Origin of the sequence: Klebsiella sp. 54, assembly GCF_018223875.1 — a bacterium.
GTDB lineage: Bacteria > Pseudomonadota > Gammaproteobacteria > Enterobacterales > Enterobacteriaceae > Klebsiella > Klebsiella quasipneumoniae.
The window spans coordinates 112,693-342,086 of the sequence record NZ_JAGRRA010000004.1 but is presented as its reverse complement, the minus strand read 5'-3'; the positions used below and the strand labels follow the sequence as shown (position 1 = coordinate 342,086).

The window sequence follows — 229,394 nt, the reverse complement described above, 5'->3', positions numbered from 1 at the left end:
ATGTACATGAAATCGGTCGCCGGCTCCGACGGCGTGCTGGTGACCACCGTGACCTTCCGCCCGGGTACCGACCCGGATCAGGCGCAGGTTCAGGTGCAGAACCGGGTCGCGCAGGCCGAGGCGCGTCTGCCGGAGGATGTGCGCCGTCTGGGGATCACCACCCAGAAACAGTCCCCGACGCTGACCCTGGTGGTACATCTGTTTTCGCCAAACGGTAAGTACGACTCGCTGTATATGCGCAACTACGCCACGCTGAAGGTGAAGGATGAGCTGGCGCGCCTGCCCGGCGTCGGCCAGATCCAGATATTTGGCTCCGGCGAATACGCGATGCGCGTCTGGCTGGATCCCAACAAGGTGGCCGCCCGCGGTCTGACGGCCTCGGATGTGGTGACGGCGATGCAGGAGCAGAACGTCCAGGTCTCCGCCGGTCAGCTTGGCGCCGAGCCGCTGCCGCAGGAGAGCGATTTCCTGATCTCGATTAACGCCCAGGGCCGTCTGCATACCGAAGAAGAGTTTGGCAATATCATTCTGAAAACGGCGCAGGACGGCTCGCTGGTCCGCCTGCGCGACGTGGCGCGCATCGAGATGGGTTCCGGTAGCTATGCGCTGCGCTCCCAGCTCAACAATAAGGATGCGGTCGGGATCGGTATCTTCCAGTCCCCGGGGGCTAACGCCATCGATTTGTCGAACGCCGTGCGTGCCAAAATGGCCGAGCTGGCCACCCGCTTCCCGGAAGATATGAAGTGGGCGGCGCCGTACGACCCGACGGTTTTCGTCCGCGACTCCATCCGCGCGGTGGTGCAGACGCTGCTGGAGGCGGTCGTGCTGGTGGTACTGGTGGTGATCCTGTTCCTGCAGACCTGGCGCGCATCGATTATCCCGCTGATCGCGGTGCCGGTATCGGTGGTCGGTACCTTCAGCATTCTCTATCTGCTGGGCTTCTCGCTGAATACCCTGAGTCTGTTCGGGCTGGTACTGGCGATTGGTATCGTGGTGGATGACGCCATCGTGGTGGTGGAAAACGTCGAGCGCAATATCGAAGAGGGGCTTGCGCCGCTTGCCGCGGCGCATCAGGCGATGCGAGAGGTCTCCGGGCCGATTATCGCTATTGCGCTGGTGCTGTGCGCGGTGTTCGTGCCAATGGCGTTTCTCTCAGGCGTTACCGGTCAGTTCTACAAGCAGTTTGCGGTGACCATCGCCATCTCCACGGTGATCTCGGCCATCAACTCGCTGACGCTCTCCCCGGCGCTGGCGGCCCTGCTGTTAAAGCCGCACGGCGCGAAGAAAGACCTCCCTACCCGGCTGATCGATCATCTGTTTGGCTGGATTTTCCGTCCGTTTAACCGCTTTTTCCTGCGCAGCTCGAACGGCTATCAGGGGCTGGTGAGTAAAACCCTCGGTCGCCGTGGCGCAGTGTTTGTGGTGTACCTGCTGCTGCTCTGCGCCGCAGGGGTGATGTTTAAAGTCGTTCCCGGCGGATTTATTCCCACCCAGGACAAACTGTACCTGATTGGCGGCGTGAAGATGCCGGAAGGTTCGTCGCTGGCGCGCACCGATGCGGTGATCCGCAAAATGAGCGAGATCGGGATGAATACCGAAGGGGTCGATTATGCGGTCGCCTTCCCCGGTCTTAACGCGCTGCAGTTCACCAACACGCCGAATACCGGGACGGTCTTTTTTGGCCTGAAACCGTTCGACCAGCGCAAACACTCGGCGGCGGAAATCAATGCGGAAATCAACGCTAAAATCGCGCAAATCCAGCAGGGCTTTGGCTTCTCCATCCTGCCGCCGCCGATTTTAGGACTGGGTCAGGGCTCCGGCTACTCCCTTTACATCCAGGATCGCGGTGGGCTGGGCTATGGCGCGCTGCAAAGCGCGGTGAATGCGATGTCCGGGACGATTATGCAGACGCCGGGGATGCACTTCCCGATCTCGACCTACCAGGCTAACGTGCCGCAGCTGGACGTGCAGGTCGATCGCGATAAGGCGAAAGCGCAGGGGGTATCGCTGACCGATCTGTTCGGCACGCTGCAGACCTATCTCGGCTCGTCTTATGTCAATGACTTTAACCAGTTCGGGCGTACCTGGCGCGTGATGGCCCAGGCTGACGGACCATACCGCGAGAGCGTGGAAGATATCGCCAATCTGCGCACCCGCAATAATCAGGGCGAAATGGTGCCGATCGGCAGTATGGTGAATATCAGTACCACCTACGGGCCGGATCCGGTGATCCGCTACAACGGTTATCCGGCGGCGGACCTGATTGGCGATGCCGATCCGCGCGTTCTCTCCTCCTCGCAGGCGATGACGCTGCTGGACGCCATGTCTAAACAGGTGCTGCCGAATGGGATGAATATTGAATGGACGGATCTCAGCTTCCAGCAGGCCACCCAGGGCAACACGGCGCTGATCGTCTTCCCGGTGGCGGTGCTGCTGGCTTTCCTCGTGCTGGCGGCGCTGTATGAAAGCTGGACCCTGCCGCTGGCGGTGATCCTTATCGTGCCGATGACGATGCTCTCCGCGCTATTTGGCGTCTGGCTGACCGGGGGAGATAACAACGTCTTCGTGCAGGTGGGGCTGGTGGTCCTGATGGGCCTGGCCTGTAAAAACGCCATTCTGATCGTCGAGTTTGCCCGCGAGCTGGAGATTCAGGGCAAAGGCATCATGGAGGCCGCGCTGGAGGCGTGCCGCCTGCGTCTGCGCCCGATTGTGATGACCTCCATCGCCTTTATCGCCGGGACCATTCCGCTGATCCTCGGCCACGGCGCAGGAGCGGAAGTTCGCGGCGTCACCGGGATCACGGTGTTCTCCGGGATGCTGGGGGTGACGCTGTTCGGTCTGTTCCTGACGCCGGTGTTTTACGTGACGCTACGGAAACTGGTGTCCCGCAGTAAGCCGGTCCAGGAGGATCTGCGCGCCTAGCCTGCAGCAGATAACAAAAAACCGCCTTCACAATTTGAAGGCGGTTTTTTTTCGTCACCAGAAAATGATTAATGCGCTTTTTTAAAGCGGGCGATCATTTCCGGCACCGGGTCGCAGCCGCTGGTATCGGCGTTTTTGACCGCCTCCAGCGCGCTGGCCACGGTATGGCGAGCGAGAACGTTGAGCGAAGCCTGCTCCGCTTCGTCAGCGACCGATTTGAAGTACCAGCAGGCGTTGGCGCTGACCACGCAGCGGGCCGGGACCTCAGGACGCGACGCCCACAGTTTTTTATCTTCGATAACGGAAAGGTAGATATCACGCAGAGTGATTTTGTCCGCCGGGCGGCCAAGATGAATAGAGCCGTTGCGGCCAAGCGTGGAGACAATGATGCCGTCACGGGTGAGCGGAACCATTAATTTGCGGATAAAGCTCGGGTTGGCTTCCAGGCCGTAGGCCAGAATCGCACTCGTTGAACGTTCACCCATCTGCTCCGCCATTGCTACGCTGAGAACCATCTGCAAAGCTGTCGGGAAGCGGTAATCTAACATGGTTTTGTCCTGGGTTGCGGTGAATCTTGTTCTTTTTGGCACCGCAGAGGTGAGTAATCAATGAACAACAATATAACAAATACGGGAATTTTTTTGAAGCAATCTGCGGTTAGCCTGCGAAGTAAATTTTCTGATTTCGTCCGCAAAGACGGGCTGAGAAACCGCGCTCTTCCGTACCGGTTTTACTGAACGGCAATCTCCTCACCGTTTCCCAGTGGCTGCCCCCTGCGTTAAAGAAATCCGCTGCCATAACGGCAGCGGATCCTGCAGGGTGTTATGCCGTTAATTCCAGCTCGGTTTCAAAGGTGGTCACCGGCACAAACGGCAGATAGGAGATCCGCAGCCTCTCGGCCACCTTCAGGCGATGCCAGCCGGCCGGCAGGCCGCCGGGTTTGAGCACCGTGATGGTCGCCTTTTCACCGAAGTTCCACCGGTCGTCGTAGACGCTCTCCAGCTCGTCGAGCGTCCACTCCCGGCCGCGCAGCGCCAGGCGGATCGCCTGCCGCGGGATGGCTTCGCCGTTGAGGGTCACGGCGATATCTTCCACCATCGATAAACCCAGACCGCGGTAGTAAGGCAGACGGGCCAAAAAGCGCACGCCGATAATTTCCCCGTCGCGGGTGACGTTGCCGAAACCTTCGCGGCAGATAATATGCTGATCAAACATGATAATGCTCCTTACTGGCCCAGCAGCGCCGGGGGTGGGGTTTCATCTAACAGGCGACAGAACATCAGCTGCTGGCGGCGGACCTGCTCCAGGCTGTCCACCTCCTGCGCGTCTTCCACCCAGCGGTTGCCTTCATACTCGGAGCACACATACCCCTCATAGCCGCCCTTCTGCAGCACGCGGAAGATCTCATCGTAGGGAATCGACCACTCGCTTATCTCATCGGTCATCTCATAGAATTTGGCATGAATGTTGTGGATCCGCGGCATAAAATCGAGCATCCGCTTCGGCTCGAACGCCGCGTTGTGGCGCAACGTTTCCGCCATCGCCAGCTGCGGGCCCGGTCCCCATTTTTGCATCACATCCAGGATAACGTATTCGCTGAGCGTCCGCTCCTCATAGGCTTTCTCGATAAAATCCGCTGCCGCCTGTGGGCAACCGTTACGAATAAAGCGCTCTTTCCACACCCGCGGGAAGCGGGCTAAAAACATTCCCATATCCGGCAGGAAGCCCAGCGCCCGGGTATTGGCTTTTTCATAGGCTTCGGCATGACGAATAATCCACGGATGATCGAAATGCAGCGGGGCGTGCACTTCCAGCAGAATGGTGATCCCTTTGTCTTCCGCATACGGCGCCGCCGCCACCAGCACCTCCGGCGCCACGGAAACCAGAGAGCGGATAAAGCGCATGCCCAGCCGGGCGGCAAAATCGATGTCGTTTTGCACGCTGCGCACCTGCTCGTCAAACGGCATAGGCCGGTCTTTATAACGCTTATAGTCGAGCATAAAGTCATGGCACACCGGCACCGTGTCATGGCGCTGCATCAGACGGTGCCAGTCGGCGATCGCCGCCTCCGGCATGCCGCACTCCGGCCAGCCGGCGAAGGTCTGTTCGCCGACGACTTCAATGCCGCGGGCGCCGAACGCCGCGCAGTGACCGATCGCCTGATCGAGGGACATCTTGCCGAGATAGGTCTCATTCTGAAAACTGTACAGACTGACGCCGCGTTTTATTTTCTGAGTCATAAAAGTACCAGGTAAGTTGGTTAACAGGATAAGCCGGTCGCTTCGCGGGCGCGGGCCACCGAGGCCGCTGCGGGCAGCGACGGTTTATACTCCAGGCCAATGGCCCCGTTGTAGCCCAGGCGTTGCAGCCGGGCGATCACATTGGGCCACTCGCCGCTACGCGGATCCGGTTCGTTACGATCCGGCGCCTGCGCTATCTGCACGTGCCCCACCCGATGCATTCTGCCGCCGAGCACCTCCTCCATCTCCTCTTCCATCACCATCGAGTGATAGACGTCAAACAGTAGCTGCAGCCGCGGGCTGTCGACCGCCTCGATAATGTCCAGCGCCAGCCGAGTATTGTTTAAGAACATCCCCGGATGATCGATGCGGGTGTTGAGCGGCTCCAGCAGCAGAGTGACCCCGGCGGCTTCCGCCAGCGTCGCCGCCTGGCGCAGGATGTGGATCGCCTGCGCCTGCTGTTCGGCGATAGCCACCCCTTCGCGGCTGAAGCCGGAGGCCACCACCAGCGGCGGCGACCCCAGCTGGCGCGAGACCGCCAGGCTGTCGCTCACTGCCGCCAGAAACTGCTCATGCTCCGCCGGATCCACCAGGCTGCGCCGGGGCTCCACCACGAAGCTCGACAGCGTCACGCCGGTCTCCTCCAGCGCCTGCGCCAGCGCCGCCAGCGGTTTATCACGCCAGAGATGAAACTCAACATGGCTGAATCCCTGCGCTTTCGCTGCCCGGACCCGATCGCTGAAATCGGGATACTCTTCACGAAACAGCCATTCAATACATGCGGACAAATACATCCGACCCCCTTCTCTACTTGCCAGAACAAAACAAACAAAATTAGAATAAGAATTCTTATTCTGTTTCGAAGCGGCAGTGTGACGCCTTCCCTTCTGGCGTCGCGGTCAACAGCAGGATCCGACGCGGCATAACCAGAATGAGTGCTCTAATTCTAATCTCTGGTTGCTATAAATTGTCAACATCATTTAACAAGTTTTTAACCAAATCTGAAGGTACATCATGCTCAATAACGCTTCGGCGGCCACGGTTCAGGCGCCTCCCTATACCAGCGAGCGGCAGCGCACGCTGGCCACGCTGGTGGTTTCGATAGCGCTGGTGCTGGAGATCATCGACGTCTCGATCATTAATGTCGCCATCCCGGTGGTACAGCGGGATCTGCTCGCCAGCCCGCGGCAAATTGAATGGGTGGTCACCGGCTACCTGTTCTTTTTCTCCATTCTGCTGCTCACCGGCGGTCGGCTCGGCGATCTGTATGGCTACCGGCGGCTGTTTATCAGCGGCCTGCTGGCGTTTGGTGCCGCATCGGCCGGCTGCGGACTGGCCGCCAGCCCGGAGATGCTGGTGGCGATGCGTATTGCGCAGGGGGCCAGCGGGGCGATGATGGGCCCGCAAATTCTCTCCCTGATGCAGGTGCTGTATCGCCCGCACGAGCGTTTCCGGGTGATGAGTATTTTCGGCCTGCTCGGCGGCGCCGCCGGGATCCTCGGCCCGGTGCTCGGCGGGATCATCATCGAAAGCAATCTGTTCGGCCTCAGCTGGCGGCCGATCTTTTTGATCAACGTGCCGGTGATCGTTGTCGCCGTCGCTCTCGCCTGGCGGGCGCTGCCGGCGGTGCGCAGCCCGGAGGCCAAAGGTATCGATCCGCTGGGAACCCTGCTGGCGGTGGTGGGCGGCGGCGCGCTGCTGCTCACCCTGATCGAAGGCCCCGCCCTGCGCTGGCCGCTATGGATGGCGCTGCCGCCGCTGCTGTCGCTCATCACGGTGTCACTCCTCTGGCGTCATCTGCTGGGCCGTGAACGCCGGGGCGGCACGCTGCTGTTGCCTCCCGCGATGCTGCGCGACCGCTTCTTTCGCGCCGGGATCGTCATCACCCTGCTCTATCAGCTGACCACCGCCTCGCTGCTGCTGGCCACCGCGCTGGTGCTGCAGAGCGGACTGGGCTTCAGCCCGTTCCATACCGCCCTGCTGCACATCCCCTTCGCCCTTGGGGCGATGTTTTCCATCGCCGTCGCCGGCCGCCGGCTATCGCCTCGTCTTGGGCGTAACGTGACGCTGGTCGGGGTGGCCGTGCAGATGAGCGGCCTGCTGCTGATGGGCTACGGGATCGCCACGGCGCCGGGGACGCTGGCGCTGACCGCGCTGGGTCTAGGCTTCGGCCTGTGCGGCTGTGGGATGGGGCTTATCTCCGCCCCGCTGCCGGCCTTTGCCATGGCGGCGATCCCGGTGGCCCACGCCGGCGCGGCGTCGGGATTATTTCGCACCGGCCAGCAGTTTGGCGCCGCCCTCGGCATGGCGACCCTCGGCGGATTCTATCTGGCGCAAAGCGCCTCCGCGCCGGATGCCTGGCGCGGGGCCTTTATCACCCTGCTGACCCTTGGCGCCCTGATCCTGCTGGCGATTGCCGCCCTCAGCCGCCTGCTGCCCGCCTCAGTGCTTCCCCCGGCGGGTAAGCCATGACCTATCGCGTCCGGCAATGGCTGCTATCATGAGGAACCATTTATCAGGACGCACAAAGCTGTAGTACCTATTTTCTGTACACCTGCAACGGGCATGCGCCCGGAGAACAACAAAGGCATGGACTGATATGGATGAAAACATCGATGTACTGATTATTGGCAGCGGCCCGGTGGGCGCCACTTTCGCGCGACGGATTGCCGATCGCCGCGCCGCGCGGATCCTGGTGGTGGAAGCCGGCGAAGCGCTGACGTCCGCGACCGGGGTTAATATCCGCAACCTGGCGCCAGCGCAGCGGGAAACGGCCTACGACCGCGCCCGGGCGTTTCCGCTGGCCGCCCTGCCGGAGAACCTGCCGGCAGACGCCCTGCAGGCACGGCCCGGCACCCACCTTCTCGACCCGGCGGCGCCCCACAGCGGCATGCCGGCCGCCGCGCTCTCCACTAACCTCGGCGGCATGGGCGTCCACTGGACCTGCGCCTGTCCGCGACCGGGCGGCAGCGAAGTCATTCCCTTCCTCGATCCACGGGAGATGGCCGACGCCTGGGAGTCGGCTGAGCATTATCTGCAGGTGACCCGCGAAGGATTTCCGGCCACCGCCATCGGCCGGCAAATCGTCGATGCCCTTAATCAGCACTTCGCCAGCGACCGTCCGCCGGCGCGGCTGGCGCAGCCTATGCCGCTGGCCTGCGCCGCGACGCCGGAGGGCAAGCCGCGCTGGTCCGGCGTCGACGCGGTGCTTGGCGAGCTGGCGGAGGAAGAGACCCGCCGCCAGCGCGGGGTGGAGATCCGTACCGCCACCCTGTGCACCCGGATCCTCAGTGAGGACGGCGTCGCCTGCGGGGCGGAGCTGCGCGATCTGCGTACCGGCAAGCAGTACGTAGTGACGGCCAAAGCGGTAGTGGTCGCCGCCGATGCGCTGCGTACCCCGCAGCTGCTGTACGCCTCGGGCATCCGCCCGCGGGCGCTGGGGCGCTGGCTCAACGACCAGCCGCAGGTGATCGCCCTGATTGAAGTGGACGCCCCGCCGGCCGCCGCCGCGCCGACCTCCCCGCTGCGCGACGGACGGGACAATGTCTCCGGCGTCACCTGGCTGCCGTTCCATGAGCCTGATTTCCCGTTCCACGGTCAGCTGATGCAGATGGATACTTCGCCGATCGCCTTTACCCAGCCGCCGGGGACTCCGACGAAGCCGGTGGTGGGCCTGGGGCTGTTTCTCGCCAAGGAGCTGCGCGAGGAGGATCGAATCGTCTTCAGTGATGACACCGACGCCGTAGGGCTGCCGAAAATGCAGCTTAACTATCAGTTAACCGACGGCGATCGCCGGCGTTTACAGCAGGCGGTGGCGGTGACCGAACGCGTCGGCGCCGCGCTGGGCCGCGTCGCGCCTGGCGGTGAGGCCATTATCCTGCCGGCGGGCACCTCGCTGCATTACCAGGGAACTTGTCGCCTGGGAGAAGCGAACGACGGCACCAGCGTGGCCGACCGCCGCTCGCGGGTGTGGGGTTTTCACAATCTGTACGTCGGCGGCAACGGCGTGATCCCCACCCCAACCGCCTGCAACCCGACGCTGACCAGCGTCGCGCTGGCGATCCTCGCCGCTGACGATATCGTGGCGCGCCTGCTGTAGCGCCTCTGGCTTACCGGGGCAAAAGCGGCCCCGGCTCCTCGCGAAAGGCGACATCGGTCGCCTTTTTATTGCCGCAAAACCCACATAAAACCAATGGTATTTTTGTTTGTGATGGATCACATACGTAATCACAATTTTTCCCCGCGCCGTTCCTGCTCCTACTCTTAAATCCGCGGCTATTCCCGCCGCCACCTGTATCCCTGACCTGCATACTAAAAAACCGCGCCGCCGCCAACGACAGGCGACCCGCGCGATAAAAGGAGAACGTCGTGAGCCATAGCCTGAATCCGCCCCACGCACCACAAGCCGGCGCGATCCAGGGCATCATCATCGCCCTGACCGCCTTTCTGCCCATCCTGGCGATCGTTTCCCTGGCGCCGGCGGTCCCGACGCTGATCCAGCACTTTGCCGGGGTGCCATATGTCGAAACCCTGGTGCCGCTGATGCTGACCGCGCCCGGACTGGTGATCGCCATCGCCGGGCCGTGCACCGGCTGGCTGGCGGATAAATTTGGCCGCCGTAAACTGCTGCTCAGCGCCACGCTGTTGTATGGCATCTGCGGCACTATGCCGCTGTACATCACCTCCCTGACCGGCATCTTTTGCAGCCGCCTCGGCGTCGGGCTGGCGGAGGCGGTGGTGTTGACCATCGCTAACACCATGCTGATCGATTACTTTGACGACAAACAGCGCCGCTTCTGGCTGACGGTGCAGGGAGTGATTGGCCCGGCGCTGGCGGTGCTGGTGCTGGCCAGCTCCGGCTATCTGACCGCCCTGCGCTGGAACGGCGCCTTTATGATCTACTTTGTCGCCATCCTGCTGTTCCTGGCGATGTACTTCTGGATGTTCGAACCGGCTCAGGCGGCCCGTCCGCAGCACGCCGCCCAGGCGGCGCAGCATAATCCGTTTCCGTGGCCGCGAGTGATCGCCCTCAGCGTGCTAACCTTTGTCTGCGCCATCATTTATTACGTGTACACCATCAATGGCGCCAACGCCTTTCATACCTTGCAAAACGCCAGCCCGCAGCGTATTGGCCTGATTATGTCGCTGGTCAGCCTCGCCGTGCCGGTCGGTTCGCTGCTGTTCGGTCTGGTCTCCCGCCGCTATACGCCGGAGCGCGTGCTCGCCATCATGCTCTGCCTGATGGGGATCGGGATGCTGGTGGTGGGTGAATCACGGACGGCGATCGCCATGGGGATCGGCTCCGCCATCCAGCAGCTGGGAGCCGGCATGGCGATTAACGCAATGATTTACTGGGTAGGGTCGCTGATTCCGCCCGCCTACTGCGGCCGGGCGATGGGCGCCTGGTCCGGGGCCTTCTTCGCGGGCATGTTTGTCAGCCCGATCATCGTTGGCGCGATCCGCCTGCGGGCCGGGAACGATGTGCTGAGCGCCTTCCTGACGCTCGGCATCGCGGCGCTGGTGCTGGCCGCCGCGATATTTCTTTATACTTTCTCCCGCCATAGCCAGCGCCTGCGTCAGCACAACCAGGCCAGCGCCTGGCAGTTAGCGAAGTAAAATCCCGCGGCTTAGCCGGCCTCGACGGGGGTAATCAGATAGCTCAGACACATCATGCCCAGATGGCGTTTGAGCTGTTCCCAGTCGCCCTCACCGGCGGCTTCCGCCGCCGATCCCAGGCCGAGGAAGCGCGCCAGCGCGGCATACGAAACCGTAAAGCAGAAGCGGGCGGCCTGCTCTGGCTCCGGGTGGCGGATCTCCGCCGCGGCATCGAGCAGCTGGTCGATAAAGGTCTGCTCGTTTTTCTGGTAAGCGGCTTTCCCAATTCCCGCCACGCGCTCATCATCCGCCCGCGCCATAAACGGCCGCAGGATCCCGGCATGGCGACGCAGATACTCCGCCTGGACATCCATCAGCGCCGGAAGCCGCTGGCGCAGCGGCAGGTTGCGCGCGTGCAGCTGCTGGATCAGCTGCTGCCATTCGGCGTCCAGCTCCTGCATCACCTCCATCATGACGGCGATAAACAGATCTTCTTTGCCGCCGAAGCGGGCATAGATCGAGCCGACAGAAACGCCCGAGCGTTTACTGATTTCAGCAATGGTCAGCAGCTCAAAGGTGCCTTCATGCAGGATTTCACGGCTGGCGGCCATCAGCCGCTCCAGCGCCACCCGGCTCCGGTCCTGTTTCGGCTGGCGCATCGCGGGAAGATCGGTCATCGCAGTTCTCACCTCTTTATCCATAGAAAACCCCCGCAGTGTATTGCAGTTAGCGACCGCGCTGCAAATTGCCCACCCGACTCCCCCGTCGGCGATGTGACAAAAGTGTGATGGCGGTCATTTTCATTCTTTGATAAACAACTAGAATCATAATTCTAGTTCTATTTAATAATAACAACCACCACACAACCCAGGAGTTGCTATGCGTTTCTCTGTTTTCCTCGTCGGCCGTTCCACCGCCCCCGAGCAGGATCGTTTTGTCATGCAGTCGCTGATCGAACATGCGCGCCAGGCTGAAGATCGCGGCTTCGATGCGGTCTTTATGCCAGACCATCACTTCACCGGCTATGCGCCGATGTCCAGCGATCCGTTTGTCTTCGCCGCCTACCTGGCCGGCCAGCTGAAAAAGATCCATTTCGGCATGTCGGTGACTACCGTCCCGCTGCACCACCCGGTGCGCTTCGCCGAGCGCGTTAACCTGCTGGATCAACTCACCGAAGGCCGCCTGCTGGTGGGCATCGGCAGCGGCACCACGCCGGAAGAGATGATCGGCTTTGGCGTGAACTATAAGGACGCCTCCAGCCTACTGCAGGAGAACCTCGATCTGGTCCAGCGGCTGTGGGAGAAAAATATTGAAGACGATCCGATCATCTTCGAAACCGGCCACTATAAGGGCGCGGTGGTCCAGCGCATCGTTCCTGCCCCCTGGCAAAAACCCTTCAACCGCATTATGCCGGTGGCGCTGCGTGAAACCAGCATGCAGCGTGCCGCCGACAACGGCTGGCCGGCCTTTATTCCCGCGTTTACGCCGCCGATCCCGGCCAGCAACGATCCGTTTGGCCAGCTGACCCACTATTTCACCCGCTACCGCGATGCCCTGCTCAACGCCGGCCATAGCGACGAGGTGGTGAACCACTGCCTCTCGTGGACCACCCACACCTGGCAGTGCGTCCATATTGCCCCCACCGACGAGCAGGCCCGCGAAGAGATGCTGCAGATCATGGGCTGGTACCAGCAGGCCATCGACCGGGAATATGAGTACAACAAGCGGGCGGAAGAGTTCAGCGGCGTTACGCTGCACCGCCATCCGGACTGTTTCAGCGAAGAGTGGATCAAAACCTGGTGCCTGTACGGCAGCCCGGAGACCGTCGCCGAGGAGCTGGAACGCCATCAGCGGCTGGGCATCGGCAACGTGCTGCTCGGCTTCACCAACGGCCCGCTGACCGAGGAGCGCCTGCGCCTGAGCCAGCAGTCGATCTCGTTGTTCGCGGACCAGATCCTGCCGCGCTTTCGCTAATCCAACCGGGAGATCCTGCTATGAATAAGCCTGCTTTCTCACGCCCGCCGCTGCTGATCGGCATCGGCGGCACCACCCGCCCGGGCTCCAGCACCGAGCGCGCCCTCGCCGCCGCGCTGGCCCACGCCCGCACGCTCGGCGCGCAGACCCAGCTGTTCGGCGGCGCTGAACTGGCGGCCCTGCCGCCGTTTAATCCGGAAGTGACCACCCGCACGCCGCAGGAGACGGCATTTGTGGAAGCCGTGCGCCAGGCCGACGGCATTCTGCTGGCCTCGCCGGGCTACCACGGCGGGGTGTCTGGCCTGGTGAAGAACGCCATCGACCTGCTGGAAGATTTGCGCGGCGACAGCCGGGTCTATCTTGATGGCCGGGCGGTGGGCTGCATCGTCACCGCCGCCGGCTGGCAGGGTTGCAACACCACCCTCGGCGCCATGCGCGGGATCGTTCATGCCCTGCGCGGCTGGCCGACCCCGCTGGGGGTCACTCTCAACACCGCCGGCGTGTCGCTGTTCGACAGTGAGGGCCGCTGCACTGACGACGCGGTCCAGCGCGCGCTGGCCACCGTAGCCGAACAGGCGCTGGCCTTCGCCCCCGCCGCCCCCTTACGGAGACAAGCCGATGCCTGCGCTCAGTCTGTCGCTTAGCGTTGCCGAAAAAGCGCGGCTCACCGCCGGGATGGGGATGTGGTCCACCCACCCTATCCCCCGCTCCACGCTGGGTTCAGTCACCCTGTCCGATGGCCCGATGGGGATCACCGGCGGCCGGGTGGACGAGCGGGATATTGCCCTGCTCAGCCCCTGCGGACTGGCGCTTGGCGCCAGCTGGGACCGCCAGCTGGTCAGCCGGGTTGGCGGCGTCATCGGCGAGGAGGCGCTGCGCACCGGAACGCAGGCGCTGCTGGCGCCTAACCTGAACCTGTTGCGCAGCCCCCTTGCCGGCCGCGCGTTTGAGCTTTTCGGCGAAGACCCACGGCATATCGCCGAGCTGGGCGCGGCGTGGATCGATGGCGTCCAGCGCCAGGGGGTGGGCTGCATCGTCAAACATATGGTTTGTAACGATTCAGAAACCGATCGGCGGACCATGAACGTGGTCGTCGATGAAGCCACCCTGCGCGAAGTCTATTTCTGGCCGTTCGAAGTGGCGGCCAGCCGCGGCGTCTGGGGCATGCTGACCGCCTATAACCGGGTGAACGGGATCTATTGCGCCGAGCAGCATCAGGCCATCAGCCAGTGGCTGAAGCGCGATCTCGGCTGGGACGGGCTGGTGATGTCCGACTGGTTCGGCACCCAGAACGGCCCGGCCAGCTTCCGCGCCGGGCTGGATCTGGAGATGCCGGGCCCGGCCCGCCATATGGGCGAGCGCCTGCTGCCCGCGCTGATGGATACCGACAGCGACGCCCGGCGTCTTGACGATGCCGCCGCCCGGCTGGCGCGGCTGGCCGAACGGGTCAGCCATCCTCTGCCCTGGGATGGCTCTGCCGCCGCCCAGGCGCAGCGGCGTCACACCCTCGAAGAGGCGGCGGCGGCGGGCTTTGTCCTGCTGCACAATCGCCAGCGGCTGCTGCCCCTCGCCGCGCAGTCGGGACAGCGGCTGGCGGTGATTGGCCCCAACGCCACGACGCCCTGCTTCCAGGGCGGGACCTTTGCCAGAGTGGCGCTGATGCCGGGACTGATCTCTCCTCTGGAGGCCATTCGCCAGCGCTTTTCCGCCGCCGGGGTCGAAATAAGCTATGCCCAGGGGGTGGAGAGCGATTACCGCATCCCACCTCTGCATCATTTGCCGCTGCGCACCGCCGCCGGCGAGCGCGGCCTGGACGTTGCCTACGCCACCGCTGACGGGGGCGTGGTTCATCAGGAGGTGCGCGACGCCTCCTCGCTGATCTGGTTCCGCGATATGCCGGGCGTCGGCGACATGCTGCGCCTGACCGAACGCGCCACCGTGACGGTAAGCTGCCAGTTCACCGCGCCGGTGAGCGGCCGCTACGGCTTCTGGATCGGCGGCACCGGGGAGATCGCCCTCCAGCTGAACGGCGAGCGCGTGGCGACCTTCAACGGCGAGGCGCTGGAGGGGGATATCATGGGCAAGCTGATGCAAGCCCCGCATACCCGTCTTGAATTTCCGCTGCAGGCGGGGGAAAACCTGACCTTCCGGGCCGAGATGGCGCTGGGCAGCAGTATCGCCCACGGCATCTGGTTCGGCTGCCAGCCCCCGCAAACCATCGACCTGCTGCAGCAGGCGGTCGACCATGCCCGGGCGGCCGACAGCGTGGTGCTGGTGATAGGCGAAACGGCCGATGCCGGTCTGGAGAGCATCGACCGGGACGCTACCGCGCTGCCGGCGCATCAGGTTGCCCTGATCCGCGCCGTCTGCGCGGCGAACCCGCGGACGGTGGTGGTGCTGAATGTCGCCCATCCGGTGGATACCGGGTGTCTGGCTGACGCGGCGGCGGTGATGGTCGTCTGGTATCCTGGCCAGGAGTTTGGCCCGGCGCTGGCCTCGGTGCTGGCCGGGGATCGTGAGCCTGGCGGTCGCCTGCCGGTCACCTTCGCCCAGCGCCTGGACGACTATCCGGTACGCAGTCTGACGCCGGACGCCGCGGGGGATCTCTGGTATCACGAGCGCCAGCAGGTAGGCTATCGCTGGTTTAACGCCCGCGAACGCCCCGCCGCCTGGGCCTTCGGCCACGGTCTGGGGTATGCTGATATCACCCTGATCGCCGCTGCGCTGACAGGCGACGGGGTGGACGCTCTGCAGCTGCGCTGCCGGTTGGAAAACCGCGCCGCCCGCGCCGGGAAAGCAGTGGTCCAGCTCTACCTGCGGGGGCCGGAGACGGCCTGGTCGGCGCTGGCGGAGTTTGCGGCAGTCAGCGTCCCGGCGCACGACGAGGCCGCCCTGACCCTTGTCCTGCCGCGTCACGCGCTGCAGCGCTGGCAGGTGCCTGCCCAGGAATGGCGCCTGGCCAGCGGCCCCTGGCAGCTGGCGGTGGGTTTCGCCAGCGACGATATCCGGGCAACCTTTGACTTCGTGCTAACTCCCGACGGGAAAATCAGCCACCGGGGCTAAGCCCGGACCGATGGCAAAGAGGGTCGGCAACGTGCCGGCCCTCTTTTTTTGTTCCTGCGCCAGCCGGTTCGCGATAAAAAAACCGCCCGGCGGCAGCGTACCGACGGGCGGGATTAAAATCCTCGGGCGGTCTGTGTCAGAAGTTCCAGTACATCGAGGACTGCCAGAGGACCGCCGACTCATGCTTCGGCACCAGCGTCGGGTTATCCTGCCAGGTGATACCGTTGATCCAGTAAATACCTTTCGTCACGCGCAGGGCGTGCGACAGGGAGATGGCGTTGATGCTCTGCGGCGCCTCCATTCCCGCCTCGCCGACATAATCGCGGAACTTCTTACTGATAAAGGAGCGGGTGTAGCCCAGCGAGGTCATATCCTGCTCTCGGCCGGGAAACAGGCCGATATCAAAGAAGGTCACCTGGAAGTCGCTGGTGTAAGCATTGCGATCGTCCGGGGCATAGTCCGCTTTCACATCGAGATACAGCCCCAGCGGAAGCCCCTTTTTCGGCTGGGTCAGCTGCATGGTGTTGGCGACGTAGAACGCATAGTTACTGCTGCTGTCGCCGGGCTGGTCAAAATACTGGTAGTGCGAGGTGTTATAGATAGCCCCGGCGCGGAACCACAGCGAGCGCTGCGACTCGCCCGCCGCCTGCTTAAAGCCAAACTCGTTTACCAGGATCGGGTTGGCGCCATCGACGTGCCATTTCAGCCCCGAGGGGTTCTGCTCCACGTCGTCGAGATGTCCGGCAGGGGACATACTGCGGCTGACGGCAAAGTTGTTATAGAACTTCTTATCGCTGTCGCGGACGATGGCGGTGAAGGTCGGCGTCGGCGCGTTGAGGCTGATCCCCACCTGCACCGGGATCACGCTGGTCGGCCCCAGCGCGGCGGAGGAGGAGTTCCCCCCCAGCACCATGCCGTAAAACTGACGAATTAACGGATAAAAACCATACTGCAGTTCCAGCTGGCCGTTTAATAAGGGCTGGTTCACCGCCAGCACCGCAATATTATGCAGTTCCGGATAGCTGTCATGATAATTCGAGGTCGCCCACTGGGGAGAAAAGGTAAATTGCGCGTCTTTGCTAAAACCAATTCGGCTTAAATCGTAGGTGACGTTCAGCGACATATTTTGCGACCAGGTAAAATTCTGCCCGGCATATTGTTGCGGGTCAGCGGACTGGCCTTTCAGATCGTACATCACCATCGGGTTCCAGCTTAACTGGACGCCCCACCCGCGGTCGGCCAGCGCGCTGCGAAAGCCGCCAATATCGCCGATGAGCGATTCGCAGGTCGACGGAGGGCTGACGACCTGCGCGGAGCGGGTATTCAGTTTATCCAGTTGCTCACAGGTCCAGGTATCGGCCAGCGCGGTGCTGGAGAATATCGCCAGCGTCAGCGCCGAAAGTGGAAAAACTATTTTCTTACTTACGTCGGTACAGCAGAGACTCATAATAAACCCTCATTTTTATTTTTTGCAGGTAAGATGCGCCATATCGTGAAAAATAAATTGGTCACAATATGTTTATTAACAGGGATTAATTAGGCTGAAAGTTAACGCTAAATAAGGTGTACACTTTTTCTAAATAATGGCCTCCCCTTCCCGCCGGAAGACCGGCGGGCGTGTGGTAATGATGTCGTCAGGTGAAATTAACGAGCCAGCGCGCGGCGGCCCCCCATCCGGGCGCTGGCGATACCCGTCGCGCCGGCGATAGCCAGCGTCAGCAGCGCAAACAGCAGCAGGCTGTCCTGCATGCTGCCGGTCATGCCGTTCAGCAAGGTCATCAGAACCGGGCTGATGAACATGCCGAGGAAAAAGAAGGTGTGCCAGATGCCGATCCCCGTCGCCCGGTGCGGCGCCGGCAAGGCTTTCATCATCCAGGCCAGCATCAGAGGGATCAGCATTCCGTTACCGACCTGCGCGACGAACGCTGCCGCCACGCCGGCCAGCGGATTGTGGGCCACGGCGATAAACAGCAGCCCGAGGCCAAAAATGGCGTAAAAAAGGAAAAACTGCCTGTCGACGCGCTGCCTGGCGTTGCGGCCATACAGCCAGGCGCCCAGCGGCACGCCAATGCCGGCAACGGCGGTAGCGATGCCAATCTGGCTGCTGGAGGTCAGCCCGAGCTGACTGAACACCTGGCTTATCTGCAGCGGTTCGAGAAAATAGAGGATCGCGCTGGCGAGGGTAATCAGGCCGATCGCCGCCATTTTGCGCCGTGGAAAAGCGACAGCCTCCTCGCCAGCGACACTGTCCACGCGACGGCGCGTCGCTGGCTCTGCGGTGAACAGACACAGGCCGATAAAGACCGGGATCGCCAGAGCATACAGGTAGATCGGACCATACCAGCCCAGGGTTCCCAGCAGGCCAGCCCCCAGCACGATCAGCGTCGACAGTATCGACCCTATGCCGCTCTGCACCGCCAGCCATTTGCTACGCGCCTCACCGGTAAAGTAGTCGCCAATCAGCGCATTGGCGGTGGTAAGAATAAAGGCGTCGGCAATACCCATCACCAGCCGCGCCAGCAAAATGGCATACAGATCGTCGAGCATCACCGGCAGCAGGCCAAACCCTGCGTACAGAGCGGTGGCAGCAATCAGCAGGCGGCGACGGCTCAGGCGATCGCCTACCATCCCCGCCAGCGGAGCCAGCAGCGCCATGCTCGCCGCCGGTATGGTGATGATCATCGGCACCAGCAGCTGGGCGTGCGGCTGCGCGGCAAAATGACTGAACAGGAGCGGCATCACCGGCAGCATGGTCAAGGTCCCCATGATCGGCAACAGTGCCGCCAACATCAGTAACATCGCCTGTACGGCCCCCGCCTCGCGCGGGGTTGCTGAAACTTTGTGCATCACCATCTTCCGCTCTCCGTCACTGCTCTTTATTTAGAATATGAATTACAGTTCTATTTTTTATCGGTAAAGAAAGGCGTTTTACGCCCCGGCTTAATGGCTGGAAACGCATCAGCGAACTCAGCACATATACCGTTCTACCCTACCGGATGCAGGTGGCATGGACTGCGATTGCTATCACAATTAATACAATGCATTCACATTAAATTAACATAATCATCGACGCCTTCAGGCGTCGACAATCGCCACCGCGCGAATAAACCCGGCCGAGCCGCGGCGGATCTTGTAGGGAAAACAGCTCACCCAGAAGCCGTGGTCGGGAAGCTGCTCCAGGTTACTCAGCTTCTCCATTTGCCCATAGGCGATCTCCCTGCCGGCTTTATGCCCCTCCCAGATCAGCCCGGCGTCGCCGCTGGCCTGAAAGCGTTCGCGGGTAAAGTGGAAGGGTGCATCCCAGCTCCAGGCGTCGGTGCCAACCACCCGTACCCCCTGCTCCAGCAGCCACAGCGTCGCCGCCCGGCCAATGCCGCAGCCGCGCTGCAGGTAATCCGGCTGGCCGTAGCGGGCGCCGGCCGCGGTATTGATCAACACAATATCCAGCGGCGACAGGCAATAGTCTATTCGCGCCAGCTCGCGCTGCAGATCCTCCGGCTGCAGGATCGCCCCGTCGGCGACATGGCGAAAATCCAACCGGACGCCGGGGCGCAGGCACCACTCCAGCGGCAGCTCATCGATGCCAAACGCCGGTTCGCCGCCGTTGGTGGTCGAGCTGTAGTGCCAGGGGGCATCCATATGGGTGCCATTGTGCGGCGTCACGGTCAGGCGCTCCGAGGCCCAGGCCTCCTCTCCCGGCATCTGCGCTTTTTCCAGCCCCGGGAACATCGCCGCCATTTCCGGCCATCCCTGCTGATGATCCTGATACTCAATGCTCGGCAGCAGCGGCGGCGGATCGGTCCAGGGATTGTTGTCCAGGGTGACGGAGAGGTCGACCAGCCGACGCCCCTGTAAAAGATTGATCATGGTTTACTCCGTTAACATCACAACGTGTTGATCCAGTACGCCAAACAGCGGCCGGCCATCGGGGGCGTGGGCTTCCATCGTCACCCGCTCCCCCGGGGATAAAAACGGCGTGCGCGGCTCGCCGAAGGCCAGCATCTCTATGGCCCGCACCTCGGCGATACAGCTGGCGCCGCGGCTGGCGTCCGGCCCGGACACCGTGCCGGAACCCACCACCGTCCCGGCGCGCAGACGGCGGGTCTGCGCCGCATGGGCAATCAGTTCGCCAAAATGGAAATGCATCTCGCTACCCGACTGGCAGCCAAACGGCTTGCCATTGCGGGTCACCTGCAGCGTCAGCGCCGCCCGCCCGTGCTGCCAGGCCTGCCCCAGTTCATCCGGGGTAAGGGCCACCGGTGCAAAGGCCGAGGCGGGTTTGGCGTGAATAAAACCAAACCCGGTCTGCATCTCGCGCGGCGCCAGCGCCCGCAGACTGATATCGTTAAGCAAGACGATCAGGCGGATACAGCTCAGCGCCTGTTGCGGCGAGCAGCCCTGCGGCACCTCGTCGACGACTACCGCGAACTCGCCCTCAAAGTCGAGGCCATCCTCGACCCGGCGGCAGACTATCCCGGCGTGGGGGGCAAGAAAGTCGTCCCCGCTGCCCTGATACATCAGCGGCGTCTGGTCGGCGCCGGCAATCGGCGGCAGGTGAAAGGCCCGCTGCATGCGCTCGCCATGGCTCAGGAAGGCCGAACCGTCCAGCCACTGCCACGCCCGGGGCAGCGGCGCCATCAGGCGCCGGGGATCATAGGGCTGCGCCGCCGGATAGCGGCGCGCATTGAGCGCCTGATAGCGCGCCTGCAGCGCAGGCCACACCCGCGCGGCCTGCTCCAGCGCCTGCTGAAGCGTCGGAGCGATGTCCGCCGCATCGGCCATCAGCGTCAAATCGCCTGAGACCACCACCAGGCAGCCGTCGCGTTCACCGTTATCTCGTGTTGCCAGTTTCATGACCTGCCTCCTCCAGCAGACATAGCCAGCCGTCGACGTCCACGTCGCCAGCCAGCGGACTCAGACGTTGGCCAGCGCAGGCGCCCTGCACGCAGAGGCCGCTGTCCGGCATAAAAATCGCCCCGTGGGCGAAGCAGACCAGCCGGTCGCCCCGGGCGTTGAGAAAAGCGTCCTGCCGCCAGTTCATCGGGGTATCGAGATGCGGACAGCGGTTGCGCCACAGATAGAGCGTTCCCTGATAGCGGCAGGCAATCACCGTCGCCTGCCCGCTGCCCGTGGGGTCAAATCCCCGCGCCTGGCCCTCAGCCAGGCTGTCGGCACGGCACAGGCGAACCATCAGCGGGCGTTATCCGGACCGGGAGCCCACTTCTCGCGATACCCCAGCAGGAAATATTGCGAGTTATCGGCCCCCGGCAGCGCTTCGCGCGGCTGCCAGTGGTCATCGTGCTGATCCATATCGGCGTCGTATTCGATATGACACCCGAGCGGGCTGTTGAAGTACCAGAACCAGTTCGATCCCAGCTGATGGCGCCCCGGCCCCCAGAAGGTCTGATACCCCTTCTGCTGAAAGCGGCTGCCGGCCATCATCAACTCGGTGGGCCCGCCGAGGTGGAAGGTAAAGTGTTCAATGCCGGTCATAAACGGCGGGGCCTGGATCAGAAACAGGGTATGGTGATCCTGGGTGCCGGCGGGTCGCAGGAAGGGGCCGACGTGGGTGAAGCGATCGGTACAGACAAAGCCCAGCCGTTGATAAAAAGCTTCCGCGCGCGCGGCGTCCGGCACAAAATAGACCACATGGGAGAGCGAACGCGGCTCCGCCGCCATGTCGGCGCTGGCCCCGGTCTGATTGACCGGCCGCCCGGCGCGATCCCCCGGAGCGTTGATTTTCTCACCTTCCCGCTGCAGCGGCTGGCGCTGGCTGACGCGAAACCCGAGGGCAAAGCCGGCATCATCGACGCAGCGCAGCACGCCGTCGGCGCCAAGTTTCACCTCGCGATCGCGGCGTAGCGTCTCGGCAATAGCCTCAAGCGTGGCGCTATCCGCCACGCCATAGACGGTTTCCCGCAGCTGGCTGCCGCTGGGCAGCGCCGCGGGCAGCGACGGATCGTCACGTCCCCGCAGCAGCACCCCGGTGCCATCCAGCGCGCTAAAGAAACCGTTCTCCTGCTCGCGTAAACCGTAGTCGATAAGAAACTGTCGACAGCCCGCCAGGTCATCGACGCCAAATACCAGATAATCCGGACCAAGAATATTCATCGCGGTTGTTCCTTATGCGTGTTCAGGCCACCCGGCCGCCGAGGGCTTCCGCCACCCAGTCAGCGATGTAGTGCCCGGCGTTAATCGAGTTGTCGAAGCTGGAGTGCTGCACACCGCCCTCGCGGTCAGTGAAAATTTTCAGCTCGCGGCGCGGGCTGTTCACCAGCTGGTCGTAGGTGCGCTGCGCCCATTTCACCGGGATCTGCGAGTCCTTTTCACCATGGGTGACGAGAAAAGGCACCCGTATGCGGTCAAGAATGCCGTCGAGATGGACGTTCTCCGCGATGCGCATAAAAGCGTCGATATCCTCGCCGCCCCACACCCAGCGCACGTGCTGCCAGTAGTGCGGTACCGGAAAATCCCCTTCGCGTTCGCGGCGGCGCTGCTGCACCTCCCGCCAGTCGTGATTGGCGCCCCACACCACGCCGCAGGCGAAGCGCGGCTCAAACGCCACCGCCCGCGGGCAGTAATAGCCGCCCAGCGAGACCCCTTCCATGCCGATGCGCCCGGCATCCACCTCCGGGTGCTGTTCCAGCCAGTCAACGATGCGGCTGGCCCAGTGCTCGCTGTCATAGCGGGCCTGCATGTCGTGAAGACGCAGCGCTTCGCCGGTTCCCGGCTGGTCGACCACCAGCGAGGAGACGCCGCGCCGCGCCAGCCACTGCGGCAGCCCCACCAGATATTTCATCTCTTTGGTGGAGTCGAGACCGTTGACCTGCACCAGCAGCGGCGCGCGGCCGGTCGCCCCTTCGGCGCGGACGTAAAGCGCCGACAGGGTTTTGCCCTCGTAGGGGATAGTCACCCGCTGACAGTTGGCATGGGTATGGTGCAGCCCGGCGGCAAAGACATCGAGAAAGCGGCGGTACAGCGCATCGCGGTCCGGCGCGCCATGCGCCTGCAGGCGCTCGCAGGTCAGGTAATAGTTGGCCGCCCGAAGATATTTCTCTCCTGCCGACAGCCGCCGTCCACGCGCCTCATCTTCGCCGGCCAGCGCGCATAATTTATCGGCCATGCGGGACCAGGTTTCCCGGAACGCGCGGGTGCCTTCGGCGTCGGGATGCTCGGACGCGGCCAATAGCGGCGCGCACATCTCTTCGATCTCACCGATGCGGGCGCCCATCTCGATGGAGAGATCCACCGACAGGTTCCAGACATAGTTTTTAGGGAAATAGCGAAACATAGGGTCATCCTTCAACATTCAGTCGCAATCGCTGTAGCGCAGGCACTGTCACATAAAGCACCTGCGGGCGACCAATCATGTCTCAGGATGTCAGGTATCGACGGGAACAATACCAGTGGGTTAGCGTGCGCTGGCGACGATTTTCGCTTTCAGCCAGCCGAAGATAGGATCGTTATCCAGCGAGCGGTGCCAGCCGATAAATTCGCGCATCACCGGCAGCGTCACCGGGACCGGGAAAAGACGCAGCGGCAGCATCGCCGCGTACTGCTCCGCCAGCCGCCGGTGCAGCGTGGCGATCCGCGAGGTGCCGATCAGCAGCTGCGGAACGCAGTGGTAGCTGTGGGTCACCACCTCGATACGGCGGCTGAGCCCCGACTCGGCAAACAGATTGCCCTCCAGCCCCGGCTGCCGCTCGCGGCCAAAGACCACCGACACGTGCCCCAGCTGTTGCCAGGCATCGAGGGTCAGCGCCTCGCCGGTGTGGGGATTGTCCGCCCAGGCCAGGCAGACAAACTCTTCGTCAAACAGCGCTTCGGCGGGATGGTCGGCGGCCATAAAACGCTCCGGCGCCACGATGATATCCAGCTCGCCGCGGTTGAGCATGCCGGTGGACTGGGCGTCCGGCGAGAAAAACTCAAAGGTCATATTCGGCGCCTGCAGGTGCACCGTTTGCAGCGCATCCTTCAGCATCACGTTGATCACGTAATCCGAGGCCATAATGCGGAAATGGCGCTTGCTGGTTGCCGGCTCATCCACCGGCCGTCGGGCAATAGAGGTCTGAATTTTCATCAGCACGTCGCGGACCGGCTCCCGCAGCTCTTCCGCCAGCGGCGTGGGCCGCATCTTTCTGCCCACCTGGGTGAGCAAATCATCCTCAAAGTAGGTGCGTAACCGGTTGAGCACCCCGCTGGTGGCAGACTGGGTCATATGCAACCGGCCCGCGGCGCGGGTGATGTTCTGTTCGTCAAGTAACACATCCAGTGCCACCAGTAAGTTCAGATCAAGATGTTGGTAACGCATGGGTCCCCCGGCGAGAAATGGCGTGCTTATCCTGTGGCTTAATTTAACTTTTCTGCAACTTTTTGTTTTCAATTTCCACGGCGATATCGTTTTTTGCGATAGCGATCATTCTTTATCGCGATTAGTCAGCGCGCCGCTGGCCTGGTTAACGTCCTCTACTCTGTCCCCTCGAGAAAACAGCTACGATGAACATCAATAACGTATTAATCGTTGGCGGCGGCATCGGCGGTCTGTGTACCGCCATCGCCCTCCGCCAGGCCGGCGTCGCCGTCGATGTCGTAGAGATCCAACCGCAGTGGCGGGTCTACGGCGTCGGTATCATTCAGCAGAACAATGTCGTGCGCGAAATGCAGCGGCTTGGGGTGCTGGAACGCTATCTGGACGCCGCCTGGCCGTTTGACAGCGTCTCGGTGCACACCCTGAGCGGCCAGCAGCTAGCCAGCTTTCCCGGCCAGCGGCTGGCCGGTGAACAGTTCCCGGCCAACGTCGGCATCTCCCGCCTGGCCCTGCACAACGTACTCTGTTCCACCGCCCGGGAGCTGGGGGTCCGACTGACCACCGGCGAGAGCATTGACGCCTTCCGTCAGGTTGACGATGCGGTTGAGGTGAGCTTCAGCCGTGGCGGTCAGGGGCGCTACGATCTGCTGGTGGGCGCCGATGGGATCTACTCCCGGGTGCGCGGCATGCTGTACGGCGAGCGCTATCGCCCCCGCTTTACCGGTCAGGGCGTATGGCGCTACAACTTTCCGCGACCGCCGGAGGTGGACCATCTGATGTGCTTTATGGGCGAGAGCTGCAACTGCGGGCTGGTGCCGCTGGGGGACGATCTGATGTATCTGTTTATCACCTCCCACGAAGCGGATAACCCCCGCTACGCCCGCGATCAGCTGGCGGCGGAGATGCGCCGCCGTCTGCCGCCCGGTGCGGGGTTGCCGGGCAGCCTGCGCGAGCATATCGTTAACAACGACGAGGTCGTCTATAAGCCGCTGGAAGAGCTGTTCGTCGACGATCCCTGGTATCAGGGACGCGTCGTGCTGGTGGGCGACGCGGTTCACGCTACCACTCCGCATCTCGGTCAGGGGGCGGGCATGGCGATTGAGGATGCCATCGTGCTGCGCGAAGCGCTGCAGCAGACCGACAGCGTCGCGGCCGCGCTGGCGCACTTTGACGCCCGCCGCCGGCCGCGCTGTCAGCAGATCTGGGCCGCCTCGCTGCAGGTGGGCGAGAGCGAGATCCACCGCGATCGCCATTTTGACCGCCAGCAGGCGATCGGCGATATGATGACCCTGACGGCGAAGCCGATATAAGCCCTGCCCGGCGCCCTCCGCCGGCCACGCTGGCGGATTATCCCCCTGTTCATTGGCCGGCACGATCGCCATCGCATCCCCCTTTCACCAGGCGCTGATCTGCCTGCACAAACTCTCCACCATCACGATTGCGGAAAAAACCATTAAAGCGAATCGCTAACGACCGCGCCGCCCGGCGAGCTGTCCACACCTGCGGCGCCTAACCCTGTGGATAACCTGGAGGCAGTTGTCCGGCAGCCCCAGCACAAGCGGGCTACCGGCTGCCGTTCGTTTTTTGAACAGGAAAACCGCCGCCACGGCGGAGGGAAGCGCCCGCCCCGCTTAATAATTCCACTTCGGCCGCGCCACCGTGTTCTTCTTCAGCAGATCGCGGAACGCTTTCAGATAGGGTTCATTGCTGCGCCCGCGCTTACAGATAGCCGAGAACGGCGACTGAAAGCCAAACTCGTTGGGCAGCAGCACCCGCAGGCGGTTCTCTTTGATCCACGGCCAGGCGTAATGCTCCGGCAGATAGCCAATATATTTTCCCGAGAGGATCAGCAGCAGCTGGGCGTCGACGGTCTCAACGGTGGCGCTGCCTTTGCTGAAGCCCCGGCGGCGGAGATCGCTGGTGTTCCAGTAGCTGCGGGTCACCAGCGGGCACTGGCTGATCTGCTCTTTATCGAGCTGGCGGCTGAAGAACATCGGGTGCAGATCGCTGCAGTAGAGCCAGTGCTGCTCGCGGTACAGCGGCTCGCTGATGATGTTATGCACCTGCGAGTTGTAGCTGCCGATGGCCAGGTCGATATGGTTGTTCAGCACCCCGTTCAGTTGCTCCGCCGGGGTGCGAATAATCAGTTTGATATGCACATGGGGAAATTTGTCGCTGAAGCTGCGCAGAACCACCGGCAGCGAGAGCGCCGTTTCGGTCTCGATGGAGTCGAGCGTCGAGATGCACAGGGTGCCGCTGTGCTCCCCTTTAAGCAGGGCCGACTGCCGCTCCAGCTCATTGAGTTCGCTCAGCACGCGGATCGCCTGCTGTAAAAACTGCTGACCTTTCTCGGTCAGGGAAAAGCCGCCGCGCCCGCGCTGACAGAGGGTGAAGCCGAGCTGTCCCTCCAGTTGCGACATCGCATTGCTGATGGCGGAGACCGAAATGCCCAGCTCCTGCTGGGCCCGGCTGTAGCTCTCCAGGCGGGCCACCGCCTCGAAAACCTGCAGCTGGCGAATATTGAGGCTGGCGTCATTATGCATCGTATTTAGTTCACCAATAAATGAACTGAGTATTTACGCCAGACGATGTAAAGTCCAGCGCGGGTTGCGCACTATCTCTCCTGTTACGTTTCATCCGTCAGATTCAGGAGCAGACATGGATAACCTCTTTCACCAACCGCAGGGTGGCAATGAGATGCCACGCTTCGCCGGCCGCGCCACGATGATGCGCCTGCCGTTTATCGAAGATTTACAGGGACTTGATGCGGCGTTTGTCGGCATTCCGCTGGATATCGGCACCTCGCAGCGCTCAGGTACGCGCTACGGACCACGCTATATTCGCGCCGAATCGGTGATGATCCGTCCGTACAATATGGCGACCGGCGCCGCGCCGTTCGACTCGCTGTCGGTGGCCGATATCGGCGATGTGCCGATCAATACCTACAGTTTGCTCAAATCGGTGCAAATTATCGAAGATTACTACACCGGTTTGAATAGTTATCCGCTGATCCCCCTCACCCTCGGCGGGGACCATACCATTACCCTGCCGATCCTGCGGGCGCTGACCAAAAAACATGGGCCGGTGGGGCTCATCCATGTCGACGCCCATACCGACACCAATGATGAGATGTTCGGTGAGAAAATCGCCCACGGCACCACCTTCCGCCGCGCCGTTGAGGAGGGACTGCTCGACCTCAAACGGGTGGTGCAGATTGGCCAGCGCGCCCAGGGCTACGCCGCCGGCGACTTCCAGTGGGGCGTTGACCAGGGCTTTCGCCTGGTGCAGGCGGAGCAGTGCTGGCATACCTCGCTGGCGCCGCTGATGGCCGAAGTCCGCCAGCAGATGGGCGACGGGCCGGTGTATCTCAGCTTTGATATCGACAGCCTCGATCCCATCTGGGCTCCGGGAACCGGCACGCCGGAAGTCGGCGGTCTGACCTCCATTCAGGCGCTGGAGATCGTCCGCGGCTGCCGCGGCCTGAACCTGATTGGCGCCGATCTGGTCGAGGTCTCGCCCCCCTACGACGTGAGCGGTAATACCTCCCAGCTGGCGGCCAACCTGCTGTACGAGATGCTCTGCGTCCTGCCCGGCGTGAAGTACGCCTGAGGAAGCCGCCATGGAGCTGAAATGCTTTCGCACCCTCTGGGGAGTGACGACCCCCTGGCCGCAAACGCTGGATGAACTGCAGCGCGTCGGCTGCTGTGGTATCGAAGCCCGCGTCCCGTTGACGGCGGAGGAGCGGCGGCAGCTCGCCGACCGCCTGCAGGCGTCGGGGCTGGAGTATATCGCCATCCTCTTCAGCGGCGGTGGGGTGCTCCCCGCCCAGCATGAAACGCCGGAACAGCATCTGGCGCGCCTGCAGACCCGCTTCGCCGAGGCCAGCGGCCTCAACCCGCGCTTTGTCAATCTGCTGGCGGGCAACGATCGCTGGCCGCTGGCGCAGCAGGTCGATTTTCTCGGCAAGGCGCACGAGCTGGCCGCCGGGTTTGGGTTGACCTGCAGCTTTGAAACCCATCGCGCCACCTCGCTGTACAGCCCGTGGCTCACCCTGGAGATCGTTCAGCAGCTCCCCCAGTTGCGCTTTACCGCCGACATCAGCCACTGGGTGGTGGTTAGCGAGCGCTTGCTGGATGACCCCTGCGATGACTTCAACGCCTTTATCGACCGCGTGCATCACGTGCAGGCCCGGGTGGGCTACGACCAGGGGCCGCAGGTGCCGCACCCGGCGGCGCCGGAGTATCAGCCGGCGCTGGCCTTTGCCGAGCGCTTCTGGGAGCAAATCTGGCATTCACAGCGCCGGCGCGGCTACCCGCAAACTACCCTGACGCCGGAGTTTGGCGCCGACGGCTATCTGCACCACCTGCCGTTCACCAACGTTCCGGTGGCCGATCTCTGGTCGCTCAACGCCTGGATGGCCGCGCGCCAGCAGGCCCACTTTCAGCAGTTTTTAACGCTCACTGAACAGGAACCGCAGCCATGACCGCCGCGAAGCACGCTTTTACTGAACTCCCGACCATCGATATCCGCGATCTGGCCGGCGACGATCTCGCCAGGCGCCAGGCGGTGGCCGACGCCATCGGCCGCGCGGCGCGCGAGGTGGGCTTTTTCTACATCACCGGCCACGGCATCGACCCGGCGCTGATCGCCGGCGTCCGCGAGGCGGCGAAGCAGATCTTCGCCCTGCCAATGGAGGAGAAGATGAACTACTACATCGGCCGCTCCAAAAGCCATAAGGGCTACGTCCCGGAAGGAGAAGAGATCTACGGCGCTGGCAAGCCGGACCATAAAGAGGCGTTCGATATCGGCTTCCAGGCAGCGGATGACCATCCTCTGGTGCTCGCCGGTACGCCGCTGATCGGTGCCAACGAGTGGCCCGATCTGCCGGGTTTCCGCGCGCGGGTGCTGGCCTACTACGATGCAGTCTTCGCCCTCGGCCACCGCCTGTTCGACGCTTTCGCCCTCGCGCTCGGCCTGCCGGAAGGGTATTTCAAACCGATGGTGACCTGCCCGCCGGCTAAGCTGCGGCTAATCCATTACCCGTTCGACGCCAGCGTCGAAGATGTTCCCGGAATTGGTGCACACACCGACTATGAGTGCTTCACCCTGCTGCTCGCCGACCAGCCCGGGCTTGAAGTCCTCAATGAAGAAAGCGTGTGGATCGACGCGCCTCCCGTCACGAACGCCGCCGGAGAAGAGGCGTTCGTGATCAATATCGGCGACATGCTGGAAGTGCTCAGCGCTGGCACATTTGTTGCTACAGCCCACCGGGTGCGCAAAGTGCCGCAGGAGCGGTACTCCTTCCCGCTGTTTTTCGCCTGCGATTACCACACGCTGATCCGCCCGCTACCGACCTTTCTGGCCGCCGGCGAAGCCAGCGAATATCAGGAGCTGAGCATCGGAGAGCATATGTGGAGCCAGGCGCTGCAAACCTATCGCTATCTGCGCGAGAAGGTCAATCGCGGCGAGCTCCAGTTGCCGGAGCGCGCGCGCGGCACCAATACCTTTGGCCATTTGAAAAAACAGGCACAGCAAAAAAACCCCCTAACCCCCCGTGAGGAACCATGATGACTAGCACCCTGAAAAAAATCTCGCGCCGCGTCGCGCTTACCCTCGCCGTCAGCGCCTGTTTCTCCTCTGTCACCCAGGCGGCGGAACTGCTGACCGAGGGCGTCTTTAAGGTGGGGATGGAGGTTACCTACCCGCCGTTTGAGTCCTATGACAGCAATAACAACATCGTCGGTCTCGACCCGGAGTTCGCGACGCTGATCGCCGAGCATCTGCAGGCCAAACCGCAGCTGATCGACACCAAGTTCACCAGCCTGATCCTCGGCATCGGCAAGAAATATGACGCGGTGATCTCCGGGATGTACGTGACGCCGGAACGCCAGAAGCAGGCCGACGCCATCCCTTACGCCCTCTCCGGCGCGTCGATCATCGCCCTGAAGGGCGGCGCGGTGCAGCCGAAAACCGAAGATGAGCTGTGCGGCGTGAAGGTCGGTCTGCAGGCAGGCACCACCTGGGTGACCAGCCTGAAAAAACACTCCGATGAGTGGTGCCTGAAAAACGGTAAACCGGCCATCACCATTCAGGAGTTCCCGACGGCGCCGGAAGCCTCCCAGGCGCTGCTGTCGAAGAATATCGACGCCCAGCTCGAGATCGCCCCGGCGGCGCAGATTATCGTCGACAAGAGCCGCGGTCGCCTGGCGATAAGCTCGACGCGCCTGGTCTACCCGCTGCCGCTGGGGATCTACGTCGCCAAAGGCAACACGGAGCTGGCGGAGGCGATTAAGGCCACCCTCGCCACGCTGAAAGCCAACGGCAAATATGCCGCGCTGATCAAAAAATACAACTTAGAAAGCATCGATTAAGACAATAAGCACTGCGCAACAGGAGTCGGTATGGCGTTCGATTGGGGATACTTTTTTTCATTGTTTAGCATTGGGGCATTCTGGCAGGCGTGCGTGACCGTGATCGTGGTCAGCACCTTGTCCTGGGGGATCGGCCTGGTGGTCGGTTTTCTGCTAGCCTGCGCGAAGCTCTCGGCGCCGCGCTGGATCAAGATCCCCGTCGAACTCTATATTTGGTTTTTCCGCAGCGTGCCGCTGATGGTGCTGCTGGTGTTTGTCTACAACCTGCCGCAGCTGTTTCCGGTGACCCAGCCGCTACTCGGGGTGCCGTTTATCGCCGGGCTGGTGTCGATGACCGTCACCGAAGCGGCCTATATGGCGGAGATCCACCGCGGCGGCCTGCTGTCGGTGGCCAAGGGGCAGAGCGAGGCGGGCCATGCGCTGAGCTTCAGCTTTATCGGCATCCAGCGGCTGATTGTTATTCCTCAGGCGTTTCGCATCTCGCTGCCGACGCTGATCAATGAATACATCACCATCATTAAGCTGAGCTCGATTCTGTCGGTGGTCTCCTTACCCGAGCTGCTGCTCACCGGCCAGCGCTTGTACGCGCAAAATTTCCTCGTGATGGAGACGCTGCTGGCGGTGGCGGTGTACTACGTGATGGTGGTTACCGTCTTCACCTGGCTGTTCCGGGCGCTGGAAAATCGTCTCGATATTCAGCGCAAGCGTCCGCAAACCCTCAGCGAGGCGGAATGCCAGGCGCTGCGCCAGAGCCTGCCGGCGCTGACGGAGGAGATCAAAACGCCGGCCGTCAACGGCGCGCCGCCGGCGCTGGATCTGCGGGGCATCCGCAAATCCTGGGGCCAGCATGAGGTGCTGAAAGGCATCGACCTGCAGGTGGAGAATGGGGAGGTGATCAGCATCATCGGCCCGTCCGGCTCCGGCAAAACGACCCTGATCCGCACCATCAACGCCCTCGAAAGTATTGATGGCGGGGAGATCATTCTCTACGGCGAGGACTATCTGAAAGGCGGAGCCATCGTCGATAAACGTCAGATGCGCGCCGGGGTGCGGCGTATCGGCATGGTCTTCCAGAGCTTCAACCTGTTCCCCCACCGCACGGTGCTCGACAACGTGATGCTGGCTCCGCGCTACCACCAGCTGCTGGATCAGCCGGTCGCCCGCGAGCAGGCCCTGGCGCTGCTCGACCGCGTCGGTCTGCTGGCCCACGCCCACAAATACCCCGGCCAGCTCTCCGGCGGCCAGCAGCAGCGCGTGGCGATCGCCCGAGCGCTGGCGCTGAAGCCGGATATCATGCTGTTTGACGAACCAACCTCGGCGCTGGATCCCGAGCTGGTGGGCGAGGTGCTGAAGGTCATTCAGTCACTGGCCCGCGAAGGCATGACCATGCTGATTGTCACCCACGAGATGGATTTTGCCCTGTCGATTTCCGACCGCGTGGTGCTGATGGAGAACGGCGTGGTGCAGGCCGACATCGCCCCGCAGGTGATCCGCAGCCCGCTGGAGGCCCCTTCTCTGCAACGAATCCGTGAATTTATGGGAGTACGCTAAATGACAACTGAGCAACACCTGCGCCAGCAGCTGGCCGCCGCCTACCGTCTGGCGGCGCTGTTCGGCTGGGAGGATACCCTCTACACCCACTTCTCCGTGCGCCTGCCCGGCGACGGCGAGCCGCGCTTTTTAATTAATCCCTTCGGCATGATGTTTGACGAGGTCACCGCCAGCAACCTGATCGTAGTGGATATGCAGGGCAAGGTCGTCGAGGGCGACGCGCCGGCTAACTCGGCGGGCTTCACCATCCACAGCGCGGTGCATATGGCTCGGGAAGACGCCCACTGCGTGATCCACACCCACACCCTGCCGGGGATGGCGGTGGCCGCCTGCGAGGACGGCCTGCTGCAGCTCAACCAGATTAGCACCGAGTTTTACCAGCGCGTCGGCTACCACCCCTATGAAGGGGTGGCCTTTGACCTTGACGAACGGGCGCGCATTCAGCGCTCGCTGGGGAATAATATCGCCATGATCCTGCAGAGCCACGGCCTGCTGTCGGTGGGCCGCACCGTGGCTGACGCCTTTTACATCATGTACTACCTCAACCGCGCCTGCGAGATCCAGATGGCCACCGCCCAGCTGGCGGCCCTCAGCCCGATCCACACCATCGCTCCGCACCTCAGCCAGCACGCCTGCGAGCAGCTGATGGGCGTGGAGCATGAACGTCAACAGGTCTGGCAGGCGTGGCTGCGCCGTCTTGACCGTCTCGATACCTCTTACCAAGACTAACGCCTATGTCTGATATCACTATCGTTGTGGATTGTAACGACGCGGATTTCGCCCGCGATATTTGCGCCGCCCTGCAGCAGTTTCCCGACGTCACGGCGCTTCTGCCCCATCACCAGGCGGCACGCGACGCCCAGTACGCCAGCTGCTGGTTCCCGGACCCGCAGCTGCTGAGCCGCTCGCCGGGGCTGAAGCTGATCCAGGCCGCGTCCGCCGGGGTCGATCATCTGCCGCCCGCGCTGTTCGCCAGCGAGATCCCGCTGTGCCGGGTGATCGATGAAGATTTTCGCCACGGCATGTTCGAATATGCTCTGTGGAGCGTCCTGTGGTTTCAGCGCCATTTCGACCGGGCGCTGGCCCACCAGCGGACCCAAACCTGGAAGCTCTATCCCCAGCGCGCCGCCGCCGACTTCCATATCGGCATTATGGGGCTCGGCGAAATTGGCGGCTATATCGCCGACCAGCTGGCCCGCCTTGGCTATCGGGTCTCTGGCTGGTCGCGCAGTGAAAAGCAGCTGGCTGGCGTCACCTGCTATCGCGGCGCGGAGGCGCTCGACAGCTTCCTCGGGTCGCTTGACGGACTGATTAACCTCCTGCCGCTCACCGCGCAGACCCGGGGTATCCTCGCCGCGCCGCTGTTCAGCAGGCTTCCCGCCGGAGCGGTATTAATCAACTGCGGGCGCGGAGAGCATATGGTCAATGAGGATGTACTGGCGGCGCTGGAGAGCGGCCAGCTCGCCGGCGCAGTGCTCGACGTCTTCCCGCAGGAGCCACTGCCGGCTGACGATCCGCTGTGGCGCCATCCGCAGGTGGTGATCACCCCGCATATGGCCTCTGCTGCCCCTGCCGAGGTGATCGCCCGCCAGCTGCTGGAGAACATTCAGCGCCAGCGTCGCGGGCTGCCGCTCAAAAACCTGGTCAATAAGCACGCCGGTTACTGATCCCCACCGATACCGTCGCTGCTACGCTTAATGGGTGATTCACAACCAGAAGGCAGGAACATGAAGATTGATTTATCGGGGAAAGTCGCGCTGGTCACCGCCTCCACGGCGGGTATTGGCTTTGCTATCGCCAAAGGCCTGGCGGAGAGCGGCGCAGAGATCATCATTAACGGGCGCAGCGAGCAGAGCGTGAACGCCGCCATCGCTCGTCTGCAAAATGAGGTGTCGGGCGCGAAGGTGCGACCCGCCATCGCCGACCTCAGCGGTGCCGACGGCGCAGCCCAGCTGCTGCGGGCGGTGACCGGCGTCGATATCCTGGTCAATAACGCCGGGATCTATGGCCCGCAGGATTTCTACGCCACCGACGACGCGACATGGGACAACTACTGGCAGACCAACGTCATGTCCGGCGTACGCCTGTCGCGGGGGCTGCTGCCGGCGATGGTCAGCAAAGGCTGGGGACGGGTGGTGTTTATCTCCTCGGAATCGGCGCGCAATATCCCGGCGGATATGATCCACTATGGCGTCACCAAGACCGCCCAACTGTCGCTGGCCCGCGGCCTGGCGAAATATGTCGCCGGCAGTGGAGTGACCGTTAACAGCGTTCTGCCGGGGCCGACGATTTCTGACGGCTTTGCCGAAATGCTGAAAGACGAAGTGGCGAGAACCGGCCAGTCGCTGGAGGAACTGGCGAAAGCGTTCGTCATGACCCACCGTCCGAGTTCGGTGATCCAGCGGGCGGCCTCGGTGGAAGAGGTCGCCAATATGGTGGTCTACGTCTGCTCGCCGCAGGCGTCGGCCACCTCCGGCGCCGCGCTGCGCGTCGACGGCGGCGTGGTGGATGATATTCTCTGACGCCTCTCATTCAGGGGAGTCCCCCTCCCCTGTCGCCTTTCCCGGCGCTAAAAAGCGCAAAATGTTAAAAAACAGCCGCAAAGTCGCACAAAGTGAACAGGAACATGTATTCCCAAAACTTATGATATTTGTTTTAACTATAAGTTGTGGTGTTAATGTCTCTGTTACGAAGCTTGCTTTTCTTTCTCGGCGCGGCGGTCGCAGCCGCTCTCGCGGTACTCTGCCTGTGGGTGGATATTCGGGTATTTGGCAACGACATCCCGGAGGTGTCGCTGACTGAAGTGGTGCAGGAGAGCGTGCTGGCCGTCATCGTACTGGTTCACTTCCTGCTGGCGCGCAACTACCCCCACTTACGCTACAGCAATATCCTCATCGGCGGCTTCTTCCTCGCCATGCTGATCCGTGAGCTGGATGGCCTGTTTGATTTACTTTCCCATGGCAGCTGGGTGTGGTTTGCCCTGCTGGCCACCGCGGGGTCGCTGCTGGCGCCGCTGCGCCATCTGCGTCAGACCCTGTCGCAGCTGGCGGCTTATACCCGCACGCCCTATTACGGCATGATGATCAGCGGCCTGCTGGCGATTCTGGTCTTCTCGCGGCTGTTCGGCATGCACGGCCTGTGGTACGCCGTACTGAATGAGAACTTCGCCCGGGTGGTGAAAAATACGGTGGAGGAAGGCAGCGAGTCGTTTGGCTATATGCTGTGCCTGACCGCCACCCTCGGCTACGCCTGCTACTTCCGCGGTCTGGCGCGACAGGCGCTGTCGCCGCAGGGCTGACTGCGGCCGATAACCACCGCCGGACGCGCCCGCCGGCGGTGACGCGCCGCCGCGTTAACCGCGAATTTTCCATTTCCGTTTGAGAACCTTTTTGTCCTGGCTATCCAGCCACTGGTTCACTTTCTCCAGCAGCGCCGGATTATCTTTACTCATCATATACACCTTATCGCTGGCGGTGCCGGCGAACGGCGTCTCGTTGGCGACGCAGAACACGCCGGGCTCTTTGCTCTGGTAATAGTCGCCTTCGATCAGATCGGTCACCATCATATCGGCCGTTTTCTGCCGCAGCGCCTCCAGATTATCGACGTTGTTCTGTACGCGAATAATCTGCGCCTGCTTAATATGCTCATCGACAAAGCTCTGGTTTGTGCCGCCAGGGTTGACGACCACCTTCACCTCCGGACGGTCAATCTTCTCCAGCGATCCAAGCCGTGGCGCAGCCTGACAGTTGGCTAAGGCGATTTTACCGTTCGCCACCACCGGGTGGCTGAGGGCGAAGTCCTTCGCCCGCGCCGGCGTCTGCGTCACGCCGCCCATCGCAATATCGAATTTGTCCGCCTGCAGATCGGCGGCGAGCGCGGGCCAGCTGGTGTAGACGAAGCTCACCTTCAGCCCCAGCGTGCGCCCGAGATCGCGGGCCATGTCGACGTCATAGCCCTGCAGCTCGCCGGCGGCATTGCGAAACGCCAGCGGGGCGTAGTCGCCCGGCACGCCGACCTTCAGTTCACCGCTGCGCTCGATGGTTTGCATATCGCGCGCCTGGGCGCCGCAGGTCATTATCGCCAGCGTCAGCGCCAGCCCCACCGTCAGTTTCATCTCGCCATCCTTATTGTTATCGGGTTTGCGCGCCGGGGTGGCGGGCCGCTTCTCAGTCAGCACCCTCCGCCGCGCGTAACAGGGAATTCATCCTATTTTTAAATTCCGGGACATACAACCCGGCGTGGCGGTTGCCGATCGCAAATCTGACAACGAAACAGGGCTATCGCCCGGTGAATGATTTCTCATCCGCCGGGCGTAGCCTTACGCCAGCGATCGTATTTTCCAGCCTGACGTGATGTCGAAATTAGGTTCAAAAACAGCAGCAGGAAAAATCTAACTCATTGTATTAAAATAACAAAACATTTTATCTCGCGATATTCCCCCTTCCACTCTGGTCATTGTCCGTCTTATTTACTCCGCTATTTTCCCACGCTAATATCCCGGTAAAGCGATAATAAATAACATGCGCAGATTATTTCCAGACGTAAATAAATTGGTAAGTTAAATAAATTAATTAAAAACATATCCAGTGCAAATAATTCCCCCCTGACGCGGCAGAATTCATGCTCTGGCGATCTGTTTTATCGGCAATACAGAAGGAAAGAAAATGAAATTAATCTCGCTGTGTCTGGCGACATTGGTTGCCGGACTGGTTGCCGGCCCGGTTGGCGCGGCAGACGGCACGCTGAACTTTATCGGTAAGGTTGTGAACGGGGCATGCAAGCTTGAGGGAGCGGGCGACAACGGGGTCATCAACGTCAGCATGGGCGACATACCGCTGTCGCGGCTGAAAAACAGTCAGTCTGGCACCGGGCCGGCGGTAGGTGTCGATATTCGCGTCAAAGATTGCGAGAAAGGCACCTACTATATTGTGGTGGATGGCCCCACCCCCATCGGCATGCCTGAACATCGCGTACTGGCCCTCGACGGCCGCGGCAAGCCGGCCGGCAACGTAGGAATTCTGCTCACCGACCGTACAGGCACTCCGCTCAGCCTCGATGAACGCATCGATCCGCAACACGATCCCCGCATTGAGATCCCGGTGGACGGCGGCTCCGGCACCTTCAGGCTCAAAGCTTTCTACTACACCTGGGATAAAGCCCACATGGATCCTGGCGACGGCAACGCGACGGCCCGGTTTACCATTATGCAGGAATAGCTTTCCGGTCAGGGATGAAACGTCGACGTAAAGGAAGCGATCATGAAAACTCAGGTGGCTGTTTTGCTCAGCGCATTGGCCTTTCAGGCCTGCGCCGGGATAACCATTAATGCCTCACGGGTGATCTATTCAGGAAAAGACAAAGTCGCCAGCCTGAATATCAATAACCGCAGCAGCACCCCCTATAAAGTGCAGATCTGGCTGGACGCCGGGCTCAATGCCTCGCGCGTCGGCCTGCCGATGGTGGCGACGCCGCCGCTGGTCTATTTATCGCCGCAGCAATCCGCCCAACTGCGCTTTATCTATCTCGGCAGCGGGCTGCCCGACGATCGGGAAAGCCTGTTCTGGGTCAATATCCAGGAGACGCCGCCGACCGCCGGCGGCAATCATACGCTGCAATTTGTCGTCCGCACCCGTCTGAAGCTGTTTTATCGTCCACCCACCATCGCCACCACCCTCGTCAAAGAGGTGCAAAAGCTGCAGTGGCAGCAGAGCGGCAATAACCTGCGCTTGACGAACTCAGGCCCACTGCATATCACCCTGGTCAACGGGGCGCTGATCGATAATAAAGGCCACCTCTCGCCGATGAGAAACGTGATGCTCCGGCCCTACAGCAGCCATACCGTAATGACCACCGACAGCGCTCGCCTGTACCAGTTGAACTATATCGACGACTACGGCGCGGTAGTGCCGATCCCGCTGCAGGGCAGTCTGCCCACGGGGCCAGGCTAGTTATACTCCAGGGCGAAGGTCACCATGCTGTTGGCCGTGCCCGCCGCCACGGTGGCGTCGGTTTGCACATACTGCGCGTTAAAATTGATAGCCTCGGCGGTCCCGGCGCTGGCGCCAGTTACCCTTTTCAGGATCGGCAGATTGCTGGCCTCATTGATCTTAACGCTGGTGCCGTCGGGCACCGCCGCGCCGGGGTTATTGCCGTAGGTCAGCTTCACGCCGACGCCGCTGGCGCTGTTGCTGACCTGGCTCAGCGCCAGGGTATCGCTCTCCACGCTCACGCCGAAAAAGCCGATGCGCACGTCGGTCGGCGTCGGACAGAACACCGGGATCGAAAAGCGCTTCGCCTGGCCGCCGGTGCTCCCTTTACCGTGAAACTCCGCCCGGTTTACCGTGCCCAGAGAGACCTGGATCGAGGACGTCGTCACCTGACAGCTACCGCTGCTGCCGATGTCCACGTTCAGGGCAGCCATATCGATACTGACCGGCGCGCTGGCGACATAGCTGGCGCTGCCGCTGGCCTGCTGCTCAATGGTCATCTCCCCCACCTGCGGCAGCGACGGCGAGTTGGTATGCGTCCCGTCCGCCAGCTGCACCGTCCCGGTTTTATAGAAGGTCACCGCGATCCTGACCGTGGTTTGCTGCTGCGTCATCAGCGCCGGGAGCATCGCGCTGTCGCACACCACCACCGACTCGCCGCCCGCGGAGTGGCTGCCGTCGATAGCGCGCATCGGGCCGCCCGCGCACTGAAAGCTGAGCGAGTACCCGATGCCGTCGATGGCGCTGGGGTAGACGTGCTGTCCGTTAATCACCACCGGCGCGCCGCCGGTTTTCAGCTGCTTATAGACGATGCGTTTGGCGCTCGCCGTCGGCAGCTGCAGGTCGCAGGAAAAAGGGATCCCACTGCCGTTATCCGCCATCGCGCTGGTCATCTGGGTATTGATCGGCAGCGTGGGTAAATACTTGATATTGGGAATATTGACCGTGGTCTGACCGATATTCGCGCGGCAGGTTTCCGCCCGCACGCCGGGAAGATAACCGCTCAGCGTCAGCAGAAAGAGGAAAGGAAGTAGACGAAAAACAGATTTCATAGCCGCCTCAGCGTGTCTGGCACAGTCCGGAGACGGTTTTCACCGTGTTCAGACTCTGCTGTGGGTTATCCGGAAGATGAAAATGCAGCCTGCAGCTCTGCGACTGGTTGTTCACGACCCAGCTCACCGCCAGGGTCCCCTCCTGCGGTACGCCGCTGAGGTACACCTGGCCGCCGTCAGCCACCATGCCGCCCGGCGCATTGCCGCTCTCCTCCGCCGTGACCAATTGCGCGCTGGCGCCAAACGGTAACGGCCCCTGGGCATTGCGGAGGGTAAACAGCACCCGGTTGCCAATGTGGGTCCGGTAGTTGGCCATCACCACCGCGCCGCCGCTGGGGATCACCGTCTGCCCCTGCTGGTCGACGTCGGTATCATCCGCCATCGACTCCGTGTCGAGGGTAATGACATTTTTCCGATAGGCGGTGAGGGACGGCACCACGGCATAGCCGCGCCAGTCGGTGTGCACATTGTTGCCGTTTTGTACCGCCACCCCGGCGGCCCCCGGCGCGCGGACGATGGCGAAGCTCTCACCCACCGTCTGGCCGAAAGTGACCCCGTGCGGATGCGCGACCACCGAGCCGGCGCCTCCCCAGGTCAGCTGGTTGCTGGCGGCGTCATGGCGATAGCCAAGCTGGGCGTTGCCGAAGCCGCCGTGGTAGTCGAGAGCAGCGCTGCTATTGCTGCCTCGTCCCTGATTGCCATAGCCCTGCTGAACCGAGTAGAACAGGTTCGGCCGCGACGGCACCGCGCCATACAGCGACACCTGCTGCGAGGTATAGCCATTGCTGTCCGAGGTGGTGTTGTAGCTCACCGCGCTGTCGGACAGCGGACCACCCAGCGGAATATTGATATTGAAAGACCAGGAGCGATCATTTTTTTGCTGACCGCTGGCGCGGGTGTAGTAATAGCCCACCCCCCAGGAGATCCCTTTCCAGGCGCTGTAGAACCCGAGATGTACCGTCTCATCCCGGCTCTGCCGGTGCCAGTATTCCTGCGACCAGGCGGAAACCGCCAGACTCCCCAGATCGCCAAGGCTTTGTGACACCGAGATCTCTTCCCGTCGGCGCCGGTTGTCCACCTGCCCCTGCGCGCTTTCCAGGGCGCTGGCTTCGGCAAAATCGTAATAGCCGCTGGAGGAGTAGCGATAGCTGGCGAGGCTGAATGCGGTGCCCGAGCTGACAAAATTTTTCTGATACTGAGCGCGCAGCGAATGGCCCGCATAGCGCTTACCCGACGGGGTACGGGTGACGGCCTGGGTGACGTCGCCTCCCAGCGATCCGAATTCGCCGAAGCCGCGGCCCAGGCCCAGCGCCCATGACTGATAGTCCTGGGCCAGCTGCGTGCCGCCGTAGAGGGTAAATCCCGCCGACAAACCATAGAACAGGGTGCCCTGCAGGAATTCCGGCGAGCGCACCGAATCCGCCCCGGAGTGGTAGCGGCCGGCGCTGAGGCTGAATTTGCCTCGCCCTTCGCGCAGCATATACGGCACGGCGGAATAGGGTTGGGTAAAGGTGCGCACCGAACCATTGCTCTCGGTCACCTTCACCTCCAGATCGCCGCTCTGCGAGGTGGGATAAAGATCGCTGATGGCGAACGCCCCCGGCGACACAAAGGTTTCGTAAATCACATATCCGTGCTGGGAGACGGTCACTTTGGCATTGCTGTGCGCCACGCCGCGAATGGTAGGGGCAAAGCCACGCTGGCTGTCCGGGAGCATCTCATCGTCAGACATCAGCTGTACGCCGCGAAACGGGATACTGTCAAACACGTCGCCGGTGGTGTAAGTATCGCCGATCCGCAGCAGACTCTTCAGCGAGCGGACGTCGCGCTGCAGCCAGGTGCTCTGTGAATCCCAGTGTCGGCGCTGCTGGTCGTACTGCATTGAGGAGACGTTGCGCAGCCGCCAGGCGCCCAGGTTCACGCCGCTGCGTAAATTGAGATAGTTTGAGCGGCTGCTCTCCCCGTCATCGGCGTTCTTGATTTGCGCGCCGGAAAAGTAGTAATCGACAAACGCGGCCGGCACGCCATCGTCCCAACGCGAGGGATCGACATAGCCGCGGCTTTGCACGTTCATCGCCGCCTGGGGAATACTCAGCGTCAGGCGCTGGTTAGCGAAGGTGAAGCGGCTGCTGGCGTCGGGAATAAACTTCTCGATCCGGGTGAAGGTCTCACCCTCATGCAGCGTTTGAAAAGCCGGAAACGCGCTAACGTTAACCCCATACTCCGCCAGCTGCCCGGGCGTCAACACCGGCTGCAGCTTCCCGCCATCGTCAACAAACGTAATATCGGCCTGGCCCAGCTCCTGGTCGTTAACCACCACGGTGACAGGGTAAGTCCCCGGCTGCTGTCCGCCGGGTTTGGCGAAGTAGTGCAGATCGGAGGTTTGCTGCTGCGGGTCGGCAAACTCCAGCGCCGCCGGGTCAAAATAGTCGTCAGCCAGCGCCCGGCTCAGCGGGCTGAGACAACAGATCATCGTCGGCAGCGTCGCCAGCGCCAGCGCCCGTCCGGCGGTGACGGGCAACGCGGCATACTCCCGCACCCTGGCTGTTGTTATTCTTTTCATGCTGGCGCCGTCCGGTAAGCTCATTACAAAGGGGAATTACTGCTGGGCGAAATCGCTGACGCCGCCGTAGTCGTTAATCGCCCGCCATTTGACGGTGCCGTGCCCGCTCACCGACCACGTTTTCTGACCGAAGGGGGCCACCATGCCAGGGTCGTCGATTGCCTGCCCGCCCACCGCGACGGAATAAAAAGAGACAAAATAGGGAGTGGGGTTTGCCACCGTCAGATGACCGCCGGACTGGCTAAATTTCAGCTGCTGCCAGGCTTTCGCCGGGTCGCCAGCCAGGCCGTTGGGGCGATAGAAGATTTTGAATTTCGACTTAATATTGACCTGCAGCTTGTTCACCTCGCCCTGGGGCGTCGGGGCGATACTTTTGACGTTCAGCCAGTAGACCGATTCACGGTCGCTGGGCAACGAGGCGCCAATAAAGTTAATGCGCAGGACGTTATTTTGCTCCGGATCGAGACGGAACAAGGGCGGTGTGACAATGAAGGGCACCCTGGCCTTATCGTTTTCCGCGTAATTTTCCACCCATGACTGCACCAGATAGGGCGTATGGGTATCGGCATTAGTGACTGAAATAGCAGCTTCACGCTTCCCTTCCTGATAAATCACACGGGTTCCACCCATGACAATACCGGCCTGCGCTGCCGTGGAGCACAGCAGAAAGGCCGCAACGGCAATTATTTTCTTCATCATGACTTACCATCAGGCAAAGGTTGAACAGACAATAAAATAAAGCAGTAAATAACAGAGCCAGTACCCGTCGGGATAATTCGCAAAAACAACTATACCGTCACGAATATATTTCATGACTTCATGACAATTATCTCTTTAGCTATCTGCAATTAATCAGGACGCAATGAACTGACTCTGAATAACGTGCAATATAATTAGTTATAAATCATATTGAAATTAGCCGTACCGTCGGCTTTACCTGCCGTCACGGTCGCCGCGGTGGAGACATAGTCGGCGTAAAACTCGAGGTCGGCAGTGCCGGTGCCGCCGCTGGAACCCGGAGTGACCGTTTGTTTTGCGGTCGTTTTACCGAGGCTGACCGCCGTCGTCTGATCGTGCTCATACAGCTTAATGGCTACGCCTTTGGCGCCGCCGCCGTTGATGGCCAGCAGGGAGGTATCCGTCTGTTCACGCGCGCCGTCAAACAGCACGGCGACGGTAGTCACGCTGGCCGGGCAATCTTTCACTTTGATATGGAAAGGCGTTTTCGTGGTTTCGGCGCCGGTGCCGGTAAAATAGTTGCTGGCCCATTTGCCCAGATCCACCGGCTGGCCGGAAGAATTACTATCGACGTTGCAAGAGCTGTCGGTGATCGACCCATTGAAGGTGATCTGCCCGCCGGCGCCTTGCGCACTGGTGCCCGAGTTTGGATTAATGGTATTGGCCGCAGTAGCCTGGAAGGCGACGCCAGAAAGCAGCGCCCCTATGAGGATGGTGATAAAGCGAGGTTGTTTTTTCATTATTTATCTCATCGTTAACGAATATATTTTCCATCATCGTCAATAGCTCCATAGCTATCGCGAAACGGCTCGTCAGCTCCTCCCTGTAAATGTTCATTGCGTTCCTTCCGCAGGATAGTAGGCACACGTTCTCTCCACTCTGCTTTATTTCGCCAACAGATGGCCATGAATGACAAGCAGAAGAAAAAAGAGTTATTTTGATGTGCGAAATAAATATATTACCCGAAGTATCAAAAGGCAACCTGAGGAAATGTTAATTGTAGGTTAACAACTGTATTCGCCATAAAGTTAATTTTTGAAATAGCTTTTCAATGTTAATTTACATATCTATACAAAAGAAATTTAAATACCTTTAAACAACAACAGGTCAATTCCATTAACAAATTTAAAGATAAGTGTTCAAAAAGTCGTCTTGTTTTATTGTGCGCTTGCCGGGCAGCACCAAAAAATTAGGAATTTTCCTGGTATTAATATTCATCATTTCTACACAAACGACGCTAAGACAGTCAGCCCCATCCGATAATTTCTTGTTCTGGAAGTGTTTTTATTTTCAAGTGAAAGTAGTTATATCAGTGATGTGAATATATCGCCGTTGCCGCCGATACTAACCCATCGTTTGCATGGGGTTATTTTGAAGTAAAAAAAATCCGCAACCCGAATGGATTGCGGACTGGGGATCAATCAGAAATGAGATGGACTTCAGAACAGGCCCAGCGGCGCGGTGCCGTAGCTCACCAGCAGGTTTTTGGTTTGCTGGTAGGCATCCAGCGCCATCTTGTGCGTTTCCCGGCCGACGCCGGACTGTTTATAGCCGCCGAACGCCGCATGCGCCGGATAGACATGATAGCAGTTGGTCCATACGCGACCCGCTTTTATGCCGCGGCCCATGCGATAGGCGAGGTTGGTATCGCGCGTCCACACCCCAGCGCCGAGGCCAAACTGGGTCTCATTGGCGATAGCCAGCGCTTCCGCTTCGTCCTTAAAGGTGGTCACCCCGATCACCGGCCCAAAGATCTCCTCCTGGAAGGAGCGCATATCGTTGCGGCCTTTAATTAGCGTGGGCTGAATATAAAAACCATTATCCAGCGCCGGCGCGATCGCCGCCCGCTCGCCGCCTGTCAGGATTTGGCCGCCCTCTTCCCGGGCAATCTGAATATAGGAGAGGATCTTGTCGAACTGCTGGCGGGAAGCCTGGGCGCCGATCATGGTGTCGGTATCTAACGGATCGCCGCGGCGGATCTGCGCCACCTTCTCCATGACCCGCGCCATAAAGGGCTCATAGATGGATTCATGGATCAGCGCCCGCGACGGGCAGGTACAGACCTCACCCTGGTTGAAGAAGCCGAGCACCAGCCCCTCCACCGCCTTCTCAATAAACTCCTCTTCTCCCTCCATCACGTCGGCGAAGTAGATATTGGGCGATTTGCCCCCCAGCTCGACGGTGCAGGGGATAATATTCTCCGCCGCGCAGGCGAGAATATGCCGCCCGACCGGCGTGGAGCCAGTAAATGCCAGCTTGGCGATACGTTTGCTGGTGGCCAGCGCCTCGCCCGCCTCTTTGCCGAAACCCTGCACCACGTTCAGCACCCCGGCCGGGAACAGATCGCCGATCAGCTCCAGCAGCAGAGTAATACTCAGCGGCGTCTGTTCCGCCGGCTTGAGCACCACGCAGTTCCCCGCCGCCAGGGCCGGGGCCAGCTTCCACGCGGCCATCAGCAGCGGGAAGTTCCACGGGATAATCTGACCGACAACCCCCAGCGGTTCATGGAAATGGTAAGCTACCGTGGTTTCATCAATCTCGGCGGTACTCCCCTCCTGGGCGCGCAGGCAGCCGGCGAAGTAGCGAAAATGATCCACCGCCAGCGGCAGGTCGGCGTTCAGCGTTTCGCGGATCGGTTTCCCGTTGTCCCAGCTCTCCGCCACCGCCAGATATTCCAGATGCTGTTCAATACGATCGGCGACCTGCAGCAGCAGCCTGGAGCGCTGCTGCACTGAGGTTTTGCCCCACGCCGGCGCCGCACGGTGGGCGGCGTCGAGGGCGAAGTCAATGTCTCTGGCATCCGACCGGGGAAACTGCGCAATGTTGCTGCCGTCTACCGGGGAGGTATTCATAAAGAATTCACCGCTCAGCGGCTCGACAAATTTACCGTCAATAAAGTTGCCGTAAGCGGATTTAAATGAAACCAGGGCGCCGGGCTGGCCAGGGTGTGCATAACGCATCGCAAATCTCCTTCTGTAGGGTTGAGACGCAGCGGCATATTGATTTTTTAAACTTGCCGCCGAACGCTTCTCACTTTGCAGGGGTTATGCCAGTTTTTTATTTACTTTAAATCTTTTTATTTATTAATAGGTTGCATTCACTAACTGGGCAGATGGTCAGCCACTGTTGCACGGGTTTCCACTTATGTGTTGCAAATCGCAACACCAAATAAACCAAATAGCTACAATATTGCAACACAGCAACATCGACCCAGAGGTGCCCTGTGCCAGGCAATCCCTTTCTTCTCGCACCAGAGGTTAACGCCAATCCCCTGCTGAGCGATTCATGGTCTCGCTGCCAGCGCTACGGTCTGGATCCCGCTACCGAGGATTTTCCCCGCCTCGACGCCGGCGAGCTGGCGGATCGACTCGCCAGCCACCGCAGCCTGCAGCAGTTGGCGCAGCCGGTGGTGGAAGCCCTGTCGCGCCAGGTGGCGGACCTGCAGTCGGTGGTGATCCTCTCCGACCCCGGCGGTCTGGTGCTGCACACCGTCGGCGATACCCAGGCGATGCAAAAGGCGCAGCGCGTGGCGCTGGCGCCCGGCAATCTGTGGAGCGAAAGCGGGCGTGGGACCAACGCCATCGGCACCGCGCTGGCGATTGACGACGGCTGCGAAATCGATGGCCGTCAGCACTTTCTCACCCGCAACCAGAATCTGTACTGCGCGGCGATGCCGCTCCAGCGGCCGGACGGAAGTATCGCCGGCGTGCTGGATATCTCCGGCCCGGCGGATTTTCCCCACCAGCATACCTTTGGCTGGGTGAAAGCAGCGGCAAAGCAGATTGAGTATCTGTGGGTGAAGCAGAGCCTGCATCCTGAGCAGTGGCTGATGAGCCTGCACCGGCAGGTGGACAAGCTCGACAGCGTCGAGGAGCTGCTGCTGGTCTTTTCCGATAACGTCCTCACCGCCGGCAACCGGCTGGCGATGCGCGAGTTCGGCCTGAGCGCGGCGCAGTTTGGCCAGCTCACCTTTGCGTCGCTTTTTCCGACGCTGACGCAAACGGCGGTCAGCGTTCCCCTGCCGCTGACCACCCCGCAGGGTCGCTATCACTATCGCCTGCGCGAGCCCACCCGCCGCCGGGTGGCGGTGAGCGCCCCGCCGGCCATGCAGCTCCCCTTCACCAGCCCGCGGGAAGGCGAAAAGCTGCTCCGGCTGCTTAACGCCGGCATCGCGCTCTGTATTGAGGGGGAAACCGGCAGCGGCAAAGAGTATGTCAGCCGCACGCTGCACCAGCACAGCCGCTGGCGCAGCGGTAAATTCGTCGCCATTAACTGCGCCGCCATCCCGGAATCGCTGATCGAGTCCGAGCTTTTCGGCTACCAGCCGGGGGCGTTTACCGGCGCCAGTAAAAATGGCTATATCGGCAAAATCCGCGAAGCCGAGGGCGGGGTGCTGTTTCTCGATGAGATCGGCGATATGCCGCTGGCGCTGCAGACCCGCCTTCTGCGGGTACTGCAGGAGAAAGAGGTGGCGCCGCTGGGCGCCAGCCGCAGCGTGCCGGTGAACTTCGCCTTGATCTGCGCCACGCACCGCAACCTGACCCAGCGGGTCAGTGCCGGCGAATTCCGCGAAGATCTACTGTGGCGCCTGCGGGAGTATGCCCTGGCGCTGCCTCCGCTGCGCGAGTGGCCAGCGCTGGAAACCTTTATCGCCACCCTGTGGCGCGACCTGGGCGGCGCTTCGCGCCGGATGACGCTGTCCACCGCGCTGCTGACCCACCTCAGCCAGCTGCCGTGGCCGGGAAACGTACGCCAGCTGCAGAGCGTCCTGAAGGTGATGCTGGCCCTCGCCGATGAGGGCGACACATTAACGCCCGATGCGCTGCCGGAGACATATCGCACCGCGCCTGCGCCGCTGCCGCGCGGGGGATTGCAGGCCCATGACGAGCAGTTGATTGTCGATACCCTCGCCAGAGTCAACGGCAACGTCAGCCGGGCGGCGCAGATGTTGGGTATCGCCCGCAGCACGTTATACCGTCGCGCCGCCCGTGCCGGACGGCCACGCCGCTGAGACTATGGCGTAAAGCGCGCCGGCAGCCAGGAGAACATCCGCCGGCTGACGGCCTCGCACAGCAGCACCAGTCGTGGGCCGACCGCCTGCCAGACTCGCTTCGCCACGATGACCCCACCGACGGCGACCAGGGCCGCGCCCACCATATCCAGCGGAAAATGCACCCCAAGATAGATCCGCGACCAGGCCACCGGCAGCGCGGCCAGCAGCATCAGCAGGCCAAGCGCCCGCAGGCGCAGAGACAGCAGCGCAAACGCAGCACTGAACATTACCGTACCGTGATCGCTGGGAAAGCTGTTATCCGCCGGATGGCTTATCCAGGTATGGCCGAGGGGGATCATAAACGGCCGCGGATGGAACCAGAGCGTCCCGCACACCATCCCCAGCCCGAGGGAAATGATCACGGCCAGGGTCATAAACAGCGCCTGACGATGTCCCTCACGGCCACCGAGAAACCACAGGCCGAGCGCGATCGTCGGCATCATAAACACAATGCCATTGGCGCAAAAACTGGCCAGCGACAGCAGGCCATCCGCGGCGCCAGGCTGCGCGTTAAGCGCGAAAAAAACAGATTGATTCAGGGTTTCCAGGGCGTTCATGGCGATAGCTCTCAGTCGTCATCTTTCTGTCATTATCGCCCGGATGCCTTAAGATACCCTTAACCGCTGGGCGGTGTGCTTTTAGCAAGGCGCAGTCCTTCCCGCAGGGCATCGATCGCCACCCGCGTTTTTTGCGGCAGCCACGGCCCTTCCGGCCACACCGCGTGGATAGCGAAACGCACACGGTCGCTGGGCGCCAGAACCTGCTGCAGCGTCCCGTCGGCGAGCGCCTGCGCCACCAGCCAGTCCGGCAGCCAGGCGATGCCCATCCCCTGCTGCGCCGCGGCGGCGATGGCGGCAAAGTCATCCTGCACCAGCCACGCCTCCGGGGTGAAGCGCACTTCGCCCTGCTGCGGGTCGTAAAGTTGCCATTTTTGCAGCTGACCGTTATGCAGATAGCCGAGGGTGCGGTGCTCGCTCAGCCCGGCGATGGTCTGCGGCGCCGGCTGGCGGCGCAGGTACTCCGCCGCCGCGCACAGCACCATGCCATGCTCCCCCAGCGCCCGCGCCCGTAGCGACCCGGTATCGGCCAGGCTCCCGATACGCACCGCGAGATCAAACCCCTCTTCCAGCAAATTGACCTGCCGGTCGCTGTAGTGGAGCTCGAGCTTCAGCAGTGGATAGCGCTGACTCAGGCGGAACAGCAGCGGCGCCACGCAGCGCTGGCCAAACAGCACCGGCAGCGAAATCCGCAGCCGTCCCTGCACCTCGCCTTTGCCGCGCTGCAGCGCTTCTTCGGCCTCGCGAATGCGACCCAGCGCCTCCCGACACTGGTGATAAAATTGCTCTCCCTCTTCCGTCAGCAGTTGCCTGCGGGTGGTGCGCTGGAATAGCGCCACGCCGAGACGCGCCTCCAGCCGGGCAATGGTTTTCCCCACCGCCGATCGCGTGACGTGGAGGATCGTCGCCGCGCTGGCAAAGTTACCGCTCTCGACCACCGTGACAAACACCGGGATCGCGTTCAGATCGTCGCGCACAGATTGGTTCCTTATGGGATACAATAGCGGAAAATAATGTCACTCCAGAGAGAAAAAAGACAGTGTTAGTCTCTGCCTCTACCCTTTACCTGAGGCACTTATCATGGCTAACGTTCTGGTATTAAAATCCAGCATTAATGGCGAAACGTCCCTGACCAATCAGCTGATTAACGAATTTCTCGCGGCGCGCCAGGCGGCGGGTCACCCCGATCGGATCCGCGAACACGATCTCAGCGCCATGGCGCTGCCGACGCTGGATGGCGCGCTGTTCGCCGCCCTGCGCGGGGCGGCGGATCCGCAGCCGGCCATCCGCGCGGCGGTTGCGCTCTCCGACCAGCTTATCGCCGAGTTAAAAGCCAGCGACCTGCTGGTGATCGGCGCCCCGATGTATAACCTCAACGTCCCGACCGATCTGAAGAAATGGTTCGACCTCGTGGCGCGGGCGCGGGAAACCTTTCGCTACACCGACAGCTGGCCGCAGGGGCTGGTCGAGGGCGTCCGGGCGGTGGTCGTCAGCAGCCGCGGCGGTATTCACCAGGGCGAAAGCACCGACGCCGTCACCCCCTATCTGCGCGCGGTGCTGGGGCTGATGGGGATCCATGAGGTGGAGTTTATCTATGCCGAAGGGCTGGATAACCGCCCGCACGGTCGCGACGCCGGGATCGCCAGCGCCCGGGCGCAGATAGCCGATCTCGCCGTTCCGGCCTGAGTCACGGGAAAATGTGCTGGCGCTGGCGGTCTTTTTATTTTAGAGTTATCTAAATTTAGAAAAAGCTAAAATACATGACCACACCTGAAGATCTGCAGGCCCGCGCCGGAGAAGCCGCCGCGCTAATGAAAGCGATGAGCAATCCTCACCGATTGCTGATCCTGTGCATGCTGTGCGACGCGCCGCGGGCCAGCGCCGGTGAACTCGCCCGCGCCACCGGCCTGAGCCCTTCCGCCACCTCGCAGCATCTCGCGCGGATGCGTGACGAGGGGCTGATCGACAGCGAACGCGACGCTCAGCGTATTCACTATTTCATCACCCATCCTGCAGTACAGCAGGTGATCAACACGCTGAAAACGCTCTATTGCCCGTGAGGAGCCTATGACCATCGCCACCTTAACCCCTGCCGAAGCCCGGGCGCAGATTGCCCAGGGCGCGAGACTGATAGATATCCGCGATGCGGATGAATACGCGCGCGAACATATTCCCGATGCCGAGCTGGTGCCGCTCGCCGCCCTGAACGGCGGCGCGACCCTAAACGCCCGGGCCGGCGAGCGCGTGATCTTTCATTGCCAGGCCGGCTCCCGGACGCAGAATAACGCCATTCGTCTGGCCGCCGCTGCCGCGCCGGCGCAGGTCAGCCTGCTGGCGGGTGGGATTCAGGCGTGGAAAGCCGCGGGGCTCCCGGTTGAGGAAGATAAATCGCAACCGCTGCCGCTGATGCGCCAGGTGCAAATTGCCGCTGGCGTTCTGATTTTACTGGGGGTGCTGCTGGGCTATACCGTGAACGGCGGCTTTTTCCTGCTCAGCGGCGCGGTCGGCGCCGGGCTCACTTTCGCCGGGGTGACCGGCTTTTGCGGCATGGCGCGCCTGCTGGCGATCATGCCGTGGAACCGGCGCCAGGGGAGTTAAAACGCACTCCAGATAAGCCAGGCAATGCCGCCGAAAAGCAGCCATTTGACGATGTAATAGACCGTCTTATTCCATTTTTTCAGCCGCTTGCCGACAATACGGATCTGGTAGATATAGCGAAATGCCCGGTTAATTCCGCCGGTGCGATCGCTGGCGTCGTTGGGCGCCGAGGCGGCGCTCATCAGATAGCGCCCCAGCCAGTGGTTGACCTTCTGCGCCCAGCGGTAGCGCATCGGCCGTTCAATATCGCAGAACAGAATCAGTCGATTCTCACCGCTGGTATTTTCTGCATAGTGGATATAGGTCTCGTCAAACAGCACGCCTTCCCCGTCGCGCCAGCTGTAGCGCTGACCATCCACCTCGATAAAGCAGCGGTCATCGTTCGGCGTCGCCAGGCCAAGATGAAAGCGCAGGGAACCGGCGTAGGGGTCGCGATGGCGCGGCAGACGGCTGCCGTCAGGCAGGGTGGCGAACATGGCCGCTTTTACCGACGGGATATCCCGCAGCAGCGCGGTAGTTTGCGGACAAAGCTGGCTGGCGGAAGGATGGGCATCCTCATACCATTTCAGATAAAAGCGTTTCCAGCCGGTTTTAAAAAATGAGTTAAATCCGGCGTCATTATATTTATCGGCCGCTTTAATCTGCTCCAGTTGCTGGAGGCGGATCCCTTCTTCGCGAATAACCAGCCAGTTCTGCTGCAATATCGCCAGCTCGGGAAACATCTCCGGGCGCAGATAAGGCGTATTCGGTACGCGGGAAAATAAATACATAAATCCATTCAGCGGCGCGGTAAATGTGGAATGGTCGGAGAGCTGTCGCCAGAAACGATAGCGCACCCGTCCGCGGTAATGGACATACAGTACAGCAATAACAATGATCAACAGAATGATATACTTCATGGTGTCTTTCCTGACCTGATTGGTGGTAACCCTACCCTCGCCGTCCCCCCTTCTCAGCAGCGGTATGGCGCCAGCAAAACATTAACAACTCTAATACATATACCTCCAAATTGTTTTAACAAAAAACAGCACACCCGGTGTTCAGTGAACGGGCGTTGAGCTATGGTTTAGGTTCATACGTAGTATTAACAGTAAGGAGTGAATGATGTTTTCTGTCGGCGATCTGGTGCAACCGCGTGCGGGCGGGCCAAAACTGAAAGTGATCGAAGTGCAGGGCGAGGATCTGGTGGTGGTTCAGGCCGCTCAGGAGCAGGGAGAACGGTATACGCTGAAGTCAGACGAGGTGACGCGATATCAGGAAGAGGGAGACTTCGGCGTCTGCTGAAGCTCCCTCGCTGCAGGTCATAAGGCCAGGCCGGGCGGTGGGTCTTCCCCGCCGTCGTGGCGCTGGCCGAATCGGTTTTAAATTAAAAAGCTGTCCAGCGATTTCCCCTCGGCGACCGCCTGGGCAATCGGCTTCGGCATTCTTCCCTGGCCGGTCCAGGTTTTCTCGGCGCCGGTATGATCGGTATAACGATATTTCGCCGGGCGCGGTTTCCGCTTTTTACCGCCCGCCATCGGCGGCTGAATATCGGCCACCAGCTCGTCAGGAGAAATACCGTCGGCGCGCATCAGCTCAAGCCAGGTATTCACTTTTTCCTGATATTCCGCTTGCTGCTGTGCCGCCAGCTGCTGTTGCGTACGTATTTCTTCAGTGACGATCCTGAGCTTTTCCAGCATCTCTTCAAGCACGTCAATGGAGAATTCACGGGACAGCGCGCGCAGTGAACGGATATTATTCAGTTTGTGTAACATTGAAGACATAAAATTAAAAAATTCCAAATAGCAAATTAAAAGACACAACGCGGCAAGTGTAATAGAAACGTTTATTTATTTCCAGCCTGCGGTTGTCCAGATAAATATATTATGCAGAGAGTAAATCTCTTCCGCCTGCCCTATATCGGAAAATCCCCGATTCTTTTTCGCCAGCGCGGGCCAACGAGACCATGAATAAATAAAAGCGGCGGATAGTGAGATAGGAAAATATATTCAGCAGGCGATATTACCTTTATGGTCAGCGGCTTATCCTCTTATCGTCGGCGGATGCGCTGGCCCTCTCCACACGGCCTAATGAATAGTTACCCAGCTAGGAAGAATAAAACGCCACACGTCACTTTAGAATTTTTCACCACAAAAACCGGCATAATGGCATAAAAACATCTAAACGAGACTCTCATCACAGGCTAACGCGATTTTGCGCCACGGCGAGTGCTCAGACGCCGCCTCCCTGGTCAAACACCATGGCAAAACACCACATAACCACCTGAAAATAAACACATTTAATGAAAACAGCAATAAAAGTAGCGTAACGGGCAGAAAACCAACCGTCGCAGAGTATTTTATCGACAAAAAGGCAATAAATAAAAATTTATAGCTAGTTGCCACTTTTAATGCAGAGATATACTCTACGCACATCAAAACAGGCAGCCCAAAAACGCTATACCAACGCGCATTTTTCGGCGTTCTTGACTTCATTTTCGAGGAGCACTCCGATGTTCTCTGCGCACTCCCGCTTGCGGCACGCGGTTGCAGACACCTTTGCGATGGTGGTTTACTGCACCGTCGTCAACATGATGATCGAAATTTTTCTCTCTGGTATGACGTTTGAGCAGTCGTTATCGTCGCGCCTGGTGGCGATCCCGGTCAACATTATTATTGCTGTTCCTTACGGGATTTATCGCGATTTCGCCATGCGTCAGGCCCGGCGCATCACTCCGGCCGGCTGGATGAAAAATATGGCCGACGTGCTGGCCTACGTGACCTTTCAGTCGCCGGTATATGTCGCCATTCTGTGGAGCGTGGGTGCGGACTGGCACCAGATTGTCGCTGCGGTGAGCTCGAACCTGGCGGTATCGATGATGATGGGCGCCGCTTACGGCTACTTCCTCGACTATTGCCGCCGCCTGTTCCGCGTGGCTCCCTACCAGCAGGCAAAAGCCTGACCGACACGTTAACAGCGACTGGCTCTGCCAGTCGCTTCCTCCCGCCAGCCGACTTCGCCCGGGCCTTTATCCAGCGAATTAATTCGTCGACATGGCCGGCTGAGCTTCGCCAAATAGCCCATTCAGAAAACGCTCAAGCGCCATGCGTGAGCTAAATCCGTGCGGAATTCCATAATGCTGCTGCGCATCCCCGGCTAAATACAGCGGAAACTGTTCATAATGGTCGCAGGTTTTGATATCTGAAGCCGGTTCAGCCAGCATATTGCTGCGCTCTTTTAACGCCGGATGAATAACTAACGCTGTTCGCCCCATGCGCGCTTCGCGGTTCACATAAACATAATTATCGCCGCGGCGATAGCCGTACGCTTTTTGCGTCACAACATCCATGGTGAAGCCGGCTTTTTCAAGAACACGCGCCACCTCATCGGGTCTTAAATACATACTGATTCCTCGTTATCTTTTACCGCACATTGACCTTACCTTATTCATTAAGGGCAGTGCTTTCGGAATATTCCAGAAACCACAGCAGTAAGCATAATTCAAAATCTTGTCCTACACTTACTCACTCGATGGAATTAAGGGAGATAACGATGGCTAACCATGTGAACCGCAACAATTTTGACGATAACGCCGAAGATATTCATAACGATGTCAGCCAATTAGCGGACACGCTGGAAGAGGTGCTGAAATCGTGGGGCAGTGACGCGAAAGAGGAAGCGGAAGCGGCGCGTGCCAAAGCGCAGTCGCTGTTAAAAGAGACCCGCGCCCGCATTAATGGCCACAACCGGGTGCAGCAGGCGGCGCTGGATGCGCGCCAGGCAGCATGTGATGCGCTGGGCTGCGCCGATACCTACGTGCGCAATAAACCGTGGCACAGCGTGGGCGCCGCCGCCGCCGTCGGGGTATTTATTGGCGTATTGCTCAATTTACGTCGATAATAGCTATAGCGTTTGCTGCCGCCGCGCGATCAGCGTGCGGAAGCCCGCCAGCTTCACGGAAAGCAATGAAGATAACAAATACGCGTCAGCCCCTGCGCGCCTCTGGCCGCAGGGGTTTTTTATGCGCCATCGGGGGGGACGCCGCCGACGCCGATCGCCTCCCTCAGCCGCCGGGCCAGCGCGCCAGCCATTGCCGGCGAGCGAATATTGGTAAAACTCATCAGTAATCCCCCCTCGCCGGCATGGCGCATCCGCCAGTCGCTCAACGCCTGTACCGCCAGCCCGGCCGCCACCGCCCGTTGGGCCAACAGGCGATCGTCGCCGCTAACCGGCATGACCAGCTGAATCCCCCCTTGCTGCGGCGTAACCTGAAAGCCCTGCGCCTGCAGAGCCGACTCCAGCCACTGCCTGCGCTGGCTGTAGCTGGCGCGCATTTTTTTCAGATGACGCCAGAAATGGCCCTGCTGGATAAAATCCGCCAGCGTCTGCTGCCACAGGGTGGGAACCGTACAGGGCTGGCGCTCCACGGTCTGCTGAAAGCGCGCCGCCAGCGCGCTCGGCACCACCAGCCAGGCGGTGCGCAGCGCCGGAAACATCGACTTGCTGAAGGTGCCCGCGTAGATGACCCGCTGGGGCGCATCAAGGCTTTTCAGCGGCGGCAGCGGTTTGCCGCGATAGCGAAACTCGCTATCGTAATCGTCCTCAATGATCCATGCGTCACGCTCCGCGGCCCATGCCAACAGCTGGCGACGCCGGGGCAGCGACAGCGCCACGCCCAGCGGACTCTGATGCGCCGGGGTGAGCAGGGCAAACCGCGCCTGCGGATGATGGCGCTGGCCCCAGGCGATATCCATCCCCTCGTCGTCCACCGGGATCGCATCCACCACCAGTTGCCCGGCCTCGACCACCGGGCGGATAAAGGGATATCCCGGATCTTCCATCCACATATGCTGCCCCGGCTGTGCCAGAGTACGCAGGATCAGGTTCATAGCGGTGGCATAGTTGCCGGCAATCAGCACCTGCTCCGGCTGACAGTCGATACTGCGCGACAGGCGCAGATAGTCGACGATCGCCTGACGCAGAAGCGGGTCGCCGCCGGGATCGCCGGGCGCCAGATCGAACCGCGACTGCGTGCGCAGCCGGCGCCCCATCACCCGCGCCCACAGCCCGCGCGGAAAGAGATCCAGCGCCGGGAGCCCCATCTGAAACGGCAACGGCTCCGCCGGCGCGGCAGGTTGCGCTGGCATTACCGGCGCCAGCTGGCGCGGACTGAGCCGTTCGCTGACAAAGGTTCCCGCCTGCCCGCGTCGCTCGAGCCAGCCCTGAGCGACCAGTTCGCTCCAGGCGTTTTCGATGGTCGCCCGGGAGACGCCCTGCTCCTGGGCAAACACCCGGCTGGCGGGCAGACGGCTGCCCGGAGCCAGTTCGCCCCGTTCAATGGCAGATTTCAGCTGGCGAGCAATACGCTGATAGAGAGGGAGGTGGCTGGCTTCCATTATGGTCTGCTTTTTTCATCACAATATGGCTATCTTTTGCAGTCCATTATAGTGCTATTTTGGCTGCCGTCTTAGAGAGGAGAACACCATGAGCCAATTACGTCAGCCATTCAGTGAACTAAGCCCGGAAGTCTATAAAGGGCTGGTGCAGGCCAGCCTCGCGCTGGAGAAAAGCGAACTGGGCAGCGCCCTGGTGGAGCTGGTCTATTTACGCGTGTCGCAGATCAACGGCTGCGCCTTCTGCCTTGAGAAGCACAGCCAGGCGCTGCGCAAGGGCGGCATGGCGCAGAGCAAACTGGATGCCCTGGCCGGCTGGCGGGTGAGCGACCATTTTACCCCTGCCGAACGCGCGGCACTGGCGTGGGCCGAGTCGGTCACCGACATCGCCGCCAGCCATGCGGAAGATGAGGTTTACCTGCCGCTGCGCGAACATTTTACCCCGCGTCAGATAAGCGATCTCACCTTCGCTATCAGCCTGATGAACGCCTTTAACCGCCTCGCCGTCGCCATGCGTCTGTAGTTTCGCGCAACCTTCCCCCTCCTCCGCCTGGCCATCCCGGAGGGGGAATCCTTTGCTAAAAACGCTATATATTGAGTGGTTGAAGTTTTAAATAACTACATCTAGTATTTCCTTATTGAATGGCCCACAACGTTCGACGCTACGTTTAGCGCCGTGCTGTTATCTTAAACGGAAATACGAATCATGCGCATTATTATTTACACTCGAAATGACTGCGTGCAGTGCCATGCCACCCGGCGAGCCATGGAGAGCCGGGGACTGGCCTTTGAAATGGTCAACGTCGACCAACAGCCGGATGCCGCCGACATCCTGCGCGAGCAGGGATTTCGCCAGCTGCCGGTGGTGATCGCCGGCGACCTGCGCTGGAGCGGCTTCCGCCCGGATATGATCAATCGCCTGCGTCCCTCCGTCGCGGCGGCCAGCGCATGAGCCTCATCGTCTACTTCTCCAGCCGTTCGGAGAACACCCATCGCTTTGTGCAGCGCCTGGGGCTGCCGGCGGTGCGCATCCCGCTGAACGAGCGTGAACATCTGCAGGTAGACGAGCCCTACATTCTCATCGTTCCCAGTTATGGCGGCGGCGGCACCGCCGGCGCCGTGCCGCGTCAGGCGATCCGCTTTTTAAACGACGTACATAACCGTCGACTGATCCGCGGGGTGATTGCCGCCGGCAATCGCAACTTTGGCGACGCCTGGGGGCGCGCCGGGGATGTCATCGCGCAGAAGTGCGCCGTGCCCTATCTCTACCGCTTCGAGCTGATGGGAACCCCCGACGATATCGATAACGTACGCAAAGGAGTCAGCGAATTTTGGCAACGACAACCGCAGAACGTATAACCGCCGCCGTGGATTTTCACGCCCTCAATGCGATGCTGAACTTATACGACAGCGAGGGCCGCATCCCGTTTGAGAAAGATCGCCAGGCGGTTGAGGCCTTTATGGCGACCCAGGTTCAGCCCAACACCCTCGCCTTTGCCAGCCAGGAGGATAAACTCAGCTGGCTCGTCCGCGAGGGCTATTACGATCCGCAGGTGCTGGCCGGCTATGACCGCGGGTTTGTGTTGGCGTTGTTCGACCATGCCCGGCGCGCCGCGTTTCGCTTCCAGACCTTCCTCGGGGCCTGGAAGTTCTACACCAGCTACGCGCTGAAGAGCTTTGATGGCAAACATTACCTCGAGGATTTCGCCGAACGCAGCGTAATGGTGGCCCTGACGCTGGCCCGGGGCGATGAACAGCAGGCGCGGCAGCTGACGGAGGAGATACTCAGCGGCCGCTTCCAGCCGGCTACCCCCACCTTCCTCAACGCCGGCAAACAGCAGCGCGGAGAGCTGATCTCCTGCTTCCTGCTGCGCATTGAGGATAATATGGAGTCCATCGGCCGGGCGGTGAACTCGGCGCTGCAGCTGTCGAAGCGCGGCGGCGGCGTGGCCTTTTTACTCTCTAACCTGCGCGAGGCCGGGGCGCCGATCAAGCGCATCGAAAACCAGTCCTCCGGCGTGGTGCCGGTGATGAAGATGCTGGAGGATGCCTTCTCCTATGCCAACCAGCTCGGTGCCCGCCAGGGGGCGGGGGCGGTCTGGCTGCACGCGCACCATCCGGATATTTTGCGCTTCCTTGATACCCGGCGTGAAAATGCCGATGAGAAAATCCGCATCAAAACCTTGTCGCTGGGGGTGGTGATCCCTGATATCACTTTCCAGCTGGCGAAAGAAGACGCGCAGATGGCGCTGTTCTCGCCGTATGATGTCGAACGGCTGTACGGCAAACCCTTCGCCGACTGCGCCATCGGCGACCTCTATCCACAGCTGGTGGCCGACGAGCGGGTGGGCAAACGCTGGATCCGCGCCCGCGACCTGTTCCAGCGCCTGGCGGAGATCCAGTTTGAATCCGGCTACCCGTACATCATGTTTGAAGACACCGTGAACCGCGCCAGTCCAGTGGCCGGGCGGGTCACCATGAGCAATCTGTGTTCCGAGATCCTGCAGGTCAGTACGCCGTCTGCCTATAATGAAGACCTCAGCTATGCCCATATCGGGGAAGATATCTCCTGCAACCTCGGCTCGCTGAATATCGCCCATACCATGGACTCGCCGGATTTCGGCCGCACAATCGCCACCGCGGTGCGCGCCCTGACCGCCGTGTCCGACATGAGCCACATTCAGTCGGTCCCTTCCGTGGCGGCCGGCAACGCGGCCTCCCACGCCATCGGCCTGGGGCAGATGAATCTGCACGGTTACCTGGCGCGGGAAGGCATTGCCTACGGCAGCCCGGAGGGGCTGGACTTCACCAATATCTACTTTTACACCGTGACCTGGCACGCGCTGCACACCTCGATGCTGTTGGCTCGCGAGCGCGGTCAGCGCTTCGCCGGCTTCGAGCAGTCGCGCTACGCCAGCGGGGAGTACTTCGACAAATATCTGCATGAGGAGTGGCAGCCGAAAACCGCACGGGTCCGCGCGCTGTTCGCCCGCGCCGGCATCTCCCTGCCCGACCGGGAAAGCTGGCGCCAGCTGCGCGACGACGTCATGCGCTATGGCATTTACAACCGCTATCTGCAGGCGGTGCCGCCCACCGGCTCGATCTCGTACATCAACCATGCCACCTCCAGCATTCACCCGATCGTCTCGAAGATTGAGATCCGCAAAGAGGGGAAAACCGGACGGGTGTACTACCCCGCGCCGTTTATGAATAACGAGAATCTGACCCTCTATCAGGATGCCTACGAGATAGGGCCCCAGAAAATCATCGACACCTACGCCGAGGCGACGCGCCACGTCGATCAGGGGCTGTCGCTGACCCTGTTCTTCCCCGATACCGCCACCACCCGCGATATCAACAAGGCGCAGATCTACGCCTGGAAGAAAGGCATTAAGACGCTCTACTACATCCGACTGCGCCAGCTGGCGCTGGAAGGCACTGAAATTGAAGGCTGCGTGTCCTGCGCGCTGTAAGGAGATCAGGATGACTCATTTAACGCGCGTCAGCGCGATCAACTGGAACCGCATCGATGACGATAAAGATCTGGAGGTGTGGAACCGTCTCACCAGCAACTTCTGGCTGCCGGAGAAAGTGCCGCTGTCGAACGACATTCCCGCCTGGCAAACCCTCAGCGCGGCGGAGCAGCAGTTGACCATTCGCGTTTTTACCGGGCTGACCCTGCTCGACACCATTCAGAACACCATCGGCGCGCCGGCGCTGATGGCGGACGCCCTGACCCCGCATGAGGAGGCGGTGCTGTCGAACATCAGCTTTATGGAAGCGGTTCATGCTCGCTCTTACAGCTCCATCTTTTCCACGCTGTGCCACAGCAAGGAGGTGGATGCCGCCTTCGCCTGGAGCGAAAGCTGTGAGCCCCTGCAGCGCAAGGCGCAGCTGATGCTGGGCTACTATCAGGCCGACGAGCCGCTGAAGAAAAAAATCGCCAGCGTGTTCCTCGAATCCTTTCTCTTCTACTCCGGCTTCTGGCTACCGATGTACTTCTCCAGCCGGGGAAAGCTGACCAACACCGCGGATCTGATCCGCCTGATCATTCGCGATGAAGCGGTGCATGGCTATTACATCGGCTACAAATATCAGAAAGGACTGGAGATCGTCAGCCCCGGCAAGCGCGAAGAATTGAAAAATTTCGCCCTCGATCTGCTGATGGATCTTTACGACAACGAGCTGGCCTACAGCCGGGAACTGTACGGCGAGAGCGGCTGGTTCGACGACGTTAGCGCTTTCCTGTGCTACAACGCCAACAAAGCGCTGATGAACCTCGGCTACGAGGCGCTGTTCCCGGCGGAGATGGCGGCGGTTAATCCAGCGATCCTCGCGGCGCTGTCGCCCAACGCCGATGAAAACCACGACTTTTTCTCCGGTTCTGGCTCCTCCTACGTGATAGGAAAAATGGAAGAGACCGCCGACGACGACTGGGACTTTTAACCGTACTTTCACCAGGAATATCGCGACCGAATTCCTGGTGATCTATTTCGCAGAAAAGTGGGTTCATCTGTCAAATATTCTCTCCATGGCCTAACCGTCATCATCCCGTCATATTTAGCAGAAAACTGGTCTATTTCAGTCGAATTATCCAGAGATAATCAAAAAATATTACCCACAACAAATTACCGCTCAGCCCTTATATCACGGGGGCTGCGCCGCCATGTCCCTCACTCCATTTTGCCGAGAGTTTGTCATTAAGGGTTGTCACAGAATCTGAGTATGTTAGGGTGTAAAAAGATCATAATCACCATTGGGTACCGTATCGCAATAAACAAATAACAGGAACTTCTCTATTGCATGGCAATTAAATTAGAAATTAAAAATCTTTATAAGATATTTGGCGAGCACCCTCACCGTGCTTTCAAATATATTGAGAAAGGACTCAACAAAGCGCAAATACTGGAAAAAACGGGGCTGTCGCTTGGCGTCAAAAACGCCAGTCTGGCCATTGAAGAAGGCGAGATATTCGTCATCATGGGGCTCTCCGGTTCGGGGAAATCCACCATGGTTCGCCTTCTCAATCGCCTGATTGAACCCACCCGCGGCCAGGTGCTGATTGACGGGGTCGATATCGCGAAAATGTCGGACGCCGAGCTGCGCGAGGTGCGTCGTAAAAAAATTGCGATGGTTTTTCAATCCTTTGCACTGATGCCGCACATGAGCGTGCTCGACAACACGGCGTTTGGCATGGCGCTTGCCGGCGTCCCGGCCGCTGAGCGAGAGCAAAAAGCGCGGGAAGCGCTGCGGCAGGTGGGGCTGGAGAATTACGCCCACGCCTGGCCGGATGAACTCTCTGGCGGGATGCGTCAGCGCGTCGGTTTAGCCCGCGCCCTGGCGATTAATCCCGATATTCTGTTAATGGATGAAGCCTTCTCCGCGCTCGATCCGCTCATTCGCACCGAAATGCAGGATGAGCTGATCAAATTACAGGCTAAGCATCAGCGTACCATTGTCTTTATTTCCCATGACCTTGATGAAGCCATGCGAATTGGCGATCGTATCGCCATTATGCAAAATGGCGAAGTGGTTCAGGTCGGCACTCCGGATGAAATATTGAATAATCCGGCCAATGATTATGTCCGCACCTTCTTCCGCGGCGTCGATATTAGCCAGGTCTTCAGCGCCAAAGATATTGCCCGTCGTAGTCCGGTCGGCCTGATTCGTAAAACGCCAGGTTTTGGCCCCCGCTCAGCGCTGAAATTATTACAGGATGAAGACCGGGAATATGGCTATGTCATCGAGCGTGGTAATCGCTTTGTCGGGATTGTGTCGATCGATTCTCTGAAAACCGCGCTCAGCGCCGGCCAGGGGATCGAGGCGGCGCTGATTGACGCCCCGCTGGCGGTGGAGGCGCAAACGCCGCTCAGCGATCTGCTCTCCCACGTCGGCCACGCCCCGTGCGCCGTCCCGGTGGTGGATGAAGAACAACAATATATTGGCATCATTTCCAAACGAATGTTGCTCCAGGCTTTAGATCGCGAGGGGGTGAATCATGGCTGATCAAACCAATCCGTGGGACAGCGCCCCGGCAACCGACAACGCCGCCCAGGCTGCAGACGCCTGGGGTGGCGCTTCTACTGCCGCGCCGACCAATGGCGGCGGCGCCGACTGGCTGCACAGCGCCCCGGCGCCGCAGCCGGAACAGTTCAATATCATGGATCCGTTCCATAAGACCCTGATCCCGCTCGACAGCTGGGTGACCCACGCCATCGACTGGATCGTGCTGCACTTCCGCCCGCTGTTCCAGGGGATCCGCGTGCCGATCGACTACATTCTCAGCGCCTTTCAGCAGCTGCTGTTGGGAATGCCGGCGCCAGTGGCGATTATCGTCTTCGCGCTGATCGCCTGGCAGATCTCCAGCCTCGGCATGGGGGTCGCCACCCTGGTATCGCTGATTGCCATTGGCGCCATCGGCGCGTGGTCGCAGGCGATGGTCACCCTGGCGCTGGTCCTCACCGCCCTGCTGTTCTGCATGATCATCGGCCTGCCGCTGGGGATCTGGCTGGCGCGCAGTCCGCGGGCGGCGAAAATTATCCGCCCACTGCTGGATGCCATGCAGACCACGCCGGCCTTCGTCTACCTGGTGCCGATCGTAATGCTGTTCGGCATCGGCAACGTGCCCGGCGTGGTGGTGACGATTATCTTCGCCCTGCCGCCCATCGTCCGTCTGACCATCCTCGGGATAAACCAGGTGCCTGCGGATCTGATCGAAGCGTCGCGCTCATTTGGCGCCAGCCCGCGACAGCTGCTGTTTAAAGTTCAGCTGCCGCTGGCGATGCCCACCATTATGGCCGGGGTTAACCAGACGCTGATGCTGGCCCTGTCGATGGTGGTGATCGCCTCGATGATCGCCGTCGGCGGTCTTGGCCAGATGGTGCTGCGCGGCATTGGTCGCCTGGATATGGGCCTGGCCACCGTCGGCGGCGTGGGGATCGTGATCCTGGCGATTATTCTTGACCGCCTTACCCAGGCCGTCGGCCGCGACGCCCGCAGTCGCGGCAACCGCCGCTGGTACACCACCGGCCCGCTGGGGCTTCTCACTCGCCCTTTCTGTCGATAAGTCGATAACAGCGCCGCTCCCCGGCACCAGCCGATGCCGGGGGGCCGCCCTTCCCGTTAAACAATAAGAGGAACCACCATGCGACATAGCACGATGATGGCCACCGCCGCCTTTGCCACCCTGATCGCCACTAGCGCCTTCGCCGCCGACCTGCCGGGCAAAGGCATTACCGTCAAGCCGGCCCAGAGCACCATCTCCGAAGAGAGCTTCCAGACCCTGCTGGTCAGCCGCGCGCTGGAGAAGCTTGGCTACACCGTCGAGAAACCGAGCGAAGTGGACTATAACGTTGCCTATACCTCGATTGCCGCTGGGGATACCACCTTCATCGCCACCAACTGGCAGCCGCTGCACGATGACATGTACGCCGCGGCGGGCGGTGATAACAAATTTTACCGCAAGGGGGTATACGTCTCAGGTGCCGCCCAGGGCTATCTGATCGACAAAAAAACCGCCGAGCAGTACCACATCACCTCCATCGATCAGCTCAAAGATCCGCAGATCGCCAAACTGTTTGATACCAACAACGACGGCAAAGCGGACCTCACCGGCTGCACCCCTGGCTGGGGCTGCGAAGCGGTGATTAACCACCAGATTGACGCCTATGGCCTGAGCAAAACCGTCACCCATAACCAGGGCAACTACGCGGCGATGATGGCCGACACCATCGCCCGTTATAAAGAGGGTAAACCGGTGCTCTACTACACCTGGACGCCGTACTGGGTTAGCGACGTGCTGAAGCCTGGCAAAGACGTCGTCTGGCTGCAGGTGCCGTTCTCCTCCCTGCCGGGCGAGCAGAAAAACATCGATACCAAACTGGCCAATGGCGCCAACTATGGATTCCCGGTCAACACCATGCACATTGTCGCCAACAAAGCCTGGGCGGAGAAAAACCCGGCCGCCGCCACTCTGTTTAGCGTCATGAAGCTGCCGATCGCCGACATCAATGCCGAGAATGCGATGATGCACGACGGCCATGCTTCTGAAGCCGACATTAACGGTCATGTTGATGGCTGGATCAAGGCCCACCAGCCGCTGTTCGACAGCTGGGTGAAAGCCGCCCTCGCCGCGCAGCAGTAACCCGCTCCCGGATAAGGCCCGACGCCTTATCCGGGCCCCCTTCCCCGCCTTTCATCCCGTCTGGGTCAGGGAAAAGCGGATTGCGGGCATTTTCATAGTGTTAAGGCGCGTCGCGCTCTGTTAAGGTGGGGACATCGGTCAATTTGCCACCTTCACATGGATCCAGCGATAAGTTATTCATATGGAAAACCCTGCGCCCTTAACCTGTGCCTCATCTGAACGTGTCGCCACCGTCGGCGAAGGCATTAAAGACAGTCTCCCCATCGTCATCAGCTACCTTCCGGTGGCATTCGCCTTCGGACTCAATGCCACCCGGCTGGGTTTCACCCCGCTGGAAAGCCTGTTTTTCTCCTGCATCATTTACGCCGGCGCCAGCCAGTTTGTGATCACCGCCATGCTGGCCGCCGGCAGTTCGCTGTGGGTCGCCGCCCTGACGGTGATGGCGATGGACGTACGCCACGTGCTGTATGGACCCTCGCTGCGCAGCCGCATTCATACCGCGCTGAACAAAAAGAAAACCGCCCTCTGGGCCTTCGGCCTGACCGATGAGGTTTTCGCCGCCGCCACCGCCAGGCTGGTTCGCGACAACCGCCGCTGGAGCGAAAACTGGATGCTCGGTCTCGCGTTCACCTCGTGGGCATCCTGGGTGTGCGGCACGCTGGCCGGCGCCTGGTCCGGCAACGGTTTGCTGGTGGACTATCCGGCGGTGGAAGCCGCGCTCGGCTTTATGCTGCCGGCGCTGTTTATGAGCTTCCTGCTGGCCTCTTTCCAGCGCCAGCAATCCCTGTGCGTCACCGCGGCGCTGGCGGGCGCCCTGGGTGGCATTCTGTTATTTTCCATTCCGGCGGCGATCCTTGCCGGGATTGTTTGCGGGTGTCTGACGGCGCTGGTCCAGGCCATGCTGAAGGGGATGCCGGATGAACAGTGAGGTCCTTCTGCTCGGGGTGATTGTCGGCGGCGTGAACTATCTGTTTCGCTATCTTCCCCTGCGTCTGCGCGCGGGCCATGCCCGGCCTGCCCGCCGTGGCCCGGTCAGCGTGCTGCTGGATACCATCGGCATCGCCTCGATTTGCGCGCTGCTGGTGGTCTCCAGCGTGCCGGAGATCCTCGCCGATGCCCATCGTCTGGCGCCGACGCTGATCGGCTTCCTGGTGCTGGGGGGCGCCTTCTGGAAAACCCGCAGCATTATTATCCCGACCCTCCTGTCGGCGTTGGCCTACGGTCTGGCCTGGAAAATCGCCAGCGGGCTCTAAGCTTTACGTATCAATTTTGGTCAATAATTCATTTGATTTATTTGTCACAATAGTTATTATATCGGCTGTAATTAATGAGGTCATACCCAAATGGATAGTTCGTTTACTCCCATTGAGCAAATGCTCAAGTTCCGCGCCAGCCGCCATGAAGATTTCCCGTTCCAGGAGATTCTGTTAACTCGTCTTTGCATGCATATGCAAGGTAAGCTGCTGGAAAATCGCAATAAAATGCTCAAAGCGCAGGGAATTAACGAGACATTATTTATGGCGCTGATTACGCTGGAGTCGCAGGAAAACCACAGCATTCAGCCGTCCGAGCTGAGCTGTGCGCTGGGCTCGTCGCGTACCAACGCCACCCGTATCGCTGATGAACTGGAAAAACGCGGCTGGATTGAACGCCGCGAGAGCGATAACGATCGTCGCTGTCTGCATCTGCAGCTGACCGAAAAGGGCCATCAGTTTTTGCGTGAAGTCCTGCCGCCGCAGCATAACTGCCTGCATCAGCTGTGGTCTTCACTCAGCACCAGCGAAAAAGATCAGCTCGAACATATTACCCGCAAACTCCTGAGCCGCCTTGACCAGATGGAAGAAGAAGGCGTGCTGGCGGACTCTCTACGCTAAGGGCGGCGTCGCTCAGCCCATTTTTACGTTGCAAGGAAAACAGCCAGGCCAGCAGATCTCTGCTGGCCTTTCTGATAAACAGGTCGGCTCAGCCGATGTGAAATAATAAGATCGTGGAGAATAACATGAGCGCAAATGCGGAGAGCCAAACCCCGCAGCAACCAGGCAGCAAAAAAGGGAAGCGTAAAGGCGCCCTTCTGTTGCTGACATTGCTCTTCATTATTATTGCCGTGGCATATGGGATTTACTGGTTTCTGGTACTGCGTCACTACGAAGAGACCGACGATGCCTACGTGGCAGGGAACCAGGTACAAATTATGGCCCAGGTCTCGGGCAGCGTGACCAAAGTCTGGGCTGACAACACGGACTACGTGCAGAAAGGCGATCCGCTGGTCACCCTCGATCAGACCGATGCCCAACAGGCGTTTGAGAAAGCCAAGACGCAGCTGGCCGCCAGCGTGCGTCAAACCCGTCAGCAGATGATCAACAGCAAGCAGCTGCAGGCGAATATTGACGTCAAAAAGACCGCCCTCGCCCAGGCGCAGGCTGACCTGAACCGCCGTATCCCGCTGGGCGCGGCGAACCTCATCGGCCGCGAAGAGCTGCAGCACGCCCGCGACACCGTCGCCAGCGCGCAGGCCGAGCTTGACGTGGCCATCCAGCAGTACAACGCCAACCAGGCGATCGTGCTGGGTACCAAACTCGAACAGCAGCCGGCGGTGCTGCAGGCGGCGACCGAAGTGCGTAACGCCTGGCTGGCCCTGCAGCGTACGCAGATCGTCAGCCCGATTAGCGGCTACGTTTCCCGTCGCTCGGTACAGCCTGGCGCGCAGATCGGCACCACCACGCCGCTGATGGCGGTGGTTCCGGCAACTAACCTGTGGATCGACGCTAACTTTAAAGAGACCCAGCTGGCGCATATGCGCATTGGCCAGCCGGCCACGGTGATCAGCGACATCTATGGCGATGACGTGAAATACACCGGCAAGGTGGTTGGTCTGGATATGGGGACCGGGAGCGCCTTCTCCCTGCTGCCGGCGCAGAACGCCACCGGTAACTGGATCAAAGTGGTACAGCGTCTGCCGGTCCGCATCGAACTGGATGAAAAACAGCTGGCGGAACACCCGCTGCGCATCGGCCTCTCGACGCTGGTAGAAGTTAACACCACCGATCGCGATGGCGAAATGCTGGCAAGCCAGGTGCGGAGCTCCCCGGTCTACGAGAGCAACGCCCGCGAAATCGCTCTCGATCCGGTCAATAAGCTGATAGACGAGATCATTCAGGCCAACGCCGGATAATTCGGGGTGAGTGTAATGCAACAGCAAAAACCGCTGGAAGGCGCGCAGCTGGTCATCATGACCATTGCGCTGTCGCTCGCGACGTTCATGCAGGTGCTGGATTCCACTATCGCCAACGTGGCGATCCCGACCATCGCCGGTAACCTTGGCTCATCGCTGAGCCAGGGGACCTGGGTCATCACTTCGTTCGGGGTCGCTAACGCCATCTCCATTCCGATCACCGGATGGCTGGCCAAGCGCGTGGGCGAGGTGAAGCTGTTCCTGTGGTCCACCACCGCTTTCGCCATCGCCTCCTGGGCCTGCGGCGTCTCCAACAGCCTGACGATGCTGATCTTCTTCCGCGTCATTCAGGGGATTGTTGCCGGGCCGCTGATCCCGCTGTCGCAAAGTCTGTTGCTCAGCAACTATCCGCCGGCGAAACGCTCTATCGCCCTGGCGCTGTGGTCGATGACGGTGATCGTCGCTCCCATCTGCGGCCCGATCCTCGGCGGCTATATCAGCGATAACTACCACTGGGGATGGATCTTCTTTATCAACGTGCCCATTGGCGTGGCGGTGGTGCTGATGACCCTGCAGACCCTGCGCAACCGGGAAACCAAAACCGAACAGCGGCGTATCGACGGCGTCGGCCTGGCGCTGCTGATCATCGGTATCGGTAGTCTGCAGGTGATGCTGGACCGGGGCAAAGAGCTGGACTGGTTCTCCTCCAATGAAATTATCATTCTGACCATCGTGGCGGTGGTGGCGATAAGCTTCCTGATCGTCTGGGAGCTGACCGACGATAACCCGATTGTCGATCTGTCGCTGTTTAAGTCGCGCAACTTCACCATCGGCTGCCTCTGCATCAGCCTGGCCTACATGCTCTACTTCGGGGCCATCGTGCTGCTGCCGCAGCTGTTGCAGGAGGTCTACGGCTACACTGCGACCTGGGCCGGCCTGGCGTCAGCGCCGGTGGGGGTGATCCCGGTCATTCTGTCGCCGATTATCGGCCGCTTTGCGCATAAGCTCGATATGCGGCGGCTGGTCACCTTCAGCTTTATCATGTACGCCGTCTGCTTCTACTGGCGCGCCTGGACCTTCGAACCGGGGATGGACTTTGGCGCCTCGGCGTGGCCGCAGTTTATCCAGGGCTTCGCGGTGGCCTGCTTCTTCATGCCGTTGACCACCATCACCCTTTCCGGCCTGCCGCCGGAGCGGCTGGCGGCGGCGTCGAGCTTGTCGAACTTCACCCGTACCCTTGCTGGCTCCATCGGTACCTCGATCACCACCACCCTGTGGACCAACCGCGAGGCGCTGCACCATGCGCAGCTCACCGAATCGGTGACGCCGTTCAACCCCAACGCGCAGCAGATCTACGATCAGCTGCAGGGGATGGGAATGACGCAGCAACAGGCGTCCGGCTGGATAGCACAGCAAATAACCAACCAGGGGCTGATTATCTCCGCCAACGAAATCTTCTGGATCTCAGCGGCCATTTTCATCCTGCTGTTGGGACTGGTATGGTTCGCCAGACCCCCGTTCAGCGCCGGCGGCGGCGGCGGCGGCGCGCACTAAGCCTCACATTAAGGGACCTGCGGGTCCCTTTTTTACGCCTTCAGGTTGTCCAGTTCTCGCTAGTTTCTGTCTCGTTTGCGAAAGCCCGCCCGCCGGCGCTCGGGCAGGATAAAGGCAGACTATTAAGGAGAACACTATGCTGAGCCATCCTGCTGAAAAGTACCGTCCCTATCCGCCGATCGCCCTTCCCGACCGCCGCTGGCCTGACCGGCAAATCAGCCACGCCCCACGCTGGCTGTCGACTGACCTGCGCGACGGCAACCAGGCGCTGGCCGAGCCCATGGACAGCGCCCGCAAACTGCAGTTCTGGGATCTGCTGCTGGAGTGCGGCTTTAAAGAGATTGAGGTCGCCTTCCCTTCCGCTTCACAAACCGACTTCAACTTTGTCCGCCAGCTGATTGACGAACAGCGCATCCCGGAGGATGTCACTATCCAGGTGCTGACCCAGGCGCGAGACCCGCTGATCCTGCGCACCTTTGAGGCGCTGCGCGGCGCCCGCCGGGCCACCGTCCACCTCTACAATGCCACCGCGCCGCTGTTCCGCGAGCTGGTTTTCGGCATGGACAAGGCCGAGGTGATCGCCCTCGCGACCCGCGCCACCCGGCTTATCCGTCAGCAGTGCGAACAGCAGCCAGAGACCCGCTGGCAATATGAATATTCGCCTGAAACCTTCTGCTTCACCGAGCCCGAGTTTGCGCTTGAGATTTGCGAAGCGGTGGCGGATGTCTGGCAGCCCTGCGCCGAGCGACCGATGATCGTCAATCTGCCGGCGACGGTGGAAGTCAACACCCCGAATGTCTATGCCGATCAGATCGAATATTTTTGCCGCCACTTCTCCCGCCGCGGCGAAGTCTGCATCAGCGTGCATCCGCACAATGACCGCGGCACCGGCGTCGCCAGCGCCGAGCTGGCGGTGATGGCCGGTGCCGACCGGGTGGAAGGCTGCCTGTTTGGCAACGGCGAACGCACCGGCAATGTCTGTCTGGTGACGCTGGCGATGAATCTCTACAGCCAGGGCATCGACCCTGAGCTTCGCTTCGAGCAGATAAACCGGGTGGTGGAAGTGGTGGAAAACTGCAATCAGATCCCCGTTCACCCGCGCCACCCGTGGGCGGGAAGTCTGGCTTACACCGCCTTCTCCGGCTCTCATCAGGATGCGATCAAAAAAGGATTTGATGCCCGTCAGCCTGGCGACCCGTGGCGGATGCCCTATCTGCCGATTGACCCGCAGGATATTGGCTGCAGCTATGAGGCGGTGATCCGCGTCAACAGCCAGTCGGGGAAAAGCGGCAGCGCCTGGCTTATCGAACAAAATCATGGCCTGAAGCTGCCCCGCGGGCTGCAGCAGGACTTCAGCCAGCACGTTCAGCAGGCCACCGATAGCGACGGCAAAGAGATGACCCACCATGCGCTGTGGCAGCTGTTCCGCACGCGCTACGGGCTGCAGACGCAGTCTGCGCTGACGCTGGTCGATTATCAGAGCGCCAGCCAGCAGAATGGCCAGCTTTCCCTGCAGGCAACGCTGCGTCACCACGGCGAAACCCGACGCCTGCAGGGCCAGGGCAACGGCCTGCTCTCCGCCGCAGCCAGCGGCCTCAGCGCGCTGTTTCGGCAACCGTTTATGATCAAGGACTATCATGAGCATACCCTCGGCGCGCGCAGCGACAGCCGGTCGGTGGCCTATATCCGCTGCGTTTTTCCGCAAGGAGAAAGCTACTGGGGCGTGGGTATCGATAATGACGTGGCGCGCGCCTCGCTGCAGGCGCTGTGCAATGCGCTCAGCGCCGCCGATCAGGCCGGGGGACGAAAATAGTCGCTGGGGGCGACGCCCATCACCCGACGAAACATGGCGCTGAAGGCGCTGTGGCTGCCGTAGCCCAGCTCCAGCGCCACCCGCAGCACGGAGTGGCCCTGCGCCAGGCGAATCAGCGCTTCCATTAGCTTCGCCCGGCGCACCCACTCGCGCCACGTCAGGCTAGTCTGCTGCTGAAAATGGCGGTTTAGGGTTCGCTCGCTCATGCTGCACGCCTTCGCCGCCTGGCTGCTGCTCCAGACGTCGCCCGGCGCCTCGCGCACCTGCTGGCACAGCCGGCGCAGCGTTTCGCTTTGCGGCTCCGGCAGGCCAAACGGCAGGATCGCCATCCCGCGGATCTCATCGAGGATCAGCTCATAAATCCGTTCGTCGCGGCTGGCGGGGGCATAACGCTCGGCCAGCGCCAGGGAGGAGACAATCAGTTCCCGCAGCAAGGGCGTGATCTGTACGATCTGGCAGCCCGCCGGAAGATCGGCGCGCGCCAGCGGATCGATAAACAGCGTTCGCGCCGCGACGTTGCCGGTCATGCGCAGCGCGTGGGGCGTTCCCGCCGGCAGCCAGACACCGCGCCCGGGCGGCACCACCCAGTAGCCTGCCGGCGTCGCCACCCGCACCACGCCGCTTAAAATATGCAGCAGCTGGGCGCAGTCATGCTGATGCCAGTCTTCCTGGTCACCGTGAGCATAATCATGGGCAAAGGGCACCAGCGGGCGGTGCTGAAAGGAGAAGGTGGTGGTCGTCGTCATGGCGGCGTCGGGAAAGCGGCCCGGCGACAGGCGTCGGGCCGCGGCGGAAGCACTAGATGTGCAGTTCCTGCAGTTTTTCTTTCGGCAACGCCAGTTCGTCGTTGCTGTTGATGCGCACATCGCGCTCGATGATATGACGAGCGATCTCCTGCGCCTCTTCCAGCGAGTGCATGGTGTAGGTCCCGCACTGGTAGACGTTCAGCTCCGGGATCTGGTTCTGATCTTTCACCTTCAGCACGTCGGCCATCGCCGCTTTCCAGGCGTCGGCGACGCGCTGCTCGTCCGGCGTACCAATCAGGCTCATATAGAACCCGGTGCGGCAGCCCATCGGCGAAATGTCGATAATTTCCACGCCATTCCCGTTCAGGTGATCGCGCATAAAGCCGGCGAACAGGTGCTCGAGGGTGTGGATACCGCGCTCCGGCATCACTTCCTGGTTCGGCACGCAGAAGCGCAGATCGAATACGGTGATTTCATCGCCATGCGGCGTGTTCATTTTCTTCGCGACACGCACCGCTGGGGCTTCCATTCGGGTATGGTCGACTGTGAAACTATCTAACAACGGCATTCGTCACCTCCGGGAGTGAATTTTTTTAAAATAAAATGAACTCTTTGTTCAGCCGCGAGTCTCAGTATATGAAAGACGCGCATTTATTATCATCATCATCCCTGAATCAGAGATGAAAGTTTGGCCACAGTGATGTGGCCTTTTTCTTTTCCAGCGCTTCGACCGCTACGCGTGCCGCGCCAACAGCGCCTCAAACGGCTCGCTGTCTTCCGCTTCTATTTTCTTCTGTCGCGCCACCGACGCGTCACGCTCGGCGATGAAATCTTCTTCGCTCAGGATCTCCAGCGGCTCTTCACGCAGCTGGGTCCGGTAACGATCGGCCAGCGCACGGCCGGTTCCACCAATCCCTTCTTCAATCATAGAACGCAGAATGCGGGCTGAGAAGGTTAATTCCGGATCGTCAAAACAGGCCAGCAGCTCATCGCAGACCTGTTGATAGGCCTCGCCGCCGTGAATGCTGTCCAGCGTCTGCGCTACACGGCGTAAATCGCGGAACAGATCTTTACCCACCTGCGCCAGCGGGAACTGCGCGCTTTCGCAGCCGATGCCCAACGTTAAGCCCGGCTTACGCCCTTCCAGAATCACCCGGTTCCAGTTGGTGCGGGTGCACAGTAGCTCATCGCTGCTCATCTCCGGCGCGTCGGCCAGCGCGCACCAGACCATAAACAGGTCGAGGAAACGCACCTGCTGGGCGTCAACGCCGATCGGCGAGAAGGGATTGATATCCAGCGAACGCACTTCGATATACTCAATACCACCGCGCAACAGCGCATCGGACGGGGTTTCGCCCCGACGGGTGACGCGTTTCGGGCGGATCGGCGCATAGAGTTCGTTTTCAATCTGCAGGATATTGCTGTTGATCTGCAGATACTTACCGTCTTTTTCCAGCCCGATTTTAGCGTACTCTTCCGACGGCGTTTTAATCGCGCGCTTCAATCCTGCCACATACTCGTGCAGATCGTTAAACGTAATTCCGAGATTGCTTTGCGACTTATTGGTATAACCAAGGTCGCTGAGGCGCAGCGAGGTGGCGTACGGCAAGTAATACATGCCGTTGCCCGTCTCCTCAAAGGGCAGCGTCGTCGGCTTTCCTTGCAGGAACGAAGCGCAAATCGCCGGCGAGGCGCCAAACAGATAGGGGATCACCCAGCCAAAGCGATAGTAGTTACGAATTGAGCGGAAATAGCCCGCCGAAATGGCCTCTTTACCACTCTCAGCGTCTTCCACACCACATTTAGCCTGCCAGAAGGCCATCGGTAGGGAGAAGTTATAGTGCACGCCGGAGATAGTCTGCATCAGCGCGCCGTAGCGGTTCTTCAGCCCCTCGCGATACAGCGTTTTCAGACGCCCCACGTTAGAGGTGCCGTACTGCGCCAGCTCAATATCCTGACCGGGGGCGATATAGCATGGCATACTCAGCGGCCACATCCGCTCGTCGCCAAGCTGACGCGCGGTATAGCGATGGACATCGCGCATAAAGGTCAGCATATGCTCAATATCGCCATCTACTGGCGTAATGAACTCAAGTAAAGCTTCGGCAAAATCGGTGGTAATCCATTTATGCGTCAGCGCTGAGCCTAACGCCGGAGGGTGACCGGTCGTTGCAAGGGTGCCGTCTGCGTTCACGCGCAGCGTCTCCCGCTCCAGACCACGTTGAATACCCTGCAGGGCCTGCGGATGTTTTTCCAGCCAGGCCAGCGCCTGTGATACGTCCGGGATCAATTTGACCTCCCGCCTGTCGAAATCGTTTGAATAAGCATAATTGTAATGGATGAACTATCAGTCCAATTAGTGCCACCACGTCATGCCCTGAAGCGTCGCTGCTGCAATGACGATATAGCGCAGCGCCTTTCCAAGGCATAAGAAAAAGAGTACCGGTCCCCAGGAAATGCGCATCCATCCCGCCAGCAAACACAGTAAATCGCCGACAACCGGCGCCCAGCTCAGCAACAGCGTAACCGCGCCGTAGCGCTTAAGCCAGCCGGCCGCCCGCTCCTGCCAGCGCGAGGTTTTACGCAGCGGAAACAGGCGCCCCAGAATAACGTTAGTTACCCCTCCAAGGCTATTGCCGATTGTTGCTATTAATACTAACCACCACGGATGACTGACCCCCGCAAGTAGCATAGCCACCAGCACAACCTCCGAATTGCCGGGAAGTAGCGTGGCGCTTAAAAAGCTACTGGCAAACAGCGAGAGGAGTGACAGCGCATCGCTCACAGCAAACGCACGTCTACAGCGTCCATTCCCGCGCGCTTCGCCGCCTGCAGACCAAAGTCGGCATCTTCGAAGACCACGCATTTTTCCGGCGCGACGCCCATGCGCTCGGCGCACAGCAGGAAGGTATCGGGCGCGGGTTTATGGTTGACCACATGATCGGCCGCCACCACCGCGGAGAAGTAATGACGCAGGCCCAGGTGCGCCAGCAGCGCTTCGGCGACGGCGCTTTCGCTACCGGTGCCGACCGACATCGGGCGACGGCCGTGCCACGCCTTGACCACCTCGATCAGCGGCAATGGACGTACGCTGTCCAGCAGCATCGCCTTAACGGCCAGGGTTTTTTCCTGCGCCAGGCGATGTGGATCGAGATCCGCCTGGTTGAGTTCAATAATCGCCTGGGCAATCCGCCAGGTCGGTGAGCCATTGAGGGCAACCATCGCCTGTTCGTCGAAACGCATACCGTAGCGGCCCAGCACCTCATTCCATGCCTGACGATGGGTCGGCTCGGTATCGAGGATAGTGCCATCCATATCAAAGATCAGTCCTGCGTAACCTTCGTACATCGTCTTCTCACCAACCGGTTAATGAATGGTTACTGTAACGCAAAAGCCGGTCGTTGTCGCGGCCAGCGGCGCAGACGACAAAGGCGCCCACAGGCGCCTTCAGGCATCAGACCGGATAGGCGGCCTTATTTAATTCGCAGATCGTTTTCGACCATTCGCACGCCCTGCACCCGACGGGTGACTTCCACCGCCCGTTTAGCGCTTTCCGCGGAGGAGACAAATCCGCTCAGTTGGACGCGGCCTTTAAAGGTCTGGACGCTGATTTCAGAGGACTTGATGTCTTTATCGTTAAAGAGCGCCGTTTTTACCTTGGTGGTCACCACGGTATCGTCAATATAGCCGCCCGTACTCTCCTTTGTAGCCGATCCCGCACAGCCAGCGAGGGCCGTCGCCACCAGCAGCGTTGCGCAAAAAGCAGGTATTGCTTTGAACCATTTCATGGATTTCTCTCCTTGCATTTATCTCAGCCTGATAACGCTGATATACAAGGATAAATTATAGTGGAAAGCGCGGCTTGCCAATAAAAAAGTCAGGATGAAACTGGCGATGGGAAACGCGGTTATCGGGATGGTGAAAGAAGAGTGAAGATGATGCATTCAGAACGGGTGCTGCGATAATTTCGCAGCCTATGCAACAACATCGTCGTTGCTACTGAGGAGAATATGGTGCATCCGGGAGGATGATTCGGCTTCGCCTCACCCTTCGGGCCGTTGCTTACGCAACGTTATCCTCCCTGGTGCTGGCGATGATTTCGCAGACCATAAAACAACATCGTCGCTGTTATTAAGGAGAATATGGTGCATCCGGGAGGATTCGAACCTCCGACCGCTCGGTTCGTAGCCGAGTACTCTATCCAGCTGAGCTACGGATGCATCGGGAAAGCTATTTTACTGCGGGGTTACTCTCCTGGCACTTACGATGGTTTCGCAAACCAGATAACAACAATGTTGCTGTTACTAAGGAGAATATGGTGCATCCGGGAGGATTCGAACCTCCGACCGCTCGGTTCGTAGCCGAGTACTCTATCCAGCTGAGCTACGGATGCATCGGGATTACTGCAGTAATTCTGATATCAAATTTCGCGATTTGCCATTCTTGTTAAAGAATGGTGCATCCGGGAGGATTCGAACCTCCGACCGCTCGGTTCGTAGCCGAGTACTCTATCCAGCTGAGCTACGGATGCATCGGGAAACTTGCTTTACTACGCGTCAGTGTCACAACTAACACATGCCACACTGAGTATGACGGCCTAATCGGTAGAGTGACTCGATTATGCCTCGCACTGCGGGCCGCTGCTTTCACAGCGCGCTTCTCTCTTAATTCAGAAAGAAGATGGTGCATCCGGGAGGATTCGAACCTCCGACCGCTCGGTTCGTAGCCGAGTACTCTATCCAGCTGAGCTACGGATGCAAAATGGCGGTGAGGCGGGGATTCGAACCCCGGATGCAGCTTTTGACCGCATACTCCCTTAGCAGGGGAGCGCCTTCAGCCTCTCGGCCACCTCACCACACACGCCTCTTTCGAGTGCTTCGAAGAACTTGCTTCTGCTCTTCGTCGCTGCGATGGCGCACATATTACTTTCTGGTACTTATAAGTCAAACACTTTTTCGAGACCTTTTTTCGTTTGCACACTTCGCACGCAATTCGCGTGCAAAAACGGCAAAAAGGGCAATTTATCAACAGGAAATCAGCCCTGACGCTGGCATAATGTCAAACAACCAAAGCGGCAAAGGGTAATGAAAAGCGGTATGGTGCAGGGGGAAGAAACAGAAAAAGGGAAAAAGCGGCGATAAGTGATGCGCCTCACTGAACAGCGAGGCGCGGAAACCTTAGTAACTGGACTGCTGGGATTTTTCAGCCTGAATACGCTGGTAGATCTCTTCACGGTGTACAGATACTTCTTTAGGGGCGTTTACGCCAATACGAACCTGGTTACCCTTCACCCCTAAAACTGTCACAGTGACCTCATCTCCAATCATGAGGGTCTCACCAACTCGACGAGTCAGAATCAGCATTCTTTGCTCCTTGAAAGATTAAAAGAGTCGGGTCTCTCGTATCCCGGCATTATCCATCATATAACGCCAAAAAGTAAGCAATGACAAATACCTTACGGTATAAGCAGTCATGGCATCACATTCTGTTAAACCTAAGTTTAGCCGATATACACAATTTCAACCCGACTTTATCGTTATCGGTGTTTCTCGCGCAAGGTGCCATTTCCCTGAGGTTACGGCACCTAAACCCGCCATACTTCAAGTTGCATGTGTGTTGGTTTTCCTCGCTCACCCCAGTCACTTACTTGAGTAAGCTCCTGGGGATTCGCTGTGTCGCCGCCTTCCTGCAACTCGAATTATTTAGGGTATATGCGTTTATAGTTATTACAGTTTTGCGCTGACCCAGCCTTTCACACTGGCTAACGCTGCAGGGAGAGCAGACGCATCGGTACCACCGGCCTGCGCCATATCCGGACGACCGCCCCCTTTACCGCCCACCTGCTGAGCGACCATACCAACCAGCTCCCCAGCCTTGACGCGATCTGTCACATCCTTAGACACACCGGCAATCAGGGAAACTTTACCGTCTGCGACCGTAGCCAACACCACAACCGTCGAACCCAGCTGGTTCTTCAGATCGTCAACCATGGTGCGCAGCATCTTCGGCTCCACGCCGGCCAGCTCGCTGACCAGCAGCTTAACGCCGTTAATCTCTTCCGCTTTGCTGGAGAGGTTTGCGCTCTCCTGCGCCGCAGCCTGCTCTTTCAGCTGCTGCAGCTCTTTTTCCAGCTGACGGGTACGCTCCAGCGCGGCGCGAACTTTCTCGCCGAGATTGTGGCTGTCGCCCTTCAGCAGCTGTGCGATATCGCTGAGCTGATCGCTCTGCGCGTGCAGCATGGCCATCGCGCCCTCACCGGTCACCGCTTCGATACGGCGCACGCCAGCGGCGGTACCGGACTCAGACGTGATACGGAACAGGCCGATATCACCGGTACGCGCCGCGTGAGTCCCGCCGCACAGTTCGGTGGAGAAGTCGCCCATCCGCAGCACGCGGACGCGGTCATCGTATTTCTCGCCGAACAGCGCCATGGCGCCGGATGCGCGCGCGGCATCGATATCCATAATGTTGGTTTCGATAGCCAGGTTACGACGGATCTGCGCGTTGACCAGATCTTCCACTGCACGAATCTCTTCCGGCTTCATCGCTTCGAAATGCGAGAAGTCAAAGCGCAGCGCTTTATCGTTGACCAGCGAGCCTTTCTGCGCCACATGGGTGCCGAGCACCTGGCGCAGCGCCGCGTGCATCAGGTGCGTCGCGGAGTGGTTCAGGCGGATACGCTGACGGCGAGCCTCGTCCACATCGGCCTGCACCGCGTCGCCCACTTTCAGGGAGCCGCTGGCGACTTTACCGATATGACCAATGGCCTGGCCGTACTTCTGCGTGTCGCTGACCGCGAAGGAGAAGCCCGCGCCTTTCAGTTCGCCTTTATCGCCCACCTGGCCGCCGGACTCCGCATAGAACGGGGTCTGGTCGAGGATCACTACCGCTTCCTGACCCGCGCTGACGCTATCCACCGCTTTGCCATCGATGAACAGCGCAGTCACTTTGCCGTTCAGCTCCAGATGATCGTAACCTTTAAATTCAGAGGCGCCGTCAACGCGGATCATCGCGTTATAGTCAGCGCCGAAACCGCTGGACTCGCGCGCGCGACGGCGCTGCTCTTCCATGGCGGCCTCAAAGCCGGCTTCGTCAACCTTGATGTTGCGCTCGCGGCAGACGTCCGCGGTCAGGTCGACCGGGAAGCCGTAGGTGTCGTACAGACGGAAGGCGGTTTCGCCATCCAGGGTGTCGCCTTTCAGCTTCGACAGCTCTTCATCCAGCAGCGCCAGTCCGCGCTCCAGAGTACGGGCGAACTGCTCTTCTTCGGTTTTCAGCACCTGCTCAACCTGAGCCTGCTGCTGCTTCAGTTCTTCGCCGGCGGAGCCCATCACGGCGATCAGCGGGGCAACCAGTTTCCAGAAGAAGGTATCCTTCGCGCCCAGCATGTTGCCGTGACGGATCGCGCGGCGAATGATGCGGCGCAGCACGTAGCCGCGGTTTTCATTCGACGGGATTACGCCGTCAGCGATCAGGAAGGCGCAGGAACGAATGTGGTCGGCAATAACGCGCAGCGACTTGTTCGTCAGATCGGTGGCGCCGGTGACTTTCGCCACGCTGGCGATCAGATCGCGGAACAGGTCGATGTCATAGTTTGAGTTAACGTGCTGCAGCACCGCGGCAATACGCTCCAGGCCCATACCGGTGTCGACGGACGGCTTCGGCAGCGGCTCCATGGTACCGTCAGCCTGACGGTTGAACTGCATGAAGACGATGTTCCAGATCTCAATGTAGCGGTCGCCGTCTTCTTCCGGACTTCCCGGAGGGCCGCCCCAGATGTGATCGCCATGGTCGAAGAAAATCTCGGTGCACGGACCGCACGGACCGGTGTCGCCCATCTGCCAGAAGTTGTCTGAAGCAAACGGCGCGCCTTTGTTGTCGCCGATGCGGATGATTCGCTCGCGCGGGACGCCTACTTCATTGGCCCAGATGTCGTATGCTTCGTCATCGGTCTCGTAAACGGTGACCCACAGCTTCTCTTTCGGCAGCGCGAACCAGTTCTCACCGGTCAGCAGCTCCCACGCGTATTTGATGGCATCCTGCTTGAAGTAGTCGCCGAAGCTAAAGTTGCCCAGCATTTCAAAGAAGGTGTGGTGACGCGCGGTGTAACCGACGTTTTCCAGATCGTTGTGTTTACCACCCGCACGCACGCAACGCTGCGCGGTGGTCGCACGCGAATAATTACGTTTGTCGAGACCAAGGAAGACATCCTTGAACTGGTTCATCCCTGCGTTGGTAAACAGCAGGGTCGGATCGTTGTGCGGCACCAGGGAGCTGCTGGCAACTACCTGATGTCCCTTGCTATGGAAAAAGTCGAGAAACGCCTGACGGATCTCAGCGGTGCTCTTGCTCATAATTATCCTGAAATCAAGCTACACGTCATCCTTCAAGTCGCCTCTGTCCTGGCTGCGCTTGCTCTTCCGGCACCGAACTGACGTGCGTTGCGGAAGATAGTCTCTCTTGCCGCCCTGATGCAGCTTGAATGATTTTGTGTAAAGGAATAATCGCCCAGGACGCTGCCTGCACTGTCACAACCAGCGGCCCGACGGAATAAAGTGGGAATAAGATAAGTTTTCTTTACGGCGAAGTAAAATCCCGGATGGGTCAATCTGCAAAATTTCGCCAGATTTCCTGGATATCTTCCATCAGGTAGCCACGGTACAGCAGGAATCTCTGGATTTTCACTTTTTCAGCAAAGGCGGAGGGTAACGGTTCACCGTATTTACGCTGCGCCTGCGCCCTGGCAAGGCTCACCCAGTCGATATCGCATTCGCGCATCGCCTGTTCCACGGCCTGGCGCGCAATGCCTTTCTGGCTGAGCTCCTGACGAATGCGCGCGGGGCCATAGCCTTTGCGGCTCCGGCTGGCGATGAACTGGCCGACAAAACGATTATCGTCGAGATAACGGTTTTCGATACACCAGGCAACCACCTGCTCCAGCTCTTCAGGGGTGACGTCCAGCGCCTCGGGGCCGTTTTTGCTCATTACCGGAGCAGCCAGTTTGCGCCGCAGCTCCTGTTCGCTGTGGTCGCGCATCGCCAGAATGCGGATAGCGCGGTCCAGCAGGCGGGCGTAGCCGGAGCGGCGTGATGAAGGTTCAGTCACAGGCACCTCAATAATCTAAGAAAAGCAAAAGGGCCGCATAAGCAGCCCTTTATCACTCTGTTAGACGATATCAGAAATCTTGTTCCGTTTCTTCTGCATCGTTGCCGTCAACGGCGAAGTCCGGCGTAGAGTCCTGGTTGTTGAGCAGCAGTTCGCGCACTTTCTTCTCAATCTCTTTCGCCGCCGCCGGGTTCTCTTTCAGCCAGGTGATAGCGTTCGCTTTGCCCTGACCAATTTTGTCGCCGTTGTAGCTGTACCAGGCGCCCGCTTTCTCAATCAGCTTCTCTTTCACGCCAAGGTCAACCAGCTCGCCGAAGAAGTTGATGCCTTCGCCGTAGAGGATCTGGAATTCAGCCTGTTTGAACGGCGCCGCAATCTTGTTCTTCACCACTTTGACGCGGGTTTCGCTACCGACGACGTTGTCGCCCTCTTTCACCGCGCCGATGCGACGGATATCCAGACGCACGGAGGCGTAGAACTTCAGCGCATTACCGCCGGTGGTGGTTTCCGGGTTACCGAACATCACGCCGATTTTCATACGGATCTGGTTGATAAAGATCAGCAGCGTGTTGGACTGCTTCAGGTTACCCGCCAGTTTACGCATCGCCTGGCTCATCATACGCGCCGCGAGGCCCATGTGAGAGTCGCCGATTTCGCCTTCGATTTCCGCTTTCGGCGTCAGCGCCGCGACGGAGTCGACGACGATAACGTCAACCGCGCCGGAGCGCGCCAGCGCGTCACAGATTTCCAGCGCCTGCTCGCCGGTATCCGGCTGAGAACACAGCAGGTTGTCGATATCCACGCCCAGCTTGCGCGCATAGACCGGATCCAGCGCGTGTTCCGCATCGATGAACGCACAGGTTTTACCTTCGCGCTGCGCTGCGGCGATAACCTGCAGCGTCAGGGTGGTTTTACCGGAGGATTCCGGCCCGTAGATCTCGACGATACGGCCCATTGGCAGACCGCCGGCGCCCAGCGCGATATCCAGAGAAAGCGAGCCGGTGGAGATGGTTTCTACGTCCATAGAACGGTCTTCACCCAGGCGCATGATGGAGCCTTTACCGAATTGCTTTTCGATCTGGCCCAGTGCAGCCGCCAACGCTTTCTGTTTGTTTTCGTCGATCGCCATTGTTACTCCTAATCATGCAGGGTGAAGCGTGTTCGCTTCGCCGTTAATATTTGTTCAGTTGAGGCAATTATACTGTATAGTCATACAGTATCAAGTCTTTTGTAGAAATTGTTGCCAGAGCAGATTGAGCGCGTAGGCCGTCGCCTGACGACGTACCGCTTCGCGGTCTCCGGCAAAGCATTCCCGCCGCGTCACCCCTTGCCCGCTAACGCTGGCGACGCCAAACCACACCGTCCCGACCGGCTTTTCGTCGCTGCCGCCATCCGGCCCGGCGACGCCGCTAACCGAGATGGCATAGTCCGCGCGCGCGGCGCGCAACGCGCCGATCGCCATCTCCACCACCACCGGTTCGCTCACCGCGCCGTTGTCCCGCAGCGTCGCTTCGCTGACGCCGATCATTTGCGATTTGGCCTCGTTGCTGTAAGTCACAAAACCGCGTTCAAACCACGCTGAGCTGCCGGCAATATCGGTGATGGCTTTCGCTATCCAGCCACCGGTGCAGGATTCCGCCGTGGTCACCGTCGCGCCCTGCGCCTGCAGCGCCCGGCCGACCTTCTCGCTTAGCTGCATTAATTCTGAATCGGTCATTATCGCCCCGCTTTGCTCCGGATAAAGAGGCCATCAAAGATAGCACTTTCCACAGAGATATGGGGACGAGGTGTGGAATTTACGAGGGGACATCCAAAATGAATCATCCCGGCGGCGCCGGGATGAGAAATCGCACGCTTACTTCATGCTGGCGGCGATCAGCGCCACGTTATGACGCATCATTTTGACATAGCTATCCGCGACGCCCCCCGGGGCGGAGAGCGCCTCAGGATAGAGTTCTCCGCCGGGCTGCGCGCCGGTGGCGCTGGCAATCTGCTTCACCAGCCGCGGGTCAAGCTGGTTCTCCATAAACCAGGTATGGACGCCGTCCGCGTTGATTTGCTTAATCAGCGCCGCCACCTGCGCCGCGCTGGCCTCGCTCTCTGAAGAGAGCCCCTGCGGCGCGAGGAAGGTTACGTGATAAGCGCGGCCAAAATAGCCGAAAGCGTCATGGCTGGTCAGGACCTTGCGCTTGTCCAGCGGAATGGCGCTGAACTGCCCTTTCGCCCAGCCGTCGAGGGCCGTCAGCTGGTCGATATAGCGCTTGCCGCTGCTGGTCAACGCCGCTTTATCTTCCGGGTCGGCTTTCACCAGACCATCGAGGATATTCTGCGCATACAATGCGCCGTTCGCTGCGCTGTTCCAGGCGTGGGGATCGGTCACCGTTTTGCCGTCTTCATCGAGGGTATGGGTCTTGACGCCCTTCGACGCCACCACCAGCTCGCCCTTAAAACCAGAGGCCTTAATCAGGCGATCCAGCCAGCCTTCCAGTCCCAGGCCGTTAACCACCACCACGTCGGCCTTGCTGAGCAGCGCGCTATCCTTCGGCGACGGCTCGAAGGTGTGCGGATCGCCATCCGGGCCGACCAGGGTATCCACATGGACATGCTCCCCGCCAACCTGCTGCACCATATCACCCAGAACTGAAAAACTGCTTACCACATTCAGCGTTTTCGCCATCGCCCCCTGCGCCATCAGGCCGAAGGCCAGCGCGACCACTATTGCACTACGTTTCATCATTTCCTTACCCCATCAATTTGCGCCAGCCGACCAGCAGTCGGCTGCGCGTGCCAAAAAACAGCGAAATAAAAAACAGCGCGCTGGCGGTCAGCACGATGGCGGGCCCGGCGGGAAGACTGGCCGCCCAGGAGAGACTCAAACCCAGCCAGGCGCAGAGCGCGCCGGAGAGCGCCGCCAGCAGCAGGATGCCCGGCAGCGTTCGCGCCCAGCAGCGCGCGGCAACCGCCGGAAGCATCATCACCCCTACCGCCATCAGCGTGCCGAGCACCTGAAATCCCGCCACCAGGTTAAGCACCAGCAGCGCCAGAAAAAGCCCATGCAGCACCGCGGGCAGCCGGCGGTTATTCACCTGCAGCCAGGCACTGTCGAACGCCTCGCTGACCAGACCGCGGTAGCACAGCGCGATGCACAACAGCGTCAGGCTGGCGACGCCGCTGACAAACAGCGCCGCGTCACGATCCACCGCCAGAATGGAGCCAAACAGCAGATGCAGCAGGTCGACGCTGGAGCCGCGCAGCGACACCAGAGTGACGCCCAGCGCCAGCGATCCCAGATAAAATCCAGCAAAGCTGGCGTCCTCTTTTAACGGCGTCCGCCGGCTCACCCATCCCGCCACCAGCGCGACCGCGATGCCGGCGACAAAGCCGCCCACGGTCATGGCCAGCAGCGACATGCCGCTCAGCAGATAGCCCACCGCCACGCCGGGGAGAATGGCGTGCGACAGCGCGTCGCCCATCAAGCTCATGCGCCGCAGCAACAGGAAGACGCCCAGCATGGTGGTGCTTAGCGACAACGCCAGGCAGACCACCAGCGCCCGGCGCATAAAGCCGAATTCAATAAAAGGTTGAAAGAAGGTGTGCCAGATCATGCTGACCTCGCCTGGCTGAAGGCCGGGAGAACCGCCCGGGTGGCACCCCAGCAGGCGCGCTGGCGGGTTAAAAGCAGCGTCTCCGGAAAAAAGTCGGCTACCCGCTGGTTATCATGCAGCACCGCCAGGATGGTTTGCCCCTGCCGGTGCATGTCGAGGATCAGCTCCATCAGTTCGCGACTGGTCGCTTCATCGATACCCGTGAAGGGCTCGTCGAGCATCACCAGCGGCGCCCGCTGCACCATCACCCGGGCAAACAGCATGCGCTGAAACTGGCCGCCGGAGAGCGCTTCGATCGGGGTTTTCGCCAGGCTCGCCAGCCCGACCCGCTCCAGCACCGCGCCGATGCGTCGCCGGGTATCGCCGCTCAGACCGCGCAGCAGCGACACGCCGGGCCATGCGCCCTGACTCACCACATCCTGCACGTTGAGAGGAAACTGTGACTCGAGGGCATGGCGCTGTGCCAGCCAGCCAATCACCGGCCGCTTTCCCTGCCAGCGCAGGCGGCCGCTGACCGGCGGAAGAAACCCGGCGAGGGTTTTCAGCAGGGTCGATTTTCCGCAGCCATTGAGACCAACGATTGCCGTCAGGCTGCCGGGACATATCATCCCGCTCAGCGGAGGGGTGATCGCCGCCCCGCCATAGCCGGTTACCAGTTGTTCCAGTTCAATCATGGCAGCGTCACCGCCCACCAGGTCGCCAGCCATAGCGCCGCCAGCAGCGTTCCAGCGATGGCCAGGCGCGCCGCGCCGGATGCCATAAAAACCGATGCGAACATATCCTTACCCCCTTATTAAATGTTATAACATAACAATACAGAGGCGAAATTAGATTGTAAATCAGCGTCGGTGAGCGGAAATGTAACAAAGGTAGACAGGAAGCATGCCGACGGGAAGAAACAGCAGGATAAGCGCGGCCTTTCCGGGAAATCCCCCGGTCGCGCTGCGCTTACGGGGCCACCAACCAGATAACAGACCGTCGCCCGGATAAGGCGATACGCGCCGTTATCCGGGGAGGCTCGGATACTGTCAGCCGGATGACAGTATTAATAACCGCCGCGGGCCTGAGAAACCGCCAGGCCAAGCTGCCAGACGGCCATGGCGTAGTGGGTGCTGTGATTGTAGCGAGTGATGGTGTAGAAGTTCGGCAACCCGTACCAGTATTCATAGCCGGTACCGACGTCCAGGCGCAGCAGACTGGCCTGCTGATGGTTACCCAGCGGCTGGGTTGGGGTTAGCCCCGCCGCCGCCAGCTGCGACACGCTGTATTTGGTTTTGAAACCATTCTCCAGCCCCGGCGCCTGGCCCAGCGCCTGCACCGCCACCAGATCGCCGCTCACCCAGCCGTGCTGTTTGAAGTAGTTGGCCACGCTGCCGATAGCATCCACCGGGTCCCACAGGTTGATATGGCCGTCGCCGTTAAAGTCCACCGCGTATTGCTTATAGGACGACGGCATAAACTGGCCGTACCCCATCGCCCCGGCGAAAGAGCCTTTCAGATCCAGCGGGTCGTCGCTTTCGCTGCGCGCCATCAGCAGGAAGGTTTCCAGCTCGGAGGAGAAGTATTCGGCGCGGCGCGGATAGCTAAACGACAGGGTCGCCAGCGCGTCGAGGATGCGGGTTTTGCCCATCACCCGGCCCCAACGGGTCTCCACGCCGATAATACCGACAATGATTTCCGGCGGCACGCCGTAGACCTGATAAGCGCGGTTGAGCGCGTCCTGATATTGATTCCAGAACACCACGCCGTTCTGCACGTTATCCGGGGTAATAAACTGTTTCTTGTAGCGCAGCCAGGCGCCGGTTGGCCCGGTCGGCGGCAGGCCGGTCGGCGCCTGACGATCCATCAGCCGCAGAACGTAGTCCAGACGCTTCGCCTGCGACAGGATCTCCTGCAGCTGCTGCCTGTCGAAGCCGTGCTTCGCCACCATCTTATCGATGAACTGCGCCGCCGCCGGGTTGTTGGCGAAGTCGCCGCCCATCTGCATCACGTTATGCTGCGGTTCCAGCAAAAAGCCGCCGGTTCCACTCGCCATCTCCGTTTCCGCGGGAGTCTTGGGTTTGCTGCTGCAGGCAGCGAGGAGCACACAAAGGGGAAGTAAAGCCAGAGAGCGACGCTTCAACATGGGAATTCCGTTTAACAAATTCAGCAAGGGATAATTATGGTAAAGCATGCGACGACCAACAAGAAAGCGACAATCCGTTTGTAGACAAAATAGTCCTTCACCGCCCCCTTCCCTGCATGCTGTCATGCCCCTCGTTATTTCATCCTCTTAGCGCCAATCTTTCAAAATAAAATATTTATCTTTCATTTTGCGATCCATTTAACACTTTAAAACCTTTCAAAATGATTAAAATCAGCCTGCAGTTAGCAAGAAAAATAACATGCTGAAGGAGAGAACAATGATTGACGTCGTGACCCACGGCGCGGAGTGGTTTATCGGCCTGTTTCAGAAAGGCGGCGAGGTGTTTACCGGCATGGTGACCGGGATCCTCCCCTTGCTGATCAGTCTGCTGGTGATCATGAACGCGCTGATCAACTTTATTGGCCAGCAGCGGATCGAAAAACTGGCGCAGCGCTGCGCCGGGAACCCGATCTCCCGCTACCTGCTGTTGCCCTGCATCGGTACCTTTGTGTTTTGTAACCCGATGACCCTGAGCCTGGGCCGCTTTATGCCAGAGAAGTACAAGCCCAGCTATTACGCGGCGGCGTCCTATAGCTGCCACTCAATGAACGGTCTGTTTCCGCATATCAACCCCGGCGAACTGTTCGTCTATCTCGGCATCGCCAACGGCCTCACCACCCTCGGCCTGCCGCTCGGTCCGCTGGCGGTGAGCTATCTGCTGGTCGGGCTGGTGACCAACTTCTTCCGCGGCTGGGTTACCGACCTGACCACCTCGATTTTCGAGCGAAAAATGGCGATTCAGCTGGCTCAGAAAGTGCATCTGTCAGGAGCGACATCATGACCCGGATTCGTATTGAGAAAGGCACCGGCGGCTGGGGCGGCCCCCTTGAGCTCGACGTCGTCGAGGGCAAAAAGATCGTCTATATCACCGCCGGCACCCGCCCGGCGATCGTTGACCGTATCGCCAGCCTGACCGGCTGGCAGGCGGTGGACGGTTTTAAAGAGGGCGAACCGGCGGAAAGCGACATCGGCGTGGCGATTATCGACTGCGGAGGCACCCTGCGCTGCGGGCTCTATCCCAAGCGCCGCATCCCGACGGTGAATATCCATGCCACCGGCAAATCGGGGCCGCTGGCCCAGTACATCACAGAAGATATCTACGTCTCCGGCGTCAAGGAGGAGAACATTCAGCGCATCGCGACCGGCGGCACGATAGCTCCCGAGCCACCGGCGGAGAACAACCGCGCGGGTCGCGACTACGACGCCAGCAAAAAGATCACTGAACAGAGCGATGGCCTACTGGCGAAGGTCGGGATGGGGATGGGCTCGGTGGTGGCGGTGCTGTTCCAGGCCGGACGCGACACCATCGATACGGTGCTGAAGACGATCCTGCCGTTTATGGCCTTCGTCTCGGCGCTGATCGGCATCATCATGGCCTCCGGCATCGGCGATTGGATCGCCCATGGCCTGGCGCCGCTCGCCAGCCATCCGCTGGGTCTGGTGACCCTGGCGCTGATCTGCTCCTTCCCGCTGCTGTCGCCGTTTCTCGGCCCCGGCGCGGTTATCGCCCAGGTGATTGGCGTACTGATCGGCGTGCAGATCGGCCTCGGCAATATTCCGCCGCACCTCGCCCTGCCGGCGCTGTTCGCCATTAACGCCCAGGCCGCCTGCGATTTTATCCCGGTTGGCCTGTCGCTGGCCGAAGCTCGCCAGGATACCGTGCGCGTCGGCGTGCCGTCGGTGCTGGTCAGCCGCTTTTTGACCGGCGCGCCAACGGTACTGATCGCGTGGTTCGTTTCCGGATTTATTTACCAGTAAGAGGGGCCAGAACATGACCGTGATTTACCAGACCACCATTACGCACATCGGCGCCTGCGCGGCGATGGCGCTGGAAGAGCAAATGCTGATCACCTTCCGCGAGGGCGCCCCGGCGGATATCGAAGCGTATTGCTTTATTCACAACCACGGCGAGCTTGCCGGTTCGCTGCAGCCGGGTGCAGAGCTGCAGCTTGGCGAGCTGCGCTACCCGGTGACCGCCGTCGGCGACGTTGCCGAGCAAAATCTGCGCGAGCTGGGCCATATCACCCTGCGCTTTGACGGCCATCGCGACGCGGAGTTTCCGGGGACCGTCCACGTGGCGGGCCCGGTGCCGGACGCCATTGCGCCCGGCTGCGTACTGAAATTTGTTGCTTAACAGGAGAGAAAGATGAATCAGGTTGCTGTTGTCATTGGCGGTGGACAAACCTTAGGAGAGTTTCTGTGCCGCGGGCTGGCCGCCGAGGGCTACCGCGTGGCGGTGGTCGATATTCAGAGCGAAAAAGCCAGCCGCGTCGCCCAGGAGATTAACGCTGAATATGGCGAAGGCATGGCGTATGGCTTCGGCGCCGACGCCACCAGCGAGGCCAGCGTCACCGCGCTGGCCCATGGGGTGGATGAGATTTTCTCGCGCGTCGACTTGCTGGTGTACAGCGCCGGCATCGCCAAAGCGGCGTTTATTAGCGACTTTGCGCTGGGGGATTTCGACCGCTCGCTACAGGTCAATCTGGTGGGCTACTTCCTCTGCGCCCGCGAATTCTCCCGGCTGATGATCCGCGACGGCATTAAGGGACGCATCATTCAGATCAACTCGAAATCCGGCAAAGTCGGCAGCAAGCACAACTCCGGCTACAGCGCGGCGAAGTTCGGCGGCGTCGGACTGACCCAGTCGCTGGCGCTGGATCTGGCGGAATACGGCATTACCGTACACTCACTGATGCTCGGCAATCTGCTGAAGTCGCCGATGTTCCAGTCGCTGCTGCCGCAGTACGCCACCAAGCTCGGTATCGATGAGAGCGAGGTCGAGCAGTATTACATCGACAAGGTGCCCCTGAAGCGCGGTTGCGAATATCAGGATGTGCTGAACGTATTAATGTTTTACGCCAGCCCGCAGGCGTCGTACTGCACCGGTCAGTCGATCAACGTTACCGGCGGTCAGGTGATGTTTTAAAGGGATCCCGGATGGCGCCGCGCTTATCCGGGCTACAAAACTGTAGGTCGGGTAAGGCGTTAGCCGCTACCCGACGAAAAGGCACCGCGGATCGCTCGGGTTAGGCGCTCGCGCCACGACCCGGGTTGTTCCCGCCCCCCTTAAGGAGATACCTATGGTTAGCGCATTAATCACCGTCGCCGCCATCGCCTGGCTTACCCAAATGGCCTTTGGCGGCTGGCAGATCCGCCGTTTCAATCGCGCTTTCGACAGCCTGTGCCAGCAGGGTCGGGTGGGGGTCGGCCGCTCCGCCGGACGCTTTCAACCGCGCGCCATCGTCGCTATCGCCGTTGATGATGACAACCGCATTTGCGACACGCTGCTGATGAAAGGCTTCACCATTTTCGCCCGTCCGCAAAAAATCCCCGCGCTGGACGGCAAACATATCGCGGAATTGCAGCCTGATGTGATCTTTCCCCATGATCCGCGCTGTAAGAATGCACTATCATTAGCGCTTAATCCGAAACATGGATAATTTCGTTGTAAAAGTAAATATCTTGCGAAATTATCACTTCGAAACTTAAACGCAGGATAGACGCCTATGAAACCACGTCAGCGCCAGGCAGCCATTCTCGAGTTCCTGCAGTCGCAGGGAAAATGCTCGGTCGAAGAGCTGGCGCAACATTTCGATACGACCGGCACCACCATCCGTAAGGATCTGGTCACGCTGGAAAACGCCGGCACCGTCATTCGCACCTACGGTGGCGTGGTACTCAACAAGGATGAAGCCGATCCGCCGATCGATCATAAGACGTTGATCAACACCCATAAGAAAGCGCGCATCGCCGAAGCGGCGGTGCGTTTTATTCATGATGGCGACTCCCTCATCCTCGATGCCGGCAGCACGGTGCTGCAGATGGTCCCGCTGCTCAGCCGCTTCAATAACATCACGGTGATGACCAACAGCCTGCATATCGTCAATGCCCTTGCCGAACTGGATAATGAACAGACTATCCTGATGCCCGGCGGCACCTTCCGCAAAAAATCGGCCTCCTTTCACGGCCAGCTGGCGGAAAACGCTTTCGAACAGTTCAGTTTCGACAAGCTGTTTATGGGCACCGACGGCATCGATCTGAACGCCGGCGTCACCACCTTCAATGAGGTGTATACCGTCAGCAAGGCGATGTGCAACGCCGCCCGCGAAGTGATCCTGATGGCCGACTCGTCAAAGTTTGGCCGTAAAAGCCCCAATATTGTCTGCGGCCTGGAGCGCGTGGATAAACTGATTACCGATGCCGATATTGACCCTGCATTCCAGCGGGCGCTGGAAGCCAAAGGCATAGAAGTCATCATTACTGGAGAACATCATGAGTAACTTTTTATTAGAGGCCGGACGCCAGACCCTGATGCTGGAGCTACAGGAGGCGAGCCGCCTGCCGGAACGCCTGGGCGATGACTTCATCCGCGCGGCGGAGACCATCATCCACTGCGAGGGCAAACTGATTGTCTCCGGTATCGGGAAATCCGGTCATATCGGCAAAAAGCTGGCGGCGACCTTCGCCAGCACCGGCACTCCGGCCTTTTTCGTCCACCCGGCGGAAGCCCTGCACGGCGATCTCGGCATGCTCGACGGTCGCGATGTGATGCTGTTTATCTCCTACTCCGGCAGCGCGAAAGAGCTGGATCTGATCGTGCCGCGGCTGGAGGAAAAAGGGATACCCCTGCTGGCGATGACCGGCAAATCCACCTCGCCGCTGGCGCTGGCGGCGAAAGCAGTGCTGGATATCGCCGTGGAGCGCGAAGCCTGTCCGATGCATCTGGCGCCGACCTCCAGCACCGTCAACACCCTGATGCTCGGCGACGCGCTGGCGATGGCGGTGATGCAAGCCCGCGGCTTCAGTGAAGAGGATTTCGCTCGCTCCCATCCGGCGGGGGCGCTCGGCGCGCGTCTGCTGAACAAAGTGCATCATCTGATGCGCCGCGACGACGAAGTGCCGCGCGTCGGTACAGACGCCAACGTCATGGACGCGATGCTCGAGCTGAGCCGCACCGGGCTCGGCCTGGTGGCGGTCTGCGATGAGGCCAACCGCGTGCAGGGCGTCTTCACCGACGGCGACCTGCGCCGCTGGCTGGTGGGCGGCGGCACCTTAAACGACGGCGTCACGCAGGCGATGACCCGCAACGGCGTGACGCTGCAGGCGGAGAGCCGCGCGGTGGAAGCCAAAGAGCGGCTGATGAAACATAAAATCAGCGCCGCGCCGGTAGTGGATGAAAACGGCCTGCTGGTCGGCGCCATCAACCTGCAGAACTTTTACCAGGCCGGGATCCTTTAAGCCCCAGACGTTTCGCCAGCCGGTGCAGGTTGGCGACGTCCAGTTCCAGCGCGCGGGCGGTCGCCGCCCAGTTGCCCTGATGCGCCGCCAGCGTGCGGGAAATCGCCTCGCGCTGGAAGTTATCCGTGGCTTCGCGCAGATTGACGTTGCCCATCGCCGGCGCCGCTGCCATCTCCTCGGTCGGCAACGTCGGCGCAGCCGCTGTAAACTGGAAATGCTGCGGCTCCAGTACTACGTCATCGCCAGCCTGGGTAGCCCGCGCCAGCACCACCGCCCGGTGAATGGCATGCTCCAGTTCGCGCACGTTGCCCGGCCACGACCACTGCTGCAGCCTGTTACGCGTTGCCTCACTTAAAATTACCCGCGCCAGCCCCATCCGCAGGCGGCACTGCTCGCAAAAATAGCCTGCCAGCAGCACCACGTCATTTTCCCGCTCGCGCAGCGCCGGAACCGACAGCGGGAAAACGCTCAGCCGGTGATAGAGATCGGCGCGAAAGCGCCCTTCCACCACCTCCTGGCGCAGATCGCGGTTGGTCGCCGCCAGCACCCGCACATCGACCCGCAGGCTGCGGTCATCGCCGACACGCTGAATATCGCCATACTGCAGGACGCGCAGCAGCTTCGCCTGCAGCGCCAGCGACAGTTCGCCGATTTCGTCGAGGAACAGCGTGCCGTTATCGGCCATCTCAAATTTGCCGCTGCGGTTGCTGATAGCCCCGGTAAATGCCCCTTTCACGTGACCGAACAGCTCGCTCTCCGCCACGCTCTCCGGCAGCGCCGCGCAGTTGAGGTACACCAGCGGGTTAGCCGCCCGCGGCGAACCCTGATGCACCGCCTTCGCCACCAGCTCTTTGCCGGTCCCCGTTTCGCCGCTGATCAGCACGTTTAAATCCGAGGCAGCGACAATCTCGATCTCTTTTTTCAGCTGCAGCATCGGCGCCGACAGGCCGATGAGCTCCTGGCGCTCCGGCTGCGGGTAATTCACCACCTGCGGCGGCAGGACGTTTTGCGCTTCAAGGCGGGCGATAAGCAGCGCGTTATTCAGCGCCCCGGCCACCAGGGCGGCGATCAGCCGCAGCTCTTCATCGCTGAAGCTGTCGAAGCGGTCGGCATCCATACCGTCAAGGGTCAGTGCGCCGATCAGCGTTTGCCCGGCAAACAGCGGCAGCCCCACGCAGGCGTGAACCTTGAGGCTCTCCTGGCCGGGGATCAGGCCGTCATAGGGGTCCGGCAGGTCGCTGTCCGCCGGGAAGCGCACCACATCGCCGGCGCGGGCGATCGCCTCCAGCCGCGGATGCCCATCCAGCGCAAAGCGCCGGCCAAGCACATCCTGCGCCAGGCCATCGATCGCCAGCGGCACAAACTGATGGGCCTCATAGCGCAGCAGCGCCGAGGCGTCGCAGCCCAGGATCTGCCGCAGGGTGGCGATCAGGCGCGAAAAGCGGTCGACGTGACCGATATCGCTTTGTAAATCAATGGCGATTCTCGCCAGCGCCTCGACGGAAAAACTCATCATCGCTCCATTGTCATTTTGACAACCATCATAGTCATATCGACTATTTTAATCATTGTCATTTTGACAGCAACCAAAACCATAAAAAATTAAAAAACTGATAATTATCAATTAATTAAAAAACTGGCACGCAACTTGTAATACACCAGGCAACTGAGTTTAAACACACTGTATTGATTGAGGTTGCTATGTCTATTGTGGTGAAAAATAACATTCTTTGGGTTGGCCAACGTGACTGGGAAGTGCGTGATTTCCACGGCACCGAATATAAAACGCTGCGCGGCAGCAGCTATAACAGCTATCTCATCCGCGAAGAGAAAAACGTGCTGATCGATACCGTCGATCACAAATTCAGCCGCGAGTTCGTGCAGAACCTGCGCCGCGAAATCGACCTCGCCGACCTCGACTACATCGTTATTAACCACGCCGAAGAGGACCACGCCGGCGCGTTGACTGAGCTGATGATGCAGATCCCGGATACGCCGATCTACTGCACCGCCAACGCCATCGACTCCATCAACGGTCATCACCACCATCCGGAGTGGAACTTCCACGTGGTGAAAACTGGCGACACTCTCGATATCGGCAACGGTAAGCAGCTGATCTTCGTCGAAACGCCGATGCTGCACTGGCCGGACAGCATGATGACCTACCTGACCGGCGACGCGGTGCTGTTCAGCAATGACGCCTTCGGGCAGCACTACTGCGACGAACATCTGTTCAACGATGAAGTGGACCAAAGTGAACTGTACGAACAGTGCCAGCGCTACTACGCCAACATCCTGACGCCCTTCAGCCGCCTGGTGACGCCGAAAATTAACGAAATCCTCGGCTTCAATCTGCCGGTAGCGATGATTGCCACCTCCCACGGCGTGGTCTGGCGCGATAACCCGACGCAAATCGTCGAGAAATACCTCGAATGGGCGGCGGATTATCAGGAAGATCGCATCACGATTTTCTACGACACCATGTCCAACAACACCCGCATGATGGCGGACGCCATTGCCCAGGGGATCACTGAGGTCGACCCACGGGTGGCGGTGAAAATCTTTAACGTCGCCCGCAGCGACAAAAACGACATCCTCACCAATGTTTTCCGCTCGAAGGGCGTGCTGGTGGGCACCTCTACCATGAACAACGTGATGATGCCGAAAATCGCCGGGCTGGTGGAAGAGATGACCGGGCTGCGTTTTCGCAACAAACGCGCCAGCGCCTTTGGCTCCCACGGCTGGAGCGGCGGCGCGGTAGACCGCCTGTCCACCCGCCTGCAGGATGCCGGGTTTGAGATGTCCCTGAGCCTGAAAGCCAAATGGCGCCCGGATATCGACGCGCTCGAACTGTGCCGCCAACACGGTCGCGACATCGCCCGCCAGTGGGCCCTCTCCCCGCTGCCGGTTGCTGAAGCGACAGTCACGCCGGAACAACAGGACTGCGCCTGTGCCGCCGCCACGGCCGCCGATCTCGGTCCCATGATGCAGTGCAGCGTCTGCCAGTGGGTGTATGACCCGGCGAAAGGCGAACCTAACCAGGATGTCCAGCCGGGTACGCCCTGGAGTGAAGTGCCGGACAATTTCCTTTGTCCTGAGTGTTCTCTTGGCAAAGATGTCTTTGACGTCCTGGCGATGGAGGCAAAATGAGTGATGGTATCGTCATCATCGGCTCGGGCTTCGCGGCCCGCCAGCTGGTGAAAAATATTCGTAAGCAGGATGCCGAAATCCCGCTGACCCTCATCGCCGCCGATAGCATGGATGAGTACAACAAGCCCGATCTCAGCCACGTCATCAGCCGCGGACAGCACGCCGACGATCTCACCCTGCAAAGCGCCAGCGAGTTCGCCGAGCAGTACAATCTGCGCCTGTTTCCCCATACCTGGGTGAACGATGTCGACGCTGAAAACCATCGGGTGAAAAGCCTGGATAAGCAGTGGCGCTACGACAAACTGGTGCTGGCCACCGGCGCCACGCCGTTTATCCCCCCGGTGCCGGGCCGCGAGCTGATGCTGACGCTGAACAGCCAGCGCGAATATGGCGCCGCGCAGAGCCAGCTCCGCGACGCCAGGCGGGTGCTGATCGTCGGCGGCGGCCTGATTGGCTGCGAGCTGGCAATGGATTTCTGTCGCGCCGGTAAAGCGGTAACGGTGGTTGATAACGCCGCCAGCGTACTGGCGGCGCTGATGCCGCCGGAGGTCAGCAGCCGTCTGCAGCATCGCCTCACCGGGATGGGCGTCCATCTGATGTTAAAAACGCAGCTGGAAGGGCTTGAGCATACCGCCGACGGCATCCGCGTTAGCCTCGATCGCCAGCGCGTGATAACCTTCGATGCAGTGGTGGCCGCCGCCGGCCTGCGCCCGGAAACCTCGCTGGCGCGCCACGCCGGATTGCAGATTAACCGCGGCGTGGTGGTCAATAGCCAGCTGCAAACCAGCGACCCGGCGATTTACGCCCTCGGCGACTGTGCGGAAATCAACGGTACGGTAATGCCGTTCCTGCAGCCGATTTTACTCAGCGCCATGTGCCTGAGTAAAAACCTGCTGGCGCAGACGGGAGAACTGAAACTGCCGCCGATGCTGGTGAAGGTGAAGACCCCGGATCTGCCGCTGCATCTGGCCGGCGATACCCGTCGCGAGGATCTGACGTGGAACATCGTGGCCGCCAAAGAGGGGCTGGTGGCGAAAGGGCTGGATGGTGAGAAGCAGCTGCGCGCCTTTGTGGTCAGCGAAGACAAGATGAAAGACGCCTTTGCCCTGCTCAAACAGCTGGTGAGTTGATGACCTTCCAGGCAGCCCTGTTGCGCCGTTAGTTTGCCGGGTGGCGCTACGCTTACCCGGCCTACAGGATCCACTCACAGGCTCACACCCCGTAGGCCCGTGCAAGCGCAGCGCCGCCGGGCAAGATATCAGGCACGGTATCCTTGATTTCGCCGGGTGGCGGCTGCACCTTACCCGGCCTACAGCCCCAAATCACCGCTGGCGCTGGGGTCGCTGAAACTGCCGGTGCTGACGGCCTCAAAATCGCTGAGACGTTCCCGGAAGGCCGGGGCAGCCCGCATGGATGCGGGCTGAGGGCCGTGTTTTGCACGGACGCTGCCTCGGCCCGACCCGAAGCCTGCAGGGATAAGTTGAAGGGACCGCGCAGCGGCGATTTTGCTGGCCGGAGCCCGGGGGTACAGGGGGCGGCGGCGACTGGCCGCCCCCTGTGCGCTCCCTGCGCCATGAAAGACATAACGCAGAAGATTAACCGGGAGCGCAATGTACGCTGAAGTTACAGGCGACAGACGCTGTTGCCGGAGTGACAAAGTGGCATTCCGATAACCGTATCTGCAATACACGCAGCGCCGCCGGGCAAGCATTGATTACCTCCCACGCAGCCCTGTTGCGCGGTTATTTTGCCGGGTGGCGCTACGCTTACCCGGCCTACGGATGTAACCCGTAAGCTCAAACATTGTAGGCCCGCGCAAGCGCAGCGCCGCCGGGCAAGCGTTGATTACCTCCCACGCAGCCTGTTGCGCGTTAATTTCGCCGGCTGGCGCTACGCTTACCCGGCCTGCGGACGCCGCCCGTAAGTGCATAAGGGCAGAATAATTAACCGGGAGCGCAGGTTCGGTTAACACTTAATACGTTGTTTCTGTCTGAGCCAACTCCTGCAGCACCTGCAGAATGTTGGCCGCGGCGGCGGTCCCCATTTTCACGTAAGAGGCATCGCTAACGCCGCCCACATGCGGAGAGAGAATGACATTATCGATCGCCTGCCAGATATGCGGCGTGGTTAATGGTTCACTATTAAAGCTGTCAAGCGCCGCCCAGCGCAAGGTCCCCGCTTTTAATGCCGCGGCCAGCGCCGCATCGTCAATCAACCCGCCGCGCGCGGTATTCACGAGGATGGCGCCCGGCTTACACTGCGCCAGCGTGGCGGCATTGATCATTCCCCTGTTTTGTTGCGTCAAAGGGCAATGAAGCGACAGCACATCGGCCTGCATGAGCAGCTCGCTAAGTTCAGCAACACGTTCACATTCCGGCGGAACCGCTTTCGCATACGGATCGTAAGCCAGAACCTTCATGCCAAAGGCACAGGCAATCTTCGCCACCCGGCTGCCAATGGCGCCGAGGCCGATGAGTCCCAGCGTTCTGCCCTCAAGCTCAAGCGATTTATGCGTTGATTTATCCCAGTGCCCTTCGCGCAGGCGGCGATCAAGCGGAATGACCGACTTAGCACAGGCCAGAATTAACGCCCAGGTGTGTTCGGAAACCGCGGCGGCATTCGCCCCGGTCGCCGCGCGAACCAGAATGCCGCGCGCGGCAGCCGCCTCAACGTCAATGACATCGATGCCACTGCCATGTTTGGCAATCACCTTCAATGCAGGGGCGGCATCCATAACGGCGGCAGTGATGTGGCCATAGCGCACCAGGATGGCGACGGGATTGTGCTGCTGGCACAGCGCGATCAGCTGGGCCTCTGTAGGCTGGCGGCCGGCAAAGACAAGTTCGTAATCTTCCAGCATCCCCAGCGCCGCGTCAGCCAAATCGCTGCCGGTAATCAGTATGACATTTTTAGCGCTCATGGCAGTGTCTCCCCTTCGCTCAGCATCCCCGCCTGACGCAGAGCGCTCTCCAGCCAGTGCGGACGAAGGTCGCCGTCGCGGATAGCAACCAGACGTTTTGATTCCATTTCCAGTTTACCTTTCGCCAGCTCGATGATAGTGCGGACTTCATCGCGCGGGATAACAACCACGCCGTCAATATCCCCTACCACTAAGTCACCTGCCTGCACCGCGGCGCCACCGACCGAAATGGCATGATTGACCCGGCCAGGAATGAACTTGGTGGGGCCGCACGGATTCAGGCCGGCTGCGAAAACCGGAAAGCGTTGTTTACTTAAGGTTTCCGCATCACGAACAGCGCCATCGATGACGATCCCGGCGATACCGCTGGCCTGCGCCTGCGTTGCCATGATCTCTCCCAGCAGCGCGCAGGAGAGATCGCCCTTCCCGTCGATGACCAGCACGTCGCCAGGTTTGGCGACGGCCATTGCGGCGTGAATAGCCAGATTATCCCCTGGGCGTACCTCTACGGTAATCGCCGGCCCGGCAACCGTCATATGCGGCGCCAGCGGCTTGATGCGGCCATGTAATGTGCCACGGCGTCCGGCTACGTCAGCCAGGATGGCGGCCTGAAATTCGGCAGCCTGACGGACCTCTTCCGCGTCAACACGCGCAATATCAAGATTGATGAGTTTCTGTTGTGAAGCAGACATGGTGACTCTCCATTTGTTTTACTAGGTACAACTTGTGTGTACTATATAAAACAACTATACGAGCATTGCGTCGCTTTTCGCCAGTGTTGCGAAGTTGTTTGTGATGTAAACACGAAGTTACTCACAAAATTCAGGTACAATTTTGGTCGGCAAAAAGGAGAACATGATGGGGAATGAAGGCGTAATTGCCGTTGAAAAGGCGCTGGCTTTACTTGACTGCTTCCGTCCCGGTAATGACAGTCTGACGTTAACCGAGCTGGCCCAGCTTTCGGGATATCACAAAACAACCGTTTATCGCCTGATGAATTCGCTTGAGCGAATGAACTACATCATCCGGCACGACGATGGCACCTATACGCTCGGCCACCGTTTGCTCTATCTCGGCAAGCTCTATGAGCAATCATTTGAACTTGCCAGAGTCGTACAGCCGGAATTGCAGGCGCTGTCGCAGGCCTCCAGCGAAAGCGCAAGCTGGTATGTGATTGAGGGTGGGCAACGCCTGTGCCTGTTCCGCGCCGAAGCCTCCCAGGGATTACGCCACAGCAACCTGCCCGGCAGCCAGTTCCCGCTGGATGGTTCCGCTATCAGCAAGGTTTTACGCCACTGGGGATTGGGTGAATCGTTGCCGGAAGACGAACCGACGCTGCCGTTCTATACCTCCGGCGCGCGCGACCCGCACACTGCGGCCTTCGCAATGCCTGTTTTTGGCGTCCACGATAAACTGATCGCGGCGCTGGCCCTGACCGGGCCGGCATCGCGTCTGACGGAAGATCGTAAAACGAGCGGCATCAGCCAGCTCATGCAGGAGACGGCCAACCGCCTGTCGCTCAAGCTAGGGGCCAGCAAGCCTTTCTGCGAAACGTTTTACGGTGTGAAAGAGTAAGCTTTGCTGAGAAGGCGGGAAAAATCCCGCCTTTGCTTATTAATGGGTCACCTGTTTTTCCTGCCTGGCAGACTGCGAGTAACGGCGCCCCATCGCCAGCACCGCAATGCCGCCTGCCAGACACAAGACGGCCAGCGGCAGCATCGCCAGCGTATAGCTTCCTGTCCGTTCGCTAATAATGCCATAGGCATTCACCATCACCGCGCCGCCAATCAGGTTGGCGATCGCGCCGATGGCCGCCAGCCCGGCGGCAGCTGACGTGCTGCTCATCCAGCCCGATGCCAGCGCCCAGAAGGGGCCCTTCGCCGCATATGCGCCAATCAGTATGGTACTGAGGATCATAATGGTGGCCGGCAGCGATAGATTGATAAATGCCGCGAACACGCCAGCCGCAATCATAAAGAGGGCAAGGGCCGTGTGCCAGCGGCGTTCATTATTCCGGTCCGAACTGCGTCCCCATACAATCATCAGCACCGAGGCCAGGCCATAGGGGATGGCATTCAGCAGCCCGGTGGTCAGGTTATCAAGATGGAACGACTTCAGCAGCTGTGGAGACCAGACGCTTAGCGTGGTGCCGGCAGAAGAAGCGCCAGCGTAAATCAGCGCCATAAGCCAGATCTGGCGATGCTTCAACAGTTGCCATGTCGTGGTGTGGCCGATCTGTGTCTGCTGTTGCCGCTCTGCCTGAAGGGTGTTTTCCAGCCACGTTTTTTGCCGCTCGGTTAACCAGCCAGCCTGGTGAGGGCGGTCGCGCAGAATAAAAAACGCGGCTATTCCCAGCAGTACCGCCGGCAGCCCTTCAATAATGAATAACAGATGCCAGCCACGCAGCCCTAACCAGCCATCCAGGGTCAGGATCAACCCTGAAAGCGGTGAACCGATAAAGTTAGCCAGCGGAATGGCCACCATAAAAGAGGCAATGATGCGCGCACGGTAGCGCGACGGGATCCACCAGGTAAGATAGAGCACCACGCCCGGGAAGAAACCCGCTTCGGCGGCACCCAGTAAAAAACGGACGATATACAGTGAGGTGGTATTTTGCACCAGCGCCATACACATCGATACCACGCCCCAGCTAATCATAATGCGCGGCAGCCACAAGCGTGCCCCCACCTTCTGCATCGCCAGATTGCTGGGTACTTCAAAAATAAAGTAGGCGACAAAATACAAACTGCTGGCGAAACCAAAAGCCGCCTTACTTAGCCCCAGATCCTCATTCATCTGCAGCGCCGCCATACCTATATTGCCCCGGTCAATAATCGACACTAGGTAGCTCACCACCAGGAACGGAAGGATGCGCCAGATAACCCGCCGCATGGTCTCTTTTTCCAGCGCGTCGTTATCGGTCGCGCGGTTCGGTAATTGATCGGTCATGGTTTCCTCGCAGGGTTTCATTATGTTTATCAGGAAAACGATGTAGAGATGAAATACGTTACTTCAGCTTGATGCCTCTGGTTTCCGGCGCTCGCCACACCACCAGCATCGCCGCAAGGAAAGCAACCACGGTCGTCGCCAGTCCCGCGGTGAAACCGCCGGCATTGGCGACAGCGCCAATCAGTAGCGGCGCAATAAATCCGCCCAGACGGCCTCCGTTATAGGCGAGCCCCATCAGGAAGCCCCGGGAAGAGGTGTCCCCGATGATTTCCGCCAGGAAGGGTCCGGAGCCCGCAAAAATACCGTTAACCCCGAAACCGGCCATGAAAATCGCCACCATCAGAATGATGGGTTGAGTGGTCACAAGGTAAAGCGCGACGGCAATGGCGCCCGTTAACAGATAAATCAGGAACATTGGACGGCGTCCCCACTTATCCGCCAGCACCGAAAACACCAGAAACCCCGCGATGGCCCCAGCCTGCAGCGCAAGTACAAATTTCAGACTGTGCAGAAAATCCAGGTGTTTGACTTCTCGCAGATAGGTGGGTGTCCAGGTAAATACGCCCCAGAACAGATACTGAATAAAAAAGATAAAGACAAAGGCCAGCAGCAGACCTCGCAGATTGTGTTTCCCCAGCTTCGCGGCAGGTTGACTACTCGTCGCCTTCGCCTGTTGACGAGCAAGCCAAACCTGCGATTCCGGTGTGAACCAGGCCACCACGCTCATAATGAACACCGGCAGCGCGCCGATCATAAACAGATAGCGCCATGCCCCCTGCTCCAGGCCGCCATTAACCGAGCTGACGATTGCCGTCAGGCTGATGGCCAGAATCGCGCCAACGGGCAACCCCATTTGCATCAGCGCGCCGCCGCGCGCGCGCCGCTCTGGCCGCCAGGTTTCCGCAATCAGCGCCGCGCCCGATGTCCACATTCCGCCCATACCCAGCGCGCCGCAAAAACGTAACAGCGCGAAATGTTGTTGATCGTGCGTAAAGGCTAACAGGCCGGAAAAGAGTGAATAGATGGCGATACAGGTCAGCGCCGTTTTTACACGGCCAATTTTGTCGGCGATAAAACCAAACAGGATCCCGCCAATAATCTGCCCCCCGGCCGTGACGCTGATAAACAGCCCAAGCTCGGTTTTATTAATACCGAACACCACGCCCAGTACTGGCAACAGCAATGAAAGCAGAAAGGAGTCATAGCTTTCAAATGTCCAGCCAAGGCCGCCCAGCGCCAGCGTCCGCCTCTCAGCAACGCGCTGTGGCAATGTGTCAGGCGTCGCTTTAGTCGCAGTAAATTGATTCAGCTCGCTTTTACTGGTCATTGATCTTCTCCACAGAGGTTAACCGATAACAGGTTGCGGCAGTGCGCCAGAACAACTGCGCCTGTTCGCCAGGGGACATCTGTTGCGCCAGGCGTTTGCAGGCGTTCCAGAAAACGCCGTAGCTGAACATGCCTTTATCGACCGGAAAGTTGCTGGCGAACATGCAGCGTTCCGCACCGAAAAGCGAAACGATGGTCTCAAACCACGGTTGCCAGGCCTGTGCCAGCATTTGCGAATCCGGCGGTGTTTCTGCCGCTGCGAAGGGAAATCCCCTGACCGTCATACCAAATCCGCTAATTTTTACGCATACGTTCGGCAGTTCCGCCAGATGTCGCATACTGTTTCGCCACTGCTGAAACATGTCTGGATCCCGTTCTGAATAGGGTCCAACGCCGACTGGCCCGCCACAGTGATCGAGCACAATCTGAAGCGTTGGTATGTGCCGCGCCAGCTCGGCAATTTCATCCAGTTGCGTGTGGTAAACCCACACATCAAGCGACAATCCATTTTTCGCAAGGCAGAGAGCGCCCCGATGGAACGGATCGCTCAGCGCTAGTCCTGGCGGTGGCGTAACCGGGCTGGACGTGACCCGCGGATCGGGATGCCAGGCCAACGGATTGCGCATCCCACGCAGCCGCCCGCCGGATAACGCTATCGCGCTCTCGATGGCAGGCTGCATCGCATCGCCCGCCAGCAAGCTAAGGCCGCCGATGACGGCTTCGCATCCGAGCGCGTTTGCATAATGTCCGCTGGCGAACATCGCGGCGATACCGCTGGCAAACTCGATTTCACCAAGCGGTTTAAGCGTCTCCGGCCCGTCGCGACGCAACATGGAGCGGCATTGCACATAGACCGATGAGACAACGCGATGCCCTGAGGTCTGGATATCGTCGCTGAACTCATGGGTGAGATAGCGGCCGGTTTGCCGATCCCAAAGATGATGATGCGCATCAATGATGGGCAGCTCGGGTTGTAATGGCGCTTCACGATGTAACGCAAGCCACTCGTTTCTGACCGCAAGGTGCGGCGCGGTAACGATCTCCATGAACACCTCGTTTTGTTTTACCCTGTACAACAGTGTTTTATTTTACAAAACTACTATAACGAGGCTGCCGTGTTTTTATCCAGTTAACGAATGGTTTAAATGATGTAAATAAGAGGTGAATCACAGATGCTGCGGGTCGTTAAAACGAAGAGAAATGAAGATTTGATAAAAATAATAATTTTTCAATGAGTTAAATAAGTGAGCTGATTAACGTAGAGCGATGGTTCGTGACGACCGGTGGGAACCTGCGCAGAGAAGCGCCGCCAGAGAGTGATGATCGCCCGGCTTAGCGCAGCGCAAGCCGGGAAAATGCTGAACCTAACGCGCCAGATTATCGTAGCCGCGCCAGCGATAATTGAGCACCGACAGCGCCCAACAGGCGACAAACAGCCCGACCACCACAAACCCGGCGTCGCCGAGGTTGTCGTTTAACGCCCCTACCCAGCGCCATATTCCGCCGCTGAGCGCAAACTTATCCATCAGCAGACCCAGCGCTTCCAGGCCGCCGATAAACAGCGCCACCACCACCGAAGTGCCGGTGATGGTCATGTTGTAGTAAAGCTTGCGCTGCGGCTTGCTGAACGCCCAGCCGTAGGCGCCGACCATCAGCACGTTATCGAGGGTGTCCACCAGCGCCATGCCGCTGGCGAACAGCGCCGGGAAGACCATAATCGACCAGACGGAAATCCCGCTCGACGCCCCGGCGGCGGAGATGCCCAGCACGCCGATTTCGGTGGCGGTATCAAACCCGAGGCCGAACAGGAAACCGACCAGGTACATCTGCCAGCTGCGGCTGACCAGACGAAAGGTTTTGCCAAACAGCCAGCTCATCACCCCGCCGCCGCTGACGATCTCGTCGCTCAACGGCTCACCCCGCTTCCACGCCCGAAAGCTACGCCAGACGCTGCGCAATATCACCAGGTTGATAAAGGCCATCGCCAGCAGAAACAGCGCCGACACAGCGGTGCCGATGACGCTACCGGTGTCGTGCAGCCAGTTCATCTGCGCGCTGAAGGCCGTGGCGGTCGCGGCAATCGCTGCCGAGGCCAGCACCACAATCGATGAGTGGCCCAGCGAGAACCAGGCCCCGACGGCGAAGGGCCGCCGCCCCTGCTGCATCATCTTGCGGGTGACGTTATCAATCGCCGCGATATGATCGGCGTCCACCGCGTGGCGCAGGCCGTAGCCCCAGGCCAGCAGGCTGGCGGCCATTAGCGCGCCGCTGTCGCCAAAGGCCTGCAGCGCCCAGCACCAGGCCAGTAAGTTCGCCGCGATCAACCCCAACACCAGGCCCGCGGCGCGCGGCTGCTGGCGTAAAACTGTCATTATCATTGTTGTGTTCCTTGAGCCTGAACGCGAGCGGCGGCGATCACCGCCTGACCATAGGCGATTGCGCCGTCGCCGGCCGGCAACTGCTGCGCAAACAGCAGAGTAAAATCCGCCAGATAAAAGGTCAATCGCGCCGCCAGCAGACGGTTATGCAGCACCCCACCGCTGCAGACAATCGTGTCGATGCCGCGGGCAGTCGCACAGTCGCGGGCCATCGCCGCCAGTCCGCTGGCCAGGGCGTCATGAAATGCCCAGGCTTTTTGCGCCGGGCTCGCCTGCCAGCGCAGCCACTGCCGCCAGAAGGTGGCCAGGTCCAGCGCATTGCCGCGCCATGGCAGCGTGACCGGATGGCTGACGCCGGGGCAGCTGGCGGCCAGCGCCTCCAGCCGACAGGCCGCCTCCCCCTCATAGCTCAGGCTCTCCGGGGCGCAGTCCAGCGCGCAGGCGACGGCATCAAACAGCCGTCCGCAGGACGAGGCGCGCGGCGCGTTAATACCGCGGTCGATGGCCTGCGCCAGCAGCGGCCAGTTGCGCTGGCGCAGCGTACCGGTCTGCGGGTAATCCTGCCAGTCAGGGACAAAAGCCAGGCACTGAGCCAGCAGATTACGCCACGGCTGACGCGCCGCCAGGTCGCCGCCCGGCAGGGCGACAGCCGGCAGCCCGCCGAGATGTTCGCACTGGCGATAGTTAACCCGCAGGCACTCCCCTCCCCATAGCGCGCCGTTCTCCCCCATGCCGATTCCGTCGAGGATCAGGGCGATAACGTCTCCGCCGTCGAGCGGCCAGCGGTGCTCTGCCAGGCACGCCGCAGCGTGAGCATGGTGATGCAGCACGGTCTCCACCGGCAGCGGCAGAGCCGCTCCCCACTGCGTCGATCGATAGCCAGGATGGGCGTCAACCACCACCCGCTGCGGCGCAAAGGCGAAGATGTTCTGCATCAGCTGCAGCGCGCTGCGCCACTGCTGCTCGACGCCCTCCTCGCCAAGATCGCCGAAGTGCTGGCTGAGAACCGCTTCGCCCCCGCGCGCCAGGCAGAAGGTGTTTTTCATGTCCGCGCCCAGCGCCAGCAGCGGCGGCACCTTGTCCAGACCCGGCGGCAGCGGCAGCGCATCCGGGACATAGCCCCGGGCGCGGCGCAGCATTTCTCCGCTCGAGCGCACCAGAGAATCATCCAGCCGCTGCACGATGTCGCGGTTATGGAGCAAAAAGCCGTCGGCGATGTCGGCTAAGTCGTTGAGTGCTTCAGTATTACTTAACGCCGGCGGGCGGCCGCTAAGGTTGCCGGAGGTCATCACGATAGGGCGCGCCAGCGCCTGCAGAAGCAAATGCTGCAGCGGATTAGACGGCAGCATCACCCCAACTTCCGCAAGCCCTGGCGCAATCTCGTCGCACAGGCCGGAGACCTGCGCTTTGCTAATCAGTACGATGGGCGCCGCCGGGGAGTCCATCAGCGCCACGGCGTCGGCAGGTAACCCCGCCGCAGAGGGCAGCATCACCGCCAGCGGTTTCGCCGGACGGTGTTTCCTCGCCCGCAGCGTGGCAACAGCAGCGGGGTTGCCGGCGTCGCAGGCCAGATGAAAGCCGCCGACGCCTTTTATCGCCACGATGTCGCCCGCCGCCAGCCGGGCGATAGCCGCCTGCAGCGCCGCCTCACCGCGCCGCACTTCACCCTGGGCCCGCCACTCCAGCCGCGGCCCGCAGTCGGGGCAGGCCACCGGCTGGGCGTGAAAGCGGCGATCGGCGGGATCGCGGTATTCCGCCTCGCAGGGCGGACAGAGCGGAAACGGCGCCATCGCGGTAAGAGGCCGGTCGTAAGGCATGGCACGAATGATGGTCAACCGCGGCCCGCAGTGGGTGCAGTTGATAAAGGGGTAGCGATAGCGGCGCGCCCGGGGATCATTCATCTCCGCGAGGCACGCCGGGCAGGTCGCGGCATCGGGCACGATCTGGGTGCGCATCCGCCCCGCCCCGCTCTCGCGGATGGTGAAGCCCTGCGGCGGAGCCGCCCAGCGATAAGGGGCGCAGTCGGCGCTGTCGACCCGCGCCAGCGGCGGGCAGTGGGCAGCGAGGGCGGCAGTAAAACCGTCATCGCCCCCGGCCAGCCGCACCAGAACGCCCTCGCCGTCGTTACAGACATCGCCGCAGCGAGCCTGCCTCTGAGCCAGCTGCCAGACAAAGGGGCGGAACCCCACCCCCTGCACCTTACCGCGAATGCGGATTTGTACCCCGTTCATGCCAAAGGTTACCAGGCCAGCGCCGTGCGGCGACGTTTCTCTTGGTTCATCTGCTCCAGCTTGTTGCGGTCTACGCAGACCAGGGCGTGCGTCGGGCAGACCTCCATGCAGGCCGGGCCGCTGTCGCGGTGGAAGCAGAGATCGCACTTGTTGGCTTCGGCTTTTTCCGCCACGACGTTCAGTCCGGCGCCGCTATGGCGGATCACCGGCCGCACCACTACCTCCATCGCCCCGTACGGGCAGGCGACGACACAGGTTTTGCAGCCGATGCAGCGCTCCTGCATCACGTGAACAAAGCCTTTATCGCGACTGATAGCGCCGTTCGGGCAGACGTTGGCGCAGGGGGCGTCCTCACACTGACGGCAGGCGGTGGCCGTGGAGACATTGACCCCTTTTATCACATGAATACGCGGCTGAAAGGTGTGCGGCGTCAGGGAGGCGCAGTCCTGATGTTCCTGATGGGACACCACGCAGGCCACTTCGCAAGTGCGACAGCCGATGCATTTGCTCGCATCGGCGATAATGAAACGGTTCATCCATTTCTCCAGCAGTAAGAGGGTTAGGCGCCGGAGTATGCATAATACGTTCCAATTTTTATATTATTGATAATAAATAGATTTTAATCGGTGATGCGCTGTCATCGTCAGTAGTGACGATGACAGCTGACGACGTCAGGCGCAGGGACCCGCCACCAGCGACTCACGCTCGATCAGCGCCCCTGGGAAACTCTGCTGAACATTGAATTCCCCGCCATCGAGCATAAATATCAGGCGATTAATGCTCTCTTTAATCATCTCCGTCACCGGCACCCGGACGCTGGCGAGCGACGGCACCATGTACGGCGCCAGCACAATATCGTCAAACCCCACCACCGAGACCTGCTCCGGCACCTTAATGCCCAGCTGGTGAAGCTGCTTCATCGCCCCGATGGCCATATCGTCATTGCTTGCCACCAGCGCGCTGTAGGTCACCCCGCGCTGACGTAGGCTCTCCACTGCCGCCGCGCCGGTTTCCGGCGTCCAGCGCCCTTCGGCGATGAGCGCCTCGTTCAGGGTAATGCCGTGGCCAGCCAGCGCGTCTTTGTAGCCGGCAAGACGCTCAACGCCGGTGGGCGAGTCAAGGGAGCCGGTAATAAAAGCGATATCGCGGTGGCCCAGGGCAATCAGCCGCTCCACCACCCGCATCGCCGACGCTTTTTGATCGGACCAGACGCAGTGGCTGGCGTGGCGGCGCAGGCGGCGGTTAAGCACCATGATCGGCTGCGAGTGGTTCTCAACGATCTCATCCATCTCGTCGACAGTGAGAAAACGCGGGTAGATGATGATCGCATCGCAGCGCAGATCCAGCAGGTACTGGATCGCCTCCCGCTCCTCTTGCGCGCTGTGCTTGCCATCCGCGAGGATCAGCTGCCGCCCCTTGTCCTCGGTCATCCGCGCCACCTGATACAGCAGCTCGCTGAAATAGACGCCGTGGTACAGGGTATTGGTCACCACCAGGCCGAGGGTTTGCGTGGTTTTGGTCGCCAGGTTGCGCGCCAGCAGATTCGGTCGGTAGCCGCTCTCCGCCACCGCCTTAAACACCCGGTCTTTGGTCTCCTGGCTGACATAGCCGTTGCCCGACAGCACCCGCGACACGGTCGCCTTCGATACCCCCGCGCGCTTAGCGACCTCCAGCATCGTTGCCATGTGATTCTTCCTGTTGCAAAAGTTGCAGGCAGTGTACTGCACGTTTCCCGCTTTTACAGCACTCCCCTGCTCACCGCGACGATTAGCGATCAAAATCACAAAATTGAGATCATATTTTTTTATTTCTTGTGCAATCAAATGAAACTAACCATGATTTTGTGGAACCGGTTTCCTATAAAACATGGTATCGCCCGGCGATGCGGCGCGGTAACAGATCAGTACCCTATTGATAAACAGGATAAAATCCGATGTCGAAAAATTATGCAGCCCTGGCGCAACAGATAGTCGCGGCATTAGGCGGAGTCGATAACGTCGTCGCCGTGACCCACTGCATGACTCGTCTGCGTTTCGTGGTCAAAGACAACGAACAGGTCGATAGCCCTACACTGAAAGGCCTGACCGGGGTGCTCGGCGTCGTGCGCAGCGATAACCAGTGCCAGGTGATCATCGGCAACACGGTCTCACAGGCCTATCGCGAGGTGGTGAATCTGCTGCCCGGCGACCTGCGCCCGGTCGAGCCGCAGGGCAAAGCGCCGGTCACCCTGAAACGCATCGGCGCCGGGATCCTTGACGCGCTGATCGGCACCATGTCGCCGCTGATCCCGGCGATTATCGGCGGATCGATGGTCAAGCTGCTGGCAATGATCCTTGAGATGAGCGGCGCGTTGCCGAAAGGCTCGCCGACGCTGACCCTCCTGACGCTTATCGGCGACGGCGCATTTTTCTTCCTGCCGCTGATGGTGGCCGCCTCCGCGGCGGTGAAATTCAAAACCAATATGTCGCTGGCCATCGCTATCGCCGGGGTGCTGGTGCATCCCGGGTTTATCGAATTAATGGCCAAAGCCGCTCAGGGCGAACATGTTGAATTTGCCTTTATCCCGGTGACCGCGGTGAAATACACCTACACGGTGATCCCGGCGCTGGTGATGACCTGGTGCCTGTCGTATATCGAACGCTGGGTGGATCGCATTACCCCGGCGGTGACGAAAAACTTCCTTAAGCCGATGCTGATCGTGCTGATCGCCGCCCCGCTGGCGATCCTGCTGATTGGCCCGCTCGGCATCTGGATCGGCAGCGCCATTTCCGCGCTGGTCTATACGATCCACAGCTATCTCGGCTGGCTGTCGGTGGCGATCATGGGCGGGCTGTGGCCGCTACTGGTGATGACCGGCATGCACCGGGTCTTTACGCCGACCATCATTCAGACCATCGCCGAAACCGGCAAAGAGGGCATGGTAATGCCGTCGGAGATCGGCGCTAACCTGTCGCTCGGCGGCTCTTCGCTGGCGGTGGCGTGGAAAACCAAAAACCCGGAACTGCGCCAGACGGCGCTGGCCGCCGCGGCATCGGCGATTCTGGCCGGGATTTCCGAACCGGCGCTGTACGGCGTGGCGGTGCGCCTGAAACGCCCGCTGATCGCCAGCTTGATCAGCGGCTTTATCTGCGGCGCGGTGGCGGGTTTCGCCGGACTGGCCAGCCACTCGATGGCGGCGCCGGGGCTGTTCACCAGCGTGCAGTTTTTCGATCCAGCCAATCCAATGACCATCGTCTGGGTGTTTGGCGTGATGGCGCTGTCGGTAGTGCTGTCGTTTGCCCTGACGCTGATCCTCGGCTTTGAAGATATTCCCGTTGAACAGGCCGCCGCCGACGCCCGAGCGCGCCAGGCCCAGGCCCAGGCAACCCACGCCTGAACACATCATTGATAACGAGGTAACGCATGGCGAGTTTCCCACAGGGATTTTTATGGGGCGGCGCACTGGCCGCCAACCAGTCTGAAGGCGCATGGCGCGAAGGGGGGAAAGGGATGGCCACCGTGGATACCCTCCCCCACGGCGCCCACCGTCTGCCGGTAAAATTAGGCCTGGAGAAGCGCTTCACGCTTCGCGAAGACGAATTCTACCCCAGCCACGAGGCGATCGATTTCTACCACCGCTACAAGGAAGATATCGCCCTGATGGCGGAGATGGGGTTCAGCGTCTTTCGCACCTCCATCGCCTGGAGCCGCCTGTTCCCGCGCGGCGACGAGCAGCAGCCGAATCCGCAGGGCATCGCCTTCTATCGCTCGCTGTTCGAAGAGTGCAAAAAGCACGGTATCGAGCCGCTGGTCACGCTGTGCCATTTTGACGTGCCGATGCACCTGGTGATGGAGTACGGCTCCTGGCGCAACCGCAAAATGGTGGATTTCTTTAGCCACTACGCCCGCACCTGCTTTGAAGCTTTTGACGGTCTGGTGAAATACTGGCTCACCTTCAATGAAATCAACATCATGCTGCACAGCCCCTACTCCGGCGCCGGTCTGGTGTTTGAAGCGGGAGAAAACCAGGAGCAGGTGAAGTATCAGGCCGCGCATCACGAGCTGGTGGCCAGCGCGCTGGCGACAAAAATCGCCCACGAGATAAACCCGCAAAATCAGGTCGGCTGCATGCTGGCGGGCGGTAATTTCTACCCTTACTCCTGCAAGCCGGAAGATGTCTGGATGGCGCTGGAGAAGGACCGCGAAAATCTGTTCTTTATTGACGTCCAGGCGCGCGGCGCCTACCCGGTGTGGGCCGCGCGGGTGTTCCGGGAAAAGGGGGTCACCATTGCGAAGCAGCCGGGCGATGACGAGATCCTCAAAAACACCGTCGATTTCGTCTCCTTTAGCTACTACGCCTCACGCTGCGCCTCGGCGGAGATGAACGCCAGCAACACCAATGCCGCCAATATCGTCAAGTCGCTGAAGAACCCGCACATTCCGGCCAGCGAATGGGGCTGGGGCATCGACCCGCTGGGTCTGCGCATCACCATGAACATGATGTACGACCGCTATCAGAAGCCGCTGTTCCTGGTGGAAAACGGGCTCGGCGCCCGGGACGAGATCGACGCCAGGGGCGAGATCAATGACGATTATCGTATCAGCTACCTGCGCGAGCACATCAAGGCGATGCGCGACGCCATCGGCGACGGTATTCCGGTGCTGGGTTACACCAGCTGGGGCTGTATCGATCTGGTCTCGGCGTCAACCGGCGAGATGAGCAAACGCTACGGCTTTGTCTATGTCGATCGCGACGACGCCGGCAACGGCACGCTGGCGCGCAAGCGTAAAAAGTCGTTCTTCTGGTACCAGAAGGTAATAGCCAGCAACGGCGCCGACCTCGACTAAGCGCGTCTCCGGCGCTCGCCCGTCTCCCTGCGCTGGCCGGGGGCCGGGGGACGGGCGTCTGCTTTCTGTTGCATCCATTACATGTTTTTTTCTCGAGCCTGATTCCAGTTTCTGGTTTGCCTCCCGTTCACAACAACTGGTATTTTATCCAGTATATTTTCAGGGGTATCTTCAGCAAGGAGCAAATCATGAACGCACAGCATCCCCCCGCAGCCAGAGGGATCGTCAGGGCCATTCGCCAGTTAACCGTGGGTTATGTCAGAAAACGCCATGAGAACCGCAAAACGCGGGAGACGCGGCGCTACACCCGCCACGCGGCCCTGAGCCTGAACGGCGACTGGCTGGAGCAGGCGGGATTTCCGGTCGGCACGCAGGTCAGAGTCTCGGTGTCGCCCGGTAAATTAGTGATAGAGAATCTTGAGCTGGCGCCGCCGGTAACGGGGCTCCCGGCAGGCCAGTCGTGCGCCGTCGGGGAGCCCTGATCGCCGCAGGGTTAATCGTCTGCGGCCTCCAGCCGGGCAAAGCCGCCGTGGTCCTGCCAGCCTGCCAGCTGCTGGTATACCCGGGCAACGGCCTCTTTCACCGGCTGGGTCATCGGATAATAAAAACCGACGATATCCGGCTGAATGCCGAGGAAGATCACCTCGCCGACGTCCTCTTTCAGCTGATCGACCAGATAGTTGAGCGGCATGTTATGGGTGGTCATCATAAACATCTCGGCGATGTCGTCGGGGTCGATGACGCGAATGTCGCCGGGGTTAAGGCCCATGTCGGTGGCATCAACAATCAGCAGGCGTTCGGGGCGTAATTCACGGATCGCCACGATGTCGTTTTCCGGCGCGCTGCCGCCGTCGATGACCACCCACTGGCCGGCCGGGTTCGCCGCGCACATCTCCGCCAGCAGCGGGCCGGCGCCGTCGTCGCCCATCATACTGTTGCCAACACAGAGTAAAACGTTAGTCACGTAATCTCCTCACCATCAGATAGATGGCGCTCTCCTGGTGAATATCATGCAGCATGCTGAGCATCGCTTTGCTCCACGCCTGCTGCTGCGGGGTCTGCGTGGACTGCGCTTTATCAAAGGCGTTGGCCAGCATTGCCACGTGGCTGCTGTCGATGACGATCTCGCCATACTTCGGCACGCCCTCCATTTTGCGCCGCGCGGCGCTGCCGGCCTCAAGGGTGGCGATCCACGCCAGATACGCCTCCCACGGGCAGCTCAGCGCCGCCTCAAGACAGTCGATAACGCCGAGGTGGTGGCCAATCGCCAGGCTGTAATAGACCACCTGCTGCGCCTGATCCGGCGTGGCGTCGTTCTCATCAATAAATTTACGGCTCAGCTGACTGAACACCACCGTCTCGCTCATCGGATACGCGCCCCCTCGACCACCTGGTTGAGATGGGTGACGATCTCGGTCAGACGCGGATCTTTTTCCGCCTCCAGCCAGCGCAGCACCTGGCTGTCGCCCTGGCCGAGCAGACGCATATAGTCGTCAGCAATCTGCCGGCCATAGCGATAGCCCGCCAGACGCCGCGCTTCGCGATCGATACGCACCCGCAGGGGTTGTACCATATCGGCGTGCAGCAGCTCGGTCGGCTGTTCGTCAAGCTCGCCCGGCAGGCGGGCGTGAATTTTCTGCTCCAGCAGGCCGAGGGCCATGGCGAAGCCGTACAGGGTGGCGGCGGGCGTCGGCGGGCAGCCCGGAATATAGACATCGACCGGTACGATTTTATCGGTACCGCCCCAGACGCAGTACAGGTCGTGGAAGATGCCGCCGCTGTTGCCGCAGGCGCCGTAGGAGATACAGATCTTCGGATCCGGCGCCGACTGCCAGGCGCGCAGCGCCGGGGAGCGCATCGCGCGGGTCACCGCCCCGGTAAACAACAGGATATCGGCATGGCGCGGCGAAGGCACAACCTTAATCCCGAAGCGTTCAGCGTCGAACAGCGGCGAAAGGGTGGCGAAGATTTCGATTTCGCAACCGTTACAACCACCGCAGTCGACGCGGTAGACGTAGGCCGAACGTTTAATTTTCTTCAGCAGCGAGGCCTTCATGCTGGCGATGGATTCATCCACCGTCATTGGCACCGGAATGCCGTTTTCATCGCGCGGGCCAAGTAAAGTGCTCATCAGCTGGCCTCCCTTATGTGGCGGGTCAGTTCAATACGATCGGACGGCACCAGACATTTCTGGCGCTTGCATTCTGGGCAGGTTTCGAAACTTTCGCGGTGCAGCTCGGCGCGGGTATCGCCGTTATGCTTGAGCAGCGCGATGGCGTAGTCGATCTCCTTTTGCACCGCGAACGGCCGCTGGCACTCCCGGCAGTGGCAGATAGCGAAGCGCGACTGCTGAAGGAAATCCTCTTTCTTCCACACCGCCAGCTCATACTCCGGCGACAGCTTAATCGCCGCCGTCGGGCAGACCTCTTCGCAGCGGCCGCAGAAGATGCAGCGCCCGAGGTTGAACTGCCACGCCAGCTGGTTAGTGGCCAGATCGGTCTCGACCATCAGGGCGTTCGATGGGCAGGCATTCACGCAGGCCGCGCAGCCGATACACTGCTGCGGGTTATGCTCCGGCTTGCCGCGGAAGTTTTTATCTACCGGCATCGGCTCCAGCGGGTAGGCGTGCGTCGCGGTGCCGGTCTTAATGACTTTTTTAATAAAGGTAAACATGGCGATTCCTTATTTCAGCGGCGAGTTTTTACGCTCGATGCTATAGCGCTCCAGCTCTTTGTACGGCACCACTTTGCTCTTCTTCTTGCGTACATCGACCACGGTCATGCGGTCGGTACAGGAGTAGCACGGGTCGAGGCTGCCGATGATCAGCGGCGCATCGGAAACGGTGTTGCCGCGCAGCATGTAGCGGAGGGTCGGCCAGTTGGCGTAGGTCGCCGCCCGGCAGCGCCAGCGGTACAGTTTTTGGTTGTCGCCGGTCATGCTCCAGTGGATATCGTCGCCGCGCGGCGCCTCGGAGAAGCCCAGCGCGAAGCGGTGCGGGATATAGGTGAACCCTTCCACCATCAGCGGACCGCCGGGCAGGTTATCGAGACCGTAATCAATCATGTTCAGCGCGGTATAAACCTCGTTGATCCGCACCTTGAGGCGGGATATCACGTCGCAGCCCTGCTCGCTGTGAACCTCCATCGGCAGCAGGCCGTAACCGACGAACGGATGGTCGGCGCGGGTATCGCGGGCGTGGCCGCTGGCGCGCACCATCGGGCCAACGTTACTGAAGTCGCGGGCGATTTCCGGGTCCAGCCGGCCAATGCCGACGGTGCGCTGCTCCATGTTCGGGGTGCTGAGCAGCATATCCACCAGCTCCTGCACATCGCGACGCATCTGCTGCGCCAGCTGACGGGTCTGGATCATGTCCTCTTTCAGCAGGTCGCGGCGGATCCCGCCGATCAGGTTCAGACCGTAGGTTTTACGCGCGCCGGTGAGGATCTCCGCCATCTTCATCGAGGTTTCGCGCACGCGGAAGAACTGCATAAAGCCTGAGTCGAAGCCGGTGAAGTGGCAGGCCAGACCAAGGTTCAGGAGGTGCGAATGCAGGCGTTCCACCTCCAGCAGAATGGCGCGGATCATCTGCGCCCGCTCCGGCACCACGATGCCCATCGCATTCTCCACCGAAGTGGTATAAGCGGTACTGTGGGCGAAGCCGCAGATGCCGCACACGCGGTCAGACAGGAAAGTCACTTCGTTATAACCCATGCGGGTTTCCGCCAGTTTCTCCATGCCGCGGTGGACATAGAACAGACGGTAATCGGCATCGATAATGTTCTCACCGTCAACGAACAGGCGGAAATGGCCGGGCTCATCGGAAGTGACGTGCAGCGGGCCGATCGGCACCACGTTGTTTTTCTTGCTGCCGAGCTCGTTGATGAACTCGTAGGTTTCGGCGTCGGTGGTCGGCGCCGGACGCTGGCGGTAGTCCATGCTGTCTTTACGCAGCGGATAGAGTTCGTCCGGCCAGTCGTCCGGCAGCACCAGCCGGCGTTCGTCCGGCAGGCCGACCGGCACCAGGCCGTACATGTCGCGCACTTCGCGCTCGCCCCACACCGCCGCCGGCACGCGCGGCGTCACCGACGGGTATTCCGGTTTGTTGGCGTCCACTTCCACGCGTACGGTGATCCAGCATTTGGTGCCCTGCTCCATCGACAGCACGTAATAGACCGCGTAGTGGCCGTTCAGCTTACGTTCATCGTTGCCGAACAGCACCGACAGCCAGCCGCCCTGCTGGTAGTAGAGAAACTCCACCACTTCCGGCAGGTAATTGACCTTCACGGTGATGGTTAACTGGTCTTTGGTCTGCCAGGCTTCGTCCAGCACCACGCCCGGAAAGGCCTGGTGCAGCGCCGCAAGATAGTGTTGACCGATTTTTTCTTCAGACATGCTCAAACTCTCTTAAATCACGCCACCAGCAAGGAGACGAAGGCTAAAAAGGCAAAACCAAACCCGGCCCAGGTGACGCGGGAGGTGGCACAAAAACGCAGACGCGCCATGCTGTTCTCGAACAGCGCGATGATCAGCACGCCCACCACCAGCTTGACGACGGCCACCACCAGCGCCAGCAGCAGGCCGCCGACGCTGAAGCTGGTCATCTGGCCCCACGGGAAAAAGACCCCGACAAACATCTGCAGCACCACCAGCTGTTTGAGGCTGATGCCCCACTTCAGGATGCCAAAGCCGCTACCGCTGTACTCGGAAAGCGGCCCCTCCTGCAGCTCCTGCTCCGCTTCCGCCAGATCGAACGGCAGTTTGCCCATCTCGATAAAGGTGGCGAAGGCGCAGGCGCACAGCGCCAGAATCAATGGAATGCTGCGCGCTGCCGGCCAGTGATAAAGGGTATCGGTAATGGTGCTGATGTGCGTCGAGCCGGCGACCTGTGCGGCGACCCACAGGCCCAGCAGCAGGATCGGCTCCACCAGCACGCCGAGCATCGCTTCGCGGCTGCTGCCCAGCGCGGTAAATGGGCTGCCGGTGTCCAGACCGGAAATCGCGAAGAAGAAACGGGCGATGGCGAACAGGTAGATCAGGGTGATGAGATCCCCAAGCACCGGCAGCGGAGAGTCCACCGTCACCACCGGCAAGGCGGTGGCGATGGTCAGCATCACGCCCACCATGACGTACGGCGTCAGGCGGAACACCCAGCCCGAGGCGTCGGGACCGACGCTCTGGCGGCCCAGCAGTTTCAGGATATCCCGATACTCCTGCAGCACGCCCGGACCGCGGCGGTTATGCAGCCGCGCGCGGGCGACGCGAACGATCCCGGATAACAGCGGCGCGACGGCAAACAGCGCCAGCGCCTGTAGCAATGCAATTAACAAACTCATTCTCAGGCTCCTCGCGAAATGACAATCACCACCAGCACCGCCAGCTCAACCAGCGCCATTCCGCGCAGCAGCGTTGGCGCCGAGGCCGATTGCCAGCCCGGCACCAGACGCACCGGATTCAGCCAGTGACGCAGCTTCAGCAGCGGCGCAAAGGCCTCTTTCACCGGCATGGCGAAACCGTGGGCAGTGACCACCATCGACTGTTCGTGATCGTAGCCGCAGACCCAGGCCGCGCCGCGCGAGCGCGCCGCCAGGCGATCGCCTTTAAAGAAGATCATCAGCAAGAACGGCAGCAGCGGGCAGGCGATAAGCAGCAGCGCGATCATCGGCTGCGACACCACGCTCGACACCTGGGCCTGCAGCGGGAAGGCACCGCTCACCAGCGGCAGCAGCCACGGCGCGGCGATGCCGCCAACGAGGCAGAAGACCGCCGCCATGACCACGCTCAGGGTCATCAGCCAGGGGGCGCAGGTGGCGTTTTCCGCCTCTTTGCTCCGCGGCGCGCCGAGGAAGGTGACGCCATAGACTTTGGCCATACACATCACCGCCAGCGCGCCGGTGATCGCCAGGCCGACCGCCAGCAGCGGCCCCAGAAGACGGCCAATAAACAGGTCGCTGGTGCTCATTTTGAAGAAGGACTGGTAGATAACCCACTCGCCGGCGAAGCCGTTCAGCGGTGGCAGGGCCGCCATCGCCATCAGCCCCACCAGCATGGCGAGGGAGATCAGCGGCATTTTTTTACCGATGCCGCCCAGCTTCTCGATATCGCGATGGCCGGTGCGGAACCACACCGCCCCGGCGCCGAGGAACAGCGTAGTTTTGAACAGGCTGTGGTTAATCAGGTGATACATGCCACCGATGAAACCCAGCACCATCAGCGTGCTGTTGCGGGTGGCCACGCCGGTGACGAAGGCGCCCAGCCCCAGCAGGATAATGCCGATGTTCTCCAGGGTGTGATAGGCCAGCAGGCGCTGAATGTTATGTTCCATCAACGCATACAGCCCGCCGATAAAGGCGGTGATCATCCCCAGCACCAGCAGCATCACGCCCCACCACAGCGGCGGCACGCCGCCGGCCAGCGAAACGGTTAACATGCCGTACAGACCGACCTTCATGACCACAGTGGAAAACAGCGCGGCGGCCGGCGCGCTGGCCCCGGCGTGCGCCTGCGGCGCCCAGCCGTGCAGCGGGATAGCCCCCGCCAGCAGGGCGAACCCCGCCAGCCCCGGCAGCCACAGCAGCGGACTCTGCATCATATCCACCGCCTGAAGATTGATCTGCGCCAGCTCGAGGGTGCCGTAGGTCGACCACACCAGCCAGCAGGTCCAGGCCATCAGCAACGTGCCGAGACGACCCAGGGCAAACCACAGCTTGCCGGAGGCGGCGCAGCCCGTGAGAAACGCCGCGCAGAGCGCCATGATCTCCGCCATCACCACCAGCGAGCCGATATTGGTCACCACCACCGCACAGGTGGCGGCGGCCAGCAGCAGGTTGACCAGCAGGCCGTTGGCCTTCACCTGCGGGTGGCGATGCCAGCTAATGTTAAACAGCGACACCGGCAGCGCCGACAGGCCAATGGCCAGCAGCCACAGGGCGTTCACGCCGCCCACCCGCATCGTCAGATGGAGAAACTGCAGCATGCCGCCGTGGATCCGATCCGGCATCAACAGCGCAGCGCCGCCGGCAACCACCAGCATGGCGCTGGCCACCGCGCCGCCGATCCCGGCAATGGCGCCGCTGAGCGGTTTACGCATGGCAAACACAAAGGCCAGCACGGCGCTGGCGGCGTACCATGTCACCGCCTGATTGACTAATCCAATTACACTCATTCCCTCTCCCCCTGTTGCGCCTGGAACAGCGACAAGTCGCCAAGGTCGGTATTAAAGGTCAGCTGGCGTTTACGCTTGCTGGCCAGGGCGATATCACGGCTATCCACCAGCATCAGCGCTTTGGTCGGGCAGGTCCGCACGCAGGCCGGGCCCTGGTCATCGAAGTGGCAGAGGTCGCATTTCACGGCAATGGCGCGCACCCCAGGCACCCAGTCGAGCAGCGAGCTGACGCGGGCCGGCGCCGGCGGCGCGGGGGGCGCCAGTCGGGTATTGGCATTGGCCGGAATATCCAGCGGACGGCTGCCAGAAAATTCGATCGCGCCAAACGGGCAGGCGATGCCGCACAGTTTGCAGCTTACGCACAGGCTCTCGTTGAGCTGGACAGCGCCATCGACGCGCTGGATGGCGTTAACCGGACAGACAGCGGCGCAGGGGGCGTCTTCGCAGTGGTGGCACATCTGCGGTGCCGATTCTTTTTCATTACGCATCACCTGCAGCCGCGGCATCGCCTGCAGGCCATGCTGGCGATGCGTCTCAGAGCAGGCGGCTTCGCAGGTGCGGCAGCCGATACAGACAGTGGAGTCAGCAATTACAAAACGGTTCACCGGGTCATCCTCGGGTGAAAGTCACTTTTGACGAAATCAGGTTGCGCAGGTGTCATTTTCGACACATGTCGACACCTTGCGATCAGTGGGTCAGAGCCAGATGGCTTAAGTCCACCGGTTGGTCTTGCTCCATGGCGTCGTACAGACGGTCATAGACGGTGGCGATAATCGCCAGATAGTGCTCCAGCACCTGGTCGCGGGAGCGGTTGCTGATCCGCCCGTCCACCGTGCCATCCGCGGCGAGCGTGGCCTGAGCAATCAGATACTTATCACCGCCGCCTTTGTTTTCGACGTAGTATTCGATGGTGTGGCTGTTGAAGCCTTCCGCCAGGGCGACGAACACCTGAAAATGGCCGAACAGCACGAAGCACAGCTCTTTGTCCGGCGCGCAGCTCATCGCGTGATGCAGGCGGGCTTTCGACAGGGTGATCCCCTGAACCAGCGAGTTACAGTAGATATGCCACTGCTCCTGCTGCTGCCGGTGACGGTCGGCGATGTAATCCGCCTTTTCACTTATTTCCCAAATAGTCATATCGGTTTCTCCGTAGCATGAGATGCACCGTTTAAGCATTTTCCGTGCCACATTTTATTTATTTGATTTAATTATGTTTTTATATTTACCTCCTGCCGACGCGACATGTCGATGACAGCCCCGGCGCGTCGTCATCGACATTTCCCACCGCCATGAGTCTGTTCTGGCATCGTTATTGCATAAAAGGCGCATCGCGATACGGAGGCGACTATGCACGAAATTACCCTCAGCCAGCGGGCGCTGGAAATTATTGAACAACAGGCGCAGCAGGCCGGCGCGCGACGGGTGACCGGCGTGTGGCTTAAGGTCGGGGCATTTTCCTGCGTCGAAGCCAGCGCCCTAACCTTCTGCTTTGAGCTGGTCTGCCGCGGCACGCTGGCGGAGGGGTGTGAACTGCATATCGCCGAACAACAGGCTGAATGCTGGTGCGAACGCTGTCAGCAGTACGTCCATCTTGTCTCGCAGCACGTCCGCCGCTGCCCGCACTGCAATAACGACCAGCTACAGATCGTGGCGGATGACGGCTTACAGATTCAGCGTTTAGAATTGGAGTAAATTATGTGTACGACATGCGGCTGTGGCGAAGGCAACCTCTATATTGAAGGAGACGAACGAAACCCGCATTCCGCGTTCCGCAGCGCCCCCTTCGCGCCCGCCCCACGCCAGACGATGACCATCACCGGCGTCAAAACTGACCACTTCGCCCCCACCCGCACGACAGAGGGCGATCTGCATTACGGCCATGGCGAAGCGGGGACTCACGCCCCGGGCCAGAGCCAGCGGCGGATGCTGGAAGTGGAAATCGACGTGCTGGATAAAAACAACCGCCTGGCGGCGCGCAACCGCGCGCGCTTTGCGGCAAAGCAGCAGCTGGTGCTGAATCTGGTTTCCAGCCCCGGCTCCGGCAAAACCACCCTGCTCACCGAAACCCTCACCCGGCTGAAAGGGCGTGCCGACTGCGCGGTGATCGAAGGCGACCAGCAAACGGTCAATGACGCCGCCCGCATTCGCGCCACCGGCACTCCGGCGATCCAGGTCAACACCGGGAAAGGCTGCCATCTCGACGCCCAGATGATCGCCGACGCCGCCCCGCGCCTGCCGCTGGCTGACCACGGCATTCTGTTTATTGAAAACGTCGGCAACCTGGTCTGCCCGGCGAGCTTCGACCTCGGCGAACGCCATAAGGTGGCGGTGCTGTCGGTCACCGAAGGCGAAGACAAGCCGCTGAAGTATCCGCATATGTTCGCCGCCGCCAGCCTGATGCTGCTCAACAAGGTCGACCTGCTGCCGTATCTCAATTTCGACGTCGGTAAATGCCTGGCCTGCGCCCGCGAGGTCAATCCGCATATTGAAATTATCCTCCTCTCCGCCACCAGCGGCGAAGGCATGGACCAGTGGCTCACCTGGCTGGAGACGCAACGATGTGCATAGGCATTCCGGGACAAATTTGCGCCATCAACGGCGTGCTGGCGAAGGTGGAAGTCTGTGGCATTCAGCGCGACGTTGACCTGACGCTGGTGGGCGCCGTTGACGAGCAGGGTCAGCCGCGTCTCGGCCAGTGGGTGCTGGTGCACGTCGGGTTCGCCATGAGCGTGATCAATGAAGCCGAAGCGCGCGATACGCTCGAGGCGCTGCAAAATATGTTTGACGTGGAGCCGGACGTCGGCGCCCTGCTGTACGGCGAGGAGCGATAATGCGTTACGTTGACGAATACCGCGCCCCCGAGCAGGTCATGCAGCTGGTGGCCCATCTTCAGCAGCGTGCCCATCTGCTGCCGCACACCGCGCAGCGTCCGCTGCGCATTATGGAGGTCTGCGGCGGCCATACCCATGCCATATTTAAGTTCGGTCTCGACCAGCTGTTGCCGGAGAATATTGAATTTATTCATGGGCCCGGCTGCCCGGTATGCGTCCTGCCGATGGGGCGCATCGACGCCTGCATTGAGATTGCCAGCCGCCCGGGGGTGATCTTCTGTACCTTCGGCGACGCCATGCGCGTGCCGGGCAAAAACGGCTCACTGTTGCAGGCGAAAGCCAGCGGCGCCGATGTTCGCATCGTTTACTCGCCGATGGACGCCCTGCGGCTGGCGCAGCAAAACCCGCAGCGTGAGGTGGTCTTTTTCGGTCTTGGTTTCGAAACCACCATGCCCGCCACCGCCCTCACCCTGCGTCAGGCGCGGGAGCGCAACGTCGAAAACTTCTTCTTTTTCTGTCAGCACATCACCCTGCTGCCGACCCTGCGCAGTCTGCTGGATCAGCCGGACAACGGTATCGACGCCTTTCTCGCCCCCGGCCACGTCAGTATGGTGATCGGCACCGAAGCCTACGGCTTTATCGCCAGCAACTATCATCGCCCGTTAGTGGTCGCCGGTTTCGAACCGCTTGATCTACTGCAAGGCGCGGTGATGCTGGTTGAGCAGACAATAGCGCAGCGTAGCGAAGTGGAAAATCAGTACCGTCGCGTGGTGCCGGATGCCGGCAACCCGCTGGCGCAGGCGGCGATGGCCGACGTGTTTTGCCTTGATGGCGACAGCGAATGGCGCGGTCTGGGGGTCATCAGCGACTCCGGCGTGCGCCTCACGCCGGCCTATCAGCGCTTCGATGCCGAGGCCCATTTCCGCCCGGCGCCGCAGCGCGTGTGCGACGACCCGCGCGCCCGCTGCGGCGAGGTGTTGACCGGTCGCTGTAAACCGCACCAGTGCCCGCTCTTCGCCAGCACCTGCAATCCGCAAAGCGCCTTTGGCGCGCTGATGGTCTCCTCGGAAGGGGCCTGCGCCGCCTGGTATCAATATCGCAGTCAGGAATATGAAGCATGAAAAGCGTCCAGTTAGCCCACGGTAGCGGCGGTCAGGCAATGCAGCAGCTGATCGGCGACCTGTTTATGCAGGCTTTCGCCAACCCCTGGCTGGCGGAGCAGGAGGATCAGGCGCGCCTCGATCTGGCGGCGCTTGCCGCTCAGGGGGATCGCCTCGCCTTCTCCACCGACAGCTATGTGATTGACCCGCTGTTCTTTCCCGGCGGCAATATCGGCAAGCTGGCCGTCTGCGGTACCGCCAACGACGTGGCGGTCAGCGGCGCCATCCCGCGCTATCTCTCCTGCGGGTTTATTCTCGAAGAGGGGCTGGAGATCACTACCCTGGAAGCGGTGGTCGCCAGCATGGCCGATACCGCTCGGGCGGCAGGGATCGCCATCGTCACCGGCGATACCAAAGTGGTGCCGCGCGGCGCGGCGGATAAGCTGTTTATCAACACCGCCGGCATCGGCGCCATCCCGGCGGACGTTCGCTGGGGGACGCAGCAGATCAGCGCCGGCGATGTGCTGCTGGTCAGCGGCACGCTGGGGGATCATGGCGCCACCATCCTTAATCTGCGTGAGCAGATGGGGCTCGACGGCGCGCTGTCCAGCGACTGCGCGGTGCTGACGCCGCTGATCCAAACCCTGCGGCCGCTGCGCGGCGTAAAAGCCCTGCGCGACGCCACCCGCGGCGGCGTCAACGCCGTCGCCCATGAGTTCGCCGTCGCCAGCGGCTGCGGCATTGAACTGCACGAGGCAAAGCTGCCGGTCAACGACACCGTGCGCGGGGTCTGCGAGCTACTCGGACTGGACGCCCTGAACTTCGCCAATGAAGGCAAGCTGGTGATCGCCGTCGCCCGCGAAGAAGCGGAAAATGTGCTGACGCATCTACGGTCTCACGCCCTGGGATGCGAGGCGGCGATAATCGGCGAGGTGGTCGCCCGCCCGGGGGTGCGTTCTGTCGGGCTGTACGGCGTGAAGCGGACGCTCGATCTTCCCCACGCCGAGCCGCTGCCGAGAATTTGTTAACGACGGCGTCGGGGCCCGGTTAGCGGCTGGCGCCTTATCCGGCTACAAAACTCCGCGCACTTGTAGCCCGGCTAAGCGCAGCGTAAGCCGGGAAAAGCCAGCATGAGTATCAAGCCCAAACCAGCGGTCGCCCACGGATGGGTTAACGGCGGTCACAACCGCCTTATTAACATACTATTATTTGTACCATCATTTTCTTATGCGCCGCGTTGCCGGCGCGTTTTGGATGTAAGCCATGTCGTATACACCGATGAGCGATCTCGGCCAGCAGGGTCTGTTTGATATCACCCGGCTTTTATTACAGCAGCCCGATCTGGCTGCGCTGAGCGAAACCCTGACCCGCCTGGTGCAACAGTCCGCGCTGGCCGACGAAGCGGCCATTATCCTGTGGAACGCAGGCAACCACCGCGCGGCCAGATACGCCTGCGATGAGGCAGGCCAGCCGGTGAGCTACGAAGATGAAACCGTGCTCGCCCACGGTCCGGTGCGCCGCTTACTCTCCCGGCCGGATGCCCTGCATTGCGATCATGAGACCTTTGCCGACACCTGGCCGCAGCTTATCCGTAGCGGGATCTATCGCCCGTTCGGGTACTACTCGCTGCTGCCGCTGGCGGCCGACGGGCGGATCTTCGGCGGTTGCGAATTTCTGCGTCGTGACAACCGGCCATGGAGCGAGAAAGAGTTCCAGCGGCTGCATACCTTTGCGCAGATCGTCGCCGTGGTCACCGAGCAGATTCAGAACCGGGTCAGCAACAACGTCGATTACGATCTGCTGTGCCACGAGCGCGACAACTTTCGCATCCTGGTGGCGATCACCAACGCGGTCCTCTCGCGTCTGGATATCGACGAGCTGGTCAGCGAGGTGGCGAAAGAGATCCATCGCTACTTCCGGATCGATGCCATCAGCGTAGTGCTGCGCAGCAACCGCAAAGGGAAGCTCAACATCTATTCCACCCACTATCTTGACGCCAGCCATCCGGTTCACGACCAGAGCGAGGTGGATGAAGCCGGCACCCTCACCGAGCGGGTGTTCAAAAGCAAAGAGATGCTGCTGCTTAACCTGCACGAGCATGACACTCTCGCGCCGTACGAGAAAATGCTCTTCGAGATGTGGGGCAACAAGATCCAGACCCTGTGCCTGCTGCCGCTGATGTCCGGCAACACCCTGCTCGGCGTGCTGAAGCTGGCGCAGTGCGACGAACAGGTGTTTACCACCACCAATCTCAAGCTGCTGCGGCAGATCGCCGAGCGGGTGTCGATCGCTATCGATAACGCCCTCGCCTACCGCGAAATTCAGCGCCTGAAAGAGCGACTGGTGGATGAGAACCTCGCCCTCACCGAGCAGCTCAACAATGTCGAGAGCGAATTCGGGGAGATCATCGGCCGCAGCGAGGCGATGAACAATGTGCTCAAGCAGGTCGAGATGGTGGCCCACAGCGACAGCACCGTGCTGATCCTCGGCGAAACCGGCACCGGTAAAGAGCTTATCGCCCGCGCCATTCATAACCTCAGCGGACGAAACAGTCGGCGGATGGTGAAGATGAACTGCGCCGCGATGCCCGCCGGGCTGCTGGAGAGCGATCTGTTCGGCCACGAACGCGGCGCGTTTACCGGGGCCAGCGCCCAGCGTATCGGCCGCTTCGAACTGGCGGACAAAAGCTCCCTGTTCCTTGATGAAGTGGGCGATATGCCGCTGGAGTTGCAGCCCAAGCTGCTGCGCGTCCTCCAGGAGCAGGAGTTCGAACGCCTGGGGAGCAACAAGCTGATCCAGACCGACGTCCGACTGATCGCCGCCACCAACCGCGATCTCAAGCAAATGGTTATCGACAGGGAATTCCGCAGCGATCTCTACTACCGGCTCAACGTGTTCCCGATCCACCTGCCGCCGCTGCGCGAGCGTCCCGACGACATCCCGCTGCTGGTGAAGGCGTTTACCTTCAAAATCGCCCGCCGCATGGGACGCAATATCGACAGCATCCCGGCGGAAACCCTGCGCACCCTGACGCGCATGGAGTGGCCGGGCAACGTGCGCGAGCTGGAAAACGTCATCGAACGGGCGGTCCTGCTGACCCGCGGCAACGTGCTGCAGCTCTCCCTGCCGGAGCGGGATATCGTCGAGCCTCCGCGGTCGCCAGAGGTCCTGCCTGAGGAAGGCGAAGATGAATATCAACTGATCGTCCGGGTGCTGAAGGAGAGCAACGGCGTGGTGGCCGGGCCGAAGGGCGCCGCCCAGCGGCTGGGGCTGAAGCGCACCACGCTCCTGTCGCGCATGAAGCGGCTGGGCATTAATAAAGACGAACTGGTGTAGCCTCGCACGCTCCCTCTTTGCGCGCCGCCAGGAGGGAGCGCTGGCGCAGCGCGCTATTTGTCGCGGGTAAAACCGTTGCTGGTCGCCAGTTCGGCAAACCACAGCGCATTGCGTTTTATCTGTCGCTCGCCGGTATCCAGATCCAGTCGCCAGAAGCCGTAGCGCCGTTTGAAGGCATTGATCCACGACCAGTTGTCGATAAACGTCCACTGATGCACGCCAAAGCAGTTCGCGCCGTCGGCAATAGCGCGGTGCAGCTGCACCAGATGCTCTTCCATCAGTTGAATGCGGAAAGTATCGTCTATGACCCCGTCCGCCCCGGGCTCTCCCTCTGATTGTCGATCCATCGCGATACCGATTTCCGCGAGATACCACTTAATATTGCCGTAGTTTTCACGAATATTGGCGGCAATGTCGTAAATAGCCTGCGGCAGGATCTCGTTGTTATCACGATAGGGGTTAAAGCGGCCCTGCGGGTTCACCGCGTTTTCGAAATAGTATTCCGGGGTGAAATAATCGAGGTCATATTCGCTCTCACGCGCTTTTACCCGCCGCGGCACGTAATAGTTCACCCCAAGAAAATCGATCTCCGCGCTGAGGATCAACGCCACGTCGTCTTTGCTGGTCGTCGGCAGGCAGTCGTGGGCGGCGAGGATCTTGCACAGCGCTTTAGGGAATTCATGTTTTACCAGCGGGTCAAGGAAGCTGCGGTTAAAAAACAGGTCGGCATACCAGGCGGCCTTTTTATCCGCGTCGCTGTCGGTGAGCGTATAGCTCGGAGTCAGGTTGAGCACCACGCCGATCTCGCCCGCCAGCGCCAGTTCACGATAAGCCGTTACCGCTTTGGCATGCGCCAGCATAATGTTAAACGCCACCTGCGCCGCCAGCCGGCCATCTTTCTTACACGGATAGTGGAAGTCGTACAGGTAGCCTCCCTCAACCGGTACAATCGGCTCGTTGAAGGTTATCCAGTATTTAACCTTATGGCCAAACAGGTTAAAGGCGGTGCGGGCAAAGCGGGCAAACAGCTCTGCTACGTGCGCCGATTCAAAGCCACCGTACTGTTTCTGCAGCACCTCCGGCATATCAAAATGGTAGAGATTGATCATCGGCTCAATGCCGTTGGCGATCATCTCATCAAGATAGGCGTGATAAAAACGCACCGCGTCCGGGTCCGGCGCGCCGGTTTCAAAATCCGCGATCAGTCGTGACCACTGAATCGAGGTTCGAAACGAGTTGAAGCCGGTCTGTTTCATCAGCGCCACGTCCTGCGGATACTGATGATAAGTATCACACACGGTTTGCGGCCCTACCTGTTGATAAAATCGCTCCGGCTGTTCAGCAAACCAGCTGTCCCAGATGGAACGATGGCGCTTATTGGTGACCCCTTCCGTTTGCGGGCCGGACGCCGCCGCCCCCCACAGAAACCCTTGCGGAAACTGATACTGCTGCATAACCTCTCCTTTCGAAAAAAGGCTGCGCCCGTCTGGCGCAGCCTGAGCGTACTACTCCGCGACCACTTCGATCGATTTAATAAACATATAGCCCCAGTCGCCGGCGAAGCGGCCGAAGTCAACCTGATTGCTCCCCGCTTTCAGCGTTACGGGTATCCGCAGCTGCTGGCCCTGCTCATCCGTCTGCGGGAAGGCCACGGCCTGCGGAGCGCCCCCGTTGACGACAAAGGAGTTCTGCTTGCCGCCCCATTTGCCGTTGAAGGTTACGTTGAGCTGGAACTGACCGCTCCACGGCGCCTGCACCTGCCAGCTGATCTTATCCCCCTCGCTGGCAAATGGGCCGAGAAAACCGTCCTCGCCAACTGCCAGCGCGTCTTTATCACTCTTCATTACCGCCAGGCGCCCCTCAGCCACGCCATAGACTTTGCCGTGATAACGACAGAAATCCGCCGGCGCCTTCCCCGTCGCCTCGCCCACCGTCACGGTCACGGTTTTGCTGCTTTTCAGCAGCCCATCGTCGGCAGTGAACGTCAGCGCATAGGTGCCTGGCGCCGTGAACCAGGCCCGGGTTTGCGGCCGATCGGCATGGCAGAAATGTACCTGTCCGTCGCCGGCGTGCTGCCAGCCCACTTTCACCTCTCGCGACGGCAGGCCATCGTCCTGCCAGTTGGCCGTAAGCTCGACGCCCTGGTCCTGAGTGGTAGTTAAGGCGGGTTCCAGCGTGATAGCCGGCGGCTGATTCACCTCACTATGCTTCACGCTAATCACATTGGAAGGGGCAGAACGACCGCTCTCGTTTTTCGCCGTCACCCGGTAGTAGTACGTCCGCCCGAGCTGAAGCTGACGATAATCGTCGCGGAACAGAACCATGGTTTCCGGGTTCCATTCGTTAACGCCATCGGATATATCCCGGCCCACCACCGTCCACGGCCCGGTCGGCGAGCCAGCGCGTTCGACATCGTAGCTACGTCCTACCGCGGCACCCATCCAGTTGATCGCGAAGGGCGAGGTGGTCTCGCGCAGCAGAGGCGCGTCCGGCTTCGGCAGCGGCGCCATCCTCTGCTGTCCGGCCATCTGCGCTGCGGCGGTGCGCACCAGATCGACCACCGCCTGCTCCTGGTTCGCTTCGCCTTCTTTTGCAAACCCCGGCAGGTGGTAGCTGTAGTGTCCGGTCGACTCCTTATGCCAGTAGAAGCCGCCGTCGTGACGATGGCCGCGGAAGCCCCAGATAAGCCCCCCGGCGGCTTGCGCCCCGTTGACCTCGCTGTGAACAATCGACTGCATAATGGCGTTCAGCTGATCCGCCGGCAGCAAGCCAAACTCGCCGACGAGATAGACTTTTTGCCCGCCGACGGCGCGTAGATCCTGCGTCACCTGCCCGGGATGGTTATTATCGGCGTTGGTGTAATAGTGATTACTGACGATATCCACATTGGGGTCAGTCAACGCAAAAGAATTGATTTTCTTATAGGTGCCATCCATCACCAGCTGGTTGGGAGCCCACTTTTTAATCCACGCCGCGGTCTGCTGCAGAAAATCGGCATTGGTATCCTCCAGCTCGTTACCGGTCTCCCAGGCCATGATCGCCTTCTCATCAAAATAGGCGCGGCCGGTGACGGTATTTGTCCGGGTGATGACCTGACGGATCACATCCAGATAGGCTTTGAAGGTCTTGCTATCGGTACGATAAAAGTCTTCCGCTTTTTCGTGGTAGAACGCCGCCAGCTGCTCGCGCCCGCCCCACCACCACCAATGGTCGATAAAGGGCAGGATCAGACGCAATCCCTGTTTATCCGCTTCGGCAATCATGTTGTCATACACCCGCATGGCTTTCTCATTCAGCCGCGGCATGCCGTCCGCCGTTTCCGGCGCGAGAATATGGGTCTCGCGGCCGCAGGCCTTGTCAAACTCCTGCTGCACCGACAGCACGTAGACGCGCTGGGCTTTCGCCCCGGTTTGCACCATCGCCTGGATCCAGTTTTGCTGCTCCTGGGCCGTCGGCCATTTAAAGTATTGCCCCCAGCCGCGCGGGTCTGCCCTGCAGGGGCCGCGGGCGTCGTCTTCAATGCGGTGCAGCTCCGGCGCGTGGATCCCGGCGAAGCGAAACACCTTATCGCCATCCTTGAGAGCGGCGCCGTCGCGAGTGATAAAGTGTTCAAAATGCGAGCGCTCGGCGGCCAACGCCCCGCCGGCCCCCAGCGCGGACAGCAGCCCCATTAGCAGCAGGTTTTTCATCGGCTTCATCGCTGTCTCTCCTTAGAACCAGACTTCGGCCTGTACGCCGAAGTTAACGGTGTCGGTTGAGCCACTGCGGGAATAACCGCCGGCGGTGATGGTATTGGTATCCCAGTTGTAGTTGCCGTCCAGCGCATCGGAGACACCTTTGTCCCACTTCGCGTAGGTGACGAAGAAACGCAGCTGCGGGCGCGCCCAGAAGCCGGAGTCAAAGGTCAGCGTTGGCGCAACGGTGACTTTGGTCAGGCCGCCTTTGCCTTTGCCGTTAACCCCTTTGTAGTTTTTGTCATCCAGGTATTCGTAGCCCAGCTCGTACTGCATGGCAAAGTTGCGGGTGATCTGATGATAGGGGCGGATACCGGCGACCCACATCGAGCGTCCCCAGCCATTGTCATCTTCCGTCCACCAGCGGTAGTTTTTATCCTTCTGCCAGAAGGCGAAGGTGGAGATTTCCAGATCGCCCATCGAGGCCACGCTATCCAGCACCACCCGCCAGGACTGGGTGTTTTCCAGATTGGCCCAGCCCCAGCCGTTTTTACCCAGCGAATCGCCCGCCGCCAGCCCTTTGCCGTACTGCAATGCGAGGCGGGAGTACCCCCCGGTGAGGCCATAAAAACCGTCAAAGTTATAAATACCGGTCACGCCATAGCCCTTTTCGGCGGAAGTCGGATGTTTTTCGTTACGGTTCATGTGGTGGCCGATCAGCTCCAGATCGAAGCCTGTCCCGGCGATCTTTTTCAGCCACAGGTTGAGGGAGTAATCATCCGGGTAGCCCTGATCTCCCTTATCCACCGGGTAGGCTTTGGTTTCATCGGTGGGCGAAAAGGCGTAGACCCCGGCGTCGAAGCGGGCGAAGCCCAGATCCATGTTATCGAAGCCGCCGCCGGTGCCATTGTATTGAATGTACTCCCAGTCAAACTGATGGCTGGAAGTGTTGGAGCTGCTGTAGCGCTTACCGGCCCAGAAAGTCATTTCCGGCGCAAAATCCAGATTGCTCAGCTCGGCGAACCCTTCACGAAACTGCACATCATGGCCATCGTCATCCTGACAGTTCCAGTCGGAGGTGCATTTCGACTGGTGAGTGAGGTTGGCCTGCACTTTCGCCACCACGCCGCTGTCCGCCGTCAGCGTTACGGTGGGGATCAGTTCGATCTTGGTGTCTTCTTCGTTGCCCAGTCGCCACTTGCCGTCCGGCATCAGGCCGACGGAGTCCGCGCGGTTGCCATCAGAATTGGCAAGGATCCCGGAGCGAATATAGCCATGCAGCGCAAAATCATACTTCGGATCGGCGCAGGCCAGGCTGCTGGTCCCGGCCAGCGAGAGGAGAGCCAGAGGTATTGAGTGTTTCAGCTTTATCATTATTTTTTTCCCACGTTATGTTTGTTAACACGAACCGATAACGGAGGGGAAATTTACGGATCAAAAATGGAAATGTACATCCACTAATGGAAAGCGCTTTCCATAATTGCCTATCTGGTTCACAAAATTCGCTCTGCGACGAATATATTCGTGAGACTGATCACATAAAATAACAAGAATACCGCCGGAAGCCGGCAGCAGAGCGGAAGAAAGAGAAAGTGAACAGGTGCCGTCGGGGGATAAGCCGCCGACGGCGAGGGGATCAGCGCTCGGTTTCCGCGAGCTGGCGTTCGTAAACTTTGAAGAAGGGGCGATAAAGCATCCAGGCGTTAAACATCGCGAACAGGCTCATGCACAAATTTTTCCAGCTGCCGTTCGCCGACCATGCCGCCCCCAGCGGAGAAGGCATCGACCAGGGTAGCATCGCCACCGCGCGATCGAGGATGCCCAGCTGAGTCAAATACCATGCAATACAGGCATTTATCAGCGGAACAAAGAGAAACGGCAGTAAAAAAACCGGGTTCATGATCACCGGAAAACCAAACAGTATCGGCTCGTTGATATTAAACAGCGACGGCAGCAGGCCAATTTTGGCCACGCTTTTCAGCTGCCGTGAGCGGCTGCGCATCGCCATCAATACCAGCGGCAGAGTGGAGCCGATACCGCCGATCAGCAGGTAAAAATCCCAGAATCCCTGCAGATAAATATGCGGCAGCGTTGGCGAACCCGCCGCCAAAGCCTGCTGATTTTCAAACAGATAGGTCATCCAGAAGGGGTTCATAATCCCGGTGATAATCAGCGCGCCGTGGATACCGATAAACCAGAGTAAGTTACAGATTAACAAAGAGATAAGTACCGCCATCAACGTGTCGGACGCCAGCACCAGCGGTCGCACCGCTTCGCTGATTAGCTCCGGTACGATGCGCCCGGTCGTCTGCAGCAATATGGCATTCATCACGCTTATCGACAGCATCACCACCAGCAGCGGGATCAGCAGTTGAAAGCCATTGCGAGTCATCAGCGGCACTTCATCAGGCAGGCGGATACACCAGCCTTTTTTGTAGAAAAAACGAATTATCTCAATGGAATAGGTACTGGATATCAGGGCGGTAAATATCCCCATGCCGCCGAGATAAACGTTGCTCACCGCAGTCTCGCGAAAGCCAATAAACAGCAGAAAAGCCAGACACCCGGTTAAACCACAGAGCCGTTCCGGCAGACGGTACTGCTTGGCGAGACTGGCGCTGGCGCCGAAAGCGACAATCAGCGCCACCAGGCCAATGGTTAGCTGAAAGGTCGGCAGCAGGATAGGCCGCAGCAGCAAATAGACCTGGCCGAAACGCGAGGCGCCGTCGATGGAAACGGGCGGAAACAAAATGGGAACCAACAGGCTGCCAACAATCACAAATGGCATCGCCAGCGCAAAGCTATCGCGCATCGCCGTAATGTGGTTGTTGCGCGTCAGAACATTCGCCAGCGGCGCCAGCCGCTGCTCGATGATGTCCACGGCCACATTCATTAACTGAATGTTCATACTCCTACCTTTGCGAATGATTGTCTCGCCGGGATGATCGCCCACAACACCGGAAAGTGAAAGCCTGCCATAGGTGATCATGGTCACAATAAATAAATCCATAAATGGAAAGCGCTTTCCGTAATGCATCCATTTTGACTATAGTCCGCACATCCAACCTCATCAGGAGCGGTACTTATGAAAAAAATTATGTTGTGTTGTTCGGCAGGCATGTCCACCAGCCTGCTGATGAAAAAAATGATTGCGGAAGCCGAACAGCGGGGCCTGCCGGTAGAGATCAACGCCTATGGCGTAGCGGAGTTCGCCGAACAGGTTGGCCATTATCAGGTGGTGCTGCTGGGGCCGCAGGTGAAATACATGCAGCAGGATTTGCAAAAGCAGGCGGATAAATACGGTATCCGCGTCGAACCCATCAATATGATGGACTACGGCATGCAAAAAGGCGCCGCAGTCCTTGATTTCGCCCTTTCCCTCATCGAAAACAAGAACTAAGGAAAGATCATGAGCTCTCTGTACGCTAAATTGATCGATGTGATCGAACGGCAGATCACGCCTATGGCGGGAGCGATCGGCCAGCAAAAATACGTTACCTCCATCCGCGACGGTTTTATTACCGCCCTGCCCTTTATGATCGTCGGCTCGTTTTTGCTGGTGTTTATCTTCCCGCCGTTTTCTCCGGATACGACGTGGGGCTTTGCCCGCGCCTGGCTGCAATTTTCGCTCGATCATCGCGAGGCGCTGATGCTGCCGTTCAACTTCAGCATGGGGGTGATGACCCTGTTTATCGCCGTCGGGATCGCCGCCAGCCTCGCCAAGCACCATCACCTGGACTCATTGACCGCCGGGATGCTGTCGCTGATGTCGTTTCTGCTGGTCGCCGCGCCGCTGAAAGATGGCCAGATCTCTACTGCCTACTTCTCCGGCCAGGGGATCTTTACCGCCATTCTGGTGGCTATCTATTCCACCGAGCTGTACGCCTTCCTCAAGCGACATAACATCACCATTCGCCTGCCGCCGGAAGTGCCTGCCGGGGTAGCGCGCTCGTTCGAGATCCTGATCCCGGTGCTGGCGATCATCCTGACGCTACATCCGCTGAACCTGTTTATCGAGGCCCAGCTGGGGATGATCATTCCGGAAGCGATCATGTCGCTGGTGAAACCGCTGGTCGCAGCTTCCGATACGCTGCCGGCGATCCTGCTGTCAGTGCTGGTCTGTCAGGTACTGTGGTTCGCCGGGATCCACGGCGCGCTGATCGTCACCGGGATCATGAACCCGTTCTGGATGGCCAACCTGTCGGTCAATCAGGCGGCGATGGCCGCTGGCACCGCTATCCCGCACATCTATGTCCAGGGCTTCTGGGATCACTATCTGCTGATCGGCGGCGTCGGCTCAACCCTGCCGCTGGCGCTGATGCTGCTGCGCAGCAAGGCCGTGCATCTGCGGACGATTGGCCGGATGGGCGTGGTGCCGGGCGTATTTAACATCAACGAACCGATTCTGTTCGGCGCGCCGATCATCATGAACCCGCTGTTCTTCCTGCCGTTCGTGCTGGTGCCGATGGTCAACGCGACCCTGGCGTACTTTGCGCTGAAGCTGGACCTGGTCAGCCGCGTAGTGTCGATGACGCCGTGGACGACGCCGGCCCCTATCGGCGCCTCGTGGGCGGCGAACTGGAGCTTTAGCCCGGTGATCCTGTGCCTTATTTGTATGGCCACCGCCATGGTGATGTACCTGCCATTTCTCAAAGCTTACGAAAAACAGCTGCTGGCCCAGGAGCGTGAAAACGCCGTCGACCAGGCTGACAACGCGGCGCAAACCGCTTAATGCTAACGATTCAGAGGATAATCATGGAATTAGAAGAACAGGTGATGGGGATCATCATCAACGCCGGCCAGTCCCGTAGCCTGTGCTACGAAGCGCTGCACGCCGCTAAAGCGGGTGATTTCGCCACCGCCGACGCCAAAATGCAGGAAGCGGCGCACTATTCCCGCGAAGCTCACCTTGTGCAGACCCAGCTTATCGAAGCTGACGAAGGCGAGGGAAAAACCAAAATGACGCTGGTGATGGTCCATGCTCAGGATCACCTGATGACCTCCATTCTGGCGAAAGAGCTGATTGCCGAACTGATTGCGATTTACCGCGCGCAACCGCTTCACGCCTAGCGCCTTGCCCGGCCAGACGTGCTGGCCGGGTCTGATTCCCCGAGGTCACTATGTTACATCTTGGAATAGATATTGGCGGCACCAAAATGGAGGCCGTACTGCTGGATCCCGCAGGCGAATGCGTCCAGCGCCTGCGTCGGCCAACCCACAAAGAGAGCTATGACGCCTTTATGCGTCAACTGCTGACCCTGATTGCCGATATGCGCGCGGTCAGCCCGCAGCCGTTCACTCTGGGGATCGGCCTGCCCGGGGCTATCGATCCGCAAAGCGGACGCATTAAAAACTGCAACTGCCTGGTGCTCAACGGCCACGATCTGCGCCGGGATATCATGCAGCAGCTTGGCCAACCGGTGTGGATGGCAAACGATGCCGACTGCTTCACCCTTTCCGAGGCGGTCGATGGCGCCGGCGCCGGCGCCACCACCGTCTTCGGGGTGATTATCGGTACCGGCTGCGGCGGCGGGATCGCCGTTCATCAACAGCTGCTCAGCGGCCCCAACGCTATCGCCGGAGAGTGGGGACATAATCCGCTGCCGGGCTATACTCCTGAGCGCGATGGCCCGCCGCAGCCCTGCTACTGCGGCAAAACGAACTGCATCGAAAGCTTTGTTTCCGGCACCGGCTTCGCCCGCCGCTACGGGGAACAAGCGCGTGCGGAAGCCATTGTCGCCGCAGCGCAAAACGGCGATCCGCGCGCGCTGGCCCACTGGCGTCATTTTATCGACGCCTTTGCCCGCAGCCTGGCGTCAGTGATCAACATTCTCGACCCGCAGGTGATTGTGCTGGGCGGCGGTTTGTCCAACGTCAGCCAGATCTATCGCGATCTGCCTGCCGCCATCGTGCCGTGGATCTTCTCCGACAGCTGCCGCACGCAGATCAAACCGGCCCGCTTCGGCGACGCCAGCGGCGTGCGCGGCGCGGCCTGGCTGCCCCGGTTGCCCGGCGCCGCGGACGGGCCTCGGTAGACACTTTTTTCAGCAGGTATGTTAAGCTAGGCGAAAATGTCCAGACAGAAAAAGCCATGCCAACGATTGATGATGTTTCAAGATTAGCGAATGTCTCAAGAGCGACGGTTTCCCGCGTGCTGACCGGCACCCGGGGCGTGCGCGAAGAGAGCCGGGAAGCTGTGCTGCGGGCCGTTGAAGAACTCAACTATCGCCCGAGCTTTGCCGCGCAAAACCTCGCCAGTCAGACATCCAGCCACGTTGGCCTGGTGATTTCCGCGCAGGACGAGAGCCACGGCGCGCGTCTGTTGCCGCTCCTCTCGCAGGCGCTGAAAGGGCTGAATAAAAGCCTGCTGGTCCAGTACGTCAGCGACCCGGTAGAGCAGGCGGCGGCGATCGACGATCTGCAGCGCCAGTGCGTGGCGGTGGTGGTGCTGGGCGCCGTTGCCGCCGACGCGCCGCGCAACGTTATCGCCTTTGACCGCTTCGGCGTCGCTGGAAGCAACAGCCAGGGCTATGACTTCGCCTTCGCCACCGAAAGCGCCTGCCGCTATGTGATTGGCAAGGGACACCGCAACATCGCCCTGCTGGTGGACAGCGATAGCGACGATGCCAGCCGACAGATGCTGGAAGGCTACCGCAACGTCCTGCAGAACTACTCCATTCCTTTTAACCGCCAGCTGGTGCTGACGGCCAACGATGATGTCGAGCAGGCGCTGCTTACCTTAATTAACAGCTTCAGTAAATACTCAGTCATTATCGTTAAACGCGACCGCTACGCGGCTGAAGCAATGCGCCTGCTGCGCGAATTCACCATCGCCGTCCCGCAGGAGGTCTCCCTGCTGAGCCTTGAGGATTCCCCCCTCGCCTCGCTGCTCTATCCGCCGCTGACCTGCATCTCATGGCCACTGGAGGCGCTGCTGGATAACTGTATTCAGCGTATTCGCAGCCTGATAGACGACCGGCCAACGTTCACCGCCGAGGGCCGCTCGCTGGCCGGCCGCCTGATCCCGCGCCAGTCGGTCGCCGATATCTCTTGATCTCCGCCCGGTTCGCGCCGGGCCAACCTTGCCTCCCCTTTCTCGCGCTCTCGTTTCCCGGCTCATTATTATCCCCGCACGCAAATAAGAATTATTTTCATTTATAAATAGCTTGTGCTATATAACATAGCAATTGCTATAAACGCTGAGAAATTAACCACACCATTGCGAGGGATCCTATGCTGCATCTGACACCGCTGAAATCATTGCTGCTGGCCAGCGCGCTGGCCCTGCTGGCCGCGGCGCCGGCCTCGGCGCAGGAGAAATTCAGGGTTATCACCACCTTCACGGTTATCGCCGATATGGCGCAGAACGTGGCCGGCGATGCCGCCGTCGTCAGCTCCATCACCAAACCGGGCGCGGAGATCCACGACTACCAGCCCACCCCCGGCGATATCAAACGCGCGCAGGGGGCGCAGCTGATCCTCAGCAATGGTCTCAATCTCGAACGGTGGTTTGCCCGCTTTTATCAGCACTTGCAGGGCGTCCCGGAGGTGGTGGTCAGCGAGGGGATCCAGCCGATGGGCATCAGCGCGGGCCCCTATAGCGGGAAGCCCAATCCCCATGCCTGGATGTCGGCAGATAACGCCCTGATCTATGTCGATAATATTCGCGACGCGCTGGTGAAATACGATCCGCCTCACGCCGACACCTATCGCCGCAACGCCGAGGCCTACAAAGAGAAGATCCGCCAGACGATGGCGCCACTGCAGGCCAGACTGGCGCAGCTGCCGGAGGATAAGCGCTGGCTGGTCACCAGCGAGGGAGCCTTCTCCTATCTGGCCCGCGACTATGGCCTGCACGAACTGTATCTGTGGCCGATTAACGCCGACCAGCAGGGTACCCCGCAACAGGTACGCAAAGTTATCGACACCATGAAGAGAGAACAGATCCCGACCATCTTCAGCGAAAGCACCATCTCCGATAAACCGGCCCGTCAGGTGGCGCGCGAAGCCGGCGCCCACTACGGCGGCGTGCTGTATGTCGATTCGCTGAGCGCCGCCGACGGCCCGGTGCCGACCTGGCTCGACCTGCTGCGCGTCACAACCGAAACCATCGTCAACGGTATCCAGGACGGGATGAGGAAACAGCCATGAATACAGCGCAAGCGGGTCTGTATGTCGACCAGCTCACCGTTACCTGGCGCAACGGCCACACCGCCCTGCGCGACGCCTCGTTCAGCGTACCACGCGGCGCCATTGCCGCGCTGGTGGGGGTTAACGGCTCGGGTAAATCCACGCTGTTTAAAGCGCTGATGGGCTTTGTGCGCATCGGTCACGGCGAGATCGCCATACTCGGCCAGCCGGTCAATCGCGCGCTGCGCCAGAATCTGGTCGCCTATGTCCCGCAGTCGGAAGAGGTGGACTGGTCCTTCCCGGTGCTGGTGGAGGATGTGGTGATGATGGGCCGCTACGGCCATATGGGCTGGCTGCGGCGGGCAAAGCCGCGCGATCGCGAAATCGTCGATGCCGCGCTGGCCCGCGTGGGCATGAGCGAGTACCGCCATCGGCAAATTGGCGAGCTCTCCGGTGGGCAGAAAAAGCGCGTCTTCCTTGCCCGCGCCATCGCTCAGCAGGGTCAGGTGATCCTGCTGGATGAGCCTTTTACCGGCGTCGATGTGCAGACCGAAGCGCGGATCATCAGCCTGCTGCGCGAGCTACGCGATGAGGGCTGCACCATGCTGGTCTCCACCCATAACCTCGGGTCCGTAAGTGAGTTTTGCGATTATACGGTGATGGTAAAAGGCACCGTGCTGGCCAGCGGCCCGACAGAAACCACCTTCACCGCCGAGAATCTGGAGCGGGCTTTCAGCGGCGTGCTGCGCCACGTCGCCCTCACCGGCGCGGAAGCGCAGATTATCACCGATGACGAGCGGCCGTTTATCAGCCGGCGCGCGGCGGGAGGACCACGATGAGCTGGCTGCTGGAGCCGTTTGGCTATCACTATATGCTCAATGCGATGTGGGTATCGGCGCTGGTGGGCGGCGTCTGCGCCTTTCTCTCCTGCTACCTGATGCTCAAAGGCTGGTCGCTGATTGGCGACGCCCTTTCCCACTCGATTGTGCCCGGCGTCGCCGGGGCCTATATGCTCGGCCTGCCGTTTGCCCTCGGCGCGTTTCTCTCCGGCGGCCTGGCGGCGGGCAGTATGCTGTTTTTGCAGCAGCGATCGCGGCTAAAAGAGGATGCGATTATCGGCCTGATCTTCTCCTCCTTCTTCGGTATCGGGCTGTTTATGGTGTCGCTGAACCCGACGTCGGTGAATATCCAGACCATTATCCTCGGCAATATTCTGGCCATCGCCCCGGAGGATATTATCCAGCTGGCGGCGATCGGCTTTATCTCGATGGCGATCCTGCTGCTGAAGTGGAAAGATCTGATGGTGACCTTCTTCGATGAAAACCACGCCCGCTCGATTGGTCTGAACACCCGCGGCCTGAAGCTGCTGTTCTTTACCCTGCTGGCGGCCTGCACCGTAGCGGCGCTGCAGACCGTCGGCGCCTTTCTGGTCATCTGCCTGGTGGTCACTCCCGGGGCCACCGCCTGGCTGTTAACCGACCGCTTCCCGCGCCTGCTGGCCATCGCCGTCGCCATCGGCAGCCTGACCAGCTTCTTCGGCGCCTGGCTCAGCTTCTATCTCGACGGCGCCACCGGCGGCATTATCGTGGTGGCGCAAACGCTGCTGTTCCTCATCACCTTTATCTTTGCGCCGAAGCATGGCCTGCTGGCCAACCGCCGCCGCGCCAGGGAGGCTGCATGCTGAATCTGTTCCTGGCTCCGTTTCAGTTTCCATTTATGGTCAACGCGATAACGGTATCGATGGTCGTCGCCGTGCCCTGCGCGCTGCTGTCGGTCTTTCTGGTGCTTAAAGGCTGGGCGCTGATGGGCGACGCCATGAGCCACGCGGTCTTTCCCGGCGTGGTGCTGGCCTACATTATCGGCATCCCCTTCGCCATCGGCGCGTTTATCGCCGGGCTGCTGTGCGCCGTAACGACCGGTTTTCTTGACGATAACAGCCGCCTCAAACGCGATACCATTATGGGAATTGTCTTCTCCGGTATGTTTGGCGCCGGGCTGGTGCTGTACGTAGCGATCCAGTCCGACGTCCATCTCGACCATATTCTGTTCGGCGATATGCTGGGGATCTCCCTCAGCGATATTGGACAAACGGCGGCTATCGCGCTGGTGATTGCGCTGATTATCGGGCTGAAATGGCGGGATTTTTTGCTGCACGCCTTCGATCCGACGCAGGCCAAAGCCAGCGGCCTGCGCGTGGGGCTGCTGCACTACGGCCTGCTGTGCATGATCGCCCTGACCATCGTCGCGACGCTGCAGTCGGTAGGGATTATTCTGTCGATTTCGCTGCTGATTGCCCCCGGGGCGATCGCGCTCCTGCTGGTACGGCGCTTTATCCACGCCCTGCTGCTGGCGGTGGCAGTGGCGGTCTGCTGCTCGGCGGGAGGGGTGTGGCTGGCGTTTTATCTCGATAGCGCGCCGGCGCCGACTATCGTGGTGCTGTTCACCGCGCTGTTTGTGATCGCCTTTGTGGCAAGCACGATCCGGGATAGCCGGAAACAGAAAACTTCAGCAACCATCTCCGGCGGCGGCTAACGCCTTACCGGGGCTACAAAAAACGCGAGTTGTCCGCCGGCTGCGCGCCGCGCAGGCCGGGGAAGGCCGCTATTTTTTCGGTCGGTATTTTTCCGGCAGCGGCGGCACCGGCCGCCTGTCATCCAGCAGATGGCGAAGGGTCAGGATCGGGTGACGCCAGAGCATTCGCGGCCCGGCCCAGCGCATAATCTGCTTCATCTCTTCGCGCTTCGCCGGCTGGTAGCAATGCACCGGACACTGCTTGCAGGCCGGTTTATTGTCGCCAAACACGCACTTATCAAGGCGCTTATCGGCGTAGGCGTTCAGCGCCTGATAGTGTTCGGCGTCGTCGCGGGCCTCCGGACAGCGGCGCTGATAAAGCCCAATCATCCGACCGATCGTCTGCTTTTCACGTTCGATGCGTTTGCCCACCGTCAATTTCCCTCCCCACAAAAAGATGCATCAATAATACACCTTTTAAGCCGGCCACGCAGCCGCTTTCCTAACGATCAGGTCGGGTTAGCGGGTTTATCAACATGCCCCAATGCTTTTTCCGGGAAGCAGACATCGCGCACCCGGCGTTTCAGCTCTGCCGCATCCGGAAAGCCGCCATCCTGCTTGCGCTCCCAGATCTGCTGGCCGTCGATATCGATAGTGAAGATCCCGCCGGTGCCCGGCACCAGCGTCACCGAGGCGATATCGGTGCTGAAGGTGTGTAACAGCTCCTGCGCCATCCAGCTGGCGCGCAGCATCCAGTTGCACTGGGAACAATAGGTGATGGTGATAGCCGCTTTTGAATTCATCGTCATCTCGCTCAGGCTGAAAGGGCACAGTGTAAACAATGTGCAGTTTAAATGAGGAATACATCAATATTTTGTTGCAAACGATAATACCTATCATTACCATTCGCAATCAACAAATGGAGTTAGACCCTATCCGCAACGGAAAAGACGGAGCAACCTGCAACTCTGGAAGTAACGCGTGAGCCGATACTAATAACGATCAAGGCGTGGCGACTATGTACAAATCGACTCCGTCAGCAGCAGGGTGTAAAAAACGCCTGCTGGTGACCTCTTTGCTTGCAGCAATTTATCAAACTTCTGCCGTCGCAGCAGGCACTTCCGCCATCGGCGGCGAGGCGGTGGATGACACCTCGGAACAAATGACCGTCACCGCTCCCGCGCCGGCGCAAAAAGCCGGTAACGAGCACAGCATCAGCGCCCGGGAGCTGGAGGATAAAGGCGCTAACGATTTCGGCTCAATCATGCGCTATGAGCCGCTCATCAGCGCCACCGGGGCCAGCGGCGGCTCCGGCAACGGCAAAAGCGGCTTCGACCGCGGGGGCTACACCGGCTACAACATTCGCGGTATGGAGAGCAACCGCGTCGGCATCGACGTGGACGGTATCGCCCAGCCCAACGCCACCGGCCGTGGCTACGTCGGTCGCGCCGGGCTCAACACCTTCGGCATCGGCCGCGATTATATCGACCCCTATATGTACGGCAGCGTGGATATCCAGTCCGGCGCCACCTCGACGGAAACGGCCAACAGCGCCATCGGGGGGAATGTCTCCTTCCGCCCGAAATCGGCGGATGATTACCTGCGCCCGGGCAAAACCAGCGCCTTCGGCTATCGCAGCGGCTACGACTCCGCGGATCGCAGCTGGCACAACGGGGTGACCGTCGCCGGCGGCGATGAGTTCCTGCGCGGCATTTTGGTCTACAGCCGCCGCGATGGTCAGGAAACCGAAAATAACAGCGGCACCGTCGATGCCTACCCGGCGAACTGGCACTCCGATGCCTTTCTGGCCTCCGGGATCTGGCAGCCCAACGACGAGCACAAGCTAACCAGCACCTTCGACTATTACCATAAAACCAACCACACCCACTACGATACCTGGGACTCCAGCGGCAACAGCACCATCGGCACCGCCAACCAGACCAGCCAGACCCGGCGCTGGGGTCTGAGCCTGAAGGATGACTGGACGCCGATGAATGACTACCTCGACAGCGTCTCCAGTAAAATCTATTACCAGCATACCGAAGCCCATGACTGGACGTATATGCCGGACAGCGTCACCCGCAGAATGCAGACGGTGAACTCCAACTACGACACCGACACCTGGGGCCTGCAGACCGCACTGGCGAAAACCCTGGGCCGCCACGATCTGAGCGCCGGCTTTAACGCCAGCACCAGCAAAACCCAGCGGCCGTTCAGCCAGTCGCCAATCCCCAGCGTTTACAGCGAGATCATGCAGCCGGAGGCGGATAGCCGCAGCTACACCCTCGGCGGTTTTGTTCAGGATAAGATCAACTTCGATCTCGATAGCCACAATTTCGCCATTATTCCCGGCGTGCGTGTGGTACATCAATCGACGAAGCCGGAAAATCTGTCCGACCTCGCCGCCAACAGCAGCGCGCTGACCGAATCGTCAGTGGCCAGGCTGTATGGTAAAAACAGCGATACCCAGGTTCTGCCGTCGTTGACCTTCCAGTACGACCTCACCCCGCGTCTGATGACCTACCTGCAGTACCAGCGCGGGGCGCAGTTCCCCAACGCCAGCCAGCTGTATGGCTCCTGGAACCTTGGCTCCAGCTACGCCGGCAGCCAGCAGTATGCCCTGATCGGCAATACCGATCTGAAGACGGAAACCAGCGATAATCTTGAGTGGGGACTGAAGGGGGAAGTTACCGAAGGCATCACTCTGCGCACGGCGCTGTTCTACAACAGCTATAAGAACTTTATCGCCTATACCCGCTATACCCGGGCGAATAATCCGGGCCAGTTCACCAACGTGCCGTCGAATATCTACACCATTTATCAGGCGGAAAACCGCGATAAAGCCTATATCTACGGCGGTGAAATCAGCACTAAATTTAACTTTGGCACCTGGTATGAGCAGGTGGACGGCCTGAGCGCCACCCTCGCCCTCGGCTATAGCGAAGGGAAATCGAAATCCAGCTACAGCGGCGATAAATACGTCGACCTCGACAGCGTAGCGCCGATGAAAGCCATCGTCGGCGTGGCGTGGGACGATCCGGCGAAACGCTACGGCACCGCCCTGACGGCGACCTTCGTCAAAGGGAAACAGGCGACCGCCACCAATCGCGAAAGCTACAGCAACAGCGGATCCGCCATCACCGATGCCAGCAGCGACTATATGCGCGTGCCGGGCTACGGCATGCTGGACTGGACCGCGTACTGGCAGGTAGCGAAAAACGTGCGCCTCAATGGCGGGGTCTACAACCTCACCGATCGTAAATACTGGGATTACCTGAGCAGCCGCAATATCGAGACCGGCACCAACCAGGACGCCAACGATAAAGCGCTGGCGGTGATGCCGGGCCGCACCTGGCAGCTCGGAGTCAACGTCGACTTCTGATTGCCCGAATAACCACTCACCTGCCCCGGCCCACCGGCCGGGGATATTGATCATCGAGAAGGATATAATTATGCCCAATGCCCACCCCGATTTGTGGCAGCGCTACCAGGCCACCAAAGCGGCCAGCGCCGCGAAATATGCCCGCGATATCGCCGCGGAAATGGGGATCAGCGAAGCCGAACTGACCGCCGCCCGCCTCGGCCATGATGCCGTGCGCCTGAGCGATGACGCCCGGGCGCTGATTGCAGCCCTGGAGCGCGTCGGTGAAACCAAATGCATCTGCCGCAACGAGTATGCCGTGCATGAGCAGGTCGGCCAGTTCACGCACCAGCACCTCAGCGGCCACGCCGGGCTGGTGCTCAACCCGCGCGCGCTCGACCTGCGTCTGTTCCTCAGCCAGTGGGCCAGCGCCTTCCATCTGAACGATAACGGTCGCCAGAGCATTCAGTTTTTCGACCACCACGGTGACGCCCTGCTGAAAGTCTATGCGACCACGCAGACCGACATGGCGGCCTGGGACACCCTGATCGCGGAGTATCGGGTGGCGGCCCCGGCACCGCTGACCCTGCGCCCGCTGGAGCCGGTGAAATATGCCGAGAGCGCCGATGGAGCCGCGCTGGAGAACGACTGGCGCGCGATAACCGACGTACACCAGTTCTTCGGTCTGCTGCGTAAATATCAGCTTTCCCGCCAGCAGGCCTTCCGTCTGGTGAGCGACGACCTCGCCTGCCGCGTTGATCGCCATGCGCTGCCAGCGTTACTGGAGACGGTGCGCCAGGAGGGCAATGAAATCATGATCTTCGTCGGCAATCGCGGCTGCGTGCAGATTTTCACCGGCGCCCTGGAAAAGCTGGCGCCGATGCGCGGCTGGCTGAATATCTTCAATCCCACCTTTACCCTCCATCTGCGCGAAGAGAGCATCGATGAAGTGTGGGTGACCCGTAAGCCGACCTCAGACGGACACGTCACCAGCGTCGAGCTGTTCGCCAAAGACGGCACCCAGATTGCCCAGCTCTATGGCCAGCGCAGCGAGGGCCACCCCGAGCAGGGGCAATGGCGCCAGCAGGTGGATCGTCTGACCCGCGAAGGACTGCCCGCATGATGCGCTGGTTACTGCTTCTCATCGCCTTCCCGCTGCTGAGCCACGCCGCTGTGGAGCGGCTCGTCACCCTCGGAGGAGATGTCACTGAGATCGTCTATGCCCTTGGCGCGCAACAGAGCCTGGTCGCCCGGGACAGCACCAGCAGCTGGCCCCCGGCGGCGCAAAAACTGCCGGATGTCGGCTACCTGCGGCAGCTGAACGCTGAGGGGATCCTCGCATTACGTCCGCAGCTGGTGTTAGCGAGCGCCCAGGCGCAGCCCTCGCTGGTCTTACACAAGGTGCAGGCGAGCGGCGTGAAGGTGGTTAACGTGCCTGGCGGCGAAAACCTGGCCGCGATCGATAACAAAGTGGCCGTCATTGCCGAAGCATTAGGCAAAACCCCGGCAGGCGACGCGCTGCGCCAGCAGCTTCAGCAGCAGATCGCCGCCATTCCAACGCAGCCGATTGCCAGGCGGGTGCTGTTTATTCTCAGCCACGGCGGAATGAATACCCTGGTGGCCGGGCAACACACCGCGGCCGATGGCGCCATTCGCACCGCCGGTCTGCAGAACGCGATGCAGGGCTTCGACCACTATCGGGCGATGTCGCAGGAGGGAGTGGCCGCCAGCCAGGCGGATCTGGTGGTGATCTCCGCCGATGGTCTCAAAGGGATGGGCGGCGAAGCCGGGCTGTGGAGCCTGCCCGGCCTGGCGCAGACCCCGGCGGGTCGCCATAAACAGCTGCTGACGATCGACGACATGGCCCTGCTCGGCTTTGGGCCGCGCACCCCGCAGGCAATTATCGCGCTGCGTGAAAAAGCGGAGCAACTGCCCTGATGCGCCCTGCCCTCGCCCGCCGTTTGCTGATGATGACGCTACTGCTGGTTTCGCTGACGCTGTTCGCCACCACCCTTGGCGCGATGCGTTTGCCGCTGGCCAGCCTGCTGCCCGCCGGGGATGAGATGCTGCGCCACATCTGGCTGACCATCCGTCTGCCGCGGGTGCTGCTGGCCCTGCTGGTAGGCGCGGCGCTGGCCCTCTCCGGCTGCGTGATGCAGGGGCTGTTTCGCAACCCGCTTGCCGACCCGGGCCTGCTGGGCATCAGCAGCGGCGCCGCGCTGGCGGTGGCCTGCTGGCTGGTGCTCCCGCTTTCCGCATCGGGGCTGATCGCCCTGTATATGCCGATGCTGGCGGCGTTTATTGGTAGCCTGGCAGTGATGGTAGTGATTTTTATCCTCAGCCGGGCGGAGGAGGGTTCGCTGTCGCGCCTGCTGCTGGTAGGGATCGCCATCAACGCGCTGTGCGGGGCGCTGGTCGGCGTGCTGGCCTGGCTGAGCAACGACGCCCAGCTGCGCCAGCTGTCGCTGTGGGGCATGGGCAGCCTGGGCCAGGCCGAGTGGCCGACCCTGCTGGTGGCTACGACCCTGATCATCCCGGCGGCGCTGGCGGTGTGGTGGATGGCATCCCACCTGAATCTGCTGCAGCTCGGCGATGAAGAGGCGCACTATCTCGGGGTCAACGTGCGGGCGCTGCAGCGCTGGCTGCTGCTGTGCAGCGCGGTGCTGGTGGCCGCGGCGGTGGCCATCAGCGGAGTCATCGGCTTTATCGGCCTGGTGGTGCCGCACCTGATGCGCCTGTGGCTGGGGCCGGATCATCGCGGGCTGATCCCCGGCTCGCTGCTGGCCGGCGCCATCCTGCTTCTGCTGGCCGATACCCTGGCCCGCACCGTAGCGGCGCCAGCGGAGATGCCGGTCGGTCTGCTCACCAGCCTGCTGGGCGCCCCCTGGTTTCTGTGGCTGGTCTTTCGTCGGGAGAACTCCAGACATGGCTAATGCATACTGCGCCCAGGGTCTGTCACTTCGCCTTGGTAAACGACAGATTATCGACAACGTCTCCGTCGCGCTGCGCGGCGGCGAGATGACGGCGCTTATCGGGCCGAACGGCGCAGGCAAATCCACGCTGCTGCGGGTGCTTACCGGGTACCTGACTCCGGATAGCGGCACTCGCCATCTGGCGGGCACGCCGCTGGAGGAATGGTCACCCGAGGCGCTGGCGCGCCGGCGGGCGGTCATGCTGCAGCGCACGGCCCTGCAGGCTGACTGGACGGTGGAAACGGTCATCGCCATGGGGCTCTCGCCGTGGGGTCCGACCGCGGACCCGGCGGTGCTGGCGGCGGTAATGGCCGTCACCGGCTGCGATGAACTTGCCGGCCGCCGCTATCCCGGCCTCTCCGGTGGCGAGCAGCAGCGGGTACAGCTCGCCCGCTGTCTGGCGCAGCTGTGGCGCGACGGCGCGCCGCAGGGCTGGCTGTTTCTTGATGAACCCACCTCGGCGCTGGACCTTTACTATCAACAGTATCTGCTGCGCTTGCTCAAACGGCTCACCGCCGGCGGGCAACTGCACGTGTGCGTGGTGCTGCATGACCTTAACCTCGCCGCCCTGTGGGCCGACCGCATCCTGCTGCTTCACCAGGGCCATCTGGTCGCCCAGGGCACGCCGCAGGAGGTGATCCAGCAGCCAGTTATCCATCGCTGGTACGGGGCGGATGTCCGCCTCGGCCAGCATCCGGACAACGCGGCCCCCCAGGTCTATCTGGCGCCGTAACCCCCGCGCGGCGCAACCGGAATCCGGATCGCGCCGCGCGCGTTCGTCAGTTTCCCTCGCCAGCCCATCTCCGTTATCATGTCTCATCCATGTGATAACGACGAAAACAACAAAATCGCAGCCATTTCAAATCAGGGATCTGGATAACACCCCATGAGCACAATTGACAATCTCGACGCCCACACACCGATGATGCAGCAGTATCTCAAGCTGAAGGCGCAACATCCTGACATTCTGCTGTTTTACCGGATGGGGGATTTTTACGAGCTATTTTATGACGATGCGAAACGCGCGTCGCAGCTGCTCGATATCTCGCTGACCAAACGCGGCGCCTCCGCGGGCGAACCCATTCCCATGGCCGGCATCCCCCACCACGCGGTGGAAAACTATCTTGCGAAACTGGTTAATCAGGGCGAGTCGGTAGCTATTTGCGAGCAGATAGGCGACCCGGCCACCACCAAAGGGCCGGTCGAGCGTAAAGTGGTGCGTATCGTCACGCCGGGCACCATCAGCGATGAAGCGCTGCTGCAGGAGCGTCAGGACAACCTGCTGGCCGCCATCTGGCAGGACAGCAAAGGCTTTGGCTACGCGACGCTGGACATCAGCTCCGGCCGCTTCCGCCTGAGCGAACCGGCCGACCGCGAAACCATGGCGGCAGAGCTGCAGCGTACTAATCCGGCGGAACTGCTGTACGCGGAAGATTTTGCCGAATCGTCGCTGATCGAAGGCCGCCGCGGCCTGCGCCGTCGCCCGCTGTGGGAATTTGAAATCGACACCGCGCGCCAGCAGCTTAACCTGCAGTTCGGCACCCGCGATCTGGTCGGCTTCGGCGTGGAAAACGCCCCCCGCGGCCTGTGCGCCGCCGGCTGCCTGCTGCAGTATGTCAAAGACACCCAGCGCACCTCGCTGCCGCATATTCGCTCCATCACCATGGAGCGCCAGCAGGACAGCATCATTATGGATGCCGCCACCCGCCGTAACCTCGAGATCACCCAGAATCTCGCCGGCGGCACCGATAACACTCTGGCCTCGGTACTCGACTGTACGGTGACGCCGATGGGCAGCCGGATGCTCAAGCGCTGGCTGCATATGCCGGTCCGCGATACCGCCGTGCTGGTGGAGCGCCAGCAGACCATCGGCGCGCTGCAGGAGCGCTATACCGAGCTGCAGCCGGTGCTGCGCCAGGTCGGCGATCTGGAACGTATTCTGGCGCGTCTGGCGCTGCGTACCGCCCGTCCACGCGATTTAGCCCGCATGCGTCATGCCCTGCAGCAGTTGCCTCTGCTGCGCGAGCAGCTGGCCGACGTTGACAGCCAGCCGGTGCAAAAATTGCGCGAGAAAATGGGCGAGTTTAGCGAACTGCGCGAACTGCTGGAGCGCGCGGTGATCGACGCGCCGCCGGTGCTGGTCCGCGACGGCGGGGTTATCGCCCCGGGCTACAGCGAAGAGCTGGACGAGTGGCGGGCGCTGGCCGATGGCGCCACTGATTATCTCGATAAGCTGGAGATCCGCGAGCGCGAGCGGCTGGGCCTCGATACCCTGAAGGTCGGCTACAACGCCGTCCACGGCTACTATATCCAGATCAGCCGCGGCCAGAGCCACCTGGCGCCGATCCACTACGTGCGTCGCCAGACGCTGAAAAACGCCGAACGCTACATTATTCCTGAGCTGAAGGAATACGAAGATAAGGTGCTGACCTCCAAGGGCAAGGCGCTGGCGCTGGAAAAACAGCTTTATGACGAACTGTTCGACCTGCTGCTGCCGCATCTTGCCGACCTGCAGGCGAGCGCAAGCGCGCTGGCCGAGCTGGACGTGCTGGTCAACCTGGCGGAACGCGCGGAAACCCTGAACTACTGCTGCCCGACCTTTAGCGATAAGCCGGGCATTCGCATCAGCGAAGGCCGCCATCCGGTGGTCGAGCAGGTGCTGAAAGAGCCGTTTATCGCCAACCCGCTGCAGCTGGCGCCGCAGCGGCGGATGCTGATCATCACCGGGCCGAACATGGGCGGTAAAAGTACCTATATGCGCCAGACCGCGCTGATTGCGCTGCTGGCCTATATCGGCAGCTACGTCCCGGCGCAGAAGGTGGAGATAGGCCCCATCGATCGCATCTTTACCCGCGTCGGCGCGGCGGATGACCTGGCCAGCGGCCGCTCGACCTTTATGGTGGAGATGACTGAAACCGCCAATATCCTGCACAACGCCACCGAACACAGCCTGGTGCTGATGGATGAGATTGGCCGCGGCACGTCCACCTACGACGGTCTGTCGCTGGCATGGGCCTGTGCGGAAAATCTCGCCAACAAAATCAAGGCGCTGACGCTGTTCGCCACCCACTACTTCGAGCTCACTCAGCTGCCGGAGAAAATGGAAGGCGTCGCCAACGTCCATCTCGACGCGCTGGAGCATGGCGACACCATCGCCTTTATGCACAGCGTGCAGGATGGCGCGGCCAGCAAGAGCTACGGCCTGGCGGTCGCCGCGCTGGCCGGGGTGCCGAAAGAGGTGATCAAGCGCGCGCGGCAGAAACTGCGCGAGCTGGAGAGTATTTCGCCCAACGCGGCGGCGACCCAGGTCGACGGCACGCAGATGTCGCTGCTCGCCGCCCCGGAAGAGACCTCGCCTGCGGTTGAGGCGCTGGAGAATCTTGATCCGGACTCCCTGACCCCGCGTCAGGCGCTGGAGTGGATTTATCGTCTGAAAAGTCTGGTCTAGCACCCCAATCGCCCTATTAAGGTCAAAAACGGCAGCGCCGCTCAGCGCTGCCGTTTTAACAAACTAAAAATGGGTGCAAGAGGATGCGTCCTGACAACCGATACGCGGGGTTGCCCCCGCGCGGATGCTACTTCTTCGATTCGTAAGCGAGAACAGCTTTAAACTCAATATTACGCTCTTTAATACTCAGCTCGCATAGTGAGCTGTGCGCCAACAGCGTAAATCCCAGTACCGTAATACAGAGTACGATGATTGCCACAAGGGCATATTCCGTCAGCATATCTTGCCTCCCTGCAAAGAAGAGACTAACATCTGAATTGTCGATGTTCATTCGCTAGCCTCAGTTGATAGAAATATCTCCTGGGGCTTTCGTCTGTCTGGGGTCCTGGTAATGCTCAAGGCCAGACAGCCTCAAGCACCCGCCGCTATTCTATACTCGTCAGGGCGTGAAATTTATCTGCAAGGAATTAATCAGACGGATTTTATAATAATCTGGAAGCAGGCTCGCAAAGTCATCCCACGCTATTATCCCTTTACACCATTTCTGGATTTAATGAATAAAATAACTTTTATCATTCTGCGAAATATAAAAAAACCGACTGAGAGATTATCCCAGTCGGCGTATTTGTCGCAGGCAGTTTGCGCACTGCCCAGTTTTAATATGGCCGGTAAAATAGCCCAAATGAAATAGGCCCTTAGCGGGCCCTTTTCATTAACGCTTATCTTCCGGCAATAGCGGCGGTACGTGCGGCACCTGCGGCGCCTCATCAATATCTTTCTGCGTCATCCGGAACGCTTCCGGATAGTGCTCGCGGCTGGTGCGGCGCAGCGGCTCGGTATCCCGCCAGGTATAAAGGCAGTGCTGGCACTGATACACAGTCCAGACCCCTTTCACCGGCGATGTTGCCATGACTTCAATCTTTTCATCGGCGCAACGTGGACAAATCATCTTCTTCTCCTTATTTACGGTTGGCCAGCCTGGCGGTCAGTTTTTCAGCCCAGGCTTTGGTTTCCGGCAGATCCTGCACCGGCTGGCTGTAGTGGCCGCGTAGGTCCGGCGCAACCGGGGTGGTGGCGTCGATAATGAGTTTGTCGGTGATGCCCGCTGGGCTGGAGCCTGGGTCAAGTTCAAGGACCGACATGTTCGGCAACTGCACCAGGTCTCCCGCCGGGTTAACCTTAGAGGAGAGCGCCCACATCACCTGCGGCAGATTGAACGGGTCGACGTCTTCATCAACCATAATCACCATCTTCACATAGCCGAGGCCGTGGGGAGTGGTCATCGCCCGCAGTCCCACCGCGCGGGCAAAGCCGCCGTAGCGTTTTTTGGTGGAGATGATCGCCAGCAGACCGTGGGTGTACATGGCGTTGACCGCCTGCACTTCCGGAAACTCTGCCTTCAGCTGCTGATACAGCGGCACGCAGGTGGCCGGGCCCATCAGATAGTCGATTTCGGTCCATGGCATACCGAGATAGAGCGATTCAAAAATCGGTTTGCTGCGATACGAGACTTTGTCGATGCGCACTACCGTCATGTTACGACCGCCGGAGTAGTGGCCGGTAAACTCACCGAACGGCCCCTCTATCTCACGCTTGCGGCCTTCAATCACCCCTTCGAGGATCACTTCCGAACCCCAGGGCACGTCAAAGCCGGTCAGCGGCGCGGTGGCGATGGGATACGGGCTCTCGCGCAGCGCGCCGGCCATTTCATATTCTGACTGATCGTATTTCAGCGGCGTGGCGCCCATCAGGGTGATAATCGGGTCGTTACCGAGGGTAATGGCGATCGGCAGGTCTTCCCCGCGCTCTTCCGCCTTATGCAGATGCAGGGCGATATCGTGCATCGGCACCGGCTGCAGGCCGAGCTTGCGCTTGCCTTTCACTTCCATACGGTAGATACCGACGTTTTGCTTACCGAAGTTGTCAGGGTCAAGCGGATCGCGCGAAACGACACAGGCTTTGTCGAGGTAGAACCCGCCATCGCCATCGTTGAGGCGGAACAGCGGCAGAATATCGAACAGGTTGATATCGTCGCCATCCACGGTGTTTTCCGCCCATGCCGGGTTGGCGCGGCGCTCTGGCGTCACCGGGAAGTTATCCCAACGGCGGATGAATTCATCAATCTGCTTTTTCACCGGCGTGTTGGGCGGCAGGCCCAGCGAGATGGCATGGTTCTGCCACGAGCCGATGGTGTTCATCGTCACCCGGGCGTCGGTAAAGCCGCGAATATTATCGAACCACAGCGCCGGGGCGCCGTCGCCGATGCGTCCGGTGGCATTGGCCGCCGCCGCCAGGTCTGGCTCAGCGTTCACCTCTTCACTGATTTTCAGCAGTTGTCCCTGGTCATCCAGCGCCTGCAAAAAGCTGCGCAAATCATCAAAAGCCATTATTCGATCTCCTGTGCAAATTGTTCTGCCGTACGCAAGCCGTTCCAGCGGCGCGCCTTGTGGTAGTCGAGGCCAAACTGATCCAACACCCGGGTCACAATATGGTTGGTGATATCGTCAACCGTTTCCGGGTGGTTGTAGTAAGCCGGCATCGGCGGCACCATCGCCACGCCCATCCGGGACAGCGCCAGCATGTTCTCCAGATGGATCGTGCTGAGCGGCATTTCCCGCGGGACCAGCACCAGCTTGCGCCCCTCTTTAAGCACCACGTCCGCCGCGCGGCCCACCAGCCCTTCGGCATAGCCCGCGCGAATGCCCGCCAGCGTCTTCATACTGCAGGGAATAACGATCATGCCGTCGGTGCGAAATGAACCTGATGAGATGGTGGCGGCCTGGTCGGCCGGGCTGTGGGAAAAGTCCGCCAACGCGGCCACTTCCCGTGCCGTCCACGGCGTTTCCAGCTCGATGGTGGTTTTGGCCCATTTCGACATCACCAGATGGGTTTCCACCTCCGGCATATCGCGCAGCGCCTGCAGCAATGCCACCCCAAGCGGAGCCCCGGTGGCCCCCGTCATCCCAATAATCAGTTTCATTCCACACCTCATTCATTTTGTTCGTATACGAACTTTGTGCTTAAATTACCCCCTCCTGAGCCAAATGACAAGATCGTTCGTATACGTGCGCATTTTTAATCAAACAGGGAAAAGGTATAAAAAGGCGTACGAACAGCTATCATAGAGGTGACAGTTTTGTTACGGAGTATTCATGGAGTTACGAAACGAAGCATTCCACCTGCTGCGCCAGCTTTTTCAACAACATACCGCCCGCTGGCAGCAGGCGTTACCGGACCTGACTAAGCCTCAGTATGCGGTGATGCGCTCGGTTGCCGAGCAGCCGGGGATCGAACAGGTGGTGCTGATTGAAGCGGCGGTCAGTACTAAGGCCACGCTGGCGGAGATGCTCAGCCGGATGGAAGCGCGCGGCCTGGTGCGCCGGGAGCACGATCCGGCCGATAAACGCCGCCGTTTTGTCTTTCTGACCGACGAAGGCGAGGCGCTGCTTAACCGTTCCATTCCGCAAGGCAATGAGGTCGATGACGAGTTTCTCGGCCGCTTGAGCGATGATGAACGCGAGCAGTTCTCCCGGCTGGTGCGTAAGATGATGGTTCCCTGAGCAAGCGCCTAGTCGAGCTGCTCACGCAGAAAGTCGATAAACGCCCGCACCCGGGTCGGCATATGCTGCGCATCGGGAAAAAGGGCATACACGCCCTGCGGCGGGAAATGGTATTCCGGCAGGACAGCCACCAGCTCCCGCTGCGCCAGTTTCCCGGCCACCAGCCAGGCAGGCAGCAAAGCGACGCCGCATCCGGCCAGAGCAAAGCTCATCAGCGCCGTGGCGCTGTCGGCTGAAAACCGTGGCGCGTTGACTATCGTAAAATCCACCTCTGCCTGTTCATCCGTTCGCAGCTGCCAGCGCAGCGGCGCCGGCAGACGCTCGTGAATAATCCAGTCAGCTTGCGCCAGATCGGACAGCGTCTGCAGCGGATGGCTCGCCAGCCAGGCCGGTGAGGCGACGGGCAGGATCGCAAAACTGGCAATCCGCGTCGCCCGGTAGCGGGAATCGGCCAACGTGCCGAGGCGTATCGCCACGTCAAATCGTTCGGAGATAAGATCCGCATGATGGGAGGACGAGACGTGCCGCACCCGTAACGCCGGATGATGACGGGAAAACGCCGCCAGCGCCGGGATGATAACCTGTGCGCCATACTCCGGCGTAGTGGTGATCCGCAGCTCTCCGCTTAAACCGCTATGGCTGGCCCGAACCTCATCCTGCAGATTTTCCGCCGCTTTCAGCAGCGCCACCCCACGCTGATAGAACAGCGCCCCGGCGTCAGTGAGCCGCAGACGGCGCGTCGAACGCAGCAGCAGGGTCACCCCCAGCTCATTTTCCAGTTGCCTTACGTTAAAGCTGACCACCGCTTTGGTCTGCCCCAGCGCCGCGGCGGCCTGGGTGAAGCTGCCGGCGTCCACCACGGCGATAAACATGGTCACGCGCTGAAGGTTTAGCATCGTCGTCCGGATGATTGTCAAAAATATTCAGACAGTATATCCCGATTCACCCCGTTTATCCCCCGTGGCGCCGGGTTTACAGTAGCCGCCTGTCTGAGGGAGTGAATCATGACCTATCGCCACCGCGTTGCCACCGTTTTTCTGTTCGGCTTTTTTCTCGACTTAATCAATATGTTTATCGCCAGCATCGCCTTCCCGGCTATCAGCCACGCGCTGGCGGTATCCGTCTCGCAGCTGGCGTGGGTCAGCAATGCCTATATTCTTGGCCTGACGGTCGTCGTGCCGTTCAGCGCCTGGCTCAGCCAGCGCTGTGGACCAAAACGGCTGTTTTTACTCTCGCTGGGGCTGTTCAGCCTCGGCGCGCTGGCATCAGGGCTGGCCCACAGCCTGGGTGCGCTGATTTTCTGGCGGACGTTGCAGGGGATGGGCGGCGGGCTGCTAATCCCCCTCGGTCAGGCGCTGACCTGGCCGCTGTTTCAGCCGCAGGAGCGGGCGAAGCTATCGGCGGCGGTGATGCTGGTCGGCCTGCTGGCGCCCGCCTGCTCGCCGGCGATCGGCGGTCTGCTAGTCCAGGCCTTCAGCTGGCGCTGGGTCTTTTTCGCCAGCCTGCCTGTCGCCCTGCTTACCTTTATGCTGGCGGCGCGATGGCTGAACGACACCTCCGCCCCTGTCCGGCCGGCCCGCTTGCTCCCGCTGTCGTTGCTGGCCGATCCTCTCCTGCGCTTCGCCATGCTTATTTATCTCTGCGTACCGGGGATGTTTATTGGCGTCAACGTCGTGGGAATGTTCTACCTGCAACGCGTCACCGGGATGGCGCCGGGGGCCATTGGCGCCCTGATGGTGCCCTGGTCGCTGGCCTCGTTTGTCGCCATCACCTTTACCGGCAGGTATTTCAACCGCTTCGGACCGCGGCCTCTGGTGATAGTCGGCTGCCTGCTTCAGGCGGCAGGGATCCTGCTGCTGCTGCAGGTCGATGCGCACAGCCCGCTGGCGCTGTTGATTCTGGCCTTTACGCTGATGGGCGGCGGAGGCAGCTTATGCAGCAGCACCGCGCAAAGCAGCGCTTTCCTGCATACGCCTGGCGAAGAGATGCCTGACGCCAGCGCGCTGTGGAACCTTAACCGCCAGCTCAGCTTCTTTGCCGGCAGCGCGCTGCTCGCTCTGCTGCTGAGGATATTCCCGCCGGCCTACGCCTGGCAAGGCGCGTTTAGCTGCGCCGCCGCCATAACCCTGTTGCCGCTGCTGTGTTGCCTGCGGCTGAATAATCGGGCGATTATCCATCGCCTGCACACCACTCTGGAGAAGTCATGAACCCGTATCTGCAGGAAGTCCTCGACGCCCATGTCCTTATCGAACGCTGGTTAAGCCAGGGGGAAGGGAGCGCTGAGGCGCTGATGAGCCGTTTTGCCGCCGAATTCACTATGATCCCTCTGAGCGGCGATAAGATGGACTACCCGACGGTGAGCCGTTTTTTCCACCAGGCGGGCGCAAGCCGTCCGGGATTACACATCGTGGTGGATCAGACGAAAATCATCAGCGAGTGGCACGACGGCGCCGCCGTGCTATACCGTGAACGCCAAACGCTGGCGGATGGCAGTGAGAACGTACGCTGGTCGACGGCGATTTTTCAGCAAGCGGAAGGGAAAATTGTCTGGCGCCATCTGCAGGAAACCCGCCGCGGCTAGCGTAAAGAAAAAGGCCCCCGACTTTCGAGGGGGCCTTTTTGAGAGAAAAGATCTTATTCGCGGAAGAGCGCTTCGATATTCAGTCCTTGCCCCTGCAGAATTTCCCGCAGACGACGCAGACCTTCCACCTGGATCTGACGCACACGCTCGCGGGTGAGGCCAATTTCACGGCCCACATCTTCCAGGGTGGCGGCTTCATAACCCAGCAGACCGAAACGACGCGCCAGAACCTCACGCTGCTTGGCGTTCAGTTCGAACAGCCATTTAACGATGCTTTGTTTCATATCATCGTCCTGCGTGGTGTCTTCCGGGCCGTTCTCTTTCTCATCGGCAAGAATATCCAGCAGCGCTTTTTCTGAATCGCCACCCAGCGGGGTATCCACCGAGGTGATGCGCTCGTTCAGACGCAGCATACGGCTGACGTCATCGACCGGTTTGTCCAGCTGTTCGGCAATCTCTTCCGCGCTCGGCTCGTGGTCCAGCTTATGGGACAACTCGCGCGCGGTACGCAGATAGACGTTCAGCTCTTTGACAATGTGGATCGGCAAACGGATCGTACGGGTTTGGTTCATGATCGCCCGTTCAATGGTCTGGCGGATCCACCAGGTCGCATAGGTCGAAAAACGGAACCCACGTTCCGGGTCAAACTTCTCAACGGCGCGGATCAGGCCGAGGTTACCTTCTTCAATCAGATCCAGCAGCGCCAGACCACGATTGCTGTAACGACGGGCAATCTTCACCACCAGACGCAGGTTGCTTTCAATCATGCGACGGCGTGAAGCGACATCACCACGCAGTGCGCGACGCGCGAAATAGACTTCCTCTTCCGCGGTCAGCAGTGGGGAATAACCAATCTCTCCAAGATAAAGCTGAGTGGCGTCAAGCACGCGTTGCGTTGCGCCTTGCGACAGCAGCTCTTCCTCAGCCAGATCGCTATCACTGGGTTCCTCTTCTACTAAGGCCTTCTCGTCGAAAACCTCAATTCCGTTCTCATCAAATTCCGCGTCTTCATTTAAATCATGAACTTTCAGCGTATTCTGACTCATAAAGGTGGCTCCTACCCGTGATCCCTGAGCAAAGCACCTTCCACGGCGCATCAACAAAAGACGCCAGGACGATTTCCCCTACTCCTCTCTGCGAGAGGCGCATAGACACCGCCCTGGCGCCTGTTAGCTAATGCTTCGCTTATCCGTACTTTGCCAAATTATCGCTGCGGTAAGTACTGCAGCGGGTTGACGGATTTCCCCTTGTAACGAATTTCAAAATGTAATCTTGTTGAGCTGGTTCCGGTGCTACCCATGGTAGCGATTTTCTGCCCCGCTTTGACTTCCTGTTGCTCCCGAACCAGCATGGTATCGTTATGAGCGTAGGCACTCAGGTAATCATCGTTGTGTTTGATGATAATAAGATTACCGTAGCCGCGCAGTGCGTTACCGGCATAGACGACGCGCCCATCGGCGGTCGCGACAATAGCCTGTCCCTTACTGCCTGCAATGTCGATACCTTTATTGCCGCCTTCCGCGCCACTAAAGTTCTCGATAACTTTGCCATCAGTCGGCCAGCGCCATGATGAGATCGGCGAACTGGTTGACGTACTGCTTGCAGTCGGCTGGGTTGTGCTCACCGTTGTTGGTGCCGTCACCGGCGCGACGACCGTCGAGGTCGTGGTCGCTGGTTTATTATTAGGCAACATCTTGGTAGCACTTTGTTCACCTGAGGATTCAGAATACGTAATAGTCGGTTGTGAAGCAACCACCGCGGTCGATTTTTGTGCAGAAGTTGTGGTGGCCGTCGCACCGCCGCTCGCCCTTGCGCTGGCCTGAGAAACGGCATTTTCACCGGTGATCGGCTGGCCTGAAGCGTTGCCGACCTGCAGCACCTGGCCGACGTTCAGGGCGTACGGGGCCGGGACATTGTTGCGTTGCGCCAGGTCACGGAAATCGTTGCCGGTGACCCAGGCGATATAGAACAGGGTGTCGCCGCGTTTGACCGTATAGGTACTGCCGCCGGTATAGCTACCTTTCGGAATATCGCCATATTTGCGGTTGTAAACGATCTTGCCATTCACCGTCTGCACCGGCTCCTGCGCCATTGGCTGCGGCTGAATGGTCTGGGTCTGTACCGGCTGGATCGGCTGCGCCTGAGGAGCAGACTTGACGCCGGAGGATGGCGGCGTAATCAACATGCCGGAGTTGGTGCTGGAAGAGGCGGCACCGCCGGCAGAGCTGACCGGCGCAGGCGGATTATTGGTGTTGGTACATCCGGCCAGCCAGAGTGAAACCAGTGAAAGAGCCGCAATACGGCTGACGGTAAATTTGGTGCTTCCCGCGCTCATTTATCCCCCAGGAATATGTTAACTGCCAATATCTTGCTTACCGGGCGACGCCCGGCCAGGACACTGAAAAATGTGTCCACCCTACGCCTAAAGTCAGGCAAAAAAAACCTGGAATAATCCGGGTCTCAGGCCAGCTCCCCTTTCACCAGGGGAACAAAGCGAACGGCCTCGACGGTATCAATGATAAATTCGTTGCCCCGGCGACGGATCCGTTTGAGAAACTGATGCTCCTCGCCAACCGGCAGTACCAGCACGCCGTCGTCATCCAGCTGCGCCAGCAGCGCGGTAGGTATTTCCGGCGGCGCCGCCGTCACAATAATGGCATCAAACGGCGCCCGCGCCTGCCAACCTTGCCACCCATCGCCATGACGGGTTGAAACATTATGTAAATCAAGTTGTTTCAGGCGACGACGCGCCTGCCACTGTAAACTCTTAATTCGCTCTACCGAGCAAACGTGATGCACCAGATGCGCCAGGATGGCCGTCTGGTAACCGGAACCGGTGCCGATCTCCAGCACCCGCGACTCCGGCGTCAACGTCAGCAGCTCGGTCATCCGCGCCACCATGTACGGCTGGGAGATGGTTTGCCCCTGGCCAATCGGCAGCGCGGTGTTTTCCCACGCTTTATGTTCAAAGGCTTCATCAACAAACTTTTCGCGCGGGACGCGCGCGATCGCCTCGAGGACACGTTCATCGACGATGCCCTGCGTGCGCAGTTGATTCAACAAACTTTCAACACGTTTACTTACCATTGCCTGTCAACCCCGACACGTTCCAGCCAATCGGTGACCACCTCATGCGCCTGATGGGCGGTTAAATCGACGTGCAATGGCGTAACGGAAACATAGCCTTCATCCACTGCCGCAAAATCGGTGCCCGGCCCGGCGTCGCGCTTATCGCCCGGGGGGCCTATCCAGTACAGGGTATTGCCGCGCGGATCCTTTTGCGGAATCACCTGGTCGGCAGGATGGCGGTTGCCGCAGCGGGTCACGCGGATGCCTTTGATCTGGTCAAGGGGCAGGTCCGGGACATTGACGTTGAGGATCCGCCCGGTGCGCAGCGGTTCACGGCTGAGTCCGCGCAGGAGAGTACAGGTCACCGCCGCGGCGGTGTCGTAGTGTTGATAGCCATTGAGCGACACGGCCAGCGCGGGGAACCCCAGATGGCGGCCTTCCATCGCCGCCGCCACGGTGCCGGAGTAAATGACGTCATCGCCCAGGTTGGGTCCGGCGTTGATGCCGGAAACGACGATGTCCGGGCGCGGGCGCATCAGCGCGTTCACGCCAAGGTAGACGCAGTCCGTCGGCGTCCCCATCTGGACGGCGATATCGCCATTTTCATAGGTAAAGGTGCGCAATGACGATTCCAGCGTCAGCGAATTCGAAGCCCCGCTGCGGTTACGATCGGGTGCAACCACCTGGACCTCGGCAAACTCCCTTAAGGCCTTCGCCAGGGTCTGTATCCCCGGCGCATGGATCCCGTCATCGTTACTCAGCAATATTCGCATAGTCACCCGTTGTATTGATAAGCTCCCTGACCACGCTGGTGGCGAAGCTGCCCGCCGGCAGCCAGAAACGCAGTTCAACGGTTACATCATCCCACCAGTTCCAGCTCAACTGCTGCGGATAGAGGAGCATCGCCCGGCGCGCCGCCTCGACTTTCTCCCGCACCAACAGTGTCTGCAGCGAGGTTTCCTCGGCGATGGCGGCCTGCTCGGCGGCCAGGGCGTCGCGCTGGCTTCCCCAGTCGCCGCTGCCCGGTAGCGCAGCCGTGATCATCAGTTCGCGGTTGTGCACCCGCGCCTGCGAAACCTCGAGTTCTTCCGGTGTGACGACAAACCAGCTCCCACGCCCCGCTAATTGTAGCGCATCGCCATCAACAACCTGATTAAATTCCGTTTTTTTTAATCTAATACTGACTTGCTGATTAAACAACGCGCTGCGGGCCGCCGACAACCAAAAACTGCGCTTATTGCGATCGCGCACCGGCGCACCGCTCTCCGCCCAGCGCAGCGCGCCCTGCAGGTTACTGCCGCCAATGCCGAAGCGCTGAGCGCCGAAATAGTTCGGCACGCCCCGTTCAGCGATGGCCTGCAGACGCGTCTCCACTTCCTGGCGATCGCTAATCTCGCGCAGGATCAGGGTAAACTGGTTGCCCTTCAGCGCGCCTAATCGCAGCTTACGCTTATGGCGGGCATATTCCAGTACCTGGCAGCCCTCAAGCTGAAATTTGCTCAGATCCGGCATCTCTTTGCCAGGCACCCGAGCGCACAGCCACTGCTCGGTGACGGCGTGCTTATCTTTTTGCCCGGCGAAGCTCACTTCACGGGCATGGATTTTGAGGAATTTCGCCAGCGCGTCGGCGACAAAGCGCGTATTGCAGCCGTTTTTAAGGATCCGCACCAGCACGTGCTCGCCTTCGCCGTCCGGGGCAAAGCCCAGGTCTTCCACTACCAGAAAATCTTCCGGATTGGCTTTCAGCAGCCCGCTGCTCTGCGGCTTGCCGTGCAGCCAGGTCAGTTGGTCAAAGGCGATCATTTGTCGGCCTTACGCAGCAGCGCGACCGCTTCGCAGGCGATCCCTTCCCCGCGGCCGGTGAAGCCCAGCTTCTCGGTGGTGGTCGCTTTCACGTTGACGTCGTCCATATGGCAGCCGAGATCTTCAGCGATAAAGACACGCATTTGCGGGATATGCGGCAGCATTTTCGGTGCCTGGGCGATAATGGTGACGTCGACGTTGCCGAGCGTATAGCCTTTGGCCTGAATGCGGCGCCACGCTTCGCGCAGCAGTTCGCGGCTGTCGGCGCCTTTAAACGCCGGATCGGTATCCGGGAACAGCTTGCCAATATCGCCGAGCGCCGCGGCGCCCAGCAGCGCGTCGGTCAGCGCATGCAGCGCGACGTCGCCGTCGGAATGGGCCAGCAGCCCTTTTTCATAAGGAATGCGTACCCCGCCAATGATGATTGGGCCTTCACCGCCAAAAGCGTGTACGTCAAAACCATGTCCAATTCGCATTAAGCTTTCTCCTGGTGTCGGGAACGGGTGAGGTAAAATTCCGCCAGCGCCAGATCTTCCGGGCGCGTCACTTTAATATTATCAGCGCGTCCGGCGACCAGCTGCGGATGGAAGCCGCAATACTCCAGCGCCGAGGCTTCATCGGTGATGGTGGCCCCCTCGTTCAGCGCCCGGGTGAGGCAATCCACCAGCAGCTCGCGAGGGAAAAATTGCGGGGTGAGCGCGTGCCACAGGTCATTACGATCGACGGTATGGGCGACGGCGGTTTTGCCCGGCTCGGCGCGCTTCATGGTGTCGCGCACCGGGGCCGCGAGGATCCCGCCGACGCGGCTGGTTTCACAGAGTGCCAGCAGGCGGCTGAGGTCATCCTGATGCAGGCAGGGGCGCGCGGCGTCATGCACCAGCACCCACTGCGCTTCCGGTAACGCCTGCAGGCCGGCGAGTACCGAATCGGCGCGCTCGGCGCCGCCATCCACGACGGTAATTTGCGGGTGCTGGGCCAGCGGCAGCTGGCTGAAGCGCCGATCGCCGGGGCTGACGGCAATCACCACGCGCTGGACGCGCGGATCCGCCAGCAGCGCGGCGACCGCGTGTTCGAGAATCGTTTTGTTACCGATTGAGAGATATTGTTTCGGGCATTCCGTTTGCATGCGGCGGCCGAAACCGGCTGCCGGCACCACGGCGCAAATGCCCGGAAAAGTGGCTGCCATGTCGTAATCCTGGGCCTGGTTATCGATTGTTCTGCTGTTGCCCCGATGCCTGGTTGCGTTTAGACGCATCCGGTACCAGACGATAGAAGGTTTCGCCCGGGCGGGTCATGCTGAGTTCATTGCGCGCACGCTCCTCGATCGCTTCCTGACCGCCGTTGAGGTCGTCAATTTCGGCAAACAGCTGATCGTTGCGCGCTTTTAATTTGGCGTTAGTCGCCTGCTGGGCGGTGACGTCGTCGTTAACCCGCGTGTAGTCATGCAGGCCGTTTTTACCGAACCACAGCGAATACTGTAGCCAGACCAGCAAAGCTAATAATAGCAGCGTTAGTTTACCCATCCTGCCCCCTGAAAAACGGCATCATCATCCCAAAACTCGCCCGGGTACGCTACCGGGGCGCGCGGACGATGCCGCGTAACGCGGGGACTGTACCATATTTTTGCCGCTGATACCCATGCTTGATTCATACCAGAAACGGGTTATCCCAACAGCCAGAGGAAGAGTAGCGCAAACATCAGCCCGACGGTCAGGATGGTCGCGCTGGCGCTATAGAGCAGTTTGCCATTGAGCAGAGAGTGCAGCGCAATACCGACCACCACCGCCACTGGCATCAACGCAAGGAAGAATGGCCAGGTGTAGAGGAGGAAGAAAAGTGTATTACTGCCATAGAGAAGGAAGGGAATACCCAGCGCCAGCAGCCATGAAATAAAGCCCACGGCAGCGCCCGACAAAGACCAGGTGGTCTCGTCGCCGGTCGCCGGAGGCGGTTCTGAACGAATAATACTGAGGTTCTGGGTATTGCGCATATCGAATCCTGTAGACCGGGCAACCGGCACCCCTCGATGCCGCTGCCGTTTCAGGATCTGATAATATCGCTCTGTTGCAGCAGGTCTAATAGTTGGTGCACCAAATTTGTTACCAATTGTTCACCATCCAGATGAATTTCCGCCTTTTCCGGTGCCTCATAGACCGAGTCTATGCCGGTGAAATTGCGTAATTCCCCTGCCCGCGCCTTCTTATACAATCCTTTCGGATCCCGCGCCTCGCAAATGGCCAGCGGGGTATCGACGAACACTTCGATAAAGCGTCCCTCCCCCAGGCGCTCGCGCACCATCTGCCGCTCCGCGCGGTGCGGAGATATAAATGCCGTCAATACAACCAGCCCGGCATCAACCATCAGCCTGGCCACTTCACCGACGCGGCGAATGTTCTCTTTGCGATCCTCATCGCTGAATCCCAGGTCGCTGCACAGGCCATGACGCACGTTATCGCCGTCCAGCAGATAGGTGCTGACGCCGCGCTCATGCAAGGCTTCCTCCAGCGCCCCGGCGACGGTGGATTTACCCGACCCCGAAAGGCCGGTAAACCACAGCACCACGCCGCGATGGCCGTGATGCTGTTCCCGCTGCTGCTGGGTCACAGGGTGGGCATGCCAGACGACGTTTTCGTCATGCTGGGCCATTATTTGCCTCCCAGCAGGTCGCGGGCGTCCCAGTGCGGGAAGTGTTTGCGGATCAGCTGGTTCAGTTCCAGCTCGAAAGCGCTGTACTGCGATGCTGACGTCGACGCCTGCAGGTGCGGCTCGTTGACCATCCCGGCGCCGACGGTGACGTTGGTCAGACGATCGATAAAGATAAGCCCGCCGGTCACCGGGTTTTGCTGATACGGATCCAGCACTAAAGGTTCGTCAAAGGTCAGCTCCACCAGCCCGATGCCGTTCAGCGGCAGAGACTCAACTTCACGCTGGGTCAGGTTGTTAATATCCACCTGGTAACGGATAGCGTCCACGCGGGCGCGGGTCTTCTTACCGGCGATTTTGATGTCGTAGCTCTGCCCCGGGGTCAACGCCTGCTCGGCCATCCATACTACGTCGATGCTGGCGCTTTGCACCGCCGGCAGCGTGGCTTGCGCGTCAACCAGCAGGTCGCCGCGGCTGATGTCGATTTCATCTTTCAGCACAATGGTAATGGCTTCCCCGGCGGCGGCTTCCTGCAGATCGCCGTCGAAGGTGACGATCCGCGCTACGCTCGATTCGACGCCCGACGGCAGCACCTTCAGGCGCTGGCCGACCTGCACGGTGCCGGAGGCGACCGTACCGGAGAAGCCGCGGAAATCGAGGTTCGGACGGTTAACATACTGCACCGGGAAGCGCAGCGGCTGGCTCTCTACTACCCGTTGGATCTCCACGGTTTCGAGGACTTCCAGCAGGGTCGGGCCGCTGTACCACGGCATGTTCGCGCTCTGACTGGCGACGTTATCGCCCTCCAGCGCCGACAGCGGTACAAAGCGGATATCGAGGTTGCCCGGCAGCTGCTCGGCAAAGGTCAGGTAAGCTTCACGGATCTCGTTGAAGAGCGCTTCGCTAAACTCGACGAGATCCATTTTGTTGACCGCCACCACCAGGTGTTTAATGCCCAGCAGGGTGGAGATAAAGCTGTGACGGCGGGTCTGATCCAGCACGCCTTTGCGCGCGTCGATCAGCAGGATCGCCAGATCGCAGGTGGACGCGCCGGTGGCCATATTGCGGGTGTACTGCTCGTGCCCCGGGGTGTCAGCGATGATAAATTTGCGCTTCTCGGTGGAGAAATAGCGATAGGCCACGTCGATGGTGATGCCCTGCTCGCGCTCGGCCTGCAGGCCATCCACCAGCAGCGCCAGGTCCAGTTTTTCGCCCTGGGTGCCGTGGCGCTTGCTGTCGTTATGCAGCGAAGAGAGCTGATCTTCATAGATCTGGCGGGTATCGTGCAGCAGACGGCCAATCAGGGTGCTTTTACCGTCATCGACGCTGCCGCAGGTCAGAAAACGCAGCAGGCTCTTGTGCTGTTGCGCGTGCAGATAAGCTTCTACGCCGCCTTCATTAGCAATTTGTTGGGCAATGGTCGTGTTCATGGCGGCTCCTTAGAAATACCCCTGACGTTTCTTCAGCTCCATCGAGCCGGCCTGGTCGCGGTCAATGACGCGCCCCTGACGTTCGCTGGTGGTGGATACCAGCATCTCTTCAATAATTTCCGGCAGCGTTTGCGCTTCAGACTCCACTGCGCCGGTCAGCGGCCAGCAGCCGAGGGTACGGAAACGCACCATCCGCTTTTCAATCACTTCGCCCGGCTGCAGATCGATACGGTCGTCATCGATCATCATCAGCATGCCGTCGCGCTCCAGCACCGGGCGCTCAGCGGCCAGATACAGCGGCACGATTTCGATGTTTTCCAGATAGATGTACTGCCAGATATCCAGCTCGGTCCAGTTGGAGAGCGGGAAGACGCGGATGCTTTCGCCTTTGTTAATCTGGCCGTTGTAGTTGTGCCACAGCTCCGGACGCTGGTTTTTCGGGTCCCAGCGGTGGAAGCGGTCGCGGAAGGAGTAGATGCGCTCTTTGGCGCGGGATTTCTCCTCATCACGGCGCGCGCCGCCGAATGCGGCGTCAAAGCCGTATTTGTTCAGCGCCTGCTTCAGCCCTTCGGTTTTCATGATATCGGTATGCTTGGCGCTGCCGTGGACGAACGGGTTAATGCCCATCGCCACCCCTTCCGGGTTTTTATGCACCAGCAGCTCGCAGCCATAGGCTTTGGCGGTACGGTCGCGGAACTCATACATCTCACGGAATTTCCAGCCGGTATCGACGTGCAGCAGCGGGAACGGCAGGGTTCCCGGATAAAACGCTTTGCGCGCCAGATGCAGCATTACGCTGGAATCTTTCCCGATGGAGTACATCATCACCGGGTTAGAAAATTCGGCGGCCACCTCACGAATAATATGGATGCTTTCCGCCTCCAGTTGCCGCAGGTGAGTGAGTCGTTTTTGGTCCATAACCGTTCCTTAAGCCAGATTGACCACCGAAGAGTTAAACCCCTCGGCGGATGATGTATGTTGAAACCAGGCGAGCTGCTGATGCAGCTGCACCACTTCGCCGACCACCAGCAGGGCGGGCATCGGGGCGTCTTTCGCCAGGTGTTCGAGTTGTTGCAATGTGCCGGTTATCGTCTGCTGATCGTCGCGGGTACCGCGGGATATCACCGCTACCGGCGTATTGCTGTCGCGACCGTGGGCAATCAGCTGGGCGCTGATTTCCGCCGCCTTCAGGGTGCCCATGTAAATCGCCAGCGTCTGTTGGCTCTTCGCCAACAGCGCCCAGTCGAAGGGGGCGCTGTCCGGCTTATAGTGCCCGGTGACAAAGACGGCGCTTTGCGCATAATCGCGATGGGTCAGCGGAATACCGGCGTAGGCCGTCGCGCCGGCGGCGGCAGTGACGCCTGGCACCACCTGGAACGGGATGCCCGCAGCGGCGGCGGCCTGCAGCTCTTCAGCGCCGCGGCCAAAAATAAACGGATCGCCGCCTTTCAGGCGCACGACGGTTTTCCCCGCCTTCGCCGCCTCCACCAGCAGCTGATTGGTTTCATGCTGCGGCACCGAGTGCTCGCCGGCGCGTTTGCCGACGCAAACCAGCTCGGCATCGCGGCGCACCAGCTCGAGAACCGGCTGGGTCACCAGATGATCGTGGAAAACCACGTCCGCCTGCTGGATCGCCTGCAAGCCACGCAGGGTCAGCAGCCCGGCATCGCCCGGTCCAGCCCCTACCAGAATAATTTCACCCGTTTCGCGTTCGGGCTTATCCAGCTCATCCTGCAGCGCCTTTTCCGCCTCCGCAGCGTTGCCCGCCACCATCAGGCTGGCGAAGCGACCGGTAAAGACCCGCTCCCAAAAGCGGCGACGCGCTTCGGTGGTCGTCAGACGGGTTTTCAGATGGTTGCGCCAGTAGCTCGCCGATTCCGCCAGACGCCCGAGGTTCGTCGGCAGCAGCGCTTCGATTTTTTCGCGCAGAATGCGCGACAGCACCGGCGCTTTCCCGCTGGAGGAGATCGCCACCAGCAGCGGCGAACGGTCGACGATAGAAGGGAAAACAAACGAGCACAGCGCCTGGTTATCCACTACGTTGACCAGTCGGTAGCGCGCGTTAGCCGCCGCAAACACCCGCTGGTTAAGCGCCTCGTCCTCCGTGGCGGCAATCACCAGAAAGACATCGTCCACCAGAGCGTCGCTAAATTCCGTCGCCCGCCAGCTAAGCGCCTGGCGCGCCGCCAGATCGGCCAGCGCCGGAGACAACGTCCCGGCGACCACCTGCACCTGCGCCTGGGCTCGCAGCAGGAACTTGATCTTGCGTTCGGCAATCTCACCGCCGCCGATCACCAGTACGGGCCTTTGTTTCAGTTCGGCAAAAAGGGGCAAGTAATCCACGGGGTAACAACTCTCTTACAATCAGCGATACTGCGACTATAGGGTGCCCCTTAGAGCAAATGAAATTACGAAATGGAATGAGTTGTGACGCAAAGGAATAACGCGATGGAAATCCAAATATCAAAAAGTGCTTAACACGCTATTTTTCCGCTATTTAAGAGCAATTGAAATTGTTTAACCGCGGTCACAGTTTCATACTGTACGCGTCAAATTGTCTCGTTCGTGTAAGGACCCCTTATGTTTTCCGCGTTGTGCCGCCGTCTGCTTCCGCTGGCGCTCGGCACCGGTTTTGTTTTCGCCGCCGCCCCCGCCTTCTGCGCGCTGGGCGACACCGCCAGTAGTCAGGCTCGCCATATCGCCACCGTCTTCCCGGGACGCATGACCGGAACGCCCCCGGAAATGCTCTCAGCTGACTATCTGCGCCAGCAGTTCGCCCGGATGGGCTATCAGAGCGACGTGCGGAGCTTCAATACCCGCTACATCTATACCGACAGCAACCAGCGTAAAAACTGGCATAACGCCACCGGCAGTACGGTGATCGCCGCCCATGAAGGCCAGTCTCGCCAGCAAATCATCATCATGGCCCACCTTGATACCTACGCGCCGCAGAGCGATAAAGACGTCGAAAACAACCTCGGCGGCCTGACGCTGCAGGGAATTGACGACAACGCGATGGGGCTCGGGGTGATGCTGGAGCTGGCGGAGCATTTAAAGAACGTCCCCACCCGCTATGGCATTCGCTTTATCGCCACCAGCGGCGAAGAGGAAGGTCGTCTCGGCGCGCAAAACCTGCTGCAGCGGATGAGCGAGGCGGAAAAGAAAAATACCCTGCTGGTGATCAATCTCGATAACCTGGTGGTGGGCGATAAGCTTTACTTCAACAGCGGCCGTCGCACGCCGGCCTCGGTACGCAAGCTGACCCGCGATCGCGCGTTGGCTATCGCCCGCAGCAAAGGCATTGCCGCCTACACCAATCCGGGACTCAATCCGGCTTACCCGAAAGGCACCAGCTGCTGTAATGACGCCAGCGTCTTCGACAACGCGGGGATCCCGGTGCTGTCGGTGGAAGCGACCAACTGGTCATTAGGCAAGAAAGATGGCTATCAGCAGCGGAGCAAATCGCGCAGCTTCCCGCAGGGCATCAGCTGGCATGACGTGCAGCTGGATAATCAGCAGTATATCGACCACGCGCTGCCGGGACGGATCGAGCATCGCGGGCGCGATGTCGTGAAAGTGATGCTGCCGCTGGTGAAAGAGCTGGCGAAGGTGGAGAAGAAAAGCTGACGGCTGCAAATGAACACGCGGCATCACCCGCGTGTTCTCTCCCTCAGGAGGCGCTATTAACCCTCGTGCAATCCGCACTCGCGTTTAAGCCCGAAGAACCGGGTCTCTTCTTCTGCCATGCCCGGCTCCCATTTGCGGGTGGTGTGGGTATCGCCTACCGACAGATAGCCCTGATCCCACAGCGGATGGTATTTCAGCCCGTGCTTTTGCAGGTACTGATACACCGTCCGGTTATCCCAGTCGATAATCGGCAACACCTTGAACACCCCGCGCTGGACCGCCAGCACCGGAAGCGTAGCCCGGCTGCCCGACTGCTCGCGGCGCAGACCGGCAAACCACGTCTGCGCGTTGAGCTCTTTCAGCGCCCGGTTCATCGGTTCAACCTTGTTGATCTCATTGTATTTCTCAATGCCCTCAACGCCCTGCTCCCACAGCTTGCCGTAGCGCGCCTCCTGCCAGGCCGCGCTTTCAGCCGCGCGGTAGACCTTCAGGTTCAGCTTGAGTTTATCCGTCAGCTCATCAATAAACTGGTAGGTTTCCGGGAACAGGTAACCGGTATCGGTAAGGATCACCGGAATGTCCGGGCGGATCTGGTTCACCAGGTGCAAACTCACCGCCGCCTGAATACCAAAGCTTGACGACAGCACATAGTCTCCCGGCAGGTTTTCCAGCGCCCAGGCCACACGCCCTTCGGCGTCGAGCTTTTCCAGCTGGGCGTTGGTTTCCGCGAGTGCCAGAATGCGTTCCACTTTCGGCAATGCATTAAGCGCGTTTAGATCGAGTACGGACATAAGAACCTCGTTTGCCTGTTTTGCCGGGCGGCACTGCGATTGCCCGGCCTACGGGTTTTACAGGCCCGGATCGCTACGCGCCACCGGGCACCAGGATGTTACTCCCAGAAATCGCGGGCTGGATCGAGCACCGGGCGAATGATGCCCGCACGCACCGTAAAGTCGCCGAAGCCTTCACCCGCTTCGCGCTCTTTCGCCCAGCGCCCTACCAGTTGGTCTAGCGAGTCGAGAATTTCCGACTCGGTAATGTTCTCCCGGTACATCCGCGGGATGCGGGTGCCGCTGCGGTTACCGCCGATGTGCAGGTTATAGCGGCCTGGCGCTTTCCCCACCAGCCCCACTTCCGCCAGCATCGCGCGGCCGCAGCCGTTCGGACAGCCGGTGACGCGGGTGACGATATGCTCATCGCTCACGCCATGCTTGCTCATCACCCCTTCCACCTTGTCGATAAACGACGGCAGGAAACGCTCGGCTTCCGCCATCGCCAGCGGGCAGGTCGGGAAGGAGACGCAGGCCATTGAGTTTTCGCGCTGCGGGGTGACGGCATTCATCAGGCCATGATCCCGCGCCAGCTTCTCGATCCGCGCCTTCTGATCTTCCGGTACGCTGGCGACGATCAGGTTCTGGTTGGCGGTGATGCGGAATTCACCTTGATGGATCTTAGCAATCTCCAGCAGACCGGTTTTCAGCGGGCGCCCCGGATAATCCAGAATGCGGCCGTTTTCAATAAACAGCGTCAGGTGCCATTTATCATCAATCCCCTTCACCCAGCCGATGCGGTCGCCGCGGCCGGTGAATTCGTACGGGCGGATCGGCTCAAACTTAATACCTGCCCGGCGCTCCACTTCCGCCTTGAAGGTTTCGACGCCAACGCGCTCAAGGGTGTACTTGGTTTTCGCATTCTTACGGTCGGTACGGTTACCCCAGTCGCGCTGGGTGGTCACGACCGCTTCCGCCACCGCCAGAGTATGCTCCAGCGGCAGATAACCGAATTCGCTCGCCGTGCGGGCGTAGGTTTTTTTGTTACCGTGTTCGATAGACAGACCGCCGCCCACCAACAGGTTAAAGCCCACCAGCTTGCCGTTTTCGGCGATCGCTACGAAGTTCATGTCGTTGGCGTGCAGATCGATATCGTTCTGCGGCGGGATCACCACCGTGGTTTTAAACTTACGCGGCAGATAGGTCTGACCGAGGATCGGTTCTTCGTCAGTGGTGGCGACCTTTTTCTGATCCAGCCAGATTTCGGCATAGGCGCGGGTGCGCGGCAGCAGATGCTCGGAGATCTTTTTCGCCCACTCGTAGGCCTCGGCGTGCAGCTGCGACTCGTACGGGTTGGAGGTGCACAGCACGTTACGGTTCATATCGTTGGCGGTGGCCAGCGCGTCCAGCCCCACCGAGTGCAGCATCTGATGCACCGGCTTGACGTTCTTTTTCAAAATGCCGTGGAACTGGAAAGTCTGCCGGTTGGTCAGGCGAATACTGCCGTAAATGGTGTTCTCGGAGGCAAACTTATCGATCGCCTTCCACTGGGTGGTGGTGATCACCCCGCCCGGCAGACGGCAGCGCAGGAGCATTGCATGGCGCGGCTCCAGCTTCTGAGCGGCGCGTTCCGCGCGGATATCGCGATCGTCCTGCTGGTACATACCGTGGAAACGGATCAGCAGGAAGTTATCGCCTTTAAAACCGCCGGTCAGACCGTCGTTTAAATCTTCCGCAATGGTGCCGCGCAGGTAGTTGCTCTCGAGCTTCATACGCTCGGCATCGGTCAGTTTACCTTCGACCACTAAAGGCCCCGGATGTTTTTCGCTCATTAGTAGACATCTCGCTGATAACGGCGCTCAACGCGCAGCTCACTTAAAAATTCGTCCGCCGCTTCGGCGTCCATCGCGCCGTATTCGGCAATCACTTCCAGTAAAGTCTGTTCCACGTCTTTCGCCATACGATTGGCGTCGCCGCAGACATAAATGTGGGCGCCATCATTGATCCAGCGCCACAGCTCGGCCCCCTGCTCACGCAGTTTGTCCTGCACATAGATTTTTTGTTGTTGATCGCGGGACCAGGCCAGATCGATACGGGTCAGCAGCCCCTCTTTTACATAGCTCTGCCACTCCACCTGATAGAGGAAATCTTCAGTGAAGTGCGGGTTGCCGAAGAACAGCCAGTTCTTACCTGGCGCCCCGTCCGCTGCGCGCTGCTGCATGAAGGCGCGGAACGGCGCAATACCGGTGCCCGGGCCAATCATGATCACCGGCGTCTCCGGGTTAGCCGGCAGACGGAAGTTGTCATTGTGCTCGATGAAGACGCGGACTTCGCCATCCTCTTCCACGCGGTCGGCGAGGAAGCTGGAGGCGCCGCCAGCCCGGGCGCGGCCTTCAATGTCATAGCGCACCACGCCCACGGTGACATGCACTTCGCTCTCCACTTCCGCCTGCGAGGAGGCAATGGAGTACAGACGCGGCGTCAGCGGGCGCAGCAGACCGATTAACGCCTCAGCGTCCAGCTGCGCGGGTGAGAAACGGACCATATCGACGATCGGCGTCGCGGCGGCATACTGCTGCAGCTGAGCTTTATCGCCCACCAGCGGCAGCAGCGATTCGCTGCGGGTCAGGGTGGCGTAGTTCTCAACGATAGCGGCGGTGTTGACCGTCAGCTCAAAATGCCACTGCAGGGCTTCCGCCAGCGGCAGGGTTTTGCCCTCGACGGTTACCGGCTCGTCGCCTTTCAGCCACAGCAGCTCCACCAGCTCTTTCACCAGCTGAGGATCGTTTTGATACCAGACGCCCAGCGCGTCGCCCGGCTGATAGCGCAGACCGGAATCACCGAGGTCAATTTCGATATGGCGTACATCTTTTTCTGAATCGCGGCCGGTGATTTTCTGGTTGACCGACAGGGTCGCCGTTAGCGGAGCCTCTTTGGTGTATGGGCTGGTATGAATGTCGTTCACTGCGCCGCTGGCGGCCAGCTGAGCGGGCGCGGCGACCGGCGCACGAGCCTTCAGCACCTCAACGACGCGCGCGCGCCATTCAGCGGCCGCAGCCTGATATTCAACGTCGGCGTCGACGCGATCGAGCAGGCGTTCCGCGCCAAGTTCGGCCAGCTTGCTGTCGAAATCTTTGCCGGACTGGCAGAAGAATTCATAAGAGGTATCGCCGAGGCCAAAGACGGCGAATGCGGTTCCGTCCAGCTTCGGCGCTTTTTTAGAGAACAGAAACTTATGCAATGCGACCGCTTCTTCCGGCGGCTCACCTTCCCCCTGGGTGGAGGTCACGACCACCAGCAGTTTTTCAGCAGCAATTTGTTTGAATTTATAATCACCTGCATTCACCAGCTTCACGTTCAGCTTCGCCGCCAGCAGATCGTCACGTAGCGCTTCGGCGACGCGGCGAGCGTTGCCGGTTTGCGAGGCGGAAATCAGCGTGATCGTCGGGACCTCGGCGGCCGGGGCGGGAGCGGCTGCCGCTGCGCCAGAGTGCTGATTCAGCACGCCCCAGAAATAGCCAGACACCCAGGCGAGCTGAGTGGGCGTGAAGTCAGTGGTGGCCGCCTGAAGGCGCGCCAGTTGCTCCGGGTTGAGCGGCAGCAAGTTGGAAGGTGGGGCCTGTGTCGTCATGCGTCGTTTGTTCCAGTAAGCAAAGCTGTTATTCGCACCCTGTCAGCGCGACAAAAACAGAAGAGAATAGAAGGTTAACGGCGGGCATAGTAACAATTAAAGAAGGGATGGAAATAATAAATAACCAAATGGACTAACCGGTTTTAGTTGTAGTTATTAACAACAAAATCGATTAAATAACCATCTGAAATATCGAAACTTTATGGACTTAACCCAGATAAATGTGTCGATTTTCTGTTCAGGGCCGTTTTAGTTAATGCGAAAAAATGTACTTTCCGGTACCCTACGGCGGTTTTTTTCGTCCTGTTGAGAGTCAATGATGTCCACCACGCTGTTTAAAGATTTCACCTTCGAAGCCGCCCACCACCTGCCGCACGTCCCGGAAGGACACAAATGCGGTCGCCTGCATGGCCACTCCTTTATGGTGCGTCTGGAGATAACCGGTGAAGTCGATCCCCATACCGGGTGGATCATGGATTTCGCCGAGCTGAAGGCCGCCTTCAAGCCGACCTACGATCGCCTGGACCACTATTATCTGAACGATATCCCCGGTCTGGAAAACCCTACCAGCGAAGTGCTGGCCAAATGGATCTGGGATGAGATGAAACCGCGGGTGCCGCTGCTGAGCGCCGTGATGGTGAAAGAGACCTGCACCGCCGGCTGCGTCTATCGCGGCGAGTAAGCGAAAAAAAGCCCGGTCAGTATGCTACCGGGCTTTTTTATCAGGCGATATTCAGATATTTGTGCGTCTGCATGGACAGGCGCCAGTTGCGGGCGATGCAGGTGTCGATACACAGGCGCGTCGCGTCTTCTTTCTGGCTGATCGGCTGCAGGGCGATGATCCGCGGTTTGTCATCGCTCAGCGTTTCCAGCAGTTCGTCCAGCGCTTCGATGTCGCGGACGCGCCCTACCGGATGCTTGATCTCATCCGCCCGCTGCAGGGCCTGAGACAGCACGTCATACCCGCCGCGCATGTTGACCTTCGGGGAAACTGTCACCCAGGTGTTGTGGCTGCAAAGCACTTCATGGGTGCCGCTGGTTTCAATCTGACAGCTAAAGCCGTTTTGTTCCAGAAGCGAGGTTAACGGCGTTAGGTCGTGAATGCAGGGCTCACCGCCGGTAATGACCACATGGCGGGCAGTCCACCCCTGACGACCGATAATCGCCAGCAGATCTTCACTGCTTGCCGGCCCCCACTTATCGCTCTCTTTGGTTTTCGCCAGGATGCTGAACAACGACACTTCCCGATCGGCCAGTTTGTCCCAGGTATGCTTGGTGTCACACCACGCGCATCCTACCGGGCATCCCTGCAGACGAATAAAAATGGCAGGCACGCCGGTGAAGTAACCCTCGCCTTGCAGGGTCTGGAACATCTCGTTAATCGGGTACTGCATAGTCATCTCTGTTTAGGGTGATAAACGCTTATTATCGCAGATTTCACTGTCCAGGTCTTGTCCTGCGCTGCGATCGTTTTTCCCTCACGGGGTCGCTTTCTCACCCCGGACGTTATTCATTGTTAATTAAAAGTATGCATCTGTTTTCGTTTATTTCATTAGTGTGGTAAGGATTTAAATAAACAGCGGAGCGTACTGCAGCGAAGAAAGATGTAACAGAAGATGTTTTTCGTGTTATATACCAGAACATAAAAAACGTCAGCGGAAAATAAAAACATGTTTAAATACATGCATGTACAAATTGATACATGAAAGAGTGAATTATTTACCTGGTCTGAGAGTCGAATCCAATCCGCCGCCGAAAATAAGCTTAAGCCCCTCTTAATAAAGTCCTGCTGCCCGCCATTTTTTATTTAATCGTCGTTTACTTTGGCCCTCCTAGAATCCCGCAGACCAACCATAATGAGATAGCGTTTATGACCACATTATTCATTACCGGCGTCACCGGTTTTCTGGGCGGCGCGGCGTTAGAGAAAATACTCCATCAGGATAGCCAATTAGATCTGCTGCTACTGGTGCGTGCCAACAGCCCCGAGGCAGGCCTGGAACGGGTCAAGGAAAACATGCGTAAGTTCAACATCGCCGAGGAGAAACTGGCGATGCTGCGACCGCAGCAGATCCTGCTGGGCGATCTCGCCTCTCCGGAGCATTTTCTTAACGATCCGCGGCTTGAGCAAGTCACCCATGTTCTCAACTGCGCCGCTGTCGCCTCGTTTGGCAGCAACCCGCTCATCTGGAAGGTTAACGTTACGGGTACGCTGCGTCTGGCGCAACGGATGGCGCAGGTGGCGGGTCTGCAGCGTTTTCTCCACGTCGGCACCGCAATGTCCTGCTCACCGGAGCCGGATTCGCTGGTCGCCGAGAGCGCGGAATTTCGGCAGCGCGCCGAGCATCTGGTGGAATATACCCACTCGAAATCGGCCATCGAGCAACTGATGCAGCAGCACTGCCCTACGCTACCGCTGGTCATTGCCCGCCCTTCTATTGTGGTGGGCCATACTCATCACGGCTGCCGGCCTTCCAGCAGTATCTTCTGGGTGTTCAGCATGGGGCTGATGCTGCAGAAATTTATGTGCGCGATGGAGGACCGAATCGATGTTATCCCGGTGGACTACTGCGCCGACGCCCTGCTGATGCTGCTTAACCAGCCGCTGGCCCACGGCGAGGTAGTGCATATCTCTGCCGGTGAGGAGAACAGCGTGAAGTTTGCCGACATCGACCGGGCGATGGCCCTGGCGCTGGAGCAGGCGCCGGTGGGAGATAAGTACGCCCAGGTGAGTTATGAAACGCTGGTCAAAATGCGTCGCGAACTGAAAGGAATTTTTGGGCCGTGCAATGAGCGACTGATGCTGAAAGCGATGCGCTTATATGGCGCGTTCGCCACGCTGAACGTGCGCTTTAGCAACGACAAGCTGCTGAGCATGGGGATGCCAAAACCGCCGCGCTTTACCGATTACATCGACCGCTGCGTGGAAACCACCCGCGGGCTGTCGATTCCTCAGCAAATGGCCGTCGACTTTAAATAATGGCCGCAGGTATAAAAAAAATGCCAGCCCGAAGGCTGGCATGGTTATTTCATCAGGACAGGATTAAGCCTGGCCTTTGATCTCTTTACGACCATTGAACGGCGCTTGCTCACCCAGCGCTTCTTCGATACGAATCAGCTGGTTGTATTTAGCAACGCGGTCAGAACGGCTCATAGAACCGGTTTTGATCTGGCCTGCAGCGGTACCCACAGCCAGGTCGGCGATGGTCGCGTCTTCAGTTTCGCCAGAACGGTGAGAGATGACAGCGGTGTAGCCAGCGTCTTTCGCCATCTTGATAGCAGCCAGAGTTTCGGTCAGAGAACCGATCTGGTTGAATTTGATCAGGATGGAGTTAGCGATGCCTTTTTCGATGCCTTCTTTCAGGATCTTGGTGTTGGTTACGAACAGGTCGTCACCAACCAGCTGGATTTTGTCGCCCAGTACTTTGGTCTGGTAAGCGAAACCTTCCCAGTCAGATTCGTCCAGGCCATCTTCGATGGAGACGATCGGGTACTGTTTGGTCAGCTCTTCCAGGAAGTGAGTGAACTCTTCAGAGGTGAACGCTTTGTTGCCTTCGCCGGCCAGAACGTATTTACCGTCTTTGTAGAATTCAGACGCTGCGCAGTCCATCGCCAGGGTGATGTCTTTGCCCAGCTCGTAGCCTGCTGCTTTAACCGCTTCAGCGATAACAGCCAGCGCTTCGGCGTTGGAACCCAGGTTCGGCGCGTAGCCGCCTTCGTCACCAACGGCAGTGTTCATGCCTTTGGACTTCAGCACTTTCGCCAGGTGATGGAACACTTCAGAACCCATGCGTACTGCTTCTTTCAGGGTCGGCGCGCCAACCGGCTGAATCATGAATTCCTGGATGTCGACGTTGTTGTCAGCGTGCTCACCGCCGTTGATGATGTTCATCATCGGAACCGGCATGGAGTATTTGCCCGGAGTGCCGTTCAGTTCAGCGATGTGCGCGTACAGCGGCAGGCCTTTGGAGGCAGCAGCTGCTTTGGCGTTCGCCAGAGAAACGGCCAGGATTGCGTTCGCACCGAAGTTAGATTTGTTTTCAGTACCGTCCAGGTCGATCATGATCTTGTCGATGCCAGCCTGATCTTTGGCATCTTTGCCCAGGATTGCCTGAGCGATCGGGCCGTTTACCGCAGCAACAGCTTTGGTTACGCCTTTACCCAGGAAACGGGATTTGTCGCCATCGCGCAGTTCCAGCGCTTCGCGGGAACCAGTAGAAGCACCTGACGGAGCAGCTGCCATACCGACGAAACCACCTTCCAGGTGTACTTCGGCTTCAACAGTCGGGTTACCACGGGAGTCGATGATTTCACGACCGATGACTTTAACGATTTTGGACATTAGGTTTTCCTCAGTACAAGTTAAACTAAAACTCCAGACAAACAATGCACCCGGATGGGTGCATTGCCGTTCTAACTCTTTTTACTTCGCCTGGCGTTTCTGGTACTCGCTGGCGGCTTTCACAAAGCCGGCAAACAGCGGGTGTCCATCACGCGGCGTCGAAGTAAACTCCGGGTGGAACTGGCAGGCCACAAACCACGGATGGTTCGGCACTTCGATGATCTCGACCAACTGATCATCCCCGGAACGGCCCGCAACGCGCAGACCGGCAGCTTCAATCGGTTTCAACAACATGTTGTTGACTTCGTAGCGGTGACGATGGCGCTCGGTGATGGTCGGCTCGCCGTACAGCTGGCGCACCAGAGAATCCTCATCCAGCTGGCACTGCTGCGCGCCCAGGCGCATGGTGCCGCCCAGATCGCTCTTCTCGGAGCGGACTTCAACGTTGCCATCTTCGTCACGCCATTCGGTAATCAGGGCCACAACCGGGTATTTACAGTCTGGCACAAATTCCGTCGAGTTGGCGTTTTCCATACCCGCTACATTGCGCGCGAATTCAATCAGCGCAACCTGCATACCCAGGCAAATGCCCAGATAAGGAATATTGTTCTCACGCGCATAGCGCGCGGTGGCGATCTTACCTTCCACACCGCGGTAGCCGAAGCCGCCCGGGATAAGGATAGCATCTAAATCCTTGAGGATTTCGACGCCGCGCGTTTCCACATCCTGCGAATCGATCAGCTTGATGTTGACGGTAACGCGGTTTTTCAGACCACCGTGTTTCAGCGCTTCAATCACCGACTTGTAGGCGTCCGGCAGTTCAATGTACTTACCGACCATGCCGATGGTGACTTCGCCTGCCGGATTGGCTTCTTCATAGATTACCTGTTCCCATTCGGCCAGGTTTGCTTCCGGACAAGTTAAGCTGAATCGTTTACAAATATAATCGTCCAGCCCCTGAGATTTCAACAGGCCTGGAATTTTATAAATGGAATCGACGTCTTTCAGAGAAATAACAGCCTTTTCCGGAACGTTACAGAACAAAGCAATTTTCGCCCGTTCGTTGGCCGGAACCGCGCGATCGGAGCGGCAAATCAGGATGTCAGGCTGAATACCGATGGAGAGCAGCTCTTTCACGGAGTGCTGAGTCGGTTTGGTTTTGACTTCACCGGCGGCGGCCATGTACGGCACTAAAGTCAGGTGCATAAACAGGGTATGCTCGCGGCCGATCTCTACCGCCATCTGACGAATAGCTTCGAGGAACGGCAGGGATTCGATATCGCCTACGGTACCGCCGATTTCCACCAGCACCACGTCATGGCCTTCGCCGCCAGCCAGTACGCGCTCTTTAATGGCGTTGGTGATGTGCGGAATAACCTGTACGGTTGCGCCCAGATAGTCGCCACGGCGCTCTTTACGCAGCACGTCGGAGTAGATTCGACCGGTGGTGAAGTTGTTACGACGAGTCATCTTGGTGCGGATGAAACGCTCGTAGTGGCCCAGGTCCAGATCGGTTTCTGCGCCGTCTTCAGTAACGAACACTTCCCCATGCTGGATTGGGCTCATGGTGCCCGGATCGACGTTGATATACGGATCCAGTTTCATGATGGTCACGTTGAGACCACGGGCTTCAAGAATGGCTGCCAGGGAGGCTGCGGCAATGCCTTTACCCAGAGAGGATACGACCCCGCCGGTCACAAAAATATAGTTCGTTGTCATGCTGAACCTGAGAAGTTAGGGTAAAACGATGGAATAACCAGGACGGGAAAGTAGTATACCCGAACATGCGTGACGCCACAAACTTTCATTCTTCCCCTCCCCTTCGTTCTTCAAGTTGCACCTGTGTTGCGACCCGAACAACTCGAAGAGGCAGGCTACATGGTGTTTCAACGACATAACGGAAAGAGAAAATAGACGCTTTTGGCGAAATGTTTTTGACGTAAATCAAGCGCTTGTTATTTATAAAATCACACAAATCGCGCTTGATCACGAAAACTCGTTAGAGATCAGTTTCCTGGCGTTTTACCTGTTGCCATACTTCTTCCATGGTATCGAGGTCGACGCCGGTCATTTCCAGGCCGCGGGCGGCGACAATGCGCTCGACTTCGCGAAAGCGCCGCTCGAATTTGCGGTTCGCTTTTTGCAGCGCCACCTCGGCTTTGACCCCTAAATGGCGGGATAAATTCACCGTGGCGAACAGCAGATCGCCCACTTCCTCTTCCAGTTTCGCTTCATCCACCACCGCCTGCTGCGCTTCATGCATCACTTCATCAATTTCTTCATGCACTTTGTCGAGCACCGGGCCCAGCGAGGTCCAGTCAAAACCGACCGCCGAGCAGCGACGCTGGATTTTATGCGCGCGCATCAACGCCGGCAGGCTATGCGGAATGTCGTCCAGCGCCGAGTGCTGGGCTTTTTCCGCCCGCTCCGCGCTTTTGATCTGCTCCCAGCGGGCCAGGACTTCGCTGCTGTTTCCCGCGGTGGCATCAGCGAAGATATGGGGATGGCGGCGCTCCAGCTTGTCGCTGATGGCGGCGCAGATATCGTCAAAGTTAAAACGTCCCTCTTCCTGCGCCATCTGCGCATAGAACACCACCTGGAACAGCAGATCGCCCAGCTCACCGCGCAGGTCGTCAAAATCCTCTCGCGAAATAGCGTCCAGCACTTCATAGGTTTCTTCGAGGGTATAGGGAGCGATGGTGGCAAAGGTCTGCTCTTTATCCCACGGGCAGCCGTTTTCCGGGTCGCGCAGGCGGCGCATGATGCCGAGCAAGCGGTCAATTTGAGTCATGTGACAATCCTGGAAATTCAAAAAAAAAGTCGGCCGGATAAGGCGTTTCGACCTTATCCGACGTTGCGAAATTGCCGGATGGCGGCTTCGCCTTATCCGGCCTGGAGACGAATTAACCGCCGTGCAGACGACGCGCGTCGATCACATCGGGCACCTGGTTCAGCTTACCGAGCACCCGGCCCAGCACCTGCAGGTTGTAAATCTCGATGGTCATATCGATGGTGGCCAGCTGCTGACGGGTATCGCTGCGGCTGGCGACGCCCAGCACGTTCACCTTCTCATTGGCGAGGATGGTGGTGATATCGCGCAGTAACCCGCTGCGATCGTTCGCCTCCACCCTGACCACCAGCGAATATCCCGCCGAGTAGCTTTCGCCCCATACCGCATCGACAATGCGCTCCGGGGCATGCGACTGCAGTTCAGCGAGCTGATCGCAGTCGGCGCGATGCACGGAAATCCCGCGCCCTTGAGTGATAAAGCCGACGATCTCATCGCCCGGGATCGGCTGGCAGCAGCGGGCAATATGGTGCATCAGATTGCCAACCCCTTCCACCACCACCCGGCCATTATCCTTGGTGCGGTTCTGCGGAGCATAGGTTTTCTGCTGCAGCTGCTTCAGCGCTGCCGCATCCTGCTCGGCGGCGCTCGGTTTATTGAACTGCGCCTGCAGGAAGTTGACCATCTGGTTGAGACGGATATCGCCGCCGCCGATGGCCGCCAGCAGTTCATCGAGCTCGTTGAAATTGTAGCGCGGCAGCAGGTGCTTTTCCGCATCCTTCAGGCTGATGCCCAGATGCTCCAGCTCATCGTCAAGGATCTGCCGGCCGGCAAGAATGTTTTTGTCGCGATCCTGCTTACGGAACCAGGCGTGAATTTTGGAGCGTCCGCGGCTGGTGGTAACGTAGCCGAGGTTAGGGTTGAGCCAGTCGCGGCTCGGGTTCGGCTGCTTCTGGGTAATAATTTCGATCTGATCGCCCATCTGCAGCTGATAGGTAAACGGCACGATGCGGCCGCCGATTTTAGCGCCGATGCAGCGATGACCGACGTCGCTGTGGATATGGTAGGCAAAATCGAGCGGCGTCGACCCCGCCGGCAGGTCCACCACGTCGCCTTTCGGCGTAAAGACATACACCCGGTCGTCAAAGACCTGGCTGCGCACTTCGTCGAGCATTTCGCCGGAGTCGGCCATCTCTTCCTGCCAGGCAATCAGCTTGCGCAGCCAGGCGATACGGTCCTCATAGCCGCGACCGCCGCTGGTACCCGCTCCCGCGCCCTCTTTGTACTTCCAGTGCGCGGCCACGCCCAGCTCGGCGTCTTCATGCATCTGCCGGGTGCGGATTTGAATCTCCACCGTCTTGCCGCTCGGCCCCAGCACCACGGTGTGGATAGACTGGTAGCCGTTGGGTTTCGGGTTGGCCACGTAATCATCGAACTCATCCGGCAGATGACGGTAGTGAGTATGAACGATCCCCAGCGCGGCATAACAATCCTGCAACCGCTCGGCCACGATGCGCACCGCGCGAACGTCAAACAGCTCGTCAAAGGCGAGGTGTTTTTTCTGCATTTTGCGCCAGATGCTGTAGATATGCTTCGGCCGACCATAGACCTCGGCCTTGACCCCTTCGGCTTTCATTTCTGCCCGCAGGTGGCCGACGAACTCGTCGATATAATGCTCGCGGTCGATACGGCGTTCGTGGAGCAGTTTGGCAATACGCTTGTACTCTGCCGGGTGCAGGTAGCGGAAGCAGTAATCTTCCAGCTCCCACTTCAGCTGGCCGATACCTAAGCGGTTCGCCAGGGGAGCATAGATATTGGTGCACTCTTTCGCCGCCAGCACGCGCTCATCTTCCGGCGCGTCCTTGACCTCGCGCAGATGCGCGATACGTTCGGCAAGCTTGATAACCACGCAGCGGAAATCGTCCACCATCGCCAGCAGCATGCGGCGAATGTTATCCACCTGCTCGGAAGATACTGAGTCGGTATGAGTAGCTTTCAGCTGACGGATGGCGGCCATGTCCCGTACCCCGTGAATCAGGGTCACGACCGATTTACCCACGCTCTCCTGCATAACCGCTTCGCTGACGACTTCGCTGTCGGCCAGCGGGAACAGCAGCGCCGCGCGCAGGGTATCGATATCCATACTTAGGGTGGAGAGGATCTCCACCATTTCGACGCCCCGCCACAGCAGCAGGTCCGCCAGCGGGTGTCCTTGCGTTTTTTCGCGACAATAATCCCAGGTTTCGGCTAAGCGCTCACACGACTGCTGGCTGGAAATCCCCAGACTCGCGATCCATTTCTTCGGGTCAAATTCACCAGCTTTATTAAGATGTGCACTTCTTACCGCAACCATTGTCCTCTCCTTAAGGGACCGGCCTGCCGAAGTCGGCAAGCCTCAACTTTCTACATGTCATCCTGCAGGTCGCGTCAGCATTGATGGCCGGGGCGGCTCTTCTGCGACGTTGTGAATGACCTTATGTAAGCCTGCGCTCAAACAACACCATTGATTCCAGATGACCGGTATGCGGGAACATATCCAGCATCGCCAGGCGTTGAATCTGATATCCAGCCTGCAACAGGGTTTCGCTGTCTCGCGCCAGCGTCGCCGGGTTGCAGGAAACATACACCACCCGCCGCGGCGCCAGTTTTATAATATGCGGCATCACGCCCGGCGCGCCGGCGCGGGCCGGGTCCAGCAGCACTTTATCAAAGCCGTGCTTCGCCCAGGCCTGGCGGGTGACATCCTCTTCCAGATTTTCATGGAAGAAGGTGACATTGGATAAACCATTGAGGGCGGCATTTTCCCGCCCCTTCTCCACCAGCGCCGGCACCCCTTCCACCCCGACCACGTGGGCGGCGCGAGTCGCCAGCGGCAGGGTAAAATTGCCCATCCCGCAGAACAGATCCAGCACCCGGTCTTCGGGCTGCAGATCCAGCCACGCCAGCGCGGTACGCACCATCTGCTGATTCACGCCGTCGTTGACCTGGATAAAATCCCGCGGACTGAACACTAAGCGTAGTCCGTCTGAGGTATACCATGGCGCTTCGCCGTGAATATGTTCCAGTATCTCGCTTTGCGGCGCGAGGTACAGGGAAAGACCGTGAGTTTGCGAAAAACGTTCCAGTTTTTCCCTGTCAGCGGCCGGCAGCGCAGCGGTATGGCGCAGCACCATTAGTGGGCCGTTGTCCGCCAGCACCAGCTCGACATGGCCAAGGCAGCGTAATGCGCTCAGCGCGCTTAAGCACTCGCGCACGGCGGGCAGCAGCGCCTCAAGTTGGGGCACCAAAACAGGGCACTGCACCACCTCGACGATCGCTTTGTCGCTGGCCTGACGAAAACCCATCTGCAATTGTTGGGTCTTTGGCTGATAATTCAAGCTTAAGCGCGCGCGACGGCGATAGCCCCACGGCTCGCCGGCGATGATCTCATCCACCTCGCGCTTCATCAGGCGCGCCAGCGCGGCGCGTTTACTTTGCTGCTGAAGCGTGATGCTGGCATGCTGCTGTTGGCAGCCGCCGCAAACGCCAAAATGGGGGCAGCGCGGCGCCTGGCGCTGCGGGCTGTCGGTCAGACGGCGTTTCACCTGGGCGCGGGCGTACTGCTTTTTGTCTTCCACCAGCACCACCTCAGCCTGCTCCTGCGGCAGCACGCCGCCGACGAACAGCGCTTTCCCCTGGTGGCGGGCCACGCCCTGGCCAAAGGGATCGAGGTCGTTGACTGTAACGGTTATGATCTGGCGCGTCGTCACACGCCGTTTTGCAGAGTAGAATTGCGCCATCGTAGAGAGTTGTCTCAATCAAATAAAACGAGCTCGTTCAGAGCGGCAGCGCCGCGAAGCGCACCGACGCGCACCGAACGATGATGTCTATATTCTCCCATAATGGAACCGCATGACCAACTACAGCCTGCGTGCTCGCATGATGATTCTGATTCTGGCGCCAACCGTCCTGATAGGGCTGTTGCTCAGTGTTTTCTTTGTCGCTCACCGTTATAACGACCTGCAACGTCAGCTGGAGGACGCCGGCACCAGCATTATTGAGCCGCTGGCGGTCTCCAGCGAATATGGCATGAATCTGCAAAACCGCGAATCCATCGGCCAGTTGATCAGCGTTCTGCATCGTCGCCACTCGGAGATCGTGCGGGCCATCTCGGTGTACGATTCGCATAACCGCCTGTTTGTCACCTCCAATTACCAGCTCAACCCCAGCGACCTGCAGATCCCAAAAGGCGAGGCGTTTCCCCGTCGTCTCAGCGTCATCCGCGACGGCGACATGATGATCCTGCGTACGCCGATCGTCTCGGAAAGTTATTCGCCGGATGAATCCCCCGAATCCGATGCCAAAATGCCGGGCAATATGCTGGGCTACGTCGCGCTGGAGCTGGATCTGAAATCGGTCCGCCTGCAGCAGTACAAAGAGATTTTCATCTCCAGCGTGATGATGCTGTTCTGCATCGGCATTGCGCTGATCTTCGGCTGGCGCCTGATGCGCGACGTCACCGGCCCTATCCGCAATATGGTCAATACCGTCGACCGCATCCGCCGCGGGCAGCTGGACAGTCGGGTCGAGGGCTTTATGCTCGGCGAGCTGGATATGCTGAAAAACGGCATCAACTCGATGGCCATGTCGCTGGCGGCGTACCATGAGGAGATGCAGCACAACGTCGACCAGGCGACTTCCGACCTGCGGGAAACCCTTGAGCAGATGGAGATTCAGAACGTCGAACTGGACCTGGCGAAAAAGCGCGCCCAGGAGGCGGCGCGCATTAAGTCTGAATTCCTGGCCAATATGTCCCACGAACTGCGCACCCCGCTCAATGGGGTGATCGGCTTTACCCGCCTGACGCTGAAAACCGAACTCAACGCCACGCAGCGCGACCACCTGACCACCATCGAACGCTCGGCCAATAATCTGCTGGCGATCATCAACGACGTGCTCGACTTTTCCAAGCTGGAGGCGGGGAAACTCATCCTGGAGAGCATTCCGTTCCTGCTGCGCACCTCGCTTGATGAGGTGGTCACCCTGCTGGCGCATTCCGCGCATGATAAGGGGCTGGAGCTGACGCTGAACATTAAGAACAACGTGCCGGATAACGTCATCGGCGACCCGCTGCGTCTGCAGCAGATTGTGACCAACCTCGTGGGCAACGCCATCAAATTTACCGAGCACGGTAATATCGACGTGCTGGTGGAGCAGCGGGCCATCAGTAATTCGCGGGTGCAGATCGAAATTCAGATCCACGATACCGGCATCGGCATCCCCGAGCGCGATCAGTCCCGGCTGTTCCAGGCCTTCCGTCAGGCCGATGCCAGTATTTCACGCCGCCACGGCGGCACCGGGCTCGGGCTGGTGATCACCCAGCGTCTGGTCAAGGAGATGGGCGGCGATATCTCGTTTCACAGTCAGCCGAACCGCGGCTCCACCTTCTGGTTCCATATCAACCTCGATCTCAACCCGAACGCCATCCCGGATATGCTGAATACCGACGGGCTGGCGGGCAAGCGTCTGGCCTATGTGGAAGCCAACGCAACGGCGGCGCAGTGCACGCTGGAGATGCTGGCCGCCACGCCGCTGGAGGTGATCTACAGCCCCACCTTCTCCTCGCTGGCGGAAGCCCAGTACGACATTCTGCTGGTCGGTATCCCGGTCTCAATGCGCGATTTGTCACCGCACCGGGAAAAATTAGCCAAAGCCTGCGCGATGTCAGACAACGTACTGCTGGCTCTGCCGTGTCATGCCCAGGTTAGCGCCGAAGCCCTGAAACGCGATGGCGTCGCCGCCTGCCTGTTGAAACCGCTCACCACTACCCGTTTACTGCCAGCGCTGGTGGCCACCAATCATGCGACAGCCTCCGCGCCGTTGACGCAGGCCGACAGCCATAAGCTGCCGATGACCGTGATGGCCGTCGACGACAACCCGGCAAACCTGAAGCTCATTGGCGCCCTGCTGGATGACCTTGTGCAGCAGGTGATCCTCTGCGACAGCGGCCAGCAGGCGGTGGACAAGGCCAAGCAACTGCAGATGGATCTGATCCTGATGGATATTCAGATGCCGGATATGGACGGTATCCGCGCTTGTGAGCTTATCCATCATCTGCCGCATCACCAGCTAACGCCGGTAATCGCCGTCACCGCACACGCCCTGGAGGGCCAGCGCGAGAAGCTCCTGAGCGCCGGCATGAACGACTATCTGGCGAAGCCGATCGAAGAAGAGAAACTGCACGCCCTGCTGCTGCGCTATCAGCCCGGAGTACACAGCATCGCCCCGGCGGCGATACCGCCCACAGAGCCGGTCATCGACCATAACCAGACGCTCGACTGGCAGCTGGCGCTGCGCCAGGCGGCGATGAAGCCAGATCTGGCGAGGGAGATGCTGCAGATGCTGATCGCTTTTATGCCGGAGGTACGTAACAAAGTGGAAGAGCAACTGGTTGGCGAGCAGCCGGAAGGGCTGGTGGATCTGATCCACAAACTGCATGGCAGCTGCAGCTACAGCGGCGTGCCGCGGCTGAAAAAGCTGTGCCACACCCTGGAGAGCCAGCTGCGCGCAGGCACCGCCGCCGAGGATCTGGAGCCGGAGCTGCTTGAGCTGTTAGATGAGATGGACAATGTGGCGCGCGAATCGTGCCGGATGGGCGTCTAAAACCGCAGGGCTTCCCGGCCTGCACCCGGCTCGCCAGGTATAGGCCTTCGGGCCGTGTTGTGGGAAGAGAGCCGCTTTTGCGCCGGGAGGCGGCGGTGCCTTGCCCGGCCTACGGTCCGTGCGGCCTGCCGTAAATTTACTCACTTGCGCTGCTGAAACTGCCGGTGCTGGCGGCCTCAACATCGCTGAGACATTCCCGGGAAGCCGCGCCAGCCGGGATCCCTCAATTACAGCTTACCGCCCATCTGCAAAACCGCGGCGACGTTTCGCGCCGTCATCCGCAGATTGGCGGCGGCATTGGCCAGTGCTTCATCCAGAGTGCAGATGGTGTACAACACGCTGAATACCGCATCCAGCCCGTGCTGATGCACGACGCCGACATCGGCGGTCAGGCTGCCGGCAATCCCGATCACCGGTACGTTAAATCGCTTCGCCACCCGGGCCACCCCCACCGGCACCTTACCGTGGATAGTCTGACTGTCAATACGCCCTTCCCCGGTGATCACTAAATCAGCATCCGCCACCCGCTCCGCCAGCTGCAGCGCATCGGTGACAATCTCAATGCCCGGGCGCAGCTGAGCGCCGCAAAACGCATACAGCGCCGCGCCCATCCCGCCCGCCGCGCCGCCGCCTTCCAGGCTCAGCACGTCGCAATCTAAATCACGGGCGATGATCCGGGCATAGTGCCGCAGGCCGCCGTCAAGCAGGTCAATCATCTGCGCCGTCGCCCCTTTTTGCGGGCCGAATACCGCGCTGGCGCCCTGCGGGCCGGTCAACGGGTTGGTAACGTCGCAGGCCACTTCAATCCGACAATCTGCCAGCCGTGGATCCAGCTCGCTAAGATCGATGCGCGCCAGCGTCTCCAGCGCACCGCCCCCTGGCGCGATCTGCTGACCGTCGGAGGTCAGCAGTTTCGCCCCCAGCGCCTGCGCCATGCCGGCGCCGCCGTCATTGGTCGCGCTGCCGCCAATGCCAATAATGATCTGCCGCACACCAGCGTCCAGCGCATGGCGGATGAGCTCCCCGGTGCCCCAGGAGGTGGTCAGCAGCGGGTTACGCTGCGCCGGGGGAACGCTTTCCAGCCCGCTGGCCGCCGCCATTTCGATAAAGGCGCACTGGCGATCGCCGGACAGCCCATAAAATGCCTCAACCGGCTCCCCCAGCGGCCCGGTCACCGTCAGCGGAACCTGATGCCCGCCGGTCGCCGCCACCATGGCTTCCACCGTCCCTTCCCCGCCGTCGGCAACCGGCAGCCTGACATATTCCGCGTCAGGATAAATCTCGCGAAAGCCTTGCTCTATCGCACTGGCTACTTCCAGCGCGCTCAGGCTCTCCTTCCAGGAATCCGGTGCGATCACTATTTTCATCTGCAGTCCTTACTCTGAGCTAACCCTTGTGGCTATCGCGCAATGCCGGCCCCCGCAGAGGCCGGCGGCCTTTTAGCGCACCATGCATGGACGCTTGTTGTCAAAGGTCCAGCCCGGGATCAGGTACTGCATCGCCATCGCATCGTCGCGGGCGCCAAGGCCATGTTTCTTATATAGCTCATTTGCCTGCATTACGCGGTCCATATCCAGCTCAACCCCCAGACCCGGCGTGCTCGGCACCTGCACCATTCCGCCTTTAATTTCAAATGGTTGTTTGGTCAGACGCTGATTGCCCTCCTGCCAGATCCAGTGGGTATCGATAGCGGTGATCTTGCCCGGCGCCGCAGCCGCAACGTGGGTGAACATCGCCAGCGACACGTCGAAGTGGTTATTAGAGTGCGATCCCCAGATCAGGCCAAACTCATGGCACATCTGCGCCACGCGAACCGATCCCTGCATGGTCCAGAAGTGCGGGTCCGCCAGCGGGATATCCACCGACTGCAGGGAGAGCGTATGGCCCATCTGCCGCCAGTCGGTAGCGATCATATTGGTGGCGGTCGGCAGGCCCGTCGCGCGACGGAACTCCGCCATCACTTCGCGGCCGGAGAAGCCCTGCTCAGCGCCGCACGGATCCTCCGCATAGGCCAGCACTCCCTTCAGCTGCTTGCCAATCTGAATCGCTTCTTCAAGCAGCCAGGCGCCGTTCGGATCGAGGGTCACGCGGGCATTCGGGAAGCGCTTCGCCAGAGCGCTGATCGCTTCGGCCTCTTCAAAACCGGCCAGCACGCCGCCCTTCAGCTTAAAGTCGTTGAAGCCATATTTTTCATACGCCGCTTCCGCGAGGCGGACCACCGCATCCGGCGTCATCGCCTCTTCATGGCGCAGGCGATACCACTCGCATTGTTCATCCGGCTGGCTCTGATAGGCCAGCGGCGTGGCGTGGCGGTTACCGATAAAGAACAGGTAGCCCAGCATTTCAACTTCGCTGCGCTGTTGTCCATCGCCGAGCAGCGAGGCGACGTTGACCCCAAGGTGCTGACCCAGCAGGTCCAGCAGCGCCGCTTCGATTCCGGTCACCACGTGAATGGTGGTGCGCAGGTCAAAGGTCTGCAGGCCGCGGCCGCCGGCGTCACGGTCGGCGAACTGATTGCGCACCGCGCCGAGCACGTTTTTATACTCGCCCAGCGTTTTGCCCACCACCAGCGGAATGGCATCCTCCAGAGTCTGGCGAATTTTTTCGCCCCCCGGAATTTCACCGACGCCGGTATGGCCGGCGTTATCTTTGATAATCACGATATTGCGGGTGAAGTACGGAGCGTGGGCCCCGCTCAGATTCATCAGCATACTGTCATGGCCGGCAACCGGGATCACCTGCATGGTGGTGACAACGGGCGTGGAAGAGAAAGTCGTCATAGCATCATCCTTTTGTAATTTAGTGGCGGCCGAAAACGGGACGTTTGCGGTCGAATGTCCAGCCGGGGATCAGGTACTGCATCGGGCCCGCGTCGTTGCGTGCGCCGCCCGGCAGCGCTTTATAGGCCTCATGGGCTTTGCGCACCTGCTCCCAGTCAAGTTCCACGCCGAGTCCCGGCGCGTCTGGCACGGCAATCTTGCCGTTAATAATCTGCAGCGGATTTTTGGTCAGGCGCGCCTCGCCTTCCTGCCAGATCCAGTGGGTGTCGATGGCGGTGGGCTGACCCGGCGCCGCGGCGCCGACGTGGGTAAACATCGCCAGGGAAATATCAAAATGGTTGTTGGAATGGCAGCCCCAGGTCAGCCCCCATTCGTCGCACAGCTGCGCCACTCGTACCGCGCCGGAGAGCGTCCAGAAGTGCGGGTCCGCCAGCGGAATATCGACGGCGTTGAGCATCACCGCATGACCCATCTCGCGCCAGTTAGTGGCGATCATATTGGTGGCGACCGGTAGCCCGGTGGCGCGGCGGAACTCGGCCATCACCTCCCGGCCGGAAAAACCCTGCTCGGCGCCGCACGGATCTTCGGCGTAGGTCAGAACATCCTGCAGCCCTTTGCACAGGGCGATCGCCTCATCCAGCAGCCAGGCGCCGTTAGGATCGACGGTGATGCGCGCATCCGGAAAGCGCTTTTTCAGCGCCCGGGCGGTGTCAATTTCCTGCTCGCCGGGCAGCACGCCGCCCTTCAGCTTAAAGTCTTTGAAACCGTAGCGATCCTGAGCGGCTTCCGCCAGGCGCACCACCGCTTCGCTGCTCAACGCCTGCTGGTGGCGCAGGCGATACCATTCGTGATCGCCCGGCGTATGGTCCAGATAACCAAGGTCGGTTTTCTGCCGATCGCCGATATAGAACAGGTAGCCCAGCACGGTGACGGCATCACGCTGCTTGCCCGGCCCCAGCAGCTCGCAGACCGGCACATTGAGCACTTTGCCGAGCAGATCGAGCAGCGCGGCCTCCAGCGCCGCTACCGCGTTGACTTTCAGTTCAAAGGTCCACGCCCCTTTGCCAAAGGTGTCGAAATCCGCCGCCTGATTGCCTTTGTGTACCTGCTGCACCACGCGATTCAGCCTGGCGACCTCCTGACCTACCACCTGCGGGATCGCCGCCAGCAGCGTCTGGTAGATAACCTCACCGCCAGGGGCTTCGCCCACGCCGGTGTTGCCGGCGTTATCGGTCAACACCACGATATTGCGGGTAAACCAGGCGTTATGCGCCCCACCGATGTTCAGCAGCATGCTGTCGTGTCCGGCCACCGGAATGACCTTCATCTCTGTAATAATCGGGCTGGATTGGGTAGTCATGATTAACGTCCCGCTACAGGTTTCAGTTCAATACGTTTGATGTCGCCCACCAGCACCAGGTAGCTCAGCACTGCCACCAGGGCATGGATGCCGACGTAAACCAGCGCCCCGTTGAACGAGCCGGTGGTGCCGACGATATAGCCGATAGCGATCGGGGTGACGATACCGGAGATATTGCCGAACATGTTGAACAGGCCGCCGGAAAGACCGCTAATCTCTTTCGGCGCGGTATCCGCCATCACCGCCCAGCCAAGCGCGCCGATCCCTTTGCCGAAGAAGGCCATCGCCATAAAGCCAATCACCATCCACTCCACGTTGACATAGTTACACATCAGCATGGTCATGGAGAGCAGCATCCCCAGTACTATCGGCGTTTTGCGGGCAATGTTCAGCGAGCCGGTGCGGCGCATTAACCAGTCAGAGATCACCCCGCCCAGCACCCCGCCGACGAACCCGCACACCGCCGGAACGGAGGCGACAAACCCCGCTTTGAGGATCGACATGCCGCGCGCCTGCACCAGGTAAACCGGGAACCAGGTAATAAAGAAATAGGTCAGGGCGTTAATGCAGTACTGACCGATATAGATGCCGATCATCATCCGCGATCCGATCAGCTGCTTGATTTGGCCCATTTTGACGCTGAACGGCACCTTCTGCGCGCTGCTCTTTTGATCCATGTTGATCAGGGCGCCGCCTTCGGCGATATATTCCAGTTCCTTCTTGTTTACTCCCGGATGGTTGTTCGGATCGTGGATCACTTTCAGCCAGACAAAGCTAATCACAATCCCCAGGCCGCCCATAAAGAAGAAGACGTGCGACCAGCCCACCTCATGCGTCAGCCAGCCCATGATCGGCGCGAAGATAACGGTGGCAAAGTACTGAGCGGAGTTGAAGATCGCCACCGCCGTGCCGCGCTCCTGCGCCGGGAACCAGGCGGCCACGATACGGCTGTTACCCGGGAACGACGGCGATTCGGCCAGGCCAACGAGGAAACGCAGGGTAAACAGCGCGACGATAATGCCAAAGCCGCTGAAGATGTCGACGAAGCCCTGCAGCAGGGTAAACATCGACCAGATGAAGATCGACCAGAAATAGACGCGCTTCGAACCGAAGCGGTCGAGCAGCCAGCCGCCCGGGATCTGGCCGATGACATAAGCCCATGAGAACGCGGAGAAGACATACCCCATCCCCACCGGATCCAGGCCGATATCTTTGGCCATTTCCGAACCGGCGATCGACAGCGTCGCCCGGTCGCCATAGTTAAAAGAGGTGACGATAAACAGCATCACCACTATCCAGTAGCGGGCATTGGTGCGCTTTTCAGCCGCCGTCGCCGCCTGACTTAATGAACTCATTGTTGTACTCCTGAATCATAGCGTTTAGCTACGTTCATTCTGAACAGCACAACCTGTAGGGTAATCAGAATGACGTGGTCGTGTTTTGATAGTTGTCGTTATATCTGGCACTGCATTTGTCACTGGCTGGAGCAGTATATGAAGAGGCACACCGCGGCTCACCGTGCATCTACACAGCTTTTACGCCGCTATTGCAGGTGGTTTATGGCGTATGCCTGAAAGAATGGGGGGAAGTTCACGGAAATGAAAAACCAGCGCCGCGGGTGGTCAAAAGGGCAGCAAAAAGAGCCGGAGTGTGAAATACCTCTCTTGACGCGGTGAAACTGGCTAGCTTAACCCATGATATTGCTAAGGATATTGTGCATTTGCCTGAAGGCGTGCGGCCCGAAAAGGGCTACACTTTTGCTGTCCGCGTATCTGGCCGCGACAGCTTGAAAGGGCGCCCTCTGCGTAGGGAGAGGGCAGCGCTTTTATTCTAGCAGGGTAGCCCACTGCTCAACCCATGGATTAGAGACGCTCTCCGGCTCCGGATCTTCGCTGGCGTCAATCTTCAGCATCTCGCCGATGCGCTTCGCGCCCTGCTCCTGCAGTAGCTGATCGAACTTCAGGCCGCCGCCGCAAAAGTTGGCGTAGGTGCTGTCGCCCAGCGCGATAATGCCGTAACGCAGGTGAGGTTGATACATATCTTTGATGCCCTCATACAGCGGGACGATGCTGTCCGGCAGATCGCCCTGCCCGGTGGTGGAGGTGACCACCAGCACATACTTCCCCGTATAGGATTCCCAGTCGTTGACCTGCGGATCCTCATACACGGTAGCCTTGTGTCCCAGTCCGCTGAGGATCGCTTCTGCTTCTTCCGCAACCAGCAGCGAGTTGCCGTACATGGTGCCGACAAAAATTCCGACTTCCGCCATGCTATTATCTCCCAGGATTGTCCTTATTCTCTTCATCCTGACCGCAGTCGTCGGCAAACTCAACCCTTTCATTTAGCGGGAGAAGCCCGCGCCAGCCAAACTGCGACAGCGCACGCATCCAGACGTCGTCAAAACCGGCGCGCAGGGTCAGCGGCTCACCGGTAAAGGGATGAGTTAACGACAGTTCGCTGGCGTGCAGCATCAGGCGGTGGCAGCCGAAATGCTCCGCGGCGCTGCGGTTTTGCCGCAGATCGCCGTGCTTGCTGTCGCCGAGGATCGGATGACGCAGGTGGGCCAGATGGCGGCGCAGCTGGTGCTTGCGGCCGGTTTTCGGCTCCAGTTCCACCAGCCCGTAGCGCGTGGTGGGATAACGCCCGGTAGCGACCGGCATCTCTACCGTCGCCAGACCACGATAATGGGTCACCGCCGGCTGCGGGCCTTTATCTTCGCGGGCGAACTTATCGGCGATTTTATCCAGCTCTTCCACCAGCGGATAATCGAGCAGCGCCTCTTCCATCAGCCAGCCGCGGACGATCGCATGGTAGCGCTTCTGGATCTGATGCTGCTCGAACTGCTGCGCCAGCAGCCGACCCGCCTCGCTTGACAGCCCCATGAGCAGGACGCCGGAGGTGGGCCGGTCGAGGCGATGGGCGGTAAAAACGTGCTGACCGATCTGGTCGCGCACGGTCTGCATCACCACCACTTTCTCATCGCGATCGAGCCAGCTGCGGTGCACCAGCCAGCCCGACGGTTTGTTGACCGCCACCAGCCAGTCGTCCTGGTAGATTATCTCCAGCATCAGGCCTGCTCACCGGCAAACAGCGCGTCCAGCAGCAGCAGCTCCGCCAGCATGGATTTGCGAACCGGGTGGGCTTGATCCAGCGCCATTTCGTAATACGGCGCAACGGCGAAATTTTGCGGCAGCGGCTGGCCGCTCTCCAGCAGCTGATGCATACGCGGGATCAGGACCCACTGCAGCCACTCCAGCGGCTCCAGGGTATCCAGGCAAAACGGCTTATCGCTGGCGAAGGCGCTGCTGTCCGGCGCCGTCTCCTGCCAGTGTTCTGTTTCGCGCAGCAGGGCTTCAATGGCGCGCAGGCGATCGCGCACGCTATCGTGAAGAGTCATGGGGGAAACCTCGATGAGTTAAAAACCGGGCGCAGGATAGCAAATCCGCAGGAGAAATAAAAAAAGGGAGCACTGTATAAACAGTGCTCCCGGTTCGTTTTGCAGCATTCCCGCTACATTGGTGCTCCCTGCTCGTCCTTGAAAACTTTTCCTGAGGTCTCCTGACCATGTTCATCCATAAACTCGTGCATCCTGCTTTCACACCACCCCGATGTGAAATGACTTATCCTTAAGTTTGTCCCGATCTTCCTGATCCACCGTTCATCCTGAGCGGCTCTCATTCTCCATCCTGGAGGTGTCCATTACGCGATCCTGCGTTATCCTTGCTTCATCCTGAAGCCTGTCCTTGCAACGCCATCCTGGCGGGTCCTGCAGAAGCGCCATCATCCTGATGTTCGCTTCATTTCGCGACTTCCTGTCGACAGACATAGGATCACTGATTCTGCCTCTTCTTACAACCCTTCTTGAGACAATCTCTTAAGATTAGTCCCCACTCAAAAGGACGAAAAAATTAAGATCTAATTTAATACCAATAACTTAACAAAAAAAGATTGGATTAAATTTGCCTTAAATGATGATGATCTCTTACAGGTTTTGTAAGAGATCTCTCACAAATGACCAGGCAGACTGGATTACAGCACCGGCTCAAGCTGGTTGAGGAAACCCGCAAGCGAGGGGGAAAGGGTGAGGCGTTTGGCGGTGCCGAGGGTCTCTTTGACGACTTCACCGCTGAGATTACAGACGGAAATGACATCCAGTTCACTCTCGAGGGTAGCGATGAACAGCGTCGGCGCCAGCTTCAGCCGCTTCTGCACCACCAGGTGCCCGATGAGGTTTTCCTGCACCCGCTGGAAATCCTCTTCACTCCAGGTCTGCAGCAGCGTTAGCGTTTCGCCGGCGAACCGGCCGGTCATATCGCCGGCAAACTGAGTGGTATAATAAGAATGAAGCGGCTGTTGTACCACAATATCCAGGGCGCGTTCAACCGCACTGATATTTTGCGCCAGCGAAAACGGCTGCGGCTGCCAGAAAACGGCCTCGTCCTGGGTGTCGACGACGCAAGGCGACGGAACGCCGTAAAGCTCTTCACTGCGCGGCAGGCTGTGGCGCTGCTGCTGCCAGGCGGCGCAATAACGTTGGGTAAAAGCATGCAGCGCTTCTGCGGTCTGATGGTCCACCGGTTTCTCTCTTCACGTTAGACAGGATACACTGGGGTAATAGTGTACCCGCTTTACTATGGTGAAACATGTCTTCTTACGATAATCATCAGGCGCTGGCCGGCCTGACGCTCGGTAAATCAACCGATTACCGCGATACCTATGACGCCTCGCTGCTGCAGGGCGTTCCGCGCAGCCTTAACCGCGACCCGCTTGGCCTGCATGCCGACAACCTGCCGTTTCACGGCGCCGATATCTGGACGCTCTACGAACTCTCCTGGCTGAACGGCAAAGGCCTGCCGCAGGTGGCCGTCGGCCACGTCGAACTGCCCGACACCACCGTCAATCTGGTGGAATCAAAAAGCTTTAAGCTCTATCTCAACAGCTTAAACCAGACGCGTTTCGCCAGCTGGCAGGAGGTTGAAGAGACGCTAACCCGCGATCTGAGCGCCTGCGCGCAGGGCGAGGTCAAGGTGTCGCTGTATCGGCTGGATGAACTGGAAGGCCAGCCGATTGCCCACCTGCACGGCGCCTGCATCGACGATCAGGATATCGAGATCGATAACTATCAGTTCAGCGCCGACTACCTGCAGGGCGCCGCCAGCGGCAAAATCGTGGAAGAGACGCTGGTCAGCCATCTGCTGAAGTCCAACTGCCTGATCACCCACCAGCCGGACTGGGGCTCGGTGCAGATCCAGTATCGTGGGGCGAAAATCGACCGCGAGCAGCTCCTGCGCTATCTGGTTTCGTTCCGCCACCATAACGAATTCCATGAGCAATGCGTCGAGCGCATCTTTAACGATATTCTCCGTTTCTGCCAGCCGGAATCGCTTTCCGTTTACGCCCGCTATACGCGACGCGGTGGTCTGGATATCAACCCCTGGCGCAGCAACGGCGACTTTTCCCCTGCCACCGGCCGCCTCGCCCGACAATAATAAACATTTTCACAATTTGCGTGCGTTTAGGCGCGCGCAAGGTTGTGAAAACGCCGCTCGCAGGGCTATTGTAATCACAGGAAGACCATAAGCGTCCTGTAAGGAGTTCACTTGATTACACATGTTAGCCCGCTTGGTTCAATGGATATGCTGTCGCAGCTGGAAGTGGATATGCTTAAGCGCACCGCCAGCAGCGACCTGTATCAACTGTTTCGCAACTGCTCGCTTGCTGTGCTCAACTCGGGGAGCCTGACCGATAACAGCAAGGAGCTCCTGTCCCGTTTTGAAAATTTCGATATTAACGTGCTGCGTCGCGAACGCGGCGTGAAGCTGGAACTGATCAACCCGCCGGAAGACGCCTTCGTTGACGGGCGCATTATTCGTTCCCTGCAGGCCAACCTGTTCGCCGTACTGCGCGACATCCTCTTCGTGTACGGCCAGATCCACAATACCGTTCGCTTCCCGAACCTCGATCTCGAAAGTTCGGTCCATATCACCAACCTGGTGTTCTCGATCCTGCGCAACGCCCGCGCGCTACACGTCGGCGAAGCGCCGAACATGATCGTCTGCTGGGGCGGCCACTCGATCAACGAAAACGAATATCTCTACGCCCGCCGCGTCGGTACGCAGCTGGGACTGCGGGAACTGAATATCTGCACCGGCTGCGGGCCTGGCGCGATGGAAGCGCCGATGAAAGGCGCCGCCGTCGGCCACGCGCAGCAGCGCTACAAAGACAGCCGCTTTATCGGCATGACCGAACCGTCCATTATCGCCGCAGAACCGCCAAACCCGCTGGTCAATGAACTGATCATCATGCCGGACATCGAAAAGCGTCTGGAGGCCTTCGTGCGCATCGCCCACGGGATCATCATCTTCCCGGGCGGCGTCGGCACCGCCGAAGAACTGCTCTACCTGCTGGGTATTCTGATGCATCCGGATAACAAAGCGCAGGTGCTGCCGCTGATCCTCACCGGACCGAAAGAGAGCGCTGACTACTTCCGCGTGCTGGACGAATTTATCACCCATACCCTGGGCGAATCCGCCCGTCGCCACTACCGGATCATCATCGACGACCCGGCGGAAGTGGCGCGGCAGATGAAAAAAGCGATGCCGCTGGTGAAAGAGAGCCGTCGCGAGACCGACGACGCCTACAGCTTCAACTGGTCGATTCGTATCTCGCCGGACCTGCAGATGCCGTTTGATCCGACCCATGAAAACATGGCCAACCTCAAACTCTCCCCGGACCAGCCGGTGGAAGTGCTGGCCGCCGACCTGCGCCGCGCCTTCTCCGGCATTGTCGCAGGTAACGTCAAAGAGGTGGGCATCCAGGCCATCGAGCAGTACGGTCCATACAAGCTGCACGGCGACCCGGAGATGATGCGCCGCATGGACGATCTGCTGCAGGGCTTCGTCGCCCAGCACCGCATGAAGCTTCCTGGCGGTACCGCCTATATTCCCTGCTACGAAATCATCGCCTGATTTCCGTCCCGCCGGGGCAGCGCCTGTTGCCCCGGCGGGCACGCTTTCTCTGACTTCCAAAACGCGCCAAAAACCTTTCTGTGACTAATCAAACACCTGAATTGTTTTTACATAGCCAATCGTTTGCGTTGGTAAAAACTGCGACAATTATCACTGCAAAAAATGGTTTTAAGCGCAAAAACGTCGACCACTTCTCTTTTTTACAGTAAATCCCTCGTTATTACGCCGCCCCGCTTTTATCTCATATGCTGCAAATGGTAGCCTGCGCGCCACAAATCGCTGGCTGATCACCAGAAACAGGCTGTTGGACTAAAAATACGCACATTGAAAGTGGATTATTGCATTTGAGATCGCGATCACTGATGCATAAACCATATAAATGTATCTTTCCGGCCCAATTATTACGGAGAAAATTTCTAAAAAAACCGTAATTAAACGAATTTCGTGTTACGCAATTGTATTTGTTCATTAGATTTTGTTGATTCCTCCAGGAGATACAGATGGAAACCACTCAAACCAGCACCATCGTTTCGGGCGAAACCCGCAGCGGATGGCGTAAAACCGACACCATGTGGATGCTGGGCCTGTACGGTACAGCGATCGGCGCGGGCGTCTTGTTCCTGCCGATCAACGCCGGCGTCGGCGGCATGATCCCCCTGATTATCATGGCGATTCTGGCCTTCCCGATGACCTTCTTCGCCCACCGCGGTATGACCCGCTTCGTGCTCTCCGGCAAAAACCCGGGCGAAGACATTACTGAAGTGGTTGAAGAACACTTCGGCGTAGGCGCAGGTAAGCTGATTACCCTGCTCTACTTCTTCGCTATCTATCCAATCCTGTTGGTCTACAGCGTGGCGATCACCAATACCGTCGAAAGCTTCATGGCGCACCAGCTGCACATGACGCCGCCGCCGCGCGCTATTCTGTCGCTGATCCTGATCGTCGGCATGATGACTATCGTGCGTTTCGGTGAGCAGATGATTGTAAAAGCGATGAGCGTGCTGGTGTTCCCGTTCGTTATCGCCCTGATGGTGTTGGCGCTGTACCTGATCCCGCAGTGGAACGGCGCGGCGCTGGAGACCCTCTCCCTGAGCGGCGCCTCCGTCACCGGCAACGGCCTGCTGATGACCCTGTGGCTGGCGATCCCGGTAATGGTCTTCTCTTTCAACCACTCGCCGATCATCTCCTCCTTCGCGGTTGCCAAGCGTGAAGAGTACGGCGAAGGCGCCGAGAAAAAATGCTCCAGCATCTTGGCTCGCGCCCACATCATGATGGTGCTGACCGTGATGTTCTTCGTCTTCAGCTGCGTTCTGAGCCTCTCTCCGGCAGACCTGGCGGCGGCGAAAGAGCAGAACATCTCGATTCTGTCTTACCTGGCGAACCACTTTAACGCGCCAATCATTGCCTGGATGGCGCCGATCATCGCGATGATCGCCATCACCAAATCCTTCCTCGGCCACTACCTGGGCGCCCGCGAAGGCTTTAATGGCATGGTGATTAAGTCCCTGCGCGGTAAAGGCAAATCGATCGAAATCAACAAACTGAACAAGCTGACCGCGCTGTTCATGCTGGTTACCACCTGGATTGTAGCGACGCTGAACCCGAGCATCCTCGGCATGATCGAGACCCTGGGCGGCCCGATTATCGCGATGATCCTGTTCCTGATGCCGATGTACGCGATTCAGAAAGTGCCGGCGATGCGTAAATACAGCGGCCACGTTAGCAACGTCTTCGTGGTGATTATGGGTCTGATTGCCATCTCCGCGATCTTCTACTCGCTGTTCAGCTAATTCAGTCAACACCTCCCCCCCGCGCCGCTGAACGGCGGCGCGCTTTCCGACAGCACGGGAATACATATGATCAGCGTATTCGATATCTTTAAAATCGGCATTGGCCCTTCCAGCTCCCATACCGTTGGACCGATGAAAGCGGGCAAACAATTTACTGACGACCTGATCGCGCGCGGCCTGCTGGCCGAGGTGAGCAAAGTCGTCGTCGACGTCTACGGCTCCCTCTCCCTGACCGGTAAAGGCCACCATACCGATATCGCGATTATCATGGGGCTCGCCGGCAACCTGCCGGACACCGTCGACATTGACGCCATTCCGGGATTTATTCAGGACGTTAACACCCATGGTCGCCTGATGCTGGCCAACGGCCAGCACGAAGTGGACTTCCCGGTCGATCAGTGCATGAATTTCCATGCCGATAACCTGTCACTGCATGAGAACGGCATGCGCATCACCGCCCTGGCCGGCGACCAGGTGCTCTACAGCCAGACGTACTACTCCATCGGCGGCGGCTTTATCGTCGATGAAGCGCACTTCGGCCAGACCACCGACGCGCCGGTGGCCGTCCCTTACCCCTATAAAAACGCCGCCGACCTGCAGCGTCACTGCCGCGAAACCGGGCTGTCGCTCTCCGGCCTGATGATGCAGAACGAACTGGCGCTACACAGTAAAGAGGCACTGGAGCAACACTTCGCCGCGGTGTGGGAAGTGATGAGCGCCGGGATTGAGCGCGGCATTACCACCGAAGGCGTCCTGCCGGGCAAACTGCGCGTTCCGCGCCGGGCCGCCGCGCTGCGCCGCATGCTGGTGAGCCAGGACACCACCAACAGCGACCCGATGGCGGTGGTCGACTGGATCAATATGTTCGCTCTCGCGGTGAACGAAGAGAACGCCGCCGGCGGCCGGGTGGTAACCGCGCCGACCAACGGCGCCTGCGGTATCGTGCCGGCAGTGCTGGCCTATTACGACAAGTTTATCCGCAAGGTGAACAGCAACTCCCTGGCCCGCTATATGCTGGTGGCCAGCGCGATTGGTTCGCTGTATAAGATGAACGCCTCGATCTCCGGCGCCGAAGTGGGTTGCCAGGGTGAAGTGGGCGTCGCCTGCTCAATGGCGGCGGCCGGTCTGGCGGAACTGCTGGGCGGTAGCCCGGGCCAGGTGTGCATCGCGGCAGAGATCGCCATGGAGCATAACCTCGGTCTGACCTGCGACCCGGTCGCCGGCCAGGTGCAGGTGCCTTGCATCGAACGCAACGCTATCGCCGCCGTGAAAGCGGTCAACGCCGCGCGAATGGCGCTGCGCCGGACCAGCGAGCCGCGCGTCTGCCTCGATAAAGTCATTGAGACCATGTACGAAACCGGCAAAGACATGAACGCCAAGTACCGGGAAACCTCCCGCGGTGGTCTGGCGATGAAGATTGTCGCCTGCGATTAACCTGCTGGCCCGCCACGCGTCGCCGCGGCGGGCCCTCTCACCCACCTTTTGTTATATCAATTAAAATTTAGTTATTTAATGGTTATAAGCGCTGTTTGTTACCTTACGCAAAACGCTAAGGAGAACAGACAATGTCCAACCGATTCCGCCCCGCCTGGCTGCTGGTCCTCGCCGCCCTTTCCGCCTCCGCGCTGGCCAAAGCGCCGGAGACCGTCAACATCGGCTATCAAAAGGCGAACATCTTCGCGCTGCTGAAATATCGCGGCACCCTGGATGAGAGCCTGAAAAAACAGGGCATTGCCGTCCGCTGGGTCGAATTCCCCGCCGGTCCGCAAATGCTGGAGGGGCTCAACGTCGGCAGTATCGATCTGGCCGCCACCGGCGATGCGCCGCCGGCCTTTGCCCAGGCGGCACAAGCCGATCTGGTCTACCTTGCCCACTCCCCCGCTAACCCAAAAACGGAAGCGATTGTGGTCCCGGAGCAGTCGACGATCCGCAGCGTAGCCGATCTGAAGGGCAAGCGCGTGGGGCTGAACAAGGGGTCTGACGTCAACTACCTGCTGGTCGCCGCGCTGGAAAAAGCGGGCCTCAGCTATAAAGACATCACCCCGGTCTATCTGCCGCCGGCGGACGCCCGCGCCGCTTTCCAGCGCGGGGCGATTGATGCGTGGGTGATCTGGGATCCGTTCCTCGCGGAAGTGGAAACCAACGCGAAAGCCCGACAAATACGCAACGCCGAGGGGCTGGTGCCGCACTACACCTTCTATCTCGCCAGCCGTAAGTTTGCGGATACCTACCCGGAGACGGCAAAACAGGTGGTGGATGAGCTGGGTAAACTCAGTGTGTGGGCGAACAGCCATCAGGACGAGGCCGCCGGCCTTCTGTCGACCTCAACCGGGCTGGATAAAGCCATCTGGCTGAAGACCCTGGCCCGCCTGCCCTACGGCGCTGAACGCATGACGCCGGCGGTGTATAACGAACAGCAGGCGCTGGCGGATACCTTTACGCGCATCGGCCTGCTGCCGGTGAAAGTCGACGTACGCAGCGCCACCTGGTCGCTGGATAAACCTTAGTTTTCCCGGCGGCGGGAGGCATTGCGCCCCCCGTCGCCGACGGACTTATCCCGCCGTTTTCTCACCATTGCCAATCTGCCAGATGAAGGTCGGCGCCTCACCGTTCACCAGCCAGTTTCCGATATTGCGCGCCTTGTAAATCACCGGATTATGCGAGGCGACCGTCCGCGCATTGCGCCAGTGACGGTCCAGCGCCAGACGGGTACGCGTATCCGACGCTCCGAGGGCATTGAACAGCTCCGTCGCCGCCCGCGGGATCCAGTCGCTGGCGATCACCTGCGCCTGCGCCGCTTCCACTTCCGCCAGCTGGTTGCGCCGGGCGATCAGCGCTTCGTCGTCGCTGACGTGCGCCACATAGGCCTGCTGCAGCGATTCTGCGGCCTGCAGGACCGCGGCCCGGGTCGCCCATGCCCAGCTGCTAATCTGCCCAACGACCTGCAGAACCTGGGCATCATCGCGCGGTACGGCGGCGTTGCCGTGGCTGTACATCCGGGACCGGTGTTTGACGCCCTGCGCGGCATCCCGCTCAACCGCCAGGCCGATGCCCGCGAGGGTCGCCAGCAGCACATGCTGATAGAAGGCGGTCTGATAGCGAAAGCGCTGGGCAAAGTCGTAGACGTGGTCGGTTTCCACCCGGGCGTCGGTGAAGCGGGTGGTCCCGCTGCCGGTCAGCCGCTGGCCAAAGCCATCCCAGTCATCTTCCCGCGCCACGCCGGGCTGTTGGGTGCTGACCAGGGCAATCGCATCGCCACCGGTATCGCTGCGCCGGGCAAACACATCGATCCAGTCGGCGTACAGCGCGCCGGTGCTGTAGAACTTCTCGCCGTCGAGTCGCCAGCCGCCCTCTGCCGGCGTCACCCGAGTGTTCACCTCCCCCAGCTTAACCGCGCCGATCTCCGTCCAGCCGCTGCCCACCAGCTCGCCGTCAAGGAAGCGACGAAACCAGCGGTCGCGCCCGGCGGAATCCGGCTGATTCAGCTGATCTTCCACAAAAGCAAAGTGTGCGCGCAGGGCCTGCGGCAGGTTAGAATCCGCTTGCGCCAGCTCAATCAGCAGCGCGCTGAGCTGCGGCAGCGAAGCACCCCAGCCGCCCTTCTCGCGCGGGATACGCAGCGTGCCGAAGCCCGCTTCTTTCAGCCAGCGGATCGGCTCCTCGGGCAGAACGCGCTGCTGTTCGCGTTCCGCGGCGCCCTGGGCGATGCGGGTGAATATCGGGCGGAAGGCGGCCGCCAGCGCGTCATAATCGGTGCCAGTGGAGAGCAAGGTCATAGTCGGTTCCTTATTCATGAATTGCGTCAATATCTTCTCGTGTCGGTTCATGACGGACCGCCAGCAGGAAGAAAATGGGAATAATGGCGGCAAGCGAGACCACCCAGAACATCTGCGTGCCGAGCGAGGCCTGCAGCAGCGGCAGAATAAACAGCGCCAGCGCGCTGCCGATCCCGGAGAGCGCCCGGCTGAAACCGACCCCGGTGGCGCGAATGGCGGTGGGATAGGAGAGCGCCGGGTAGATCATCAGCTGCGCCCCCGGGCCAAATCCTTCGGCGAACAGCCACAGTCCCAGCATCGCGATGGCCAGTACGATGCCTGCCGTCGCGTGCGGTTGCCCCACCAGCGCCAGCACAATCAGCGCCACAAACTGCAGGGCAAAGCCGGCTATCGCCACATGACGCGAAGGGTATTTCCACGCCAGATGCATACCAAGCAGCCCGCCGGTAAAGGCAAACAGGGCGTTCAGCCCCAGTGATGCCGAAATAGTTTCGAAGACGCCAGCCCCGAGAAACTGTGCAAGAATTGACGGCAGGAAAAAGGCAATCGCCGTGTACTCGAAGGAGATACAGATATTCATCACCCCGGCGACGATAGTCCGCTCACGGTAGGGTTTTTCGAACAGCACGCGAAAGCTCACTTTCGGCGCCGGCGCCGGCTTCGCCGTCGGGACCTCATGGGCATGGATCCCCCAGGAGTCGCGTAAGATGCGCACCGCAGAGGTCAGATCGCCCTGGTTTGCCGCCCACAGCGGGGATTCGTTCATGAACCGGCTGCGGACGGCGATAATCAGCAGCGCCGGCACGGCGCCGAACAGCAGGGAGGCGCGCCACAGCCAGTCAAGATGCTCCTGCGGCAACAGGAAATAGAGACCGAAGATAATAAGAAAGCAGACGGTTGAGGCGGCGTACCACATCGGGCACCACGCCGCGAGGCGAGCCGCTTTGTTGCCTTTGCCGGCAAAGCGGGAAAACTCGGCCAGATAGGACATCGCCACCGGCAGGTCGATGCCGACGCCGATGCCCATCAGGAAGCGAGCGCCAATCAACACCCAGACGTTTGGCGCCAGCCCGGCGGCGATAGCCGAAATAACGAAAAAGAACATATCGGCCATAAACACCGAATAGCGACCATATTTATCGGTCAGCCAGCCGCCAATAATATTGCCGACAATGGTCCCGACCATAATGGAGGAGGTCACAAGGCCGGTCAGCAGCGGCGAGAGCTGAAATTCACGCACGACGTCATCAATACCGTAAGAGAGCGTGGTTAAGTCATACGCGTCGAGAAAAACGCCGCCCAGCGCGAGGAAGACAATCATCCGCGCATATTTCGCCTGTTCCCTGCCGGAATTAATTAGCCGCGCCACATCCCCGACGCTACTGACCGGTACCGAAGCGATACCGGGATTATCCACTGGTAATGTACTCATTTTTTCACCTTATTATTTTGTGCAGGTCATCAGCGGTTATAAACCTCGAGCGGCGAGAATCAAAACAACAATTCATACTATAAAAATCAATATAATCAATAAGTTAATTAAAATCACCAGCACAAAAAGGACGCGCTTTCGCGCATCCTAAAAGGAAGTAAATAACAACGAAAAGAGACGTCGTGCAGGACGCTTATTCCGCCGATACCGGAACTAATACGTCTTTTACCAGCGGATCGTTGGTGGTTTTTAACCACGTCTGGATCCGTGGGTCAGAAAAGGCCTGTTTTAATTTGACGATATTTTCCTGCGATAAATACGGCGTACCAATCACTAATTGCGAAGCAAAGGTGCGCGGCGCCGGCGGGAATAAAATGCCTTTCTCACGCGGCACTTTCCCGGCGTCAAATTGCGAGACATAGCCGATGGCGGCATCCACCGAATTTAACGCCCGCGGCATGGTCAGCAGATCCAGCTCTTTAAAGACAAACTGATGCGGGTTGTCGACAATATTTTTCAGCTTCGCCGTGCGCGGCTCTACCGCCGGGTCAAGCGAGATCAAACCAATGCGCTGCAGCAGCCACAGAGCCTGTCCCTGATTGGCGCCGTCGTCAGGCACCACGATGGTCGCGCCGTTGGGCAACGCCTGTACCGACGAGTAGCGGTCGGAATAGATGCCGAACGCCCACTGGAACACCGGCACCGTAGTCGACAGCGCAAAGCCGTTGGCGTCCACCACCTGTTTAAGCCACCACTGATGCTGATAGATCGTCCCGGCATACTGTCCTTCCGCTACCGCGCGGTCAGCCTGAACCGGATCCTGCACCCCCACCGCCTCCAGCTTCAGGCCGTAATCGGGCGCAATATGCTGATTAATATATTCAATAATCCGCTGCTCGCCGGCCATCGCCGGCTCATAGTGAATTTTTAACGTGCTGCCGAAGACCACCTGCTGGCTTTGGGTATGTCCCCGCCACCACCAGAAAGCGATGGCGAGCAGGATAATCACCGCCAGCGCCGCCAGCCAGGGCCAGCGCCGCGCTTTACGTAACTCAAATTGCTCTGTTGTCATACAAGGTTCCCCTGCGTGTGGCGTAAACGGTTGACCAGGCGGTCACCCAAAAATTGAATCACCTGGATCGTGGCGATCAGGGCCACGATCGTCGCGATCATGATATGGTTGTCGAAGCGCTGATAGCCGTACACCACGGCCAGGTAGCCGATGCCCCCGGCGCCGATGGTCCCGGCGATGGCCGAATACTCGATCATCGAGACCAGGTTTAGCGTCACCGCCGCCACCAGCGCCGGCAATGCTTCACTGAGCTGCGCGCTGGCAATGATTTGCCAGCGCGATCCGCCGCAGACGACGCCCACCGCGGTGACCTCCGCCGGCAGCTCGCGCAGCGCGTTCTCCACCAGACGGCCAAAGAACGGGACGCCGGCGGCGATCATGGGCACCACCGCGGCGGGGATGCCAATCGTGGTGCCGGTCAGCCAGTAAGTGAACGGGATAATAGCGGCCATCAGCACCAGAAACGGCAGCGAACGTCCCATGTTGACCACCCAGTTCAGCAGCCGGTACAGCAGTGCGTGCGGAAATAATCCCCGCGGCGAGGCGTTAAATAGCACCACCCCCACCAGCCCTCCCAGCGTGACGACAAACAGCATTACAATGGCCACCATTAGCCAGGTTTCGCCATAGGCGGGAAGCAGCAGCGAAGGGATTTCGCTCCAGGGGGTGTCCTGGCTGATGACTGTCGGTTTCATACCGCCTCCCTGAGCAACGGCGCGCTGTCGAGGATCTCCGCCATCATGCCGAGCTGCGACAGCAGGCCCTGCAGCCGCGCGGGCGACAGGCGTTCGCCCTGAAAGCGCACTCCAACCTGCAGACGACCGGCCAGTCGACCGTTAATCACCTCGACGTGGCCGCCAAGGAGATCGATCTGCAGCGCCCACTGCTGGCTCAGGCGGCTGATCCAGTCGGTGGCCACCGGCACATCCCAGCGGTAGCTCAGACGCAGCAGCAAATCACTGTGGGCCGCTGCCGCCGGCGTCAGCGGCAACAGCTGCTGGCCGAGCAGGGAATCGGGACGCGCCAGCAGATCTTCGAGCCGCCCGTACTGGACGATCGTCCCGTCGCGGATCTCCGCCACCGCATCCGCCGCCGAGCGCACGGCGTCCATTTCATGGGTGATCAGGACGATCGCCAACTGGTACTCATCACGCAGCCGCTTGAGCAGAGTCAGCACCGAGGCCGTGGCCTGAGGATCGAGGCCGGAGGTGGCTTCATCCGCCAGCAGAACGGACGGGCGCAGCGCCAGCGCGCGGGCAATGGCGATCCGCTGGCGCTGGCCGCCGGAGAGTTGGGCCGGCCAGGCATCTGCTTTGTGGCTCAGGCCGACGCTCTCCAGCAGCTCACCGACCCGCGCCTTGATATCGCGCTCCACCACGCCAAGCCACGCCAGCGGCAGGGCGACATTCTCCCAGGCGGTCCTGCGGCTCAGCAGCGCCGAAGACTGGAAAACGGTGCCAATCGCCCGCCTCTCCCGGCGCAGCGCCTCGCCGGACAGCACCGACAGATCCAGGCCATTGATACGAATGCTGCCGCTGTCCGGGCGCTCCAGCAGGCTGATGCAGCGCGCGAGAGTTGATTTACCGGCGCCGCTCGGCCCCACCACCGCGGTGATGGAGCGCTCAGGCACCTGCAGCGACAGCCCTTTCAGCACCGCGCTGAGCCGGCCATCCGCCGTGCGGTAGCTTTTATGCAGATCATCGATAGCGATCATGTCACCTTCTCCTCTACCGATGCCGCCGTGCGCGCATCGCGTCGGTAGCTGGCGCCCGGGTGAGGCGCGGCCAGACGCGGACCGGCGCCGAACAGTTTTTCGCGCAGGGTCCCCTCACGGTACTCTTGCTTAAAGACGCCGCGCTTTTGCAGCTCTGGCACCAGCAGCTCGACGACGTCGCGGAAGGTTTCGTGGGTGACGGCATAGGCAAGGTTAAAGCCATCGACATCCGTCTCTTCGACCCAGGACTGCAGTTCGTCCGCCACGGTTTGCGCGCTGCCGACCACCAGCGGGCCGAAGCCGCCGATACCGGCCCAGTCGGCCAGGGCCTGCACCGTCCACTGCCGGTTCGGGTCCGCAGTGGAGAAGGCCTCCACCGCCGACTGAATGGCGTTGGTGTGCAGATACTTCAGCACCTGATCCGGCTGATACTGGCCGAAATCAATCCCCGTCCAGCCGGAGAGCAGCGCCAGCGCGCCTTCATAACTGACGTACTGCTTATATTCCTGCCATTTCGCCTGCGCCTCGCGGTCGGTGTCGCCAACAATTACCGTCTGCAGATTGAAGATCAGAATGCTGTGCGGATCGCGCCCGGCCTCAGCCGCCCGGCGGCGAATATCCGCCACCGTCTTCTTCAGCAGCACTTTCGACGGCGCAGCGACGAAGACGCATTCGGCATGGTCGGCGGCGAACTGTTTGCCGCGGCTGGACGCTCCCGCCTGATACAGTACCGGTGTGCGCTGCGGGGATGGCTCGCAGAGGTGGATCCCAGGCACGGAAAAGAACTGTCCCTGATGGTTAATGGGATGGATTTTCCGCGGATCGCTGAAGATCTTGCGCTCTCTGTCGCGCAGCACCGCCCCGTCCTCCCAGCTTCCCTCCAGCAGTTTGTAGATCACCTGCAAATACTCATCGGCATAGTCATAGCGGGTGTCGTGGTCGGTCTGAGTTTGCTGGCCGATATTGCGCGCCCCGCTCTCCAGATAGGAGGTGACGATGTTCCAGCCCACCCGCCCTTTGGTCAGATGGTCGAGCGTCGACAGACGACGGGCGAAGGGGTAAGGATGCTCAAACGACAGCGAGGCGGTCAGACCGAAGCCCAGATGCTCCGTCACCAGCGCCATCGGAGTGATCAGGGCCAGCGGATCGTTGACCGGCACCTGCGTCGCCTGGCGGATCGCCGCGTCGCCGCTGCCGTTCAGCACGTCGTAGACGCCAAGCACGTCGGCGATAAACAGCCCGTCGAACTTGCCGCGCTCCAGCAGTCGCGCCAGATCCACCCAGTACTCCAGATCTTTATACTGCCAGGAGCGATCCCGGGGATGCGCCCACAGGCCCGGCGACTGATGGCCGACGCAGTTCATATCGAAAGCGTTAAGACGAATTTCACGTTGTGATGACATAGCAATCTCCATAGCGCGGCCCGTCGCCGGGGCGCACGCGTCAAAATGAATCAGGGAAGGTAAAGGGAGGTATTCAGTACGCTGGACATCGGGAGTCCTGCGGGATCCCGAGCGTGAGTAACGCTTGCGCCGCCACCTCAGCGGCATGGTCGGCTACCTGCGGCAGGCCCATCAGTTCGCCAAAACGCCCGCGGGCGGCCGGACCGGCCACCAGCACCGGCAGCGCCTCAACCTGCGGATCAGCCACTGCCCGGGAACGGCTGTCCACCTCCAGGCCCATGCCGAAGGCATCGGCGCGAATCAGGCCGCGGCGGGCAAGGTCCTGTAAAAATGGCTGGCTGTCGGTTAGGGCACGGTGCGCGGGTCCGGTCGTCAGGATCAGATGATCGACGCTAAGGGTCTGCACGCCGCCGCCGCGCCGCGCCAGCGTCAGACGCAGCGTCTCACCTTCAGCGCTCATCGACAGTAGCCTAGCCGCCTGCACCTGCAGACTGCCCGTGCGCTGGCGCGCCTCCAGCACCTCGGCGACCTGCGGCGCCACGCGGTAGCGGTGGACATCCCAGTAATGGCGCAGATGGCGCAGAAAACGCTGGCGATCGGCGACGCTGAGCGCCTGCCAGATCCGCTGCCCCTGCTGGCGGACCGCATCCAGCACCACCTGCCAGCTCAGGCCCTGCTGCGCCGCATACGCCACATCGATGCGGATCTGGCGCAGGCGCTGGCGCAAGTTGCCCTGCTGATAGTCGCCGGGCCATGCTGCCCCCGCGCCGCTGAGGTTACCGCGCGACAGCAGGCCGTGGCGCGAAAAGGCGATGATACTGTCGCGGTGGCCCAACCGGTCCAGCGTCGCGACCGTATCGGCCATGGTTAATCCGGTGCCCATCACCGCCACCCGGGCGTGCGGGGCGATGGCGTCGAGCGCGCCGGGCTGCCACGGGTTGGCAATCAGCGCCGGATGGTGACGCCAGGCTTCGGCCTGCGCCGGCAGCGAAGGCGGTGGATGGCTGATCGCCAGCACCAGCAGGTCGGCCTTAAGCTGCAGTCCGCCCTCGGTGCTAACCGTCCCCTGATCAAAAGCGAACGCCCGATCGCGCAGGTGGCGCAGCCGTCCGCCGCTGGCGGCCGCGGCGTCGGAAAAACGCTGTGCCACATAGCGACCAAACTGGCCGCGCTGAGGGTAGACGGAACCGTCCGGGCGCAGCGCCTGCGCATCGGCGGCAAAGGCAGGCTGACGGCGGTACCAGCGATCGAAGGCGCCCTCTTCATCACCGGTCAGTTGCATACGGGCGGCCGGGACGTTAATCCGGTGCGTCGGCTCCGCGGTGGAGTAGGCCACCCCGGCGCCGGGAGTCTGACGCGGCTCCAGCAGCGTCACGCGCACCCCGTTCGGCGCCAGGCGCAGCAGCTCAATCGCCACCGCCGCGCCGCTGAAGCCGCCGCCGATAATCACGATATGCGGTTCTGCACTCATCGCTGCCCTCCTCCGGTATGCTGTCTCATGGTCGCGCTCCTGGCCATCAGCTGGCGCTGGCCTGGCGCACCGGGCGCTTATCGCCGCCGATGGTTTCGCCAAACGGACCGGTGTTCACGCTGCGCGCCTTCGACGAGGCCGCGTTTTCCAGCGGCAGCAGAGGCATCACCAGCTCAGCGAAGCGGTGTGCCTCTTCCAGATGCGGGTAGCCGGAAAAGATAAAATTGCTGATGCCGAGCGCCTGATATTCGCGGATGCGCTCCGCCACCTGCTGAGGGTTACCCACCAGCGCGGTACCCGCGCCGCCGCGCACCAGCCCGACGCCGGCCCACAGATTAGGGGCAATACGCAGATTGTCGCGCGATCCCTGATGCAGGGCGCTCATCCGCGCCTGGCCAGCCGAGTCCATGCGGGCGAAGATCTTTTGCGCCTGAGCGATGGTGTCGTCGTCAAGATGGGCGATCAGCCGGTCGGCGGCGGCCCACGCCTCCTCTTCCGTTTCGCGCACGATGACGTGCAGACGGATGCCATATTGCAGGGTGCGCCCGCGGGCCGCGGCGCGCTCGCGCACCACCGCCAGCTTCTCCGCCACCAGTTCCGGCGGTTCGCCCCACGTTAGATAACTGTCGATCTGTTCGGCCGCCACATCGATAGCCGCCTCAGAAGAGCCGCCGAAGTACAGCGGCGGGCCATTCTCCTGAACCGGCGGAAACAGCACTTCCGCCCCCTCGACATGAATATGCTCCCCGTGATAGTCCACTTTCTCCCCGCGCAGCAGGCGGGAGTAAACGTCGAGAAATTCGCGGGTCACCTGGTAGCGTTCGCTGTGGCTGAGAAAGATGCCATCGCCTTTGTTTTCCACCGGGTCGCCACCGGTGACGACATTGATCAGCAGCCGTCCTTCCGATAAACGGTCGAGGGTGGCCGCCATCCGCGCCGCCAGAGTGGGCGGCTGCAGACCCGGTCTGACCGCCACCAGATAGCGCAGACGGCGGGTCAACGGCGCCAGCGCCGAGGCCACCAGCCACGAATCTTCACAGCTTTTACCGGTGGGGATCAGCACGCCGTAATAACCCAGGCTGTCGGCCGCCAGCGCCACCTGCTGCAGATAAGGTAAATCGACCGGACGTCCACCCTCGGTGGTGCCCAGATAGCGGCCATCGCCATGGGTAGGTAAGAACCAGAAGACATTGATCTTGTCGGGAACTTGCTGCGTCATTATCTATTTCCTATATAACCATATCCGATATTTATCGAAGAGAAGTTTTAATTTGGTTATATGAGTGTTAGCGATAATCATGCCAATGGTGAATAAAAAATTACATTTTTAAAATCAAGGAATTGAAAACATCCCACGCGCGTCGTGCTGTTGCAAATCCCGCAGCCGCCGCGCATCCGCTGGCGCATTTGCAACAGCCGTCGGCCTTTCCCCCTCTGGTTTCCGCCGCCGCCGCAGGATAAGTTCAGGAGGTCAACGACCGGAGGCCCGCTATGCTGAACCCAGAATCCCCTTCCACCGCGCCCGCGCTGATCGACCCGGCATCGAAGGCTTTCCAGAGCCTGCTGGACAAGCTCGCGCCGACGGAGGCTACCGTGCTGATCGTGGGCGAAACCGGCACCGGCAAGGAGGTGGTGGCGCGCTATCTCCATCACCACAGTCCCCGCCGCCAGCAGCCGTTTCTGGCCGTTAACTGCGGCGCGCTAACCGAGAGCCTTGCCGAAGCCGAACTGTTCGGCCATGAGAAAGGCGCCTTCACCGGCGCGCAGCAGGGACAGCCCGGCTGGTTTGAAGCCGCGGAAGGGGGGACGCTGCTGCTGGACGAGATCGGCGAATTAAGCCTGCCCCTGCAGGTCAAGCTGTTACGGGTGCTGCAGGAGCGCGAAATTACCCGCGTCGGCTCGCGCAAAGCGATTAAAGTGAATGTCCGGGTGATTGCCGCCACTCACGTCGACCTGGCCCAGGCAATCCGCGAGCGCCGCTTTCGCGAAGATCTCTACTATCGGCTGAATATCGCGGTGGTGCCGCTGCCGCCGCTGCGCCAGCGTCGGCAGGATATCCCGCAGCTGGCTCACCACTTTTTATCGCTCTATGCCCGCCGCCTCGGCCGGCCAACCCTGCGTCTGGCGCCGGAGTCGCTGGCCCGGCTGATGGACTATGCGTGGCCGGGTAATATTCGTGAGCTGGAAAACACCCTGCACAACGCGGTGCTGCTCAGTAAAGAAGAGGAGATTAGCCCCGCCCAGCTGCGCCTGGCGACGCTCAACGACGCCCCGTCGCCGGCGAGCGATCATGAACTGGACGACTTTATTCGCCACCAGCTGGCGCTTCCCGGCGAGCCGCTGTGGCAGCGGGTGACCAGCGCGCTGATCCGCCACGCCATGGCGCATTGCGACGATAATCAGAGCCAGGCGGCCGCGCTGTTAGGGATCAGTCGGCATACCTTACGCACCCAGCTCGCTAACCTCGGGCTGATCAAAAGCCGCCGCCGTCCGCCTGCGCCGCCGCGGGCATTCGCCAGCGCGACCGGCGCCGATCGCGAGCTGCGCATTGGCTACCAGCGCTTCGGCAGCCTCGGGATCCTGAAAGCCCGCCAGAGTCTGGAGACCGCCTTCGCCAGCCTCGGCGTCAACGTGCTGTGGAGCGAGTTTCCCGCCGGACCGCAGCTCCTTCACGCCCTCGCCTGCAACGAGATCGACTTTGGCACCACCGGAGAAGCGCCGCCGGTGTTCGCCCAGGCCAGCAACAGCGAACTAATGTACGTGGCGTGGGAGCCGCCGGCGCCGCGCAGCGTGGCGATGGTCGTCCCGCAGGAGAGCGACATTCGCCAGCTCAGCGATCTGCGCGGAAAACGCATCGCCCTCAATAAAGGGTCGAATGTCCACTGGCTGCTGCTGCAGATCCTCGAGGACGCCGGGCTGGGGCTGAACGACGTGCGGGTGGTCTATACCCCGCCGAAATACCCGCTGACCGCCAGCGACTATCTGGCGGTGGACGCCTGGATGATGTGGGATCCGCTGCTCAGCGACGCCGAACACACCGGCGAGCTGCGGGTGGTCGCCAGCGGCGAAGGACGGGTTAACAACCATCAGTTTTATCTCTCGCGACGGGACTATCTCGCTCAGCACGGCGATATCATGCGCCGCCTGCTGACGGAGCTGACCCACACCGGGCAGTTTATCGACTCGCATCGTGGCGAAGCGGCCCGCTTACTCTCAGCAGAGCTGGGGATTGACGCCCGGTCGCTGCGCATCGCCCTCGCCCGCCGTAGCCATCGCCCAAGGCCGATGGATCTGTCGGTGATCCGCGCCCAGCAGACCATCGCCGATCGCTTTTACGCCCTCGGGCTTATCACCAAACCGGTCCCGGTGCGGGAAGCGGTGTGGTACGGCGAGCCCGTGCCCGGCGTCGCCAGCTCGCTGATGGCGGTCAGTTAGCGAAAATTGCGCGTTATCTTCCTGATTGTTCAGGCGCAGATAGCCTCGATCCGATGGCGATGTTACCCTAAAGACGCTGAGAATAAGGGGGTATCTGTGGCTGTTCATCTGTTAATCGTCGACGCGTTAAATCTGATCCGCCGCATCCACGCGGTGCAGGGTTCGCCCTGCGTCGATACCTGCCTGCATGCGCTGGAGCAGCTGTTTGTCCACAGTCAGCCCACCCACGCGGTGGCGGTGTTTGATGATGAGGATCGCGCCCACGGCTGGCGCCACCAGCGCCTGCCGGAGTACAAAGCCGGCCGCGCGCCGATGCCGGATACGCTGGTCGCCGAGATGCCGGCGCTGCGGGCCGCCTTCGAACAGCGGGGGATCCGCTGCTGGGCCTCGCCGGGCAGCGAAGCGGACGATCTCGCCGCCACCCTGGCGGTGAAGGTGGCCCAGGCGGGCCATCAGGCCACCATTGTCTCCACCGACAAAGGCTACTGCCAGCTGCTGTCGCCCACCATCCGCATCCGCGACTACTTTCAGAAGCGCTGGCTGGACGCCCCCTTCATCGCCAGTGAGTTCGGCGTCACCCCGGAGCAGCTGGCGGATTACTGGGGGCTGGCGGGGATCAGCAGCTCGAAGGTGCCGGGCGTGGCGGGCATTGGCCCGAAAAGCGCCGCCCAGCTGCTGAACGAGTTTCAGGACCTGGAGGGGCTGTATGCCCGCCTGGCAGAGGTCCCGGAAAAGTGGCGCAAAAAGCTGGCAGCGCATCAGGAGATGGCCTTCACCTGCCGGGAAGTGGCCCGCCTGCAGACCGACCTCCAGCTGGATGGTAATCTGCAGCAGCTGCGGCTGACGCGCTGACCCTACCCGAGCGTGGTGCCGGCGCGGCGGCACCGCCTGCTTCCCCCGGGCCGGCCCCTCACCAGGCCGCCTGATATAACTCGACGATATCGGCCAGGCTCGCCTCGCGCGGGTTGCCGCCGGTACACACATCCGCCAGCGCCGCCTGGGCCAGCGCCGGAATATCCTCTTTCCTGACATCCACCTCGCGCAGATGGCCGGGAATACCGACATCGCGGTTTAGCTGGCACACCGCCTCCACCGCCGCCAGACGCGCGGCGCTCAGGCTTAACGCTTCCCCTTTGACGCCCATCGCCCTGGCGATATCGCGATATTTTTCCCCGGTCGCCTCAGCATTAAAGCGCATCACGTGCGGCAGCAGGATGGCATTCGCCACGCCGTGCGGCGTGTTGTAAAAAGCGCCGAGCGGATGCGCCATGCCGTGCACCAGGCCAAGCCCGACGTTGGAAAATCCCATTCCCGCCACATACTGGCCGAGCGCCATAGCTTCCCCCGCTCCGGCGTCGCCGGCAACCGAGCCGCGTAGCGCGCCGGCGATGATCTCGATGGCCTTGAGGTGCAGCGCATCGGTCAACGCCCAGGCGCCGCGAGTGAGGTACCCTTCGATAGCGTGCGTCAGGGCGTCCACGCCGGTGGCCGCCTTCAGCGCCGGCGGCATGGCGTCCATCATATCGGCATCGATAAAGGCCACCTGCGGAATATCGTGCGGGTCGACGCAGACGAATTTGCGCCGCTGTTCTTCATCGGTGATGACATAGTTAATCGTCACCTCCGCCGCGGTACCCGCGGTGGTCGGCACCGCGAAGATCGGCACGCTGGGCTGACGGGTGGGCGACAGCCCCTCCAGGCTGCGAACATCGGCGAACGCCGGGTTACGCTGAATAATACCGATCGCCTTACAGGTATCCTGCGGCGAACCGCCGCCGATGGCGATCAGGTAATCCGCCCCGCTGCGCTGAAAGGCCTGCAACCCCTGCTGAACCACGGCGATGGTGGGGTTCGGGATCACGTCGCTGAACATGTCCCATGCCAGCCCGGCGGCGTCCAGTTTGTCAGTGACTTTTGCCGCCACGCCGCACTTCGCGAGGGTCCTGTCGGTCACGATCAATGCCTTGCGATAACCGCGCCGCATCACTTCATCGGTTAATGCGTTTATCGCCCCCCGGCCAAACCACGCCGTTTCGTTGAGGATCATTCGGTTTGCCATCGCGTCTCTCCTGTTAGGGTTGCGGCATCACTCTTCAATGCGTAATCCGTAGGTTTTAAACTTCTCCAGCACGATGGCGATCGCCTCGTCATCCAGCACGGGGACCGGGTCGGTAATCGCCAGGGTGCTGAGATAGAGCTGGGCCAGGACTTCCACTTCATGCGCCAGCCAGAGCGCTTTCTCCAGGCTGGCCTCGCAGGCGATCAGGCCATGATGCTGCAGCAACGTGGCTTTGCGGTGCTTCAGCGCCACCGCGACATGCTCAGACAGTTCGCGGGTGCCGAAGGTGGCATAGGGCGCGCAGGGGATCGAATTCCCGCCGGCGGCGGCGATCATATAGTGGATGGCCGGAATGGGTCGGTTGAGGATCGACACCGCCGTACAATGGACTGCGTGATTGTGAACTACCGCCTGGGCATCGGGCCGCGTCTGGTAGGCCGCCTGATGGAAACGCCATTCGCTGGAAGGCAGTTTTCCCTGCTCATGCTGACCGTCGGCATCAATAAAGACGATCTTGTCTTCCGTCAGTTTTTCATACGGGATGCCGGTGGGCGTGATCAGCATCCCCCCCTGATAGCGCACGCTGACATTGCCGGCGGTCCCCTGATTTAACCCCAGGCGGGTCATTTCCAGGCAGGTATCGATAATCTGCCGGGCCAGTCTGTTTCTTTCCATTGTTTTCCTCTTTTAGCGACTCATCATCCGTCAACGGCAGGGCAACATAATTATTGTTGGCGACCGTGGGATAGGTTGAATAATGATCTCCATCTTCAGCCTGAATAATCGCAGGGGAATTTCCATCGCTATATTTTGTGAACCACGTCAATTATTCCATCATAAAAAAAGGGATGTAACTGGTTAAGCGGATGTTGAAAATGCCCGTTCTTAAAAATATTTCTTCAAGCGGGCATTTTATTTTTCTGTAACATTTGCCCGTTTTCCACGATATATATTCAATCGGTCATTGGCGTTGTGGTTTTGTGAATTTATTTCCTCAAACGGTCAGTCATTTTGAAAAATTAAAGTGACAATTATCACATAAAATGGTCCACAGAGCGTTAAGTGTGACCCTCATCATATTAACAGGCGGTTTTTATTTGAAAATGAAGCCATGAGTTCCGCCGTGACTTTCATTTCACTCACCGGCGCGTCACCTGAGCTCACTTAATTTTGCGGTCTGCTGCAGCACCAGACTGCGCCCTGAATGCTGTTGTAAATGCTTCTGAACTGATGAGGACGCTATGGGAAACACAACGATACCAACGCAAAGTTACCGCGCCATGGAGAGCGGGCAAAGTAAGAGCTACATTATTCCTTTTGCTCTGCTGTGCTCCCTCTTTTTTCTGTGGGCCGTGGCCAATAATCTCAATGATATTTTATTACCGCAGTTTCAACAGGCCTTTACCCTGACTAATTTTCAGGCCGGATTAATTCAGTCGGCTTTTTATTTTGGCTATTTTATTATTCCCATCCCCGCCGGGATGCTGATGAAAAAACTCAGCTATAAAGCCGGCATTCTTACGGGTCTGTTTTTATATGCTTGTGGCGCCGCGCTGTTCTGGCCTGCCGCCGAAGTAATGAATTACACCTTATTCCTGATTGGGTTATTTATTATCGCCGCCGGGCTTGGCTGTCTGGAAACTGCGGCCAACCCATTTGTCACCGTCCTCGGTCCGGAAAGCGGCGGTCACTTCCGCCTGAATCTGGCCCAGACCTTTAACTCATTTGGCGCCATTATTGCCGTGGTATTTGGCCAGAGCCTTATTTTGTCCAACGTCCCGCATCAGCCGCAGGAGGTGCTGGATAAAATGACGCCAGAGCAGCTCGGCGCCTGGAAGCACAGCCTGGTCCTGTCGGTACAAACCCCCTATATGATTATCGTGGCCATCGTGCTGCTGGTCGCCCTGCTGATCGTCTGTACCCGTTTCCCGTCGCTGCAAAGCGATGACCACAGCGACAGCGCGCAGAGCACGTTTCTCGCCTCGCTGTCGCGCCTGATGCGCATCCGCCACTGGCGCTGGGCGGTACTGGCTCAGTTCTGCTATGTCGGTGCGCAAACCGCCTGCTGGAGCTATCTGATTCGCTACGCTGTCGAAGAGATCCCGGGCATGACGGCCGGTTTCGCCGCCAACTACCTGACCGGCACCATGGTCTGTTTCTTTATTGGCCGTTTCACCGGCACCTGGCTGATCCGCCGCTTCGCGCCGCATAACGTGCTCGCTATCTATGCGCTTATCGCCATGCTGCTCTGTCTGCTCTCCGCCTTCAGCGGCGGCCACGTCGGTCTGCTGGCCCTGACCCTGTGCAGCGCCTTTATGTCCATTCAGTACCCGACCATCTTCTCGTTGGGGATTAAGCACCTGGGCCAGGACACCAAATATGGCTCGTCATTTATCGTCATGACCATCATCGGCGGCGGGATCGTCACCCCGGTAATGGGCTTTGTCAGCGACGCCGCCGGCAATATCCCGACCGCCGAACTGGTTCCGGCGCTGTGCTTCGCCATCATCTTTATTTTTGCCCGTTTCCGCTCGCAAGCGGCGACGAACTAAACCTGTTATCCGCATAACCTGAGGGATCTGTAATGAAAAAAATCAGCTTACCGAAGATCGGTATCCGCCCGGTAATCGATGGTCGTCGCATGGGGGTTCGCGAATCGCTGGAAGCGCAAACCATGAACATGGCGAAAGCCACCGCCGCGCTTATCAGTGAGAAGCTGCGCCATGCCTGCGGCGCCCGGGTGGAGTGCGTGATCGCCGATACCTGCATCGCCGGCATGGCCGAGTCGGCCGCCTGTGAAGAGAAATTCAGCAGCCAGAACGTTGGCGTCACCATCACCGTCACCCCCTGCTGGTGCTACGGCAGCGAAACCATCGATATGGATCCGCTGCGCCCGAAGGCCATCTGGGGCTTCAACGGCACCGAGCGTCCGGGAGCGGTCTATCTGGCCGCGGCGCTGGCGGCCCACAGCCAGAAAGGGATCCCGGCGTTCTCCATCTACGGGCATGATGTGCAGGATGCCGATGACACCTCGATCCCGGCGGATGTCGAAGAAAAATTGTTGCGCTTCGCTCGCGCTGGCCTGGCGGTCGCCAGTATGAAAGGGAAAAGTTATCTGTCGCTGGGCGGCGTCTCAATGGGCATCGCCGGCTCCATCGTCGACCACAACTTCTTTGAATCCTGGCTCGGGATGAAGGTTCAGGCTGTCGACATGACGGAGCTGCGCCGGCGAATCGATCAGAAAATCTATGATGAAATCGAGCTGGAGATGGCGCTGGCGTGGGCGGATAAACATTTCCGCTACGGCGAAGATCAGAACGCCGAGCAGTATAAGCGCAATGAGGCGCAGAGCCGCGCGGTGCTGAAAGAGAGCCTGCTGATGGCGATGTGCATCCGCGACATGATGCAGGGCAACGCGAAGCTGGCGGAAAAAGGGCTGGTGGAGGAGTCGCTGGGCTACAACGCCATCGCCGCCGGCTTCCAGGGCCAGCGTCACTGGACCGATCAATACCCCAATGGCGATACCGCCGAAGCGCTGCTCAATAGCTCCTTTGACTGGAACGGCGTGCGCGAGCCGTTCGTCGTCGCCACCGAAAACGACAGCCTCAACGGCGTGGCCATGCTGATGGGCCATCAGCTCACCGGCACCGCCCAGGTGTTTGCCGACGTACGCACCTACTGGTCGCCGGATGCCGTTGAACGGGTCACCGGGCAGCCGCTCACCGGGCGGGCGGAGCACGGCATCATTCACCTGATTAACTCCGGCTCTGCGGCGCTGGACGGCTCCTGCCAGCAGCGCGACGCGCAGGGCAATCCGACGATGAAACCCCACTGGGAGATTGAGCAGAGCGAGGCGGATGCCTGCCTCGCGGCGACCGAATGGTGCCCGGCGATCCACGAATACTTCCGCGGCGGCGGCTTCTCTTCCCGCTTCCTGACCGAAGGCGGCGTGCCGTTCACCATGACCCGGGTGAACATCATCAAAGGTCTGGGGCCGGTGCTGCAAATTGCCGAAGGCTGGAGCGTAGCGCTGCCCAAAGCGATGCACGACCAGCTCGACGCCCGCACCAACTCCACCTGGCCCACCACCTGGTTTGCCCCACGCCTGACCGGCAAGGGCCCGTTCAGCGATGTGTACTCGGTGATGGCCAACTGGGGCGCCAACCACGGCGTGCTGACCATCGGCCACGTTGGCGCAGATTTCATTACCCTCGCCGCCATGCTGCGCATTCCGGTCTGCATGCACAACGTGGAAGCGGCGAAAATCTATCGCCCTTCCGCCTGGGCCGCGCACGGCATGGATATCGAGGGCCAGGACTACCGCGCCTGCCAGAACTACGAGCCGCTGTATAAGCGTTAACAGGTTGGTTTCGCCCGGAGGCGCAGGCTTACCTGGCCTACAGACGCGCGCGGTCTGTAGGCCGGATAAGCGCTGCGCCATCCGGCAATGTTGTTTCGGGAGTCACTATGAAGCAAGACGTAATCCTGGTCCTCGACTGCGGCGCCACGAACGTGCGGGCGATGGCCGTGGATCGACAAGGGAACATTATCGCCCGCGCCGCAACGGCGAACGCCAGCGACATCGCGGCGGAAAAAAGCGACTGGCACCAGTGGTCGCTGGAGGCCATTATGCAGCGCTTTGCCGACTGCTGTCGGCAGATCCATGACCAGCTGGCCTCCTGCACGGTGCGCGGCATCACCGTCACGACCTTTGGCGTCGATGGCGCGCTGGTGGATGAGCAGGGCGCCCTGCTGTATCCGATCATCAGCTGGAAATGCCCGCGCACCGCGGCGGTGATGGAGAATATCAGCCAGTATATGCCCGCGCGTCAGCTGCAGCAGATAGCCGGCGTCGGCGCGTTTGCGTTCAATACCCTGTATAAGCTGGTGTGGCTGAAAGAGAACCACCCGCAGCTGCTGGCGCAGGCCCATGCCTGGCTGTTTATTTCATCACTGATCAACCATCGGCTGACCGGGGAGTTCACCACCGACCTCACCATGGCAGGCACCAGCCAGATGCTCGATCTCCGGCAGCGCGATTTCAGCGCGCCGATCCTGCAGGCGACCGGCCTGCCGCGCCGCCTGTTCCCGCAGCTGGTTGAAGCAGGCCAGCCGATCGGCGCCCTGCTGCCGGAGGCCGCTGCGCTGCTGGGCCTTCCCGTCGGGATCCCGGTTATCTCGGCCGGGCATGACACCCAGTTCGCTCTGTTTGGCGCCGGCGCCGGGCAGGATGAGCCGGTGCTCTCCTCCGGGACCTGGGAGATCCTGATGGTGCGCAGCGCGCAGGTCGACACCTCGCTGCTCTGTGACTACAGCGGCTCCACCTGCGAGCTGGACAGCCAGCCGGGCCGCTATAACCCGGGGATGCAGTGGCTGGCCTCCGGCGTGCTCGAGTGGGTGCGCAAACTGCTGTATAGCGCTGACACCTCATGGCAGACGCTGATTGACGAAGCGCAGGCGATCCCGCCCGGTGCCCAGGGCGTCAGAATGCAGTGTGACCTGCTCGCCAGCCAGCACGCCGGCTGGCAGGGCGTCACGCTCAACACCACCCGCGGCCATTTTTACCGCGCCGCGCTGGAGGGGTTAAGCGATCAGCTGGCGCAGCATCTGCAAACCCTGGAAAAAATCGGCGGCTTCAGGGCGAAAGAGCTGCTGCTGGTGGGCGGCGGCAGCCGCAACGCGCTATGGAACCAGATCAAGGCCAACCGACTCGGGATACCGATAAAAGTCCTCGACGATGCCGAAACCACCGTGGCCGGCGCGGCGATGTTTGGCTGGTATGGCGTGGGCGAGTTCTCTTCGCCAGAACAGGCCAGAGCGCAGGTCGCGTACCGCTACCGCTATTTTTGGCCGCAAACTGAACCTGAATTAACAGAGGAAGCCTGAGATGCTCAAAACCATTTCCCCGCTGATATCGCCGGAACTGCTGAAAGTGCTGGCCGAAATGGGCCATGGGGATGAAATTATTTTTTCCGATGCCCACTTCCCGGCGCACAGCATGGGTCCGCAGGTGATTCGGGCCGACGGCCTGCGGGTCAGCGATCTGCTGCAGGCGATTATCCCGTTGTTCGAGTTAGACAGCTATGCGCCGCCGCTGGTGATGATGGCCGCCGTCGAAGGCGATGCGCTCGACCCGACGGTGGAACAGCGCTATCGGCAGGCGCTTTCGGCGCAGGCCCCCTGCCCGGATATCGTGCGGATTGACCGCTTTGCCTTCTACGACCGGGCGCAAAAAGCCTTTGCGATCGTTATCACAGGAGAGTGCGCTAAGTACGGAAATATCCTTTTAAAAAAAGGAGTCACGCCGTAATCTCATGCCGGAGCGTCTGCCTGATGCAGACGCTCAATCAATGATGGGGTGAGAATAAATGAAAGCGGCCCGCCAGCAGGCGATCGTCGATCTCCTGATCAACCACAGCAGCCTGACCACCGAAACGTTGTCAAAACAGCTCAACGTCAGCAGGGAAACCATTCGCCGCGATCTCAGCGAGCTGCAGGCGCAGGGCAAAGTGCTGCGCAACCACGGCCGGGCTAAAGTGATCCACCAGCGCAGCCAGGACAGCGGCGACCCTTTTCACATGCGGCTGAAAAGCCATTACGCGCATAAAGCCGATATCGCCCGCGAAGCGCTGGCCTGGATTGACGAAGGGATGGTCATCGCCCTCGATGCCAGCTCCACCTGCTGGTATCTCGCCCGCCAGCTGCCGGACCGCCCGCTGCACGTCTTTACCAACAGCCAGCCCATCTGTCAGGAGCTGGCTAAACGCGACCAGATCATGCTCACCTGCTCCGGCGGTACTCTGCAGCGGAAATATGGCTGCTACGTTAACCCGGCGCTGATTTCCCAGCTGAAATCGCTGGAGATCGATCTGTTTATTTTTTCCTGCGAAGGCATCGACCCGCAGGGCGCGCTGTGGGACTCCAATGCCTTCAATGCCGACTTCAAATCGATCCTGCTTAAGCGGGCGGCGCAGTCGCTGCTGCTGATCGACAAAAGCAAGTTCAACCGCTCCGGCGAAGCGAGGATTGGTCATCTGGATGAGGTGACGCATATTGTGTCGGATGCGCCGCAGCCTTAAGCATGCGGCGAAGGCCAGAGGACATGCGCGTCTCTGGCCTCATGGTGAGTGATTAACGCTCGTCGCGACGTCCGCCAACGGCGGCCCACAGGCGACGCACGTGAACGGTCACCTCTTCACGATCGTGATACAGCTGACGCGCCTGGATCTGGGCGTTAACGCCGTGCTCGTCCAACTGGGCCTGAATGTAGGCCAGATTCTGCGACACCTCTTCATAGCGCTTTTTCATCGGCAGCTTGAGGTTGAAGATGGTCTCCCGGCACCAGCCGTTGACCAGCCACTGCGCCATCAGCGCCGCCACTTTCGCTGGCTTTTCCACCATATCGCAGACCATCCACGAGATGTTATTGCGGTTAGGACGATAGCGGAAACCGTCTTCACGCAGCCAGGTCACCTGGCCGGTATCCATCAGGCTCTGGGCCATCGGGCCGTTATCGACCGAAGAGACCCACATGTTGCGTTTCACCAGCTGATAGGTCCAGCCGCCCGGGCAGGCGCCGAGGTCGACGGCATACATGCCGTTCGCCAGGCGCTCGTCCCACTCGTCCGCCGGAATAAAAACGTGGAACGCCTCTTCCAGCTTGAGGGTGGAGCGGCTCGGCGCGTCGGACGGAAACTTCAGCCGCGGAATGCCCATATAGAACGGCGAGTTATTGTTACTGTACGAGTAGCCGGTATAGCAGCAGCCCGGGGCGATAAAGAACACATGCACCACCGGACGCTTCGGCGTTTCATAGCTGGTCAGGACGCCCGCTTCGCGCAGCGCCGCGCGCAGCGGCACGGTAAACTTGCGGCAGAACTTCATCAGCTCTTTGCTTTCGTTGGTGTCCGCCACCTCGACGCGCAGATCGCCGCCCTTCTCCACCACGCCCTGCAGCATGCCGACGATCGGCGTAATGCGATCCTCCGGCGGCAGGTCGCGCAGCAGTTCGCCCACCACAAACATCTGGCGGGCGAAGATCAGCGAGCTGAACGGCAGATCGCGCACCAGCTTCTCGCCATCATCCTGCTGATAGCCTTCAAAAATCACATAGCCAGAGTCTTCTTTGACCCGGGCAAAACCAAACACCTCGAGGCGGGCTGCCTTATCGGTAATTTCTGCTGCGCACTCTTTCTCAAACCCAGGGCGACAATAGAGGACAACCTTATTCATGAACAACGCCCTTACGTTTCAGACGAATTGCACCAATTAACATTAACACCCAGCCGGCGAGGAAGCTCACGCCGCCCACCGGGGTCACGAACGCCCACAGGCGTAAATGAGAGAGCGCCAGGCAGTAGAGGCTGCCGCTGAACAGCACGGTCCCTAACGCCAGAAAAACGCTGCTCCAGTAGAACCAGATACTGATCCGACGCTGCATCGCCACCGCCAGACCAAAAATCGCCAGGGTATGGAAGGCCTGATACTCCAGGCCGGTATGGATCCAGGCCATCTCCGCCGCGCCGAGCGATTGACTTAAGACATGCGCGCCGAAGGCACCCAGAGCCACAAAGATAAAGCCGCTAATCGCGGCGAATATCAGCATAAAACGGCTGGTCATGTTGTTACCCTACAAGTAATTATTGTTCATAACGAAAGCGGAATTTTTCTTGTTCACTTGCCGCTTTCGCCAGAATCCACTGCCGGAAAGCGGCTATTTTACCCAGTTCTGCCTGACTGTCATGGCAAACAAGGTAAAACGCATTCTTACTGACCAGAACATCATTAAATGGACACACCAGGCGACCGGCTTCAATTTCGGACTGCGCCATGACATTGTTGGCCAGCGCCACGCCCTGCCCGTGAATGGCCGCCTGCAGCACCATCGCGCTGTGGCTGAAAATCGGCCCCTGCTGCACATTAATATGGCTTAGACCAAGCTGGCGGGTATAAGTTTGCCAGTCGCGGCGGGACGCATCGTGAAGCAGCGTATGTTGCGCCAGATCGGCAGGCGTTTTCAATGCTTTATCGCCGGTGAGCAGCAGCGGGGAACAGACCGGCAGCAGATATTCGGCGTACAGTTTTTCCACACGCAGGCCCGGCCAGTTGCCGCGACCGTAAAAAATCGCCACATCGACATCGTCCGCCAGCTTATCCTCCTGACGGTCCACCGCCTGGATCCTGACGTCGATTCCCGGATAAGCTGAGTTAAAGCTTGTCAGTCTCGGCACCAGCCACTGGATGGCGAAACTTGGCAATAAACTGACCGTTAATGCCCCTTTGGCGCTGCGCGCCTGCAGTTTACGCGTCGCTTCCGTCAGTTGCGAAAAAATCTCTTTAATATCCTGAAAATAGCTCTGCCCTTCTTCCGTTAACAGCAGCGAACGATTGCGCCGACGGAACAGCTTAAGGCCCAGAAAATCCTCGAGAGACTTGATTTGGTGGCTGACTGCGGCCTGCGTCACAAAAAGCTCATCGGCTGCCCGAGTGAAGCTGAGATGGCGTGCGGCTGCATCAAAAACACGTAATGCATTCAGAGGAGGTAATCGCTTCGACATGGTTATTCTGGCTTAGATGTTAACTCAATTTAACAAATAGGAAACAATGGTTAACCTATTAGTTTTTTTTATCTGAGCCATTATAAATTGTCCGTTGAGGTTCTACCAGCAAATACCTATAGTGGCGGCACTTCCTGAGCCGGAACGAAAAGCTTTTTTTGGAATGCGTGTTCCATCAAGCTTTTGGCTTACGGTTGTGATGTTGTGTTGTTGTGTTTGCAATTGGTCTGTCTTTGCAGACCCCGGTAGCAAGGCTACCCCTTTTCACTTCCTGTACATTTACCCTGTCTGTCCATAGTGATTTAATGTAGCACCGCAACGCGCGGTGCTTTTTTTTGCCTTTTTACTGCCTTACTCGTCCAGCTCACCCAGCTGTTTCACGTCAGAGCGATTGATCTGCTGTTTGTTGCCCCACGCGTCCTTATACGAAATCATGCCAGTATCATTATCGGTTTGCGGTTTCCCGTCGGTAACGATGGTCCGCCCATCATTGGTATGCATCACATAGTTAGAGGAACAGGCGCTCAGGCCTAAAGTCAGCATACAGGCAGAGATAATCGCAGCGGCCTTAGTCATTTTCATTTTTCTCTCCTTACGGCTATTTATACTATTCGTGACTCGTTAAGTAATAGGTTAAAACACAAACCCAACACTTTTCAGCATAACCCTCTTTGACCCACGTGGAGTCACATTCGGACAATTCCACAGAGCGCAGAGGCCTTGTCACGCCCGACAAATTGCGCGACGATCGCGGTATTGATACGAGGAATTCCATGAACGCATTCAACCCTGCGCACTTTCGCGCGCAGTTTCCGGCTCTGGCCGATGCCGGCGTCTATCTCGACAGCGCGGCGACGGCGCTCAAACCGCAGGCGGTGATCGACGCCAGCGACCAGTTTTATCGCCTGAGCGCCGGCAACGTCCACCGCAGTCAATTCGCCGCCGCCCAGCGGCTGACCGAGCGCTATGAGGCGGCCCGCGAGCGCGTGGCGGCGTGGCTGAACGCCCCCTCCGGCAAAGATATCGTCTGGACGCGGGGGACCACCGAGGCCATCAATATGGTGGCGCAGAGCTACGTCCGGCCGCGCCTGCAGCCTGGCGATGAAATTCTCGTTAGCGAAGCCGAGCATCATGCCAACCTCGTGCCCTGGCTGATGGTGGCCGGGCAAACCGGCGCCAGAGTGGTCAAGCTGCCGCTCGGCGCCGACCGTCTGCCGGATATCGCCAGCCTCAGCGCGCTCATCACCCCGCGCAGCCGGGTGCTGGCCATCGGCCAGATGTCCAACGTCACCGGCGGCTGCCCGGACCTGGCTCAGGCCATCCGCCTTGCTCACGCCGCCGGGATGGTGGTGATGGTCGACGGCGCGCAGGGGGCGGTGCATTTCCCCGCGGACGTGCAGGCGCTGGATATCGATTTTTACGCCTTTTCCGGCCATAAGCTGTATGGCCCGACCGGGATCGGCGCCCTGTACGGCAAAAGCGAACTGCTGGCGGCGATGTCGCCCTGGCTCGGCGGCGGGAAGATGATCGCCGAGGTCAGCTTTGACGGCTTTACGCCACAGCCGGCGCCCTATGGCCTTGAGGCCGGTACGCCCAATGTCGCCGGGGTTATCGGCCTCAGCGCCGCGCTGGAGTGGCTGGCACAGAGCGATATCGGCCAGGCGGAAAACTGGAGCCGCAGCCTGGCGAGCCTGGCGGAAGAGGCGCTGGCGAAACGGCCGGGCTTCCGCTCTTTCCGCTGCCAGCAGTCAAGCCTGCTCGCCTTTGAGTTCGACGGTATTCATCACAGCGATCTGGTGACGCTGCTGGCCGAGTCCGGCATTGCCCTGCGCGCCGGGCAGCACTGCGCCCAGCCGCTGCTGGCGGCTTTAGGAGTCAGCGGCACGCTGCGGGCCTCTTTCGCCCCCTACAATACCCAAGACGATGTTGCAGCGCTGGTCCACGCGGTGGATCGCGCCCTGGAAATTTTGGTGGATTAATGACGACCCTGCACCCCTTCGGCACGACCATTACCGACGCCACGCTGCGCCAGACCTTCGCCCCGCTGAACCAGTGGGAGGATAAATATCGGCAGCTGATTTTATTGGGCAAAAAGCTGCCGACGCTGACCGATGAGCGCAAAGCGCAGGCCCATGAGATTGCCGGGTGTGAGAACCGCGTCTGGCTGGGCTATGAGGAGGACGCCGAGGGCAGGCTGCACTTCTTTGGCGACAGCGAAGGAAGGATTGTGCGCGGTCTGCTGGCGGTACTTTTAACTGCCGTGGAAGGAAAAACCCGCGCCGGGATCCTGGCGCAGGATCCGCTGGCGCTGTTCGACGAGCTGGGGCTGCGCGGCCAGCTCAGCGCCTCGCGCAGCCAGGGCCTCAGCGCCCTGAGCGAGGCGGTGCTCGCCGCCGCCCGCGAGCGCTAATCTCAAGCTTTCGCTTACCCGCCGAACTACTTCCCGGAAGCCGCAGCGTCGCGCTGCGCTTTCGCCAGCATCTTCTTCAGGGCATGCGACACCGCGACAAACCCGAAGGTCGCGGTCACCATCGTCGCCGCACCAAAGCCGGCAGCGCAGTCCATCCGCTTCGGTCCTTCCGCCGTGCTCTTCATCGCGCAGACACTGCCGTCCGCCTGCGGGTAGACCAGCGCTTCCGTAGAGAATACGCAGTCCACGCCGAGCTTGCCTTTACTGTTTTTCACCACCCCAAACTGGCTTTTCAGCCGCTCGCGCAGTTTAGCCGCCAGCGGATCCTGGATGGTCTTCGCCAGGTCAGCGACCTGGATCTGCGTTGGGTCAATCTGGCCGCCCGCCCCGCCGGTGGTGACCAGCGGCACTTTGTAGCGGCGGCACCAGGCGATAAGCGCCGCTTTTGGCCGGACGCTATCGATGGCATCGATGACATAGCTGAAGCCGGCGCCAAGGTATTCGGCCACGTTTTCCGGGGTTACGAAATCATCCACCACCGTCACCCGACACTCCGGGTTGATCAGGCGAATACGTTCCGCCATCACCTCCGCTTTCGCCAGACCGACGTTGCCGCTGAGGGCGTGGATCTGGCGGTTGGTATTGGTAACGCAGACATCGTCCATATCGATAAGGGTGATCGCCCCGATGCCGGTCCGCGCCAGCGCTTCCGCCGCCCACGAGCCGACCCCGCCGATCCCGACCACGCAGACGTGGGCGTCGGCAAAACATTGCAGCGCTTTTTCACCATATAAACGTGCCGTACCGCCAAAACGCTGGCGCCAGGCATCGCTGATTACAACAGACATAGGACCTCAGAACAAAATGACAGCGCCCGGAGGCCGCCGCAAACGGCGTCATCCGGGCGCCCTGGTCAACAGGCACGGCCAGGGGTGTTAGCCGCTAAAAACATTTCCCGCGCCTGGCGCGTTTTTCAGCACCCATACGCGGCCGTAGTGGTTATACCAGCCGGCACGGTGGCCAGCGTCAGGCCCAATGCCCTGATAGATGTCGAAATGCTGGCCTTTGATGGCCCCACCAACGTCGAGGGCGACCATCAGACGCAGTTCGTACTGGCCGTTAAACTTGCCGTTATTATCCAGCAGAGGTACCTCGGCCAGCAAGGTGGTTCCCGGCGGAATAATCGACCGGTCGGAGGCCACCGAGGCGCGGCCGATCAGCGGCACGGCGCTGGCGCCTTTCACCGGCGCGAAAGACTGTGGTTTAAAGAACACGAACGACGGGTTCTGCTCCAGCAGCTCGCGCACTTCCGCTTCGCTGTGCTTTTCACCCCACTCGCGGATCGCCTGCATCGACATATCTTCTTTCTTCACTTCCCCGCGGTCGATCAGCACTTTGCCGATGCTGCGATAGGGCCAGCCGTTTTTCCCGGCATAGCTAAAGAAGTTGAGCGGCGAACCGTCGCCAAAA

General features: G+C 60.1%; 211 protein-coding genes, 5 tRNA genes and 1 pseudogene (2 of these 217 only partly in view). 95 read left to right on the top strand and 122 right to left on the bottom strand.

Annotated features, from left to right (window positions below):
- Positions 1-2,922: the 3' portion of a multidrug efflux RND transporter permease subunit OqxB gene (gene oqxB, locus KHQ24_RS13120; RefSeq protein ID WP_211777312.1), read on the top strand. It extends 231 nt beyond the left edge of the window; 2,922 of the gene's 3,153 nt are visible here — the last part of the coding sequence; the start codon falls outside the window, past its left edge; the stop codon is at positions 2,920-2,922.
- A gap of 68 nt (positions 2,923-2,990) precedes the next feature.
- Here oqxB and KHQ24_RS13115 read toward each other — a convergent pair whose 3' ends face one another.
- The 4 genes from KHQ24_RS13115 to KHQ24_RS13100 form a co-directional block, all read right to left on the bottom strand.
- Positions 2,991-3,470 carry an RrF2 family transcriptional regulator gene (locus KHQ24_RS13115; RefSeq protein WP_064183144.1) on the bottom strand — a complete coding sequence of 160 codons (480 nt, stop codon included), beginning with the start codon at positions 3,468-3,470 and terminating at the stop codon, positions 2,991-2,993.
- 274 nt (positions 3,471-3,744) lie between these two features.
- A complete protein-coding gene (locus tag KHQ24_RS13110; RefSeq protein WP_050533619.1) occupies positions 3,745-4,137 on the bottom strand; it encodes a C-glycoside deglycosidase beta subunit domain-containing protein in 393 nt (130 codons plus the stop codon).
- Positions 4,138-4,148: 11 nt separating this feature from the next.
- Entirely contained in the window at positions 4,149-5,162 is a 1,014-nt protein-coding gene (locus KHQ24_RS13105; RefSeq protein ID WP_023290705.1) for a sugar phosphate isomerase/epimerase family protein, read from the bottom strand.
- A 20-nt stretch (positions 5,163-5,182) separates the two neighbouring features.
- Complete coding sequence (locus KHQ24_RS13100) at positions 5,183-5,956, bottom strand: TIM barrel protein (protein ID WP_048295375.1); 774 nt, start codon at positions 5,954-5,956, stop codon at positions 5,183-5,185.
- A 220-nt stretch (positions 5,957-6,176) separates the two neighbouring features.
- Between KHQ24_RS13100 and KHQ24_RS13095 the strand changes: the two genes are divergently transcribed.
- The 3 genes from KHQ24_RS13095 (at position 6,177) to KHQ24_RS13085 (ending at position 10,778) form a co-directional block, all read left to right on the top strand.
- The gene (locus KHQ24_RS13095; protein WP_114508383.1) at positions 6,177-7,634 is read left to right on the top strand and encodes an MFS transporter; all 1,458 of its coding nucleotides are present in this window, start codon (positions 6,177-6,179) and stop codon (positions 7,632-7,634) included.
- A gap of 127 nt (positions 7,635-7,761) precedes the next feature.
- Positions 7,762-9,261, top strand: coding sequence for a GMC oxidoreductase (locus tag KHQ24_RS13090; protein ID WP_043521381.1), 1,500 nt, complete (start codon positions 7,762-7,764; stop codon positions 9,259-9,261).
- Positions 9,262-9,530: 269 nt separating this feature from the next.
- The gene (locus tag KHQ24_RS13085; RefSeq protein ID WP_135730338.1) at positions 9,531-10,778 is read left to right on the top strand and encodes an MFS transporter; all 1,248 of its coding nucleotides are present in this window, start codon (positions 9,531-9,533) and stop codon (positions 10,776-10,778) included.
- A gap of 11 nt (positions 10,779-10,789) precedes the next feature.
- On the opposite strand, the gene KHQ24_RS13080 is transcribed toward KHQ24_RS13085, so the two are convergent.
- Positions 10,790-11,434 (bottom strand): TetR/AcrR family transcriptional regulator, encoded by a 645-nt coding sequence (locus KHQ24_RS13080; RefSeq protein WP_048325409.1) that lies wholly within the window; start codon positions 11,432-11,434, stop codon positions 10,790-10,792.
- Between the two features lie 202 nt (positions 11,435-11,636).
- Here KHQ24_RS13080 and KHQ24_RS13075 point away from each other — a divergent pair, with 202 nt between their 5' ends.
- Genes KHQ24_RS13075 through KHQ24_RS13065 form a run of 3 tightly spaced genes read left to right on the top strand, consistent with a single transcriptional unit; the run spans position 11,637 to position 15,794 of the window.
- Positions 11,637-12,731 carry an LLM class flavin-dependent oxidoreductase gene (locus KHQ24_RS13075; RefSeq protein ID WP_048325410.1) on the top strand — a complete coding sequence of 365 codons (1,095 nt, stop codon included), beginning with the start codon at positions 11,637-11,639 and terminating at the stop codon, positions 12,729-12,731.
- Between the two features lie 20 nt (positions 12,732-12,751).
- Positions 12,752-13,375 (top strand): NADPH-dependent FMN reductase, encoded by a 624-nt coding sequence (locus KHQ24_RS13070; RefSeq protein ID WP_043521378.1) that lies wholly within the window; start codon positions 12,752-12,754, stop codon positions 13,373-13,375.
- A complete protein-coding gene (locus tag KHQ24_RS13065) occupies positions 13,350-15,794 on the top strand; it encodes a glycoside hydrolase family 3 protein (RefSeq protein ID WP_211777311.1) in 2,445 nt (814 codons plus the stop codon). The genes KHQ24_RS13070 and KHQ24_RS13065 overlap by 26 nt, the downstream gene beginning before the upstream one ends.
- A 136-nt stretch (positions 15,795-15,930) precedes the next feature.
- Here the strand turns inward: KHQ24_RS13065 and KHQ24_RS13060 are convergent, their stop codons facing one another.
- The 8 genes from KHQ24_RS13060 to KHQ24_RS13025 form a co-directional block, all read right to left on the bottom strand.
- The gene (locus tag KHQ24_RS13060; protein WP_043521376.1) at positions 15,931-17,241 is read right to left on the bottom strand and encodes a carbohydrate porin; all 1,311 of its coding nucleotides are present in this window, start codon (positions 17,239-17,241) and stop codon (positions 15,931-15,933) included.
- A 197-nt stretch (positions 17,242-17,438) separates the two neighbouring features.
- Positions 17,439-18,641, bottom strand: a complete 1,203-nt coding sequence (locus KHQ24_RS13055; RefSeq protein WP_224051453.1) for an MFS transporter — start codon at positions 18,639-18,641, stop codon at positions 17,439-17,441.
- A gap of 228 nt (positions 18,642-18,869) precedes the next feature.
- Positions 18,870-19,661 carry a cyclase family protein gene (locus KHQ24_RS13050; RefSeq protein WP_043521374.1) on the bottom strand — a complete coding sequence of 264 codons (792 nt, stop codon included), beginning with the start codon at positions 19,659-19,661 and terminating at the stop codon, positions 18,870-18,872.
- A gap of 3 nt (positions 19,662-19,664) precedes the next feature.
- The gene (locus tag KHQ24_RS13045) at positions 19,665-20,648 is read right to left on the bottom strand and encodes a fumarylacetoacetate hydrolase family protein (protein WP_048295389.1); all 984 of its coding nucleotides are present in this window, start codon (positions 20,646-20,648) and stop codon (positions 19,665-19,667) included.
- Positions 20,626-20,985: a Rieske (2Fe-2S) protein gene (locus KHQ24_RS13040; RefSeq protein ID WP_048295391.1), complete on the bottom strand. Its 360-nt coding sequence runs from the start codon at positions 20,983-20,985 to the stop codon at positions 20,626-20,628. Before KHQ24_RS13040 ends, KHQ24_RS13045 begins: the two co-directional genes overlap by 23 nt.
- On the bottom strand, positions 20,985-21,905 hold the full coding sequence (locus KHQ24_RS13035) for a VOC family protein (RefSeq protein WP_043521370.1): 921 nt from the start codon (positions 21,903-21,905) through the stop codon (positions 20,985-20,987). Before KHQ24_RS13035 ends, KHQ24_RS13040 begins: the two co-directional genes overlap by 1 nt.
- Positions 21,906-21,927: 22 nt before the next feature.
- Positions 21,928-23,085, bottom strand: coding sequence for an alpha/beta hydrolase family protein (locus KHQ24_RS13030; RefSeq protein WP_064190124.1), 1,158 nt, complete (start codon positions 23,083-23,085; stop codon positions 21,928-21,930).
- A 120-nt stretch (positions 23,086-23,205) separates the two neighbouring features.
- Complete coding sequence (locus tag KHQ24_RS13025; protein WP_043521365.1) at positions 23,206-24,105, bottom strand: LysR family transcriptional regulator; 900 nt, start codon at positions 24,103-24,105, stop codon at positions 23,206-23,208.
- A gap of 185 nt (positions 24,106-24,290) precedes the next feature.
- Here KHQ24_RS13025 and KHQ24_RS13020 point away from each other — a divergent pair, with 185 nt between their 5' ends.
- Positions 24,291-25,412: an FAD-dependent oxidoreductase gene (locus tag KHQ24_RS13020; protein ID WP_130943992.1), complete on the top strand. Its 1,122-nt coding sequence runs from the start codon at positions 24,291-24,293 to the stop codon at positions 25,410-25,412.
- A 321-nt stretch (positions 25,413-25,733) separates the two neighbouring features.
- Here KHQ24_RS13020 and KHQ24_RS13015 read toward each other — a convergent pair whose 3' ends face one another.
- Positions 25,734-26,645 (bottom strand): LysR family transcriptional regulator, encoded by a 912-nt coding sequence (locus tag KHQ24_RS13015; protein ID WP_004205760.1) that lies wholly within the window; start codon positions 26,643-26,645, stop codon positions 25,734-25,736.
- A gap of 115 nt (positions 26,646-26,760) precedes the next feature.
- On the opposite strand from KHQ24_RS13015, the gene speB reads away from it, so the two are divergent.
- The 9 genes from speB (at position 26,761) to KHQ24_RS12970 (ending at position 35,322) form a co-directional block, all read left to right on the top strand.
- Complete coding sequence (gene speB / locus KHQ24_RS13010) at positions 26,761-27,711, top strand: agmatinase (RefSeq protein ID WP_004145693.1); 951 nt, start codon at positions 26,761-26,763, stop codon at positions 27,709-27,711.
- Positions 27,712-27,721: 10 nt separating this feature from the next.
- The gene (locus tag KHQ24_RS13005; RefSeq protein ID WP_211777310.1) at positions 27,722-28,585 is read left to right on the top strand and encodes a sugar phosphate isomerase/epimerase family protein; all 864 of its coding nucleotides are present in this window, start codon (positions 27,722-27,724) and stop codon (positions 28,583-28,585) included.
- Positions 28,582-29,670, top strand: coding sequence for an isopenicillin N synthase family dioxygenase (locus KHQ24_RS13000; protein WP_146412174.1), 1,089 nt, complete (start codon positions 28,582-28,584; stop codon positions 29,668-29,670). Before KHQ24_RS13005 ends, KHQ24_RS13000 begins: the two co-directional genes overlap by 4 nt.
- On the top strand, positions 29,670-30,473 hold the full coding sequence (locus KHQ24_RS12995; protein WP_023318954.1) for an ABC transporter substrate-binding protein: 804 nt from the start codon (positions 29,670-29,672) through the stop codon (positions 30,471-30,473). Before KHQ24_RS13000 ends, KHQ24_RS12995 begins: the two co-directional genes overlap by 1 nt.
- A 30-nt stretch (positions 30,474-30,503) precedes the next feature.
- Complete coding sequence (locus tag KHQ24_RS12990) at positions 30,504-32,024, top strand: amino acid ABC transporter permease/ATP-binding protein (protein ID WP_211777309.1); 1,521 nt, start codon at positions 30,504-30,506, stop codon at positions 32,022-32,024.
- Positions 32,025-32,753, top strand: coding sequence for a class II aldolase/adducin family protein (locus KHQ24_RS12985; RefSeq protein ID WP_211777308.1), 729 nt, complete (start codon positions 32,025-32,027; stop codon positions 32,751-32,753).
- A gap of 5 nt (positions 32,754-32,758) precedes the next feature.
- Positions 32,759-33,691: a 2-hydroxyacid dehydrogenase gene (locus KHQ24_RS12980; RefSeq protein ID WP_064795142.1), complete on the top strand. Its 933-nt coding sequence runs from the start codon at positions 32,759-32,761 to the stop codon at positions 33,689-33,691.
- 60 nt (positions 33,692-33,751) lie between these two features.
- The gene (locus tag KHQ24_RS12975) at positions 33,752-34,546 is read left to right on the top strand and encodes an SDR family NAD(P)-dependent oxidoreductase (protein WP_043521343.1); all 795 of its coding nucleotides are present in this window, start codon (positions 33,752-33,754) and stop codon (positions 34,544-34,546) included.
- A gap of 155 nt (positions 34,547-34,701) precedes the next feature.
- A complete protein-coding gene (locus KHQ24_RS12970; RefSeq protein ID WP_004205741.1) occupies positions 34,702-35,322 on the top strand; it encodes a hypothetical protein in 621 nt (206 codons plus the stop codon).
- 54 nt (positions 35,323-35,376) lie between these two features.
- Here KHQ24_RS12970 and KHQ24_RS12965 read toward each other — a convergent pair whose 3' ends face one another.
- Complete coding sequence (locus tag KHQ24_RS12965; protein WP_211777307.1) at positions 35,377-36,138, bottom strand: transporter substrate-binding domain-containing protein; 762 nt, start codon at positions 36,136-36,138, stop codon at positions 35,377-35,379.
- A gap of 550 nt (positions 36,139-36,688) precedes the next feature.
- On the opposite strand from KHQ24_RS12965, the gene KHQ24_RS12960 reads away from it, so the two are divergent.
- Both KHQ24_RS12960 and KHQ24_RS12955 read left to right on the top strand, forming a co-directional pair.
- Positions 36,689-37,240, top strand: a complete 552-nt coding sequence (locus KHQ24_RS12960; protein WP_065696879.1) for a fimbrial protein — start codon at positions 36,689-36,691, stop codon at positions 37,238-37,240.
- A gap of 42 nt (positions 37,241-37,282) precedes the next feature.
- Positions 37,283-37,972, top strand: a complete 690-nt coding sequence (locus KHQ24_RS12955) for a molecular chaperone (RefSeq protein ID WP_049003946.1) — start codon at positions 37,283-37,285, stop codon at positions 37,970-37,972.
- Here the strand turns inward: KHQ24_RS12955 and KHQ24_RS12950 are convergent.
- From KHQ24_RS12950 to KHQ24_RS12930, 5 genes are all read right to left on the bottom strand, one after another.
- Entirely contained in the window at positions 37,969-39,063 is a 1,095-nt protein-coding gene (locus tag KHQ24_RS12950; RefSeq protein ID WP_048325436.1) for a fimbrial protein, read from the bottom strand. The two genes, KHQ24_RS12955 and KHQ24_RS12950, sit on opposite strands and share 4 nt — an antisense overlap.
- A 7-nt stretch (positions 39,064-39,070) precedes the next feature.
- Complete coding sequence (locus KHQ24_RS12945; protein WP_023318963.1) at positions 39,071-41,626, bottom strand: fimbria/pilus outer membrane usher protein; 2,556 nt, start codon at positions 41,624-41,626, stop codon at positions 39,071-39,073.
- A gap of 36 nt (positions 41,627-41,662) precedes the next feature.
- Complete coding sequence (locus tag KHQ24_RS12940) at positions 41,663-42,325, bottom strand: molecular chaperone (RefSeq protein ID WP_032426129.1); 663 nt, start codon at positions 42,323-42,325, stop codon at positions 41,663-41,665.
- A 194-nt stretch (positions 42,326-42,519) separates the two neighbouring features.
- On the bottom strand, positions 42,520-43,104 hold the full coding sequence (locus KHQ24_RS12935) for a fimbrial protein (RefSeq protein ID WP_004205729.1): 585 nt from the start codon (positions 43,102-43,104) through the stop codon (positions 42,520-42,522).
- A gap of 699 nt (positions 43,105-43,803) precedes the next feature.
- A complete protein-coding gene (locus KHQ24_RS12930) occupies positions 43,804-45,324 on the bottom strand; it encodes an aldehyde dehydrogenase family protein (protein ID WP_004205728.1) in 1,521 nt (506 codons plus the stop codon).
- A gap of 263 nt (positions 45,325-45,587) precedes the next feature.
- On the opposite strand from KHQ24_RS12930, the gene KHQ24_RS12925 reads away from it, so the two are divergent.
- Positions 45,588-47,375 carry a sigma-54-dependent Fis family transcriptional regulator gene (locus KHQ24_RS12925; RefSeq protein WP_064150754.1) on the top strand — a complete coding sequence of 596 codons (1,788 nt, stop codon included), beginning with the start codon at positions 45,588-45,590 and terminating at the stop codon, positions 47,373-47,375.
- A gap of 2 nt (positions 47,376-47,377) precedes the next feature.
- On the opposite strand, the gene KHQ24_RS12920 is transcribed toward KHQ24_RS12925, so the two are convergent.
- Both KHQ24_RS12920 and KHQ24_RS12915 read right to left on the bottom strand, forming a co-directional pair.
- Positions 47,378-47,974: an undecaprenyl-diphosphatase gene (locus tag KHQ24_RS12920; protein WP_004205726.1), complete on the bottom strand. Its 597-nt coding sequence runs from the start codon at positions 47,972-47,974 to the stop codon at positions 47,378-47,380.
- Positions 47,975-48,033: 59 nt separating this feature from the next.
- Positions 48,034-48,951 (bottom strand): LysR family transcriptional regulator, encoded by a 918-nt coding sequence (locus tag KHQ24_RS12915; protein WP_017900622.1) that lies wholly within the window; start codon positions 48,949-48,951, stop codon positions 48,034-48,036.
- A gap of 103 nt (positions 48,952-49,054) precedes the next feature.
- Here KHQ24_RS12915 and KHQ24_RS12910 point away from each other — a divergent pair, with 103 nt between their 5' ends.
- From KHQ24_RS12910 to KHQ24_RS12900, 3 genes and pseudogenes are all read left to right on the top strand, one after another.
- On the top strand, positions 49,055-49,660 hold the full coding sequence (locus KHQ24_RS12910) for an FMN-dependent NADH-azoreductase (protein WP_004205724.1): 606 nt from the start codon (positions 49,055-49,057) through the stop codon (positions 49,658-49,660).
- A gap of 74 nt (positions 49,661-49,734) precedes the next feature.
- Positions 49,735-50,034: an ArsR/SmtB family transcription factor gene (locus KHQ24_RS12905; RefSeq protein ID WP_002914277.1), complete on the top strand. Its 300-nt coding sequence runs from the start codon at positions 49,735-49,737 to the stop codon at positions 50,032-50,034.
- 7 nt (positions 50,035-50,041) lie between these two features.
- Positions 50,042-50,588, top strand: a pseudogene (locus KHQ24_RS12900) (rhodanese family protein).
- Here KHQ24_RS12900 and lpxO read toward each other — a convergent pair.
- Entirely contained in the window at positions 50,569-51,471 is a 903-nt protein-coding gene (gene lpxO, locus KHQ24_RS12895) for a lipid A hydroxylase LpxO (RefSeq protein ID WP_004205722.1), read from the bottom strand. The pseudogene KHQ24_RS12900 and the gene lpxO sit on opposite strands and share 20 nt — an antisense overlap.
- 205 nt (positions 51,472-51,676) lie before the next feature.
- Between lpxO and KHQ24_RS12890 the strand changes: the two genes are divergently transcribed.
- Entirely contained in the window at positions 51,677-51,856 is a 180-nt protein-coding gene (locus KHQ24_RS12890; RefSeq protein ID WP_004205721.1) for a hypothetical protein, read from the top strand.
- Positions 51,857-51,933: 77 nt separating this feature from the next.
- Here the strand turns inward: KHQ24_RS12890 and stpA are convergent, their stop codons facing one another.
- Entirely contained in the window at positions 51,934-52,335 is a 402-nt protein-coding gene (stpA, locus tag KHQ24_RS12885) for a DNA-binding protein StpA (RefSeq protein ID WP_023290746.1), read from the bottom strand.
- 728 nt (positions 52,336-53,063) lie between these two features.
- On the opposite strand from stpA, the gene alaE reads away from it, so the two are divergent.
- Positions 53,064-53,513 carry an L-alanine exporter AlaE gene (gene alaE, locus KHQ24_RS12880; protein ID WP_004205719.1) on the top strand — a complete coding sequence of 150 codons (450 nt, stop codon included), beginning with the start codon at positions 53,064-53,066 and terminating at the stop codon, positions 53,511-53,513.
- Positions 53,514-53,591: 78 nt separating this feature from the next.
- On the opposite strand, the gene KHQ24_RS12875 is transcribed toward alaE, so the two are convergent.
- A complete protein-coding gene (locus tag KHQ24_RS12875; RefSeq protein WP_002914291.1) occupies positions 53,592-53,954 on the bottom strand; it encodes a DUF2002 family protein in 363 nt (120 codons plus the stop codon).
- A 149-nt stretch (positions 53,955-54,103) separates the two neighbouring features.
- Here KHQ24_RS12875 and KHQ24_RS12870 point away from each other — a divergent pair, with 149 nt between their 5' ends.
- On the top strand, positions 54,104-54,451 hold the full coding sequence (locus tag KHQ24_RS12870; RefSeq protein WP_004205716.1) for a DUF883 family protein: 348 nt from the start codon (positions 54,104-54,106) through the stop codon (positions 54,449-54,451).
- A gap of 119 nt (positions 54,452-54,570) precedes the next feature.
- Here the strand turns inward: KHQ24_RS12870 and KHQ24_RS12865 are convergent, their stop codons facing one another.
- Positions 54,571-55,947, bottom strand: a complete 1,377-nt coding sequence (locus KHQ24_RS12865) for a PLP-dependent aminotransferase family protein (protein WP_049093587.1) — start codon at positions 55,945-55,947, stop codon at positions 54,571-54,573.
- A gap of 88 nt (positions 55,948-56,035) precedes the next feature.
- Here KHQ24_RS12865 and KHQ24_RS12860 point away from each other — a divergent pair, with 88 nt between their 5' ends.
- The 14 genes from KHQ24_RS12860 (at position 56,036) to leuA (ending at position 70,626) form a co-directional block, all read left to right on the top strand.
- Complete coding sequence (locus KHQ24_RS12860) at positions 56,036-56,467, top strand: carboxymuconolactone decarboxylase family protein (protein WP_004205714.1); 432 nt, start codon at positions 56,036-56,038, stop codon at positions 56,465-56,467.
- 183 nt (positions 56,468-56,650) lie between these two features.
- Positions 56,651-56,896 carry a glutaredoxin-like protein NrdH gene (nrdH, locus tag KHQ24_RS12855; protein ID WP_004205709.1) on the top strand — a complete coding sequence of 82 codons (246 nt, stop codon included), beginning with the start codon at positions 56,651-56,653 and terminating at the stop codon, positions 56,894-56,896.
- Positions 56,893-57,303: a class Ib ribonucleoside-diphosphate reductase assembly flavoprotein NrdI gene (gene nrdI / locus KHQ24_RS12850; protein WP_004205706.1), complete on the top strand. Its 411-nt coding sequence runs from the start codon at positions 56,893-56,895 to the stop codon at positions 57,301-57,303. The genes nrdH and nrdI overlap by 4 nt, the downstream gene beginning before the upstream one ends.
- Entirely contained in the window at positions 57,276-59,417 is a 2,142-nt protein-coding gene (nrdE, locus tag KHQ24_RS12845) for a class 1b ribonucleoside-diphosphate reductase subunit alpha (RefSeq protein ID WP_049115875.1), read from the top strand. The genes nrdI and nrdE overlap by 28 nt, the downstream gene beginning before the upstream one ends.
- Before the next feature lie 10 nt (positions 59,418-59,427).
- Positions 59,428-60,390: a class 1b ribonucleoside-diphosphate reductase subunit beta gene (nrdF, locus tag KHQ24_RS12840; RefSeq protein ID WP_004205704.1), complete on the top strand. Its 963-nt coding sequence runs from the start codon at positions 59,428-59,430 to the stop codon at positions 60,388-60,390.
- Positions 60,391-60,747: 357 nt separating this feature from the next.
- Positions 60,748-61,950 carry a glycine betaine/L-proline ABC transporter ATP-binding protein ProV gene (gene proV / locus KHQ24_RS12835; RefSeq protein WP_156234025.1) on the top strand — a complete coding sequence of 401 codons (1,203 nt, stop codon included), beginning with the start codon at positions 60,748-60,750 and terminating at the stop codon, positions 61,948-61,950.
- Entirely contained in the window at positions 61,943-63,010 is a 1,068-nt protein-coding gene (gene proW / locus KHQ24_RS12830; protein ID WP_004205702.1) for a glycine betaine/L-proline ABC transporter permease ProW, read from the top strand. The genes proV and proW overlap by 8 nt, the downstream gene beginning before the upstream one ends.
- Positions 63,011-63,088: 78 nt before the next feature.
- Entirely contained in the window at positions 63,089-64,087 is a 999-nt protein-coding gene (gene proX, locus KHQ24_RS12825; RefSeq protein WP_017900617.1) for a glycine betaine/L-proline ABC transporter substrate-binding protein ProX, read from the top strand.
- A gap of 181 nt (positions 64,088-64,268) precedes the next feature.
- Complete coding sequence (locus KHQ24_RS12820; protein WP_211777306.1) at positions 64,269-65,015, top strand: AzlC family ABC transporter permease; 747 nt, start codon at positions 64,269-64,271, stop codon at positions 65,013-65,015.
- Positions 65,005-65,340 carry an L-valine transporter subunit YgaH gene (gene ygaH / locus KHQ24_RS12815; protein WP_004205699.1) on the top strand — a complete coding sequence of 112 codons (336 nt, stop codon included), beginning with the start codon at positions 65,005-65,007 and terminating at the stop codon, positions 65,338-65,340. Before KHQ24_RS12820 ends, ygaH begins: the two co-directional genes overlap by 11 nt.
- A gap of 90 nt (positions 65,341-65,430) precedes the next feature.
- Positions 65,431-65,961 (top strand): transcriptional repressor MprA, encoded by a 531-nt coding sequence (mprA, locus tag KHQ24_RS12810; RefSeq protein ID WP_002914337.1) that lies wholly within the window; start codon positions 65,431-65,433, stop codon positions 65,959-65,961.
- A 125-nt stretch (positions 65,962-66,086) separates the two neighbouring features.
- Positions 66,087-67,259, top strand: coding sequence for a multidrug efflux MFS transporter periplasmic adaptor subunit EmrA (emrA, locus tag KHQ24_RS12805; RefSeq protein WP_004205697.1), 1,173 nt, complete (start codon positions 66,087-66,089; stop codon positions 67,257-67,259).
- 15 nt (positions 67,260-67,274) lie between these two features.
- Positions 67,275-68,813 (top strand): multidrug efflux MFS transporter permease subunit EmrB, encoded by a 1,539-nt coding sequence (gene emrB / locus KHQ24_RS12800; protein WP_002914342.1) that lies wholly within the window; start codon positions 67,275-67,277, stop codon positions 68,811-68,813.
- A gap of 136 nt (positions 68,814-68,949) precedes the next feature.
- Positions 68,950-70,626, top strand: a complete 1,677-nt coding sequence (gene leuA, locus KHQ24_RS12795) for a 2-isopropylmalate synthase (protein ID WP_064795134.1) — start codon at positions 68,950-68,952, stop codon at positions 70,624-70,626.
- On the opposite strand, the gene KHQ24_RS12790 is transcribed toward leuA, so the two are convergent.
- From KHQ24_RS12790 to mltB, 20 genes are all read right to left on the bottom strand, one after another.
- Positions 70,605-71,372, bottom strand: a complete 768-nt coding sequence (locus tag KHQ24_RS12790) for an AraC family transcriptional regulator (RefSeq protein WP_032456498.1) — start codon at positions 71,370-71,372, stop codon at positions 70,605-70,607. The two genes, leuA and KHQ24_RS12790, sit on opposite strands and share 22 nt — an antisense overlap.
- 52 nt (positions 71,373-71,424) lie before the next feature.
- Entirely contained in the window at positions 71,425-71,940 is a 516-nt protein-coding gene (luxS, locus tag KHQ24_RS12785; protein WP_004205694.1) for an S-ribosylhomocysteine lyase, read from the bottom strand.
- Between the two features lie 165 nt (positions 71,941-72,105).
- Positions 72,106-73,662 carry a glutamate--cysteine ligase gene (gene gshA / locus KHQ24_RS12780; protein ID WP_004205693.1) on the bottom strand — a complete coding sequence of 519 codons (1,557 nt, stop codon included), beginning with the start codon at positions 73,660-73,662 and terminating at the stop codon, positions 72,106-72,108.
- A 66-nt stretch (positions 73,663-73,728) separates the two neighbouring features.
- Positions 73,729-74,157, bottom strand: a complete 429-nt coding sequence (locus KHQ24_RS12775) for a YqaA family protein (RefSeq protein ID WP_004205691.1) — start codon at positions 74,155-74,157, stop codon at positions 73,729-73,731.
- Positions 74,154-74,720 (bottom strand): fructose-1-phosphate/6-phosphogluconate phosphatase, encoded by a 567-nt coding sequence (gene yqaB, locus KHQ24_RS12770; protein WP_004205690.1) that lies wholly within the window; start codon positions 74,718-74,720, stop codon positions 74,154-74,156. Before yqaB ends, KHQ24_RS12775 begins: the two co-directional genes overlap by 4 nt.
- A gap of 125 nt (positions 74,721-74,845) precedes the next feature.
- The gene (locus tag KHQ24_RS12765; protein ID WP_004205689.1) at positions 74,846-75,160 is read right to left on the bottom strand and encodes a BON domain-containing protein; all 315 of its coding nucleotides are present in this window, start codon (positions 75,158-75,160) and stop codon (positions 74,846-74,848) included.
- A gap of 355 nt (positions 75,161-75,515) precedes the next feature.
- Positions 75,516-75,592 (bottom strand) — tRNA-Arg (locus KHQ24_RS12760).
- A gap of 96 nt (positions 75,593-75,688) precedes the next feature.
- Positions 75,689-75,765 (bottom strand) — tRNA-Arg (locus KHQ24_RS12755).
- A gap of 61 nt (positions 75,766-75,826) precedes the next feature.
- Positions 75,827-75,903: transfer RNA gene (locus tag KHQ24_RS12750), tRNA-Arg, on the bottom strand.
- Positions 75,904-76,053: 150 nt separating this feature from the next.
- Positions 76,054-76,130 (bottom strand) — tRNA-Arg (locus tag KHQ24_RS12745).
- 4 nt (positions 76,131-76,134) lie between these two features.
- Positions 76,135-76,227, bottom strand: a tRNA-Ser gene (locus KHQ24_RS12740).
- Positions 76,228-76,549: 322 nt separating this feature from the next.
- Positions 76,550-76,735 carry a carbon storage regulator CsrA gene (csrA, locus tag KHQ24_RS12735; RefSeq protein ID WP_000906486.1) on the bottom strand — a complete coding sequence of 62 codons (186 nt, stop codon included), beginning with the start codon at positions 76,733-76,735 and terminating at the stop codon, positions 76,550-76,552.
- Between the two features lie 363 nt (positions 76,736-77,098).
- Complete coding sequence (alaS, locus tag KHQ24_RS12730) at positions 77,099-79,726, bottom strand: alanine--tRNA ligase (RefSeq protein ID WP_048325458.1); 2,628 nt, start codon at positions 79,724-79,726, stop codon at positions 77,099-77,101.
- Positions 79,727-79,976: 250 nt separating this feature from the next.
- A complete protein-coding gene (gene recX / locus KHQ24_RS12725; RefSeq protein ID WP_004205687.1) occupies positions 79,977-80,477 on the bottom strand; it encodes a recombination regulator RecX in 501 nt (166 codons plus the stop codon).
- A gap of 70 nt (positions 80,478-80,547) precedes the next feature.
- A complete protein-coding gene (gene recA / locus KHQ24_RS12720; protein ID WP_004205686.1) occupies positions 80,548-81,606 on the bottom strand; it encodes a recombinase RecA in 1,059 nt (352 codons plus the stop codon).
- 90 nt (positions 81,607-81,696) lie between these two features.
- Positions 81,697-82,194 carry a nicotinamide-nucleotide amidase gene (gene pncC, locus KHQ24_RS12715; protein ID WP_004205685.1) on the bottom strand — a complete coding sequence of 166 codons (498 nt, stop codon included), beginning with the start codon at positions 82,192-82,194 and terminating at the stop codon, positions 81,697-81,699.
- 138 nt (positions 82,195-82,332) lie between these two features.
- Positions 82,333-83,211: a metal ABC transporter substrate-binding protein gene (locus KHQ24_RS12710; RefSeq protein ID WP_049093763.1), complete on the bottom strand. Its 879-nt coding sequence runs from the start codon at positions 83,209-83,211 to the stop codon at positions 82,333-82,335.
- 7 nt (positions 83,212-83,218) lie between these two features.
- A complete protein-coding gene (locus KHQ24_RS12705; protein WP_004205682.1) occupies positions 83,219-84,082 on the bottom strand; it encodes a metal ABC transporter permease in 864 nt (287 codons plus the stop codon).
- The gene (locus KHQ24_RS12700) at positions 84,079-84,789 is read right to left on the bottom strand and encodes a metal ABC transporter ATP-binding protein (protein ID WP_072140381.1); all 711 of its coding nucleotides are present in this window, start codon (positions 84,787-84,789) and stop codon (positions 84,079-84,081) included. Before KHQ24_RS12700 ends, KHQ24_RS12705 begins: the two co-directional genes overlap by 4 nt.
- A gap of 338 nt (positions 84,790-85,127) precedes the next feature.
- On the bottom strand, positions 85,128-86,207 hold the full coding sequence (gene mltB / locus KHQ24_RS12695; RefSeq protein WP_043521292.1) for a lytic murein transglycosylase B: 1,080 nt from the start codon (positions 86,205-86,207) through the stop codon (positions 85,128-85,130).
- A 277-nt stretch (positions 86,208-86,484) separates the two neighbouring features.
- On the opposite strand from mltB, the gene KHQ24_RS12690 reads away from it, so the two are divergent.
- The 7 genes from KHQ24_RS12690 (at position 86,485) to gutQ (ending at position 91,505) form a co-directional block, all read left to right on the top strand.
- Positions 86,485-87,048: a PTS glucitol/sorbitol transporter subunit IIC gene (locus KHQ24_RS12690; RefSeq protein WP_004205677.1), complete on the top strand. Its 564-nt coding sequence runs from the start codon at positions 86,485-86,487 to the stop codon at positions 87,046-87,048.
- Positions 87,045-88,025: a PTS glucitol/sorbitol transporter subunit IIB gene (locus tag KHQ24_RS12685; protein ID WP_004205675.1), complete on the top strand. Its 981-nt coding sequence runs from the start codon at positions 87,045-87,047 to the stop codon at positions 88,023-88,025. The genes KHQ24_RS12690 and KHQ24_RS12685 overlap by 4 nt, the downstream gene beginning before the upstream one ends.
- A 13-nt stretch (positions 88,026-88,038) precedes the next feature.
- A complete protein-coding gene (gene srlB / locus KHQ24_RS12680) occupies positions 88,039-88,401 on the top strand; it encodes a PTS glucitol/sorbitol transporter subunit IIA (protein WP_004205674.1) in 363 nt (120 codons plus the stop codon).
- Positions 88,402-88,413: 12 nt separating this feature from the next.
- The gene (gene srlD, locus KHQ24_RS12675; RefSeq protein ID WP_002914815.1) at positions 88,414-89,193 is read left to right on the top strand and encodes a sorbitol-6-phosphate dehydrogenase; all 780 of its coding nucleotides are present in this window, start codon (positions 88,414-88,416) and stop codon (positions 89,191-89,193) included.
- Between the two features lie 154 nt (positions 89,194-89,347).
- Positions 89,348-89,707: a transcriptional regulator GutM gene (gutM, locus tag KHQ24_RS12670; protein ID WP_211777305.1), complete on the top strand. Its 360-nt coding sequence runs from the start codon at positions 89,348-89,350 to the stop codon at positions 89,705-89,707.
- Between the two features lie 66 nt (positions 89,708-89,773).
- Positions 89,774-90,547: a glucitol operon DNA-binding transcriptional repressor SrlR gene (srlR, locus tag KHQ24_RS12665; protein ID WP_004205671.1), complete on the top strand. Its 774-nt coding sequence runs from the start codon at positions 89,774-89,776 to the stop codon at positions 90,545-90,547.
- Positions 90,540-91,505, top strand: a complete 966-nt coding sequence (gene gutQ / locus KHQ24_RS12660) for an arabinose-5-phosphate isomerase GutQ (RefSeq protein WP_004205670.1) — start codon at positions 90,540-90,542, stop codon at positions 91,503-91,505. Before srlR ends, gutQ begins: the two co-directional genes overlap by 8 nt.
- On the opposite strand, the gene norR is transcribed toward gutQ, so the two are convergent.
- Complete coding sequence (norR, locus tag KHQ24_RS12655; RefSeq protein WP_043521289.1) at positions 91,468-93,018, bottom strand: nitric oxide reductase transcriptional regulator NorR; 1,551 nt, start codon at positions 93,016-93,018, stop codon at positions 91,468-91,470. The two genes, gutQ and norR, sit on opposite strands and share 38 nt — an antisense overlap.
- Before the next feature lie 188 nt (positions 93,019-93,206).
- Between norR and norV the strand changes: the two genes are divergently transcribed.
- Together norV and norW are read left to right on the top strand one after the other, a co-directional pair.
- The gene (gene norV, locus KHQ24_RS12650) at positions 93,207-94,655 is read left to right on the top strand and encodes an anaerobic nitric oxide reductase flavorubredoxin (protein ID WP_017901376.1); all 1,449 of its coding nucleotides are present in this window, start codon (positions 93,207-93,209) and stop codon (positions 94,653-94,655) included.
- Complete coding sequence (gene norW, locus KHQ24_RS12645; protein ID WP_211777304.1) at positions 94,652-95,785, top strand: NADH:flavorubredoxin reductase NorW; 1,134 nt, start codon at positions 94,652-94,654, stop codon at positions 95,783-95,785. Before norV ends, norW begins: the two co-directional genes overlap by 4 nt.
- An 842-nt stretch (positions 95,786-96,627) precedes the next feature.
- Here norW and KHQ24_RS12640 read toward each other — a convergent pair.
- Positions 96,628-97,575, bottom strand: a complete 948-nt coding sequence (locus KHQ24_RS12640; RefSeq protein WP_004205666.1) for a hydroxyacid dehydrogenase — start codon at positions 97,573-97,575, stop codon at positions 96,628-96,630.
- Entirely contained in the window at positions 97,572-98,267 is a 696-nt protein-coding gene (locus KHQ24_RS12635; protein WP_017899644.1) for a diguanylate cyclase, read from the bottom strand. The genes KHQ24_RS12640 and KHQ24_RS12635 overlap by 4 nt, the downstream gene beginning before the upstream one ends.
- 166 nt (positions 98,268-98,433) lie before the next feature.
- On the opposite strand from KHQ24_RS12635, the gene KHQ24_RS12630 reads away from it, so the two are divergent.
- A complete protein-coding gene (locus KHQ24_RS12630) occupies positions 98,434-99,150 on the top strand; it encodes an IclR family transcriptional regulator (RefSeq protein ID WP_017899643.1) in 717 nt (238 codons plus the stop codon).
- Between the two features lie 39 nt (positions 99,151-99,189).
- Here KHQ24_RS12630 and KHQ24_RS12625 read toward each other — a convergent pair whose 3' ends face one another.
- The 7 genes from KHQ24_RS12625 to KHQ24_RS12595 form a co-directional block, all read right to left on the bottom strand.
- The gene (locus KHQ24_RS12625) at positions 99,190-100,524 is read right to left on the bottom strand and encodes an MFS transporter (protein WP_017899642.1); all 1,335 of its coding nucleotides are present in this window, start codon (positions 100,522-100,524) and stop codon (positions 99,190-99,192) included.
- Between the two features lie 58 nt (positions 100,525-100,582).
- On the bottom strand, positions 100,583-101,851 hold the full coding sequence (locus KHQ24_RS12620; protein ID WP_043520692.1) for an MFS transporter: 1,269 nt from the start codon (positions 101,849-101,851) through the stop codon (positions 100,583-100,585).
- Complete coding sequence (locus tag KHQ24_RS12615) at positions 101,841-102,896, bottom strand: amidohydrolase family protein (protein WP_053810030.1); 1,056 nt, start codon at positions 102,894-102,896, stop codon at positions 101,841-101,843. The genes KHQ24_RS12620 and KHQ24_RS12615 overlap by 11 nt, the downstream gene beginning before the upstream one ends.
- A 318-nt stretch (positions 102,897-103,214) precedes the next feature.
- Positions 103,215-104,228 carry a HoxN/HupN/NixA family nickel/cobalt transporter gene (locus tag KHQ24_RS12610; RefSeq protein ID WP_017899641.1) on the bottom strand — a complete coding sequence of 338 codons (1,014 nt, stop codon included), beginning with the start codon at positions 104,226-104,228 and terminating at the stop codon, positions 103,215-103,217.
- Positions 104,225-106,459, bottom strand: a complete 2,235-nt coding sequence (gene hypF, locus KHQ24_RS12605; RefSeq protein ID WP_048325485.1) for a carbamoyltransferase HypF — start codon at positions 106,457-106,459, stop codon at positions 104,225-104,227. Before hypF ends, KHQ24_RS12610 begins: the two co-directional genes overlap by 4 nt.
- Before the next feature lie 8 nt (positions 106,460-106,467).
- On the bottom strand, positions 106,468-106,995 hold the full coding sequence (hydN, locus tag KHQ24_RS12600; RefSeq protein ID WP_004205658.1) for an electron transport protein HydN: 528 nt from the start codon (positions 106,993-106,995) through the stop codon (positions 106,468-106,470).
- Between the two features lie 135 nt (positions 106,996-107,130).
- On the bottom strand, positions 107,131-108,144 hold the full coding sequence (locus tag KHQ24_RS12595) for a LacI family DNA-binding transcriptional regulator (RefSeq protein WP_017899639.1): 1,014 nt from the start codon (positions 108,142-108,144) through the stop codon (positions 107,131-107,133).
- A 248-nt stretch (positions 108,145-108,392) separates the two neighbouring features.
- Here KHQ24_RS12595 and ascF point away from each other — a divergent pair, with 248 nt between their 5' ends.
- The 3 genes from ascF to KHQ24_RS12580 all read left to right on the top strand — a co-directional run bounded on the left by ascF (position 108,393) and on the right by KHQ24_RS12580 (position 111,768).
- On the top strand, positions 108,393-109,835 hold the full coding sequence (gene ascF, locus KHQ24_RS12590) for a PTS cellobiose/arbutin/salicin transporter subunit IIBC (RefSeq protein ID WP_211777303.1): 1,443 nt from the start codon (positions 108,393-108,395) through the stop codon (positions 109,833-109,835).
- Between the two features lie 26 nt (positions 109,836-109,861).
- Positions 109,862-111,286: a 6-phospho-beta-glucosidase gene (locus tag KHQ24_RS12585; RefSeq protein ID WP_064178263.1), complete on the top strand. Its 1,425-nt coding sequence runs from the start codon at positions 109,862-109,864 to the stop codon at positions 111,284-111,286.
- 188 nt (positions 111,287-111,474) lie between these two features.
- Complete coding sequence (locus KHQ24_RS12580; protein WP_064178262.1) at positions 111,475-111,768, top strand: SymE family type I addiction module toxin; 294 nt, start codon at positions 111,475-111,477, stop codon at positions 111,766-111,768.
- 11 nt (positions 111,769-111,779) lie between these two features.
- Here KHQ24_RS12580 and hycI read toward each other — a convergent pair whose 3' ends face one another.
- From hycI to hycA, 9 genes are all read right to left on the bottom strand, one after another.
- Positions 111,780-112,250 (bottom strand): hydrogenase maturation peptidase HycI, encoded by a 471-nt coding sequence (gene hycI, locus KHQ24_RS12575; protein ID WP_114508399.1) that lies wholly within the window; start codon positions 112,248-112,250, stop codon positions 111,780-111,782.
- Complete coding sequence (locus KHQ24_RS12570) at positions 112,243-112,653, bottom strand: formate hydrogenlyase maturation HycH family protein (protein ID WP_004205651.1); 411 nt, start codon at positions 112,651-112,653, stop codon at positions 112,243-112,245. The genes hycI and KHQ24_RS12570 overlap by 8 nt, the downstream gene beginning before the upstream one ends.
- Positions 112,650-113,417, bottom strand: coding sequence for an NADH-quinone oxidoreductase subunit B family protein (locus tag KHQ24_RS12565; RefSeq protein ID WP_002914891.1), 768 nt, complete (start codon positions 113,415-113,417; stop codon positions 112,650-112,652). The genes KHQ24_RS12570 and KHQ24_RS12565 overlap by 4 nt, the downstream gene beginning before the upstream one ends.
- The gene (locus tag KHQ24_RS12560) at positions 113,417-113,959 is read right to left on the bottom strand and encodes a formate hydrogenlyase complex iron-sulfur subunit (protein WP_048325491.1); all 543 of its coding nucleotides are present in this window, start codon (positions 113,957-113,959) and stop codon (positions 113,417-113,419) included. Before KHQ24_RS12560 ends, KHQ24_RS12565 begins: the two co-directional genes overlap by 1 nt.
- Before the next feature lie 9 nt (positions 113,960-113,968).
- Positions 113,969-115,678 (bottom strand): formate hydrogenlyase subunit HycE, encoded by a 1,710-nt coding sequence (gene hycE, locus KHQ24_RS12555; protein WP_004205649.1) that lies wholly within the window; start codon positions 115,676-115,678, stop codon positions 113,969-113,971.
- A 17-nt stretch (positions 115,679-115,695) separates the two neighbouring features.
- Entirely contained in the window at positions 115,696-116,619 is a 924-nt protein-coding gene (locus tag KHQ24_RS12550; RefSeq protein ID WP_004205648.1) for a respiratory chain complex I subunit 1 family protein, read from the bottom strand.
- A 2-nt stretch (positions 116,620-116,621) separates the two neighbouring features.
- Positions 116,622-118,448, bottom strand: coding sequence for a formate hydrogenlyase subunit 3 (hycC, locus tag KHQ24_RS12545; protein ID WP_211777302.1), 1,827 nt, complete (start codon positions 118,446-118,448; stop codon positions 116,622-116,624).
- Positions 118,445-119,053, bottom strand: coding sequence for a 4Fe-4S dicluster domain-containing protein (locus KHQ24_RS12540; RefSeq protein WP_004205646.1), 609 nt, complete (start codon positions 119,051-119,053; stop codon positions 118,445-118,447). Before KHQ24_RS12540 ends, hycC begins: the two co-directional genes overlap by 4 nt.
- A gap of 82 nt (positions 119,054-119,135) precedes the next feature.
- Entirely contained in the window at positions 119,136-119,585 is a 450-nt protein-coding gene (hycA, locus tag KHQ24_RS12535; protein ID WP_004205645.1) for a formate hydrogenlyase regulator HycA, read from the bottom strand.
- A gap of 210 nt (positions 119,586-119,795) precedes the next feature.
- On the opposite strand from hycA, the gene hypA reads away from it, so the two are divergent.
- The 6 genes from hypA (at position 119,796) to flhA (ending at position 125,715) form a co-directional block, all read left to right on the top strand.
- On the top strand, positions 119,796-120,140 hold the full coding sequence (gene hypA, locus KHQ24_RS12530; protein WP_004205644.1) for a hydrogenase maturation nickel metallochaperone HypA: 345 nt from the start codon (positions 119,796-119,798) through the stop codon (positions 120,138-120,140).
- Positions 120,141-120,143: 3 nt separating this feature from the next.
- Entirely contained in the window at positions 120,144-121,016 is an 873-nt protein-coding gene (gene hypB, locus KHQ24_RS12525; protein ID WP_017899634.1) for a hydrogenase nickel incorporation protein HypB, read from the top strand.
- Positions 121,007-121,279: a HypC/HybG/HupF family hydrogenase formation chaperone gene (locus tag KHQ24_RS12520; protein ID WP_020805096.1), complete on the top strand. Its 273-nt coding sequence runs from the start codon at positions 121,007-121,009 to the stop codon at positions 121,277-121,279. The genes hypB and KHQ24_RS12520 overlap by 10 nt, the downstream gene beginning before the upstream one ends.
- The gene (hypD, locus tag KHQ24_RS12515) at positions 121,279-122,400 is read left to right on the top strand and encodes a hydrogenase formation protein HypD (protein ID WP_048325494.1); all 1,122 of its coding nucleotides are present in this window, start codon (positions 121,279-121,281) and stop codon (positions 122,398-122,400) included. The genes KHQ24_RS12520 and hypD overlap by 1 nt, the downstream gene beginning before the upstream one ends.
- Complete coding sequence (gene hypE / locus KHQ24_RS12510) at positions 122,397-123,407, top strand: hydrogenase expression/formation protein HypE (RefSeq protein ID WP_004205640.1); 1,011 nt, start codon at positions 122,397-122,399, stop codon at positions 123,405-123,407. The genes hypD and hypE overlap by 4 nt, the downstream gene beginning before the upstream one ends.
- Positions 123,408-123,642: 235 nt before the next feature.
- Entirely contained in the window at positions 123,643-125,715 is a 2,073-nt protein-coding gene (flhA, locus tag KHQ24_RS12505; RefSeq protein WP_004205639.1) for a formate hydrogenlyase transcriptional activator FlhA, read from the top strand.
- A 53-nt stretch (positions 125,716-125,768) separates the two neighbouring features.
- Here flhA and KHQ24_RS12500 read toward each other — a convergent pair whose 3' ends face one another.
- The 4 genes from KHQ24_RS12500 to KHQ24_RS12485 all read right to left on the bottom strand — a co-directional run bounded on the left by KHQ24_RS12500 (position 125,769) and on the right by KHQ24_RS12485 (position 132,297).
- On the bottom strand, positions 125,769-127,169 hold the full coding sequence (locus KHQ24_RS12500) for a glycoside hydrolase family 1 protein (RefSeq protein ID WP_065905314.1): 1,401 nt from the start codon (positions 127,167-127,169) through the stop codon (positions 125,769-125,771).
- A 51-nt stretch (positions 127,170-127,220) separates the two neighbouring features.
- Positions 127,221-129,413: a CBM35 domain-containing protein gene (locus KHQ24_RS12495; RefSeq protein WP_064187468.1), complete on the bottom strand. Its 2,193-nt coding sequence runs from the start codon at positions 129,411-129,413 to the stop codon at positions 127,221-127,223.
- A 12-nt stretch (positions 129,414-129,425) separates the two neighbouring features.
- Complete coding sequence (locus tag KHQ24_RS12490) at positions 129,426-130,763, bottom strand: maltoporin (protein ID WP_004205637.1); 1,338 nt, start codon at positions 130,761-130,763, stop codon at positions 129,426-129,428.
- Between the two features lie 262 nt (positions 130,764-131,025).
- Positions 131,026-132,297, bottom strand: a complete 1,272-nt coding sequence (locus tag KHQ24_RS12485) for a PTS sugar transporter subunit IIC (protein ID WP_004205636.1) — start codon at positions 132,295-132,297, stop codon at positions 131,026-131,028.
- Between the two features lie 177 nt (positions 132,298-132,474).
- On the opposite strand from KHQ24_RS12485, the gene KHQ24_RS12480 reads away from it, so the two are divergent.
- The 9 genes from KHQ24_RS12480 to KHQ24_RS12440 all read left to right on the top strand — a co-directional run bounded on the left by KHQ24_RS12480 (position 132,475) and on the right by KHQ24_RS12440 (position 140,051).
- The gene (locus KHQ24_RS12480; protein WP_002914979.1) at positions 132,475-132,789 is read left to right on the top strand and encodes a PTS sugar transporter subunit IIB; all 315 of its coding nucleotides are present in this window, start codon (positions 132,475-132,477) and stop codon (positions 132,787-132,789) included.
- Between the two features lie 9 nt (positions 132,790-132,798).
- Positions 132,799-134,121, top strand: a complete 1,323-nt coding sequence (locus KHQ24_RS12475; RefSeq protein WP_004205635.1) for a PTS sugar transporter subunit IIC — start codon at positions 132,799-132,801, stop codon at positions 134,119-134,121.
- 23 nt (positions 134,122-134,144) lie between these two features.
- Complete coding sequence (locus KHQ24_RS12470; RefSeq protein ID WP_002914983.1) at positions 134,145-134,459, top strand: PTS lactose/cellobiose transporter subunit IIA; 315 nt, start codon at positions 134,145-134,147, stop codon at positions 134,457-134,459.
- Positions 134,460-134,509: 50 nt separating this feature from the next.
- The gene (locus KHQ24_RS12465; RefSeq protein ID WP_023318996.1) at positions 134,510-135,424 is read left to right on the top strand and encodes an ROK family protein; all 915 of its coding nucleotides are present in this window, start codon (positions 134,510-134,512) and stop codon (positions 135,422-135,424) included.
- 56 nt (positions 135,425-135,480) lie between these two features.
- Positions 135,481-136,443: a LacI family DNA-binding transcriptional regulator gene (locus KHQ24_RS12460; protein ID WP_004205633.1), complete on the top strand. Its 963-nt coding sequence runs from the start codon at positions 135,481-135,483 to the stop codon at positions 136,441-136,443.
- A gap of 179 nt (positions 136,444-136,622) precedes the next feature.
- Entirely contained in the window at positions 136,623-137,540 is a 918-nt protein-coding gene (locus KHQ24_RS12455; protein WP_032456514.1) for a metal ABC transporter substrate-binding protein, read from the top strand.
- Positions 137,537-138,358 (top strand): manganese/iron ABC transporter ATP-binding protein, encoded by an 822-nt coding sequence (locus KHQ24_RS12450; RefSeq protein ID WP_023318999.1) that lies wholly within the window; start codon positions 137,537-137,539, stop codon positions 138,356-138,358. The genes KHQ24_RS12455 and KHQ24_RS12450 overlap by 4 nt, the downstream gene beginning before the upstream one ends.
- Positions 138,355-139,203, top strand: coding sequence for an iron/manganese ABC transporter permease subunit SitC (sitC, locus tag KHQ24_RS12445; protein ID WP_032456515.1), 849 nt, complete (start codon positions 138,355-138,357; stop codon positions 139,201-139,203). The genes KHQ24_RS12450 and sitC overlap by 4 nt, the downstream gene beginning before the upstream one ends.
- Positions 139,197-140,051, top strand: a complete 855-nt coding sequence (locus KHQ24_RS12440) for a metal ABC transporter permease (RefSeq protein ID WP_126494143.1) — start codon at positions 139,197-139,199, stop codon at positions 140,049-140,051. The genes sitC and KHQ24_RS12440 overlap by 7 nt, the downstream gene beginning before the upstream one ends.
- Before the next feature lie 69 nt (positions 140,052-140,120).
- On the opposite strand, the gene KHQ24_RS12435 is transcribed toward KHQ24_RS12440, so the two are convergent.
- Together KHQ24_RS12435 and KHQ24_RS12430 are read right to left on the bottom strand one after the other, a co-directional pair.
- A complete protein-coding gene (locus KHQ24_RS12435) occupies positions 140,121-140,462 on the bottom strand; it encodes a nitrous oxide-stimulated promoter family protein (protein WP_017899162.1) in 342 nt (113 codons plus the stop codon).
- A 77-nt stretch (positions 140,463-140,539) separates the two neighbouring features.
- Positions 140,540-140,833: a SelT/SelW/SelH family protein gene (locus tag KHQ24_RS12430; protein WP_004205627.1), complete on the bottom strand. Its 294-nt coding sequence runs from the start codon at positions 140,831-140,833 to the stop codon at positions 140,540-140,542.
- Between the two features lie 215 nt (positions 140,834-141,048).
- Between KHQ24_RS12430 and KHQ24_RS12425 the strand changes: the two genes are divergently transcribed.
- The 6 genes from KHQ24_RS12425 to mutS all read left to right on the top strand — a co-directional run bounded on the left by KHQ24_RS12425 (position 141,049) and on the right by mutS (position 149,811).
- On the top strand, positions 141,049-143,412 hold the full coding sequence (locus KHQ24_RS12425) for a TonB-dependent receptor domain-containing protein (RefSeq protein ID WP_017899164.1): 2,364 nt from the start codon (positions 141,049-141,051) through the stop codon (positions 143,410-143,412).
- A 70-nt stretch (positions 143,413-143,482) separates the two neighbouring features.
- Positions 143,483-144,514 (top strand): hemin-degrading factor, encoded by a 1,032-nt coding sequence (locus KHQ24_RS12420; RefSeq protein WP_211777301.1) that lies wholly within the window; start codon positions 143,483-143,485, stop codon positions 144,512-144,514.
- Entirely contained in the window at positions 144,511-145,329 is an 819-nt protein-coding gene (locus KHQ24_RS12415; protein ID WP_065696866.1) for a heme/hemin ABC transporter substrate-binding protein, read from the top strand. Before KHQ24_RS12420 ends, KHQ24_RS12415 begins: the two co-directional genes overlap by 4 nt.
- Positions 145,329-146,324 carry a FecCD family ABC transporter permease gene (locus KHQ24_RS12410; protein ID WP_049004712.1) on the top strand — a complete coding sequence of 332 codons (996 nt, stop codon included), beginning with the start codon at positions 145,329-145,331 and terminating at the stop codon, positions 146,322-146,324. Before KHQ24_RS12415 ends, KHQ24_RS12410 begins: the two co-directional genes overlap by 1 nt.
- Positions 146,317-147,096 (top strand): heme ABC transporter ATP-binding protein, encoded by a 780-nt coding sequence (locus tag KHQ24_RS12405; RefSeq protein WP_135730376.1) that lies wholly within the window; start codon positions 146,317-146,319, stop codon positions 147,094-147,096. The genes KHQ24_RS12410 and KHQ24_RS12405 overlap by 8 nt, the downstream gene beginning before the upstream one ends.
- 153 nt (positions 147,097-147,249) lie before the next feature.
- Positions 147,250-149,811, top strand: coding sequence for a DNA mismatch repair protein MutS (gene mutS, locus KHQ24_RS12400; protein WP_023290813.1), 2,562 nt, complete (start codon positions 147,250-147,252; stop codon positions 149,809-149,811).
- Between the two features lie 127 nt (positions 149,812-149,938).
- Here mutS and KHQ24_RS12395 read toward each other — a convergent pair whose 3' ends face one another.
- From KHQ24_RS12395 to KHQ24_RS12380, 4 genes are all read right to left on the bottom strand, one after another.
- The gene (locus KHQ24_RS12395; protein ID WP_049116054.1) at positions 149,939-150,091 is read right to left on the bottom strand and encodes a Hok/Gef family protein; all 153 of its coding nucleotides are present in this window, start codon (positions 150,089-150,091) and stop codon (positions 149,939-149,941) included.
- Positions 150,092-150,523: 432 nt separating this feature from the next.
- The gene (locus KHQ24_RS12390) at positions 150,524-150,760 is read right to left on the bottom strand and encodes a non-oxidative hydroxyarylic acid decarboxylases subunit D (protein ID WP_002915098.1); all 237 of its coding nucleotides are present in this window, start codon (positions 150,758-150,760) and stop codon (positions 150,524-150,526) included.
- 10 nt (positions 150,761-150,770) lie between these two features.
- Positions 150,771-152,198 carry a non-oxidative hydroxyarylic acid decarboxylases subunit C gene (locus tag KHQ24_RS12385; RefSeq protein ID WP_211777300.1) on the bottom strand — a complete coding sequence of 476 codons (1,428 nt, stop codon included), beginning with the start codon at positions 152,196-152,198 and terminating at the stop codon, positions 150,771-150,773.
- Positions 152,198-152,791: a non-oxidative hydroxyarylic acid decarboxylases subunit B gene (locus tag KHQ24_RS12380; RefSeq protein ID WP_002915099.1), complete on the bottom strand. Its 594-nt coding sequence runs from the start codon at positions 152,789-152,791 to the stop codon at positions 152,198-152,200. Before KHQ24_RS12380 ends, KHQ24_RS12385 begins: the two co-directional genes overlap by 1 nt.
- A gap of 172 nt (positions 152,792-152,963) precedes the next feature.
- On the opposite strand from KHQ24_RS12380, the gene KHQ24_RS12375 reads away from it, so the two are divergent.
- Positions 152,964-153,371 carry a MarR family winged helix-turn-helix transcriptional regulator gene (locus KHQ24_RS12375; RefSeq protein WP_004205611.1) on the top strand — a complete coding sequence of 136 codons (408 nt, stop codon included), beginning with the start codon at positions 152,964-152,966 and terminating at the stop codon, positions 153,369-153,371.
- An 8-nt stretch (positions 153,372-153,379) separates the two neighbouring features.
- Here KHQ24_RS12375 and KHQ24_RS12370 read toward each other — a convergent pair whose 3' ends face one another.
- Entirely contained in the window at positions 153,380-154,267 is an 888-nt protein-coding gene (locus KHQ24_RS12370; RefSeq protein WP_004205610.1) for a LysR family transcriptional regulator, read from the bottom strand.
- Positions 154,268-154,375: 108 nt separating this feature from the next.
- Between KHQ24_RS12370 and KHQ24_RS12365 the strand changes: the two genes are divergently transcribed.
- Positions 154,376-155,578, top strand: a complete 1,203-nt coding sequence (locus KHQ24_RS12365; RefSeq protein WP_004205608.1) for an MFS transporter — start codon at positions 154,376-154,378, stop codon at positions 155,576-155,578.
- On the top strand, positions 155,575-155,952 hold the full coding sequence (locus tag KHQ24_RS12360) for a DUF4440 domain-containing protein (RefSeq protein ID WP_032456524.1): 378 nt from the start codon (positions 155,575-155,577) through the stop codon (positions 155,950-155,952). The genes KHQ24_RS12365 and KHQ24_RS12360 overlap by 4 nt, the downstream gene beginning before the upstream one ends.
- Positions 155,953-156,005: 53 nt before the next feature.
- Here the strand turns inward: KHQ24_RS12360 and rpoS are convergent, their stop codons facing one another.
- From rpoS to cysG, 13 genes are all read right to left on the bottom strand, one after another.
- Positions 156,006-156,998, bottom strand: coding sequence for an RNA polymerase sigma factor RpoS (gene rpoS / locus KHQ24_RS12355; protein WP_002915106.1), 993 nt, complete (start codon positions 156,996-156,998; stop codon positions 156,006-156,008).
- A gap of 158 nt (positions 156,999-157,156) precedes the next feature.
- Positions 157,157-158,287 carry a murein hydrolase activator NlpD gene (gene nlpD / locus KHQ24_RS12350; protein ID WP_004205605.1) on the bottom strand — a complete coding sequence of 377 codons (1,131 nt, stop codon included), beginning with the start codon at positions 158,285-158,287 and terminating at the stop codon, positions 157,157-157,159.
- 125 nt (positions 158,288-158,412) lie between these two features.
- Positions 158,413-159,039, bottom strand: a complete 627-nt coding sequence (locus KHQ24_RS12345; RefSeq protein WP_004205602.1) for a protein-L-isoaspartate(D-aspartate) O-methyltransferase — start codon at positions 159,037-159,039, stop codon at positions 158,413-158,415.
- Complete coding sequence (surE, locus tag KHQ24_RS12340; RefSeq protein ID WP_004205600.1) at positions 159,033-159,794, bottom strand: 5'/3'-nucleotidase SurE; 762 nt, start codon at positions 159,792-159,794, stop codon at positions 159,033-159,035. The genes KHQ24_RS12345 and surE overlap by 7 nt, the downstream gene beginning before the upstream one ends.
- Positions 159,775-160,824, bottom strand: coding sequence for a tRNA pseudouridine(13) synthase TruD (truD, locus tag KHQ24_RS12335; protein WP_004205599.1), 1,050 nt, complete (start codon positions 160,822-160,824; stop codon positions 159,775-159,777). Before truD ends, surE begins: the two co-directional genes overlap by 20 nt.
- Positions 160,821-161,300, bottom strand: coding sequence for a 2-C-methyl-D-erythritol 2,4-cyclodiphosphate synthase (ispF, locus tag KHQ24_RS12330; RefSeq protein ID WP_004181093.1), 480 nt, complete (start codon positions 161,298-161,300; stop codon positions 160,821-160,823). Before ispF ends, truD begins: the two co-directional genes overlap by 4 nt.
- Entirely contained in the window at positions 161,300-162,010 is a 711-nt protein-coding gene (gene ispD, locus KHQ24_RS12325; protein WP_017899180.1) for a 2-C-methyl-D-erythritol 4-phosphate cytidylyltransferase, read from the bottom strand. The genes ispF and ispD overlap by 1 nt, the downstream gene beginning before the upstream one ends.
- Positions 162,011-162,029: 19 nt before the next feature.
- A complete protein-coding gene (gene ftsB, locus KHQ24_RS12320) occupies positions 162,030-162,347 on the bottom strand; it encodes a cell division protein FtsB (protein ID WP_002915156.1) in 318 nt (105 codons plus the stop codon).
- 140 nt (positions 162,348-162,487) lie between these two features.
- Positions 162,488-162,814: a DUF3561 family protein gene (locus KHQ24_RS12315; protein ID WP_004205590.1), complete on the bottom strand. Its 327-nt coding sequence runs from the start codon at positions 162,812-162,814 to the stop codon at positions 162,488-162,490.
- A gap of 50 nt (positions 162,815-162,864) precedes the next feature.
- Positions 162,865-163,470, bottom strand: a complete 606-nt coding sequence (gene cysC / locus KHQ24_RS12310; protein ID WP_002915158.1) for an adenylyl-sulfate kinase — start codon at positions 163,468-163,470, stop codon at positions 162,865-162,867.
- Positions 163,470-164,897 (bottom strand): sulfate adenylyltransferase subunit CysN, encoded by a 1,428-nt coding sequence (cysN, locus tag KHQ24_RS12305; RefSeq protein WP_017899181.1) that lies wholly within the window; start codon positions 164,895-164,897, stop codon positions 163,470-163,472. The genes cysC and cysN overlap by 1 nt, the downstream gene beginning before the upstream one ends.
- A 9-nt stretch (positions 164,898-164,906) precedes the next feature.
- Entirely contained in the window at positions 164,907-165,815 is a 909-nt protein-coding gene (cysD, locus tag KHQ24_RS12300; protein WP_002915160.1) for a sulfate adenylyltransferase subunit CysD, read from the bottom strand.
- Positions 165,816-165,824: 9 nt separating this feature from the next.
- The gene (gene cysG / locus KHQ24_RS12295; RefSeq protein ID WP_200983631.1) at positions 165,825-167,231 is read right to left on the bottom strand and encodes a siroheme synthase CysG; all 1,407 of its coding nucleotides are present in this window, start codon (positions 167,229-167,231) and stop codon (positions 165,825-165,827) included.
- 246 nt (positions 167,232-167,477) lie between these two features.
- On the opposite strand from cysG, the gene KHQ24_RS12290 reads away from it, so the two are divergent.
- Positions 167,478-168,524, top strand: a complete 1,047-nt coding sequence (locus tag KHQ24_RS12290) for an aminopeptidase (protein ID WP_017899183.1) — start codon at positions 167,478-167,480, stop codon at positions 168,522-168,524.
- Positions 168,525-168,580: 56 nt separating this feature from the next.
- Here KHQ24_RS12290 and cysH read toward each other — a convergent pair whose 3' ends face one another.
- The 3 genes from cysH to cysJ all read right to left on the bottom strand — a co-directional run bounded on the left by cysH (position 168,581) and on the right by cysJ (position 172,925).
- Positions 168,581-169,315, bottom strand: a complete 735-nt coding sequence (cysH, locus tag KHQ24_RS12285) for a phosphoadenosine phosphosulfate reductase (protein WP_004205586.1) — start codon at positions 169,313-169,315, stop codon at positions 168,581-168,583.
- 98 nt (positions 169,316-169,413) lie between these two features.
- Entirely contained in the window at positions 169,414-171,126 is a 1,713-nt protein-coding gene (gene cysI / locus KHQ24_RS12280) for an assimilatory sulfite reductase (NADPH) hemoprotein subunit (RefSeq protein WP_048325532.1), read from the bottom strand.
- The gene (gene cysJ, locus KHQ24_RS12275) at positions 171,126-172,925 is read right to left on the bottom strand and encodes an NADPH-dependent assimilatory sulfite reductase flavoprotein subunit (protein ID WP_004205584.1); all 1,800 of its coding nucleotides are present in this window, start codon (positions 172,923-172,925) and stop codon (positions 171,126-171,128) included. Before cysJ ends, cysI begins: the two co-directional genes overlap by 1 nt.
- A 316-nt stretch (positions 172,926-173,241) precedes the next feature.
- On the opposite strand from cysJ, the gene queD reads away from it, so the two are divergent.
- Positions 173,242-173,607 carry a 6-carboxytetrahydropterin synthase QueD gene (gene queD, locus KHQ24_RS12270; protein ID WP_004174641.1) on the top strand — a complete coding sequence of 122 codons (366 nt, stop codon included), beginning with the start codon at positions 173,242-173,244 and terminating at the stop codon, positions 173,605-173,607.
- 40 nt (positions 173,608-173,647) lie between these two features.
- Here the strand turns inward: queD and queE are convergent, their stop codons facing one another.
- A complete protein-coding gene (queE, locus tag KHQ24_RS12265) occupies positions 173,648-174,319 on the bottom strand; it encodes a 7-carboxy-7-deazaguanine synthase QueE (RefSeq protein ID WP_004205582.1) in 672 nt (223 codons plus the stop codon).
- A gap of 476 nt (positions 174,320-174,795) precedes the next feature.
- Between queE and KHQ24_RS12260 the strand changes: the two genes are divergently transcribed.
- Positions 174,796-175,905, top strand: a complete 1,110-nt coding sequence (locus KHQ24_RS12260; RefSeq protein ID WP_004205581.1) for an SDR family oxidoreductase — start codon at positions 174,796-174,798, stop codon at positions 175,903-175,905.
- Between the two features lie 63 nt (positions 175,906-175,968).
- Here the strand turns inward: KHQ24_RS12260 and eno are convergent, their stop codons facing one another.
- The 5 genes from eno to rlmD form a co-directional block, all read right to left on the bottom strand.
- On the bottom strand, positions 175,969-177,267 hold the full coding sequence (gene eno / locus KHQ24_RS12255) for a phosphopyruvate hydratase (RefSeq protein ID WP_002915213.1): 1,299 nt from the start codon (positions 177,265-177,267) through the stop codon (positions 175,969-175,971).
- Between the two features lie 81 nt (positions 177,268-177,348).
- Positions 177,349-178,986 carry a glutamine hydrolyzing CTP synthase gene (pyrG, locus tag KHQ24_RS12250; RefSeq protein ID WP_004205579.1) on the bottom strand — a complete coding sequence of 546 codons (1,638 nt, stop codon included), beginning with the start codon at positions 178,984-178,986 and terminating at the stop codon, positions 177,349-177,351.
- A gap of 280 nt (positions 178,987-179,266) precedes the next feature.
- Entirely contained in the window at positions 179,267-180,058 is a 792-nt protein-coding gene (gene mazG, locus KHQ24_RS12245) for a nucleoside triphosphate pyrophosphohydrolase (protein ID WP_004205577.1), read from the bottom strand.
- Between the two features lie 112 nt (positions 180,059-180,170).
- A complete protein-coding gene (gene relA, locus KHQ24_RS12240) occupies positions 180,171-182,408 on the bottom strand; it encodes a GTP diphosphokinase (protein WP_004205575.1) in 2,238 nt (745 codons plus the stop codon).
- A 121-nt stretch (positions 182,409-182,529) separates the two neighbouring features.
- On the bottom strand, positions 182,530-183,834 hold the full coding sequence (rlmD, locus tag KHQ24_RS12235) for a 23S rRNA (uracil(1939)-C(5))-methyltransferase RlmD (RefSeq protein WP_048325535.1): 1,305 nt from the start codon (positions 183,832-183,834) through the stop codon (positions 182,530-182,532).
- Between the two features lie 112 nt (positions 183,835-183,946).
- Here rlmD and barA point away from each other — a divergent pair, with 112 nt between their 5' ends.
- Positions 183,947-186,697, top strand: coding sequence for a two-component sensor histidine kinase BarA (gene barA / locus KHQ24_RS12230; RefSeq protein WP_159215132.1), 2,751 nt, complete (start codon positions 183,947-183,949; stop codon positions 186,695-186,697).
- 227 nt (positions 186,698-186,924) lie between these two features.
- On the opposite strand, the gene KHQ24_RS12225 is transcribed toward barA, so the two are convergent.
- The 8 genes from KHQ24_RS12225 to syd all read right to left on the bottom strand — a co-directional run bounded on the left by KHQ24_RS12225 (position 186,925) and on the right by syd (position 195,412).
- A complete protein-coding gene (locus tag KHQ24_RS12225; RefSeq protein ID WP_159215133.1) occupies positions 186,925-188,064 on the bottom strand; it encodes a glycerate kinase in 1,140 nt (379 codons plus the stop codon).
- A gap of 72 nt (positions 188,065-188,136) precedes the next feature.
- Positions 188,137-189,477, bottom strand: coding sequence for a glucarate dehydratase (gene gudD / locus KHQ24_RS12220; protein ID WP_211777299.1), 1,341 nt, complete (start codon positions 189,475-189,477; stop codon positions 188,137-188,139).
- A 19-nt stretch (positions 189,478-189,496) separates the two neighbouring features.
- Positions 189,497-190,837, bottom strand: coding sequence for an enolase C-terminal domain-like protein (locus KHQ24_RS12215; protein ID WP_023319020.1), 1,341 nt, complete (start codon positions 190,835-190,837; stop codon positions 189,497-189,499).
- A 2-nt stretch (positions 190,838-190,839) separates the two neighbouring features.
- Positions 190,840-192,192 (bottom strand): MFS transporter, encoded by a 1,353-nt coding sequence (locus KHQ24_RS12210; RefSeq protein ID WP_004205562.1) that lies wholly within the window; start codon positions 192,190-192,192, stop codon positions 190,840-190,842.
- Positions 192,193-192,662: 470 nt separating this feature from the next.
- A complete protein-coding gene (locus tag KHQ24_RS12205; RefSeq protein ID WP_004205560.1) occupies positions 192,663-193,106 on the bottom strand; it encodes a flavodoxin in 444 nt (147 codons plus the stop codon).
- Positions 193,107-193,110: 4 nt separating this feature from the next.
- The gene (truC, locus tag KHQ24_RS12200) at positions 193,111-193,905 is read right to left on the bottom strand and encodes a tRNA pseudouridine(65) synthase TruC (RefSeq protein ID WP_004205557.1); all 795 of its coding nucleotides are present in this window, start codon (positions 193,903-193,905) and stop codon (positions 193,111-193,113) included.
- The gene (locus tag KHQ24_RS12195) at positions 193,905-194,234 is read right to left on the bottom strand and encodes a YqcC family protein (protein WP_211777298.1); all 330 of its coding nucleotides are present in this window, start codon (positions 194,232-194,234) and stop codon (positions 193,905-193,907) included. Before KHQ24_RS12195 ends, truC begins: the two co-directional genes overlap by 1 nt.
- 632 nt (positions 194,235-194,866) lie before the next feature.
- Positions 194,867-195,412, bottom strand: a complete 546-nt coding sequence (gene syd / locus KHQ24_RS12190) for a SecY-interacting protein (RefSeq protein WP_004205553.1) — start codon at positions 195,410-195,412, stop codon at positions 194,867-194,869.
- A 68-nt stretch (positions 195,413-195,480) separates the two neighbouring features.
- Between syd and queF the strand changes: the two genes are divergently transcribed.
- The 5 genes from queF to KHQ24_RS12165 all read left to right on the top strand — a co-directional run bounded on the left by queF (position 195,481) and on the right by KHQ24_RS12165 (position 202,102).
- Positions 195,481-196,326 (top strand): NADPH-dependent 7-cyano-7-deazaguanine reductase QueF, encoded by an 846-nt coding sequence (gene queF / locus KHQ24_RS12185; RefSeq protein ID WP_211777297.1) that lies wholly within the window; start codon positions 195,481-195,483, stop codon positions 196,324-196,326.
- A gap of 111 nt (positions 196,327-196,437) precedes the next feature.
- Positions 196,438-197,805, top strand: a complete 1,368-nt coding sequence (gene ppnN / locus KHQ24_RS12180) for a nucleotide 5'-monophosphate nucleosidase PpnN (RefSeq protein WP_004205551.1) — start codon at positions 196,438-196,440, stop codon at positions 197,803-197,805.
- A 500-nt stretch (positions 197,806-198,305) separates the two neighbouring features.
- A complete protein-coding gene (locus KHQ24_RS12175; protein WP_004205549.1) occupies positions 198,306-199,595 on the top strand; it encodes an HAAAP family serine/threonine permease in 1,290 nt (429 codons plus the stop codon).
- Between the two features lie 66 nt (positions 199,596-199,661).
- Positions 199,662-201,029, top strand: coding sequence for an L-serine ammonia-lyase (locus KHQ24_RS12170; protein ID WP_017899189.1), 1,368 nt, complete (start codon positions 199,662-199,664; stop codon positions 201,027-201,029).
- 131 nt (positions 201,030-201,160) lie between these two features.
- Entirely contained in the window at positions 201,161-202,102 is a 942-nt protein-coding gene (locus KHQ24_RS12165; RefSeq protein ID WP_032456530.1) for a sulfonate ABC transporter substrate-binding protein, read from the top strand.
- A 45-nt stretch (positions 202,103-202,147) separates the two neighbouring features.
- On the opposite strand, the gene KHQ24_RS12160 is transcribed toward KHQ24_RS12165, so the two are convergent.
- The 8 genes from KHQ24_RS12160 to ssuD all read right to left on the bottom strand — a co-directional run bounded on the left by KHQ24_RS12160 (position 202,148) and on the right by ssuD (position 211,682).
- Complete coding sequence (locus KHQ24_RS12160; protein WP_064178247.1) at positions 202,148-203,371, bottom strand: acyl-CoA dehydrogenase family protein; 1,224 nt, start codon at positions 203,369-203,371, stop codon at positions 202,148-202,150.
- A 10-nt stretch (positions 203,372-203,381) separates the two neighbouring features.
- Positions 203,382-204,803, bottom strand: coding sequence for an MFS transporter (locus tag KHQ24_RS12155; protein WP_017899191.1), 1,422 nt, complete (start codon positions 204,801-204,803; stop codon positions 203,382-203,384).
- A 193-nt stretch (positions 204,804-204,996) separates the two neighbouring features.
- Complete coding sequence (locus KHQ24_RS12150) at positions 204,997-205,875, bottom strand: MetQ/NlpA family ABC transporter substrate-binding protein (RefSeq protein ID WP_004205538.1); 879 nt, start codon at positions 205,873-205,875, stop codon at positions 204,997-204,999.
- Complete coding sequence (locus KHQ24_RS12145; protein WP_017899192.1) at positions 205,872-206,570, bottom strand: methionine ABC transporter permease; 699 nt, start codon at positions 206,568-206,570, stop codon at positions 205,872-205,874. Before KHQ24_RS12145 ends, KHQ24_RS12150 begins: the two co-directional genes overlap by 4 nt.
- Positions 206,567-207,589: a methionine ABC transporter ATP-binding protein gene (locus KHQ24_RS12140; RefSeq protein WP_049092273.1), complete on the bottom strand. Its 1,023-nt coding sequence runs from the start codon at positions 207,587-207,589 to the stop codon at positions 206,567-206,569. The genes KHQ24_RS12145 and KHQ24_RS12140 overlap by 4 nt, the downstream gene beginning before the upstream one ends.
- Positions 207,586-208,992: an LLM class flavin-dependent oxidoreductase gene (locus KHQ24_RS12135; protein ID WP_048295486.1), complete on the bottom strand. Its 1,407-nt coding sequence runs from the start codon at positions 208,990-208,992 to the stop codon at positions 207,586-207,588. Before KHQ24_RS12135 ends, KHQ24_RS12140 begins: the two co-directional genes overlap by 4 nt.
- Before the next feature lie 73 nt (positions 208,993-209,065).
- Positions 209,066-210,463: an FAD/NAD(P)-binding protein gene (locus KHQ24_RS12130; protein ID WP_080841382.1), complete on the bottom strand. Its 1,398-nt coding sequence runs from the start codon at positions 210,461-210,463 to the stop codon at positions 209,066-209,068.
- A 46-nt stretch (positions 210,464-210,509) separates the two neighbouring features.
- On the bottom strand, positions 210,510-211,682 hold the full coding sequence (gene ssuD, locus KHQ24_RS12125; protein WP_004205532.1) for an FMNH2-dependent alkanesulfonate monooxygenase: 1,173 nt from the start codon (positions 211,680-211,682) through the stop codon (positions 210,510-210,512).
- A gap of 272 nt (positions 211,683-211,954) precedes the next feature.
- Between ssuD and KHQ24_RS12120 the strand changes: the two genes are divergently transcribed.
- Both KHQ24_RS12120 and xni read left to right on the top strand, forming a co-directional pair.
- A complete protein-coding gene (locus KHQ24_RS12120) occupies positions 211,955-213,898 on the top strand; it encodes a sigma-54-dependent Fis family transcriptional regulator (protein WP_053810009.1) in 1,944 nt (647 codons plus the stop codon).
- Between the two features lie 96 nt (positions 213,899-213,994).
- Complete coding sequence (xni, locus tag KHQ24_RS12115; RefSeq protein WP_200784456.1) at positions 213,995-214,750, top strand: flap endonuclease Xni; 756 nt, start codon at positions 213,995-213,997, stop codon at positions 214,748-214,750.
- Between the two features lie 58 nt (positions 214,751-214,808).
- Here the strand turns inward: xni and fucO are convergent, their stop codons facing one another.
- Together fucO and fucA are read right to left on the bottom strand one after the other, a co-directional pair.
- The gene (gene fucO, locus KHQ24_RS12110) at positions 214,809-215,957 is read right to left on the bottom strand and encodes a lactaldehyde reductase (protein WP_004205528.1); all 1,149 of its coding nucleotides are present in this window, start codon (positions 215,955-215,957) and stop codon (positions 214,809-214,811) included.
- A 27-nt stretch (positions 215,958-215,984) separates the two neighbouring features.
- Positions 215,985-216,632, bottom strand: a complete 648-nt coding sequence (gene fucA, locus KHQ24_RS12105; RefSeq protein WP_002915470.1) for an L-fuculose-phosphate aldolase — start codon at positions 216,630-216,632, stop codon at positions 215,985-215,987.
- A 566-nt stretch (positions 216,633-217,198) separates the two neighbouring features.
- Between fucA and fucP the strand changes: the two genes are divergently transcribed.
- The 5 genes from fucP (at position 217,199) to fucR (ending at position 223,036) form a co-directional block, all read left to right on the top strand.
- On the top strand, positions 217,199-218,509 hold the full coding sequence (fucP, locus tag KHQ24_RS12100; protein WP_004205525.1) for an L-fucose:H+ symporter permease: 1,311 nt from the start codon (positions 217,199-217,201) through the stop codon (positions 218,507-218,509).
- A 32-nt stretch (positions 218,510-218,541) separates the two neighbouring features.
- Positions 218,542-220,317, top strand: a complete 1,776-nt coding sequence (fucI, locus tag KHQ24_RS12095) for an L-fucose isomerase (protein WP_211777296.1) — start codon at positions 218,542-218,544, stop codon at positions 220,315-220,317.
- A gap of 107 nt (positions 220,318-220,424) precedes the next feature.
- Positions 220,425-221,843 carry an L-fuculokinase gene (gene fucK / locus KHQ24_RS12090; protein ID WP_064795105.1) on the top strand — a complete coding sequence of 473 codons (1,419 nt, stop codon included), beginning with the start codon at positions 220,425-220,427 and terminating at the stop codon, positions 221,841-221,843.
- A 1-nt stretch (position 221,844) separates the two neighbouring features.
- The gene (gene fucU, locus KHQ24_RS12085) at positions 221,845-222,267 is read left to right on the top strand and encodes an L-fucose mutarotase (RefSeq protein WP_017899197.1); all 423 of its coding nucleotides are present in this window, start codon (positions 221,845-221,847) and stop codon (positions 222,265-222,267) included.
- A 58-nt stretch (positions 222,268-222,325) separates the two neighbouring features.
- Entirely contained in the window at positions 222,326-223,036 is a 711-nt protein-coding gene (gene fucR / locus KHQ24_RS12080) for an L-fucose operon activator (protein ID WP_004205519.1), read from the top strand.
- Positions 223,037-223,088: 52 nt separating this feature from the next.
- Here the strand turns inward: fucR and rlmM are convergent, their stop codons facing one another.
- From rlmM to KHQ24_RS12060, 4 genes are all read right to left on the bottom strand, one after another.
- Entirely contained in the window at positions 223,089-224,189 is a 1,101-nt protein-coding gene (gene rlmM / locus KHQ24_RS12075; RefSeq protein WP_004205518.1) for a 23S rRNA (cytidine(2498)-2'-O)-methyltransferase RlmM, read from the bottom strand.
- On the bottom strand, positions 224,182-224,577 hold the full coding sequence (locus KHQ24_RS12070; RefSeq protein WP_002915543.1) for a DUF423 domain-containing protein: 396 nt from the start codon (positions 224,575-224,577) through the stop codon (positions 224,182-224,184). The genes rlmM and KHQ24_RS12070 overlap by 8 nt, the downstream gene beginning before the upstream one ends.
- A gap of 19 nt (positions 224,578-224,596) precedes the next feature.
- Positions 224,597-225,514, bottom strand: a complete 918-nt coding sequence (gcvA, locus tag KHQ24_RS12065) for a glycine cleavage system transcriptional regulator GcvA (protein WP_002915545.1) — start codon at positions 225,512-225,514, stop codon at positions 224,597-224,599.
- A 351-nt stretch (positions 225,515-225,865) separates the two neighbouring features.
- A complete protein-coding gene (locus KHQ24_RS12060; RefSeq protein WP_002915549.1) occupies positions 225,866-226,090 on the bottom strand; it encodes a YgdI/YgdR family lipoprotein in 225 nt (74 codons plus the stop codon).
- 197 nt (positions 226,091-226,287) lie between these two features.
- Between KHQ24_RS12060 and csdA the strand changes: the two genes are divergently transcribed.
- Positions 226,288-227,493 (top strand): cysteine desulfurase CsdA, encoded by a 1,206-nt coding sequence (gene csdA / locus KHQ24_RS12055; RefSeq protein WP_004205516.1) that lies wholly within the window; start codon positions 226,288-226,290, stop codon positions 227,491-227,493.
- Positions 227,493-227,924: a cysteine desulfurase sulfur acceptor subunit CsdE gene (gene csdE / locus KHQ24_RS12050; RefSeq protein ID WP_043520790.1), complete on the top strand. Its 432-nt coding sequence runs from the start codon at positions 227,493-227,495 to the stop codon at positions 227,922-227,924. Before csdA ends, csdE begins: the two co-directional genes overlap by 1 nt.
- A gap of 26 nt (positions 227,925-227,950) precedes the next feature.
- On the opposite strand, the gene tcdA is transcribed toward csdE, so the two are convergent.
- Both tcdA and mltA read right to left on the bottom strand, forming a co-directional pair.
- Positions 227,951-228,772 (bottom strand): tRNA cyclic N6-threonylcarbamoyladenosine(37) synthase TcdA, encoded by an 822-nt coding sequence (gene tcdA / locus KHQ24_RS12045; RefSeq protein ID WP_004205514.1) that lies wholly within the window; start codon positions 228,770-228,772, stop codon positions 227,951-227,953.
- Between the two features lie 87 nt (positions 228,773-228,859).
- Positions 228,860-229,394, bottom strand: partial view of a murein transglycosylase A gene (gene mltA / locus KHQ24_RS12040; protein WP_002915579.1) — the 3' portion only. It continues 563 nt past the right edge of the window; only the last 535 of its 1,098 coding nucleotides appear in the window; its start codon lies beyond the right edge, outside the window; its stop codon occupies positions 228,860-228,862.

Bases quoted from the DNA above. Each gene is read 5' to 3' on its own strand.
- KHQ24_RS12940 (WP_032426129.1), bottom strand. From the start codon at position 42,325: ATGATGAAGAAAATAATTGCCGTTGCGGCCTTTCTGCTGTGCTCCACG.
- KHQ24_RS12485 (WP_004205636.1), bottom strand. From the start codon at position 132,297: ATGAACATTCAGTTAATGAATGTGGCCGTGGACATCATCGAGCAGCGG.
- proV (WP_156234025.1), top strand. From the start codon at position 60,748: ATGGCAATTAAATTAGAAATTAAAAATCTTTATAAGATATTTGGCGAG.
- KHQ24_RS12640 (WP_004205666.1), bottom strand. From the start codon at position 97,575: ATGAGCGCTAAAAATGTCATACTGATTACCGGCAGCGATTTGGCTGAC.
- hycA (WP_004205645.1), bottom strand. From the start codon at position 119,585: ATGACTATTTGGGAAATAAGTGAAAAGGCGGATTACATCGCCGACCGT.
- KHQ24_RS12465 (WP_023318996.1), top strand. From the start codon at position 134,510: ATGTTACATCTTGGAATAGATATTGGCGGCACCAAAATGGAGGCCGTA.
- KHQ24_RS12420 (WP_211777301.1), top strand. From the start codon at position 143,483: ATGCCCAATGCCCACCCCGATTTGTGGCAGCGCTACCAGGCCACCAAA.
- KHQ24_RS13040 (WP_048295391.1), bottom strand. From the start codon at position 20,985: ATGGTTCGCCTGTGCCGTGCCGACAGCCTGGCTGAGGGCCAGGCGCGG.
- KHQ24_RS12560 (WP_048325491.1), bottom strand. From the start codon at position 113,959: ATGTTTACCTTTATTAAAAAAGTCATTAAGACCGGCACCGCGACGCAC.
- KHQ24_RS13065 (WP_211777311.1), top strand. From the start codon at position 13,350: ATGCCTGCGCTCAGTCTGTCGCTTAGCGTTGCCGAAAAAGCGCGGCTC.
- sitC (WP_032456515.1), top strand. From the start codon at position 138,355: ATGAGCTGGCTGCTGGAGCCGTTTGGCTATCACTATATGCTCAATGCG.
- KHQ24_RS12690 (WP_004205677.1), top strand. From the start codon at position 86,485: ATGATTGACGTCGTGACCCACGGCGCGGAGTGGTTTATCGGCCTGTTT.
- KHQ24_RS12870 (WP_004205716.1), top strand. From the start codon at position 54,104: ATGGCTAACCATGTGAACCGCAACAATTTTGACGATAACGCCGAAGAT.
- KHQ24_RS13055 (WP_224051453.1), bottom strand. From the start codon at position 18,641: ATGCACAAAGTTTCAGCAACCCCGCGCGAGGCGGGGGCCGTACAGGCG.
- rlmD (WP_048325535.1), bottom strand. From the start codon at position 183,834: ATGGCGCAATTCTACTCTGCAAAACGGCGTGTGACGACGCGCCAGATC.
- hycE (WP_004205649.1), bottom strand. From the start codon at position 115,678: ATGTCTGAAGAAAAAATCGGTCAACACTATCTTGCGGCGCTGCACCAG.
- barA (WP_159215132.1), top strand. From the start codon at position 183,947: ATGACCAACTACAGCCTGCGTGCTCGCATGATGATTCTGATTCTGGCG.
- norR (WP_043521289.1), bottom strand. From the start codon at position 93,018: ATGAGTTTTTCCGTCGAGGCGCTGGCGAGAATCGCCATTGATTTACAA.
- cysD (WP_002915160.1), bottom strand. From the start codon at position 165,815: ATGGACCAAAAACGACTCACTCACCTGCGGCAACTGGAGGCGGAAAGC.
- hydN (WP_004205658.1), bottom strand. From the start codon at position 106,995: ATGAACCGTTTCATTATCGCCGATGCGAGCAAATGCATCGGCTGTCGC.
- KHQ24_RS12415 (WP_065696866.1), top strand. From the start codon at position 144,511: ATGATGCGCTGGTTACTGCTTCTCATCGCCTTCCCGCTGCTGAGCCAC.
- leuA (WP_064795134.1), top strand. From the start codon at position 68,950: ATGCTGAGCCATCCTGCTGAAAAGTACCGTCCCTATCCGCCGATCGCC.
- norV (WP_017901376.1), top strand. From the start codon at position 93,207: ATGTCTATTGTGGTGAAAAATAACATTCTTTGGGTTGGCCAACGTGAC.
- rlmM (WP_004205518.1), bottom strand. From the start codon at position 224,189: ATGAATAAGGTTGTCCTCTATTGTCGCCCTGGGTTTGAGAAAGAGTGC.
- KHQ24_RS12860 (WP_004205714.1), top strand. From the start codon at position 56,036: ATGAGCCAATTACGTCAGCCATTCAGTGAACTAAGCCCGGAAGTCTAT.
- KHQ24_RS12700 (WP_072140381.1), bottom strand. From the start codon at position 84,789: ATGGCTGGCGACCTGGTGGGCGGTGACGCTGCCATGATTGAACTGGAA.
- pncC (WP_004205685.1), bottom strand. From the start codon at position 82,194: ATGACCGATTCAGAATTAATGCAGCTAAGCGAGAAGGTCGGCCGGGCG.
- KHQ24_RS12920 (WP_004205726.1), bottom strand. From the start codon at position 47,974: ATGAACGCCCTGGAAACCCTGAATCAATCTGTTTTTTTCGCGCTTAAC.
- KHQ24_RS12260 (WP_004205581.1), top strand. From the start codon at position 174,796: ATGACCACATTATTCATTACCGGCGTCACCGGTTTTCTGGGCGGCGCG.
- KHQ24_RS12480 (WP_002914979.1), top strand. From the start codon at position 132,475: ATGAAAAAAATTATGTTGTGTTGTTCGGCAGGCATGTCCACCAGCCTG.
- KHQ24_RS13095 (WP_114508383.1), top strand. From the start codon at position 6,177: ATGCTCAATAACGCTTCGGCGGCCACGGTTCAGGCGCCTCCCTATACC.
- KHQ24_RS12405 (WP_135730376.1), top strand. From the start codon at position 146,317: ATGGCTAATGCATACTGCGCCCAGGGTCTGTCACTTCGCCTTGGTAAA.
- KHQ24_RS12710 (WP_049093763.1), bottom strand. From the start codon at position 83,211: ATGAAACGTAGTGCAATAGTGGTCGCGCTGGCCTTCGGCCTGATGGCG.
- KHQ24_RS12615 (WP_053810030.1), bottom strand. From the start codon at position 102,896: ATGGAGATCGTTACCGCGCCGCACCTTGCGGTCAGAAACGAGTGGCTT.
- KHQ24_RS12460 (WP_004205633.1), top strand. From the start codon at position 135,481: ATGCCAACGATTGATGATGTTTCAAGATTAGCGAATGTCTCAAGAGCG.
- KHQ24_RS12345 (WP_004205602.1), bottom strand. From the start codon at position 159,039: ATGGTAAGTAAACGTGTTGAAAGTTTGTTGAATCAACTGCGCACGCAG.
- KHQ24_RS12595 (WP_017899639.1), bottom strand. From the start codon at position 108,144: ATGGCAACGATGCTGGAGGTCGCTAAGCGCGCGGGGGTATCGAAGGCG.
- KHQ24_RS12565 (WP_002914891.1), bottom strand. From the start codon at position 113,417: ATGAGCACTTTACTTGGCCCGCGCGATGAAAACGGCATTCCGGTGCCA.
- KHQ24_RS12570 (WP_004205651.1), bottom strand. From the start codon at position 112,653: ATGAGCGAGACGGTGGTGTTCAGTCAGCTGAGCCGTAAATTTATTGAT.
- KHQ24_RS13035 (WP_043521370.1), bottom strand. From the start codon at position 21,905: ATGAATATTCTTGGTCCGGATTATCTGGTATTTGGCGTCGATGACCTG.
- nrdF (WP_004205704.1), top strand. From the start codon at position 59,428: ATGACTCATTTAACGCGCGTCAGCGCGATCAACTGGAACCGCATCGAT.
- KHQ24_RS12945 (WP_023318963.1), bottom strand. From the start codon at position 41,626: ATGAAAAGAATAACAACAGCCAGGGTGCGGGAGTATGCCGCGTTGCCC.
- pyrG (WP_004205579.1), bottom strand. From the start codon at position 178,986: ATGACAACGAACTATATTTTTGTGACCGGCGGGGTCGTATCCTCTCTG.
- KHQ24_RS12905 (WP_002914277.1), top strand. From the start codon at position 49,735: ATGACCACACCTGAAGATCTGCAGGCCCGCGCCGGAGAAGCCGCCGCG.
- KHQ24_RS12970 (WP_004205741.1), top strand. From the start codon at position 34,702: ATGTCTCTGTTACGAAGCTTGCTTTTCTTTCTCGGCGCGGCGGTCGCA.
- KHQ24_RS12365 (WP_004205608.1), top strand. From the start codon at position 154,376: ATGACCTATCGCCACCGCGTTGCCACCGTTTTTCTGTTCGGCTTTTTT.
- hypA (WP_004205644.1), top strand. From the start codon at position 119,796: ATGCACGAAATTACCCTCAGCCAGCGGGCGCTGGAAATTATTGAACAA.
- KHQ24_RS13030 (WP_064190124.1), bottom strand. From the start codon at position 23,085: ATGTTTCGCTATTTCCCTAAAAACTATGTCTGGAACCTGTCGGTGGAT.
- stpA (WP_023290746.1), bottom strand. From the start codon at position 52,335: ATGTCTTCAATGTTACACAAACTGAATAATATCCGTTCACTGCGCGCG.
- gudD (WP_211777299.1), bottom strand. From the start codon at position 189,477: ATGACGACTTTCTCTTCCACGCCCGTTGTCACCACCATGCAGGTGATC.
- ftsB (WP_002915156.1), bottom strand. From the start codon at position 162,347: ATGGGTAAACTAACGCTGCTATTATTAGCTTTGCTGGTCTGGCTACAG.
- KHQ24_RS12930 (WP_004205728.1), bottom strand. From the start codon at position 45,324: ATGCGTTATGCACACCCTGGCCAGCCCGGCGCCCTGGTTTCATTTAAA.
- cysC (WP_002915158.1), bottom strand. From the start codon at position 163,470: ATGGCCCAGCATGACGAAAACGTCGTCTGGCATGCCCACCCTGTGACC.
- ispF (WP_004181093.1), bottom strand. From the start codon at position 161,300: ATGCGAATTGGACATGGTTTTGACGTACACGCTTTTGGCGGTGAAGGC.
- KHQ24_RS12120 (WP_053810009.1), top strand. From the start codon at position 211,955: ATGCTGAACCCAGAATCCCCTTCCACCGCGCCCGCGCTGATCGACCCG.
- mutS (WP_023290813.1), top strand. From the start codon at position 147,250: ATGAGCACAATTGACAATCTCGACGCCCACACACCGATGATGCAGCAG.
- KHQ24_RS12495 (WP_064187468.1), bottom strand. From the start codon at position 129,413: ATGAAGCCGATGAAAAACCTGCTGCTAATGGGGCTGCTGTCCGCGCTG.
- KHQ24_RS12455 (WP_032456514.1), top strand. From the start codon at position 136,623: ATGCTGCATCTGACACCGCTGAAATCATTGCTGCTGGCCAGCGCGCTG.
- hypF (WP_048325485.1), bottom strand. From the start codon at position 106,459: ATGAACGGGGTACAAATCCGCATTCGCGGTAAGGTGCAGGGGGTGGGG.
- srlB (WP_004205674.1), top strand. From the start codon at position 88,039: ATGACCGTGATTTACCAGACCACCATTACGCACATCGGCGCCTGCGCG.
- KHQ24_RS13070 (WP_043521378.1), top strand. From the start codon at position 12,752: ATGAATAAGCCTGCTTTCTCACGCCCGCCGCTGCTGATCGGCATCGGC.
- truD (WP_004205599.1), bottom strand. From the start codon at position 160,824: ATGATCGCCTTTGACCAACTGACCTGGCTGCACGGCAAGCCGCAGAGC.
- srlR (WP_004205671.1), top strand. From the start codon at position 89,774: ATGAAACCACGTCAGCGCCAGGCAGCCATTCTCGAGTTCCTGCAGTCG.
- tcdA (WP_004205514.1), bottom strand. From the start codon at position 228,772: ATGTCTGTTGTAATCAGCGATGCCTGGCGCCAGCGTTTTGGCGGTACG.
- gutM (WP_211777305.1), top strand. From the start codon at position 89,348: ATGGTTAGCGCATTAATCACCGTCGCCGCCATCGCCTGGCTTACCCAA.
- KHQ24_RS12975 (WP_043521343.1), top strand. From the start codon at position 33,752: ATGAAGATTGATTTATCGGGGAAAGTCGCGCTGGTCACCGCCTCCACG.
- KHQ24_RS12990 (WP_211777309.1), top strand. From the start codon at position 30,504: ATGGCGTTCGATTGGGGATACTTTTTTTCATTGTTTAGCATTGGGGCA.
- KHQ24_RS12890 (WP_004205721.1), top strand. From the start codon at position 51,677: ATGTTTTCTGTCGGCGATCTGGTGCAACCGCGTGCGGGCGGGCCAAAA.
- KHQ24_RS12705 (WP_004205682.1), bottom strand. From the start codon at position 84,082: ATGATCTGGCACACCTTCTTTCAACCTTTTATTGAATTCGGCTTTATG.
- KHQ24_RS12865 (WP_049093587.1), bottom strand. From the start codon at position 55,947: ATGGAAGCCAGCCACCTCCCTCTCTATCAGCGTATTGCTCGCCAGCTG.
- KHQ24_RS12160 (WP_064178247.1), bottom strand. From the start codon at position 203,371: ATGACCTTGCTCTCCACTGGCACCGATTATGACGCGCTGGCGGCCGCC.
- fucP (WP_004205525.1), top strand. From the start codon at position 217,199: ATGGGAAACACAACGATACCAACGCAAAGTTACCGCGCCATGGAGAGC.
- KHQ24_RS13050 (WP_043521374.1), bottom strand. From the start codon at position 19,661: ATGATCAATCTTTTACAGGGGCGTCGGCTGGTCGACCTCTCCGTCACC.
- KHQ24_RS12950 (WP_048325436.1), bottom strand. From the start codon at position 39,063: ATGAAATCTGTTTTTCGTCTACTTCCTTTCCTCTTTCTGCTGACGCTG.
- KHQ24_RS12620 (WP_043520692.1), bottom strand. From the start codon at position 101,851: ATGACCAGTAAAAGCGAGCTGAATCAATTTACTGCGACTAAAGCGACG.
- KHQ24_RS12625 (WP_017899642.1), bottom strand. From the start codon at position 100,524: ATGACCGATCAATTACCGAACCGCGCGACCGATAACGACGCGCTGGAA.
- KHQ24_RS12430 (WP_004205627.1), bottom strand. From the start codon at position 140,833: ATGAATTCAAAAGCGGCTATCACCATCACCTATTGTTCCCAGTGCAAC.
- hypD (WP_048325494.1), top strand. From the start codon at position 121,279: ATGCGTTACGTTGACGAATACCGCGCCCCCGAGCAGGTCATGCAGCTG.
- mprA (WP_002914337.1), top strand. From the start codon at position 65,431: ATGGATAGTTCGTTTACTCCCATTGAGCAAATGCTCAAGTTCCGCGCC.
- yqaB (WP_004205690.1), bottom strand. From the start codon at position 74,720: ATGTACGAAGGTTACGCAGGACTGATCTTTGATATGGATGGCACTATC.
- KHQ24_RS12195 (WP_211777298.1), bottom strand. From the start codon at position 194,234: ATGACTCTTCACGATAGCGTGCGCGATCGCCTGCGCGCCATTGAAGCC.
- KHQ24_RS12955 (WP_049003946.1), top strand. From the start codon at position 37,283: ATGAAAACTCAGGTGGCTGTTTTGCTCAGCGCATTGGCCTTTCAGGCC.
- queE (WP_004205582.1), bottom strand. From the start codon at position 174,319: ATGCAGTACCCGATTAACGAGATGTTCCAGACCCTGCAAGGCGAGGGT.
- queD (WP_004174641.1), top strand. From the start codon at position 173,242: ATGATGTCCACCACGCTGTTTAAAGATTTCACCTTCGAAGCCGCCCAC.
- ascF (WP_211777303.1), top strand. From the start codon at position 108,393: ATGTCGAAAAATTATGCAGCCCTGGCGCAACAGATAGTCGCGGCATTA.
- KHQ24_RS13100 (WP_048295375.1), bottom strand. From the start codon at position 5,956: ATGTATTTGTCCGCATGTATTGAATGGCTGTTTCGTGAAGAGTATCCC.
- fucI (WP_211777296.1), top strand. From the start codon at position 218,542: ATGAAAAAAATCAGCTTACCGAAGATCGGTATCCGCCCGGTAATCGAT.
- KHQ24_RS12475 (WP_004205635.1), top strand. From the start codon at position 132,799: ATGAGCTCTCTGTACGCTAAATTGATCGATGTGATCGAACGGCAGATC.
- KHQ24_RS12630 (WP_017899643.1), top strand. From the start codon at position 98,434: ATGGGGAATGAAGGCGTAATTGCCGTTGAAAAGGCGCTGGCTTTACTT.
- KHQ24_RS12205 (WP_004205560.1), bottom strand. From the start codon at position 193,106: ATGGCGGAAGTCGGAATTTTTGTCGGCACCATGTACGGCAACTCGCTG.
- cysJ (WP_004205584.1), bottom strand. From the start codon at position 172,925: ATGACGACACAGGCCCCACCTTCCAACTTGCTGCCGCTCAACCCGGAG.
- fucA (WP_002915470.1), bottom strand. From the start codon at position 216,632: ATGGAAAGAAACAGACTGGCCCGGCAGATTATCGATACCTGCCTGGAA.
- KHQ24_RS12470 (WP_002914983.1), top strand. From the start codon at position 134,145: ATGGAATTAGAAGAACAGGTGATGGGGATCATCATCAACGCCGGCCAG.
- cysN (WP_017899181.1), bottom strand. From the start codon at position 164,897: ATGAACACGACCATTGCCCAACAAATTGCTAATGAAGGCGGCGTAGAA.
- KHQ24_RS13110 (WP_050533619.1), bottom strand. From the start codon at position 4,137: ATGTTTGATCAGCATATTATCTGCCGCGAAGGTTTCGGCAACGTCACC.
- KHQ24_RS12315 (WP_004205590.1), bottom strand. From the start codon at position 162,814: ATGCGCAATACCCAGAACCTCAGTATTATTCGTTCAGAACCGCCTCCG.
- KHQ24_RS12175 (WP_004205549.1), top strand. From the start codon at position 198,306: ATGGAAACCACTCAAACCAGCACCATCGTTTCGGGCGAAACCCGCAGC.
- KHQ24_RS12585 (WP_064178263.1), top strand. From the start codon at position 109,862: ATGGCGAGTTTCCCACAGGGATTTTTATGGGGCGGCGCACTGGCCGCC.
- fucK (WP_064795105.1), top strand. From the start codon at position 220,425: ATGAAGCAAGACGTAATCCTGGTCCTCGACTGCGGCGCCACGAACGTG.
- KHQ24_RS12395 (WP_049116054.1), bottom strand. From the start codon at position 150,091: ATGCTGACGGAATATGCCCTTGTGGCAATCATCGTACTCTGTATTACG.
- nlpD (WP_004205605.1), bottom strand. From the start codon at position 158,287: ATGAGCGCGGGAAGCACCAAATTTACCGTCAGCCGTATTGCGGCTCTT.
- emrB (WP_002914342.1), top strand. From the start codon at position 67,275: ATGCAACAGCAAAAACCGCTGGAAGGCGCGCAGCTGGTCATCATGACC.
- hypB (WP_017899634.1), top strand. From the start codon at position 120,144: ATGTGTACGACATGCGGCTGTGGCGAAGGCAACCTCTATATTGAAGGA.
- KHQ24_RS12500 (WP_065905314.1), bottom strand. From the start codon at position 127,169: ATGCAGCAGTATCAGTTTCCGCAAGGGTTTCTGTGGGGGGCGGCGGCG.
- KHQ24_RS12425 (WP_017899164.1), top strand. From the start codon at position 141,049: ATGTACAAATCGACTCCGTCAGCAGCAGGGTGTAAAAAACGCCTGCTG.
- KHQ24_RS12360 (WP_032456524.1), top strand. From the start codon at position 155,575: ATGAACCCGTATCTGCAGGAAGTCCTCGACGCCCATGTCCTTATCGAA.
- KHQ24_RS12980 (WP_064795142.1), top strand. From the start codon at position 32,759: ATGTCTGATATCACTATCGTTGTGGATTGTAACGACGCGGATTTCGCC.
- KHQ24_RS13075 (WP_048325410.1), top strand. From the start codon at position 11,637: ATGCGTTTCTCTGTTTTCCTCGTCGGCCGTTCCACCGCCCCCGAGCAG.
- KHQ24_RS12685 (WP_004205675.1), top strand. From the start codon at position 87,045: ATGACCCGGATTCGTATTGAGAAAGGCACCGGCGGCTGGGGCGGCCCC.
- norW (WP_211777304.1), top strand. From the start codon at position 94,652: ATGAGTGATGGTATCGTCATCATCGGCTCGGGCTTCGCGGCCCGCCAG.
- KHQ24_RS12145 (WP_017899192.1), bottom strand. From the start codon at position 206,570: ATGAAACCGACAGTCATCAGCCAGGACACCCCCTGGAGCGAAATCCCT.
- KHQ24_RS12965 (WP_211777307.1), bottom strand. From the start codon at position 36,138: ATGAAACTGACGGTGGGGCTGGCGCTGACGCTGGCGATAATGACCTGC.
- KHQ24_RS12385 (WP_211777300.1), bottom strand. From the start codon at position 152,198: ATGGCTTTTGATGATTTGCGCAGCTTTTTGCAGGCGCTGGATGACCAG.
- hypE (WP_004205640.1), top strand. From the start codon at position 122,397: ATGAAAAGCGTCCAGTTAGCCCACGGTAGCGGCGGTCAGGCAATGCAG.
- relA (WP_004205575.1), bottom strand. From the start codon at position 182,408: ATGGTTGCGGTAAGAAGTGCACATCTTAATAAAGCTGGTGAATTTGAC.
- cysI (WP_048325532.1), bottom strand. From the start codon at position 171,126: ATGAGCGAAAAACATCCGGGGCCTTTAGTGGTCGAAGGTAAACTGACC.
- KHQ24_RS12290 (WP_017899183.1), top strand. From the start codon at position 167,478: ATGTTTTCCGCGTTGTGCCGCCGTCTGCTTCCGCTGGCGCTCGGCACC.
- truC (WP_004205557.1), bottom strand. From the start codon at position 193,905: ATGCTGGAGATAATCTACCAGGACGACTGGCTGGTGGCGGTCAACAAA.
- KHQ24_RS12070 (WP_002915543.1), bottom strand. From the start codon at position 224,577: ATGACCAGCCGTTTTATGCTGATATTCGCCGCGATTAGCGGCTTTATC.
- recA (WP_004205686.1), bottom strand. From the start codon at position 81,606: ATGGCGATCGACGAAAACAAACAGAAAGCGTTGGCGGCTGCACTGGGC.
- KHQ24_RS12170 (WP_017899189.1), top strand. From the start codon at position 199,662: ATGATCAGCGTATTCGATATCTTTAAAATCGGCATTGGCCCTTCCAGC.
- flhA (WP_004205639.1), top strand. From the start codon at position 123,643: ATGTCGTATACACCGATGAGCGATCTCGGCCAGCAGGGTCTGTTTGAT.
- mazG (WP_004205577.1), bottom strand. From the start codon at position 180,058: ATGACTCAAATTGACCGCTTGCTCGGCATCATGCGCCGCCTGCGCGAC.
- KHQ24_RS12635 (WP_017899644.1), bottom strand. From the start codon at position 98,267: ATGTCTGCTTCACAACAGAAACTCATCAATCTTGATATTGCGCGTGTT.
- KHQ24_RS13005 (WP_211777310.1), top strand. From the start codon at position 27,722: ATGGAGCTGAAATGCTTTCGCACCCTCTGGGGAGTGACGACCCCCTGG.
- KHQ24_RS12135 (WP_048295486.1), bottom strand. From the start codon at position 208,992: ATGTCATCACAACGTGAAATTCGTCTTAACGCTTTCGATATGAACTGC.
- alaE (WP_004205719.1), top strand. From the start codon at position 53,064: ATGTTCTCTGCGCACTCCCGCTTGCGGCACGCGGTTGCAGACACCTTT.
- KHQ24_RS12520 (WP_020805096.1), top strand. From the start codon at position 121,007: ATGTGCATAGGCATTCCGGGACAAATTTGCGCCATCAACGGCGTGCTG.
- csdA (WP_004205516.1), top strand. From the start codon at position 226,288: ATGAACGCATTCAACCCTGCGCACTTTCGCGCGCAGTTTCCGGCTCTG.
- ispD (WP_017899180.1), bottom strand. From the start codon at position 162,010: ATGGCAGCCACTTTTCCGGGCATTTGCGCCGTGGTGCCGGCAGCCGGT.
- fucR (WP_004205519.1), top strand. From the start codon at position 222,326: ATGAAAGCGGCCCGCCAGCAGGCGATCGTCGATCTCCTGATCAACCAC.
- KHQ24_RS13025 (WP_043521365.1), bottom strand. From the start codon at position 24,105: ATGCGTTACCAACATCTTGATCTGAACTTACTGGTGGCACTGGATGTG.
- nrdH (WP_004205709.1), top strand. From the start codon at position 56,651: ATGCGCATTATTATTTACACTCGAAATGACTGCGTGCAGTGCCATGCC.
- ygaH (WP_004205699.1), top strand. From the start codon at position 65,005: ATGAACAGTGAGGTCCTTCTGCTCGGGGTGATTGTCGGCGGCGTGAAC.
- cysH (WP_004205586.1), bottom strand. From the start codon at position 169,315: ATGTCCGTACTCGATCTAAACGCGCTTAATGCATTGCCGAAAGTGGAA.
- KHQ24_RS12935 (WP_004205729.1), bottom strand. From the start codon at position 43,104: ATGAAAAAACAACCTCGCTTTATCACCATCCTCATAGGGGCGCTGCTT.
- KHQ24_RS12875 (WP_002914291.1), bottom strand. From the start codon at position 53,954: ATGTATTTAAGACCCGATGAGGTGGCGCGTGTTCTTGAAAAAGCCGGC.
- KHQ24_RS13045 (WP_048295389.1), bottom strand. From the start codon at position 20,648: ATGAAACTGGCAACACGAGATAACGGTGAACGCGACGGCTGCCTGGTG.
- KHQ24_RS12370 (WP_004205610.1), bottom strand. From the start codon at position 154,267: ATGCTAAACCTTCAGCGCGTGACCATGTTTATCGCCGTGGTGGACGCC.
- KHQ24_RS12610 (WP_017899641.1), bottom strand. From the start codon at position 104,228: ATGATAATGACAGTTTTACGCCAGCAGCCGCGCGCCGCGGGCCTGGTG.
- KHQ24_RS12765 (WP_004205689.1), bottom strand. From the start codon at position 75,160: ATGAAATGGTTCAAAGCAATACCTGCTTTTTGCGCAACGCTGCTGGTG.
- KHQ24_RS12140 (WP_049092273.1), bottom strand. From the start codon at position 207,589: ATGATCGCTATCGATGATCTGCATAAAAGCTACCGCACGGCGGATGGC.
- KHQ24_RS13115 (WP_064183144.1), bottom strand. From the start codon at position 3,470: ATGTTAGATTACCGCTTCCCGACAGCTTTGCAGATGGTTCTCAGCGTA.
- KHQ24_RS12155 (WP_017899191.1), bottom strand. From the start codon at position 204,803: ATGAGTACATTACCAGTGGATAATCCCGGTATCGCTTCGGTACCGGTC.
- KHQ24_RS12390 (WP_002915098.1), bottom strand. From the start codon at position 150,760: ATGATTTGTCCACGTTGCGCCGATGAAAAGATTGAAGTCATGGCAACA.
- KHQ24_RS12985 (WP_211777308.1), top strand. From the start codon at position 32,025: ATGACAACTGAGCAACACCTGCGCCAGCAGCTGGCCGCCGCCTACCGT.
- fucO (WP_004205528.1), bottom strand. From the start codon at position 215,957: ATGGCAAACCGAATGATCCTCAACGAAACGGCGTGGTTTGGCCGGGGG.
- KHQ24_RS12790 (WP_032456498.1), bottom strand. From the start codon at position 71,372: ATGACGACGACCACCACCTTCTCCTTTCAGCACCGCCCGCTGGTGCCC.
- KHQ24_RS12375 (WP_004205611.1), top strand. From the start codon at position 152,964: ATGGAGTTACGAAACGAAGCATTCCACCTGCTGCGCCAGCTTTTTCAA.
- lpxO (WP_004205722.1), bottom strand. From the start codon at position 51,471: ATGAAGTATATCATTCTGTTGATCATTGTTATTGCTGTACTGTATGTC.
- rpoS (WP_002915106.1), bottom strand. From the start codon at position 156,998: ATGAGTCAGAATACGCTGAAAGTTCATGATTTAAATGAAGACGCGGAA.
- KHQ24_RS12490 (WP_004205637.1), bottom strand. From the start codon at position 130,763: ATGATAAAGCTGAAACACTCAATACCTCTGGCTCTCCTCTCGCTGGCC.
- KHQ24_RS12060 (WP_002915549.1), bottom strand. From the start codon at position 226,090: ATGACTAAGGCCGCTGCGATTATCTCTGCCTGTATGCTGACTTTAGGC.
- eno (WP_002915213.1), bottom strand. From the start codon at position 177,267: ATGTCCAAAATCGTTAAAGTCATCGGTCGTGAAATCATCGACTCCCGT.
- KHQ24_RS12995 (WP_023318954.1), top strand. From the start codon at position 29,670: ATGACTAGCACCCTGAAAAAAATCTCGCGCCGCGTCGCGCTTACCCTC.
- nrdI (WP_004205706.1), top strand. From the start codon at position 56,893: ATGAGCCTCATCGTCTACTTCTCCAGCCGTTCGGAGAACACCCATCGC.
- KHQ24_RS12580 (WP_064178262.1), top strand. From the start codon at position 111,475: ATGAACGCACAGCATCCCCCCGCAGCCAGAGGGATCGTCAGGGCCATT.
- KHQ24_RS12210 (WP_004205562.1), bottom strand. From the start codon at position 192,192: ATGAGTTCATTAAGTCAGGCGGCGACGGCGGCTGAAAAGCGCACCAAT.
- KHQ24_RS12450 (WP_023318999.1), top strand. From the start codon at position 137,537: ATGAATACAGCGCAAGCGGGTCTGTATGTCGACCAGCTCACCGTTACC.
- proW (WP_004205702.1), top strand. From the start codon at position 61,943: ATGGCTGATCAAACCAATCCGTGGGACAGCGCCCCGGCAACCGACAAC.
- KHQ24_RS12550 (WP_004205648.1), bottom strand. From the start codon at position 116,619: ATGAGTTTGTTAATTGCATTGCTACAGGCGCTGGCGCTGTTTGCCGTC.
- queF (WP_211777297.1), top strand. From the start codon at position 195,481: ATGTCTTCTTACGATAATCATCAGGCGCTGGCCGGCCTGACGCTCGGT.
- srlD (WP_002914815.1), top strand. From the start codon at position 88,414: ATGAATCAGGTTGCTGTTGTCATTGGCGGTGGACAAACCTTAGGAGAG.
- fucU (WP_017899197.1), top strand. From the start codon at position 221,845: ATGCTCAAAACCATTTCCCCGCTGATATCGCCGGAACTGCTGAAAGTG.
- csdE (WP_043520790.1), top strand. From the start codon at position 227,493: ATGACGACCCTGCACCCCTTCGGCACGACCATTACCGACGCCACGCTG.
- gutQ (WP_004205670.1), top strand. From the start codon at position 90,540: ATGAGTAACTTTTTATTAGAGGCCGGACGCCAGACCCTGATGCTGGAG.
- KHQ24_RS13000 (WP_146412174.1), top strand. From the start codon at position 28,582: ATGACCGCCGCGAAGCACGCTTTTACTGAACTCCCGACCATCGATATC.
- KHQ24_RS12820 (WP_211777306.1), top strand. From the start codon at position 64,269: ATGGAAAACCCTGCGCCCTTAACCTGTGCCTCATCTGAACGTGTCGCC.
- hycC (WP_211777302.1), bottom strand. From the start codon at position 118,448: ATGAGTGTAATTGGATTAGTCAATCAGGCGGTGACATGGTACGCCGCC.
- speB (WP_004145693.1), top strand. From the start codon at position 26,761: ATGGATAACCTCTTTCACCAACCGCAGGGTGGCAATGAGATGCCACGC.
- gcvA (WP_002915545.1), bottom strand. From the start codon at position 225,514: ATGTCGAAGCGATTACCTCCTCTGAATGCATTACGTGTTTTTGATGCA.
- KHQ24_RS13090 (WP_043521381.1), top strand. From the start codon at position 7,762: ATGGATGAAAACATCGATGTACTGATTATTGGCAGCGGCCCGGTGGGC.
- KHQ24_RS13020 (WP_130943992.1), top strand. From the start codon at position 24,291: ATGAACATCAATAACGTATTAATCGTTGGCGGCGGCATCGGCGGTCTG.
- KHQ24_RS12165 (WP_032456530.1), top strand. From the start codon at position 201,161: ATGTCCAACCGATTCCGCCCCGCCTGGCTGCTGGTCCTCGCCGCCCTT.
- KHQ24_RS12960 (WP_065696879.1), top strand. From the start codon at position 36,689: ATGAAATTAATCTCGCTGTGTCTGGCGACATTGGTTGCCGGACTGGTT.
- KHQ24_RS12440 (WP_126494143.1), top strand. From the start codon at position 139,197: ATGCTGAATCTGTTCCTGGCTCCGTTTCAGTTTCCATTTATGGTCAAC.
- KHQ24_RS13105 (WP_023290705.1), bottom strand. From the start codon at position 5,162: ATGACTCAGAAAATAAAACGCGGCGTCAGTCTGTACAGTTTTCAGAAT.
- ssuD (WP_004205532.1), bottom strand. From the start codon at position 211,682: ATGACGCAGCAAGTTCCCGACAAGATCAATGTCTTCTGGTTCTTACCT.
- alaS (WP_048325458.1), bottom strand. From the start codon at position 79,726: ATGAGCAAGAGCACCGCTGAGATCCGTCAGGCGTTTCTCGACTTTTTC.
- csrA (WP_000906486.1), bottom strand. From the start codon at position 76,735: ATGCTGATTCTGACTCGTCGAGTTGGTGAGACCCTCATGATTGGAGAT.
- KHQ24_RS12225 (WP_159215133.1), bottom strand. From the start codon at position 188,064: ATGAAAATAGTGATCGCACCGGATTCCTGGAAGGAGAGCCTGAGCGCG.
- emrA (WP_004205697.1), top strand. From the start codon at position 66,087: ATGAGCGCAAATGCGGAGAGCCAAACCCCGCAGCAACCAGGCAGCAAA.
- KHQ24_RS12910 (WP_004205724.1), top strand. From the start codon at position 49,055: ATGGCTAACGTTCTGGTATTAAAATCCAGCATTAATGGCGAAACGTCC.
- proX (WP_017900617.1), top strand. From the start codon at position 63,089: ATGCGACATAGCACGATGATGGCCACCGCCGCCTTTGCCACCCTGATC.
- KHQ24_RS13015 (WP_004205760.1), bottom strand. From the start codon at position 26,645: ATGCATAATGACGCCAGCCTCAATATTCGCCAGCTGCAGGTTTTCGAG.
- KHQ24_RS12130 (WP_080841382.1), bottom strand. From the start codon at position 210,463: ATGAGTGCAGAACCGCATATCGTGATTATCGGCGGCGGCTTCAGCGGC.
- luxS (WP_004205694.1), bottom strand. From the start codon at position 71,940: ATGCCGTTGTTAGATAGTTTCACAGTCGACCATACCCGAATGGAAGCC.
- KHQ24_RS12380 (WP_002915099.1), bottom strand. From the start codon at position 152,791: ATGAAACTGATTATTGGGATGACGGGGGCCACCGGGGCTCCGCTTGGG.
- KHQ24_RS13080 (WP_048325409.1), bottom strand. From the start codon at position 11,434: ATGACCGATCTTCCCGCGATGCGCCAGCCGAAACAGGACCGGAGCCGG.
- surE (WP_004205600.1), bottom strand. From the start codon at position 159,794: ATGCGAATATTGCTGAGTAACGATGACGGGATCCATGCGCCGGGGATA.
- KHQ24_RS13060 (WP_043521376.1), bottom strand. From the start codon at position 17,241: ATGAGTCTCTGCTGTACCGACGTAAGTAAGAAAATAGTTTTTCCACTT.
- KHQ24_RS12215 (WP_023319020.1), bottom strand. From the start codon at position 190,837: ATGACTACCCAATCCAGCCCGATTATTACAGAGATGAAGGTCATTCCG.
- KHQ24_RS12410 (WP_049004712.1), top strand. From the start codon at position 145,329: ATGCGCCCTGCCCTCGCCCGCCGTTTGCTGATGATGACGCTACTGCTG.
- mltB (WP_043521292.1), bottom strand. From the start codon at position 86,207: ATGTTGAAGCGTCGCTCTCTGGCTTTACTTCCCCTTTGTGTGCTCCTC.
- KHQ24_RS12150 (WP_004205538.1), bottom strand. From the start codon at position 205,875: ATGACAACAGAGCAATTTGAGTTACGTAAAGCGCGGCGCTGGCCCTGG.